Origin of the sequence: Rhizobium sp. Leaf371 (assembly GCF_001424045.1) — a bacterium.
Taxonomy (GTDB): Bacteria; Pseudomonadota; Alphaproteobacteria; order Rhizobiales; family Rhizobiaceae; genus Ferranicluibacter.
The window spans coordinates 170,599-379,053 of sequence record NZ_LMQB01000027.1; the positions used below are offsets into that span (position 1 = coordinate 170,599).

The following is a 208,455-nucleotide window of genomic DNA, read 5'->3' on the forward strand; positions in this document are numbered from 1 at the left end:
TGTGCATGGCCATGCGCGGCGTGTTGAAGCAGGGCTCGACCACGCTGACCACGACCTTCACCGGCTCCTTCAAGACGGACCCGGCCGAGCAGGCCCGCTTCATGTCGATGGTGCGCGGTTTCCGCTAAGCACCGGTTCGACCGCGCAAAACTGCCGGTCCAGACCGTGCCGCACAGGCGCCAGACCGTTCGGATGCACGGCAGGTACCTTTCTCCTACTCTCCCGTGCCTTCCGGAGCGAGCGCCATTGTCGCGCTCTCCGGCACGCTGTAAATCTGGTGAAGATGCCCGTCAGGCGCAGGCATCTGCACGTTTAGCCGGAGTCCCCACCATGCCCCTCGTCTTTGCCCAGCCGTCATCCGACAAATTCCATGTCGAGGAAGGCGTCGTCTTCACACCGCGGTTCGACGGGCACGGTCTGGTGACGGCCGTGGTCACGGATGCTGCGGATGGGATGCTGCTGATGGTGGCGCACATGAATGCGGAAGCGCTGGCGCTGACGGTCGAGACGGGGATTGCCCATTACTACAGCCGGTCCCGAAAGGCCCTCTGGAAGAAGGGGGAAACCTCGGGCAATCTGCAGACCGTCATCGAGCTGCGAACCGATTGCGACCAGGATGCGGTCTGGCTGAGGGTGAAGGTCGCCGGCCACGACGCGACTTGCCATACGGGGCGTCGTTCGTGCTTCTACCGGTCGGTCGACATTGCCGATGGCGCGGTGAGGCTGACCGTTCGCGACGATATCCGGCATTTCGATCCGAATGCGGTGTACGAAAAGACGGGCGGCAGCGATAAGAAATAAGCAGCTGCTTCTATTTGAGACAGTTTTCCGGAGGCTAAACGAAGTTTCAATGTCCTTGGCGCTCTAATGTCTTCAGATAAGGCCGAAGCCTTCAGAAGGGGCCCGGCCATTTGGCGGACAGGTGCCCCATGCTGAACTGGACATTCTCTCGACATGGAACGGGTGCAGAAACGCCGGCACCGCATGATGGCACGGGCAGCGGGCCTGTCCGGATCGAGCAGGAAGGAACAGGCCGCGTCTTGACCGTCGCCCCGGAGAAACCAAAGATCGCACTCGCGCTTGGCGGCGGCGCCGCCCGCGGCTGGGCCCATATCGGTGTTCTGCGCGCGCTCGACGAGGAAGGCATTCCCGTCGGCATGATTGCGGGGACATCGATCGGCGCGCTGGTCGGGGGCTGCTATCTCGCGGGGAAACTCGATGAACTCGAGGCTTTCGCCCGGTCTTTGACGATGCGGCGCATTGCAGGGCTGCTCGATCTCGCCATCGGTGGCGGTGGGCTCTTCGGCGGCTTGCGTCTGACGCGGCGCATGCAGGAGCATCTCGCCGATGTGTCGATCGAAAGTCTCGGGCGGCCTTTCGTCGCCATCGCCACCGACATCCGCTCCGGCCACGAGGTGTGGCTCTCGGAGGGTTCGCTGATCACGGCCCTGCGCGCCTCCTATGCCCTGCCCGGCATTTTCGAACCGGTCCGCTGCAATGGCCGGATGCTGGTCGATGGGGCCCTCGTCAATCCGGTTCCGGTTTCGGTGTGCCGCGCCTACGAGCAGCCACTCGTCGTGGCCGTCAATCTGCAATACGATCTCTATGGCCGCTCGGCCGTCATCAAGCTGCGGGCCAGCGATCCCGTCACCCCGGCGGAACCGCGGAAGACGGCGGAACCCGTGGCGCGTCTCGGCATGACCAGCGTAATGGTGCAGGCGTTCAACGTCATCCAGGACCGGATCTCGCGGGCAAAGCTTGCCGGAGACCCCCCGGACATATCGCTGCACCCGAAGCTCAGCGACATCGGCCTGTCGGAGTTTCACCGCGCCGGCGAGGCGATCGATCGTGGCTATGTCGAGACCAAGAACCGCCTCACCGAACTCAAGCGCCTGCTGGAAACCGTGCTGCGCTGATCGCCGCGCGTGACGGTATCCAGAGCTTGCTCACCCGGCGATATAGGCCTTGATCTCGCGCGCTTCGTGTTCGATCGCGCGAATATGGCTGCGCACGGCGTCGCCGATCGACACGATTCCGACGAGACGGCCATTGCGCGCGACGGGCAGATGGCGGGCACGATGGCTGTTCATGATCTCCATGACCGCGTCGATCTCCATCTCCTCGCTGCAGGTGTGAACGTCCCGGCACATGACGTCGGTCACCGGCCGGTCCAGACACTCGGCGCCGTATCGCGCGATTGCGGCGACCACATCACGCTCCGCAAAAAGGCCGGCGATCGCCTGCTGCTCATCCAGCACCACGACGGTGCCGATCCGGTGCTCGGCCAGCAGCGCTGCCGCCTCCCGCACCATCATGTCCGGCGCAATGGTGACAACCTTGCGGCCCTTCTCGTCCAGCATCCTCTTCACCGTCATTTGAAACCTCCCGCTTTCCTTGCGCCTGAGACAAGTTGACGCAGGAAAAGACTACCGCAATCTGCGGAAAAACGGAAATGCGCCAAACGGACGATGCGAGGTCTGCCGATCAATCCCGTTGCGCGCGGTCCTCGGACATCATGGGCGGATCGATCAGCCCGAAGAACAGGAAGCCGAAGAGGAAGCCGCCGATATGCGCCTCCCAGGCGATGCCGGCGCCACCATCGAGCGTGAACAAGCCCAGTCCGATCAGCAGATTCGTCGCAAACCAGACGCCGGCAAAAAACAGAACCGAGCGATTGGAGAGCGCCTGGCGAATGCTGAGACGCGGGTTGCGGTGGGCGAACTGACGGCTGATGCGGCCGCTCGGCGAGAACACGAAGCGGGCTGCGGCCCCCATCAGGCCGGCGACCACGCCGGAGGCGCCGATGACCACCGTCATGTCCCCCCAATGTAGCGCGAGATGCAGGCCGACGGCGGCCATCGCCGAAAGACACCAGAAGATCGCCAATCTGCCGGCACCGATCCGGCGAACGACCGGCGCGCCGAAGGCAAGCATCCAGAAGGCATTGAAGATCAGATGCTCCCAGGAACCATGCAGGAAGGAATAGGTGATGGGCGTCCAGAGCCATGCCAGACCCTGCTCCGCCAGCGGGTGATCGTAGCGGGCCGGCAGGAAGGCGAAGTTGAAGATCAGCTCGTCATCGATCTCGACGGAAAGAAGATAGGTGCGCACGGCATGAATGAGGACGAGGACGGCGAGAATCCAGACGAGGCTGGACGGCAGGTTGAACGCCGGCTCGCGGGCGGGCGGCCCGAAACCATTGCCGGTGCTGGGGCCGGTGCCCGACGGGCCGTGCGCTTCGGAAAGCGCCTCAGGAGACTGGGGCCCCGACACCCTCTGCTCGACCGAACCATTGCGGTCATCAGGACGATCGTCGCGATTCTCATCCTCTCCATCGGCAGGTCTCGCGCCGTCGCCTTCGGGCGATGATAGGCGGCCGGCGGTGGCTGTCGTCTCCGGCGCACGCCCGTCGATCTGGGGAACGCCCGAATGTCGAGGCGTGCCGGGTGTGGACGTGTTGTCTCGGTCGGTCATTGTGAAGATGCTCTCGGTCGTCGTGTGCAAGGCGCGGTTATCCCCTGCCCGGCTGCGGCTGGCAAGCACTCCCGTCGGTGCCGATCGTCGCATGCAGGAACAGGCTCGAAAGGATGCCGCGCAAAAAAAATCGCCGCTCCGGAAAACCGAAGCGGCGTGCGGTCCTTCATGCGGACCGAGGTGGTGCCGAAGGCGACCCTTCGTGACGTGATGTCTCCTTTTGGCAGCGCGCACGCGCCGGCGCAATCGGAACACATCGTTAACCTTAACTGCGCTGTGGCACGCAACTTGCGAGGTACTCTCTGCAGGCCGCCGACAAACACCGCATCGATCCGATGCGGGACGGTTATGCTCCAAAACGGGACGACCGACATGAAGACGCGCACATCGACCGACATTTTCCGGTACTGGCAGAGCCTTCGCGAAAAGGGTCGAACCCCATCGCGGGATCAACTGGACCCCGGCGCGATCCGCGATGCGTTGCCGGATGTCTTCATCCTCGAACAGGCCGAGGCCGATCAGGGCCGGACGGAGTCTCCGCGCTTCCGGCTGGCGGGTACGCGCCTCTGCGCCCTGTTCGTGCGCGAGTTGCGCGGTGCCCGGCTCGACAGTCTCTGGTCCGCCGCCGACATGCAGGACCTCGCCGCCGTCACGCGTCGCGTCATGCTTTCCGGCGAACCCGCGGTCCTCCAGGCCTCCGGAATCGCCGATGGCGAGCGGCTGGCCGCGGAACTCGTGCTTCTCCCGCTCCTGTCGCGCGGGGGACGTCACGACCGGATTTTCGGGTCGCTGACGCCGATCTCGCGCCCGGCCTGGATCGGTGCGCGACCGTTGCCCTTCCTGTCGATCGACCGTGTCGCGTTTCCCGACCGGGACCTGCCCGTTCGGAACGTCGCGGTGCGCGCGACCGTTTCGCGGACGTTTGCCGCGCCGACCCGGGATACGGCTCTCCGGCAGGCCCTGTCCCGGGTCATGCATCTCTCGGTCATGGACGGCGGCAAGGGGCGTTAGGCCGGGCTTCGAAGACTCTGTTAACCCGGTTCTTGTATTCGTAAGTGTGCAAAGTCCATGGGCGCGTCGCGATGTTCAACTTCAGTCAATCCCAAGCCGCGACTCAGAAGGCGCACGATGAAAGCGCCTTCCAGCGCGTCACCGTGAACCTCGGCGGCCGGTTGATGCTGGCCAGCCACGACGAATATGATTGCACCGCAACGGAAATGTCGCCGGGCGACGTCTTCTTCTCCACGACGGCCCGCCCACGGATCGGCGAACGCGTCATTGCCTATGTCGATCATGTCGGCCGCATCGAGGGTCTCGTTTCGCGGCTCGCCGATGGGTCCTTCACCGTTCGAATCAATGCGACGGAGCGTAAGCGTGACAAGCTTGCCGCCCAGCTGACCTGGATTGCCAACAAGCACGAGCTCGGACTGCCGGAAGACCGGCGGCACGACCGTCTGGCGCCGCGCAAGACCCAGACGGAGATCACCCTTGAGGACGGCACGCGCTATGCCTGCCGCATCATCGACCTTTCCCTTTCCGGCGCCGCCGTGGATACGGAATTCCGTTTCGAGCTGGGAACGCCGATGCTGCTCGGCAATATGCGCGGACGGATCGTCCGCCATTTCCAGGAAGGCGTCGCCATCGAGTTCCTGGGCGTCCAGTCGCGCGACACGCTGCGCGAATTTCTCTGATCGCCTTTCTGTAAGCTTCGGCAAAAACATCGGTCATCGGTCCGCGTCGAGAAAACGCGTGCTTCCCTGTCTGCCGCCACGGCCGGGCGGGTAAGCGCCGCAGGACTTTGCCCTCCCTCTCCCGTCCAGAACGTCGCGCCGTCAGAACGTCCGAACGGGCCTTTGCAGTTTATCCTAACCAGATCGTGAACATATCCGGGTGCCGTTTCCCGTTCTGGAACGTGAAGCGACGTGCAGCTGGACAGGCTGACTGAGGATCATCCTGTGCGACAAGCGGTTGACGACCGATCCGCGTTTACTCTTTTATCGTTTCTATCCAATGATTTAGACCTTATCGCGTACGTCATTTCTTACGGTCATCGCTAAAGTTTTCGACGAAACCGGTTCAAATACAGATAAAACAATCATAGAGTTTTATTCGACTTTTATATTCAGTTTATCTGCATTTGTACTTTGTTTTACTTCGAACTTTTGGCGGAGATCAAAACGTCCGTGTCATTCTGTGCCTGTAACGGGGACACAGACAATGACAAGAACAAAAAGCTTCAAAGCAAGCTTCTTCGGCGTACTCGGCTCTCTCGCCCTGGCGACATCCGCATTCGCATTCCCAGCCAACATGGCAACGGAGGGACCGACCAATCCACCCGTCGGACACTATGAATTTTGCCGCACGGCTCCGGACGAATGCCGTTCCAATCCCTCCAAGGCAGCACCGCTGGCCCTGACGCGGGAGAGCTGGAAGACCATTCTCGAGGTCAATTACGACGTCAACGAACGGATCACGCCGATGACCGATAAGGAAATCTACGGCGTCGAGGAGCACTGGGCCTATCCGGAAACCGTCGGCGACTGTGAAGACTATGTTCTCCTGAAGCGTCGCGAGCTGATGCAGGCCGGCATCGCTCCGGGCAATCTCCTGATCACCGTCGTGCTTCAGCCGAACGGCGACGGACACGCGGTGCTGACCGTGCGCACGGATCGCGGCGACTTCATCCTCGACAACATGCGCAGCAAGGTGCTGATCTGGTCGGATACGGAATATACCTATCTGAAGCGCCAGTCGGTCGAGAATGCCGGTCGATGGGTCAAGCTGGAGGACGGTCGCGCCGTGGCTGTCGGCAGCGTCCAGACGCAGTAAGGAAGCGCACCGCTTACCGGCCTTTCCATCGGCCCAAAGTTTGGGTCTGCAGGGTGATCCCCGTCACCGGCGGCCCATAAGGCCGGCTCCGCTGTCCCCGGAGCCGGCCTTCTTCCTGTTTCAAGGCGAGGTTCCATCCCAAGCATTCCTTCCGGGCCTGCGTGCTTTACGGAAAATTAACCTTGCTGCGTCAGCCTGACCCGGTGTCGATCTGCGGTTCGTTCATCCTTGCCGGTCGATCCTGCGCCGGCTCGGCACAGGTGCGCGCCGCGCCGGGAGGGATGCTGGAACGAACCGATGACCACTTCATCAGAGCTCGCTGCACCCTCCGGAACCTCCGCTCCCGATCTCGGCCCGTCGGGCCGGCGCATCCTTCTGCGCGCGGGATTGGCGATTGGTCTCCTTGCCGCCCTCACGGTCGCGATCTGCATCGGCGGCCCCAAAATCGGCGCGACGCTCGCGCTCGGCGGCAATACCACCAGCACAGATAATACCGACATCGTGATCGGCACGGACCATCTCCGCCTGCCCGCCCATTACATTCGTTTTGCCGATCAGCGTCAGACCGGCGCAGCGGAACGCGTCGATCTGTATGCGACCTGGCCGGAGATGCAGGGTTATAGCGATGCGACGCGGGGCCGCTTCAACGATGTCACGCGCACGGACGGCCTGATCTTCCTGCAGATTTCCCAGAGCACCATGTCGCGCGATATGTCGGGCCGCATCGCGCCGATCTACAGCCATGTGTTCGAAGGCGCCCCCACGGACGGTCCCGCAGGCCTGACCGGTCATCGCATGACGGCCACCTCGGGATACGGCGCCGAAATCTTCTTCACCGCGCCGTCCGGCACGACGGGTGGGCCCGACGCCTATGGCGTGCGCTGCCTCATGCCCGAGCGCCCGGAACTTGCGACCAGCGCCGATTGCCAGCGCGACGTTCATGCGGGTCAGGATCTTGTGGTGCTCTACCGGTTCTCCAGCCAATTGCTGCCACAATGGCACGCCATCGACGAGGCTGTTCTCCGTTTCGTCGAGGCGAAACTCGTCCCCTGATGCGAAAGAGCGACTTTGGCCCAGGCAACGACACAGGCGGCCACTGTCTCAAATTCGAAACCAATCCTTCATCATAAACCGATTGGTAACGCTGTGACGATAAAGTCTGGGCAACGGTCGTCCGTAGGGGGGCGATGCCCGGACGACAATTTTTGATCTGAGAATGAAGAGAAGCGTAGTGTCCATGCCAACATTGAACGGTTCCACCGAGCGTCAGCCGACCCCATTCTTCAAAACGGCTTCACGTATGATCGTTGCCTCCGTCGTGGCGGTCTGTGTGTTTGCAGCCCCTGCAATGGCTGCCAAGTATGCGGGCATCGTCGTCGATGCGAAAACCGGCAAGGTGCTCTACAGCGAAGATGCCGACAGCCTGCGCTATCCCGCTTCGCTTACGAAGATGATGACCCTCTATCTGACCTTCGAAGCGCTGGAAGCCGGAAAGGTCCGCAAGGACACACCCGTTCCCTTCTCCAAGAATGCCTCCGCAGAACCGCCCTCGAAGCTCGGCGTTCGCGCCGGCCAGACGATCACCGTCGAGCAGGCGATCCAGGCGCTCGTGACGCGTTCCGCCAACGATGCAGCAACGGCGCTCGGCGAATTTCTCGGCGGCTCGGAAGACCGCTTCGCCCGGATCATGACCAGCAAGGCCCGTGCGCTCGGCATGACGCGCACCACCTATCGCAATGCCAATGGCCTGCCGAACGACGCCCAGATGACCACCGCGCGCGACCAGGCCCGGCTCGGCATGGCGCTTCGTCAGCATTTTCCGCAGTATTACAGCTATTTCTCGACCCGCAGCTTCACCTTTGGCCGGCAGGTCATCGGCAATCACAACCGTCTGCTCGGCAATGTCCGCGGCGTCGACGGCATCAAGACGGGCTACACCCGTGCCGCCGGCTTCAACCTCGTGACCTCGGCCCAGGCCGATGGCCGCAGCATCGTCGGCGTGGTTCTCGGTGGCAAGTCGGGCGGCGCCCGCGATGCGCAGATGCGTGCTCTCGTCGCCAAGTACATGCCGGCAGCCTCGCGCAGCGGCAGCGGCAATCTCGTTGCGGAAACCCAGGATGCGCCGACCCTTTCGGCGAGCGAATCCCGTCAGGTCTCGACCGCAGCGGCGACCGGCGGCAGCTTCAACCTGCCCAATAGCGGTCCTGTTCCCGGCGCCCGCTACAGCGAGGAAACGACCCGCAGCGTCGAAGTCGCCTATGCCGCAGAGCCCAAGGTCAGCGCCAGCGCCAACCCCGTTCTCGCCGCCAAGCCGAACACGCTGGAAGCCCAGAGCCAGAAGCTCGCATCGCTCGGCAGCAACACCGCCATCGACCGCCAGGTCACGAATTCGGTCGCCAGAAAGGCCTCCGAGGCCGTCACGGAAGACGAGGCGGCGGCGCCCGCTTCCGGCTGGATCATCCAGATCGGCGCGACGCCCGACAAGGGCCAGGCCATGACGCTGCTTGGCAACGCCAAGGAAAAGGGCGGCAAGGCGCTCTCCGCCGCCACACCCTTCACGGTGGCCGTTTCGAGCGGCAGCAGCCAGCTCTATCGCGCCCGCTTTGGCGGCTTCTCCAGCCAGGACAAGGCCGTCAACGCCTGCTCGGCCCTGAAGAAGAAGGGTTTCGCCTGCTGGGCCGCCGCTCAATAAGCGCGCGTCTTCTGGAAAGGTCGGCGTAAACGCCGACCGGTCCCAACCTACGAGCGCCGGCGTCTCCAGTTGCGCCGGCCTCCTCCTCGGATTTGTTTTGCGTCAACGGGGTCAGTCATGTCGATGAATGAAAACGGTTCGGGAGCCCCTCTGCTCCCCGACAACAAGGTTCGCCGCGCACCGCGCCGGGGACTTCACCCGCTCCACGAAGCGGCCATGCGCATTGCCGAACTCGGCGCGAAGCCGCGGTCGAAGACCAAGGACCTGGTGGGCATGCTGCTCACGCATGGCGCCCGCGCCTGGCGCTCGACGCAGCCGGATGTCTCCATCCACCTCCACGTCACCGCGCCTTCCTCGCGCCGCCCGGTTCGACTGAGAATCAAATAGCCTCAGCATGAGCCCCGATCAACGAAAGCCCGCCGCGCGGAAATCCGCCGGCGGGCTTCGTCGTTGCGGCAAGGTCTGTCAGAGAAGCCCGAGTTCGGTCAGTTCGCGACGCAGATCGCTCGGCATGTCTGCCGTCTCGGAGGCGAGATCGCGCGGCGCATCGGCGTCCGTCAGGTAACGCCAGCCCTGGAAAGGACGGCGTGGCTGGAAATCCGTCTCGATGACCTCCGGGCCGAGAATGAGGTTACAGCGCCCGATGCCCTCGCCGTCGGTAAAGGTGGTGATATCGAGCAGGCGCTGGCGGGCCTGCACCTGTCCCTTGATCACCCAGTAGAGCGAACCGCCATCGAGCAACTCCTCCATCCGCTTCGGCACCATCCGCGTGGTGTGAAAGGACTGTGGCGCGAGGCCGGCCGCCATCGCGTTCAGCGCCCGATGGGCGACCCAGTCGCGCAGATCGTCGATCGAATCCGCGCCGACGCAAAGCTTGAGAAGATGCAAGGCCATGATGGCGCGTTCAACACCCTTGCCGTCGCCCCGTCAAGAGCGCCGTGTCGTCAACACTCGACCACGTTGACCGCGAGACCGCCGGTCGAGGTTTCCTTGTACTTGTCGTGCATATCGACGCCGGTCTGGCGCATCGTTTCGATGCAGGCATCGAGCGGCACGAAGTGGCTGCCGTCTCCCTTGAGCGCGAGCGACGCGGCCGTGACCGCCTTGACGGCGCCCAGTGCATTGCGCTCGATGCAGGGCACCTGCACGAGACCCGCCACCGGATCGCAGGTCATCCCCAAATGATGTTCGAGCGCGATCTCGGCGGCGTTCTCGATCTGCTCGGGCGTGGCCCCCATGACGGCGGCGAGGCCGGCGGCGGCCATGGCAGACGCGGAGCCGACTTCGCCCTGACAGCCGACTTCGGCGCCGGAAATCGAGGCGTTGAACTTGATGATGCCGCCGATGGCGGCCGCGGTCAGGAGGTAATCGCGGATGCCGTTGTCATCCGCATCCTCATGGAAATGCAGGTAATACCGGATGGTGGCCGGCACGACGCCGGCCGCACCGTTGGTGGGCGATGTCACGACCCGCCCGCCCGCCGCATTCTCCTCGTTCACGGCCATGGCATAGACGCTCAGCCAGTCGTTCGCGAGCAGCGGATTGATCTTGTTGGAGCGCCATTCCTGCTCCAGCTTGTCATGGATCATGCCGGCGCGGCGGCGAACTTTCAGGCCACCCGGCAGGATACCTTCCTGCGAAAGCCCGCGGTCGATGCAGCTTTTCATGGCGGCCCAGATCCGGTCGAGCCCGGCATCCAGTTCCTCGCGCGACATCGAGCACTCCTCGTTCGCCCGCTTCATCTGCGCGATGGACAGGCCGGACCGGGCCGCCATGTCGAGCATCTGCTTCGCATTGGCAAAGGGATAGGGCACCTTGACGCCGCCGGGCTTGGTCTTGGAGGCGCGCATCGCGTCCAGTTCCGTATCCGTCACGACGAAACCGCCGCCGATGGAATAGTAGATCCGTTTGAGGAGCAGGCGACCATCCTTGTCGAAAGCCGAGAAGGACATGCCGTTGGCATGGCCCGGCAGCGGCACCTTCTTGTCGAAGACGAGGTCGATCTTCGGCTGGAACCGATAGGCCGGATGACCGGGCGGGGTGATCTCGCCCGTCCGCTCGACGGCCTCGATGATCGCGTCCATCCGGTCGGGATCCACCCTGTCGGGGCGCTCGCCCATCAGGCCGAGGACGACCGCCCTGCCCGATCCGTGACCGATGCCGGTATGGGCAAGCGAGCCGTGCAGGCTGACGGTGATGGCGGCCACGGTCGCACCGGACGGACGGGGCCAGTCCGGTGAAAGCAACAGTTCCAGAAAGCGATTGGCGGCCGACATCGGCCCCATGGTGTGAGAGCTCGACGGGCCGATGCCGATCTTGAACACGTCGAATACCGAAAGAAACATCGAAACCCCGATCTGCGCCTGATCCGCGCATTCCTCATCATCGACCATAGGTCATCGCCGCCCGATCCGGGCAGCACCGACCGACATCCGGTGAGGCGCGCGCGACATGGGCCTGTGACACAGCCACGAGGCGACATTAGCGCAGAACAGAGGACGGGCGACACGCGCTTCAGCATATTGCTTTTTCGGAAGGGCATGCCACAAGAGCCGCATGGTTCTGGTCGATTATATCGCACTCTTGGTGTTCGCGCTGCTCTGGGGCGGCTATGTCTGGGTCACGGACCGGCGCACCGTCTTCGGTCGCACCAGCCTGTCGCGGCTGATGATCGAGCGCCGCCGCCGCTGGATCCTCAATTCCCTCAATCGCGACCTGAAGATGATCGATACGCAGATCATTGCCGGTCTGCAGGCCGGGACTGCCTTCTTCGCCTCGACCTGCATCTTCGCGCTTGGCGGCTGCTTTGCCCTGCTCGGCCGCGCCACCGAGGCGCAGGCAATCTTCAGCGATCTCCCCTATGTCTTCCAGGGCGGCAGAACGGCGTTCGAGCTGAAGGTCAGCGGGCTGACCTGCATCTTCGGTTATGCCTTCTTCAAATTCGGCTGGTCCTACCGGCTGTTCAACTACTGCTCGATCCTGATCGGCGGCATTCCGATGCTGTCGGAAACCAAGGTGGATCGCGCCGCTGCGGAACGCGCGGCCGAGCGGGCAATCCGCATGAATGTGGTGGCCGCCAAACACTTCAACGCAGGCCTGCGCAGCATCTTCCTGTCGATCGGCTATCTCGGCTGGTTCGTCAGTCCCTACATTCTCATGGGTGCCACCGGCATCGTCATCGTCGTTCTCTTTCGACGGCAGTTCTTCTCCGAAGCGCGGGACGCGCTTCTGGAGCCATAGGGCCGCACCCGCACGCCTGTCGTCCCGACGTTTCCACATGCTCCGGTGCCCATTCGCTTCCACCGTCACCGAGCCTGTTCCAGGGGAGTTTCCATGTCGCTGAACAACTCGAACGCACCGTCCTCTCCGGATACCGCCGGCGGACTCCCGGAGGATGGCCGGCCCGTGCGTCGTCGCCTCGGCTGGCTGGATGTCGTGCGCGGCATCGCGATCCTCGCCATGGCGAGCTATCATTTCTCCTGGGATCTCGAATATTTCGGATATCTCGCGCCCGGCACGGTGGGCATCGGGCTGTTCAAATACTATGCCCGCGGGATCGCCAGCAGCTTCCTGCTGCTGGCCGGCTTCAGCCTCGTGCTCGGCCATTTCCCCCGCTTTCGCCGCCGCCCGTTCCTCATCCGCTTCGCGAAGGTCGCGGCAGCCGCCGCCGTCATCAGCGTTGCAACCTGGTTCGCCTTTCCCACGGGCTTCATCTTTTTCGGCATTCTCCACGCGATCGCGGCAGCAAGCCTCATCGGCCTCCTGTTTCTGCGCCTTCCCGTCGCCGTCACGCTTCTTACGGCCCTCGCCGCGTTCCTGGCCCCCTTCTATCTGCGGTCCGCTGTCTTCGACCTCCCCGCCTTGTGGTGGGTCGGGCTGTCGGAAACGCTTCCACGATCGAACGATTACGTCCCGCTCCTGCCCTGGCTCGCGCCGTTTCTGACCGGCATCGCACTGGGCCGGATCGCCCTTGCGAAAGGCTGGCTGGACACGGCCAGAGCGCCCGAACGTCCGGCAGGTTCCATCAAACGGGGACTTGCGTTCGCCGGTCGCCACAGCCTGCCGATCTATCTTATCCACCAGCCGCTGCTGTTCTCGCTGGTGGCGCTTTTCGCCATGATCCATCCGGCAGCGCGGCCCGATCCGCGCCCGGCCTTCCAGTCGAGCTGCATGGCGACCTGTACCGGCGACCAGACGCAGGCATTCTGCGCACGTTTCTGCGGCTGCACGCTGGACAGGCTGGTCGAACGAAACCTTCTCGATCCCCTCGACCAAGGTCAGATCGACGTGCAGACGGATAGCCGGATCTCGGAGATCGCCGGCCAGTGCACGATGAAGGCGCAGGAGTAGCGCCTCTAACGACAAACGCCGCGACAGGGGTCTGTCACGGCGAGAGGCGTTGGGGTGCTTGGATGTCGGTCAGGTGCCGACGCCGATTTCGGCAAGCCGCGTCAGGCAGGCCTCCTCGACATTGCTCATTTCCTCGAGCGTTTCCTCGATATCGCGGCGCTTCTGGATCAGTTCCGCCCGCTTGTCCTCGAGCCGCTTCATCATCAGGCGAAGCTGACCGGCTTCGCCTGGCGGCTCCTTGTACATCTGGATGATCTCGCGGATCTCCGAGATGCTGAAGCCGATGCGCCGTCCGCGCAGGATTTCCTTGATCAGATGCCGATCCGTCGCGCGGAAGAAACGGGTGCGCCCCCGCCGCTCGGGATGGATCAGCCCCTCGTCCTCGTAAAAACGAAGCGTTCGTGTCGAGACGCCGAATTCCCGTGTCAGTTCCGTAATGGTATAATACTTGTCCAAACTACGCCTCATCTGCCAGACCGAAATCCTGATCGACATTTACGTAAAAGTCAATGCGTACGCGTAAGTCGTCCCTAACGGGCCGATTGACGAGCGTGAAATCGTGGCTTCAGCGATGCCGCCTGCAGTCGCTAAGGCATGGCGCGCCAAAAGGTGCAGCAATTGTCCAGAACGGCCTGCGTATCAACAATCACCTAAGGCGCAACACGCTAATCTGAGCAACCGCACCGCGCTTTAGTGGATGCCGAACCACCAGGAGGCCAGCCCGAGGAATGCGAAGAAGCCGGTGACATCCGTGACGGTCGTGACGAAGACGGCCGAGGAGACGGCCGGGTCCGCGCCGAACTTGTCGAGCAGCAGGGGAATGAAGATGCCGGCCAGCGCCGCCGCGATCATGTTGATCAGCATGGCTGTGGCGATGATGCCGCCGATATCCGCGCTCTGGAACCACGTGCCCGCCGCAAGCCCGATGAGCAGCCCGAACAGAGCGCCGTTGATGAGGCCGACGCCCGCCTCGCGCCGGATAACCCGGAAAGCGTTGTGGATGTCGAGATCGCGCGTCGCCAGTGCGCGAACCGTCACCGTCATCGTCTGCGAACCCGCATTGCCACCCATGCCGGCCACGATGGGCATGAGAACGGCCAGCGCGACGATGTGCTCGATCGCCTTGTCGAAAAGACCGATCACCGAAGCCGCAAGGATCGCGGTGAACAGATTGACCATCAGCCAGACGACACGCGAGCGCGAGGTATCGATGACCGAGTCGGACAGTTCTTCGTCGCCGACGCCGCCGAGGCGCATGATGTCTTCCTCGGCCTCTTCCTGAATGACGTCGACGACGTCATCGATGGTGAGCACGCCGACGAGGCGCTGGTTCTCGTCGACCACGGCTGCCGAGAGCAGGTTGTACTGTTCGAAGACCTGCGCCGCCTCTTCCTGGTCCATTTCCGCCGGCACCGGATGGTTGGTCTCGCGCATGATCGACTCGATTTTCACCGAGCGCTTGGTGCGGAGAATACGATCGAGATCGATCGTCCCCAGCAGGCGGAAAGTCGGGTCGATCACGAAGATCTGGGTGAAGCTCTCGGGGAGTTCGGTGTCCTCGCGCATGTAGTCGATCGTCTGCCCGACCGTCCAGAACGGCGGCACGGCGACGAACTCCGTCTGCATGCGCCGGCCGGCAGTCGATTCGGGATAATCGAGCGAGCGGCGCAGGCGGACGCGCTCGGTGAAGGGCAGTTTGGCGAGGATCGCTTCCTGATCCTCCTGGTCCATGTCCTCGAGAATGTAGACGGCATCGTCCGAATCCATCTCGCCGAGGGCTGCGGCGATCTGCTCGTTCGGCAGATGCTCGACAATGTCGAGACGAATGGCCTCGTCCACCTCCGTCAGGGCCGAGAGATCGAACTCGTCGCCGAGCAGCGACACCATCGCCCGGCGCTGCTCGGGGTTGATCGCTTCGAGAAGGTCGCCCATTTCGGACGCGTGAAGCCGCGCGACATGCTGGCGCAGATAGAGCACGTCGCGATCGGCGATCGCGGCACCGACATGCATCAGATAGTCGGAACGAACCGATCCATCCTCGGCATAGATGTCGGCCCCGTCATAGGCATCATCCGTTTCGGGAACGCGCGTCTCCAGGTCGTCGCCGGTGTTGCTCATCTGCCCGCCTCGCGATCGTTCAGCCGTTTCCGGCGCCGGGGCGATGCCCGAGGCTCGAAGAAAGGCTCTGCCAGTGTCTCGATGGTTACAGACCGGAAACTAGGGCCGGCCGCACTCCCTGCTAGACCATGGACGTGCGCCGGTCCACCCAAGATGACGCTGCCGCAGACCATATCGAGAAAATTTGTTCAAGCTGTTGCAGAACCTCACAAATCGAAGTCAAATCCGCGCTCGTTCGAGCGCTGCACCGGCACTTTAAGGCATGGCGACCGCGGAACGGCGCGACCCCGATCGCGCTGCTCTGAACCATCCTCCAACGCGACCCTATGGGAGCTTCGCATGCCGATCCGATCCATCATCCCTTTCCCGGATGCCCGCCTCAGAACACCGGCGGAACCGGTCACCACCTTCGATGGCGATCTCGCAGACCTGGCCACCGATCTGCTCGACACCCTGCGCGCCGCGCCGGGCATCGGCATCACCGGCCCGCATATCGGCATTCTCCGCGCGATCACGGTCATCGAGATCGATGCGAAGGCCGGTCCGCGGATCTTCATCAACCCGGAGATCCTCAGCGCCTCCCGGGAAACCACCCGGCACATGGAAGGCAGTGTCTCCATGCCAGGCTTCACCGACGAGGTCGAGCGACCCGCCACGGTCACGGTCCGCTATCAGACCCTTGAAGGACTCTGGCAGGATGAGGAAGCGGACGGCCTGCTCGCGATCTGCCTGCAGCACGAGATCGACCAGATCAACGGCATCTTCTGGCTCCAGCGCCTGTCTCGGCTGAAGCGGGAGCGGATCGTGAAGAAATACGAGAAATCGTTACCTCGGCAGCGGCACGTCGCCATCTGATCTGCGATGTTCCGTTGACCGCCTTGGTCAATCGACAGACGACCCGTTGACCGGAGCCGCTGCCCGCTGGACGTCATGACATGCGTCACGACCATATTGACGAGGTAAGCAAGAGCCACAGACCCGCGACGTCTATATGGGGGACGACCCGAACGATGGATGTCTGCGCTTGGAGCAAAGGAGCAAGGAACTGTTTCCGAGGCTTGGCCTGAAAGTCGGTTCGTCCAAAAACCAAAACACTGACAAGACACAAAAAAACCGGCCTAAGCCGGTTTCTGTTGGTGCGGTCGAGAAGACTCGAACTTCCACGGGTTGCCCCACAGCGACCTCAACGCTGCGCGTCTACCAATTCCGCCACGACCGCATCGTGGTAGATCCGAATTGCTCCGGCGGGGGTGCATGTAGCAAAAGGATTTGGGGGGCACAAGGGCGGGATGCGGAAAAGTTGGCGGTGGTCAAAACTATTTCCAGGGCCTGTGGACAGAGCCGGGAATTCCGACTTTAACCCTTGATCACAAAGCCCCATCTAGAGGCGACCGATCGGCTGGCCGGGCCCGTGTCTGCACGGAGATACAGGCTCGATCCCACAGGACAACGAAACTGCGCGGCACGGGATTTTTCTCGGATGCCCCGCAGCATTTGCAGGAAGACCCATGCAGCGCGACGCTCTCGAAAGTCGTTTCTTTGCCGTCGATGGTAACCCGCCCGTCCGCTGGCGGATTGCCGATGGACTCGTGCCCTACGACGTCGCCGTGGAGACGATGGAGCGCGAGGTGGCCGCCATCGCGGCCGGTGAGGCGGATGAGCTCGTCTGGATGGTCGAGCATCCGCCGCTTTACACCGCGGGTACCAGCGCCGATTCGGCCGATCTCGTCATGCCCGACCGCTTTCCGGTCTTTGCCACGGGGCGCGGCGGCGAGTACACCTATCATGGCCCGGGTCAGCGCGTGGTCTATGTCATGCTCGACCTGAAGCGACGCCGGCAGGACGTTCGCGCCTTCGTGGCGGCGCTGGAAGATCTCGTCATCCGCACGCTGGCCAGCATGAACGTCACCGGCGAGCGGCGCGAGGATCGCGTTGGCGTCTGGGTCCGCCGACCCGAAAAAGCCCCCCTGCCCGATGGTACGCCCGTCGAGGACAAGATCGCCGCGATCGGTATCCGCCTGCGGCGCTGGGTGAGTTTTCACGGCCTGTCGCTGAATGTCGATCCGGATCTCGACCATTTCGACGGCATCGTGCCGTGCGGCATTCGCGGGCACGGCGTGACCAGTCTCGTCGATCTCGGATTGCCGGTGATGATGGAGGATGCCGACATGCGCCTTCGCGATGCGTTCGAGGAGGTGTTCGGGCCGACGATATCCGACAGGACGGCCCCTGTGGTCGTCAGTGCATCGGCTGGCGACGCTCCCGCCAGATCATGAACAGGCCGGAGCCGACGATGATGGCGACGCCGAGCCATTTCGAGGCGGTCGGGAATTCGCCGAAGACGAGATAGCCGAGGATGGTCGCCGCGATGATCTCGAAATAGTGCAGCGGCGCCAGCACGGAGGCGGGTGCGGCCTGAAACGCCTTGACCACCATCAGGTGCCCATAGCTGGAGATCGTGCCGAGCGCGATGACGAGGCCCCATCCGAGCGGCGTCTGCGGCAGCGACGGCACGAAATCCGCCGCGCCCATGCCATGGCCGAGGGCGATGGTCGCCGCCATGAACAGCGTGCCGCCGACGCCGGCAAAGGTCTGCATCGCGAGCGGCGTGTCGGCGGCACCGGAGGCGCGGTTCATCAGGAGATAGCAGGCAAAGAGAAAGGCGCAGGCCACCGGCATCAGCGCGGTCAGGCCGAAGACCTGAAAGCTCGGCTGGATCACGATCATTGCGCCGAAAAAGCCGATGCCGATTGCCGTCCACCGCCGCCAACCGACCTTTTCACCGAGGATCAGCGCCGAAAGGCAGGTCAGGATGAACGGCTCAACGAAATAGATCGCGAACACGTCGGCGAGCGGCATGTATTTCACGGATACGAAGAAAAAGAGCGATGCGGCGGCAAGCAGCACGCCGCGCAGCATGTTGTACCAGGGCCGCTGCGGCACCAGCGCCTTCGGGCCGCCCAGTCGAAGCAGCATCGGCAGCGTCGCGACGAGCTGGAAGAAGAATCGGTAGAACGTCACCTGCGCCGGCGACATTCCGAGCTCGACCGCCATATATTTCGCGATGGCATCCATGCAGGGCAGGATCATCATTGCGGTGAGCAGCAGGAGGACGCCCTGCATCACGGTGGCGGGCTTCGCGGTTTCGGGCGTCGCGGTTTCGGGCAGGTCGGAAGATGGGCGGGTCATGCGAATCAGGCTCCAGATCCGAGGTCGGACGCAGCCCATGGCAATGCTCTCCCGGCCGTTTCCGCAAGGCGTAGCCCGACGGATATTTGACGCTGCGGGCCCTTTTCTTTCCCGATCGTGGATGTAGGCTTGGGCGGGAGCACGATGAGGAGAACGCCATGCGGGTATCGACAGACGCCATGATGGCCATGCTGCGGCAGCCGCGCGACACGGACACGCCTGGCGGGCGGCTGTTTCGCGCACGCGGCGTGCTCAATCTCAGCCTCGACGACCTCGCCGAGCGTCTTACAGTGTTGCCGGAGACGGTCTCCGACTGGGAGCGCGACCGCAGCGAGCCGGAGGGAGAAAAGCTGGCGCTGCTCGCGGATCTCCTGGGCGTGACGCCGCGATGGCTGATCGCCGGGATCACCGAGCCGTCCGGCATCACCCTCTCGCCCTCGGCCATACAGGCCCTGCTCGAGGAACTCGAGAGCGCGAAGGCGCTGCAGGCGCAGGCGGGAAAGGCGATAGACGCGCTTGAGACCTCGCTTCGCCGCGTCCTAAAGAGTATCTGAACAGAGATATCGAATCGTGCGCGCCGGCCGCTCGGCATCGCGCCCCATCAAAAGCATTAGATCCAGGAGACATTTCATGGACGTTCGCGCTGCCGTTGCCGTTCAGGCTGGCAAACCCCTCGAAATCATGACCGTGCAACTGGATGGACCGCGCGCCGGCGAAGTTCTCGTCGAGATCAAGGCGACCGGCATCTGCCACACGGACGAGTTCACCCTGTCGGGTGCCGATCCGGAAGGCCTGTTTCCCGCCATTCTCGGCCATGAGGGTGCGGGCATCGTGGTCGATGTCGGCCCGGGCGTGACGTCGCTGAAGAAGGGCGACCATGTCATTCCGCTCTACACGCCGGAATGCCGCGAGTGCTATTCGTGCCTGTCGCGCAAGACGAACCTCTGCACCTCCATCCGCGCCACGCAGGGCCAGGGCCTCATGCCGGACGGCACCTCGCGGTTCTCGATCGGCAAGGACAAGATCTTCCACTACATGGGCTGCTCGACCTTCGCCAATTTCACGGTCCTGCCGGAAATCGCGCTCGCCAAGGTCAACCCGGACGCGCCCTTCGACAAGATCTGCTATATCGGCTGCGGCGTCACGACCGGCATTGGCGCCGTCATCAACACGGCCAAGGTGGAGATCGGCTCGACGGCCATCGTCTTCGGTCTCGGCGGCATCGGGCTGAACGTACTGCAGGGCCTGCGTCTGGCCGGCGCGGACATGATCATCGGCGTCGACATCAACAACGACCGCAAGGCCTGGGGCGAAAAGTTCGGCATGACGCATTTCGTCAATCCGAAGGAGGTCGGCGACGACATCGTGCCCTTCCTCGTCAACATGACGAAGCGCAACGGTGACACGATCGGCGGCGCCGACTACACATTCGACTGCACAGGCAACACCAAGGTGATGCGCCAGGCGCTTGAGTCTTCGCATCGCGGCTGGGGCAAATCCGTCATCATCGGCGTTGCCGGCGCGGGCCAGGAAATCTCCACCCGCCCCTTCCAGCTGGTCACCGGCCGCAACTGGATGGGCACCGCCTTCGGTGGCGCGCGCGGCCGCACCGACGTGCCGAAGATCGTCGAATGGTACATGGAAGGCAAGATCCAGATCGACCCGATGATCACCCACACGATGCCGCTCGACGACATCAACAAGGGCTTCGACCTGATGCATGCGGGCGAAAGCATCCGCAGCGTCGTGATCTATTGATGGGACACACGCCCTACGAGGTCGACCTGCGGGCGATGGATGCCCTGTCCGCGGCCGACCTCTATGCATTGCTGAAGATGCGTGTCGATGTGTTCGTGGTGGAGCAGACCTGCCCCTACCCCGAGCTCGACGGCAAGGATGCGACGGCACTGCATCTCCGGCTGATGGAAGGCGAAACGCTCGTCGCCTCCGCGCGGCTGTTGCCGTCCAAGGGGTCGGGCGAACCGGCGCGCATCGGTCGCGTCGTCGTCTCGCCGGATCACCGCGGAAAGCAGCTCGGCAACGCCGTGATGCGCGAGGCGATCTCCGCCTGCGAGACCGCCTTTCCGGGCGCGCCGATCGCGCTGTCCGCGCAGAGCCATCTGCGGGCGTTCTATGCGCGCCTCGGCTTCGAGGCAACGTCGGACGAGTATGTCGAAGACGGCATTCCGCATGTGGACATGCTGCGGCAGCCGCCACCCGTTTCGCTGGAGGTCGCGTGATCTACGTCGATGCCGATGCCTGCCCCGTCAAGCCGGAGATCCTCAAGGTCGCCGAACGGCATGATCTGCCGGTGACGCTGGTTGCCAATTCCGGGCTGCGTCCGTCGCGCGATCCGATGGTGACGAACGTGATCGTCTCGGCCGGTTTCGATGCGGCCGACGACTGGATCGCGGAGCGTGCAGGCCCCGGCGACGTAGTCATCACGGCGGATGTACCTCTCGCAGGACGCTGTGTTGCCAAGGGGGCGCTCGTGACAGGGCCCACAGGGCGCGTCTTCGATGTCGCCAATATCGGCATGGCGACTGCCATGCGGGATCTCGGCGCCCATCTGAGAGAAACGGGCGAAAGCCGCGGCTTCAATGCCGCCTTTACCGCCCGCGACCGCTCGGCCTTTCTCGAAACGCTCGACCGGCTCTGCCGGCGCGCAAAGCAGGCCTGAACCCGTGGCGGACACACGTGGCGCACTCATTCCCCGGCGGCATCTTCCCTTTACGCTCGGCGCCATCGCGGCCGCTTTGTCGCTGCCGGTGGGCTTCCTCGAAAGCGGGCGGTTCGCCATCGAGCTCGCGGCCGTCCTGTTCTTCCTCGTCTATCTCGGCATGATCGCGATCCGCATTCCGACGCTGAGCGGGTCCTATCTCAAAGAAAATGCGGCCGGCACCGACGAGCCGGAGATCGTCATTCTCGGCGTCACCCTTGCGGCCGTCGTCATCTGCCTCGGCTCCCTGTTTCAGGCGTTGAACGAGAAGGATGGAGCGCCGCTTCCCGAGCAGATCCTCGCCTTCGCCTCCGTGGCGCTCGGCTGGCTGACGGTCCACACCATGGCGGCGATTCACTACGCGCACCGCTACTGGAGCCCCGAGCTTGCAAGTGACGACGCGGGTGAGAACGGCAATCGTCGCGGCCTCGACTTTCCGGGAACGGACATGCCGGGCATCTTCGATTTCCTCTATTTTTCCTTCGTCATCGGCATGACGGCGCAAACGTCGGACGTCGCGATCAACACGACGGCCATGCGCAAGATCAACCTGATCCACGCCGTCGTCTCGTATTTCTTCAACACCGTGCTCATCGCCGTGGCGGTCAATGCCGCGGTCGCTTTGCTCTGAACACATCGTCCGACCTGCCCAGAGGAAGTCTCCCATGAAAGTCCTGTCCCAGACCATCGCCTTCGGCGGCATGCAAGGCGTCTATTCGCATCGTTCGGAGGCCTGCGACTGCGATATGACCTTTGCCGTCTTCGTGCCGCCGCAGGCAGTGAGCCAGCCCTGCCCGGTCGTCTGGTATCTCTCCGGCCTGACCTGCAACCACGCCAATGTGATGGAGAAGGGCGAGTACCGGCGGCTGGCGGCCGAACTTGGCCTCATCATCGTCTGCCCGGATACCAGCCCGCGCGGCGACGATGTCGCGGACGAGGCGGCGAACTGGCAGATGGGCAAGGGTGCCGGCTTCTACCTCGATGCGACGCAGGAACCGTGGGCGCGCCATTATCGCATGGAAACCTACATCACGCAGGAACTGCCGGCGCTGATCGCCGCGCAATTTCGCGCCGACATGAGCCGTCAGGCAATCTTCGGCCACTCGATGGGCGGCCATGGCGCGATGACCATCGCGCTCAAAAACCCGGACCGCTTCCGCAGCTGCTCGGCCTTCGCGCCCATCGTCCAGCCCTCGACGGCCGATTGGTCGAGCGGCGCGTTCGAGAAATATCTCGGCGCGGACAAAGCCGCATGGCGGGCTTATGATGCCTGCGCGCTGGTCGAGGACGGCGCCCGCTTCCCGGAATTCCTGATCGACCAGGGAACGGCCGACGGCTTTCTGGAGACGGGTCTGCGTCCCTGGCTGTTCGAGGACGCGATCAAGGGAACCGGCATCGCCCTGACGCTGCGGATGCAGGAGCGTTACGATCACTCCTATTACTTCATCTCCACGTTCATGGACGATCATCTGCGCTGGCATGCGGAGCGGCTGGCGTGATGACGGGGACGGCAGACCGACCCCACGCGCCGACGATCGGTGACGGGAGACGGCGGCGATGCTGAATATTCTCCTGGTCGCGCTTGGCGGTGCCAGCGGCTCCGTGCTGCGCTATCTCGCCGGGATCGCCAGCGTCCGGCTGATGGGTGCGGGCTTTCCCTGGGGAACGCTGTTCGTCAACGTCACCGGCTCGTTCCTCATCGGCGTGCTGTCCGAGGTCATCGCCCGGCGGTTCGGGGCCTCGCCCGAGCTGCGTCTGTTCCTCGTCACCGGCATCCTCGGTGGCTACACCACCTTCTCGGCCTTCTCGCTCGATGCAGCAATGCTCGCCGAACAGGGCCAATTCGGCGCGGCGGCGCTCTATGTGGCCCTCAGCCTCGTCCTTTCCGGCCTCGCCGTCGTTGCAGGTCTGGCCCTGATGCGCGCAATCGTCTAAAGCGGGCGCTTGACGACGATGATGGATGGCTGGCCCTTTGGCCGCCAAGGACGAAAGACCAGGACATGGCGGGTATCGAGCACAAGACGGTGGAAGCCGATGAAAACGGCATGCGCCTCGATCGCTGGTTCAAGGTGCACTATCCCGGCCTCGGCTTCGGGCCGCTGCAGAAGTTGCTGCGCTCCGGCCAGGTTCGCGTCAATGGCGGCCGGGTGAAATCCGATTTTCGCGTGGAAGCCGGGCAGTCGATCCGCATTCCGCCGATGGATGTCGATGAGAACCGCAAGACCGGGCCGATTCCGAACCACGACCTGAAGCACTCGTCCGACCACGAACTTCTGTCGCGCATGCTGCTGCATGAGGACGCCAAGGTGATCGTGCTCAACAAGCCGCCGGGCATCGCCGTGCAGGGCGGATCCGGCCTCAACCGGCATATCGATCAGATGCTCGAAGCCTGGACCAGCCCGAAGGGCGAAAAGCCGCGCCTCGTGCACCGGCTCGACCGCGATACATCGGGTGTTCTGGTCGTGGCGCGCACCCGCGGCGCGGCGCAGAAGCTGACCGCCGCGTTTCGCGAACGCGACACGAAGAAGACCTATTGGTCGCTGGTCAAGGGCGTGCCGCGCAAGCGCGAGGACAAGGTGTCCAGCTGGCTCGTCAAGGAGCAGACGCCGGATGGCGACCGGATGCGCATCGCCCGCCATGGCGACGATGGCGCCGACCATGCGATTTCCTACTACCGGGTGCTGGAGCAGGCAGGCCAGAACTTCGCCTGGCTGGAGATGGAGCCTTATACCGGCCGGACGCACCAGCTGCGCGTCCATGCCCTGCACATCGGCCACCCGATTCTCGGCGATCCCAAATATTTCGATGATGCGCCCAGCTGGAATTTCCCGAGCGGCGTCCAGAACCGCCTCCATCTGCATGCACGCAAGATCGACATTCCCCATCCCGATGGCGGACGCCTGACGATCACGGCGCCGATGCCCCAGCATATGGTTCAGACCTGGAACCTGTTCGGTTTCGACATGGCCAATGCCGGAGAGGAATGATGCGGCTGGTTCTGTTCGATTGCGACGGCACGCTGGTCGATAGCGCGGGCGTGATCCATGAGACGATGGCGCGGACGTTCGACGCATTCGGCCTCGCCCCGCCCGCCCTTGATGACACGAAGTCCATCATCGGGCTGACCCTCGACATCGCGATCGCCCGGTTGACCGGGGAGCCTCATGTCGATGATCGGGCGCTCGCGATGACGGCACACTATAAGGCCATCTACACGGATGTGCGTGCCGAAGGCTTTTCCGAACGGCCCTTCCCGGGCATCGCCGCCCTGATGCGCACGCTCGGGCAGCGGGAGGACCTCGTCGTCGGTGCGGTGACGGGCAAATCCCGGCGCGGGCTCGACATCATTCGTACGTCGCACGGTTTTCATTTCACGGTCTCGCGCACGGCCGACGACTGCCCGTCGAAGCCGCACCCGGCGATGGTCACCGAATGCTGCGCGGAAGCCGGCTTCGAGCCGCGCGACACGCTTGTCATCGGCGATGCCATCTACGATATGCAGATGGCAAAGGGTGCGGGCGCAACGGCGATCGGCGTTTCCTGGGGCTATGCGCCCCCGACTGCCCTTCTTGCCGCCGGCGCCGACCATATCGTCCAGACGCCGGACGATATCCTTGCTCTGCTGGAGACTGCGCATGCCTGATATCCGCGACGACTTCACCAACACGTTCAGCGATCCCGACCCGGTCCGGCGCGCGCAGATCCAGATGCTCAAGCCCCTGCCGAAGCGATTCTACAAGGATGTCTCGATCGGCCCCGTCGAGGATGGCACATTCGCCATTCTTCTCGACGGTCGCCCGGTGAAGACCCCCGCCAAGCAGGTGCTCGCCGTACCGACCAGAAGTCTGGCCGAACGCCTGGCGGCGGAATGGGAGGCCCAGGTCGAACAGATCGATCCCGGCATCATGCCGGTGACGCGTCTCGTCAACAGCGCGCTCGATGGCGTCTCAAAGGACATCGGCGCCGTGTTCGACGATATCCTCAACTTTTCAGGCACGGACATGCTCTGCTACCGCGCCGACCAGCCGGAAGGGCTCGTCGCCCGTCAGCAGGCGCAGTGGGACCCGATTCTCGACTGGATGTCGGTCACGTTCGGTGCGCATTTCATCCTTGCGGAAGGCGTGATCCACCAGAGCCAGCCGCAGGCCGCGATCTCCGCATTCGCCGACGCGCTGCGCGCCTATCGGACACCGCTCGCGCTCTCGGCGCTGCACGCCATGACCACGCTCACCGGTTCCGCGATCCTGCCGCTGGCCATTGCCGAGCGGCGCCTGAGCGTGGACGAGGCCTGGGCGCTGGCGCATCTCGATGAGGACTGGCAGATCGAGCACTGGGGCACGGACGACGAAGCGTTCCAGCGCCGTGAACTGCGCTGGCGCGACATGCAGGCGGCCAGCGCCGTTCTCGATTCGATTCGGACCGCGTAAGGTTCAAGCCGTGAGCTTAAGCCCGGCGATGCCTGCGACGATCAGGCCGATGCAGCCGAGGCGAACCGCCGTTGCCGGCTCGGCAAACAGGACGATGCCGAGAATCACGGTTCCGACCGTGCCGATCCCGGTCCAGATCGCATAGGCCGTGCCGAGCGGAAGCGTCCGCAGCGCCAGGCCGAGAAGCGCGATGCTGGCGATCATGGCGCCAATGGTCAGGATGGTGGGAAGAGGCTTCGAGAAGCCATCGGTGTATTTCAGGCCGATGGCCCAACCGATTTCGAACAGTCCCGCGAGAAAAAGCAGAAGCCAAGCCATGGAGATCACTCCTGTGAGGAGCGAGGTCGTCCCCGCATGGATGAAATATTCGCGGTCGTCCGCTGTCCTTCTTATGCCACATCCTGCATCGCCGGGCAATCGTCAGCCTTCGCCGCCGCGCTCCTTGCGCAGCTTGTCCCACCAGTCGAGCCGCTTGCGGATGTCCCGCTCGAAGCCCCGTTCCGGCGGATCGTAAAAGGTCTGGCGCCCCATCTTCTCGGGAAAGTAGTCCTGGCCGGAGAATGCGTCCGGCTCGTCATGATCGTAGCGATAGCCATCGCCATAGCCCGCGCCCTTCATCAGCTTCGTCGGCGCGTTGAGAATGTGCTTGGGCGGGAGCAGCGAGCCGTTCTGCTTGGCCGCGCGCATGGCAGCCTTGTAGGCGGTGTAGACGGCATTCGATTTCGGCGCGGTCGCAAGGTAGACGCAGGCCTGTGCCAGCGCCAGTTCGCCTTCCGGCGAGCCGAGATAGTCGTAGGCGTCCTTTGCGGCATTGCAGACGACAAGGGCCTGGGGGTCGGCAAGGCCGATATCCTCGACCGCCATGCGCACCAGACGCCGGCCGAGATAGAGCGGGTCCTCCCCTGCATCGAACATGCGGCAGAGGTAGTAGAGCGCCGCGTCCGGATCCGAGCCGCGCACGGCCTTGTGAAGCGCGGAGATGAGATTGTAGTGGCCGTCCTGGCCCTTGTCGTAGACCGGTGCCCGGCGCTGGACGACCTCCTGCAGCCCCGAGACGTCGAAGGTTTCGCCCTTCCGCGCCGCGCGCCACACTTCTTCGGCCAGCGTCAGCGCCGCACGCCCGTCGCCGTCCGCCATGCGGATGAGGCTCGCCCGCGCGTCCTCGTCGAGCGGCAGGGGCTTTGCCTCCGTCGTCTCCGCCCGGGCCAGAAGCTCCCGCAGACTGTCCTCATCATGCGATCGGAAGGTCAGCACGCGGGCGCGCGAGAGGAGAGCGGCGTTCAGCTCGAACGACGGATTCTCCGTGGTGGCCCCGACGAGGATAATCGTTCCGTCTTCCATGACAGGGAGAAAACTGTCCTGCTGCGCCCGGTTGAAGCGATGGATCTCATCCACGAAGAGCAGCGTCTGGCGACCGGACATGCGCCGCGTCCGGGCCATCTCGAAAACCTTCTTAAGATCCGCCACGCCGGAGAAGATCGCGGAAATCTGCTCGAAGGCGAGCCCCGTCTCGCCGGACAGGAGGCGTGCGACCGTCGTCTTTCCTGTGCCGGGCGGTCCCCAGAAGATCATCGAGCCGAGCGAGCCCGAATCGATCATCCGCCGCAACGCGCCATCTTCCCCGGTCAGATGCGCCTGCCCGGTGACGTCCGCGAGCGTCTGCGGCCTCAGCCTGTCGGCAAGCGGCCGCTTGGCCTGGTGGCCTTCCGGCTCATGGGGCGCAAAAAGATCGCTCATCGGAAGAACTGGCGGATCCGTTGCCCGTCACGCTCGATCTCGACGCGCCAGAAAGCCGGATCGTCTGACGCCGCCTTCACCAGCGTCTCGGTCTTATCGATCGGCACGCCATTGACGGCGATGATGATATCCTTCGGCGCAAAGCCGACGCGGGCGGCGGGAGAGCCGCGGTTGACGGCCGTGATCACGACACCTTTCGACGCGGCCGACATGTGAAGCTCGTCGGCGAGACGCGGCGACAGGTTGCCGACGACGGCGCCGGCGAACGGCGTGCGGCCCTCGATCAGCCGCTCGTCGCGCGGCGCCGTTTCCGGCGCGCGTTCGAGCCGCAACGTGACCTCACGCACCTTGCCGTTGTTCGCAACGCTCAGCCGCGCATCCTTGCCGATGCCGACCGTGGTCAGGCGGTAGCCGAGCGCGTCTGGATGTTCGACAGCGATGCCGTTGACGGCGGTAACCACTTCGCCGGGCCGGATACCCGCCTTCTCCGCCGGGCCGCCTTCGATCACGGAACTGACCAGCGCACCCCGCGCCCGATCAAGCCCAAGGGCGTCGGCCACCTCCGAGGTGACCGGCTCGAAGCTAGCACCGATGAAGGGACGTACGAAGCTGCCGGTGCCGCCCTTGGCCGATTCGATGAAGACCTTCACGAGATTGGCAGGAATGGCGAAGCCGACGCCGTTGGAGCCACCGCCGCGCGAGAAGATGGCGGTGTTGATCCCAATCAGCTCGCCCTTCATGTCGATCAGACCGCCACCCGAGTTGCCCGGGTTGATGGCGGCATCCGTCTGGATGAAGAAGCCGAAATCGCTGCCGGGCGTCACCTGGTTGCGCGCCAGGGCCGAAACGATGCCGCTCGTCACCGTCTGACCGACGCCGAAGGGATTGCCGATCGCGAGCACCAGATCGCCGACCTCGACGCTGTCGGAGTCTCCGAGCGGGATCGTCTGAAACGGCGCACTGCCCTCGATCTTCAGAACGGCGAGGTCCAGGCGGTCGTCCTTCAGAACCACCTTCGATTCGAATTCCCGACCATCCGCCAAGGCGACCTTGATGTCGTCGGCACCTTCGATGACGTGATTGTTGGTCACGACGATACCGTCCGCACCGACGATCACGCCCGAGCCGAGCGACGACTGCTTTTCGGAGCGATTCGGCATGCGCTGACCGAAGAACTGCTGCAGGAACGGATCGTCCGCCAGCGGAGAACGGCTCTCGACGAGTTTTTCCGCATAGACATTCACCACGGCGTTGGCCGTCTGCTTGACGAGAGGCGAAAAGGACATCTGCATCTCGGCGCGGCTTTCCGGAACGGTCTTGACCGTGCCGTCCGCCGCGCTGCTCGTGCTCGCCACCGGCGTCGCCACCGCGCTGGTCTTCAGCGGGTCGATGGTCGGATGGGACTCACCGAGATCCGTCGGCGCTACGAAATGCGCAAGGAACATGATGATGACGAGGCCGGCAATGCCGGACAGGACGAGCGACAATGGCGAGCGGTGCATGGGGAACCCTTGATGCAGAGGTAACAGGCTTGTCGAGGAGAAATAGGATGAAGCGACGGGAAAGCAAAGCCACCGTCTTCGGCAAAAGCATGGCGGCGACGGCGTCGCCTGAGGGGTTACGGTGCGCCGGCGCCGGAAACGAAAACAGCCGGACTTTCGCCCGGCTGTTTTTAGACTGATCTGCCTGAAAAGATCAGGCTGCTTCAGCGGCGTCCGCTTCGGCTGCAACGCGAGCCTTGTCGGCTGCGCCCTTGGCATCGACGTCGCGATCGACGAATTCGATGACCGCGATCGGGGCGTTGTCGCCCTGGCGATAACCGGCCTTCATGATGCGAAGGTAGCCGCCGTTGCGGGTGGCGTAACGGGTGGCGATCGCATCGAACAGCTTGGCGACGACGGTCACGTCACGGATCTGCGAGATGGCCTGACGACGGGCGTGCAGGTCGCCACGCTTGCCGAGCGTCACGAGCTTTTCGACGATCGGGCGGATTTCCTTGGCCTTCGGCAGCGTCGTGATGATCTGCTCGTGCTGGATCAGCGAAGCCGCCATGTTGGCGAACATCGCCTTGCGGTGGCTGGCGGTACGGTTCAGCTTGCGGCCGGCTTTCTGGTGGCGCATGGCTATTCTCCTTTATGCAGGTGTCGCTCTCTCTGGAGGACCTGCCGTTTCCTGGCACATACAGGCACCGTGCGATGTCTCGCATGGCCTGCTGTTTGACGGGGAAAGGCAGAGTTTCGACCTGCCTTGTCTGTTCTTAATACTGGTCTTCGTAGCGCTTTGCGAGATCTTCGATGTTCTCGGGCGGCCATGCGGGCACTTCCATGCCGAGGTGCAGGCCCATGGAAGCGAGAACTTCCTTGATTTCGTTCAGCGACTTGCGGCCGAAGTTCGGAGTCCGGAGCATTTCGGCTTCCGTCTTCTGAATGAGGTCGCCGATGTAGACGATGTTGTCGTTCTTCAGGCAGTTTGCCGAGCGAACGGACAGTTCGAGTTCGTCCACCTTCTTGAGAAGCGCCGGGTTGAACGCGAGTTCGGTAACGGCTTCCTCTTCGGCTTCCTTCTGCGGCTCGTCGAAATTGACGAAAACGCCGAGCTGGTCCTGGAGAATACGCGCTGCGAACGCAACGGCATCTTCACCGGTCACGGAGCCATCGGTCTCGATCGTCATCGACAGCTTGTCGTAGTCGAGAACCTGGCCTTCGCGGGTGTTTTCCACCTTGTAGGACACTTTCTTGACCGGCGAATAGAGGCTGTCGACCGGGATGAGGCCGATCGGTGCATCTTCCGAACGGTTGCGATCCGCCGGAACATAGCCCTTGCCGTTGTTGACCGTAAACTCCATGCGGATCTCTGCGCCCTCGTCGAGCGTGCAGATCACGTGGTTCGGGTTCAGGATCTCGATGTCGCCGACCGTCTGGATGTCGCCAGCCGTGACCACACCCGGGCCCTGCTTGCGGACGACCATGCGCTTGGCATCGTCGCCGTCCATCTTGATGGCGATTTCCTTGATGTTCAGGACGATGTCGGTGACATCTTCGCGGACGCCCGGGATCGAGGAGAATTCGTGCAGAACGCCGTCGATCTGTACGGCCGTGACGGCGGCCCCGCGGAGCGAGGAGAGAAGAACGCGACGCAGCGCGTTGCCGAGGGTCAGACCGAAGCCACGCTCAAGCGGTTCCGCGACAAGGCTGACCTTGGTGCGACCGGAAGACGTGAACTCGACCTTGTTCGGCTTGATCAGTTCCTGCCAGTTTTTCTGAATCATATGTTTTGCCTTCCGTTCGTTGCCACCATCCATTCGTGGCAACGGAGCCCTGAAGCGCCGGCGAGAGCGATCTCCCGCCGGACCTGATGACGAGTGCGTATCAGACGCGGCGCTTCTTGCGCGGACGGCAGCCATTGTGCGGGATCGGCGTCACGTCGCGAATGGACGTGATCATGAAACCCGCTGCCTGAAGGGCGCGCAGAGCCGATTCACGGCCGGAACCCGGGCCCGTGACTTCGACTTCGAGTGTCTTCATGCCGTGTTCCTGCGCCTTCTTGGCAGCATCTTCAGCGGCGATCTGCGCTGCGAACGGGGTCGACTTGCGCGAGCCCTTGAAGCCCTTCGAGCCGGCCGACGACCATGCAATGGCATTGCCCTGCGCATCGGTGATGGTGATCATCGTGTTGTTGAACGACGAGTTCACGTGGGCGACGCCCGTCGAGATATTCTTGCGTTCGCGACGACGTACGCGTGTGGCTTCCTTGGCCATATTAACCCTTTCACGGATCTCTGCACCGCCGTAATTCCAGCGGCTACACCGGGGAGACCTGCTCCCCACTTTCATCAGCGATGCCGGAACCCTTCAGGGGCTCCCCGGCATCGCGGCGATATCAACGCTGCCGTATTTCCAGCAGCTCCACCGAACAACGGCCCAGGCCGTCCTCGACATACCAAAAAGAGGCCGGTGCTTCGCACCAGCCTCCTCACCCCCGTTTCCGGGAGATTATTTCTTCTTGCCGGCAATCGCCTTTGCCGGACCCTTGCGGGTGCGGGCATTGGTGTGCGTGCGCTGGCCGCGAACGGGCAGCGAGCGACGATGACGCAGGCCGCGGTAGCAGCCAAGGTCCATCAGACGCTTGATGTTCATCGACGTCTCGCGACGCAGGTCGCCTTCGACCTGGTATTCGCGGTCGATGGCTTCGCGGATCTGAAGAACTTCAGCATCCGTCAGCTGATGCACGCGGCGTTCAGCCGGGATACCGACCTTTGCGACGATTTCCTGTGCGAATTTCGGTCCGATCCCGTGAATATAGGTGAGCGCGATAACAACGCGCTTTGCCGTCGGGATGTTGACGCCAGCGATACGAGCCACGTCTGTTCTCCTTGCTTCCAGTTGCCATCCGGCAATAGGTGCTTCTATGCAGCCTTGAATAGCCGTCAGTTTCAATTTTCGTTCGGAACACGGGACAAAAGCCCAGCCCGGACTTCACTTGTGAAATCCGCGCCATTCCCCTGCATGTTGCGAGTTAGCGCGGTCTTTAGACGGAATCGGCCGGAAAAGTCAACTCCCGGCCAGTCCTTTTCTTGTCCAACAAGGCTATGCGCCCGGTATCGTCAGACTTCGGCCGCAGCCGAAGCAAGAATCTCGTTGATCTGTCGCGTGACTGTTTCCACAGGCGCCATTCCGTCGAGCGTCTTCAGCTCTCCGGTCTTCGCGTAATGCTGCGAAAGCGGCGCGGTCTTCTCGCGATATTCGACAAGACGCTTCTTAACCGATTCTGGATTGTCGTCCGAGCGAACTTTACCGCCGGCCGCCAAAGTTTCCGCGACTCGGTTCTCGATGCGCCGCACGAGCGCGTCCTCGTCGACCTTCAGCTCGATGACCGCATCGAGCTTCAGACCCTTCTGGTCGAGCATGTGCCCGAGAGCGATCGCCTGCGGGACCGTGCGCGGGTAACCGTCCAGGATAAAGCCACGGGCGCAATCCTCGGCATCGATTCGGTCCGAGACGATCTCGTTGACGATCTCGTCGGATACGAGCTGGCCCGCATCCATCACGGCCTTTGCCCGCTTGCCGACGTCGCTCTCCTCCGCGACGGCAGCACGCAGCATGTCACCGGTCGACAACTGGGGAATGCCGAAGCGTTCCGTCAGAAGCTTGGCCTGCGTCCCCTTGCCGGCCCCGGGCGGTCCTAAAAATATCAGTCTCATCGGCCCCTCTTCCCTCCACGCAACTTCGACTTCTTGATCAGCCCTTCATACTGCTGGGCGATCAGATGACCCTGTATCTGTGCTACAGTATCCAGCGTCACGCTGACAACAATCAAAAGCGATGTACCACCAAGGTAGAACGGCACCCCGGTCTGCGCGATGACGAATTCCGGAAGGATGCAGACGAAGATCAGGTAGACCGCGCCAATGACGGTAATGCGCGTCAGGACGTAGTCGATGTATTCCGCCGTCCGCTCACCCGGGCGAATGCCGAGGATGAAGCCGCCATGCTTCTTCAGATTGTCTGCCGTATCCTTCGGATTGAAGACGATGGCCGTGTAGAAGAAAGCGAAGAAGGCAATCATCGCGGCATAGAGGATCATGTAGAGCGGCTGGCCGTGCGCAAGCGACCCTACGATGGTCGTGGCCCAGCCGGGGAGCGTGGCGCTGTCTGCGAAGCCTGCGAGGGTCGCGGGAAGCAGCAGCAGAGAGGATGCGAAGATCGCGGGGATGACGCCGGCCGTGTTCAGCTTTAGCGGCAGATGCGAGGTGTCGCCCTGGAACATCCGATTGCCGACCTGGCGCTTCGGATACTGGATCAGCAGGCGACGCTGTGCCCGCTCGACGAAGACGATGAGCGCGATGACGGCGACGACCATGATGATGATGCCGAGAATCAGCGGCGTCGAGAGCGCGCCTGTGCGGCCAAGCTCCAGCGTACCGGCTAGAGCCGTCGGCAGGTGGGCGACGATGCCCGCGAAGATGATGAGCGAGATACCGTTGCCGATGCCGCGCGAGGTGATCTGCTCGCCGAGCCACATCAGGAACATCGTGCCGCCCAGCAACGAGATGACGGTGGAGATGCGGAAGAACCAGCCCGGATCGTTCACGAGACCGTTGCCGCTCTCCAGACCGACAGCGATACCATAGGCCTGCAGCAGGCCCAGGAGCACCGTGCCGTATCGCGTGTACTGGTTGATGATCTTGCGGCCCTGCTCGCCTTCCTTCTTCAGCTGTTCCAGCGACGGAACGACCGAGGTCATCAGCTGGACGATGATGGAAGCGGAGATATAGGGCATAATTCCGAGCGCGAAGATCGCCATGCGCGAGACCGCGCCGCCGGAAAACATGTTGAAGAGACCGAGGATGCCGCCGCTCTGTCCCTGGAAGGCCTGCGCGAACGCATCGGGGTTCAGGCCGGGAAGCGGGATATAGGTGCCCAGCCGGTAGACCAGCAGCGCGCCAAGCGTGAACCAGAGGCGCTTCTTGAGGTCCTCCGCCTTCGCGAACGTTCTGAAATTGAGATTGGAGGCGAGCTGTTCCGCTGCAGAAGCCATGCGATTCTCCGCGTAGCCAGTTCCGAACCCGCGGCGTCAGACCCGGCCGACTCCGGAAAAGCTTGAATTACGTTTCTGCACGACGTCTTAGAACCAAATCGATTGAAAGAGCAATCATGCGCTTGTCGATATCTCCAGGCATCGCGTCACATTCCCTTGAAATGTGACCCGTTCGCCCGGCGCTATCCGGCTCGAAGATTCTGGCCGACACGGCCCTTGTCCCCTGCCCTTCACGTCTTGCCCGCGCTCGTCGCGCGTCCTCCAGACGCAATAAACCGCCCGGTGTGTAGCACCCCGGGCGGTTCGACTTCAAGATTATTCGCTGGCAGCGACCGGCTTGGCGGACAGCAGCTTGATGGAGCCGCCGGCCTTTTCGATCTTCTCGATCGCGGACTGCGAGGCACCGGCCACTTCGATCGTGACCTTGCCCTTGAGTTCGCCGTCCGAGAGGATACGAACGCCGTCGCGGGCGCGACGGATGATGCCGGCGGCCTTCAGTGCAGCGGCGTCGATCGTGGCGGCAGCGTCGAGCTTCTTGGCATCGATCGCGGTCTGGATACGGCCGAGCGACACGACAACAAAGTCCGAACGGAAGATGTTGTTGAAGCCGCGCTTCGGCAGACGACGGTAGATGGGCATCTGGCCGCCTTCAAAACCGTTGATCGCGACGCCGGAACGGGCCTTCTGACCCTTGACACCACGGCCGGCCGTCTTCCCGGAACCGGAGCCGATACCACGACCCAAACGCTTGCGCGAATGGGTGGCACCTTCGTTGTCTCTGACTTCATTCAGCTTCATGATGGTATCTCCCTCACTTCTCGTCGATAACGCGGACGAGGTGCTGGACGGACCGGATCATGCCGCGAACGGAAGGTGTGTCTTCCAGCGTGCGCACCCGGTGCATCTTGTTGAGACCCAGGCCGATCAGCGTTGCACGCTGGCTGGCGGGGCGGCGGATGGGGCTGCCGATCTGCTCGACAGTAACCGTCTTACCGGTGGTTTCAGTGGCCATCGTACGGACTCCCTTATTCTTCCGACGTGACGCCAGCCGCTTCGCGACGGGCCTGCAGCGTGGCGAACTTGAGGCCGCGCTGTGCCGCGATGTCCTTCGGGTGCATCTGGTTCTTCAGAGCATCGAAGGTGGCGCGGATCATGTTGTAGGGGTTGGACGAACCGGTCGACTTGGCAACGACGTCGTGCATGCCGAGCGTTTCGAAAACAGCGCGCATCGGGCCGCCGGCGATGATGCCGGTACCGGCCTTGGCCGAACGCAGCAGGACCTTGCCGGCGCCGTGGCGACCGTGAACGTCATGATGCAGGGTACGGCCGGAGCGCAGCGGAACGAAAATCAGTTCGCGCTTGGCAGCTTCGGTGGCCTTGCGGATGGCTTCCGGCACTTCGCGTGCCTTGCCATGACCGAAGCCGACGCGGCCCTTCTGGTCGCCGACGACGACGAGAGCAGCGAAGCCGAAACGACGGCCGCCCTTCACCACCTTGGCGACGCGGTTGATTGCGACGAGCTTATCGACGAATTCGCTGTCGCGCTCTTCGCGGTTCTGGCGGTCGTCGCGAGAACCTCTTCTTTCTTGTGCCATTGTCCTTTTCCTTTTTCTTTTCCGGGTGCAATCGGCAGATTGATCGGTGCCGCCCCTCGCAAGTGCCAGAGTACGGCGAATTCCCGACATGGCTTCGGCCCGGATGTACCGGGCCGGCCCGTCGTGGAAATGGGAGCCTTACTTCTCTTCGTCAGATTCGGAAAGCCGGAAACCGGCTTTCCTCACCGAACTTAGAAGTTGAGGCCACCTTCGCGGGCGGCTTCAGCCAGGGCCTTGATACGGCCATGATAGATGAAGGCGCCACGATCGAAGACGACGTCCTTGACGCCGGCTTCGGATGCACGCTCCGCGAGGAGCTTGCCGACGGCAGCAGCTGCCGCCGTGTCGGCGCCCGTCTTCAGAGACGTGCGCAGACCGGTGTCGAGCGTCGAAGCGGACGCCAGCGTCGTGCCGGCGACATCGTCGATGACCTGTGCGTAGATGTTCTTCGACGAGCGATGAACCGACAGGCGTGGACGGCCGTTGGCGACCGCCTTGATTTGACGACGAACGCGCGAAGCGCGACGTACAAGATTATCTTTCCTGCTAGCCATTTCGCGTGATCCTTACTTCTTCTTGCCTTCTTTGCGGATGATCCGCTCGCCCGCGTACTTCACGCCCTTGCCCTTGTAGGGCTCGGGGCCGCGATATTCGCGAATCTCTGCGGCCACCTGGCCGACCTGCTGCTTGTTGATGCCCGAAACGACGATTTCCGTCGGCTTGGGAACAGCGATCGTGATGCCTTCCGGCGTCTGGTAGACGACGTCATGGCTGAAGCCGAGTGCCAGTTGCAGGTTCTTGCCCTGCAGGGCCGCGCGGTAACCGACGCCGTTGATTTCGAGCTTGCGCTCGAAGCCGTCCTTCACGCCCTTCAGGATGTTCTCGACCATCGTGCGGGACATGCCCCACTTGGAACGAGCGTCCTTGGACTGGCTGACCGGCTCGACGACAACGGCATTGTCCTCAAGCTTGACAGAGACTTCGTCGTTGGCGACGAAGAACAGTTCGCCCTTCGGGCCCTTTGCCGTCACCTTCTGTCCATCGACAGTCGCGGTGACACCAGCGGGAACCTGAACGGGCTTCTTACCGATACGAGACATGTTTCAATCCTGTCTGTTCGTTCTGGAGATCCCTGTTCCGTATTAGAATACGGAGCAGAGGACCTCGCCGCCGACGTTCTGTTCACGAGCCTGGTGATCGGCCATCACACCCTTCGGAGTCGAAAGGATGGTGATGCCGAGACCGTTCGCGACCTGCGGAATGGACTTGACCGAGACATAGACCCGGCGGCCCGGCTTGGACACGCGGCCGATCTCACGGATCACCGACGCGCCTTCGTAGTACTTCAGCTCGATGTTGAGCTCGGACTTGCCGTTGTCGAAATCGACTTCGGAATAGCCGCGGATGTAGCCTTCGGACTGCAGCACGTCGAGAACGCGGGCACGCAGCTTGGAAGCCGGCGTCGTTACGTTCGTCTTGCGGCGTGCAGCGCCGTTACGGATACGGGTGAGCATATCGCCCAAGGGATCAGTCATTGTCATTTGCCCGTCTCCTTACCAGCTCGACTTCACGATACCCGGAATCTTGCCGAAATTGCCCAGTTCGCGCAGGGCGATACGGGACATTCCCAGCTTCCGGTAGTAGGCGCGCGGACGGCCGGTGACTTCGCAACGGTTGCGAACGCGGGTCTTCGACCCATCACGCGGCAGGCTTGCCAGTTTCAGAGTTGCCTTGAACCGCTCTTCGATCGGAAGAGACTGGTTCATGATGGTCGCCTTCAGCTCGGCCCGCTTGGAGGCCTGCTGGGTAACCAGCTTGCGGCGGCGCTTGTTCTTTTCAACTGCGCTCGTTTTCGCCATGAAACGTAATCCTTCTGCTTGTCGTTACGGCTTACTGGCGGAACGGGAAGTTGAACTCTGTGAGCAGAGCCCGTGCTTCGTCGTCCGTCGTGGCCGTCGTGCAAACGATGATGTCCATGCCCCACATTTGATCGACCTTGTCGTAGTTGATCTCAGGGAACACAATGTGTTCCTTCACGCCCATGGCGAAGTTGCCACGGCCGTCGAAGGATTTTGGGTTCAGGCCGCGGAAGTCGCGAACGCGCGGAAGCGCGATGTTGATCAGGCGGTCCAGAAATTCGTACATGCGTGCGCCGCGCAGGGTGACCTTCGCGCCGATCGGCATGTCTTCGCGCAGCTTGAAGCCGGCGATGGAGGTACGGGCCTTGGTGACGACCGGCTTCTGGCCGGCGATCGCTGCAAGGTCGGCCGCTGCGATCGAAGGCTTCTTCGAGTCGCCGGTGGCTTCGCCAACACCCATGTTGATGACGATCTTGTCGAGCTTCGGGATCATCATTTCGTTGGCGTAGGAGAACTTCTCCCGCAGCGCCGGACGAATGCGAGCGTTGTATTCGCTCTTGAGCCGCGGCTCATAGGACTTGGTGTCAGCCATCAGATAACATCTCCCGAACGCTTGGCCACGCGAACCTTCTTGTCGCCATCGATGCGGAAACCAACGCGGGTGGCCTTGCCGTCCGTGTCAGCGATCGCGATGTTCGACAGGTGGATCGGGGCTTCCTTGTTGATGATGCCGGCTTCCTGGCTCTGGGTCTGGCGCTGGTGACGCTTCACCATATTGACGCCACGCACGACAGCCTTGTCGTCCTTCGGCATGACCTGGATAACTTCGCCGGTCCGGCCCTTGTCCTTGCCGGCGAGTACGACGACCTTGTCGCCCTTACGAATCTTGTTCATCTCTAATCGCCCCTTACAGTACTTCTGGAGCCAGCGAGATGATCTTCATGTGGTTCTTGGCGCGAAGCTCGCGCGGAACCGGTCCGAAGATACGGGTGCCGATCGGCTCTTTCTTGTTGTCGATAAGAACGGCTGCGTTGTTATCGAAGCGGATGACGCTGCCGTCCGGACGGCGGATGTCCTTGGCGGTGCGTACGACGACCGCCTTCATCACATCGCCCTTCTTGACGCGGCCGCGCGGGATGGCTTCCTTGATGGAAACGACGATGACGTCGCCCACGGAAGCATACTTGCGCTTGGAGCCGCCCAGCACCTTGATGCACATGACACGACGTGCGCCGGAATTATCCGCCACGTCGAGGTTTGTTTGCATCTGAATCATGTCAGGTCGCCTTCTTGTTGTGACCGGACCGGTTGGGATCTCCTCATCGTGAAAGAGAGCCCCCTGTTCCGGCTTATGAAAATTTGCATGCGGCGCGCTGCACCCTCTTGCGAAGGGCGGCACGCCACAATGCTTTCAATGGCATTCCCAGTCCCTCGCCTCTTTGAGAGAAACGGGCGGGACATGATGCGACAGCGCGGGATCGATCTTGCCAGGGTGGTTTCCTGAAAACAGGACCTTCCGTGCGCTCAAAGCAAAAGAACGCTCGTAACCCCGAGCGTTCCGTGGCTGCTTCATACAGAGATTCTCGCCGATTACAAGGGGTGAGGTCCGAAACCCCGGCCAATTTGGCCAGAACCCGGACCCTGCCCGATGGTACGAAGACGCCGCGCTTCCGTGTCTTGGCGACACTGCGCGGCGTCATCGGCGTAAAGTCTGGTCGAGTTAAGCCTGGGCGGAAATGACCGTCCAGGTCTTGTCCTTGGAGATCGGCGCGCATTCCTGAATGGAAACAAGGTCGCCGACCTTGAACTGGTTCTTCTCGTCGTGCGCCTTGTACTTCTTGGAGCGACGGACGGTCTTCTGGAGGATCGGGTGCGCAAAGCGGCGCTCGACCCTTACGACGACGGTCTTCTCGTTCTTGTCGGAGACGACGGTGCCCTGCAGAATGCGTTTCGGCATTTTTCTTGGTCCTTAGGCCTTGGCTTCTGCCGCCTTCTGGCGGGCAATGGTTTTGATGCGCGCGATGTCCTTGCGGACCTCGTTGATGCGCGACGACTTTTCAAGCTGGCCGGTCGCCTTCTGGAAGCGCAGGTTGAACTGCTCCTTCTTCAGCTTGGCAAGCTCGTCGTTGAGCTGGTCGGCGCTGAGCGCCCGAACGTCATTGGCTTTCATGGGGCTTCTCCTTACTCCGCAATGCGCTGAACGAAGCGCGTCTTGACGGAGAGCTTCGCAGCACCAAGACGAAGGGCTTCGCGAGCGAGCTCCTCGTTGACGCCATCGATCTCGAACATCACACGACCAGGCTTGACCTTGCACGCCCAGTATTCGACGGAGCCCTTACCCTTACCCATGCGGACTTCGGTCGGCTTCGCGGTGACCGGAACGTCCGGGAATACGCGGATCCAAACGCGGCCGGCACGCTTCATATGACGCGTGATCGCGCGGCGGGCCGCTTCGATCTCGCGCGCATTGACGCGGTTCGGTTCGAGGGACTTCAGGCCGAATTCGCCGAAAGCGAGATCAGACCCGCCCTTGGCTACGCCCTTGATGCGGCCCTTGAATTGCTTGCGATACTTCGTACGCTTTGGCTGCAACATTTTTTTAATTCTCCGATATTGGCTGCCAAACGCGACTGTTACGCGTTTTCACGACGGCGATCACGATCGCGATCGCGATCACGTCCGCCACTACCCTGACTGTCACTCTCGCTCGCACGGCGCTCGGAGGCCATCGGATCGTGCTCAAGGATTTCGCCCTTGAAGATCCAGACCTTGATGCCGCAGATGCCGAATGCCGTCACAGCTTCGGCAACACCGTAGTCGATGTCGGCGCGGAGCGTGTGAAGCGGAACGCGACCTTCGCGATACCATTCGGTTCGTGCGATTTCCGCGCCACCCAGACGGCCGGCGCAGGTGATCTTGATGCCTTCGGCACCCAGACGCATGGCCGACTGCACCGAACGCTTCATTGCACGGCGGAAAGCCACGCGGCGCTCGAGCTGCTGGGCGATCGACTGTGCGACGAGCGTCGCGTCGACTTCCGGCTTGCGCACTTCAACGATGTTGAGATGCGTTTCCGAGTTCGTCATCTCCGACAGCTTGCGACGCAGCTTTTCGATGTCCGCGCCCTTCTTGCCGATGATCAGACCCGGGCGAGCCGAGTGGATCGTGACGCGGCACTTCTTGTGCGGACGCTCGATGACGACCTTCGAGATGCCGGCCTGCTTCAGTTCGTCCATCAGATACTTGCGGATCTTCAGGTCTTCGTGCAGCAGCTTGCCGTATTCGGCATTGTCGGCGAACCAACGGCTATCCCAGGTCCGGTTGATACCGAGACGGAAACCGATTGGATTGATTTTCTGGCCCATTATGCGGCCTCCCCTTTGGCTTCCACTTCACGAACAACGATCGTCAAGTGCGCAAACGGCTTTTCGATCCGCGATGCACGGCCGCGACCACGGGCGTGGAAGCGCTTCATCACCATCGACTTGCCAACGAAAGCTTCCGCGACGACGAGCGAGTCGACGTCGAGGTCGTGGTTGTTCTCGGCGTTTGCGATGGCCGATTCCAGGGTCTTCTTGACCGTGCCGGCAATGCGCTTGCGGGAGAATTCAAGTTCGGCCAGAGCGCGGTCGACCTTCTTGCCGCGGATCATCGCGGCAACGAGGTTGAGCTTCTGGGGGCTGACGCGGATCGTGCGCGCAACAGCCTGCGCTTCATTATCCGCCAGCCGACGTTCGGCTTTTGCCTTGCCCATCGTTACTTCCTCTTTGCCTTCTTGTCCGCACCGTGACCGTAGTAGGTCCGGGTCGGAGAGAATTCACCGAACTTGTGACCGACCATGTCTTCATTGACGCTGACGGGTACATGCTTGGAACCGTTGTAGACGCCAAAGGTCAGACCGACGAACTGCGGCAAGATGGTGGAGCGACGGCTCCACATCTTGATGACCTCATTGCGCCCGCCTTCGCGAACCTTCTCAGCCTTCTTGAGAAGATAGCCGTCGACGAACGGACCTTTCCATACTGAACGAGCCATTTATGACTACCTCTTCTTACTTCTTGCGCTGGTGGCGCGAACGCATGATGAACTTGTCGGTCGACTTGTTCGAACGCGTGCGCTTGCCCTTGGTCGGCTTGCCCCACGGCGAGACCGGATGACGGCCGCCCGAGGTGCGGCCTTCACCACCGCCGTGCGGGTGGTCGACCGGGTTCATGACGACGCCGCGGTTGTGCGGGGTCTTGCCGCGCCAGCGGGTACGACCGGCCTTGCCGTCGTTAATGTTGCCGTGGTCCGGGTTGGACACGGCGCCGATCGACGCGAGGCAGCTCGCATGAACCAGGCGCTGTTCGCCGGAGTTGAGGCGCAGGATCGCCATGCCCTGGTCGCGACCGACCAGCTGCACGTAGGTGCCTGCCGAGCGCGCCATCTGGCCACCCTTGCCGGGCTTCATTTCCACATTGTGGATGATGGAGCCGACCGGGATGAACTGCAGCGGCATGGTGTTGCCGGGCTTCACGTCGACAGCCTTCTCGGAGGCGATCACCTTGTCGCCGACAGCGAGACGCTGCGGAGCGATGATGTAGGCCTGCGTGCCGTCTTCGTACTTTATGAGCGCGATGAACGCCGTACGGTTCGGATCGTATTCCAGACGCTCGACCGTGCCGTCCACGTCGAACTTGCGACGCTTGAAGTCGATCAGGCGATAAGTGCGCTTGTGACCGCCGCCGATGAAGCGGGCCGTGATGCGACCAAGGTTGTTACGACCACCACTCTTGGTGAGACCCTGTGTCAGCGCCTTGACCGGCTTGCCCTTGTAGAGCGAAGACCGATCGACGATGACCAGCTGACGCTGGCTCGGGGTCGTCGGATTGAAACTTTTCAATGCCATTTTCTTGTTCCCTTTTGGGTCCTTACCCGGGGGTTATGAAACCGCTCTGGGTTTAACCTTTAGAGTCCGGTGGAGACGTCGATGGACTGACCGTCAGCAAGTGTGACGATCGCCTTCTTGACATCCCGCTGCCGGCCAGCGAAGCCACGGAAGCGCTTGAGCTTGCCCTTGCGGAGAAGCGTGTTCACTGCCGTAACCTTGACGCCGAACAGAGCTTCGATCGCAGCCTTGATCTCGGGCTTCGATGCGTCCTTGGCGACGTTGAAGATGATCTGGTTCTGTTCAGAAACCAGCGTGGACTTTTCTGTGATCGACGGAGAGAGGATCACATCATAATGGCGAAGATCCGTCACTTGAACCGCTCCTCCAGAGCCTCGATCGCATCCTTGGAAAGCACGAGCTTGCCGCGGCGCAGAATGTCGTAAACGTTGATGCCCTGGATCGGCAGAACGTCCACGTTCGGGATGTTCTTGGCAGCGAGCTTGAAGTTGTTGTCGAGCTCGGCGCCGCCGATGATCAGTGCGTTGGTCAGGCCGAGCGATGCAAATGCACCGGTCAGGGCCTTCGTCTTGGCTTCAGCCGCAACCAGGCTGTCCACGATGATCAGCTCGTCGGCCTTCATCTTGGCCGACAAAGCATGACGCAGGCCGAGGGCGCGAACCTTCTTGGGAAGGTCGTGCTCGTGGCTGCGCGTGACCGGGCCATGAGCCTTGCCACCGCCGCGGAACTGCGGAGCGCGTGCGGAATGGTGACGAGCGCGGCCCGTACCCTTCTGCTTGTACATCTTGGCGCCGGTGCGGGAGACTTCGCCGCGCGTCAGGGTCTTGTGCGTGCCCTGCTGCTTCTTGGCGAGCTGCCAGCGAATGACGCGGGCGATCAGGTCCTGGCGAACGTCCAGGCCGAAGATGGCGTCCGACAGGGAAACCGTGCCTGCGTCCTTACCATCCAGTGTGGTGACGGTGAGATCCATTATTCGGCTCCCTCATGTGCTGCTGCGCGGACGCCGGCCGGACGCGGCGCGTTTTCCGGGATGCCGGCCTTGATGGCGTCGCGGACGACGATCCAGGAGCCCTTGGAGCCGGGGACGGCGCCCTTGACGAGGATCAGACCGCGGTCTTCATCGGTGGATACGACTTCGAGGTTCTGGGTAGTGATGCGCGTCTGGCCCATGTGACCCGCCATGCGCTTGCCCTTCCAGACGCGGCCCGGATCCTGGTTGGAACCGGTCGAACCATGCGAACGGTGCGAGACCGACACGCCGTGCGTTGCACGCAGACCGCCGAAGTTGTGGCGCTTCATGGCGCCGGCAAAGCCCTTACCGATCGAGGTGCCCGTCACATCGACCAGCTGGCCGGTGACGAAGTGGCTTGCCGTCAGCTCGGAGCCGACGTCGATCAGGTTTTCCGAGGTGACCCGGAACTCGACGAGCTTTGCCTTCGGCTCGACGTTTGCAGCGGCAAAGTGGCCGCGCATCGCCTTCGGCGTGTTCTTGACCTTGGCCTGGCCTGCGCCGAGCTGCACGGCGACGTAGCCGTTCTTTTCTTCCGTGCGCTGGCCTACCACCTGGCAGTTTTCCATCCGCAACACGGTCACTGGAATGTGCTCGCCGGCGTCGTTGTAGACCCGGGTCATTCCCACTTTCTGTGCAATCACACCTGAACGCATCGGTTCATTCCTCTTCAGAGTCCCTGTCGGGGAAAACCCCTTCAGCCTCTTTGTTCAAGGCTTCCATCCGGCATTCGCGCCATTGGTCACCCGTTTCTGGAAGTCGTTGGACGGGATGTCCACGTACCTTCCTTGTTATATCCACCCGGTCCGAAGCGTTCCGGGAGGGGCCTTTAGAGCTTGATCTCGACGTCGACGCCGGCGGCCAGATCGAGCTTCATCAGGGCGTCGACCGTCTGCGGGGTCGGATCGACGATATCGAGAAGACGCTTGTGCGTGCGCATCTCGAACTGTTCGCGGCTCTTCTTGTCGACGTGGGGCGACCGGTTGACCGTGAACTTTTCGATGCGCGTGGGCAGCGGCACGGGACCACGGACGCTGGCGCCCGTACGCTTGGCCGTCGACACGATTTCGCGCGTGGAGGCATCGAGGATCCGGTGATCAAACGCCTTAAGGCGGATGCGGATATTCTGGCCGTTCATTCGACTAGTCCTTTTTTCCGTATGGGCAACTGGCCATACGCCAAATCTTCAATTGTTACGGTCGGCCGCGTCTTGTCAAAAAGCGCAGGAACCGGGTTGTTAACGCCCGGTCCCTGCTAGGTCAACGGCCTAGCCGCTGATTACTCGACGATCGAAGCCACGATGCCGGCGCCGACAGTCCGGCCGCCTTCGCGGATTGCGAAGCGCAGCTTTTCTTCCATCGCGATCGGAACGATCAGYTCGACGGCAACGGTGACGTTGTCGCCCGGCATGACCATTTCCGTGCCTTCCGGAAGCGTGACGATCCCGGTCACGTCCGTCGTGCGGAAGTAGAACTGCGGACGGTAGTTCGTRAAGAACGGCGTATGACGGCCGCCTTCTTCCTTCGTCAGGATGTAGGCTTCGGCCATGAACTTCTTGTGCGGCTTGACCGAACCCGGCTTGCACAGGATCTGGCCACGCTCGACGCCGTCACGGGTGACGCCGCGAACGAGTGCGCCGATGTTGTCGCCGGCCTGGCCCTGRTCGAGCAGCTTGCGGAACATTTCGACGCCGGTCACCGTGGTCTTCGACGTCGCGCGGATGCCGACGATCTCGACTTCTTCACCGACCTTGACGATGCCGCGCTCGACGCGACCGGTCACGACCGTACCGCGACCCGAGATCGAGAACACGTCTTCAATCGGCATCAGGAACGGCATGTTGATCGGACGCTCAGGCGTCGGGATGTAGGCATCGACAGCGGCCATCAGCTCGCGGATCGCGTCTTCGCCGATCTTCTTGTCCGAATCTTCAAGAGCGGCCAGAGCCGAACCCTTGACGATCGGAATGTCGTCGCCGGGGAAGTCGTAGGACGACAGAAGTTCGCGAACTTCCAGCTCGACGAGCTCGAGAAGCTCGGCATCATCGACCTGGTCGACCTTGTTGAGGAACACGACGATCGCGGGAACGCCGACCTGACGGGCCAGCAGGATGTGCTCGCGCGTCTGGGGCATCGGGCCGTCGGCCGCCGAGCAGACCAGGATCGCGCCGTCCATCTGGGCAGCACCGGTGATCATGTTCTTGACGTAGTCGGCGTGGCCGGCGTGATCGCTGCCGTCAGCGACGTCTTGCCATGGTCGACGTGACCGATCGTTCCGATGTTCACGTGCGGCTTGTTGCGTTCAAACTTGCTCTTTGCCATGGGTCTGTTTTCCTGTGATCAATGAGATACGGCCCGGCAGGCCAGTATGCCGCCGGCCGGTTTGGGGAGGCGTTTAAGGGTTTCGAAAGAATTGCGCAAGGCCTATTTGCGCGGGAGGGAAAGGCCATCGTCTCGCCCGCGGGATGCGGGCTTTCAGCGCTGTAAATGGGGGCATCGAAAAGGGAATGCAATGCCGCTGCCGGCGCGCTCGATCACGCCTACGCTTTCCCCTGAAGAGCGGCTCGTCGTGTCGAAGAGCGCGACCGACGATCAGGACGGCGTTTCGCGCGCACCCGCATTGCGGTCATCGTCCTATAAGACATGTCGGATGATAAAAGCTGGAGCGGGTAGCGGGAATCGAACCCGCGTATTCAGCTTGGAAGGCTGCTGCTCTACCATTGAGCTATACCCGCGGGGGTCTTGATCCGTGCGACAGAATGGTGGAGGGAGTTGGATTTGAACCAACGTAGGCTGAGCCAACGGATTTACAGTCCGTCCCCTTTAACCACTCGGGCATCCCTCCAGTATTCCGTCGGGATCAAGCGACCAGTCCGATCTTCGGAAGCGGCTGTTTGTGCCGCCCCTTGATCTGCGCCGGGTATATGACCGCCCCGTTTCCTCCTGTCAACACGACGTCCGCAGTTTTTTCAAAAGTTGGAAATCGTCCACAGGCGCGGGTGGCCACACGTCGGCACTCGGGTGCGATGCCTGCGGGAAAATGGTTTCCCTGCCAGCCCTTGCCCGATATAAAGCCGGCATGAGCAAAGATCCTTCCGGCGACAAGAGCGCCAAAGACACCCATTATGCAACGCTGCGCCGGGCGCATCGCGATCAGAAGCGCGAGCGCGGCGAAATCCCGACGCCCGCCGAAGATCGCCGCCGCCAGAAAGCTGCGGCCGCCGGCGCAAAGGGGGAATGGCAGGCACCGCCCCTCGCCCCCGATCAAGTCCAGCTTTACGGGATCCACACGGTCAAGGCGGCGCTGGGCAATCCGGAACGCAAGATCGTCAGTCTTTCAGCAACGCTGAACGCGCTCGTGCGCCTCGACATCAAGGATACCGAGTCCCTGCCCTTTCCGGTCGAGATCGTCTCGCCGCAGATGCTCGACAAGATCCTCGGGCCCGATGCGATCCACCAGGGCGTCATGCTGGAAACCAAGCCCTTGCCCGTACGGCGGCTTTCGGCGCTGAAGGACAGCCCGCTGATTCTCGTTCTCGACCAGGTCACCGATCCGCACAATGTCGGCGCCGTTCTGCGCTCGGCCGTCGCCTTCGATGCCGGCGCCGTGATCACGACGATGCGGCACAGCCCGACCGAGTCGGGCGTGATGGCGAAATCGGCGTCCGGTGCGATGGAACTGATCCCCTATATCCAGATCACCAATCTCGCAGAGGCGCTCGAAGAACTCCACGGCCTCGGCTTCCAGTCGATTGGCCTTGATTCGGAAGGTCCGGCACCGCTGGAAAAAACCTTCGTCGGCGATCGCGTCGCACTGGTGCTCGGCGCAGAGGGCAAGGGCCTGCGCCAGAAGACCCGCGACACCGTCTCGGCGCTCGCCCGGCTCGACATGCCCGGCGCCATCAAATCCCTCAACGTCTCCAACGCCGCCGCCATCGCCCTCTACGCGGCGCGCGCCCATCTCAAACGCTAGCCGGGCGCGACCGCCAGCATTTCTTGCTTTACACGCCGGAGGAATATGCTAATTCCTCCGCTGCTGCCCTTATAGCTCAGTTGGTAGAGCACCTGATTTGTAATCAGGGGGTCCCGGGTTCGAGTCCTGGTGGGGGCACCACAATTTCAGGCACTTAGGTCGCCTCGTCAGGGTAACACACTGATCCTCAAAAGCCTCCGGGTGATAACCCCGATAGGATCATGCCATGCGATTGGCTTTCTGGTTCTAACCCGTATCGATTTTCGGATGCGTCAAGATCGGTCCGTCCCTAAGGGGGTCCGACGGCCGAAAGGTGACCGTAGCCGACATCCGACGGATGAAGGCGGAGGCCACAGCGGCCGTGGTGCCGGCAGCGCGAGACAGCGAAGATCACCACTGGCGTGCGACGCCATTGCAAACGGCTTGCCTTCAGCGCAGGGTAAATCTTCTGCAGCAGATTTCGCGGGCGCTGCCGCTTAAGGGCTAAACGCCTTGGCCCCAAATTGAGGAGGACGCCATGTCTTCCAAAAAGCCGTCCATCCAGCATTCACACGTCTTCGCCATCGACGAATGGGGAGGCAAAGCCGCCTATCGAAGCCTGTCTCCGAGAAGTCATGAGGCGTTCGATCATACTCTCTCGCCATTGGCAGGGAGGCGCTACTTCAAAATGCGCCGGGTGCTGCTCGTCGTGGTGGAGTGCCTCATGCTCTTCGGATTGGCGATCGCCCTGCTTCTGGCCGTGATCTAGAGCGGGTTTCTGTCTTCGGTCCAGCCGCCGAGCCTCGTTCGCCGGACAGGCCGGAGCCAGAAACGAAAAAAGCCCCCTCGCCGGTCAGGGCAAGGGGGCGCAGTTATCGGCAGATCATTACGGGGTGGCAACCAAAAGTGCGGCAGAGGTCGCCTCACCGTTGATGGTTTCGATCTCGTAGAGCGGGGCGCTTGAAAAATGATCCTGATCGCACCTGCTGACGATCGCGGATAACATCGCCTGCGCCAGAGACGTGCGAAGCGACGTCGTGCTGTCAGAGCCCCGGGAAACCGAAACAGTAATCTTATCACCCTGAAGTCGTTGCACCCTCCAGACGAGGCCGTAGCTCGGGGCGCCTTCAAGAAGGTAATTTCGGCCACTGACAAAGAGCGCGCCGTTCCGGTTGCACGCGCCCAGTGCCGGAACGATCCCTCTTTCCATGATGGCGAGATCTTCAAGGGTCAAGCGCTCTCGAAGCTTCAAAAGCACCTGCTGGCTCTCTGTCACACGGAACTCTGCATTGGCGGAATGAAACCACAGCACGCACATGACGAAAGCCATCGAACTCCGGAAAATGAATATCATCAAAACCTCCCAAGTTACTGTCCTGATCCTTCCAGCGACACCAACTCCACCGTGACCAATATCTTTCTAGATTTCTCCGCACGCAAACAGTCATACATATCTGGAGCGCGTTGTTGGCAAGATCGCAAAAAGACGTAGAGAACGCGGTTCGCCAGAAGAGCTAGGTCTTAAGGTCGGCCGCTCCCATCCGGTGATTTAGGAGCAAGGGGCGTCACGCTTGTTTCACGCGCAGGATCTATGAATCGGTGCTAATGCAGCGGTATTTTGTAAGAATACTATTTTCAGCTGCCCGATCTGCAGGTGATATTTCGATCAAGAGCGCCCCGATCTGTCTTAAACAGGTCGAGGCTTTTCCTGATTCCAAGGGAGCGAAATTCGTCGCGGCGCGTTGGCCGGGATGTCGAAACGTCAAAAGCGGCAGCAGAATACGCCTTCGCAGCCTGCCACACTGCGCGAAAACACCACCGATTAGGTACGCTACGCCTGCACACTCAGGCTTTTGGCCGTATCGACATATAAGCGCGCCTTAAGATAGCGTCCTGAAAAATAGGACATGTATCGACGTGCAAGAACTTGAACCCCATCGGCCAACAAGCCCCACCAGCCTGAATTACCGCATCGACGTTTTCCATCGGGGTCGGTATCTCGCGACATCGGTCATGGAGGCATCGGATCTGCGCCTGCTGCTTGACGTCAGCGGTCACCTGCACGTCGCCACCTTCGAAGCATGGGTCGAAATGATCGTGATCGATGCGGATCAACCGCAATTCACCCTCGATGCGAAGGGCACCGTCACGTACCGTGTCACGCCGGTGGCGGAGCGGGCGACACATGATGGTCGCTCAATCCACTGAGATCGTCCGGCCTTGTGCCGGAGCCTCAGATAATGGCGAGGGTGTCGGCATCTGCTCTCGGCTCGAAGCGGGCATGCGCGTGATACAGCTATTCTCGGAGCGTATCGGCCACCAGCGCATTGGCGTGACCATGGCCGAGGCCGTGCTCAAGCTTGAGCCAAGCGACCAGTTCCATGTGCTTCTTCCCGCTTTGAGCGCGGATCAGGCTTTTCCACTCCGCGATCGGTCTTCCATATTTGGCTTCGATCGAAGGAAAATACGACGCAGGCCCCTTTACAGAATCTGTCGGCATGGAAACTCCCAGACGATGATCGCTTCAGATGATCACAATATCACGAAGGTCCGCCGTGTCACTCACGTCCCCGCCGCTCAGAACCGGTGATAGCCCATCAAAACGGCCGGCGAGTGGCGCATGTCGCATTTGCGGCGAGAGCAATCTGCACCGACGGCGCGACGTCCGCGAATGTGCTTCAGTCAGGCACAACAGTGTCCAGGCAATCGAAAAGCCCCACCGGCCAATCACGGCTGACGGAGCTTCTGCTTTTTATCCGGGTTCTCCCCACCACCTTATGCGGCGGTGATCGCTTTTTCGATGTCCTGGATCGAGTGACCGGTCAGGTCTTTGTCCAGCTCTCCGACGATGACGTCCGACAGAGCCTTGTGATAGCCCTTCCGGAGCTCGCCAAGGGTGCGGGGTGCGGCGATGATCACCAGGTTTTTAATTTTGCCGTCGAGAACCTGCTTGTTCAGCAAATCGATCACGCCGGCAGAAAAACCGTCTTCGTCCTGTTGCCCGTCGCTCGGGTTGGCCGCGCTGCTGGAATGGCGTCCGCCCGATGAAATTTTCGAGTCGTCGATATCCGGAGCCGGCATCGCCTTGAGTTGGATGCTGGATGGCTGGCCTTCGTTTTTGAACAAAGCAAGCTTCTTTCCATCCGCCACGGCGACGACTGCATTCTGAGGAAGATCCATTGAAAACTCCGTTGGGTATCACGCTTGGAACGACGGGTCTGTCGTTCGCATACCCGATAGAAGCCATCGAGCCGGCTTTTCGTTCCACCCGCGCAGGCGATGTGAGCCACCGATCCGAAGGTTCGGCGAAGCAGGACGGCCCGCAACAAACTTGATTGACGCGCTCATCTTTATCCTTTAGCAACGCCTGAACGACCATGTAACGCCAGATTGGTCGGGGCATGCATGGGGGTGCGTGCGGGAGGAAGACGGCATGAGCAACCGTTTTCGAAGGAATTCAAACCCATGCGCTTCCTCAGATCAGCCGTTTTGACGACGGCCTTTGTCGCATCCGCCTGGACAGGCCTTGCTGCCGGCACGGCCGTTGCCACCGATTATCCCCTCGTCGTGACCGACCTCTCGGGCCGCGAGATCACGATCCCCGCGGAACCCAAGCGCATCGTGGTGCAGGACGGGCGCGATCTCTTCGCGCTGGCGCTGCTCGATCGCGCGGACCCCTTTGCGCGTGTCGTGGCGTGGAACAACATTCTCTCCCGCTCCGACCCGGCGTCTTGGGCCGTGTTCCAGAAGCAGTGGCCGGAAAGCTCGGCAAAGCCGATCGACATGAAGTTCGGCGACGAGGGTCAGGTGAACCTCGAGCAGGTCGCCGCGACCAAGCCGGACCTCCTCGTGTTCCAGACGCGCGTGCGGCAGGCGCTCGACGATGCCGATCTCTTCAACCGGCTGGCGAAGCTCGGCATCCCGATCCTCCTGATCGACACCGAGCTCGAACCGACGGTCAATGCGCCGAAGACCGTCGATCTTCTCGGAAAGGTGCTGAACCGCGAAACGGAAGCCAAGGCCTTTACCGATTTCTACGCCGAGCGACTGGCGAAGGTACAGGCCGGCTTTGCGGGCGCTGAAAAGCCCAAGGTCTTCGTGGAGGCCAAGGCCGGGCAGAAGGGCCTCGACTCCTGCTGCTTCACCCATGGCGACGTCTACTGGGGCAAGATCGTCGCAGACGCCGGCGGCATCAATCTGGGCGCGCAGCTCGTCAAGGGGCGCACCGGCGACGTGACGACGGAAACGCTGATCGCCGAAAAGCCGGATGTTTTCCTCATGACCGGCTCGCCCTTCTCCAACGAAGGATCGGTCTCCCCCGCTTTCGGCCTGAACGCCGACAAGGCGGCTATCGAGACGTCCCTCAAGACATTGTCGGCGCGCAAGGGCTTCTCCTATATCAAGGCCGTGGAAGACAATCACGTCGTCGGCCTCTACCACCAGCTCTATGCGAGCGCCTGGAACATCTACGCCGTCGAATACCTCGCCAAGGCCTTCTATCCCGATCGTTTTGCCGATCTCGATCCGGATGCCGATCTCGCCACCATCGTCGGGACCTTCACCGGGCTTCCTAAGGGCCTGACACCGGTCTATGGCGCAAAGGCTGCGCCGACGAACTGATCGGCGACGACCGACAGATGACGACATGCCGACGGGCCGCCTTCCGGCCCGTCTTCACAAGAGGCGGCCCAAGAGGGGACACACCCTTGCGGGCCGAGACATGGCAGAGAACGATTTGGCATTCCCCCTGACGGAAACCGGACGACCGGACAGCGCCGAGGCCCATTACGGCGCCTCGGTGATGCGGCGCGTGCTGATCATTGCCGCCCTGCTCGTCGTGCTCGCCTGCGCCTTCATTGCCGACATCGCCATCGGCTCGGGAACGCTCTCGCCCGCTGACGTTGCGAACGTGCTTCTGTCACCCTCGACAGCCGATGCGAGCAGCCGGTTCGTCGTCTGGGAGCTGCGCATGCCGATGACGCTGATGGCGCTTGTCACGGGCGTCTCGCTGTCGCTCTCCGGCCTTCTCATGCAGACGATTCTCGACAATCCGCTGGCCGAGCCCTTCACGCTCGGCGTGTCCTCGGCCGCGGGTTTCGGCGCCGCTTTGTCGCTCGGCTTTTCCGTGTCGCTGACATCCGCCATGCCATGGATGCCGCCCGAACTGCTGACCGCCGCCAACGCGTTCCTGTTCGGACTTCTTGCCACCGGGCTCGTCCTTGCGCTGACGCGCGGCGGTACCAGCGTCCAGGCCATCACGCTCCTCGGGATCGCCCTCCACTTCGTGTTCTCCTCCCTCCTGTCGCTCGTTCAGTACATGGCGAGCGTCGATCAGCTGCAGAGCATCGTCTTCTGGCTGATGGGGTCGCTGCAGCGCGCGACCTGGCTGAAAGTGTCGATCGCGGCCGGGCTTTGCGCCGTCGCCCTTCCGATCGTGCTCCTGAATGCCTGGGCCCTAACCACCATCCGCTCGTTCGGCGAAGAGGCGATCGTCTTCGGCGTGCGCGTCCGAGCGATCCGGATCATCATGCTGACGATCTCGGCACTGCTGGCGGGGGCTGTCACGGCCGTCGTCGGCATCATCGGGTTCATCGGACTGGTCGGCCCGCACGTGGCACGACTTCTGGTCGGCGAGGATCATCGCTTTACCATTGCCGCCACGGTGGCGGTCGGCGGCGTCTTCGCGGTTCTCGCCTCGCTTGCGACGAAAGTGATCGTGCCCGGCGCCGTGCTGCCGCTCAGCATGGTGACCTCGCTGACCGGGCTGCCCTTCTTCATCTTCCTTGTGCTGCGCCAGTCGCGGAGCACGGGCACATGAGTTTCTCCGTCAAAGACTACGGCGTCACCATCGGCACCCGACCCGTGGTGCAGGATGTCTCCTTCGACGCGAAAGCCGGCCGGATACTGGCCGTTCTCGGACCGAACGGCGCCGGGAAATCGACGCTTCTGAAAGGCTTCTGCGGCATGCGGCCGGCCAAGGGCGGCGTTCGGCTCGATCATGCCGATCTCCTCGCCCTGCGCCCGATCGAACGGGCCCGGCAGGTCGGCTATGTCGCGCAGGATCTGGCCCAGCTCGATGTCGCCCTCGATGTGTTCGAACTGCTGCTCTTGGCACAAAGCGGGGGACGACGCTCCTGGCGGGCACCGCCGGAGGCGTTTCGCCGTGCCGAAGAGACGCTTGAGACCTTGGGACTGTCGCGCTTTGCCCGGTGTCGCCCCGGCCAGCTCTCGGGCGGCGAGCGACAGATGATCGGCCTCGCGCTGGCCCTGGTGCGCCGGCCACGCCTGCTTCTTCTCGACGAACCGACCTCCGCGCTCGATCTCGCCAATCAGTTGCAGATCCTCGATGCCGTTGCCGAGCACACCCGCCACTACGCGGTCGTCACGCTCGCCGTCCTGCACGACCTCAATCTCGCCACCCGCTACGCCGACGATGTCCTGCTCTTGAAAGACGGCCGCGTCCACGCATCCGGTGCGACCGACACGATCATGGATCCGGCGACGATCTGCGACGTCTACGGCGTGCAGTGTCATCCCCTGCCCGTTCCGGGAACGCGCTACACCGCCCTCTACCCCGTTGCCCGAGCACAGCGTGTGCCGTCGCCGGCGCAATAGCGGCGCGTCGCTTTCGCTCGCAAGCTTCGCTTCAGCCAAGGCGCTTAAGCTGACATTCGCAAGTGGGAGAGACGAGTGGCATCGGACGATATCTGGCGGACAGCTTGGGCCATTGTTGCCGAGCATATGACACGGGGCGAGACGGACCCGACCAAGATGGTCGCGGACGGCATTCGGCGCGAGCGTGCGGGCTGGCTTGCCGCCCGGGATACGGCGATCGTGATCCGGACCGCAGAGCCACGACATGACGAGCGTCATGCCGATCGTCAGAGCGTTGAGCGGATCGGCACCAACTAGACATTGGGGCACGGGGCATGCCAGCGCCCTGCCTGCCGACATCGTCTCGCACCAACGCGGCCCGCGCCGCGTGGTGCCATCGGCTGTCACCTCTTTTCCCCCCATGAATGTCGATTTTCACGCACATCCTCTTGAAGGCTCACCCGTCGCTGGTAGGTTGCAGCAGCCGTGCGCTCGAGGCAGCGGCGGCTTTTGTGAACATCTCCATGGGGCATTGCATGATGAAATTGGGTGGACTGGGTGCCGTGTTGCTGGCTGCGGTCGTGATGTCCGGGTGCGCCCCGACAAAGCCGCAGTTCGACGTCGCTGTGGAAACGATGAAAGGCAGCAAGAAGGCGCGTGACAAGGTCACGACAGACTGCATTGCCAAGTTCAACAAAAAAGGCGTCGAGGGTGCCGCACTGGTGCTGGACGTGCCGGAGAGGGACGCCAAGCGGGTCGCGTGCCAGCGCATCGTCGCCGCCATGACGGATGGCCGCCTGAGTTACGAGGATCTCCAGGCCATGATGCGCGGCAAGCCGACCCCGAAGATCGTGCGGGTGATGCAGGGGCGCTGACGGCCGACACTCAAGACGGTTCGGTAAACGCCGCTTCACCGGACCGTCCGCCTTCGGCAGTCTTGCCCTGCGGCAATCCCGAAGCGGATACCGGCCCGGCTGCCGATGTCTTCGGCCCGCGCTGGTTGAGAGGGGATCGGAGGATCGTCGGGAACGTTGTGGGGATGTCCTCGTTAGCGTCGGAACGCTTCGAAGGAGACACCCATGTCCGATGCCAAAAGACCGACCCCACCCCATCCCGAACAGCAGCAGGCGCCTCCCGGCCTCACTCGGCTCATGGACCCTTTGCCGGATCATGGCGAGAAGACCTATAAGGGCAACCATCTTTTGAGAGACAAGGTCGCGCTGATCACGGGCGGCGATTCGGGCATCGGGCGCGCGGTCGCCATTGCCTATGCCCGCGAAGGGGCCGACGTCGTCATCTCCTATCTCAGTGAAGACGAGGACGCGGAGGAAACCGCCAAGTGGGTTCGCGAGGCCGGACGCAAATGCGTGGTGGTTCGCGGCGACATCCAGTCGGAAAGCCATTGCATCTCGCTGGTCGATCAGACGGTTCGCGAGCTTGGCCGCATCGACATTCTCGTCAACAATGCCGCATTCCAGCGCACCTATGCCGATATTGCCGATATCACGGCCGACGAGTGGGATACGACGTTCCGCACCAATATCTATGCCTCGTTCTTCCTGGCGAAAGCCGCGGTGCCGCACATGAAGCCCGGCAGCGCCATCGTGAACACGACGTCGATCCAGGCGAAACAACCCTCGCCGCAGCTTCTCGCCTATGCGTCGACCAAGGGCGCAATCCTCAATTTTACCGCAGGTCTCGCAGAGATGCTGGCGGAGAAGGGCATTCGCGTCAATGCCGTCGCGCCCGGCCCGATCTGGACGCCGCTCATCCCCTCGACCATGCCGCCGGAGAAGGCAGCCCAGTTCGGCAAGCAGACATTGCTCGGGCGTGCGGGCCAGCCGGCCGAACTCGCTGGTGCCTACGTACTGCTCGCCTCCGAACTCGGCAGCTACATGACCGGTGCCGTGGTGCCGGTGACCGGCGGCGAGATCATGATCTAGCCGATTTGGAACCGTCCATACGGCAACGTGGGACCTTCGCGTGTCCCGCCTTTCGACAGGACACTGCGCGCTTTCCGAGGCGCGCGGTGTTTTCTTATGCGCTCTTGCTCACCACCTCGAACCAACAGCACGCGCGCCTGCGTCGGCGCTCTCCGCCGCGGCTTTCTTTTCGCTATCCCTTTCATACAGCGAGATTTTATGCATGATGGCGCTCGGCCGGCCACGGCCCCGGTCGCCTCGGCGGCTTGTCCAGACAATGGCAAGGCACCCTATGCTACGCACCTTCGAGACGATCGCCTTTGCACCATCGCAGGCGGAAGAAGCGCAGAAAGCGGCAGCCGAGCTGACGGCCATTTATGGCAATGCGGACCCGGAAGCTGCAGACGTGATCGTGGCTCTCGGCGGCGATGGCTTCATGCTTCAGACGCTTCACCAGACGATGAACACCGGCAAGCTGGTCTACGGCATGAACCGCGGCTCGGTCGGATTCCTCATGAACCGCTACAGCACGGCGAACCTGCGGGAACGGCTTCAACATGCGGTTGAGAACGCCTTCCGGCCGCTCGAAATGCAGACACGCGACAGCGAAGGCCGCACCTTCAGTGCGCTCGCCATCAACGAGGTCTATCTCTTTCGGCAATCCTACCAGGCTGCAAAGCTGCGGATCACGGTCGACGGGCGGGTGCGGCTGGAAGAGCTGATCTGCGACGGCATCCTTCTCTCCACCCCTGCCGGATCGACCGCCTATAATCTCTCCGCCCACGGCCCCATCCTGCCGCTCGAGGCACCGCTGCTTGCGCTGACACCCGTCAGCCCCTTTCGGCCCCGGCGCTGGCGCGGCGCCTTGCTGCCCAACAAGGTCACGGTCGAGATCGACATTCTGGAGACGGACAAGCGGCCGGTGAATGCCGTGGCCGACCATATCGAAGTCAAGTCGGTGGTGTCCGTCCGGATTGCCGAATCCGAGGAAATGACGGCGCGAATCCTTTCCGATCCCGACTATTCCTGGTCCGACCGCATTCTCGCGGAGCAATTTTCCAACTGATTCGATTCGAGACCTTTTTTATGGCAGGCTTACAAAGTCGAGCGGAATCAGTTTTAGGGCGAGGTCGTCTGGTGATGCGAACGTGGAGGATGGTCCTGCTTGCCGGGACTGCGACCGTCTTTTCGGTCACGGCCTTGTCGGTCACGGCGCGGGCCGACGATGTGCTTCCCGCAAACGTGACATTCGTTACCAGTTCCGGCTTCTGGGAAGACAGCGGCGACGTCTCGCGCAGCCCCGATCAGGGCGCAAAGGCGCCTGTCACGGCTGAGGCCGCGGGTTCCGCGCAGAAGGGCTACTACAAGCTGATCGCCTTGCGGCAAGCAGACGGCACGGCGCATATCGTGCTTCAGCAGATCGCACTCGATCCTGCGGGCCCGCGGATCGTGTCTTCGACGGAACTGGACGAGTTTTCGAAGATGAAGGCCTTCGTGACCGACATTCGGCCGGAGACATCGGACGGCGTCACGCAGCAGCCCGGATTGTTCGCGACCGTCTATCTCCGCACCGATCCGGCCGCAACCGATGTCGAGACCTGGACCGTGCTGATCGACGAGTTCGGCGACATCCGCATCGAGCGCGAATCGAATTAGGCCTTCGTCATCGGGGCTGCGCGGCAAAAGCGGCCGCGCTTTCACGCGACCGCAGAGTTTCAGTTCAGATCGTCGACCGTTGCATCGGCGCCGCCGTTCACGCGGTGCGCGAGGGCTGCTTCCATAAAGTCGTTCAGTTCGCCGTCAAGCACGTCGGAGGGTGCCGTGCTTTCGACGCCGGTCCGCAGGTCCTTGACCAGCTGGTAGGGCTGGAGAACGTACGAGCGGATCTGGTGACCCCAGCCGATCTCGGTCTTCGACGCAGCCTCCACATTGGCCGCTTCCTCGCGCTTTTTCAGCTCGGACTCGTACAGGCGTGCCCGCAGCATGTCCCAGGCCTTGGCCTTGTTCTTGTGCTGCGAACGCTCCTGCTGGCACTGAACCACGATGCCCGAGGGCATATGGGTGATGCGGACGGCGGAGTCGGTCGTGTTGACGTGCTGCCCACCAGCGCCGGACGAGCGATAGGTGTCGATGCGGCAGTCGCTCTCGTTGATGTCGATCTGGATCGAGTCGTCCACGACCGGATAGACCCAGACGGAGGAGAACGAGGTGTGACGGCGGGCGTTGCTGTCATAGGGCGAGATACGGACGAGACGGTGCACGCCCGATTCCGTCTTCATCCAGCCGTAGGCATTGTGGCCCTTGACGAGAAGCGTCGCGGACTTGATGCCCGCTTCTTCCCCGTCATGGATTTCCATGAGCTCGACCTTGTAGCCCTGGCGTTCGGCCCAGCGGGTGTACATGCGCAGCAGCATGTTCGCCCAGTCCTGGCTCTCGGTTCCGCCGGCGCCCGAATGCACTTCCAGATAGGTATCGTTGCTGTCCGCTTCGCCGGAGAGCATGGCTTCCACCTGGCGGCGGGCCGCTTCGGTGCGCAGCCCTTTCAGCGTCTCCTCGGCGTCTCGGATGATGTCCGCATCACCCTCTTCCTCACCGAGTTCAATGAGTTCGATGCTGTCCTTCAGCTGCTGCTCGAAGGCGCGCACGCTGCTGATGCCTTCGTCGAGGCCCTGGCGTTCGCGCATCAGCTTCTGGGCTTCCGCGGCGTCGTTCCACAAGCTCGGATCTTCCGCCTTGTTGTTCAACCAGTCCAGTCGTCTTACCGCCTGATCCCAGTCAAAGATGCCTCCTCAGCAGGCTTACGGCCTGCTTGATCTCGTCGACGATGTTCTCGATTTCGTTACGCATTGTCTCTTTTCTTCAAGGTCTTGGTCGTGTCGTGCGGAAATGCCTGCCCGTGAAATAGCGACGCCCGCCGCCGATGTAAAGGCAGCGGGCGGTTTGCAGATCGGGCTTGCTAGAACAGGCCGTTGGAGCCGGAGGTCACCGCCTGGTTCGCCTGGGGCGAGGTCCGCAGGATCTCTTCCGGCGGCACATAGGCGTCGGCGCCACCGATGACCGAGAAGGTCGCGGCTGGGCCGGTGCCGGGCTTGAAGGCCTCGATGATCGTGTCGGGATCGCCTTCGGCCGCGGCCATGCCGGTCTTGCGGTCGACGGGCACGAGGCTCATGCCCTCCGGCGGAATGAACTTGGTCGGACGGGTTCCAGCTAGCGCTGCCTGCATGAACTCGTTGAACACGGGTGCTGCCAGACTGCCGCCGGTGCCGCCACGCCCGAGCGGCGCGGGATTGTCGAAGCCGAGATAGAGGCCCGCGACGAGATCCGGCGTGAAACCGACGAACCAGGCGTCCTTCTCGTCGTTCGTCGTCCCGGTCTTGCCGGCGACGGGTCGATCGAGCGTGATCTTGCCGGCCGCGGTGCCCCGCTGCACGACGCCTTCCATCATCGAGGTGATCTGGTAGGCCGTCATCGGATCGAGCACCTGCTCGCGGTTATCGGTCAGGGTCGGCTCGTCCTGCTCCTGCCAATCGGCGGCATTGCAGGTCTCGCAGGTCCGCTCTTCATGGCGGAAGATGGTCTTGCCGTAACGATCCTGGATACGGTCGATCAGCGACGGCTTGATCTGCTTGCCGCCATTGGCGATGACCGAATAGGCCGAAACCATGCGCATGACGGTGGTCTCTCCCGAACCGAGCGACATGGCGAGCACGGGCAGCATCTTGTCGTAGATGCCGAAGCGCTCGGCATATTCGGCGACGAGGTTCATGCCCATGTCGTTGGCTAGGCGCACCGTCATCAGGTTGCGCGACTTTTCGATGCCGAGGCGGAGAGTGGATGGGCCGGCCGAACCGCCGCCGTAGTTTTCCGGACGCCAAACCTGGCCGCCGGTCACGAGTTCGAACGGCGCGTCGAGAATGACGGAGGCCGGTGTGTAGCCATTGTCGAGCGCTGCCGCATAGACGAAGGGCTTGAAGGACGAACCCGGCTGGCGCATGGCCTGGGTTGCGCGATTGAACTCCGACTGGCCGTAGGAGAAGCCGCCGACCATGGCGAGAACGCGGCCGGTCTGCGGGTCCATGGCAACGAGGCCGCCCTGGACCTTCGGCGGCTGGCGCAACCGATAGTCGCCGTCCGTTTCCAGCGGCTGGACATAGATCACGTCGCCCGGGCCGACCACGCCTTCCGGCGAGCGCGCCGTGCGGCGATTTCCGTCGGTCGAGCGATAGGCCCACTGCATGTCCTTGGCCGAGATATGGCCCTTGATACGGTCGGGACCGACCTTGCCGGCGCCGTCCTTGGACGGCTGGATGCCGATATCGGCGCCCTTCTCGTCCACCGCGAGCACCACGGCGAGCTTCCATTCCGGCACGTCGGAGAGCGCTTCGAGCTTGCCGAGGGCAATGCCCCAGTCGCCGCCGATCTCGATGCTTTTCAGCGGACCGTGGAAACCGCGACGCTCGTCATAATTGACAAGACCATCCTGCAGCGCCTTGCGGGCTTCAACCTGGATTTTGGGGTCGAGAGACGTTCGGACGGAGAGGCCGCCTTCGTAAAGGGCATTGTCGCCATAGCGCTGGATGATCTGGCGGCGGACTTCCTCGGCGAAGTAGTCGGACGCAAAGAGGTGCGAGCCACCGCGGCGCACGGTGACGCCCAGCGGCTGGGTCTTCGCCTCGTCGCCGTCGGCCCGCGTCACATAACCGTTCTCGACCATGCGATCGATCACCCAGTTGCGGCGCTCAAGCGCTGCGGCCTCGCGACGGAACGGATGATAATTGGAGGGGCCCTTCGGCAGAGCGGCGAGATAGGCCGTTTCGGCAATCGTCAGCTCGGTGACCGATTTGTCGAAATAGGTGAGGGCCGCACCGGCGATGCCATAGGAGTTCAAGCCGAAAAAGATCTCGTTCAGGTAGAGCTCGAGAATCCGATCCTTCGAATAGGCCTGCTCGATACGGAAGGACAGAACGGCTTCCTTGATCTTGCGGTCGATCGTCTGGTCGGCGGACAGAAGGAAGTTCTTGGCGACCTGCTGCGTGATGGTCGAGGCGCCGACCGGACGGCGGCCGGAGCCCATGTTCTGGACGTTGACGAGGATCGCGCGGCCGAGACCCATGAGATCGACGCCGGGATGCTGGTAGAAGTTCTTGTCTTCCGCCGAGATGAAGGCCGCCTTGACGCGGTCGGGAATAGCCTGGATGGGCAGATAGAGGCGACGCTCGCGGGCATATTCCGCCATGAGTTCGCCATTGCCGGCGTGCACGCGGGTGGTCACGGGAGGCGCATAGCTCGCCAGCACCTCGTAATCCGGCAGGTCCTTGTTAAGATTGCCGAGATAAAGTGCCGCTGCCGCCGCCGCGATGAGGACGAGGAAGGCGCCGGCGCCGAAGAAGTATCCAATCAGTCTGATCATCGGTTGGCTACCGGTCCTTTGTCATCGCTATCGAATGAAAGGCAGCGTTGTCGCCGCATCTTTCTGCATGTCGTCATCACGGTGCAGGACACCGGCCCGGACGTTATCGCCGAGGGACTGCGAGCCCGGCTCGCATCCGTTTCGAGCCAAGGCGCAGCGGGGCATACGACCCGGATCGACGCTGCATGTCTGCGCAGCCCGTGCCCGATCTGCGGGCTTCCGCCGACAGACACTCACGGCCCTGCCCGCGATTCCCATATCGTCGACTTCCCCCTAGGGGATAGCGACGGGAATGTGAGGAAAATAGGGCTCTTGGCCGAGTTTACCCTGTTCCCCATGCGGAAGCCACCGCGTCTGTGGCCCGGGCGACACGAAATTCTGTCAGTCGTCCTGAATTTTCAGGTGGCTTCCGATGTCCAATGGTCATTTGGAAGCGCCCTGTGCCCGGAGCGATCAGCCGCCGTCGGCCAGGGCGCCGCCGCGATAACGCCGCACGGCGGCAGCGATGCGCTCGGATACCTTCTTGCGCCAGGCCGGATCGACCAGCAGCTTCTCGTCCTCCTTGTTCGACATGAAGCCGAGTTCGAGCAGGATGGATGGCACATCCGCCGCCCGCAGCACCTGGAAGCCCGCGAAGCGGTGGGGATTGTTGATCAGGTTGATCTGCCCCTCGAAGGACGTGATGATCGAGCGGGCGAGATTGACGGAAAAGGCCTGGGTCTCCCGGCGCGTCAGGTCGATGAGGATATCCGCGACCTCGGCCGGCTCGTCCGCCAGCGGCACGCCGGCCAGCTGGTCCGACAGGTTCTCGCGTTCCGCCAGACTTGCCGCCAGATGGTCGGAAGCCTTGTCCGAGATCGTGTAGACGGTGGCGCCGCGGATATCGTGCTGCTTCAGCGTGTCGGCATGCAGCGAAATGAAAAGCTTCGCCTGTTTCTGACGGGCAATCAGCACGCGCTCCGAAAGCGAAAGGAATTCGTCGTCGTCGCGCGTCAGCACGGCCCGGATGCCGGGTTCGCGGTTGAGCGTTTCCGCGAGCTCCCTGGCGAAGGCGAGCGTCACCGCCTTCTCCTCCATCTTGGTATCGACGCCGACGGCGCCGGTATCGATACCACCATGGCCGGCATCGACAGCAATAACGAACGCGCCGGGGGCCGGAGCCGGTTCATCGACCCGCGCCGCCTTCGTCAAAGCGACGCTGCCGGTCCATGTCTGTTCGGTCAGAAGCTGGGCGAAGCGCTTTTTGTCGATCCGCTCGGCATCCAGAACCAAGCGGAAGCTCTTGCCGCCATCATCGGTCTTCACGTCCGCGACGGTGATTTCGACCGGCTTCGTTGCCGTGAGGACGATGCGGGCGCTGCTGGCGCCCATGGCGCCGAAGCGAATGTCCTTGAAAAGGCCCCTCGCCTGCGCGTCCTCCGGTTTGACGCCGAAAGAGGTTTCCGGAAGATCGACGATGACGCGGGGCGGATTGTCGACGTAATGGACGAAGATGTCCGGCTTGCGGTCGAAGTCGACGACGACGCGGGTCCGGGCGTCGTCACCGGCGATGCGCATGCCATAGGCGAGAAGCGGGCCCTGCCCCGCGACAGGCTCCGCGCGAACGGGCTCGGAAACGCCCAGGATCAGAACACCCAGGATCAGGACGACGCCGGCCAGAAGCGGTGACAGGCGAGAGAGCGACCGCAGGGACGATGCCATGCGCGGACGGGCCTGCCGATCGGAGCCGGCTTTCGCCGTCCTCGTCATCGTCGCCGTTTCCTGCCGTGACGTCACCGCCAAAATCATCCTCCCGGGTCTCTCGTCAAGGTCGCGCGCGCGCAGCCCATCCGGCCCATGCCGCATCCCTGCAAAGCCTGGACGGAAGGCCGATGCGACGCGACCGATCCGCATCCTTGCCGCACGAAGGTTAATCAAAACTTACCACCGGGATTGCACGCCCGCGCCGCCGTTCAATGGCGCGATGCCGCTGCGTCAAAACGAGACAAGCAAATCCATCAATATTAAGGCGGAAGGGCTTTTCTCTTGCCATTGTGACATGAAAACCATAAACGTTGCAGAGGTAAAAAGTGTTGACGGGATAGATTCCACGACCGGGCAGCCAAGGGAGTAACCCTGGCGCCAGAGCATGATCGGGTAGCGGACTACGCGCTTCCGGCTGTCATGTCCTCGCAGCAAGCGTGTTTCATCCGCCGTCGCTTCACTTTTCATCGCATTCCGAATCGAGAACAATCCGGCGGTGGCCGGAAGATACGGTGTCTGACACCACGCCCCGCAAAGGGCACACTCATCGGGCCACAAGGCCTATGACTTTGGCATTCCTTGTTTGGTATCTCATGTCGACGCAGCAGGATCGGTCAGAAGCGGAAAGCGCCGGAAACGGAACGCTTGCCTCTGTCGTCCGGCTGTTTGCCCATGGCTGGTACCCATCGGGAATTTATCTATCCGGCGAACGCCGTGACCTGTGTGGGGGACCGCCTCCGGGACGTCCTTTTCCTGCCCTGTCACGCTCACGCCGAGGAGCACAACCTACATGGCAGAGAAAATGCTTATCGATGCGTCTCACGCTGAGGAGACGCGGGTCGTTGTCGTACGTGGCAACCGCATAGAAGAATTCGACTTCGAGTCGGAACACAAGAAACAGATTCGCGGCAACATCTACCTGGCGAAGGTCACGCGCGTCGAACCTTCGCTTCAGGCCGCGTTCGTCGACTACGGCGGTAATCGCCACGGCTTCCTGGCCTTCGCCGAAATCCACCCCGATTACTACCAGATCCCGCTGGCAGACCGTCAGGCTCTGCTGCGCGCCGAGGCCGAAGACGCCCGCCGCGACGACGATATCGAGCATGTCGAGACCGGTACGGATCTCGACTCCGATGACGATGCGTCGGAAGACGAGGTCGTCAGCGCCGCGGACGATCTCGCGCCCGCAACCGCCGTCGAGGCCGCAGCCGAAGCGGAGACGCCGGTCGAAGCCCTTGCTGCACCAACGGATACGGACGTGGCCGATGGCGCTGCCGCCGAGGCCGTCGCTGCAAGCGACACGGCTGCCGAACAGGCCGTCGCCGAAGAAGCTCCCAAGGCAAAGCCGAAGCGCGCCCGCCGCTCCAAGAAGGCGATCGCTGCCGAAGCCGCCGAGGCGGAAGCCACGGCCGAGAGCACGGCGACGTCCGACGATTCGACCTCGGACGAGACCGACGAAGGTCGCGGCCCGAACGGCGAAATGGCCGCGATGGTCGATGCCGATACGATTTCCGAGGCGCCCAGCCGCCGCCGCGGGCATGACGACGACGATGACGACGGTCATCACGAAGAAAAGGAAGTCATCGAATCGGTTGGTGCCGAAGATGCGATGGAAGAAGTGCCGGACCGCAAGGAACGCCGTCCGCGCAAGCAGTACCGCATCCAGGAAGTCATCAAGCGTCGCCAGATCCTGCTCGTTCAGGTGGCCAAGGAAGAACGCGGCAACAAGGGCGCGGCGCTCACCACCTATCTGTCGCTGGCCGGCCGCTATTCGGTTCTGATGCCGAACACGGCGCGTGGCGGCGGCATTTCCCGCAAGATCACCAACCTTCCGGACCGCAAGCGTCTGAAGGAGATCGCCCGCGCGCTCGACGTTCCCCAGGGCATGGGCGTCATCCTGCGCACGGCCGGTGCCAACCGCACCAAGGTCGAGGTCAAGCGCGACTTCGAATATCTGATGCGTCTCTGGGAAAACGTCCGGACGCTGACGCTTGCCTCCACCGCACCCTGCCTCGTCTATGAGGAAGGCTCGTTGATCAAGCGGTCGATCCGCGACCTCTACAACAAGGACATCAGCGAGATCGTCGTTTCCGGCGAAGAAGGCTATCGCGAAGCGAAGGCCTTCATGAAGATGCTGATGCCGAGCCACGCCAAGGTGGTTCAGCCTTATCGCGACGTGCATCCGATCTTCTCGCGCTCCGGCATCGAAGCGCAGCTCGATCGCATGCTGCAGCCGCAGGTCACGCTGAAGTCCGGTGGCTACATCATCATCAACCAGACGGAAGCGCTGGTCGCGATCGACGTCAACTCGGGCCGTTCGACGCGCGAGCACTCGATCGAGGACACCGCGCTCCAGACGAACTTGGAAGCCGCCGAAGAGGTTGCCCGCCAGCTTCGCCTGCGCGACCTTGCCGGTCTCGTGGTGGTCGACTTCATCGACATGGAGGAGAAGCGCAACAACCGTTCGGTCGAAAAGCGTCTGAAGGATCACCTGAAGAACGATCGCGCCCGCATCCAGGTCGGCCGCATCTCGCATTTCGGCCTTCTGGAAATGTCGCGTCAGCGCATCCGCGCTTCGGTCCTCGAATCGACCACGCAGGTCTGCGCGCATTGCGCCGGTACCGGTGTCGTCCGGTCGCAGTCCTCCGTTGCCCTGCATGTCCTGCGCGGCGTCGAGGAATATCTCCTCAAGAACACGACGCATGACATCACCGTTCGTGCGACGCCGGAGATCGCGCTCTACCTGCTCAACTACAAGCGCTCGACGATCACCGATTTCGAGGCCCGCTTCGGTGTCGCCATCGTGGTGGAAGCGGATGCGCATGTCGGCGCGCTGCACTTTGCGATCGATCGCGGCGAGGCTGTCGAGAACCCGGTCAAGATCGATCAGATCCTGCAGTTCGAGGCCCCCATCGAAGACGAGGACGACGATATCGTCATCGAAGACGATATCGAGGACGACGAGGAACTGCTGGTCGAGGCGAAGCCCGAAAAGGCCGAGCGTCCGGACCGTGCCGAGCGCGAGACCGGAGACGACCAGAACGGGCGCAAGCGCAAGCGTCGTCGTCGCCGTCGTGGCGGGCGTGATGGCGATGCCGATGCGTCGGCCGACGCTGCAGGCTCCGATGTCGCATCCGACGAGGACGCCGACGAAGGTGACGACGAGGACGAGGCCGATGATGCCGTGTCCGCGGATCAGACCGAGGGCGCAAGCGGCGAAGATCGCCAGAAGCGCAAGCGCCGCCGTCGTGGCAAGCGCGGTGGTCGCCGCAACAAGGATGGCGAGATCGAAACCGGTTCGGACGAAGCTGCAATGGCGGATGCCGGCGATGCCGGTGCCAGCACCGACGCCCTCGCGCTCGCCGATGCTGTCAACGATGCAGGTGACACGGAAGAGGATGCGGTCGAAGACCAGGCCATCGCGGCGGAAGCCGACGGCCTGGCCGACGACGCGGTTGCTGAAACCGATGATCGCCGCGAAGCGCCGGCCGCTCCCAAGCGCAGCCGTCGCCGCCGCTCGCCGCAGGATCTGGTGACGGATGTCGTCGTGCAGCCCGTAGCGGCCGAAGGTTCGACGGACGCGGCAGCCCAGGCTGCCGTCGAAGCCGCACCGGATGCCGTCTCAAGCGAAACAGCCCCCGTCTCCAAAGAGGCCCGCACCGAAGACGCGTCCGCGTCTCTCGGCGAGAGCGACGAGGCCCATGTGGCGGTGGAAACCGCGACCGAAAGCCCTGTCGAAGCATCGCCCGAGATCCCGGACGACAAGACCTCGGACGACAAAACCTCGGACGATAGGCCGGCTCGCAACAACCGCAACATCGAGACGATCGCCAGCGAGCCGCTGGTCCGCTCGTCGGCAGCATCGACCGACGAGACGGCCGAAGAGCAGAAGCCCAAGAAGGGTGGCTGGTGGCAGAAGCGCGGTTTCCTATGATCCGCTGACGTCACGAACAAACAAGAAAGGCCAGCCGGAGCGATCCGGCTGGCCTTTTTCGTTGAAGGGACGGTGGTGGCTGTCAGCGTCCGCGCCCCGGCGGGCGGGCCTCAGACATCGAATCAAGCGCCTTCCAATCCGAGTCAGCATCCGCCCGGAAACTGTTGCCAGTCCTAGCTTTTCAGCCAGCCGGCCATGCGCTCGATCGCCGTCTCGATATCGGCCGGCGCACCGGCATAGGAGAAGCGCATGGCCCGATGCCCTTCGATGGGATCGAAGTCACGGCCGGGTGTGGCCGCAACATCGATCTCGGCCAGCATGCGGTGGGCGAAGGCCATGCTGTCATTGGTGAAGCGGCCGGCATCGACATAGGCATAGAAGGCACCATCCATCGGCGAGGCGATGGTGAAGCCGAGTTCCGGCAGACGCTTCAGGAGAAGCGCGCGGTTGACGGCATAGCTTTCCTTGTAGACCTCCAGTTCGGCCGATGCGCCCAGCGCGGCTTCGGCCGCGATCTGGGAGAGCTCCGGCGGCGAGATGTAGAGGCTCTGGGCGATGCGCTCGAAGCCGCGCACCTTGTCCTCCGGCAGCACCATCCAGCCGATCCGCCATCCGGTCATGCAGTAATATTTCGAGAAGGAGTTGATCACCACGGCGGCATCCGTCACGGCCAGCGCCGTCGTCTCCTCGCCGACGAAGGTGAGGCCGTGATAGATCTCGTCGGAGATGAAGGCGATGTCCTTGTCGGCACAGTAATCGGCGAGCGCCTGCAGTTGCGCGCGACCTGTCACCGTGCCGGTCGGGTTGGCCGGGCTTGCCAGCAGCACGCCGCGGATCGGTCCACCGGCCCGCTTTTCGGCCTCTGCCAGTCCCTGCGGCGTCAGCGTGAACCCGTTCGAGGCGTCGGCATCGACCTCGACGACGTCGAGGCCCAGTGCCGCAAGGATATTGCGGTAGGCCGGATAGCCCGGCCGCGCGATCGCGACGCGGTCGCCCGGATCGAACAGAGCGAGAAAGGCAAGATTGAAGCCGGCCGACGATCCGGTGGTGACGGCGATGCGCCGGGGGTCGATCGAGACATCGTAGTGCCGCCGATAGTGCTCTGCGATCGCCGTGCGCAAAGACAGGGTGCCGAGCGCATCCGTATAGCCGAGCCGCCCGTGCTCGAGGGCCGCGCGCGCCGCCTGCAGCGCCGCCTTCGGAGCGGGATGGCTCGGCTGCCCGACCGCCATGGAGATCACGGGGAAGCCCGCATCGCGCCGCCGGGTCGCTTCCGCCAGAATGTCCATGGCGTGGAAGGGCTCCACGGCGCTGCGGTGGGAAAGCGTGGTCATGGCGGGATCCTCGTTGCCTTCATCGACCCGAGCGCCTGTCACGTATACGTCCAGACAGTCGGGCAGTCTTCCATCGTCAGATGGATTGCCCCAACCGGGCGGGCTTCACAAGAGCCGGGAACGCCGAGGAGGCAACAAGGCCCCGGCAAGGCCCCAGCAAGGGACAGACAAGGCACCGGCAAGACGTCTCGCCTCGACCTTTTCTTGTCCCTCCGGCTTTCCATGTGCTATCGCACGCAGAGAGAAAGCCGGCATTTCCCCCAGTGTCGGCAGCGCCATATCAGCGAGGACCGCATGACCATTTCCGTACGCCGACTGATCGCCGCATCGCTCCTGCTCGTCTCCACCACCTGCGTCTTCACGGCCCCGGCCATGGCGCTGGACGACAAGGAGAAAGCGGAATTCGGCGCCTTCATCCGCGAGTATCTGGTGGCCAATCCCGAGATCATGCTGGAGGTTCAGGAAGCGCTGAAGGCAAAGCAGGCTTCCAAGGCGCAGCAGGTGGCCGAATCGGCGATCACGGCCAACAAGGACACGATCTTCAACTCGAAATATGATGTGTCGCTCGGCAATCCCAAGGGCGACGTCACCGTCGTCGAGTTTTACGACTACAATTGCGGCTACTGCAAACGCGCCTTGCCGGACATGCAGGCAATCCTCGAGGCCGACAAGAACGTCCGCTTCGTTCTGAAGGAACTGCCGATCCTCGGTCAGGAATCGCTCGACGCGCATCGTGTCAGCTCGGCCTTCCGCAAGCTGGCGCCGGAGAAATACGGCGATTTCCACACCGCGCTCCTCGGCGGCGAAGACCGCGCGACGGAGGAGACGGCCATCGCCGTGGCCGAACGCCTCGGCGTGAAGGAAGCCGACATCCGGGCCAAGATGGTGGATCCGAGCCAGGACGACGAGGTGCGGGAATCCTACACGCTCGCCAACGCGCTCGGCGTCACCGGCACGCCCTCCTACATCATCGGCAACGAGGCGATCTTCGGGGCCGTCGGCGCCGACGAACTGGCAGCCAAGATCGCCAATATGCGCAGCTGCGGCAAGACGGCCTGCTGACGGAGACGCCTGCCTTGTGGACAAGGCCGGCGCAGGGCTCCAGCAGCCTTGCGCCGGGCCCAAAAGGCTTTTTTTCGGTAGCCCAACCGTCTATAGCTTTCGGCACGACGCGAGGATGCTTGTGATATGCCAACGATTTTCGTCCTGAACGGTCCCAATCTCAATCTGTTGGGCAAGCGCGAGCCCGGCATCTATGGCGGCCAGACGCTCGCCGATATCGAAGCGATGTGCCTCGAAGAGGGCCGCAAGCTCGGCTTGACGATCGATTTCCGTCAGACCAATCATGAAGGCCTGCTGATCGACTGGTTTCACGAAGCCTCCGGCAGTGCCGCCGGCATCGCGGTCAATGCCGGTGCCTATACCCACACCTCGGTGGCCCTTCACGATGCCACGCGCGCCATCGGCATTCCCGTGGTCGAGCTTCATCTGTCGAATGTCCACGCACGCGAGGAATTTCGCCACAAATCCCTGCTTGCTCCGGCAGCGAAAGGCGTCATCTGCGGGTTCGGCGCGCACAGTTACATTCTGGCGCTCAATGCGCTAAATACGCTCCTTCATACATCGAAATAAAAAGAACAAGAGGCTCTCATGGCTGACAAGAAGACCGGCATCGATCAGGCACTGATCCGCGATCTCGCCAATATCCTGAACGAGACCGACCTGACCGAGATCGAGATCGAGCAGGAAGACCTGCGTATCCGCGTCTCGCGCGCCGGCACGCCGCAATACGTCTCCGCCCCGATTCCGGCTGCCGCGCCCGTCGCGGTCGCGGCATCGGCTGCCGCGCCGGATACCGCCGCCCGCATTTCCAAGAACGCGCTGACGGCGCCGATGGTCGGCACCGCCTATCTGTCGCCGGCACCCGGCTCGCGTCCCTTCATCGAGATCGGCGCCACGGTGAAGGAGGGCCAGACGGTCCTGATCATCGAAGCCATGAAGACGATGAACCAGATCCCCGCACCCCGGTCCGGCAAGGTCGTCGAGATCCTCGTGGAAGACGGCGCGCCGGTTGAATACGGCGAAGCGCTCGTGGTCATCGAGTAAGCCCATGCCCCTCATCTCCAAGGTTCTCATCGCCAATCGCGGCGAAATCGCGCTCCGTGTCCTTCGCGCCTGCAAGGAACTCGGTATCGCAACCGTTGCCGTGCACTCCACGGCCGACGCCGACGCCATGCATGTGCGCCTGGCGGATGAAAGCGTCTGCATCGGCCCGCCGCCCTCGCGCGACAGCTACCTGAACATCCACCAGATCGTCGCGGCCTGCGAGATCACCGGCGCGGATGCCGTCCATCCCGGCTACGGTTTTCTGTCCGAGAACGCGAAGTTCGCGGATATTCTCGATGCGCACGGCATCACCTTCATCGGGCCGACCGCCGATCATATCCGCATCATGGGCGACAAGATCACCGCCAAGGAAACGGCCAAGGCACTCGGCATCCCCGTCGTGCCCGGCTCGACCGGCGAAGTGCGGCCTGAGAATGCGCTCGAGATCGCCCGCGAAATCGGCTTTCCCGTGCTGATCAAGGCGACCGCCGGTGGCGGTGGTCGCGGCATGAAGGTCGCGCGCAACGAGGACGAAGTCGAGGAGGCCGTGTCGACGGCCCGCTCGGAGGCCGCAGCCGCCTTCGGCAACGATGCCGTCTACATGGAAAAATATCTCGGCAAGCCGCGCCATATCGAGATCCAGGTCGTCGGCGATGGCGAGGGCAATGCCATCCATCTTGGCGAGCGTGACTGCTCGCTGCAGCGGCGCCACCAGAAGGTCTGGGAAGAAGCCAATTCGCCCGCGCTCAACGTCGAGCAGCGCATGAAGATCGGCGAGATCTGCGCCGATGCCATGCGCAAGCTGAAATATCGCGGCGCGGGCACGGTCGAGTTCCTGTACGAAAACGGCGAGTTCTATTTCATCGAGATGAACACGCGCCTGCAGGTGGAGCATCCGATCACGGAGGCGATCACCGGCATCGATCTCGTGCACGAGCAGATCCGCGTCGCCTCCGGCGCCGGCCTGTCCGTGACGCAGGACGAGATCGTTTTCCAGGGCCATGCCATCGAGTGCCGGATCAATGCCGAGGATCCGCGTACGTTCGTGCCCTCGCCCGGCACGATCACGCATTTCCATGCCCCTGGCGGCCTTGGCGTTCGCGTCGATTCGGGCGCCTATCAGGGCTACAAGATCCCCCCCTATTACGACAGCCTGATCGGCAAGCTGATCGTGCATGGACGCACCCGCGTCGAATGCATGATGCGCCTGCGACGGGTGCTTGACGAGTTCGTCATCGACGGGATCAAGACGACGCTGCCGCTGTTTCAGGACCTGATCAACAATCAGGACATCGCCAACGGCGACTACGACATTCACTGGCTGGAACACTATCTCGCCCAGCCGGCGGAGTGATATCGTACCGGAGCGCTGCCGATCGCCCCTTGCGGGCGCAGCGCTCCGGCCTTCTCTATGCGTCGCCCGGTTTCGCAAAAGTCCTTCTCAGGCAGCGGACGGAGAGGCGGCAAGCAAAGGCAGAGCATGAGAGGCAGCCGCGCCAAGCAACCGGACATCACACCCGAGCTTCTGCTGCGTGCCTATTCGATCGGCCTTTTCCCGATGGCCGATTCGGCCGACGATCCCGAAATCTTCTGGGTCGAACCCGAAATCCGCGGCGTCATCCCCCTCGATGATTTCCATGTGCCCCGCAGCCTTGCCAAGGCGATGCGACGCTCGTCCTTCACGATCCGCCGCAACACCGCGTTCGAAGCGGTCATGCAGGGCTGCGCCGCTCCGGCGCCGGATCGACCGACCACCTGGATCAACGGCACCATCCGCGGCCTCTACACCGCCCTGCACGGGAAGGGTCATGCCCATTCGGTCGAGGCGTGGGACGGGGACGATCTCGTCGGCGGGCTTTACGGCGTGTCGCTCGGCGCGGCTTTCTTTGGCGAGAGCATGTTTTCCCGCCGGACAGACGCCTCCAAGATGTGTCTCGTCCACCTTGTCGAGCATCTGCGCACGCGCGGCTTCATCCTGCTCGATACCCAGTTCACCACGGAACACCTGAAGACGTTCGGCGCGATCGATGTGCCGAAGGCCGATTATGCCGACAGGCTCGCCAAGGCCGTCGCGCGGCCACACGCGCGGTTTTGACGCGCGCGAACGGTCCGATGGTTTGCGCTGGGAGCAGAGTACCGCTGCGGTCCGATCCGAGACCGCTATTGCGTGTTCGACGCACTGTCCGGCGGAGGCAGGTCGGACTTGGCTTTGCAGCTTTGCAGCCAGACGTCATAGACCGGATGTTCGACGGCGTTGAGGCCGGGGCTGTCCGCAAACATCCAGCCGGTGAAGATGCGACGGATCTTCCGGTCGAGGGTGATTTCCTCGACCTCGACAAAGGACGTCGTCTTCTGGGCTTCCGTATCATCGCGGCTGTAGCAGACCCGCGGCGTGACCTGTAGCGCGCCGAATTGAACGGTCTCGCCGATATAGACGTCGAACGTGGTGATACGGCCGGTGATCTTGTCGATGCCGGAAAAGACGGCCACAGGGTTGGCCAGTCGCGCAGCTTGCGTCGGCAATGCCGTCACGGCGAGAACAGACGCGGCGACGAGGAGCGACAGGCGCGCGCGGATGGGAGACTTGCGGCAGATCGCGACTTTGCGGTTCATCGACACGGTGCGGATCTTCCTGTTCACTGCGATTTCAGTCTCCGGCCCCGTCGGCATCCGGAACGCCCGGTTTTGTCGCGCAGCAGGCGCCCCCGGAAAAGACACTGCGGGCAGGCTGCCGCCGCGCCGGCTTCGCCTCGCGCTTGGGTCTAGATGACAATCATGGCCGCGTGATGATGCGTCCGGAACGATGGCCGGAACCGCTGATGCCTTACGAACGCGGCGTCCAGGCGTCGTAGTCGCCGGTCACGCGCGGGCGCTCGCCGGACTTGGCCAGCGAACCCGGCGGGCGATAGGCCTGCGACGTGCCGGTCATGTTGACGCGGTGCGGCTTCTGCCATTCGCGGGCGGCGTACGTCTCGTCGGCCGGGGAAATGTCCGTGCGGTGGTGCATCCAGCCGTGCCAGCCCGGCGGGATCGCCGTCGCCTCGGCATAGCCGTTATACATCACCCAGCGGCGGGTGCGGCCTTCGGAATCCTTGCCGCCTTCGTAATAGGTGTTGCCGAGCTCGTCCTGCCCGACCTTCTTGCCGAAGCGCCAGGTGTGGAACCGGGTCCCGATCGTCGAGCCGTTCCACCAGGTGAAAATCTGCAGAAAAGTCTTCATCGAACCGTCCTTGGACCGGCACACGAAAGCCGTGCGCGGATGCCTTATGATTGCTTCTGCTTATGGCCTGCCGGGCCGGTCTTGTCCAGCCTGCGGGCGTGGCCGCACGGGTGTGTTTGCAGCCTACCGGGCGTCGGCCAGCACCTTTTCCATCTCCACCGTCGGCATGCCCCAGTCCTCCAGACCCGCACCGATCTTGGTGAAGCCATGGGCTTCGTAGAAGGCGATGGCGGGGACATTGTCGCTGACGACCTCCACCCGCATGTGTCCGGCATAGGGAAAGCAGGTTTCGAGTTCGGCGAAGAGATCGCGCGCGATCCCCTGACGCTGGAACGCCGGCAGGACGTAGAGCTGGTGGAGGACGGCGGTCTCGTGCAGCGTCGGCGACATCGACGCGTAAGCCATTCCGCCGATACGCTTGCCGTCGTCGGCCACCACGAACTCGCTGTTCTTGCGCGCGAGGTTTGCCTTCAACGCCGCGACCGAATGCCACTTGGCCGTCATCTCCGCAACCTTGTCGGCCCCGTAGCGGGCGTCATAGGTCGCATGCGCCGTCTCGCCCAGAAGCGCGCTGATCGCGGCGAGGTCGCGCTCCGTGGCGGTGCGGACGAAGAACATGGCTATTCCTCAAGCCCGAGCTTCGCCTTGACCAGCGCCTGCACGGCCTGCGGGTTCGCCTTGCCGCCGGTGGACTTCATCACCTGGCCGACGAACCAGCCGGCGAGCGAGGGCTTGGCCTGAACCTTCGCCACCTGATCCGGGTTGGCGGCGATGATCTCGTCCACGGCCTTTTCGATCGCACCCGTGTCGGTGACCTGCTTCATGCCGCGGGCCTCGACGATCTCGGCCGGGTCGCCGCCCTCGGCAAAGACGATCTCGAACAGTTCCTTGGCGAGCTTGCCGGAGATGACCTCGGACTTGATGAGATCGAGAATGCCGCCGAGCTGCGCCGGGGAAACCGGAGTCTCTTCAATGCCTTTGCCGGCTTTGTTCAAGGCGCCCAGCAGGTCGTTGATCACCCAGTTGGCCGCCGCCTTGCCGTCGCGGCCCGCGGCGACGGCTTCGAAATAGTCGGCAATCGCCTTTTCCGACACCAGAACGGAGGCGTCATAGATCGACAGGCCGAGATCGCGCACGAAGCGCTCCTTCTTGTCGTCCGGCAGTTCCGGCAGATCGACCCTCAATGCGGCGACGAAGGCCTCGTCGAATTCGAGCGGCAGAAGATCCGGGTCGGGGAAGTAGCGGTAATCATGCGCATCTTCCTTGGAGCGCATGGAGCGCGTCTCGCCCTTGTTCGGGTCGAACAGGCGTGTCTCCTGGTCGATCTTGCCACCGTCTTCGAGAATCGCGATCTGGCGACGCGCCTCGTATTCGATGGACTGACCGATGAAACGGATGGAGTTGACGTTCTTGATCTCGCAGCGCGTGCCGAATGCGGCGCCGGGACGGCGCACGGAGACGTTGACGTCGGCGCGCATGGAGCCTTCGTCCATGTTGCCGTCGCAGGTGCCGAGATAGCGCACGATCGAGCGCAGCTTCGTCATATAGGCCTTCGCCTCGTCGGACGAGCGCATGTCGGGCTTCGACACGATCTCCATCAGCGCAACGCCCGAGCGGTTGAGATCGACATAAGACATCGTCGGGTGCTGGTCGTGCATCGACTTGCCGGCGTCCTGCTCGAGATGCAGGCGCTCGATGCCGATTTCGATGTCCTCGAAATTGCCCTGACGGTCGGGGCCGAGCGAGATGACGATCTTGCCTTCGCCGACGATCGGATCCTTGAACTGCGAGATCTGGTAGCCCTGCGGCAGGTCGGGGTAAAAATAGTTCTTCCGGTCGAAGATCGAACGATGGTTGATCTGCGCCTTCAGGCCGAGGCCGGTACGGACCGCCTGGCGAACGCATTCCTCGTTGATCACAGGCAGCATGCCCGGCATGGCCGCATCGACCAGCGAGACGTTTGCGTTGGCCGCATTGCCGAAGGTCGTGGACGCGCCCGAAAAGAGTTTTGAATTGCTCGTGACCTGGGCGTGCACCTCCATGCCGACGATCACTTCCCAATCGCCACTGGCGCCGGGGATGAAGCGTTTCGGATCGGGGGTACGGACGTCGACAAGGGTCATGGCAGCTCTCGGTTCTTTCGCAGGCGGACAGCCCGTTCGGTAAAACATCTATACCGGCGTTGCAAGGCTCGCAGCGTAGAGAGGGTCGCACGCGCGCCGCCATTCACCGCCATCACGCGCCCGCGCCCGAGGCACCGTAGACGCCGTCCTCGCCCTCATCCGCGATAATCAGCGACTTCCTCAGACCGATCTGCTCGACATCGCGATCGAGCCGCGCGGCGTAGCGCGTCGAAAGCCAGGCGACGCGAAAGCCGCGCTTGGCAAAGAAGCCGAGGGCCGCCGCGTTGTCCACGTGGGTCGCAGCCTCGGCGACATCCGTTCCCTCGGAGAGAATCTCGGCCTCAAGCGCATCCATCAGGCGGGTCCCCACTCCCTGCCGCTGAAAGTCGGGACGAATCCAGAAATCCGTGATCGTGCCATCCGGTCGTTCGCAGGCGGCCCAGCCGATCACCATTCCCTCCGCTTCCGCAACGTGGATCCGGTACCAGCGCGTTCGTGCGAAGCCGAGAAAGGCGAAATGCGCAATTTCCTGCATGGACACGCTGTCGGCTGTGGCGGCATCGACGCCGACAATCGCGCTTTCCCAGGCCGCAAGCCCGATATCGGCCAGCAGCGAAGCCTCGTCCTCCCGCGCAACCCGGATCGTCGTCACGATCGCATTCCTCTGTTCCGCAAGCGGCCCTTTTCCGCGAGCTGCAAGTTTGCCATGCGCTCCGGGTGAACTCAAGGCGGGCGCAGCTGACATAAAAGCTTTATGAAACCACCCTAATATGACCTTCGAAAACGTCCGTCATTCCGATCGGCGTCGCTTTTCCGTGATTGCCGATATCGAGACGTTCATGCGGGCCATCCCATCCTCTGCGCAGCCTCCGGTCGCCAGCATCGTCGTTCCCATGAAGAACGAGGCCGGGAACGTGGATCTGCTCGTGGCCGAAATCGAGCACGCCTGTCGCGACATGGCCTTCGAGGCGATCTTCGTGGACGACGGCTCGACGGATGCGACGCGGACGCAAGTCCTTGCCGCCATGGCGAGCCGCCCGTGGCTGCGGCTCATCGTTCACGCCCGCTCGGGCGGGCAATCGGCGGCCGTCCATTCCGGCGTTCTGGCCGCCCGCGCGGCGCTCGTCTGCACGCTCGACGGCGACGGACAGAACCCTCCGTCCGAAATCCCGCATCTTCTGGCGCCCTTTCTCGTGCCCGGCCGCCCGGAGATGCTGGGGCTGGTGGCGGGACAGCGCGTGAACCGGGCCGATACGCTGTCGAAGCGCGTCGCGTCGCGCCTTGCAAACGGCATCCGCGCCAGCGTCCTTTCCGACGCCACGCTGGACACCGGCTGCGGGCTCAAGGCCTTCCGGCGCGATGTCTTTCTGGCGCTGCCGTTCTTCAACCATATGCATCGCTACCTGCCGGCGCTGGTGGCCGCGCAGGGGTTTACGCTGGCCCATGTCGATGTTGCACATCGACCGCGCCATGCGGGGGCCTCGAACTACACCAATCTGCAACGCGCGCTGGTCGGGCTCCATGATCTCGTCGGCGTCGCCTGGCTGATCCGGCGCCGCAAGACCGTACAGCCCGAAGAACAAGGCGCTCTTTCATGCATGACATTCTCGTCTTCTTCGGAATCGATTCCGCGACGGATCTCGCTTGGCTGATCGTGGGTCTGTTTGCGCAGACCATGTTCTCGCTGCGCTTCATCATCCAGTGGCTGAGTTCCGAGAAGGAGAAGCGCTCGGTCATTCCGCACGCCTTCTGGTGGTTCTCGCTGTTCGGCGGCCTGACGCTGCTGGCCTACGGCCTTCATCGCCGCGAACCCGTGCTGATTCTCGGGCAAGCCATGGGCGTGGTGATCTATGCGCGCAACATCGTCCTCATCCACCGCAGTCACCGCGACGAGACCGGGCAAGCGCTTGCCCTGAAGCCATAATGCACCACACTCGATGACGCAGAACCGCGCCATTCTCCTGATCGTCGCGCTGACGGCCTATCGCGTCCTGCTGTTGGCCTTCGACCGGACCGACCTCTTCGTCGACGAGGCGCAATACTGGATGTGGTCGCGCGATCTCGCCTTTGGCTATTTCTCGAAACCGCCGATGATCGCCTGGGTGATCCACCTGACGACGGCGCTGGGCGGATCGGACGGCCGCTTCTGGATCCGGCTTTCCTCGCCCCTCGTGCACGGGGCCACGGCCGCGATCGTCATGGCCTTTGCGAGGGCCGTCACGGGCTCGCCGCGGATCGCCGCCTGGTCGGGTGCAAGCTTCGTCACCCTGCCGGGGGTCGCGCTCTCCTCGGTGTTCGTCTCGACCGATACGATCCTGCTGTTCTTCTATGCTCTCGCCACCCTCGCCGCGGCCCGCTTGAGCCTCCACCCCGCTGCGCGAAGGCCCACGCCCGCAGCCAGCGACGATCCGGTCAACGGACCTCGCCCGGCCGTGGGTATTGCCCTCGCCATCGGGCTCGGCCTCGCGATCGGGCTCGGTCTGTTGTCGAAATACGCGATGCTCTATTTCGCGGCCACGGCTGCCCTCGCCGCGGTGGTCGTGCCGCACGCGCGGATGCGCCGGCAGCATGCAGCCATCACCGGGCTGGTGGCGTGTCTGACGGTTCTGCCGAACCTCCTGTGGAATGCGCGGCATGGCGGAGCGACCTTCCGGCACACCTCCGACAATATCGGTTGGACCGGCCCTTATTTTCATGCCGATCGGGCGGTGGAGTTCTTTGCCGCGCAGTTCGGCGTGGTCGGCCCGGTCGTGTTTGCAGCCATGATCGCTGCCGTGAGCTTCGTTCTGCGCGGTCGCGCCGGTCCTTCGGATCGCCACCTCGCGCTCCTCTCATGGCCGATCGTCGGTCTGCTCGTCGTGCAGGCGCTGATGTCTCGCGCCTATGCGAACTGGGCGGCAACGGCCTATGTGGCCGGCGTGGTTCTCGCGATTGCATATCTGGATGCAAACTGGAAGAAAGGGTTGCGGATCAGCCTCGCCGTCAACGGTTCGGTTGCCCTCGCGCTTCCTCTCCTCTGCGCCTTTCCGCAAACGCACCTTCCGGGGCAGCCACCCATCCTCAACCGCTACCTCGGGCGCAGCGCGCTGAGCCTGTCCCTGGCAGCGCAGGCCCGGGCGGAAGGGCTGACGACGATCGTGGCGGACAACCGCGATATTCTCGCGGATCTCGTCTACACCCTGCGTGGTTCGGAGATCGCGGTTCGGGCTCGGCCGACGGGCACGGCGCCGCGCAACAGCCATGAGCAGGACATGACGTACGATCCCTCACGGGATGCTGCGCGCGTCCTGCTGGTCGCAGAGGTGCCCCTCGCCTGCCCGTTCGACACGCCTGTGGCTCTGCCGCCCATCCGACAGGAGAACGGGTTCATGGCGAACCGCGCTCTGCTGCCCTATGCCGTGGACGGCAGGTGCCTCACGCCCTGACGTCGTCAGCGCTCGCTCGTCACCACCACTTCGACGGCGAAAAGCGTCCGGCCGCCTGCTCGATGACATGCGCCGTCTTGAACAGCGTTTCCTCCTCGAACGGCTTGCCGATCAGCTGGAGGCCGAGGGGCAGGCCCTTGGCGTCGAGGCCGGCGGGAACCGCGATGCCCGGCAGGCCTGCCATGTTCACCGTCACGGTGAAGATGTCGTTGAGGTACATCTTCACCGGATCGGCCGCGAGCTCCTGGTCGGCAATGCCGAAGGCGGAGGACGGCGTTGCCGGTGTGAGGATCGCATCGACGCCGGCGTGGAAGGCTGTCTCGAAGTCACGCTTGATCAGCGTGCGGACCTTCTGGGCGCGCAGGTAATAGGCGTCGTAATAGCCGGCCGAGAGCACATAGGTGCCGATCATGATACGGCGCTTGACCTCCTGGCCGAAGCCGGCGGCGCGTGTCTGCTCGTACATGTCGGCAATGTCCTTGCCGTCGACGCGCAGACCGTAGCGCACGCCATCATAACGCGCGAGATTGGAGGACGCCTCGGCCGGCGCGACGATGTAATAGGCCGGCAGCGCGTATTTCGTGTGCGGCAAGGAGATATCGACGATCTCGGCACCGGCATCTTTCAGCCAGGCGATGCCCTGGCGCCAGAGCGCCTCGATCTCTTCCGGCATGCCTTCGACGCGATATTCGGCGGGAATGCCGATCTTCATGCCCTTGAGCGAGCCGCCCAGAGCTTTTTCGTAGTCCGGCACCGGCAGATCGACCGAGGTCGTGTCCTTGGCATCGACGCTCGCCATGGATTTCAGCAGGATCGCCGCATCGCGCACGTCGCGGGCGATCGGGCCGGCCTGGTCGAGCGAGGAGGCGAAGGCGACGATGCCCCAGCGCGAGCAGCGGCCATAGGTCGGCTTGATACCGACCGTGCCGGTAAAGGCCGCCGGCTGGCGGATCGAGCCGCCGGTATCGGTGGCCGTGGCACCGGCGCAGAGAAACGCCGCAACGGCTGCCGCCGAACCGCCCGACGAGCCGCCCGGCACCAGATCGGCATTGGAGCCGTTGGCGCGCCAGGGGTTCTTCACTGGGCCGTAATAGGAGCTTTCGTTGGAGGAGCCCATGGCGAACTCGTCCATGTTGAGCTTGCCGAGCATGACGGCGCCGTCGTTCCAGAGGTTCTGGGTGACGGTCGATTCGTAGCGCGGCTCGAACCCGTCGAGAATGTGGCTGCAGGCCTGCGTGTGCACGCCCTCGGTGCCGAACAGGTCCTTGATGCCGAGCGGGATGCCTTCCAGCGCGCCGGCCTTGCCGGCCGACAGCCGCGCGTCGGAGGCCTTGGCCATTGCGCGCGCCTTGTCCGGCGTCACCTTGATATAGGCGTTGAGAGCCCCGTTCGCCGCGTCGATGGCGGAGAGATAGGCGTCGGTCAGTTCGACGGCCGTGATGTCGCGGGCGGCCAGACGGTCGCGGGCTTCGGCGATGGTGAGGTGGGTGAGTTCGGTCATGGCGGACGGGACTTTCGGAAAACGACAGACGGGCGAAACGGTCTTCAGCGCGGGCGAGGGACGATCGGTCTATTCGACGACCTTCGGCACGAGGAAGAAGTTCCGGTCGGAATTCGGCGCATTGGCGACGATGTCGTCGGCCTTGTCGCCGTCCGTCACGATGTCCTCGCGCTTCTTCATCGCCATCGGCGTGACGGAGGTCATGGGTTCGACGCCGGAGACGTCGACCTCGCCGAGCTGTTCGACGAAGCCGAGAATCGCATTCAGCTCGCCGGTCATGCGGTTGGCATCGTCTTCACTGACGGCGATGCGGGCAAGATGCGCGACGCGCTTGACGGTGGCGAGATCGACGGACATGGCGGACTCCGGGCCTGACGGGAAACGATCCCCCGCTATACTGACCACGACGGATGCGCGCAACGGGGGATTAGGGCCAAGTCCGCCTTGCCGGCCGGATCAGACCGTGACGACGCCGCCAACGGAGGGAACTTCGACCTTCGTGTTGGCCGGCTCCATCGCGGCGACGAAGAGATCCGGGGTCTGGTCGACGATGGCGAACGAGCCGTAGTGGCAGGGCAGCACGGTCGCGAACTTGAAGTAGCGCTGGCAGGCGAGCGCGGCGACGGCGCCGCCCATCGTAAAGCGATCGCCGATCGGCACGAGGCCGATATCGGGCTGGTGCAGTTCCTGGATCAGCGCCATGTCCGAGAAGATGTCGGTGTCGCCCATATGGTAGAGCGTCGGGGCATCGTCGAAATGCAGCACGAGGCCGTTGGCATTGCCGAGCGAATGCGAAACGCCGTCCTCGGTGATCTGAGCCGAGGAATGCAGGGCGTTGACGAAGGTCGAGGAAAATCCCTTGAGATGGATCGTGCCGCCGGTATTGCCCATTTCGAGCGCGGAGACGCCCCGCGAGCCGAGCCATGTCGCGAGATCCGCATTGGCGACGACGGTCGCGCCGGTTTCCTTGGCGAGCGCGATCGTGTCCCCCACATGGTCGCCATGGCCGTGGGTGAGCAGGATATAGTCGAGGCCGGCGGCCGCGTCCTTCCGGGTCGATTCGTCGAAGGACGGGTTGCCCGTGAAGAACGGGTCGATCAGGATCTTGGCCTTTGTGGTTTCGATGTGGAAAGCGGAATGGCCGAGCCATTTGATCTTCATGACATATCTCCTGTCATCGCGTGCAGGCGCGCCCTGACCACCCGTACGCAAAACCGCGCTGGTGAAATCGGTGCCCGCGGAGCATATGGAACATCGACAGGCAAAGACAAAGGCCGACGGAGAGGATTTCCATGAGCGTGATGACCATCGAGGAACTTGCGAACGCATTGCCGCCGCGTGGCGCGGTCGCCGGGCTCGACCTCGGCACGAAGACCATCGGCCTTTCGGTCTCGGACCTCGGCCGGGGGCTGGCAACGCCGCGAACCGTCATCAAGCGCGTCAAGTTCACCATCGATGCGGACGTGCTGCTGGCCTTTGCCGACAAGGAGAAGATCGCCGCCTTCATCATCGGCCTGCCGGTCAACATGGATGGATCGCATGGGCCGCGCGCCCAGGCGACGCGCGCTTTCGTGCGCAACATGGAGCAGAAGACCGCCCTGCCCTTCGTCTATTGGGACGAGCGGCTTTCGACGGTGGCCGCCGAGCGGACGCTGATCGAGATGGACGTCTCCCGCGCCAAGCGGGCGGAGCGCATCGATTCGGCGGCCGCGTCCTTCATTCTTCAGGGCGCGCTGGACAGGCTGACGTCGCTTGCACGGGCTGCGGCTTCAGCGGACGACTGAGCCCTGCGGTTTCGGTACCAGGCGAGAATGGCCTTGCGCTTGCGGAGCGCGACGAGGCCGAAGACGATGAAGCTGTCGAAGATCATGGCGCGGGCGACGAGCGGCGGGATGGACTTCGGGTCGATACCGAGCACGTTGCCGTAGATCTGGAACACCAGATCGTTCGCCTCGCGCGAGAGCATGAAGATCCCGAAATTGATGTCATTGTAGGAGAGCGTGTACCAGCTCGTCAGGAACAGGACGGGCCCACCCCACAAGATCAGAAGCCATTTCATGCCCGGTCTCCCTTCAAGAATGCCGCGCCGCGGGCTTTCCACGCAGCGACCGTGGCCAGCACTCGCGCAGCGACGACGCAGACGAGCAGGACGAGCGCCGGTATGGCCACGTCCAGCGTGACGGCTGCGAAGATCGACATGGGAATGAACGTCAGGACTGCGCGCATCATGCGGGCTCCGTGCGGCTACGATAACCAACACATGGATCGTTAACCTTGACGAGGCAACGTCAACCTTTCGTTAAGGTTAACGGCCTGCCCCAGCCTGACGGGATCGCGCACGGTGCAGGCCTTGGGGGAGCCTGTCGCGCGGAGGCTTCAGCTCGAGGCGGGATAGAGAAGATCGACGATGATCGCGCTGTCGAAACGCGAATCGAGCATGCCGTAGGTCGAGCGCCAGCCGGCGGCAAGCCGGGATTCCATGAAGGCATCGGCGATCCGGCCGGCACCGAGCCGGTAGAGTTCGGCCGCGGCGGCCGCGAGCGCCAGCTGCTCGACCAGCAGGCGTGCCGCCCCTTCATCACGTTCGCAGAGCAGAATCGCGGCGCGCAGCACGTCGATGGTCTTTCGCGCGGCGGGACCGAGGTCGCGGCCGATGATCTCGAACAGCGCTTCGAACAACTCGCGCCCGCGCTTCAGGACGCGCAGCACGTCGAGCGCCATCACATTGCCGGAGCCCTCCCAGATGGCATTGACCGGCGCTTCCCGGTAATGCCGCGCGATCGGGCGCTCCTCGACATAGCCATTGCCGCCCAGGCACTCCATCGCCTCGGCGATCAGGGTCGGCGCCGTCTTGCACACCCAGTATTTGACGACCGGCGTCATGATGCGGGCATAGGCCGCTTCTTCCGCACTGTCGCGGGCGCGGTCGAAGGCATCGGCAAGGCGGAAGGACAGCGCGCTGGCCGCGGCCACGTCCAGCGCCATGTCGGCCAGCACCCGCGTCATCATCGGCTGCGCCACCAGCGGGCGACCGAGCACGGAGCGTCCGCGGGTGTGGTGCACGGCTTCGGCAAGGCTCGCCCGCATCATGCCCGCCGAGGACAAGGCACAATCGAGCCGCGTCAGCGTGACCATGTCGAGGATCGTGGTGATGCCGGCATCCGGGGCGCCCAGGATGAAGCCGAAGGTTTCGGAAAACTCGACCTCGGAGGAGGCATTGGAGCGATTGCCGAGCTTGTCCTTCAGCCGCTGGAACCGGAGGCCGTTGGCCGATCCGTCTTCCAGAAGGCGCGGCACGAGAAAGCAGCCGAGGCCTTCGCGTGTCTGGGCCAGCATGACGAAGGCGTCGCTCATCGGCGCGGACATGAACCATTTGTGGCCGGACAGCCGGTAGATCCCCTCGCCCACCCGCTCGGCGGTGGACACGTTGGCGCGGACATCAGTGCCGCCCTGCTTTTCCGTCATGCCCATGCCGACGGTGACGGTGGATTTTTGCATGAAGGGGCGGTTGGAAGCGTCGTACTTGCGCGACAGGATCTTTGGCGCCCATTCCTTCTGCACCATCGGCGTCGCGGCCATGGCGGCCAGAGAGGCACTGGTCATCGTCAGCGGGCAGAGATGCCCGCTTTCGAGCTGCGCGGTCAGGTAGAAGCGGATGGCGCGGGCCTTGTGCGCATGGCCGCGTTCGTCGGGAATGTTTTCCCAGACCGAGGAATGCAGGCCCGCCGTCATCGACCGACGCATCAAAGCGTGCCAGGCGGGGTGGAAATCCACCACATCCAGCCGCTCGCCGCGCGGCCCGTGGGTGCGCAGCTGCGGCACGCCCTGGTTGGCCATGCGGGCGAGGTCCTGTGCTTCGGGCGAGGTCACGTAGCGCCCGAGCCCGTCGAAATCGTCGCGCAAGGCCTTCGGCAGCCCGCTCGCGACGTCGGTCAGCAGCGGATCGGAACGATAGGCATTGATGCCCGACCAGGGTTTCGGCTGGTTGAGGTCGTCAAGCGTCGGGTCGGGTCGAGTCACGGTCATGATCCGGTTCTAGCCGAAGTGCGGAGGGTTAGGAACAGCACGGCAAGCGCCCTCCCGCAAAATCGATTGCAGCCCTGCGGGAAGCCTTCGTCTCCACCGGATGGGAGCCCCGCAAGCTTTGTCCTCAGCTGTTCGCACGCGCTGCCTTGCCGCTCACCCCGACAGGCTCTATAGAGCGCGGCAACGCGACCATCTGAAGGCGGGCTTCCCATGGATTTCTTTCCGCATCGCCATCTTCTCGGCATCAAGGGCCTGAACGAGCGCGATATCACCGGACTTCTGGATCTGGCGGACGAGGCGGTGAAAATCTCCCGCCAGCGCGAGAAGAAGACCTCGACGCTCCGGGGCCTGACCCAGATCAATCTGTTCTTCGAAGCCTCCACCCGGACGCAGTCCTCCTTCGAGCTTGCCGGAAAGCGGTTGGGCGCCGACGTCATGAACATGTCGGTCGGCAATTCCTCGGTGAAAAAGGGCGAAACGCTCATCGATACCGCGATGACGCTGAATGCCATGCATCCCGATGTGCTGGTCGTGCGCCACTCCTCGGCCGGCGCCGCAGCCCTTCTCGCGCAAAAAGTCTCCTGCGCGGTGATCAATGCCGGCGACGGCCAGCATGAGCATCCGACCCAGGCGCTGCTCGATGCGCTGACCATCCGGCGGTCCAAGGGCAAGCTGTCGCGCATCATCGTCGCCATCTGCGGCGACGTGCTGCATTCGCGCGTTGCCCGGTCCAACATTCTGCTTCTCAACCAGATGGGCGCCCGGGTGCGCGTCGTCGCGCCGGCAACCCTTCTGCCGGCCGGCATCGCCGAGATGGGCGCGGAGGTCTACCACTCGATGGAAGAAGGCCTGAAGGACGCGGATGTCGTGATGATGCTGCGGCTGCAGCGCGAGCGCATGGCCGGCGCCTTCGTGCCCTCGGTGCGCGAATACTTCCGCTATTACGGCCTCGACGCGGAAAAGCTGAAGGCCGCCAAGGAGGATGCGCTCGTCATGCATCCCGGCCCCATGAACCGCGGCGTCGAGATCGCCTCCGAGATTGCCGACGGCCCGCAGAGCGTGATCGAGCAGCAGGTCGAGATGGGCGTCGCCGTCCGCATGGCCGTGATGGAGGCGCTGCTCGTCTCCCAGCACCAGGGCGGCCTCAACAACCAGGGTTCCCGCGCATGACCGATCTCGTCCTCACCAACCTGCGCATCATCGACCCCTCCCGCAATCTCGATGAAACCGGCACGATCGTCGTTCGCGACGGAGTGATCCTTGCCGCCGGCAGCGACGCGGCCCATCAGGGTTCTTCCGACGGCGCGACCGTGCAGGATTGCCGCGGCCTGATCGCCGTGCCCGGTCTTGTCGATGCGCGCGTTTTCGTCGGCGAACCCGGGGCCGAACATCGCGAAACGATCGCCTCGGCAGCCCAGGCGGCCGCCGTCGGCGGTATCACCTCCTTCATCGCCATGCCGGATACCGACCCCGTCATCGACGATATCGCGCTGGTCGAGTTCGTCATGAAGACGGCGCGCGACAAGGCCGTCGTCCACGTCTACCCGGCGGCGGCCCTGACAAAGGGGCTGCACGGCACCGAGATGACCGAATTCGGACTTCTCAGCGAGGCCGGCGCGGTCTGCTTCACCAACGGGCGCGAGGCGCTGCACGATACGCTCGTGCTGCGCCGCGCGATGACCTACGCCCGCGAGTTCGGCATGGTCATCGCGCTGGAATCGCGCGACAAATATCTGGGCGCCGGCGGCGTCATGAACGAGGGATTGCTCGCAAGCTGGCTGGGCCTGGCCGGGGTGCCGCGGGAGGCTGAAATCATTCCGCTGGAGCGCGACCTGCGCGTCGCCGGTCTCACCCGTGCCGCCTATCACGCCGCCAAGATCTCTCTGCCGGAATCGGTCGATGCCATCACGGCGGCGAAGGCGCGCGGCGTCAACGTCACCTCGGGCATCTCGATCAACCATCTGTCGCTCAACGAGAACGACATCGGGGAATACCGGACCTTCTTCAAGGTAACGCCACCGCTTCGGGGCGAGGATGACCGGAAGGCCATGGTTCAGGCCCTGGCGGACGGGCGGATCGACATCATCGTCTCCTCGCACGATCCGCAGGACGTCGACACCAAGCGCCTGCCCTTCGCCGACGCCGCAGACGGCGCGATCGGTCTGGAAACGATGCTGGCCGCAGCCCTGCGGCTGCATCACAGTGGCGAAGTGCCGCTGATGCGCCTGATCGACGCGCTCTCCACCCGTCCGGCACAGATATTCGGGCTCGATGCCGGCACGCTGAAGCCCAGCGCGCGGGCCGATATCACGCTGATCGATCTCGACGAGCCCTGGGTGGTCGCCAAGGAGGCGATCGTCTCGCGCTCGAAAAATACGCCGTTCGAAAATGCCCGCTTTACGGGCCGCGCGGTTCGCACCTATGTTGCGGGAAAGTGCGTGCACAGCCTGTAGGCTCCGGCACGAGGGGGCATTCATGGACATCTTCATCTGGCCGCTGACGTCCCTTCTGACGCTCGGCCTTCTTCTTTTCGGATATCTGCTCGGCTCGATCCCGTTCGGGCTGATCCTGACGCGGGCGGCCGGACTCGGCGATGTCCGCAAGATCGGCTCGGGCAATATCGGCGCGACCAACGTGCTGCGCACCGGCAACAAGAAGCTGGCGGCCGCGACGCTGCTTCTCGATGCGCTGAAGGGAACGCTGGCGGCGGCGGCGGCGGCCTATGTCTTCGGCCCGGACGCCGGCATCGCTGCCGGTTTCGGTGCGTTTCTCGGGCATCTCTTTCCGGTCTGGCTCGGTTTCAAGGGCGGCAAGGGCATCGCGACCTATATCGGCGTGCTGCTCGGCCTTGCGCCTCTCGTCGTCCTCGTCTTTGCCGCCTGCTGGCTGATCGTCGCCAAGGTGACGCGCTATTCCTCGCTGTCGGCCCTCGTCGCGACCGTCGTGGTGCCGATCGTCCTTCTCGTTGCCGGATATGGGCGCATCGGCCTCCTCTTCGTCGTGTTGAGCGTCATCACCTGGATCAAGCATCGCCCCAATATCGAGCGGCTGATCGCGGGAACGGAAGGCCGGATCGGCCAGAAAGGTTAGGCGTTGATGAGCGACAGCGCGAAGGCCCCCGGTGGCAGAGGCATCGCGCTGACGGATCGTCAAAGGATCGCCTGGCTGCGCCTGATCCGCTCCGACAATGTCGGCCCCGTGACCTTTCGCGACCTTATCAACCATGTCGGCTCGGCCGAGACCGCGCTGGAGATGCTGCCCGAGCTTTCGCGCCGCGGCGGCTCCACCCGCGCGATCCGCATCGCGACGGTGGCGGAGGCCGAGCGGGAACTGGCCATCGCCGCCCGCTGCGGCGCGCGATTCGTCGGTATCGGCGAACCGGACTATCCCGCAGCGCTTCGCCAGATCGACGGCGCACCGCCGCTCCTCGCCGTCAAGGGCCGCGCTGCGACCGGCACCGCGCCGGCGCTCGGGATTGTCGGTGCGCGCAACGCCTCCATCAGCGGTGCCAAATTCGCCGCCCTGATCGCCCGCGACGTCGGGCGGGCGGGCTATACGATCATTTCGGGGCTTGCGCGCGGCATCGATACCGCCGCCCATCGCGCAAGCCTCGACACCGGCACGATCGCGGTTCTGGCCGGTGGTCTCGACATGCCGTATCCACCCGAAAACATCTCCCTGCTCGAGGAAATCACCGGCGGTCAGGGCCTCGCCATCAGCGAGATGCCGTTCGGATGGGAGCCGCGAGCGCGCGACTTCCCCCGCCGCAACCGCCTGATCGCCGGCGTCGCGCTCGGGCTTGCGGTCATCGAGGCTGCGAGCCGGTCCGGCTCGCTGATCACGGCGCGCTATGCCGCCGATTTCGGACGTCTGGTCTTTGCTGTGCCGGGATCGCCGCTCGATCCCCGCTGTCATGGCACCAACGGTCTCCTGAAGGACGGTGCCGTGGTGACGACGGAAGCGCGCGACATTCTGGAAGCGCTGGCGCCCCTTAGTCGCATCGACCTGTTCGACCAGCCGCAGGCGCGCGAGGCAGAGGACGAGGCGGACGGGGGCGCCGCGTTGGAGGCGGGCCTGGGGTTCGGAGCACGGCCGGCAGCCCAGCCGCCCGGCGAGCGCGAGCGCGAAACCATCATCGATGCGCTGGGGCCGACGCCGGTCGATATCGACGACATCATCCGCCACACCGATCTTCCCGCCTCCGCGGTCTACCTCGTGTTGCTAGAGCTTGATCTTGCCGGCCGGCTGCACCGGCACCCCGGCGGCCGCGTTTCCCTCGACCTTCTTGACTGACAGGGCCCGGCGTCCGGACATCAGATCCCCGGCCTCGACATAGGCCATCTCCAGGAGATAGCAGAGCATGTCCGCCCCCTTCTCGTCGGCCACGCCGCGCAACTCTCCCAGCATCTGACGGATATAGGCAAGGCTCTCGTCTGCGGGCGTCGCGGGAACGGCGGAGTCATTATATACGGGCACCATGAATACGTCCTAATGGGCTTGTCCTTGATCCCGAAAAGGCAGCCGACAGCAAACGCGGCAACGGCCGTCGGGCCGTCACCACCGCTCGTTCGTCGATGTGCATTCTCGTCTCGGCAAGACGATAACCCAAATATTCCTAATTGCAATGATAACATTATCCCTCAAAGGTTGTGGCGCGTTGTATTCGGTCTCCGGAGGCTCTCGCTCGAACCTCGTCGCAGGATGATCATCAAACCCCTGTAAATGAACGGGTTACAGACCCCTTTCGCGTCCATTCAAACTGGCTAATTTCATGCTCACCACTTGACCGCGATGAAATCCCCCTCCATGTCGAGGCTTCAAAAGTTCCCGGCGTGACGGCCGAGGGAAGTCTGTCACCCCTCTCCTATGGTTGCTGAATCCTATGACCATGAATGTCGTCGTCGTTGAATCGCCGGCCAAAGCAAAGACCATCAACAAGTATCTCGGCCCCGGCTACACGGTTCTGGCCTCGTTCGGTCACGTTCGCGACCTTCCGGCCAAGGACGGCTCGGTCAAGCCCGACGAGGACTTCGCCATGCTCTGGGAGGTGGACAGTGCGTCCGCCAAGCGGATGAACGACATCGGCACCGCGCTGAAGAACGCCGACGGCCTCATTCTCGCGACCGACCCGGATCGGGAAGGCGAAGCGATTTCCTGGCACGTGCTCGATCTTCTGCGCAAGAAGAAGCTGATCGGCGACAAGCCGGTCAGCCGCGTCGTCTTCAACGCCATCACCAAGAAGGCCGTGCTCGACGCGATGGCCAATCCGCGCGACATCGACGTTCCCCTGGTCGATGCCTATCTGGCGCGCCGCGCGCTCGACTATCTCGTCGGCTTCAACCTGTCGCCCGTGCTGTGGCGCAAGCTGCCCGGCGCCCGGTCGGCCGGCCGCGTGCAGTCCGTCGCGCTGCGGCTCGTCTGCGACCGCGAGTCGGAGATCGAACGCTTCGTCTCGGAAGAATACTGGAACCTCTCGGCCATCCTCAGGACCCCGCGCGGCGACGATTTCGAGGCCCGCCTCGTGGCCGCCGACGGCAAGCGGCTGCAGGCGCGCTCGGTTGGCAATGGCGAGCAGGCGAGTGACCTGAAGGCCCTGCTCGAGGGCGCCTCCTATGTCGTCGATACGGTCGAGGCAAAGCCGGTCAAGCGCAACCCCTCGCCGCCCTTCACCACATCGACGCTGCAGCAGGCGGCCTCGTCCAAGCTCGGCTTTTCCGCCTCGCGCACCATGCAGGTCGCCCAGCGCCTGTATGAAGGTCTGGACCTCGGCGGCGAAACCGTCGGTCTGATCACCTATATGCGAACCGACGGCGTGCAGATGGCGGCGGAGGCGATCGACGCCGCCCGCAGCGCGATCGGCGACCAGTTCGGTGCGCGCTACGTGCCCGAGAAGGCCCGCCTCTACTCGACCAAGGCGAAGAACGCGCAGGAAGCCCACGAAGCCATCCGCCCGACGGACTTCACCCGCACGCCGGATCAGCTGCGCCGCTTCCTGGATGCCGATCAGCTGCGGCTCTACGACCTGATCTGGAAGCGCGGCATCGCCAGCCAGATGGCCTCGGCGGAGATCGAGCGGACCACCGTCGAGATCCTTGCCGAGAACGGGGGCCGCAAGGCCGGCCTGCGGGCCGTCGGCTCCGTCATTCGCTTCGACGGCTTCATCGCCGCCTATACGGACCAGAAGGAAGATGGCGAGCAGAGCGACGACGGCGAGGACGAAGGCCGCCTGCCCGAGATCAAGGCGCGTGAAAGCGTCGCCAAGCAGACGATCAATGCGAGCCAGCATTTCACCGAGCCGCCGCCGCGCTATTCGGAAGCCAGCCTCATCAAGCGCATGGAAGAGCTCGGCATCGGCCGGCCCTCGACCTATGCCTCGACGCTCGCCACCCTGCGCGACCGCGAATATGTCGTCATCGACAAGCGCAAGCTGATCCCCGAAGCGAAGGGCCGTCTCGTCACGGCGTTCCTCGAAAGCTTCTTCCACCGCTATGTCGAGTATGACTTCACCGCATCGCTGGAGGAAAAGCTCGACCGGATCTCCGCCGGCGAACTCAACTGGAAGGACGTACTTCGCGACTTCTGGAAGGATTTCTTCGCGCAGATCGAAGACACCAAGGAATTGCGGGTCACCAATGTCCTCGATGCGCTGAACGAGGAACTCGCGCCGCTCGTCTTCCCCAAGCGCGAGGACGGCAGCGATCCCCGGATCTGTCAGGTCTGCGGCACCGGCAAGCTGTCGCTGAAGCTCGGCAAGTATGGTGCCTTCGTCGGCTGTTCGAACTATCCGGACTGCAATTTCACGCGCCAGCTGTCCTCGGACGGCGATGCGGAAGCGCAGGCCTCGAACGAGCCGCAGGCGCTCGGCAAGGACCCGCACACGGACGAAGAGATCACGCTGCGCAATGGCCGTTTCGGACCTTACGTGCAGCGCGGCGACGGCAAGGAAGCCAAGCGCTCCAGCCTGCCCAAGGGCTGGACGCCGGCAAGCATCGACCACGAGAAGGCCTTGGCGCTCCTTTCGCTGCCGCGCGATATCGGGCAGCACCCCGAGAGCGGCAAGATGATCTCCTCCGGCCTCGGCCGCTACGGGCCGTTCATCTTGCATGACGGAAAATATGCGAACGTGGAGACCATCGAGGACGTGTTCTCGATCGGCCTCAACCGCGCCGTCTCCGTGCTAGCCGACAAGGCGTCGAAGGGCCCGGCCGGTCGCGGCGCTGCCGTGGCAGCGCTGAAGGACCTCGGCGAGCATCCCGATGGCGGTGCCATCACCGTTCGCGACGGGCGCTATGGACCCTATGTCAACTGGGGCAAGGTCAACGCGACCCTGCCCAAGGGCAAGGATCCGTCCTCGGTGACGCTGGAGGAGGCGCTGCCTCTGCTTGCAGAACGTGCGGGCAAGGCGAAACCTGTGAAGGCCAAGGCTGTTAAGGCAAAGCCGGCGAAGGCCAAGGCTGCTGCGGACGGCACCGAGAAGGTCGCCAAGCCGCGCGCCGCGGCGAAAGCAAAGCCGGCGGCAAAGACGACGAAGACGAAGGCGGCCGCAAAACCCAAGACGGCTGCCGCCAAGGCACAGAAGGGATAGACCGTGAGCAAATCGCCCCGCATCGGCCTGAGACGGACCGCAAAGCCCTCGGTCCGGCTGGCCCGTGCGGGCACGGCCCTGCCCCCTGCCGACGACACGCCGATCATCCACGGCGCCGTGCCGCCGCGTGATGTGCTCATGCGCTTCATCGCGGAAAATCCCGACAAGGCCTCCAAGCGCGAGATCTCCCGCGCCTTCGGCCTCAAGGGCGAGGCGCGCATCGCGCTGAAGGCGGCTTTGCGGGATCTGGAAGACGACGGCCTCGTGGAGAAGAAGCGCAAGTCGCTCGTTCGGCCCGGCGCCCTGCCCCCGGTCACCGTTCTCGACATCACCACCCGCGACAAGGACGGCGAACTCGTCGCCCGACCGGCCGAATGGCCGGACGATGCCGGCGTCGCCCCCGCCGTTCTCATTCGCCAGTCGAGCGTCGCCAAGGCCAAGGGCAAGATGCCCGTCGGCGGCATCGGCGACCGGGTGCTCGCCAAGATCTTCCCTTCCAAGGAGCCGACTGGGCCCGCCTATACGGCGCGCATCGTCAAGGTTCTCGACCGCCGCCGCAGTGCGAATGCCGCGCTCGGCGTCTTCCGGGAAATGCCGGCCGGCACCGGCCGCATCATGCCGATCGACAAGCGCGGCGAGGAGATGGACGTCGAGGCGAGCGGCGTCGGCGAGGCCAAGGACGGCGATCTGGTCGAGGTCGAAATCGTTCGTTCCGGCCGGTTCGGACTGGCCAAGGCCGATGTGAAATCGGTGATCGGCTCCGTCGCCTCGGAAAAGGCGATCTCGATGATCGCGATCCACGCGCACGGCATTCCCTATATCTTCCCCGACAGCGTCATCCGCGAAGCCGATGCCGCCGGCCCGGCCACCATGTCGCACCGCGAGGACTGGCGCTCCCTTACACTCATCACCATCGATCCGGCGGACGCCAAGGACCATGACGACGCCGTGCATGCGGAGCCGGACACATCGCCTGAAAACGAAGGCGGCGTGATCGTCACCGTCGCCATTGCCGACGTCTCCTGGTATGTGCGCCCGAAATCCGCGCTCGACAACGAGGCGCTGAAGCGTGGCAACTCGGTCTACTTCCCGGACAGGGTCGTGCCGATGCTACCCGAGCGTATTTCCAACGAGCTGTGTTCGCTGAAAGAAACGGTCGATCGGCCGGCGCTGGCCGTGCGCATGCGCTTTACCCGCGAAGGCCGCAAGATCGGGCACACCTTCCACCGCATCATGATGAAGAGCGCCGCCAAGCTCTCCTACAGCCAAGCCCAGGCGGCCATCGACGGCGCGCCGGACGACAAGACCGGGCCGCTGCTGGAGCCGATCCTCAAGCCGCTCTGGGACGCCTATCGCATCCTCACCGTCGGTCGGAACCGGCGCCAGCCACTCGAACTCAACATGCCCGAGCGCAAGATCCTGCTGAAGCCCGACGGCACGGTCGATCGCGTCTTCGTGCCGGACAGGCTCGACGCGCACAAGCTGATCGAGGAGATGATGATCCAGGCCAATGTGGCGGCCGCGGAAACGCTGGAGATCAAGCGCCAGCCGCTCGTCTACCGCGTCCACGATGCCCCGTCGCTGGCCAAGCAGGAAACGCTGCGCGAGTTCCTCGCCACGCTCGACCTGACGCTGGTCAAGGGCGGCAATATGCGCGCCAACCATTTCAACGGCATTCTCGCGAAAGCCGAGGAGCAACCCTACGAGACCATCGTCAACCAGATGGTGCTGCGCTCTCAGAGCCAGGCGGTCTACAGCCCCGAGAATATCGGCCATTTCGGCCTGAACCTGATGAAGTACGCCCACTTCACCTCGCCCATCCGTCGCTATGCCGACCTCATCGTCCACCGGGCGCTGGTCGGCGCGCTGGGGCTCGGCGACGGCGGCATCACGCCGGCGGAGGAAGGAGCGCTGGAAGATATCGCCGCGGAGATCTCGACCTTCGAGCGCCGCGCGATGGCGGCCGAACGCGACACGATCGACCGGCTGATCGCCCATTACCTGAGCGGCCGCGTCAACGAGGAATTCGATGGCCGCGTCTCCGGCGTCACGAAGTCCGGCCTGTTCATCTCCCTGCCGCAATATGGCGCGGACGGTTTCGTGCCCATCTCGACGCTCGGCCGGGACTATTTCATTTTCGACGAAGCGCACATGGCGCTGGTCGGCGACAAGACGGGTCTCGGCTATCGCCTCGGCGACGAGGTGCGGGTGAAGCTGATCGATGCCGTGCCACTGGCGGGCGCCCTGCGCTTCGAGATGCTGGATGAAGGCCGCAAGATGCCGACGGCGACGCGCTCGTTCCACAAAGCGGGACGCCGCGACAGGCCCGGCGCGCGCAAGGCGCCCGGCACCCGGCCGCCGCGTGGGCGGCGCTGACCGATGGCAAACGGTGACCGCATGAGCGAGACATCCACGGAAACGGAAATGCTGCATCTCGGCGATGCGCCGGTCCGCGATCGCCCGGTCGGGCGGTCTATCCGCCGCGGGCTTCTCAATCGTTGCCCGAACTGCGGCGAGGGACGCATGTTCGGGCGCTTCCTCAAGGTCAACGACAGCTGCGCCGTTTGTGGAGAGGCGCTGCATCATCATCGGGCGGACGACTTTCCGCCGTATATCGTCGTCACCATCGTCGGCCATCTGGTTCTCGGAGGCTTCATGATGACGGAAATGCTGGTGGCCCTGTCGAACTGGCAGCACCTCGCCATCTGGGTGCCGATCACGATCCTCGGTTCGCTCGCCCTGATGCAGCCGGTCAAGGGCGGTGTCGTCGGGCTGCAATGGGCGCTTCGGATGCACGGGTTCGGCGGGCACGAAGATCGCCCCGAAGACGAATTGCCGTCGCAGGATCGTGCCTGATGCGCAGCAATGCCGCCGCGGCAGGCGGCGCGTTCGGGACCGTGCCCAAGCCGATCAGGGAGCCGACCAAGGCGCCGCTCGGGCGCCCGGTCGATGGGCCTGCAAAGGCCCTTCGCCCGCGCCTCGCAGCCTCCATTCTGCTGCTCGATCGGAGCGAGAGCGACGTTCGCGTGCTGGTCGGCCGGCGCAGCAAGCAGCATGTTTTCATGCCGGACGTGCACGTGTTTCCCGGTGGACGGCGCGATCCCGGCGATCACCGGATCGCCTTTGCGCGCGACCTTCCCGCGCCGCTCCTCGACCGTCTGGTCGGCATCTATCGCGGGCGCCTCTCGGTCTCCGCCGTGCGTGCGCTGGCGCTTGCCGCCCTGCGGGAGCTGCACGAGGAAACGAACCTTGCGGTCGGCCCCTCCTGGACGGACAGCGATCGACCCGCGGGATGCCTGCCGTTCCGGCCGGATCTCGAACGTCTGCGCTACGTCGCCCGTGCGCTGACGCCGCCCGGACACGTGCGGCGATTCGACACCCATTTCTTCGCTCTGTTCACCGACGAGGTCGATCTCGACCTGGCCGTGCTGCAGGACAGCCGGGAACTGGAGGACTTTCGCTGGGTTCCGGTCGGCGACCCTACCGAGGTCGCCATACCCGATATCACCGCGCGCATTCTGCACGCCGTGCACACAAGGCTTGACGCCGACCCGTTGCTCGGCTTTGACGGCACCGTGCCGTATTTCCACGTCCGGAATGGACGCCCCATCCGCGATCTTCTGTGAGGACACCGAATGTCTCAGACGACCCCTGGCTCGTCTCGGCCGGTTGAGGATATCCATTGGCTGTCGCTGATCGCGGCCCTTGCCGCCGTGACCACGGTCGGCATCGCCATCGGCCTCGGCGTGCCTCTCCTCAGCTTCATCATGGAGCGTCGCGGGGTCTCCTCGACGCTGATCGGCCTCAATTCCACCGTGGCCGGGCTCGCCTCCATGGTCGCAGCCTCGTTCACGACGCGGCTGGCGCACCGATTCGGCGTCGCGCAGGTCATGGTCGTGGCGGTGCTGCTCGCCGCGGCACCCGCGCTCGGCTTCTATTTCGTGGAAAACTTCTGGCTCTGGTTCCCGCTGCGAATCGTCTTCCAGAGTGGCATCACCATCCTCTTCGTGCTCTCGGAGTTCTGGATCAACGCCACGGCTCCCTCGCATCGCCGCGGGCTTGTGTTCGGCATCTACGGCACGGTTCTCTCGCTCGGCTTTGCCGCCGGGCCCCTGCTCTTCTCCCTGCTCGGCAGCGAGGGCATCCTGCCCTTTGCGGTCGGTGCCGGCATCATCCTCCTCGGCGCCATTCCGATCATCATCGCCCGCAAGGAAAGCCCCGATATCGACGAGATGCCGGAGATGCACTTCCTGCGCTATGTCTACATGGTACCGATGGCGACGGCTGCCGTCTTCGTCTTCGGCGCCGTGGAATATGGCGGCCTCTCGCTGTTTCCGGTCTATGGCACCCGCGTCGGCTTCTCCGAATCGCAGGCCGCCCTGCTCCTGACCATCATGGGCGTCGGCAATCTCATCTTCCAGATCCCGCTCGGCCTGCTGTCGGACCGCATGAAGGACCGCCGCAAGCTGCTGGTGGCCCTGACCGTGATCGGCTTTGCCGGCGCGCTCAGCCTGCCCGTGCTTTCGACCAACTGGTACGCGCTCGCCGCGATCCTCCTGCTCTGGGGCGGCATCATCTCCGGGCTCTACACGATCGGCCTCAGCCATCTCGGCTCCCGGCTCCACGGGCCGGAACTGGCGGCCGCCAATGCGGCCTTCGTGTTCTGCTACGCGCTCGGTACCGTGGCCGGCCCGCAGGTCATCGGCGCCTCCATGGATGTGTTCGGCAATGACGGCTTTGCCTGGTCGATCGCCGCTTTCTTCGGGCTTTACATCGTGCTTTCCCTGGTTCGGCTGGTTTATAACCCGAAACGGGGTTGACTTTTCGGGCGCGATTTGTAGTTTCGCGCCAAGCTCGCCGGGACCTTTAGACCAAGTCCGGCTTTGTTATTTCAGAAGGCAGGACGACCATGGCGAAAGCTGCAAAAATCAAGATCAAGCTGCTGTCGACGGCCGACACGGGTTTCTTCTACGTGACCTCGAAGAACAGCCGTACGAAGACAGACAAGTTCAGCATGACGAAGTACGACCCGGTCGTGCGCAAGCATGTCGAATTCAAGGAAACCAAGATCAAGTAAGATCGGGTTTTCTCTCTGCTGAAAAAGGCGCCGACGGCTTCGTCAGGCGCCTTTTTTGCGTTTCCTACGCATTGAGACTCTGGCCTTCCGGCCGGGGATTTTCAGTGGCTCCTGTTTCCGGTTCGCGAGGCGATCAGCCGGAAGCCGCATCAGGATTGGTCCCCGCAGGCGGGCGGCGGCAACGAAAAAACGCCGCTCCTGAAACCAGAAGCGGCGTTGCATGGATGCCGGCCGGCACGCAAGCGGCACGAGGAACCACTGTTGCGCACCGGCCGACGACCCCACGACCCAGGAGATGCGGCGGACCTGACATCATGGGGTAACTGATCGGCTTGGGAGCTTCTTGTCTCCCCTGAAGAGAACATCGGCGAAATACCGAAGAAAATCAATGAAATCTTAAAGCTTGGCTCGCTTTGATACAGTCATGGTTAACAGTAACCATGACGTGCAGCGCGATTCGGGAGAAATTGCGGCCATGTTCGACCACAGGTCGCCGGATATGCGCGATTGTCGCACAACTGCGTGATGGTGCACGGGCGCAGGATGTCATGGCTCGATGTCAGTGGAAAGACGGACGACCGTCTGTCGTTGATTCCACCTTGCGGTCGCCTCAGGCGGCGGCCCCCACCACCTGGTTGCGACCGTTGCGCTTGGCCTGATAGAGCGCCGTGTCCGCGCGCTTGAGCAGGCCGTCGGGCGTTTCCCCGGCCGGGTCGAGCACGGCAATCCCCATCGATGCCGTGATGGAGAGCGTCGTGCCGCGATCCTGCAGGAGGAACGGCGTCGTCTCGACGCTCGCGCGGAGCCGCTCGGCAATCGCACTCGCGGTCGCGGCATCCGTGTCGGGCATCACCAGCACGAACTCCTCGCCGCCGAATCGGCAGGCCAGATCCGCGCCGCGGACGGTGGTGCGCAGGCGCCTGGCGAATTCGCGCAGCACCTCGTCGCCGGCGTCGTGGCCGTAGGTGTCGTTGACGGCCTTGAAGCGGTCGATATCCGCCACGCAGATCGACAGGCTGCGGCCGCGCTTCGTCGCACGCTCGATCAGCAGCTTGAGATGGTTGTCGAGGTAGCGTCGATTGTGCAGCCCCGTCAGGCCGTCGGTGATGGCAAGCTCGATGGTCTGGTGGACGCTGAGCCGCAGGCGATCGTTGCACTGCTTGCGCCGGATCTGCGTGAGCGACCGGGCGATCAGCTCGTTCGGATCGATCGGGCGCATGATGTAATCGGTCACCCCGAGATCGAGTGCGCGCACGACAAGGTCCTCGGCGCCCTGCTCGGCCACCAGAAGGATCGGGATGTAGCGTGTGCGCTCCAGAGAGCGCAGCTGCGAGCAGAGCCGCAGCGGGTCGTAGTCGTCGAAATTCGCATTGACGATGACGAGGTCGAAAGCTTGTTCGGCCGCCTCGAACAGGGCTGCCTGCGGGTCGCTGATGATCGTCAGGCCGGCGACGGGCTTCAGGGCGCGGGAGATGCGGTCCTGCGAGCTGGCACGGGCATCCACGAGCAGAATGTTTCCCGGCTCGTCGGGACGCTCGGCCCGCGAGAGATCCTCGAAGCCGACGCTCTTTGCCGTCTCGGCCCGCAGACGCAGCTCGTCGCTGACGTTCTTCAGGCGCACGAGGCTTTTGACCCGCGACATCAGTTGCAGGTCGTTGACCGGCTTGGTCAGAAAATCGTCAGCGCCGGCCTTCAGGCCCCGCACCCGATCGGAAGGCTGGTCGAGGGCGGTGACCATCACGACGGGAATATGGGCCGTCTTCGGATTGGCCTTCAGCCGCTCGCACACCTCGAAGCCGTCGATGCCGGGCATCATGATGTCGAGGAGGATGATATCGACGGGCCGGCTGTCGCAGATGGCGAGCGCCTGATAGCCGTCGGAGGCCGTGAGGACGTCGAAATACTCCGCCACGAGCCGCGCTTCCAGCAATTTGACGTTTGCCGGGATGTCGTCGACGACGAGTATGCGTGCGGTCATGCGGTGCGTCCTGTCCTATCGCCCCCGGCCTTCAAGGGCCGATCCGGCCGATGCGAGGGATACCATGATCACTCCAGCGCGCCTTCATGGCGGCTTCGTCGCGGCGTTTGCGGGCGTCGATCAGCCATCGCCGAGATATGTCTTGATGGTCTCGATGAACTTCGGCACCGAAATCGGCTTGGAGACATAGGCCTCGCAGCCGCCCTGGCGAATCCGCTCCTCGTCGCCCTTCATGGCGAAGGCCGTGACGGCGATGACGGGGATGACATGGAGTTCGTCGTCCTCCTTCAGCCACTTGGTGACCTCCAGCCCGGAGACCTCCGGAAGCTGGATGTCCATGAGAATGAGGTCGGGTCGATGCTTGCGGGCGAGGTCGAGCGCCTCCAGGCCGTTGCGTGTCTGAATGGTCGTGTAGCCCGATGCTTCGATCAGGTCGCGGAAGAGCTTCATGTTCAGCTCATTGTCCTCGACGATCATAACCTGTTTCGGCATATCAGAACCTTCCGCGTCTACGGCCATGGCCGGGGGTCATTCCGTCGGCTGCAAGACCAGCAATCGCGCATGACGTATGAAGGATTAGGCCTATTTGGTTGAAAAAAAGGTAATCATGGGCCAGAAAAGCCAACGTGTTTCGCAAGAGGGTGGAAAACAGTGACGACAGCCGATGAGACCGCCATTGCCGTGCTCGGCTGGCTTGCAGGCGAGCCCGAGCTTCTCGGCCGCTTTCTGGCGCTGACCGGCACGGACCCGACCCGCCTGCGCGGCGCGGTGGGCGACCCCGGCTTCATGGCCGGCCTCCTGGATTTCGTCATGGATCACGAGCCGACGCTCTTGCAATTCTGCGAGGCGACCGGCACGAGGCCCGAAGCCGTCGCGCGCGCGCATGCCGCGCTCTCCGGCTTCCGCGGCGATACGGGCAGCGCATGACCATCGAGACGATCGATCCGCAGACCCCCCTCTGCTTCGACCATATCACGCTGACCGACAGGCCGCTGATCGTCTGCGATATCGACGAGGTGGTCCTCGAATTCGTCACGCCCTTTCAGACGTTCCTGAAGGCCGGCGGGCGGGAGCTTCTGCCGCGCTCGTTCCGGCTGCATGGCAATATCGTGCCGCTCGGCAGCACCGAGCCCGTGCCCGACACGATGGTGCCGACGCTGCTGGAAGACTTCTTCCAGACGCAGGATGCCTGGCAGACGCCGGCGCGACAGGCGGCCGAGACGCTGGCGGATCTCTCCGGCGAGGCGGATATCGTCTTCCTCACCGCCATGCCCCCGCGCCACACCGAGGTGCGCCGCCGGCTGCTCGACCGGCACGGGCTCTCGGCCTATCCGCTGCTGGCGACCGAGGCGCCGAAGGGCCCGGTCGTGCGGCAGCTCCACGATGCGCGCGACGTGCCCGTGGTCTTCATCGACGATATTCTGCGCAATCTGGAATCCGTGCGCACGCATGCGCCGGACTGCCTGCTGATCCGGCTGATGGCCAACGCCGAGTTTCTGGCGATGGCGCCTGCACCGAGCGAGGGCATCGAATCGGCCGCCGACTGGGCGGATGCGGCCCGTATCATCCGACGGCATCTGCAGCACGGTTCACATCTCTAAGAGACCCTGGTCTAAGAGACCCTGGTCTAAGAGGCCCTGGCGGGACGATGGAGGCCAGCAACCCGAGCCGCTCGATCATGCCCGACGTGGCGCCGCGCGTTTTCCACAGGCATCACCCTTTGGTGATCGGAATATGACCTTCTGTCCGATCTTCCGAGCCCCTGAGCAAAGCTTCCTTAAACCTCTTCCCGTAGCCTTCACCCTGTTCGAATGATCCGGATGGTGTCGATGGTTTTGCGTTTTCCTCTCGGTCTCGGGCTCCTGTTGCTCGCCCTCGCCAGCACGACGGCGCATGCAGCCGACGGTACCTCGCCGCTGCAGATCGTGGTCTCCAAGGACAAGCAGTCGCTGGTGGTCTATGACGGCGCCTCGGTGGTCGCGACGTCGAAAGTGTCCTCCGGCAAGCGCGGCCATGACACGCCGACCGGCATCTTCTCCATCCTCGAAAAAAGCCGCTACCACGAATCCAACATCTATTCGAACGCCCCGATGCCGTTCATGCAGCGCCTGACCTGGTCGGGCATCGCGCTGCATGCCTCCAACAGCGTTCCCTCCTATCCCGCCTCGCATGGCTGCGTGCGCCTGCCCAACGCCTTTGCCAAGACGCTCTTCAAGATGACGGAGCGCGGTTGGCATGTGGTGATTTCGGACCGGCCGATCGCACCGCAACCCGTGTCGCACGGTTTTCTCTTCCAGCCGTCGGCGCCGGAGCAGCAGTTGCTGTCGGATGTGACGCTGCGCCCGGCCATGTCCCAGATCACGAGCGGCACTGTGGAAGTCGCCATGAGCGAGCCCGCACCGTCTCCGCCGGCTGCGCCATCTGCGCGTGCCGAAGACACCCGCGAGCCGATCCGCATCCTGATCACCCGGCGCGGAACGCGCGAGCTCACGCTCGATGTGCAGGCTGCGCTCAATGGTCTGGGCTATGATGCGGGCGTGCCGGACGGTGCGCTCGGCAGCCAGTCCACCGCCGCGATCCGTGCCTTCGAACTGGCAGAGGGGCGAGAGCCGAAGGGCCGGGTGACGCCGGCGCTGGTGGACGCGCTCTTCCGGAAGGCCAACCTGCCGTCGCCGGCCAATGGCCAGCTTCTGGTCCGCCGCGCCTTCACGCCGCTCTTCGAAGCACCAGTGACGATTGCCGCGCCGGAGATCGCGCTCGGCGCCCACTTCTACCAGTTTCAGGACATCGACGCTGCGACCGGCAAGGGCAGCTGGTTTTCTCTCTCGCTCGACAACGTCCTTCCCAAGGGGATGAAATCGCGTCTGGGCATCACGACCGACGATGACGCCTTTGCCTATAACGCGGCAACGCGCGTGCTCGACCGCATCCAGATGACGGACGACTTGCGGGAGAAGGTCGAGGACCTCCTCGCCCCCGGTTCCTCGCTCACCGTTTCCGACATGGGTCTCGGCCCGGAGACCGGGCGCGGAACGGACTTCGTCACCATCACGCATCCTGACAAAGGCTGACACGGGACCGCCTCCCCTCCGGTTGACCCCGGAGAGGGCAGGTCTACGAGATCAGCTCGACGTCGATAACGCCGGGCGCCGTCTTCAAAGCGGCGGCGATCTCCGCGGAGATCCGATACGTATCGCCCAGCTCCACTTCGATCTCCCGCTGGCCATTGTCCTTGACGATGATGAAGGACACCTGCCCATCGCCCTTCGTGTTCAGATGCGTCGCAACCGAGCGCAGAGGACCGCTGTCGCGGACATAGACGCGCAACGCCTTCTGCATCTGGAACGAACGCTCCTCCAGCGACTGCAGGGTCTGGATGCGCAGGCCGATGCCTTCCGGCCGTTCCTCCGCCTGCACGGTCATCACCAATGATTTCCCCGGCTCCAGCAGGTCGCGATATTGCTGCAGCATCTCCGAGAACAGGACGGCTTCGAACTGCCCCGACGAATCGGAGAAGGTGACGATGCCCATCTTGTTGCCCGTGCGGGTCTTTCGCTCCTGCTTCGAGGTGACGGTGCCGGCCAGACGCCCGGCCGTGTTGCCCTTCTTCACCGACAGGGCGAAATCGGCAAAGGTCTGGCAGCGGATCTTTGCCAGGAGATCGTTATAGGTGTCGAGCGGGTGGGCCGACAGATAGAAACCGAGCACCTGGAATTCCCGCTGCAGTTTCTCCGAGGCGAGCCAGGGCGTGAAATCCGGCAGGCTGATTTTCTCCGGGCCCGTGGCCGCACCGGCGCCGAACATGTCGCTCTGGCCGCTCACCTTGTCGGTGAGCGCACGCTGCGCAAAGCCCAGGATCCGGTCGAGACCGCCGCTCAGCTGCGCCCGGTCATAGCCGAAGCCATCGAAGGCGCCGGCGAAGATCAGGCTTTCGAAGACGCGGCGGTTCAGCAGCTTCGGGTCGATGCGCAGGCAAAAATCCTCGAGGCTCTTGAACGCGGTCTCGCCCCGCACCGCCACGATATGATCCACGGCCGCCTCGCCCACGCCCTTGATGGCCGAGAGCGAGTAAAAGATGCAGGTATCACCCGTCTCGAACCGGCGGAACGAGGTCTGGACGGAGGGGGGAACGACGGTGATGCCGAGACGGCCGGCATCCTGACGGAAATCGACGAGCTTTTCCGTGTTGCCCATATCGAGCGTCATGGACGCCGCCAGGAACTCGACCGGATAGTGCGCTTTCAGATAGGCCGTCTGGTAGGAGACGATCGCATAGGCCGCCGCATGGCTCTTGTTGAAGCCGTAATTGGCGAATTTCGCGAGCAGGTCGAAGATCATGTCGGCCTGCGGCTTCGACACGCCGTTCTTGACCGCACCATCGACGAAACGCGCCCGCTGCTTGTCCATCTCCTCCTTGATCTTCTTGCCCATGGCCCGGCGCAGAAGATCGGCCTCGCCGAGCGAATAGCCCGAGAGAACCTGGGCGATCTGCATCACCTGTTCCTGATAGACGATGACGCCCTGCGTCTCCTTCAGCAGGTAGTCGATGGTCGGGTGGATCGATTCGATCTCTTCCTCGCCATGCTTTCGCGCATTGTAGACGGGGATGTTCTCCATCGGGCCGGGGCGATAGAGCGCGACCAGCGCGATGATGTCCTCGATGCAGTCGGGCCGCATGCCGATCAGCGCCTTGCGCATGCCCGCACTTTCCACCTGGAACACGCCGACCGTGTCGCCCTTGGACAGCATCTCGTAGGTCTTGGCGTCGTCCAGCGGCAAGGCTTCCAGCGCCACATGGATGTCGCGCTTGGCGATGAAATCCACGGCGGTCTTCAACACGGTCAGCGTCTTCAGCCCGAGAAAGTCGAATTTCACGAGGCCGGCCTGCTCGACCCACTTCATGTTGAACTGGGTCACCGGCATGTCGGATCGCGGATCGCGGTACATCGGCACCAGCTTCGACAGCGGCCGGTCGCCGATGACGATGCCGGCGGCATGGGTCGATGCGTGGCGGTAGAGCCCTTCTATCTTCTGGGCGATATCGAGCAGGCGGCCGATGACGGGCTCCTTGTCGACCTCCTCCTGGAAGCGCGGCTCGTCCTCGATGGCCTTGGCGAGGGTGACCGGGTTCGCCGGATTGTTCGGCACCATCTTGCAGATCTTGTCGACCTGGCCATACGGCATTTCCAGCACGCGGCCGACGTCCCGCAGCGCGGCGCGGGCCTGCAGCGAGCCGAAGGTGATGATCTGCGCCACCTGCTCGCGACCATATTTCGCCTGCACGTAGCGGATGACCTCTTCGCGCCGGTCCTGGCAGAAGTCGATATCGAAGTCGGGCATCGACACGCGTTCCGGATTGAGAAAGCGTTCGAACAGCAGCGAAAAGCGCAGGGGATCGACGTCGGTGATCGTCAGGGCATAGGCAACGAGCGAGCCCGCACCCGAGCCGCGGCCGGGGCCGACCGGGATATCCTGCAGCTTTGCCCATTTGATGAAGTCGGCAACGATCAGGAAGTAGCCCGGAAACTTCATGCGCTCGATGACGCCGAGTTCGAAATCCAGCCGCTCGCGATAATCCGTCTCGCTATAGCCCGGCGACAGGCCGAGCTTCTGCATCCGCTCGTCCAGACCCTCGATCGCCTGGCGGCGAAGCTCGCGCGTTTCCGCCCGCTCGGCCTCCGCCGGATCGTCGGATGCACCGGTGAAGCGGGGAAGGATCGGCGCCCGCGTCTTCAGGACGAAGGTACAGCGACGCGCCACCTCGATCGTGTTGTCGAGCGCCTCCGGCAGATCGGCAAAGAGTTTTGCCATTTCCTGCCGGCTCTTGAGATAATGGTCGGGGGTCAGGCGAAAGCGCGTGTCGTCGGACACCATGGCATTGTGCGCCACGGCCATCAGGGCGTCGTGCGCGTCATAATCGCCGGGCGTCGGGAAGAAGGGTTCGTTGGTCGCGACCAGCGGCAGTTCCAGCCGGTAGGCAAGATCGATCACCCGGTTTTCGTGGCGCTTGTCGTAGCGTCCGTGCCGCTGCAGTTCGATATAGAGACGATCGCCGAAGAGTTCCATCAGGCAGCGCGTGCGCGCCTCGGCGAGCGCTGCATGCCCCGAGCGGATCGCCATGTCGATCGGCCCGCCGCTCGCACCCGTCAGCGCGATCAGCCCGTCGGTGCCGATCTCCTTCAGCCAGGAAAGGCCGATCCGGACGCTCTGGTTCCCCTCCCCGCCGAGATAGGCCCGACTGACGAGATCCACCAGATTGACATAGCCCTGATCCGTCGCCGCGATGAGCACGATGGCGGGAAGCTTGGCAAGGTGCTGGGCGTGTCCGCGCTTCTCGCCTTCGACCTCGTCTTCCATTTCGATCGACAACTGGCAGCCGATCAGCGGCTGGATGCCGTCATCCATGCATTTCAGCGAGAATTCGAGCGCGGCGAACAGGTTGTTGGTATCGGCGATGCCGATCGCCGGCTGGGCGTCGGCCACCGCCTTGCCGATGATCTTCTTGATCGGCAAAGCGCCTTCGAGCAGGGAGAACGCCGAATGGGTTCTCAGATGGACGAACTGGGCCACCGGCTTGTCGCCATTGCCCGTCCCGCCCGCAAAGCTTCCGCCTGCATCCGCCATAGGTCACTCCGACTCTTGCATGAGATGAGAGCATACGCGTTTCAGGCGCGCGAAGCGACAAGGGCGTCGCGTTTCTCCCCCGGAACTTGTCCGGCGGACAGAGGACGCGGTGCTAGAGACCGAGAAGCAGAATGGAGAAGCTGGCGATGAACATGGCGACGGAGGTCAGTGCGGCGAGATCACGAAGGAAGTCGGACATGGCGTTCTCCTTTTGGTTATGTTCTTTTTATGTACTCTTTTTGTTCCTTGATCAAGGGCGGATTTTCGGCGATGGTTAAGAAATTCCAGCCGACTCGGCGCCGCTCTCAACCTTGAAACGGAGACCATCATGCTCGACCATATCGGCTTTCCCGTCGGCGATTTCGCGCGCGCCGCCGCCTTCTACGACGCGGCGCTGGCGCCGCTCGGCATCACGCGGCAGATGGCGGTGACCGTGGAGATGACCGGCAAGGAGGCGCATCTCGGCTACGGGACGCCCGGCAGCCTGTTCTTCTGGATCAGCAGCGGCGAAGCGATATCCGGCAGCCTGCACGTGGCCTTTGCGGCGGAGAGCCGCGAGCGCGTGGATGCCTTCCACGCCGCGGCGATTGCGGCTGGCGGGCGCGACAACGGCGCGCCGGGACTGCGGCCGCATTATCATGAACATTATTACGGCGCGTTCGTGCTCGATCCGGATGGCCACAACATCGAGGCGGTCTGCCACGCGGCCGTTTAGGTCCGCGCGCCGCGCCTCATTCCAGTTCGCCTTATTCCAGTTCGACGACCTTGCCGTCCTGCAGCGTGATCCGGCGGTCCATCTTGGAGGCCAGGTCGTAATTGTGCGTGGCGATCATCGCGGCAAGGCCCGACTGCTTGACCAGCGCCTTCAGCGCTTCGAAGACATAGCCGGCCGTCTCGGGATCGAGATTGCCGGTCGGTTCGTCGGCCAGCAGGACGAAGGGCGCGTTGGCGACGGCCCGGGCGATCGCCACACGCTGCTGCTCGCCGCCCGACAGTTCCGACGGGCGATGGTCGGCGCGGTGGCCGATGCGCATATAGTCGAGCAAGGCCGAAGCCCGCTCGCGCGCTTCCTTCTTGGAGAGGCCAGCGATCAGCTGCGGCATCATGATGTTTTCGACCGCCGTGAATTCCGGCAAAAGATGGTGGAACTGGTAGACGAAGCCGATCTCGTTGCGGCGGATGGCCGTGCGCTCGGGATCGCTGAGAGTGCCGCAGGCGCGCCCGTTGATCGAGACTTCGCCGCCATCGGGCCGCTCCAGCAGACCGGCGAGGTGCAGCAACGTCGATTTGCCGGTGCCGGAGGGGGCGACCAGCGCGACCGTCTGCCCGCCGAGCAGGCGGAAATCCGCGCCCTTGAGGATCGAGAGCGCCTGTTCGCCCTGGCTGTAATGGCGCTCGACGCCGGAAAGCTCTAGTGCCACGCGAGGGGCCATCATTTCGTTCCTGTCACTCGTAACGCAGCGCCTGGACGGGATCCAGTCGCGAGGCCCGCCAGGCGGGGAAGATGGTTGCCAGGAACGACAGTCCGATGGCCATGCCGACGACCGCGACGGTCTCGCCGAGGTTCATGTCCGCCGGCAGCTGGCTGAGGAAGTAGAGTTCCGGATTGAAGATCGTCGTGCCCGAGATCCAGGAGAAGAACTGGCGGATCGATTCGATGTTGAGACAGACGACGACGCCGAGGGCGACGCCCGCCAGCGTGCCGACGATGCCGATGGCCGCGCCGGTCATGAAGAAGATGCGCATGACGGCGCCGGACGTCGCGCCCATCGTGCGCAGGATGGCGATGTCGCTGCCCTTGTCCTTCACCAGCATGATGAGGCCCGAGACGATGTTGAGCGCGGCCACCAGCACGATCAGGGTCAGGATCATGAACATCACGTTGCGCTCGACCTGCAGGGCCGAGAAGAAGGTCTTGTTGCGGTCGCGCCAGTCGCTGATCAGCACCTGCCTCTGGGCGGCCTGCTCCACCGGCTGCCGCAGGCTGTCGACGAGGTCGGGGTTCTCGACGAAAAGCTCGATTGACTGGGCGATGCCTTCCGCATTGAAATAGAGCTGCGCTTCTTCCAGCGGCATGAAGATGATCGACGCGTCATATTCCGACATGCCGATCTCGAAGATCGCGGAGACGGTGTAGGATTTGACGCGCGGATTGACGCCCATGGGCGTCACGTCGCCTTCCGGCGCCACCAGCGTGATGGTGCTGCCGGCCTGCAGGCCGAGCTGGTCGGCCATGCGCGAGCCGATCGCCACGCCGCCGCCGGTGGCATATCCGGTGAGATCGCCCGATTTCAGGTGATCGGAAATCGACTTCATCTTCGCAAGATCGTCGGCGCGCACGCCGCGCACCAGCGCACCCGTGCCGGCGCCACCCGGACCGGAGGCGAGCGTCTGCCCCTCGATCATCGGAATCGCCATGGTGACGCCCTTGATGCCGGAAAAGCGCGTGGCGAGATCGGCATAATTGTCGAGCGGGCCGTCCAGCGGCTGCACGATCATGTGGCCGTTGATGCCGAGAATGCGGGAAATGAGTTCGGTGCGAAACCCGTTCATCACCGCCATGACGATGATGAGCGTGGCCACGCCGAGCATGATGCCGATGAAGGAGAAGCCGGCGATCACCGAGATGAAGGCTTCCTTGCGCCGCGAGCGCAGATAGCGCCATGCCACCAGCCGCTCGAAGCTTGAAAAGGCACGGCTGGAGGCCGGCTTCGATGCCTTGCCGCTCGACGGCGTTTCCTTCGGCGGCGCGCCCTTCGAGGCTGTCTTCAGTCCGGTCTGGGACGGCGGTGCCGACGCCTTTGCCGGTTTCGGGTCCGTGGAAGCGGCGCTCATGCCTGGTCCTTATTTCGCAGCGGTCAGCTTGTTGATCGCAGCTTCGATGGTCATGGTCTCGCGCGCACCGGTCTTGCGGTCCTTCAGCTCGACCTCGCCGGCCGCAACAGCCCGCGGCCCGGCGATGATCTGCGTGGGAACGCCGATCAGGTCGGCCGTCGCGAACTTGGTGCCTGCGCGGTCGTCGGTGTCGTCGTAGAGCGTGTCGATGCCGGCCTTGGACAGCGCGGCATAGATGGTTTCGCAGGCGGCGTCGCACGCCGCGTCGCCGGCCTTCATGTTGATGATGACCGCATCGAAGGGCGCAACCGAGGCCGGCCAGATGATGCCGTTCTCGTCATGCGACGCCTCGATGATCGCGGGCACGAGCCGGGTCGGGCCAATGCCGTAGGAGCCCATATGCACCAGATGTTCCTTGCCGTCGGGGCCCTGAACCTTGGCGCCCATCGGCTCGGAATATTTCGTGCCGAAATAGAAGATGTGACCGACCTCGATGCCGCGGGCCGACAGACGCTCGCCCTCGGGGATCGCGTCGAAGGCCGCTTCGTCGTGCATTTCCGATGTTGCGGCGTAAACGGAGGTCCACTGGTCGAACACGGCCTGCAGCGCGGCGACGTCGTCGAAATCCATGTCCTCGGCGGGAATGTCGAAGTTCACGAAGTCGCGGTGGCTGAACACTTCGGATTCGCCGGTGTCGGCCAGAATGATGAACTCATGGCTGAGGTCGCCGCCGATCGGGCCGGTGTCGGCGCGCATTGGAATCGCGCGCAGGCCAAGCCGCGAGAAGGTCCGCAGATAGGCCGTGAACATCTTGCGATAGGCGTGCTCGGCGCCTTCCTTCGTCAGGTCGAAGGAATAGGCATCCTTCATCAGGAATTCGCGCGAGCGCATGGTGCCGAAGCGCGGACGGATCTCGTCGCGGAACTTCAGCTGGATATGGTAGAGGTTCAGCGGCAGGTTCTTGTAGGATTTGACCGAAGAACGGAAGATGTCGGTGATCATCTCCTCATTGGTCGGCCCGTACAGCATCGGTCGCTCCTGGCGGTCCTTGATGCGCAGCATTTCCTTGCCGTAATCGTCGTAGCGACCGCTTTCCTGCCAGAGCTCGGCCGACTGCAAGGTCGGCATGGACAGCTCGATGGCACCGGCGCGGTTCTGCTCCTGGCGGATGATGCCGTTCACCTTGTCGAGCACGCGCTTGCCGAGCGGCAGCCAGGAATAAATGCCCTGGCTCTGCTGGCGGATCATGCCGGCGCGCAGCATCAGGCGATGCGAGACGATCTCCGCTTCCTTGGGGTTTTCCTTCAGGATCGGCATGAAATAGCGGGACAGACGCATGAACGGGTTCCGGAGTGGCGCCTTCCGTCTAAACACGGATTCGGGCGAAATGAGGTTTGCTTACGGCATCTGCCTTGTGCGGGGCCATATGGACGAAAGACGGATGAAGGCCGGCGAACGGTCGAATCCGGCTCCATCCCAGTGGCTGGTCTTAAACGCTTCGCGACGGGAAGAAAACCCGTGCCGCAGCCGCGACGCGAAGAGCCTGCGCCATAGGGCACGAGGCCGTGTCGTGCGACATATGGAAGCGGAAAACGGGAGCGCGAGTAACGTCAATTGGCTGTTGTGTGTCAATGAATATTTTTTGCTGGACTGTAGCATAAATGCAAAAAAATCGGATGACACCTGCACGGAATTCAGTTAGTTTCAGCCCACAAAACAGGCAGGAAGATTAAATTCTTGTCGACGTCGCGGAAAAAGTCTTGGGAGGATCAGATCTTAGGCGCGGTCATACGCTGCCACCGGTAACGGTTACGGGTCACGCGATTGCTTAGAAAACAAGGCTTCTGGCCTTGTTTTTTTTTGGCTTTTCGGCAGAGGTCGATGCGTTCTGTCCTGCGGAAAACGGTCGATCCGTTCGGGAAGCTCCAGCCCGGCCGCCAGCTGATGGCGTATCTGCCAATCCGTTGAGCAACGGCCGGCCCCTCGAAACCCTCATCGGGTTGCCGCGTGTTCAGGTGAGCACCGCCCTGCCCCCGCACCAGCCTCAATAGAATTTGGGCGCGAACTGCGGAATGGAATCGATGCCATAGCCGAGCTTCACCGACAGCAGGTACCAGACGACATGGATCACCGCGGCAAGCGCCGTCGTCATGCCGAAGATCCGCAGCGCCCGAAACCGGGCCGGCGCGCTCTCGACGCTTCCTGGCACCACATCGCTCTCCTCCGCCTGCGTGCGCAGGCCGATCGGCAGGACGATGAAGAGCGTCATCCACCAGATGATGAAATAGATGGCGAAGACGGAAAAGAGCGGCATGGTGACATCCCGGTTGAGAGGCTGACCGCCCTTATACGCCGCACCCTGCCCGGCTGGAAGCCGGATGGACACGAAAAGGCCCCCGACGCATACCCGCAGCGAGGGCCATTCGATCGAGGAAGCGTCAACCCCTCCAAGAGGACGGCGAGGCGTCAGGACAAGCGGTTGATGAAGACCGTGACGACCGGCTTCTTGCCCCAGACTTCGTTGGCCGTACCGCGAATGGCGCGGCGCACGGCCTCTTGAACCATGGCGAGATCCTTGCGGCGCGCGCGCGGAATGCTTTCCACCGCGCCGAGAACGGCATCGTACAGCGTGTCGTTCATGTCCTCGCCCTCGTCGTCGAACTCCGGCAGGCCGATCGGCACGACGATCGGATCGGAGGCGAAGTCGTAGCGCGCATCCAGCACGACATTGACCGAGACGTGTCCGGCAAAGGACAGCTTTCGGCGGTCGCCGATGCCCATTTCCTGGAAATCGCCGATCAGGCCGCCATCCTTGAAGATGCGTCCGTGCGGCGCTTCGCCGATGACCTGCGCCATGCCCGGCGCGAGCCGGAGGATATCGCCGTTGCGCACACGCGGCACGTTGGGAATGCCGGACTGAAGCGCGAGCTCCATCTGTCCGACGAGGTGCGCCGCTTCGCCGTGCACGGGCACCAGCAGCTTCGGACGGATCCACTGATACATCTGCTTCAGCTCGTTGCGGCGGGGGTGGCCCGACACATGCACGAGCGCGTCGCTGTCGGTGACGATCAGGATACCCTGCTCGATCAGACCGTTCTTGATCTCGTTGATCGCCTTCTCGTTGCCGGGGATGGCGCGCGAGGAGAAGACGACGGTGTCGCCGGCGGTGAACGCGACATTGCGCATCTCGTCGCGGGCGATCTTCGCCAGCGCCGCGCGGGGCTCGCCCTGGCTGCCGGTGAGGATGACGACGACGCGATCACGCGGGATGAAGCCGAATTCGTCCTCGCTGATGAAGGGCGGAATGCCCTCCATCAGTCCGACGTCGCGGGCGACCTGCACCACGCGCTTCATGGACGAGCCCATCAGCAGAACCTCGCGGCCGGCGCCGGCCGCAGCCTTCGCGATCGAGCGGATACGGCCGACATTCGACGAGAACGTCGTGATGGCGACACGGCCTTCCGCGGCGCGAATGACCTTCTCGAGGCTGGTGGACACCTCTTCCTCCGACGGCGACACGCCGTCGCGGAGCGCATTGGTCGAATCGCACATCAGTGCCAGCACGCCCTCGTCGCCGACGGCGGTAAACCGGTCGCCATCGGTCAAGGGACCGAGCGACGGTGCATGGTCGATCTTCCAGTCGCCGGTATGGACAAGATTGCCGAGCGGCGTGCGGATGACGAGCGCCATCGGCTCGGGGATCGAGTGATTGACGCCGACGGCCTCCACCTCGAACGGGCCGATCTGAACGCGGTCGCCCTGCTTGAAGATGGTGATCGGCACCTCGTTGCGGCTGCGTTCGTACTGCCGCTTGGCTTCCAGCATGCCGGCCGTGAACGGCGAGGCGTAGACCGGAACGTTGAGGCCGGGCCAGAGGTCGGACAGCGCGCCGTAGTGATCCTCGTGCGCATGGGTGATGATGATGGCCTTCAGGCTCTTGAGCTTGTCGGCAAGGAAACGGATATCGGGGAGCACGAGGTCCACGCCGGGCAGGTCCGGCCCGGGGAATGTCACGCCGCAATCGACCATGATCCATTCGCGGTTCGCCGCAGGGCCGTAGCCATAGAGCGCGAGGTTCATGCCGATTTCGCCGACGCCGCCAAGCGGCAGGAAAACCAGTTCGTTTTTCTCAGTCATCAGAGAATTATGCCTTGTATCATCCGAAAAAGACATCGCCGGCGGCTATGTGCCGGCGCATGCCGTTTTCATCCGTGAGAATTAGTTGGCCGGAGCCGTCGATGTCGTCGAAAGTGCCAATGATGGAGCGGTCCGGAAGGTTGACCGTGATGGGGCGACCGATGCCGACGGCATGCTGCCGCCAGAGGGCGATGATGTCGCCGATGCCCCGTCCACCGTTCCAGGTGCTCAGTGTTTTGGCCATGCTCATGAAGAGATGCGCGAACAGTTCTTCCGCCGATGCGGCCGCGCCTTCGCTACGCAGATCGGTCAGGGGGTAGAGCCCATGGTCGGGCGCGTTCACCACATTGATGCCGCAGCCGATCACCAGCGCATAGCGGCCATCCGCGAGGCGCTCGCCCTCCAGCAGGATACCGCAGGTCTTTTTCCCGCCGATCAGGATGTCGTTCGGCCATTTGATCTCGGCGGATCGCGCGCCGGCGGGCAGCACCGCCTGAATGGCGTCGCGCACGGCAACGGCGACCGCGAGCGGCAGGGACTGGATCATCTCCAGCGGCGCGGGGTCGATCAGCAGAAGCGAGGCGTAGAGGTTGCCGCGTTCGGAACTCCAGGCACGACCACGCCGGCCGCGACCATCCGTCTGCCGGCCGGCTGTGATCCAGAGATGGCCCGGATCGCCTGCGCGCGCACGCGCAAGGCATTCGGTGTTGGTGGAGCCCACCTCGTCCAGGGCGACGTGGCGGAAGTCGTCAACGGACATGCGGGTGAGCCGGCTCAGGCCGCTCAAAAGAATGTCCGGGCTGCCGCTTCGGCCGCAGCGCCGATCGGGCCGCCGACGATGACATAGCCGACGATGAAGAGGCCGGAGAGACCATAGACCAGCTTCAGCGAGCCTGCGGGACGCGCGAACTCGCCGGCCGGCTCATCGAACCACATCAGCTTGATGACGCGCAGATAGTAGTAGGCGCCGACGACGGAGGCGAGAACGCCGATGACCGCAAGCGCATAGAGCTTCGCCTCGATGGCCGCCATGAACACGAAGTACTTGGCGAAGAATCCGGCGAGCGGCGGGATGCCGGCGAGCGAGAACATCAGGATCGTCAGGACGACGGCCATGAAGGGGTTCGTCTGCGACAGGCCTGCGAGATCGTCCACCTGTTCGACGTGATGGCCTTCCTTGCGGCGCATGGCGAGGATGCAGGCGAAGGTGCCGAGCGTCATGACCATGTAGATCAGCATATAGAGCACGACGCCGCGCACGCCCGCCATCGAGCCGGCAGAGAGCCCGACCAGCGCATAGCCCATGTGACCGATCGAGGAATAGGCCATCAGGCGCTTGATGTTCTTCTGGCCGATGGCGGCGAAGGAACCGAGCACCATGGACGCGATCGAGATGAAGACGATGATCTGCTGCCAGTCGAGCTGGATCGGCTCGAAGGCGGTGATGACGACGCGGACCAGCATGGCGATCGCGGCGATCTTCGGCGCGCCCGCAAAGAAGGTGGTGACCGGGGTCGGCGCACCTTCATAGACGTCCGGCGTCCACATGTGGAACGGCACGGCCGAAATCTTGAAGGCGACACCGGCCAGCACGAAGACGAGACCGAAGACCAGACCGAGCGAACGCCCGTCGGCCGACAGAGCCGCTGCGATCTCGACGAAACCCGTATGGCCGGTGAAGCCGTAGACCAGCGACATGCCATAGAGCAGCATGCCCGACGACAGCGCGCCGAGAACGAAATATTTCAGGCCGGCTTCCGTCGAGCGCAGATCGTCGCGGTTCATGGCGGCGACCACATAGGCCGCCAGCGACTGCAGTTCCAGCGCCATGTAGAGCGACATCATGTCGTTGGCGGAGATCATCAGCAGCATGCCGAGCGTCGCGAGAACGACGAGCACCGGATATTCGAAACGATCGAGGCCGAAGACCTTCGCCTGGCCTGCAGAGAGGAAGAGCGCGACGATGGATGCGACCAGCGTCAGCATCTTCATGAAACGGGCGAAGGGGTCGGCGACGAAGGCGCCATTATAGGCGACGCCGTCACCGGTGGTGGTCAGCAGAACGCCGGCGATCACCAGAACCGCGATCGCCAGCCAGGTGACGAGACCGGAGGATCGCTCGCCCGTGAAGACGCCGATCATCAGCAGCGCGAGCGCGCCGATGGCAAGCGTCACCTCAGGGAGCGACAGATGAAGACTAGCGACCAGAATATCAGCGTTCATGTTTCTCTCGCCCCGTCGTCAGTTTGCCGAGAGCGCAAGGGACTGCGCTGCCTGAACGGCGGTCGTGTAGTTATTGACCAGCACATCGACGGAAGCCGCCGTGGCATCGAAGACCGGCGCCGGATAAACGCCGAAGAAGATGGTGAGCACCGCGAGCGGGTAGAGGATCACCTTTTCGCGCGGCGACAGATCCAGCAGCGCTTTCAGCTTTTCCTTCTCCAGCGCGCCGAACATCACGCGGCGGTAAAGCCAGAGTGCGTAGCAGGCCGAGAGGATGACGCCCGTGGTGGCGAAGAAGGCGACCCAGGTGTTGGCGCGGAACGCGCCGAGCAGCGTCGTGATTTCCCCGACGAAGCCCGAGGTTCCGGGAAGACCGACATTCGCCATGGTGAAGATCATGAAGATCACGGCGTATTTCGGCATGTTGTTGACGAGGCCGCCATAGGCCGAGATCTCGCGGGTGTGGAGACGATCATAGACCACGCCGACGCAGAGGAAGAGCGCGGAGGAGACGATGCCGTGCGACAGCATCTGGAAGATCGCGCCCTGCACGCCCTGCACGTTGGCGGCGAAGATGCCCATGGTCACGTAGCCCATGTGGGCGACGGAGGAATAGGCGATCAGCTTCTTGATGTCCTGCTGCATCATCGCGACCAGCGAGGTGTAGATGATGGCGACGACGGACAGCGTGAAGACCAGCGGCGCGAAGTGCTCGGACGCCACCGGGAACATGCCGAGCGAGATGCGGACCATGCCGTAACCGCCGAGCTTCAGCATGACGCCGGCGAGGATGACGGAGCCAGCGGTCGGCGCCTGCACGTGGGCATCGGGCAGCCAGGTGTGGACGGGCCACATCGGCATCTTCACGGCGAAGGCCGCAAAGCAGGCAAGCCACAGCCAGGTCTGCATGCCGACGGGGAAGCCCGTCTTCGTCAGCTCGATCATGTCCGTGGTGCCGGTCTGCCAGTACATCGCCATGATGGCGAGCATCATCAGCACCGAGCCGAACAGCGTGTAGAGGAAGAACTTGTAGCTCGCATAGACGCGCTCCTTGCCGCCCCAGACGCCGATGATGACGAACATCGGGATCAGGGTCGCTTCGAAGAACACGTAGAAGAGGACGATGTCGAGCGAGACGAACACGCCCGTCATCACCACCTGCAAGAGCAGGAAGGCGATCATGTAGGACTTGATGCGCTTTTCGATCGCGTGCCAGCTGGCGAGCACGCAGAAGGGCATCAGGAAGGTGGTGAGGATGACGAACAGCATGGAGATGCCATCGACGCCCAGATGATAGGAGATGCCGGTGCCGAGCCAGGCATGCTGCTCGACCATCTGGAAGCCGGGGTTCGCATTGTCGAACCCCGCCCAGATGAAGAGCGACAGCAGAAAGGTGACGACCGTCGTTGCCAGCGAGATGTTGAGGACGTTGCGGCGACCGGCGGCGCTGTCGTCACGCATCAGAAGCAGGAGCACAACGCCGACCAGCGGCAGGTAGGTGACCGCCGAGAGAATGGGCCAATCGGTCATCAGAAGGAGCTCCCGAGCATCATCCAGGTAACGAGCGCGGCGATGCCGATCAGCATCACGAACGCATAGTGATAGAGGTAACCGGTCTGCAGGCGCACGACGCCGCGCGTGACGTCCATGACCCGGGCGGCAACGCCGTTCGGACCGAAGCCGTCGATGACGCGCCCGTCACCTTCCTTCCAGAGGAAGGTGCCGATGCGCTTGGCGGGACGCACGAACAGGAAGTCGTAGAGCTCGTCGAAGTACCACTTGTTCAAGAGGAACTGGTAGAGGCCGCGATGCTGGCGCGCCAGCGCCTTCGGCGTTTCCGGAGACTTGATGTAGAAGTACCAGGCCGTGACGAAGCCGAGCACCATGGCGATGAACGGGCTGAGCGCGACCAGCGCCGGAACATGGTGAAACTCGTCCAGCAGCTCGTTTTCGGCCGAGGTGAACAGCGCACCCTGCCAGAACTCGGCATATTCGTGGCCGTAGAAATAGCCCTCGCCGAGGACGCCGGCGACGACGGCGCCGAAGCCGAGCACGAAGAGCGGCACGAGCATGACCATCGGCGATTCATGCACGTGATGCATGACCTCGTGGCTCGCCCGCGGCTTGCCGAAGAAGGTCAGGAACATCAGTCGCCAGGAATAGAAGCTCGTGAACAGCGCGGCGATGACCAGCAGCGTGAAAGCGAAGCCCGCGAGCGGCGAGTGCGATGCGTAGGTCGCCTCGATGATCACGTCCTTGGAGAAGAAGCCGGCAAAGCCGATGGGCGTGAAGGGAATGCCGACGCCGGTGATGGCGAGCGTGCCGATCAGCATCATCGCAAAGGTGATCTTGATGTGCGGGCGCAGGCCGCCCATGTGGCGCATGTCCTGCTCGCCATCGACGGAGTGGATGACCGAACCGGCGCACAGGAACAGGAGTGCCTTGAAGAAGGCGTGCGTGAAGAGGTGGAACACGGCCGCGCCATAGGCGCCGACGCCGAGTGCGACGAACATGTAGCCGAGCTGCGAACAGGTCGAATAGGCGATGACGCGCTTGATGTCGTTCTGCACGAGACCGACGGTCGCCGCGAAGAAGGCGGTGATCGCACCGATCAGGGTCACCACCGTCAACGCGGTCGGCGACAGCTCGAACACCGGCGACATGCGGGCGACGAGGAAGACGCCGGCCGTGACCATGGTCGCGGCATGGATGAGCGCGGAGACCGGGGTCGGGCCTTCCATCGCGTCCGGCAGCCAGGTGTGCAGCAGGAACTGTGCCGACTTGCCCATGGCGCCCATGAAGAGCAGCAGCGCGACGCCGGTGACGGCATCGGCGCGATCGAGATGCATGCCGAACAGGGTGATGACGGGCTCGGCGGCGTTGGCGGCACCCTCCGTCGGGAGATAGGTCGCGGCCGTCGCGAAGATCGTCTCGAACGAGATCGAGCCGAAGAGGACGAAGACGCCGAAGATGCCGAGCGCGAAGCCGAAGTCGCCGACGCGGTTGACGATGAACGCCTTCATGGCTGCGGCGCTGGCAGACGGCTTCTTGTACCAGAAGCCGATCAGCAGATAGGAGGCAAGACCGACGCCTTCCCAGCCGAAGAACATCTGCAGCAGGTTGTCAGAGGTCACCAGCATGAGCATGGCGAAGGTGAACAGCGAGAGATAGGCGAAGAAGCGCGGGCGATGCGGATCGTGGTGCATGTAGCCGATCGAGTACAGGTGCACGAGGAACGACACCGTGTTGACGACCACGAACATGACGGCCGTCAGCGTATCGACGCGGAAGGCCCACTCGGCATCGAAGTTGCCGGTCTGGATCCAGCGCATGACGGAGACGCGGATCATTTCCGTTTCGCCGAGGCCGACATGGACGAAGACGACCCAGGACAGCACGGCCACGACGGCCATCAGGCCCGTCGTCACGTATTCCGAGGCTTTCGCACCGATCTTCGAGCCGAACAGGCCGGCGATCAGGAAGCCGATGAGCGGCAGGAAGACGACCGCTTTGATGATGGTATCCATGGCCGATCAGCCCTTCATCATGTTGACGTCTTCGACCGCGATGGAGCCGCGGTTACGATAGAAGACGACGAGAATTGCAAGACCGATGGCAGCTTCCGCCGCCGCGACCGTCAGGATGAACAGCGCGAACACCTGGCCGGTGATGTCGTTGAGGAACGACGAGAAGGCGACCATGTTGATGTTGACCGCGAGCAGGATGAGCTCCACCGACATCAGGATGACGATGATGTTCTTGCGGTTGAGGAAGATGCCGAAGACGCCCAGCGTGAACAGGATGGCGCTGACGGTCAGATAGTGGGAAATGCCGATTTCCATGATGTCGTGTCCTTGACCTTCAGTACCGCCTAGAGCCCCTGCCCCGGCTTGACCTTCACCACCTCGACGGCGGTGGCGGGCACGCGGGCGACCTGCTCGGAAATATTCTGACGCTTGATGTTGGGGCGATGGCGCAGCGTGAGCACGATCGCGCCGATCATGGCGACGAACAGCACGAGGCCGGCGATCTGGAAGTAGTAGATGTAGTGGGTGTAGATGACGTCGCCGAGGGCGGCGGTATTGGTCCGGTCCGTCACGGCCGGGATCGGCATCGATACGGTCTTGGCGATTTCCGGCGAGAAGGTGCTGCCGGCCACGACGATGATCAGCTCGGCCGCAAGGATCAAGCCGACCAGGGCGCCCACCGGCGCATAGTCGAGCACGCCCGAGCGCAGCTGGTTGAAGTCGATGTCGAGCATCATCACGACGAAGAGGAAGAGAACCGCAACGGCGCCGATATAGACGACCAGCAGGATCATCGCGAGGAACTCGGCTCCCGTCAGCAGGAAGAGACCCGCCGAATTGAAGAAGCACAGGATGAGGAACAGGACCGAATAGACCGGGTTCCTGGCCGAGATCACCATGAACGCCGATGCGACGGCGATGAAGGCGAAGAGATAGAAGAATAGAGTCTGCAGACCCATGACCGGTGCCTTTTTCGTCTTCCCTGGAACGATGTGCCTTTGCGCAGACCGTTCCTGGCCGACCGGAGAGGTCCGGTCGACACCCAAATTTCCAGTGTCTCGCCGCCCGGGCGGGCGACGCTTCGCGAAAGCGGCGCCGCAGCCTTACCGGTACGGCGAGTCCATGCCGATGTTGCGGGCGATTTCGCGCTCCCAACGGTCGCCGTTCGAAAGAAGGCGTTCCTTGTCGTAGTAGAGCTCTTCGCGCGTCTCGGTGGCGAATTCGAAGTTCGGCCCTTCGACGATGGCGTCGACCGGGCAGGCTTCCTGGCAGAAGCCGCAATAGATGCACTTCACCATGTCGATGTCGTAGCGCACCGTGCGGCGGGTGCCATCATTGCGGCGCGGACCGGCTTCGATGGTGATGGCCTGGGCGGGACAGATCGCCTCGCACAGCTTGCAGGCGATGCAGCGCTCTTCGCCGTTGGGATAACGACGCAGCGCATGCTCGCCGCGGAAACGCGGGCTGATCGGGCCTTTCTCGAACGGATAGTTCAGCGTCGCCTTCGGCGCGAAGAAATAGCGCATCGACAGGAAGAACGCGCCGACGAACTCCTTGAGGAACAGCGATCTGACGGCTTGCGAAATGGCGGCCATCATTTACCTCCGAATGAGCTGGCCTGCGGAACGCCAGCGACTGTCGCGAAGCTGCGAACGGGCATCAGGCCCATCCGCCGAGCTTCAGCGTGATTGCAACGATAAAGACCATGACGAGCGACAGGGGAAGGAAGACCTTCCAGCCGAGACGCATCAGCTGGTCGTAGCGGTAGCGCGGCACGAAGGCCTTGACCATCGCGAACATGAAGAACACCAGCGACGCCTTCAGCACGAACCAGATGATTCCGGGAACCCAGTTGAGGAACCAGACGTCCACCGGAGGCAGCCAGCCGCCGAGGAAGAGGATCGTGGTGAGCGCGCACATCAGGCAGATGGCGGCGTATTCGCCGAGCATGAACATCATGTACGGGGTCGAGCCGTATTCGACCATGAAGCCGGCGACGAGTTCCGACTCGGCCTCGACCAAGTCAAAGGGCGGCCGGTTCGTTTCGGCCAGCGCCGAGATGAAGAACACGATGAACATCGGGAAGAGCGGCAGCCAGTACCAGTCGAGGAAGGAGCCCGGCAGGCCCATCATCGTGCCAAGACCGTCCCGCTGCGAGTTGACGATGTCGGTGAGGTTCAACGAGCCGACGCAGAGCAGGACGGTGACGATGACGAAGCCGATCGAGACTTCGTAGGAAACCATCTGTGCCGCCGAGCGCAGGGCCGACAGGAAGGGATACTTCGAGTTCGACGCCCAGCCGCCCATGATGACGCCGTAGACTTCGAGCGACGAAATGGCGAGGACATAGAGGATGCCGACATTGATGTTCGCCATCACCCAGTTGTCGTTCAGCGGAACGACGGCCCAGGCGGCCAGTGCCAACGTCACCGACACCAGCGGTGCGAGCAGGAAGAGAACCTTGTTCGCGCCGGCGGGAATGACCGGCTCCTTGACGACGAACTTCAAAAGATCGGCGAAGGACTGGAAAAGGCCGAAGGGACCCACCACGTTGGGTCCACGGCGCAGCTGCACCGCTGCCCAGATCTTGCGGTCAGCCAGCAGGATATAGGCGATGAAGATCAGGAGAGCGACCAGCAGCAGAAGCGACTGGCCGATCATGATGGCCGCCGGCCAGACATAGGTCGAAAGAAAACCGTCCATGGTGCCTTATTCTCCCGCGCTCATTCCGCTGCCGCTTTGAAATTATTGCGAGCCAGCGCCGAACATTCGGCCATGACTGCGGAAGCGCGCGCTATCGGGTTCGTCAAATAGAAGTCTTTCACCGGAGACGCAAACGCGGATTTGGTCATCTCACCGGCTTTTTGTGCAAGTGCGGCAATTTCGCCGTCGACGGCCCCGGCGATCGTGTCGACCGCACCGAAATGCGGATAGTCCGCCACCAGCTTGCGGCGCAGCTCCGAAAGCGAGTCGAAGGGCAGCTTCTTGCCGAGCACGTCGGACAGAGCCCGCAGGATCGCCCAGTCTTCGCGGGCCTCGCCCGGCGCGAAGCCGGCACGGTTGCCCATCTGGACGCGGCCTTCGGTGTTGACCCAGATGCCCGACTTCTCGGTGTAGGTCGCGCCGGGAAGGATGACGTCGGCGCCATGGGCGCCGTTGTCGCCGTGCGAACCGATATAGACCGTGAAGCCGCTCGTGCGGGCGGCAAGGTCGATTTCATCCGCGCCGAGCAGGAAGAGCACGTCCGTGCCCGTCACCATGTCCTGCGCCGTCTTGCCGTTGGCGCCCGGTACGAAGCCGAGGTCGAGACCGCCGACGCGGGCCGCGGCCGTGTGGAGGACGGCAAAACCGTTCCAGCCGTCCGACACCGCGCCGATCGCGCCGGCGAGCTTGGCGGCGGAAGCGAGAACAGACGCACCGCCCTCGCCGATCAGGGCGCCCTGCCCCATGAGGATCATCGGACGCTCGGCCTTGGTCAGCACCTCGTAGAAGCTGCCGCGGCCGGCCAGGAGTTCGCCGAGCGTGTCGGTCCCGGCGCCGAGATAATCGTAGGAATAGCGCAGTTCGGCCGCTTCGCCGATCACGCCGATCGGGAACGTTCCCATGCGGAAGCGCTTGCGGATGCGGGCGTTGAGCACCGAGGCCTCGAAGCGCGGATTGGCACCGATGATCAGCAAAGCATCCGCGTTTTCAATGCCCTGAATGGTGGGATTGAAGAGATAGCTCGAACGTCCGAGCGACGGATCGAGCGCTGCGCCGTCCTGGCGACAATCGATGTTTGTCGAACCGAGCGCCGTCATCAGGCCCTTCAGCGCATACATTTCCTCGACGGAGGCAAGGTCGCCGGCAATCGCGCCGATGCGATCGCCGCCGGTCTTCGACACGGCGGCCTTGATCGCGGCGAAGGCTTCGCCCCAGCTTGCGGGCTGCAACCGGCCGTCCTTCTTCACATACGGGCGATCCAGACGCTGCGTCTTCAGGCCGTCCCAGATGAAGCGGGTCTTGTCGGAGATCCACTCTTCGTTGATCTCTTCATTGATGCGCGGCATGACGCGCATGACTTCGCGGCCGCGCGTGTCGACCCGGATGGCGGAGCCGACGGCATCCATGACATCCACCGATTCGGTCTTGCCGAGTTCCCACGGGCGCGCATTGAACGCATAGGGCTTGGAGGTCAGCGCGCCGACCGGGCAGAGGTCGACCACATTGCCCTGAAGCTCGGACGTCATCGCCTGTTCGAGGTAGGTCGTGATCTCGGCATCCTCGCCGCGACCGATCAGGCCGAGTTCGGCAATGCCGGCGACTTCGGTTGTGAAGCGAACGCAGCGCGTGCAGTGGATGCAGCGGTTCATCACCGTCTTCACCAGCGGGCCGATATACTTGTCCTCGACCGCACGCTTGTTCTCGTTATAGCGGGTCGAATCGACGCCGAAGGCCATGGCCTGGTCCTGAAGGTCGCATTCGCCGCCCTGGTCGCAGATCGGGCAGTCCAGCGGATGGTTGATCAGCAGGAATTCCATGACGCCCTCGCGCGCCTTCTTGACCATCGGCGTGGTCGTGAAGACTTCCGGCGTCTCGCCGTTCGGGCCGGGGCGAAGATCGCGCACGCCCATGGCGCAGGATGCCGCCGGCTTCGGCGGGCCACCCTTCACCTCGATCAGACACATGCGACAATTGCCGGCAACCGACAGCCGCTCGTGGAAACAAAAGCGCGGAACCTCGGCGCCGGCTTCCTCGCATGCCTGAAGCAGCGTGAAATGATCCGGGACTTCGATCTCTTTTCCGTCGACTTTCAGCTTTGCCATCTTCGCACTCAATCCTGTCCTCTTCCGCCGGTCTTCAAGCGACGGATCGATCGTCAAAGGGCCTCTGCGGCCCTGTCTGTCCCGAGGCCAGCGGCCTCGATCGTTCCTGTGGGGCCGGAGGCACCCGAAGCGTCGGCGCAGGCGCTCAGCCCTTGGCGAGCACCTTGGCCTGTTCGACCCAGCGGTCCCGCACGATGCGACCGCTGACGTTCAGTTCCCGGTCAAACCGGGCAATATCGTTTTCGTCCCAGGCCGCAATCTCGCTGAAACGCGTGATCTCGAAGCTCTTCAGGACCTGCTCCAGCTTCGGACCGATGCCCGAAATCTGCTTCAGGTCGTCGGCTGCCTTCCCGCGGCGCGCGCGCGCCGGCTTGGCGCCGCTGCTGTCCGGGCTGGCCTCCGCTTTCGGCGGCGATGCCTTGGCGATCGCGTCCGAGGCGCGGGCGATCACGGCAGCCGTCGCCTCGGCCGCGTCGACCGCCATGTCCGCGACAGGCTCGGCCGCTGCCTTCGCCGTCCCGCGCGCAACGTCCGGTGCAGGCTGTGACGTCGCCGCTTTCCCTGCCGCCGGTTCCGCCGTGTCCGAAGGCGTTTTCCCCTGCCCTGCTTCCCGCTCTGCCTCGGCCGTGGCCGACGCCTTCTGCGCCGCTTCCATGAAGCCCTGCATAGCGCCGAGCATGAAACCGGCGAAATGGCTTGCCATTCCGAAGCCCAGCGCCGCGGCAGCCGCGACGGAGGCCGTCGGGTTCTGCATCAACGGAGGCAAGGGCGGAGCGCCCTCTTTCGTCCAGCCGGCAAAGCCCGCTGGATCGCCGCTTGCCGACGAAGGATCCTGCGCATCTGCGAAACCGGCCTGCTCATCGTCCATCGGCGACTTCGTCATGCTGTTACTCCGCGGCTTGGAGAACGGCTCCGTGAGAGGAGGCGTTCCGGGTGTATTCGTCGATCCGCGCTTCCATCTCGGGACGGAAGTTGCGGATCAGGCCCTGAATGGGCCAGGCGGCTGCGTCGCCGAGCGCGCAGATCGTGTGGCCTTCGACCTGCTTCGTCACGTCGAACAGCATGTCGATCTCGCGCTTCTGGGCGCGACCCTGCACCATGCGCTCCATGACGCGCATCATCCAGCCGGTGCCTTCGCGGCACGGCGTGCACTGGCCGCAGCTCTCGTGCTTGTAGAAGGCCGCAAGCCGCCAGATCGCCTTGATGATATCGGTCGAGCGATCCATGACGATGATCGCGGCGGTGCCGAACGACGACTTCACGTCGCGCATGCCATCGAAATCCATCGGCGCATCGATGATGTGCTCGGCCTTGACCACCGGGCAGGACGAGCCGCCCGGGATCACGGCCAGAAGATTGTCCCAGCCGCCGCGGATGCCGCCGCAATGGCGATCGATCATCTCGCGGAACGGCGTTCCCATCGCATCCTCGAAGGTGCACGGCTTGTTGACGTGGCCGGACACCATGAACAGCTTGGTACCGACATTGTTCGGACGGCCGATGGACGAGAACCAACCGGCGCCGCGACGCAGGATCGTCGGGGCAACGGCGATCGATTCGACGTTGTTGACCGTCGTCGGGCAGCCATAGAGGCCCATGTTTGCCGGGAACGGCGGCTTCAGGCGCGGCTGGCCCTTCTTGCCTTCCAGACTTTCGAGCAGCGCGGTCTCCTCACCGCAGATATAGGCACCGGCGCCATGGTGGACGAAGATCTCCATGTCCCAGCCGAGCTTGTTGTTCGCGCCGAGGAGGCCCGCATCGTAGCATTCGTCGATCGCGGCCTGCAGCGCTTCGCGTTCGCGCATATATTCGCCGCGGACGTAGATATAGGCGGCATGGGCGCCCATGGCGAAGCTCGCGATGACGCAGCCTTCGATCAGCGTGTGCGGATCGTGGCGCATGATATCGCGGTCCTTGCAGGTGCCGGGCTCCGATTCGTCGGCATTGACGACGAGATAGTGCGGACGACCGTCGCTTTCCTTCGGCATGAAGGACCATTTTAGACCGGTCGGGAAGCCGGCGCCGCCGCGTCCGCGCAGACCGGAGGCCTTCATCTCGTTGATGATCCAGTCGCGACCTTTTTCCAGGATCTGCTTGGTGCCGTCCCAGTGGCCGCGCGACATTGCGCCCTTCAGCGACTTGTCGTGAAGCCCGTAGAGATTGGTGAAGATGCGATCTTTATCGTCAAGCATCAGAAACTTCCATCTATTCGCCGCTTACCTCAAACAATGAGGATATGAGGTGCCTACCTTTATCGGTCAATCGAAAATTATGACCATCCGTAGGCGCCACGCATTCATACTTTAGGGCCGACTTCATTATCGCCAGATCAGGCCAGATTTCACCAGTTTTGAACAGTAATTTTTCATATGAAAACTTCGGCCCGAAAGTTTTTACATACGCCGCCAGGTACGATTTGGGCCGCGGGCCTGACCAATTGCTATCCACCTTGCCGGTTTGATAAACTAAAAGCTTCCGTGGCTGTTTGTAACTGAAAACTCTTCTGTTAACCGAAATACCGCTTTCAGCAGCATTTCCCGAACCCTGATATTGGCATTTCTGAAGGAAGGCTTCTAGATCAACAATAAAGGAGCTGTGGCTTGGTCGCGAATTGAGGGCAGTCACTGCTTTTTCGCGTCGGTCTTTTCGCCGCCCTCCGGCGTATCGACGGTTGCGGCATCCTTGGTCTCGCCGCCTTCCGTCTTGGCGTTCGCCGCCGCTTCGCTTTTGGCGGTGGCCGGCGTCTTCATCGTCGGGTTGGTTTCGGCATCCGTGCTCTTCGGGCGGCCGGCTTCCGACGGGGGAACAGAAGCACCCTCTGCCGGTGCGGCCGGAGCCGGAGGCTCGGTCACCTGGTTGCGCTGCGGCGTCGGCTCTTCGGTCAGCGTCGTCAGACCGTCGATCGGTGCGGAGAAGATCCGGTCGATCTGCGGACCGGGAACGATTTCGGCGCCACGGCCTGCCTCGAAGGCATCGATGATCTCCTCCAGGCGCTCGACCGTGAGGTCCTCATAGCTGTCCTTGAAGATCATCACCATCGGTGCGTTGACGCAGGCGCCCTGACACTCGACCTCTTCCCACGACAGCGTGCCGCTCTCGTTCTGGGTGAGCGGCTGGCCGTGGATCTTGCGCTTGCAGAGCGATATCAGCTCTTCCGAACCGCGCAGCATGCAGGGCGTCGTGCCGCAGACCTGGATATGGGCGCGCGTGCCGATCGGCTTCAGCTGGAACTGGGTGTAGAAGGTCGCGACCTCGAGAACGCGGATATACGGCATGTCGAGCATGTCCGCGACGCTCTCGATCGCCGCCTTGGTGACCCATCCGTCCTGCTCCTGCGCCCGCATCAACAGCGGGATGACAGCGGACTGCTGGCGGCCTTCCGGGTACTTCCGGATCGTGGTCTGTGCCCAGGCAGCATTCGCATCGCTGAACGCGAACTGCTGCGGCTGGACGGCTTCATCGGCTAGTCGACGAACGGACATGTTTACCGCACCCTAACTTCAGTTTCTCGACCCGGCGAACAGGCTGCCCAGCAGCTGATCGGAACCGGATGTATTTTGTTCGCGGCGGTCGGCCGCGGCGGAAGACGGGCCGTTCTTGGCCGACTGGGCCAGAAGACGGTCGAGCGTCTGAATGACGAAGCGGCGGGCGGCGACGGAGCGATCCAGCATCAGCGGTCGACCTCCCCGAACACGATGTCGAGCGAGCCGAGAATGGCCGAGACGTCCGCGAGCTGGTGGCCGCGACAGATGTAATCCATCGCCTGCAGATGCGCGTAGCCGGGAGCCCGGATCTTGCAGCGATACGGCTTGTTGGTGCCATCCGAGACGAGATAGACGCCGAACTCGCCTTTCGGTGCCTCGACCGCGGCATAAACATCGCCGGCGGGCACGTGGTAGCCTTCGGTGTAGAGCTTGAAATGGTGGATCAGCGCTTCCATCGACCGCTTCATCTCGCCGCGCTTCGGCGGAACGACCTTGCCGTCGAGCGAGGAGACCGGACCGATCTTCGCGTCGCCCAGCAGGCGATCCACGCACTGGCGCATGATCTTGGCCGACTCGCGCATTTCGATCATGCGGATCAGATAGCGATCGTAGCAGTCGCCGTTCTTGCCAATCGGAATGTCGAAATCCATGTCGGCATAGCACTCGTAGGGCTGCGACTTGCGCAGGTCCCAGGCAGCGCCCGAGCCGCGCACCATCACGCCCGAAAAGCCCCAGGCCCAGCAATCCGCAAGGCTGACGACGCCGATATCGACATTGCGCTGCTTGAAGATGCGGTTGCCGGTGAGAAGCTCGTCGATATCGTCGACGGTCTTCAGGAACGGATCGATCCACTTGCCGATATCCTCGACCAGTTCGTGCGGCAGGTCCTGATGGACCCCGCCCGGGCGGATATAGGCGGCGTGCATGCGCGAGCCGGAGGCGCGCTCATAGAACACCATCAGCTTCTCGCGCTCCTCGAAGCCCCAGAGCGGCGGCGTCAGGGCGCCGACGTCCATGGCCTGCGTGGTGACGTTGAGGAGATGCGAGAGGATGCGGCCGATCTCGGAATAGAGAACCCGGATGAGCTGCCCGCGGATCGGTACTTCCGTGCCGGTGAGCTTTTCCACCGCCAGCGAGAAACCGTGTTCCTGGTTCATCGGCGCGACATAGTCGAGACGGTCGAAATAGGGCAGAGCCTGCAGATAGGTCTTCGACTCGATCAGCTTCTCGGTACCACGGTGCAAAAGGCCGATATGCGGATCGACCCGCTCGACGATCTCGCCGTCAAGCTCCAGCACCAGGCGCAAAACGCCGTGCGCGGCCGGATGCTGCGGCCCGAAATTGATATTGAAGTTGCGGATATTATGTTCGTTCATGTGCGTGCTCCGCAGTGTTCCGTGAGCCGTAAGTCGTGAGCAGAGCTATGCCGTGTCATCGAAATCACTGCTCGTTCCCTCTGCGCTGTATCGCGCGAATGAGACCACTGATCATTTTACCATTCTCTTCGCACCGTTTCAGTATCGTTTCGAAAGCAGGAGCATCCATCAATCCGACGCGTTCGCAGATGATCAGATGGGTCTCAAGCTCTTTCAGCGATCCTTGTGCAACCTTCAGAAACTGAACAAAAGAACCATGGCTGTTTCGACCATATCCCTCTGCGATATTCGCCGCCACCGAGACAGACGACCGTCTCATCTGCCCGGTCATGCCGTATAATTCGGACTTCGGAAAGTCGTTTGTCAGCGCGTAGATCTCGACACTCAGGTCGATCGCCGTCTGCCAAACCCTGAGATCACGATATGATTTAATCTCCTGGCTTTCCACAGCGACAGTTCATCCCGCCAAACAACGATCCTGCTGACTGCTCACAAATTACGGCTCACCCGTTTCACTTCGCCTTTTCATCCCCCGGAAGAACGTAATCCGTCCCTTCCCAGGGGGACAGGAAGTCGAAATTCCGGAATTCCTGCTTCAGTTCGACCGGCTCGTAAACCACGCGCTTGGCTTCGTCGTTGTAGCGCACTTCGACATAGCCCGTCAGCGGAAAATCCTTGCGCAGCGGATAGCCCTCGAACCCGTAGTCGGTGAGGATGCGGCGCAGGTCGGGATGGCCGGTGAAGAGGATGCCGTACATGTCGTAGGCTTCGCGCTCGAACCAGTCGGCGCCGGGAAAGACGTCGCAGATGGAAGGAACGGGCTCTTCCTCGGATGTCGCAACCTTGACGCGGATGCGCAGGTTCTGCTTCGGCGAGAGGAGATGGTAGACCACATCGAAACGCTCCGCACGCGCAGGATAGTCCACGCCGCAGACGTCGATGATGTTGACGAAACCGCAGCGGGCGTCGTCGCGCAGGAACGTGAGCAGCGCGACGATGGTCTCGCCGGTCGTCGTCAGCGTCAGGTCGCCGAAAGCGATCGTCGCCTCGGCGAACAGGGCGCCCTTCGTTTCCCGAAGATAGGTGGCGAGGCTGTTCAGAGCTTCACTCATGGCGTGTCCTTATCCGGATGACCATCGGGTCCGGGACGACAGCCGTCCCTAAACCCCGCATGATCAAGGCCGCATGGGCCTATCGTTTGGCCTAGCGTTCGATCGTGCCCGTGCGGCGGATCTTCTTCTGCAGCAGGAGCACGCCGTAGAGCAGCGCTTCTGCCGTGGGAGGACAGCCCGGCACGTAGATATCGACAGGCACGACGCGATCGCAGCCGCGCACCACCGAGTAGGAATAGTGATAGTAGCCGCCGCCATTGGCGCAGGAGCCCATCGAGATCACGTAACGCGGCTCCGGCATCTGGTCGTAGACCTTGCGGAGCGCGGGCGCCATCTTGTTGGTCAGCGTGCCCGCGACGATCATCACGTCGGACTGGCGCGGCGAGGCGCGCGGCGCGAAGCCGAAGCGTTCGGCGTCGTAGCGCGGCATCGACATCTGCATCATTTCCACGGCGCAGCAGGCGAGACCGAAGGTCATCCACATCAGCGAGCCCGTCCGGGCCCAGTTGATCAGCTCGTCGGTCGAGGTGACGAGAAAGCCCTTATCGGCAAGCTCATTGTTGATCTCGCCGAAAAACGGATCGTTCGCGCCGACCGGCTTGCCAGTCGCGGGATCGATGATGCCCTTGGGGGACTGCGCCACCAGAGGGGTCGTGGTTGCTACTCCCATTCGAGCGCTCCCTTCTTCCATTCGTAGATGAAGCCGATGGTCAGCACGCCGAGGAAGGCCATCATGGACCAGAAACCGAACCAGCCCATGCCCTTGAACGCAACGGCCCAGGGGAAGAGGAAGGCGACTTCCAGATCGAAGATGATGAACAGGATCGACACGAGATAGAACCGGATGTCGAACTTCATGCGCGCATCGTCGAACGCGTTGAAGCCGCACTCGTAGGCCGAAAGCTTTTCGTCGTCCGGCGCCTTGAAGGCAACCGCGAACGGCGCGGCCAGAAGGGCCAGGCCGATGACCAGCGAAATGCCGATGAAGATGGCGATCGGGATATAAGAACCGAGAAGGTCTGTCATTATTTTGTCCCTGCCCGCGGCCGCACCGGTAAGGCGCGATTGGCGTCTGCCTGCAGGCCGAAAAATGTTGCAACGCCAAAGTCGTTAGCGCAGCCCGCGCCATGGCGCAAGCCTCACATTCTGTTTTCATCCGCTCGTTCAAGCGAATGAAGAGTCGCGCTATTTCGTGGTTCCATCCCGGCCGGCCGGATCATGTCCGAGGCCATACGGGCATGCAACCTACATAGTCTGTTCGGGAAAAATTACCAGTCTCGGGAAGCCCTCAAAGGGCAGAACGGCAAAATGTCGCGGTCCTCTTTCGAGGACCGCTGATCGACATTTTCATTTTACTGTGAAAGTAAAATGGCGCGAGTGACGGGGCTCGAACCCGCGACCTCCGGCGTGACAGGCCGGCACTCTAACCAACTGAGCTACACCCGCGCATTGTTTGGAAAACCGTTCTTTTCAGTCCGTCTTCCGTGACCGTCCGGCGTTGCGCCGTTCGATGAGCGGCTGTTTACGGGGGGTTTCGGGGAGTGTCAAGCGCGTTCAAATACAAAATCATGACAAACTGGATTTTCTTGCGCACGACCCGCCTGCGCTGCCCCGCCAAGCGTTCGCCAAATCCTTGAAAGGCAGGGTCTCGCGTTGAAAAACCTCTCCTTTTCCGCATCTTGGAAAAAGAAACGGCTTATCCACAGACACTGTCCCCCTCCCCGTCATCCTGCCGCTCGGCCCGAAAACACCGTCGCCAGCCTGCCCCGGAACCGCAGAATTCCGGGAAACAGCGGCCTCGGCTCCGCGTCTTCAAAAAAGTTCGGAAAACCAGCGATCCGGCCTTGCGGTTTACGACAGTTCCGAATACATCACGGCCACCAACGCGGCGGGCGATTAGCTCAGTTGGTAGAGCGCCTCGTTTACACCGAGGATGTCGGCGGTTCGAGTCCGTCATCGCCCACCATTCTCCCCCGCCTTGCTTTCCCATTCTTTCCAGCGTCTCAGCCTGCGGTTTGCCCGTGTTGCGGTCGTTCTCTGCGATCGCCTGCGCCCGCAGCAGCCGACGCGCGCCAAGCGCGCCGGCTCACCTCCGCGTCACGCCGTGTAGGCGGCGCTCAGCAGGGTTTGCGTATAGGCCTGGCGCGGGGCTGCAAACAGCGCCTCCGTCTCCCCCTCCTCCACGATCTCTCCGTCCTTCATGACGATGACGTAGTCCGCCATGGCCTTGATGACGGCGAGGTCGTGGCTGATGAAGACGTAGGAGAGGCCATGGGCGTCCTGCAGGCGGCGCAAGAGGTCGATGACCTGTCCCTGCACCGAGCGGTCGAGCGCCGAGGTCGGCTCGTCGAGGATGACGAGGCGGGGTTTGAGAATCATCGCCCGCGCAATGGCGATGCGTTGCCGCTGGCCGCCGGAAAATTCGTGCGGGTAGCGGTTGCGCGCCTGCGGATCGAGGCCGACCTCCTTCAGCGCCGCGATGGCGCGTTTGTCGCGGTCGGCGCGACTCAAGTCCGGCTCGTGGACGTAGAGCCCCTCGGTGATGATCTCGCCGACGGTCTGGCGCGGCGACAGCGAGCCGAAAGGATCCTGAAACACAAGCTGCATCTCGCGCCGGAGCGGACGCATCGCCTTTCTGTCGAAGCCTGAAATATCCCGGCCGTCGAAGCGGATGGTCCCCGAGGCGGGGACGAGCTGCAGCAGCGCCCGTCCGAGCGTCGATTTTCCCGAGCCCGATTCGCCGACCACGCCGATCGTCTGGCCTTCGCAGAGCCGGATGCTGACCTTGTCGACCGCGCGGAAAGTGCCGGAGCGTTTCGAGAAGAGGCCGCCGCCGGTCGCGTAGTCGACCGAGACCTGTCGTCCATCGAGCAGAACCGGCGCGGAGGCGGGAACCGGCTGCTTTTCGCCCCGCGGCTCGGAATCCAACAGCATCTTCGTGTACTCGGCCTGTGGCCGCTCGAAGATGTCCGCTGTCAGGCCCCGTTCCACCACCTCGCCCCGCCGCATGACGACGACGCGGTCGGCCACGTGTCGCACGACGCCGAGATCATGCGTGATGAGCACCACCGCCATGCCGAAACGCGCCTGCAGCGACTGGAGGAGATCGAGGATCTGCGCCTGGATCGTCACGTCCAGCGCCGTCGTCGGCTCGTCCGCGATGAGAATGTCGGGATCGTTGGCAAGCGCCATCGCGATCATCACGCGCTGCCGCTGGCCGCCCGAAAGCTCGTGCGGATAGCTGTCGATCCGCCGCTGCGGGTCGGGAATGCCGACGAGGTCGAGAAGCTCGAGCACGCGCGTCCGCGCCTGCCGGAAACTGCCGCCGCGATGGTGGACGATCGGTTCGGAGATCTGCCGGCCAATCGTGTAGAGCGGATCGAGCGAACTCATCGGTTCCTGGAAGATCATGGTGATCTTGGCGCCGCGCACCGCGTTCAGTGCCTTCACCGACAGGCCGATCAGGTCCTGCCCGCGATAGGCGGCGTGTCCCGTCACGCGTCCGTTGGCGGCGAGCAGGCCCATGATGCCCATCATGGTCTGGCTCTTGCCGGAGCCGCTTTCGCCGACGACGGCGAGCGTTTCCCCAGCGCGCACGTCGAGATCGATGCCCTTGACGGCCTCGACGGGCCCGTCCGGCGTATCGAAGGTCACCTTGAGATCGCGAACGTCGAGAATGATGTCTTTTGGTTCCGACATGTCAGCGGTCCCTCGGATCGAGTGCGTCGCGCAGCCCGTCGCCGACGAAGTTGAGCGAGAACAGCGTGAGAACGAAGAAGACGGCGGGGAAGATCAAGAGCCAGGGGGCCGACTGGATGTTGTTCGCCCCTTCCGAGATCAGCGCGCCCCAGCTCGTCAGCGGCGCCTGAACGCCGAGGCCGAGGAAGGAGAGGAAGCTTTCGAGCAGGATCACCTTGGGCACGACGACGGTGACGAAGACGACGACCGGACCGATGGTGTTGGGCACGACATGCCGGCGGATGATCTGCCAGTCGGTCAGCCCCAGCGCCTGGGCCGCCGCCACGAACTCGCGCCGCTTCAGCGCCAGCGTCTGGCCGCGGACGATTCGCGCCATATCCAGCCACTCCACCGCGCCGATGACGAGGAAGATGAGGATGAAGGAGCGGCCGAAGAACACCACGAGCACGACGACGAGGAAGACGAAGGGAAGTGAATAGAGGATTTCGACGAAACGCATCATGACGTTGTCGACCCGGCCGCCGAGATAGCCCGAGGTCGCGCCGTAGAGAACGCCGATGCCGAGCGAGACGAGGCTCGCCAGCAGGCCGACGGCGAGCGAGATCTGCCCGCCCAGCATGACGCGCGCGACGAGGTCCCGGCCGTTCGAATCGGTGCCGAACAGGAAATATTCGCGCGACACGCGGCCCTCGACCACGATGGTCCGCCCGTCGTCGCGCGTTTCCGTGACCTTGGTGTCGTCGAACTCGTTGGCGCGGTCGATGTAGCGTGTCGTGCGCGGATCGATCGCGGCGTCGGAGGTGAACGTCGCGGTGAAGGTCTGCCCCTCCACGTCGAAGGCCTGCAGCGTGACGCGGGCTCTGGCCGCGGCCGAGGAGATCGCACCCTCCAGGCTGTCGGCACCGGGCCGCGGCTCAAGACTGGGCGGCACGGAGACGTAGGAGGGAAAGACCTGATCATAGGCGTGGCTGATGAACAGCGGCCCGAGGAACGAGAACAAAGCGACGAGCACGAGCACGACGCTGCCGGCCATGGCCGCGCGATTGCGCCGGAAGCGCATGGCGGCGAGCTGGAACAGGCTGCGGCTGGCCACTCCCGGCAGGACGGCCGGCATCTGGGCGAGATCACTCATGGCGAACCCTCGGATCGAGCAGGCCGTAGAGAATATCGACCACCAGGTTGAAGACGATGACGAAGACCGCGATCAGCACGACCGTGCCCATGACCAGCGTGTAATCGCGATTGATGGCGCCGAGCACGAAGAAGCGGCCGACGCCGGGAATGGTGAACAGCGTCTCGATGACGGCGGAGCCGGTCAGCAGCGCTGCGGCGCAGGGTGCGAGATAGGACACGACCGGCAGCATGGCGGCGCGCATCGCATGCGTCACCACCACCGTGCGCGCCGGCAGGCCATAGGCGCGCGCGGTGCGGATATGGTCGGTGTGCAGCGCCTCGATCATTGCGCCGCGCGTGAGGCGGGCAAAAACCGCGAGTTGGGGCAGCGCAAGCGCGATCATCGGCAGGATGAGAAACCGCAGCGATCCGTCGCCCCAGCCGCCGGCCGGAAGCCAGGACAGCATGACGGCGAAGACCAGCGTCAGAACCGGGCCGATGACGAAATTCGGCACCGTGACGCCCACGGTCGACAGGCTCATGATGGCGACATCGAGAAAACTGTTCTGGCGCAGGGCCGCAAAGGTGCCGGCGGCAACGCCGCCCACCAGCGCCACGCCCAGTGCCCACAGGCCGAGTTCGATCGAATAGGGCAGCCCCATGCCGATCAGCTGGTCGACCGTATTGTCGCGATAGATATAGCTCGGGCCGAAATCGCCGCGCACGACATTGCCGAGATAGCGCAGATACTGCTGCCACAGCGGCAGATCGAGCCCATAGGCCTTGTTGATGTTGGCCATGGTCTGCGGCGACAGCGGGCGTTCGAGGTTGAACGGACCGCCCGGGGCGAACCGCATGAGGAAGAACGAGATCGTGACGACGATGAAGAGGGTCGGCACGGCGCTCGCCAGGCGGCGAAGAACGAAGGATAACATGGCCGTCTCCATGGGAGGGCGGAAAGCACGAGCCGCAAGCGCCCTGAGCGACGCTGTCGCGAACTGCCGGCGCGATGCTCTGGTGGCTGCGGTCTTTGAAAACACATTGGGAACGATGATGCCTGCGGTGCGGACCCCCGCATGGGATCTCGCGACCGCGCGCTTCGCAAAGCGCCACGAGCGCCGGTGCCGAAAACAGCCGCCGACGCCCGTCCGCGCGCGTCTTACTCGGCAATGCTGAGGAAGCGGCTCAGGTGCTGGTTGTTGGCATTGTCGACCCAGCCCTTGACCTTCTTCGACACGAGCCACAGCTCGTTCTGGTAGAGAAGCGGTGCCACGGGCTGTTCCTTCATCAGGATCGTCTCGGCCTCGTGCAGCAGCTTTGCGCGGGCCGCGGGATCCTTCTCGTCATTGGATTTGGCCATCAGCGCGTCGTAGTCTGCATTGCTCCACTTGGCATAGTTGAAGGTCTTGTTGCTCGTCGTGTTCATGCCGAGGAAGTTTTCCGGATCACCGTAATCGGCTGTCCAGCCGGCGCGGGCGACGGAGAACTTTCCGCCCTCCTGCAGGTAGGCATAGTGCGAGGAGACGTCGAGATTGACCATCGTCACCTTGGCGTTGAAGGCCGTCTTCCACATGTCGGCGACGGCAGTCGCAACGCGCTCGTGGTTGGGGTTGGTGTTGTAGCGGATCTCGATCTCGAGCGGCTTGCCGCCCTCGCCGTATCCGGCCTCCTTCAGGAGCGCGAGCGCCTCGTCCTCGCGGTCGAGCTGGCTCTTCGTCGCGAAATCGGCCACGGACGGCGTGCCATAGTCCGGCAGGCCCGGGGGAACGAAGCCGTAGGCCGGCTGCTGCGAGCCGCTGTAGATTTCCTTGGCGAGGAAGTCGCGGTCGATGCCCATGGAGAGCGCGCGACGCACGCGGACATCATCCATCGGTGCGGTGCGGGTGTCGAACACATAATAGTAGGTCGCAAGCGCGGGCGAGATATGCACCTCGTCGCCGAACTGGGTCTTCAGCCGCTCGATCTGGTCGGCGGAGAAATTATAGTTCACCTGCAGCTCGCCCGCCTCATAGCGGCGCACGGCCGCGGCCTGGTCCTCGAGCGGGTAGATGACCACCTTGTCGAGCTTGATGTTGGCCGCGTCCCAGTGATTCTCGTTCTTGGTCAGCGTCAGATGATCGTTGGCGACGTGTTCGGTCAGCTTGAAGCCGCCGTTCGACACCATGACCCCCGGCTTGACGAAATCGGTACCGTTCTTCTCGAAACTCGCCTTGGAGATCGGCAGCGCCGTCTGGTGCGCCAGCAGTTCCAGGAAATAGGGCGTCGAACGTTCGAGCGTGATTTCCAGCGTTTTCGCGTCGATGGCCTTCACGCCCAGCTCGTCGAGAGGTGCGCCGTTCTTGTTGACCTTTTCAGCATTCTTGATCGGATAGAGGATGTTGGCATAGCCGGCAGCCGTCTTCGGATCCTCGACGCGCTTCAGCGAAAACACGAAGTCCTCCGCCGTCACCGGAGAGCCGTCCGACCACTTTCCGTTGTCGCGCAGCTTGAAGGTGTAGACGGTGCCGTCGTCCGAAACCGTCCAGCTTTCCGCAGCACCGGGCACAATCTCGCCCTTGGCATCATAGATCGTCAGGCCTTCGTAGAGATCCTTGAGGATGAATTCCTCGATATTGATCGAGGTGTGCGCCTGGTCGAGCGTCTGGGGCTCGCCGGCGTTGCCGCGATTGAGAACGACCTCGGCCAGCGCGGGGCTCGCGCCCAGCAGCAGCGAGCCGATCAGGGCGACGCGTCGCAGGTTCCGTGTCACGGTTGTCGTTGCCGGGTGAAACCGGCGTGCCAACAGGGGTGCGGTCATCGATACTCTCCTTGCCCGTTTGCGCCATCTCGGGGCGCCAAAGCGGCAGCAAAGGCGAAAAATCGGGGAAACGCAACCCTTGTCGGGCACCGTCATCCAGCGTTGACCGGAGATGCAGGGATGCGGTTTGCGTCGAAAAAGTTGCATAAAAAGCCGCTGATGGAGACCCGAACACCATCGAGACGGCCGGCAGCCCAGCCGCACGCGAACGCGTCACACCGTCGACAGCACCTTACGTCAAAGGCCATCTATCCCATGGCTTCGCGTGCAATGCGGCCTCCCGCTCCCTGCTCTGGTCCCGAAACATGCGACAGCCGGAGGTTGCCGTCGCATCGTTTTCTTGCTCCGTCGTCTTCGGACCGTCCAGCGAGATTCTGCCCAAAGAAGCTGTGCGCAACCTTGGCCACCGACCGTCACACCGACAGCGGGGGCGCGTCGTTCTCGTCGGGATTGGGGTTCGGCGTCTCGTCTGGAAGCCTGTCCGGCTCCGGTTCGGTGATCGGCGGCATGGGCGTGGGGATCGGCGGATTGCCGGGCACCGGGGGGAGGATGGGATCGGGTACGTTGGACATGATATCTCCTGTCAGAATGGTCGCATCGGCAAGGGACTGCTGCGCGCCCGGAAGACCTATCGGTCGATTTCGGCCCGGCGCATCGGCATGCTGTCGATCTCCGCAAACAGCACGGCGGGATCGACGACATCATCGAACCGGGCTTTCACATGCCCGTCTTTGCCCACCAGCACGAGCGCGAAGGTTCCGGGCGTGCAGCCGAGCTCCTTGCGCAGCATATGTGCCTGCGGCACGACATCGGAGCCGAATTCCGGGCGGACATCGTTGCCATTCACGGTGAAGACCGCGAGATCGCGATCGCGCAAGCCCTCCGTGTCGGCCTTCAACGCCCGCAACTGGGCATCCGACTTTATACCGGCGGGGTCTGAAAAGATCACGACCACGCGCTTCTCCCACTGCAGATCGTGCAGGTTGCCGGAGGTTTCTTCCGGATGCGGGCCGACGCCGAAGATCTCAGTCATCAGGGATTTGAGCATGATCGTCTCCTCATCGGTCTCGTTCCAGTTTCAGAGGGGTGCCAACCTCAGACGGGCATCAGTCGAATGCGGCACCGCGGGCTCCGAGCAGTTCGCGCGCCAGCTGGCGAATGGCCTCTTCCGCCACGTCGCGGTGCCAGCCGGAAGCCTCCGCCTGCTTGACGAGTTCCTGCAGCTCATCCGGCAGTTCGGCACCGGCCGCCGAGCCCATGCTGACATCGCCGCTCCGGGTGATCGCCTGAAAGGCGTCGGCAAGGTTCGCCTTGCACGCATCGACGTCCTTGTTGCCCTCCATCGTTCCGTGCCCGAGTTTCCTCGGTTCGACATTGCTGCTCATGATGTCCATCCTCCCGCGCGCGGGCGCATCTGTCGGCGCCTACGCTGTCTTAGCAACCCGTCAAACGGCGCGATTGTTCCGGATGGTGTCGCGACTTATCGCAACGACATCTTGCCAGACGAAACGGGATTGCTATTTCGTCCTACAACGAGAGCCGCGCCACTGCAGGTCGCAGCCTCGGAGACAGACGGACTGACAAACGGTGGTGGGAATGGCCGAGAACAACCAGGCCGAAGACGCGTTCGCCTTTCTCGGGAATGGTGGCGAAATCAGGCAGCTGATCCGCGAATTCGATTGGGGTGCCACGCCGATCGGACGGGTGGAGACCTGGCCCGGGTGCCTTCGCACGGCCACGGCCCTCGTGCTTCAGTCTCCCGTGCCGATCGTCATGCTCTGGGGCGAGCACGGCATCATGATCTACAACGACGCCTATTCCGGATTTGCCGGAAAGCGGCACCCGCAACTCCTCGGCTCCAAGGTTCGCGAGGGCTGGGCCGAAATCGCCGATTTCAACGACAATGTCATGCGGGTGGGGCTTGCCGGCGGCACGCTTGCCTATCGCGATCAGGAACTGACGCTGCATCGTCGCGGCGTGCCGGAACAGGTGTGGATGAACCTCGATTACTCCCCGGTGCTCGACGAGGCAGGAAAGCCCGCCGGCGTCATCGCCATCGTGGTGGAAACGACGAGCGAGGTGCTGGCACGCCAGCGGATCGCCCGCGAGCACGAGCGCCTGCTGCAGCTTTTCGCCCAGGCACCGACCTTCATGGCCATGCTGCGCGGCGAAAACCATGTGTTCGAAATGGTCAACCCGAACTATCAGTCGCTGATCGGCGACCGGGACGTCATCGGCAAACCGGTCGGCGAAGCCTTGCCGGAACTGGCAGGCCAGGGCTTCGAGGCGCTTCTCGATCAGGCCTATAGTTCCGGGGAGCCTGTCAGCCGCTGGTCCGAACGCCTCGTTCTCATTCGCTCGGCCGAGATCGGTGCCGAGGAACGTTACGTCGATTTCGTCTACCAGCCGATCAAGGCCGACAGCGGCGAGGTCACGCATATCTTCGTGCAAGGATCCGATGTCACCGAGCGCGTCATCGCCGAACATCGGCAGCGCCTGCTCGTCAACGAACTGAACCATCGCGTCAAGAACACCCTTGCATCGGTCCAGGCCATCACCACGCAGACGCTGCGCGGTGCGATGTCGCTGAAGGAGGCTTCGGACTCGATCAACGGCCGCATTCTCGCTTTGTCGCGGGCGCACAACATGCTGACCGCCCAGAACTGGACGGGTGCCGATCTCTCCGATGTTCTGGAGACGGCGCTGTCGATCCATGACGATCCCGACCATTCCCGGCTGGAGATCACCGCGCAGACGCTCCGCTTCGAGCCGCATGCGGCCCTGTCCATCGCGCTCGCCCTCCATGAACTCGCCATCAATGCGGAGAAATACGGGGCCCTCTCGCGCAGCGAGGGTCGCGTGGAGATCGTCTGCGAGACGACACGGGTGGAGGATCAGGAGGTCTTCCGGATGACATGGCGCGAAAAGGGTGGGCCGCCGGTACACCCACCGCAGCGGCGCGGCTTCGGTTTCCATCTCCTCGAACGCGCGCTTCCCGTCGAACTCACCGGCACCGTGCGCATTCACCACAGGCCCGACGGTCTCGTGTTCGAACTGTCGGCGCCGCTTGCCGCCGTCCGCGAAAGCGTCGGCCTTGGATAAGCTTTCCGGAAAACGCGTGCTGATCGTCGAGGACGAGATGCTGGTTGCGCTCCTCATGGAGGATTTCATCCTCCAGCTCGGCTGCGAGATCGCCGGCATCGCCATGCGCCTGGAGCCGGCCCTCGATCTCGCCCGCACCCTCGACATCGATATTGCCATCCTCGACATCAATCTTGCGGGCAAACAGTCCTTCCCGATCGCACACCAGCTCGAAACGCGCGGCATCCCCTTCGTCTTCGCCAGCGGCTATGGCGCCGCAGGGCTGGAAGGCTCCGGCATTTCGGCGCCCGTGCTGCAGAAGCCGTTCAATGTCACGGATGTCGGGCGTCTGCTGGCATCCGCGCTCTGACGCGAGACATTTCCTTTTACTTCCGCCCCTGCAATGTCACGGAACGGTCATGCCTGCGTCATGCCTGTCGCGTAGGATTTTTCACGACGATTTGAAAAATTCATCGATCCTGCGATGAATGACAGGTCAGATCTGGTCATCGCCAGTCCAGCCAGGTCCTGTACAATCGGGCGCCTGTACACGCGCGTGGCCGCCCCGGCGCACGCCCGTCGAAGCTGTGGAGATCGCCATGACCACAAGAGATTTCGGCCTTGTCGCCGACGCGCATCCGGACGCACGCCACGCCTCTCGCGGCGGCCAAGCGCTGGAGCGCGTCTTTGCGGATCACTGCACCGCCGGTGCGGAAACGGGCGACATTGCCGCCGCGCGCAGAATTCACGTCTTCCAGTGCGGCATGATCAGCGAAGCCGCGCTGCAGGATCTGTTGCAGGACAGCGCCCGCGCCAAGACCGGGCGCTGAGGCGTCGCCTTCCAGAGACCGGACGACGTCGGCCCGTCCGGCTCAGATATCCACCCGGCTCAGATATCCACCTTTTCCTTTTCCCGCTTGGGCGCGGCGCGCTTCGGTTCCTCGGGAGCCGGCGGCGCATAGGGCGTCTCGCCCTTGGGCGTCGGGGCCAGCAGGTTCTTCAGCGTCGAAAGCCGGTCCTTCAGCAGCGGGCGGAACCGGGTCGCACGATAGGGCATGTCGGCCGCACCATAGCCTTCCGGGCCGTCATCATTGCCGCGGTGGATTTCCTCCAGCTTCACGCCGATGAACTCGCCGTCGATATAGTGGCTGTAGGCCCCGACCCAACGAATGGTGTAGATCTCGCCTTTGCGGATCAGCTGGTCGATCGAGACGTTCTTGAACTTGTCGTCGATGCAGACGACCTTCTGGCCGACATGGAAATTGTTCATCGCTGTCTCCGGCCGGATATGGCCCACCTCGATTGTCCGTCCGCCTGCCCTGCAGGCTCGCCGTCAGCCCCTCGGGGCGCCGACACGGTGCCTCCCTATAGGGCCAGTTGCCGCCGGCCTCAAGTCCGGCGCGGCACCCGCGGTCCCGCAATGCCTCAGAGACGGTGCAGAACCACGTCGGGACAAGCCTTGCGCGCGATCTCGCAGAGATGCTCGTGGTGCGTCAGATAGATGACCTGCCCGACGCCCGCCATATCCGCCATCAGCCGGAAGGCATGGAAGGCGCGGCCGTCGTCGAAGGTCTCCATGATATCGTCGGCGATGAACGGCAGGGCTTCGCGCTGGGCGCTGATCTCGTGGAAGCCGGCCATGCGCAGCGCGAGGTAAAGCTGGAAGCGCGTCCCCTTCGACAGGTCCTTGGCAAGCTTGGTCGCCCCCGAAACCGAGCGGACGAGAAGGAACTCCGTCCCTTTTTCCATCTCCGTCGAAAGCCCCTCATACTCTCCGCCGCTGATGGTGGCGAAGGCCGAGGACGCCCGCTGCATCATCGCGCTGCGATGCCGTTCCCGGTAGAGCCGCAGCGCCATGTCGGCGGCGAGCAGGCCCGAGCGCAGGCGGAGATAGGCGAGCGCCTGCTCCTCGATATCGGCGAGCACCGTGCGGCGGCGTTCCTCGATATGGGCGGCCGCATCGTCGCCCGCTGCCTTTTCCAGCCCCCGCTCCGCCTCGCGCAGTTCGGCATGGCGATCCTGCACCATGCGGTCCGCCTCGTCGTGACGCGCGGCGAGTTCCGCCGCCTCCCGACGAAGGCCCTCCTCGTCCAGCGCGACGAGCACCATCTCGGCCTCCTCCGCCGTCCCGACGCGCAGGCGCGCGGCAAGGTCGGCCTCCGTTTCCGCGATGCGCTCGCGCAGCCGCGTCCGGGCCTTGGCGGTTTCCAGATGACCCGCGACATCGCCCAGCTCGGTGCAGCCGAAGAAGGCGAGCATGTCGCGCTTGCCGGCCTCGTGGCGCTCCTGTGCCTCGACCAGCGCCTGCGCCTCCCGCGCGCGCTCGTCCAACTCCTGCGACAACCGGTCGGACAGCGCCTCGATCTGCTCGGCGGCCGCCACCCGCTGCTGCAGCGTGGTGAACATCGCGAGCGGCTCGTCGCCGACGACGAGATCGAGCCGCGCGCAGCAGGTCTTGATCACATGGACGAAGGCTGCCTGATCGCGCCCCATTGCCTGGATCCGGTGGTCGAAATCGTTGCGACGCTGAACGAGACGGTCGATCTCGGCCAGCACGGCGAGGATCGGCATGACCTCGGCCGGGCTCGGCGCCGCGTCGTCGGGTGCAAGCCAGAGACCGGAGAGAAGTGCCGCCCAGGATTGCGCCCAGGCCGCCACAGCGGCATCCGCCGCCTCCGCATCGCGCCGACGCGATGCGAGCGCGGCTTCCGTGCGCTGGAGATTGTCCGAAAGCGAGCGGCCTTCGGCGGCCTCCGCCTGGGCCGACGCCAGCACACGCTCGCCGAAGGCGAGCGCCGTCTCGAAATCGTCCGGCAGCGCCGCTTCGTCGCCGAATGCGGTGGCCAGCCGGGCCATGGCCCTTGCCTCGTCGGCATCGGCCTGAACCTGTTTCTGACGCATGCCACGCAGGGCGGTTCGCGTTTCCAGCACCTTCAGGCGACGTTGCAGCCAGTCCTCCAGCCGCGGCAGCGACAGGTCCGAGGCAAGATGGCAGGCCTCCGCCGCCTGCGCGATCGCGTCTGCGACCACGCTGCGTTCCGCATTCTGTTCCGCGCGCTGCCGATCATAGGCCGTCTGCCGCGCGCTGAGATCCGCGATCGTGACCGCAAGCGCGCGGCTGCGGGCGATCTGTTCCGTCTGCGTCAGCCGCAGGGCGCTCGCCCGGTCGTCCCTGTCGAGCGCGCTTTCGAAGGTCTCGGCGGTGTCGGGCGTCAACCGGCTGCGGTGCGCCCGCCAGGCGTCGTCCCGCGCCCGGCGAAGCTCGGCCACGCGACCATCATCGGCAAATTCCGCCTGCACCAGCAGCGTCTCGCGCTCGGCCTGCGCGGTGGCGAGCTGCAGCGCAATCTCCGCGCGACGCTCGTCGAGGAGGCGAAGCTGCGCGCCCACCCGCTCGCTGCGGAACGACCAGTCGGCCAGATCGCCCTCTGCCGGAACGGGCGCCAGCGCGAGGCTCTCGGCATCGTGGCGTCCGGCAAGCGCTGCCAGCTGGTCGGCCAGGAGATCTTCGAGCCGCGCCGCCTCTTCGCGCGCCGCCTTCTGGCGCAGCGGAAAATCCTCGCGCCGCAGCGCCCGCAACAGGTCGGACAGCGCCTGCAGATCGCTGGTCGAGGTCGCGCCCGGCGCTTGGCCCGCCCGTGTCTCGCCGATCGTTTCTGCCTGCTCCACTGCCGCGCGATGGGCTGCCTCCGTCAGGGCAAGCTCACGCCGGGCGGCCTCCTGCCGTTCGGTCAGCCGGGCATGCGTCTCGGCCAGCGCCCGCAGCTTGCCGATGGTCGCGGCGGGAATGAGCAGGGCCGCCGGGTCCTCATCCGTATGCCGGCCGAGCTGCAGCAATCGCGCGGCGAGATCGGCGGAAACGGCGGCACGCTCCTGCGTCCGCGACGGCATGTCCTGGGCCGCCGTGCGGTAGCGGGCCTCGAGCCCGGAACTTTCCAGATGGCGCAGCTCGGCGCGCAGCGCCAGAACGGCTTCGTCCCGCGCGAGCAGGTCCCGCTCCTGCGTGCGCCGGGCGATATCGGCTGCGACCTGCGTCAGGCGGGTGCCGATCTCGGTCTCCGCGCGCAGGAGATCCGGCAGCATCTGGTGCCAGACGGCGGGCGGGTCCGGCAGGTCGCTGAGCATCGCCAGTTCGCCGCGCAACGCGCGCAGCCGCAGGAGGAGCGGCAGGCCGTCGAGCTTCGCATTGGCCGCGTCCCACTGGACGCGCAGCGCGGCGCGCGCGGCGAGCGCCGCCTCGTGCCGTTCCGTCGCGAGGTCGCGCGTCTTGCGCAGCGCCGTATATTCCCGCTGACTGACATCGATGGCGGCGCGCTCGTCCTTCAGCGCATCGAGTTCGGCCTTGAGTTCCGCCAGCCGGTGCTTGCGCGCCTGCGGGCGGTAGAAGGCGTCCGTCCGGCCCTTGAGGTCGGCCATGACGCCGGTCAGATCCGGCAGGCCGGAACTGGCGGAAAACAGGAGCGAGCCGAGTTCGCCTTCGCTGCGAAGAATGCTTTCGCCGCCCTTTTCGATGCTGTCGTCATCGAGCGAAAACATCAGCTGGTAGGTGGCGCGGTCCACCGTGCCGAAGGCATTGGCGAGCAGGCCTTCCGGGAGCGGCTGATCATTGGCGTCGATCAGCGTGTTCTGCTGCCGCTTGACGCGAAACAGAGACTGGCTGCGTCCCCCGGTTTCCACCGTCGCGCCGATGCGCATGGCTGGGTACGGGTGGAGGAAATTGTAGGCGCTGCGGCCTTCGATGCCGAAAAACAGGTCGAGCACCGCCGAAAACAGCGTCGACTTACCGGCCTCGTTCGGGCCGTAGACCAGATGCAGGTCCGGCTTCCCCGGCCTTGCCGGGCCGAAGTCGAGCTGCTTGCCGGTGAATTTGCCGTAGCGGACGAGATCGAGAGCAGACAGACGCATCAGAGATCCCCCTCGCCAGCCCGCACATGCGCCAGCACCTCGTCGCTGCCGTCGCGCGCGATCTCGACAAGCAGCGCCTCGACGGCCGCCTCGTCGGTGCCGAAGGTTTCCCGCAATTCGCGCGGCAGCTGGCCGAGAAGCTCGGTCATCAGGTCTGCCGCCTGCTGGCGGAAGCCGTGCGAGCCGAGCACGTCGCCCTGGATCAGCGCCGAGAGTTCGGCGGCGGGATCGAGGCCGGTTTCGGCGCCGGCCGTTGTCCCCAGATCGGGCGCCTGGCAGTCGATCTCGATCTTCTCCACCCAGCAGCCGGGCAGAGCGTTGGCAAGCCCGGTCACCTCGTCGGCGAGAAAGGCCGGGTCGCGTTTCAGCCGGAAGGCGAGCGGCGTGGCGCCCATCAGGTGCAGGCGCAGAATGAGGTGCTGCGCCCCGGCGCCCGCCACGCGCCGCGCGAGATCGTCGCCGATGCGGGCCAGAAGCGCGCGCCATTCCGATACGCCCGTGAGATCGACCGTCGCCCGCTCGAACACGGCGCTGCCGATCCGCCGCTCGTCGTGATGGATCTGGCCGCCCGCCTCGATCGTCACCAGCGTCACGCTCTTTGCGCCGGCCTCGTTGATATCGCGGCCCTGCGGCATGCCCGGCATGACGATCAGCGGCGTTTCGCTGTGCACGAGGCGGTGGTGCACATGGCCGAGCGCCCAGTAGTCGAAGCCGTGCGCGGCAAGCTCCGCCACGCTGGTGGGTGCGTAGAGATCGTGTCCGGGCGCCCCGGCAAGGCTGGTATGCAGCATGCCGATATTGACGCTGTCTGCCTGCGGACCGGGAAAGGACGGCAGCAGACTGTCGGGCGCATGCGGCTGGTCGAAGCCGATGCCGTGGATGTAGACGGCGCGCCCGTCCGGCAAGGTCGCCGCCTTGACCGATTTCGCGCGGTTGGAAAAGACGTGCACATTGTCGGGAAAGGTCAGTTCGCGGCGGATGGCCGACTGGTTGTCGTGGTTGCCGCGAATGACGAAGACGCGCACGCCCGCCATCTCCAGCCGCCGCATCTCGCCCATAAGGAACAGCGCCGTGTTCATCGAGGTCTGCGAACCGTCATAAAGGTCGCCCGCGATCAGAAGCGCGTCCACCGCCTCTGCGATGCAGAGATCGACGATCGCCGTCAGCGCGGCGCGGGTTGCGCCGCGGACATGCTCGGCCAGCTCGCCGTTGCGGAGCGCCAGACTGCGGAGGGGAGAATCGAGGTGAAGATCTGCGGTGTGTACGAAGCGGAAAGCCATGTCCGACCATGGCCCTGCCGGCGCGCGAACGTCAATCGTTTCGGCGGGTTTGCCCGTGTCTTTCCACCGGGCCTTGGGCGTGCGGCGCCCAAGCGCGGGCTGCGGCCGGATGCGGCGAGGCCCCACGCTTTCACGGCCTGTGTTGCGCTTGAGAAACCCCGATCCACATTCACGCGGCGCGCTCCGACATCGCCGCGAAGGCATTTGACATGGGCCCTCAGAACGTCCATCTCCACTCTATGAAAACGACTTTCGACGTCTCCGACAAGCTGTTCGAGCTCTATCATCGCGTTCACCGGCTCATCAACCAGTCGATGACGGAGGAAGGCGTGTCGCTGGCCCGCAGCAAATTCCTGTTCTTCCTCAACAAGCTCGGCCCCTGCCGCTCGACCGACATCGCCTGCGCGCTCAATTTCGCGCCGCGGACGGTGACCGAAGCGATCGACGGGCTGGAGCGCGACAAGCTGGTGGTGCGCCAGCCGGACCCGGAGGATCGCCGCGCCAAGATCGTTTCCATCACCGATGTCGGACGCATCGCGCTCGAGGCTGCGGAACATCCGCGCAAGCAGCTGATCGAGGAGATCTTCTCGGCCCTCGACGACGAGCAGCTCGACCAGTTGCACGACATCGTCAGCAAGCTCGTTCGCCGCACCGACGAAATCCGCGAGCGGCGCGAGCAGGAAGAGGCCGCGGAAGCCCCGCCTGCGGCGCGCGAGGCCTGAGGGCCGGACCACGCGCGCTCCCGTCCCGGACCTGAACCGCAAACCTGCAGAGAGGCCGGGATCTGCCGCAGGCAGGCCCGGTCCCCATCCGGCAGTGGTTCCTACATCGCGTCGATCTTGCCGATGCTCCAGAACATCGTCTCGCCCGAGCTGTCGTCGACGCCGTCATTGTCGGTGACGACGTAGCCGGTGCCGGTGGCGTCGATCGCAAAGCCCTCGACCTTGTCGAGAACATAGCCGTTGAGCGACTTGAGGTCCGGGAGCAGATCGCGGAACTCTTCCTTGGCGACGACCGGCAGCGGGCCGCCGAGCTTGGCGGGCTTCAGGTCGGCAAGCGCCACGCGGAAGATCTTCTTCAGCTTTGCCGCCTGCCCGACGAGATTGTCGCGCTCGATGACATAGGCGTAGTCGCCGTGAACGGTGATTTCGGAGAGGCCGACCCAGCCCTCGCCTTTCTTTTCGAGCGGATAGCGAACAGCGCCCCACGCCTCCGATTTCGGCTTGTAGGAGACGAGCTTGACGAAGCCCTTCTCGTCGTCCTTCCATTCCCGCTGCACCGCCATCCACAGGGTGGCGTCGTCGCCCTCGCCGGTAATGGTGATGCCTTCGAAACCGAAGCGGGTCTCCGCGGCCCGCAGCTCTTCGGGCAGCGGCACTTCCTTCTTGATCTGGCCCTTGGCATTCACCTGGTAGAGCGCATGCGGCACCAGCTTGTCGGAATTGCCTTCGGAGGCGAGCCAGAAGCCGTCCTCGGTCGCGACGATACCCTCGATGTCGAGCTTCTGCGCCGGCGCACCGTCGCGGGTGATCGTGAGGGCGTCGGTGATCTCGGCCGGGCTCTTCGTCGTGTCGATGGTGAAGATGCGCGGCTCGGCGCCATAGACCGAATCGCTCACCGCATAGAGCTTGCCGGGCTGGCCCGGAACGGCCGAGAGACCCGAGAGGGCGCCGAAGCCGATCGGCACGCCATCCTTCTCCACCGAGCGGATCTGCGGATAGGCGGCCTTGCCCTCCTTGCGCTCATAGATCATCACATGCGAGCGCGCCGCGCCGTCCTCGACCAGATCGGCCTCGTTGGCGGTAACCAGGAGATTGCGGGCGGGAATGGCGATGCCGCCTTCCGGGGAGATGCCCGACGGCAGCAGCTGCAGCAGCTCCGGCTCGGCACCCGTATCCTTGTAGACGCCGACGAGCGAGGCGCGCTCGGCCAGCACGAAGAACAGGCGGTCCGCGCCGAAGGTTGCCGCTTCCAGCCCCTCTGGCTCGACACCCTTGGCCGCGGAGCGTTTCTCCGGATAGTGGCCGATGGCCGCCGCCGCACGTTCGAGGCGCGCGCCGGCCTCGTAGAGCACCTTGCCGCTGGTGTCGAAGATGGTGAAGCCGCGCGAGCCGCCTTTCCAGTCCCCCTCGTTCGCCACCACCAGCCGGTCGTCGTCGAGCCATTTCACGGCGTCCGGCTCGCGGGCCACGCCCTTCAGCGATCCGGTGAAGGACAGCTTGCCGTCGCGCTTCGTATCGATCTTCTCGAGATCCACCGTGCCGGCGGAGAAATGCGAGACGATCTTGCCCGAGCGCCCGTCGAGAACGACGATCTGGTTGTTCTCCTGCAGCGTCAGCGCGATCTGGTCGCGGCCGTTGAACGACACGAATTCCGGCTCCGGATCCTCGCCCCCGACCTCGGCCAGTCCGGTCAAGGCGACGTGACGGATGCTGGCGCAGTCCGGCGTGCCGTCGGTGAGCTTGACGATGACGAGATCGCCGGCCGGCATCTGCGGCAGCGCCCCGTCATTCACCGTCTCGTCGCGCTCGTTCTCGATGGCGATGGCCGCCAGAGTCCGGTCCTTGTTGACGGCGACCGAATCCGGCTGGCCACCGAGTTCGCAGCTCGCCGTCACCTGACGGCTGGCCAGATCGACGGCGGCAAGCCGGCCCGACGGGTTCGCCCGGTTCGGGCTCGTGTTGACGGCGACGAGCGCCTTGGGGCCGGCGACGGTCACCGAGGTCGGCTCGCCGTCGAAGGCGACGATGCCGCCTGCCTTGGGGGCCGCGGCGTCCTTGATGTCGATGAAGCCGATCGCCTTCAGGGGGCTGTCGGAATAGATTAGCGTCATGCCGTCGTCCGTCGCGGTGACGATCTCGGCGGAGGTCACCGTCTTGCGGTCGGCCCCGGCCGGCAGGTTGTCGGCAACGGCAAAGGACGCGATACGATTGAAGACGGGCTCTGCAATGGCGCTGCCGGCCACCGAGGTCGCAAGCAGGGCCGCGAGCGCGGCGGTGACGGATACGGTTTTCATGAGACATCCCCTCGACAAGTCCACGGCGCTCCGCGCCGCGCTGCCGCCTGCATCGTCGCGCGCGGCACCGGCTGCGATTTCTGGAGCGCGCATATGACAGGGGAATGACAGACATGAAAAAGGCCCGGGAAAACCCGGGCCCGAAGACGAGGAGAGCGGCCTGCGCCCTCTCCTTCCGCTTGTCGATGCGGGAACCGGAAAAGCCCGTGATCCCGCACCGAAGCGCTTTGCGACGATCGAGCGGCCTGACGGCATTCGCGAGGAATGGTCGGCGCCCGGCCGTAAACTCGGCATGTCGTGATCCCGAGGCGATGCGTTTGCGCCGCGCCGGGATCCTGCTGCCTTAGGAGTTGACGGCGTCCTTGAGGCCCTTGCCGGCCGCGAACTTCGGAACGTTGCGCGCGGGAATATCGACTTCTGCACCGGTGGAGGGGTTGCGGCCCTTGGAGGCTTCGCGACGGCTGACGGTGAAGTTGCCGAAGCCGACGAGGCGAACGTCGCCGCCGTTCTTCAGTTCACCCTGGATCACGTCGAACAGTGCTTCGACAGAGGCGGCAGCCTCCTTGTTCGTGATGCCGGCCTTTTCGGCAACCGCCGATACGAGCTCATTCTTGTTCATGTTTCCACCCTTTCAACTTGGTCCGAAACGACTTGTTTTCGGGCGGCCGTGCCATCGTCGCAACGGTCGCCTTGGCAACCCAATCGCGCCGAATGCCCGGAAATGCAAGGCTTTGCGGTGATTTTTACGAAAAAAGACCGGCCTGGGGGCCGGTCTTCCACTGTTAAAGCGATGGATAACGGTGCGGGAGCACTTTCCCGACGCGCGAGAATCAACGGCGCCGCGTGTCGGGACGGTTCCGGAAGAACGCTTCGAGCGCCCTCCCGGACAGCCGTGTCAGTGCGCGAAACCGGGCGCGGTTTCATCCGTATCGGTCGCGACCTTGACCGGTGCAACGTTCTTTGCCGGATCCCATTCGATGGCTTCCGGCATGCGGAGCAGAGCGTGCTTCAGAACCTCGCCGATCAGCGACACGGGGATGATCTCCATGTTGTTCTTCACATTGTCCGGAATCTCCGCCAGATCCTTGGCGTTTTCTTCCGGAATAAGCACCTTCTTGATCCCGCCGCGGAGCGCCGCGAGCAGCTTTTCCTTCAGGCCGCCGATGGGCAGAACCCGGCCGCGCAGGGTGATCTCACCCGTCATGGCCACGTTCTTGTCGACCGGAATGCCCGTCATGATCGAGACGATGGCGGTGGCCATCGCGACGCCGGCCGACGGACCGTCCTTCGGGGTCGCCCCTTCGGGAACGTGGACGTGGATGTCGCTCGTGTCGAAACGCGGTGGCTCGATGCCGAAGTCGATGGCGCGCGAGCGGACATAGGAGGCCGCCGCCGAAATCGATTCCTTCATCACGTCCTTCAGGTTGCCCGTCACCGTCATGCGGCCCTTGCCGGGCATCATGACGCCTTCGATCGTCAGCAGTTCGCCGCCGACCTCGGTCCAGGCCAGACCCGTGACCACGCCCACCTGGTCGGTGCGCTCGGCTTCGCCGTGGCGGAAGCGCGGAACGCCCAGATAGTCATGGATGTTCTCGGCCGTCACCTCGATGCGGGTGGCCTTGCCCTTGAGGATTTCGGTGACCGCCTTGCGGGCGAGCTTCATCAGCTCGCGCTCGAAGGAGCGGACGCCCGCCTCGCGGGTATAGGTCTGGATCACCGCCATCAGCGCACCGTCCGTCACCGAGAATTCGGCAGGCTTCAGGGCGTGGTCGGCGATGGCCTTCGGCAGGAGGTGGCGCTTTGCGATCTCCAGCTTTTCCTCTTCCGTGTAGCCGGCGATGCGGATCACTTCCATGCGGTCCATCAGAGGCGCCGGAATGTTCAGCGTGTTCGCCGTCGTGATGAACATCACGTTCGAAAGGTCGTATTCGACCTCCAGATAGTGGTCCATGAACGTTGCGTTCTGTTCCGGATCGAGCACCTCGAGCAAGGCCGACGACGGATCGCCACGGAAATCCTGGCCCATCTTGTCGATTTCATCGAGCAGGAAGAGCGGATTGGACTTCTTCGCCTTCTTCATCGACTGGATGACCTTGCCGGGCATCGAGCCGATATAGGTCCGGCGGTGGCCGCGGATCTCGGCCTCGTCACGAACGCCACCCAGCGCCATGCGAATGTATTCGCGGCCGGTCGCCTTTGCGATCGAGCGGGCGAGCGACGTCTTGCCGACGCCCGGAGGACCGACGAGGCAGAGGATCGGACCCTTGATCTTCTGCGAGCGTGCCTGCACGGCGAGATACTCGACGATGCGTTCCTTGACCTTGTCGAGACCGAAGTGATCGAGCTCCAGCACCTTTTCGGCGGCATTGAGATCGGTCTTGACCTTCGACTTCTTGTTCCAAGGAATGCCCGTCAGCCAGTCCAGATAATTGCGCACGACGGTGGCTTCCGCCGACATCGGGCTCATCTGGCGCAGCTTCTTCATCTCGGCGTCGGCTTTTTCCCGCGCTTCCTTGGAGAGCTTGGCCTTGTTGATCTTGTCTTCCAGTTCGGCCATCTCGTCGCGGCCTTCCTCGCCGTCGCCAAGCTCCTTCTGGATCGCCTTCATCTGTTCGTTCAGATAATATTCGCGCTGGGTCTTCTCCATCTGGCGCTTGACGCGCGAGCGGATGCGCTTCTCGACCTGAAGAACCGAGATCTCGCCTTCCATGAAGCCGAGCGCCTTTTCAAGACGCCCCTTCACGCTCGTCGTTTCCAGCATTTCCTGCTTTTCGACGATCTTGATGGAGAGATGCGAGGCGACCGTATCGGCCAGCTTCGAATAGTCCTCGATCTGGCTGGCGGCACCGACGACCTCGGGCGAAATCTTCTTGTTGAGCTTCACGTAGCTCTCGAACTCGGAGACGACCGAGCGCGACAGCGCCTCGATCTCGACGGGGTCTTCCGCGGGTTCGGCGAGCGGATGCGCCATCGCCTCGTAGAATTCCTCGCGGCGGGTATAGCCGTCGATTTCCGCGCGCGAACGGCCCTCGACCAGCACCTTCACGGTGCCGTCGGGCAGCTTCAGGAGCTGCAGGACGTTGGCGATGGTGCCGATCTGGTAGATCGCGGCGGGCTCCGGATCGTCGTCGCCGGCGTTGATCTGGGTCGCAAGCATGATCTGCTTGTCGGTGCCCATGACCTCTTCCAGGGCACGGATCGACTTTTCGCGACCCACGAAGAGGGGCACGATCATATGGGGGAACACCACGATGTCACGCAGGGGAAGGACTGGGAAGGTCCCGCTCTCGGCTGCCGGAGACGTTTTGTTCGTCATGTCATTTCCTTTCCGTCCCGTTTCCGGGAGCGTTACCCGAAGCACTTCAAGGGTGCTTCCGGTCATCACTTTTTCCACTGTCAGAAGTGGAGGTTGCGAGACCCGTTTTCAACCCTTCGGTGACCCGCCCCGTCGCCAATCCCGGCGGCATTCGCAGCGATCCTCGAAGCGTATCGGACAGTAGAGGCTACGTGACTGTCGCGGACCTTGCCACGCGACCGGCGCCTCCTGATTCGGACCCCCGGCCCACGACACGAAACCGTCACATCATCGCGCCCGCGCCCTGATTTAGCAATGGTCGAATGAGGAGGTGGAATATGCGCCGAATTCGGTACGGTGCGTGGCGTCGATGGGGCGACGTCGGGCATCCGCCCTTCCCTCACACGCCGGCCGGCCGCTCCTGCGCCCCCTGGTCCCAACAAAAAAGGGCCCGCATCGCTGCGAGCCCCCAAATTCCAATCTCCAGCCATTACGCCGAAACGTTGGCCTTCTCGTCCGTGCGCTCCGAGTAGATGTAGAGCGGGCGGGCGGAACCCTTGACGACCTCGTCGGAGATGACGACTTCGCGGACACCTTCCAGCGTCGGCAGTTCGAACATCGTGTCGAGCAGGATCTTTTCCATAATCGAGCGAAGGCCGCGGGCGCCGGTCTTGCGGATGATCGCGCGCTTGGCGATTTCGCGCAGCGCGTCCTCATGGAAGGTCAGTTCCACGTCTTCCATCTCGAACAGGCGCTGGTACTGCTTGATCAGCGCGTTCTTCGGCTCCGACAGGATCTGGATCAGGGCGTATTCGTCGAGATCCTCGAGCGTCGCCAGAACGGGCAGACGGCCGATGAATTCGGGAATAAGGCCGAACTTGACCAGATCTTCCGGCTCCAGTTCGCGCAGGACTTCACCGACCCGGCGGTCCTCCGGAGACTTGACCGACGCACCGAAGCCGATCGACGTCTTCTCGCCACGGGCGGAAATGATCTTGTCGAGGCCGGCGAAGGCGCCGCCGCAGATGAACAGGATGTTGGTCGTGTCCACCTGCAGGAATTCCTGCTGCGGATGCTTGCGCCCGCCCTGCGGGGGGACGGAGGCGACCGTGCCTTCCATGATCTTCAGCAATGCCTGCTGCACGCCCTCGCCCGAGACGTCCCGGGTGATCGACGGATTGTCGGACTTGCGCGAGATCTTATCGACTTCGTCGATGTAGACGATGCCGCGCTGGGCGCGCTCGACATTGTAGTCGGCGGACTGGAGCAGCTTCAGGATGATGTTCTCGACGTCCTCGCCGACATAGCCGGCTTCGGTGAGCGTCGTCGCATCGGCCATGGTGAAGGGCACGTCGATGATGCGGGCGAGCGTCTGGGCGAGATAGGTCTTGCCGCAGCCGGTCGGGCCGACGAGCATGATGTTCGACTTGGCCAGCTCGATGTCGCTGCCCTTGGCCGAATGCGCCAGGCGCTTGTAATGGTTGTGGACGGCGACCGACAGGATACGCTTGGCCTGTTGCTGGCCGATCACGTATTCGTCGAGAACCTTGATGATTTCCTGCGGCGTGGGCACGCCATCGCGGGACTTCACCATCGAGGTCTTGTTTTCCTCGCGGATGATGTCCATGCACAATTCGACGCATTCATCGCAGATGAAAACGGTCGGTCCGGCAATCAGCTTCCGGACTTCGTGCTGGCTCTTGCCGCAGAAGGAACAATACAGGGTATTCTTAGAGTCACCGCCGTTGCTGCCGCTGACTTTGCTCATTTCACTTTCCTTCCAGCACGCCGCGCGTCCCGTGCGGGACGCAACGAACCACTCAAACCGCTCCGCAGACTGGCGCGCCGTTCAGCGTCAGTGCATTGCTTCCGGGAGTACGAACCGGCCGCGTCTTCACGCGGGCCGGCGGCAACTTCTCTCCCACCGAAAACCGGATGCTAGGACGCGAGAACTCAACATAGCATTAACGGTTGATAGTAACGGCTTTGGTCTCGGGATAAAGACCCTTGAAAGTTACAATTGTGTCACAAATGCATCATTCGCGACACAAAAGCCATGATCAACTTTCGACGGCCGACTCCATCGCTTCGCGCGAGGTGATGACCTTGTCGATCACGCCCCAGGCAAGCGCCTCGTCGGAGGTCATAAAGTGGTCACGATCGAGCGTCTGTTCAACCTCTTCGTAGGTCCGTCCGCAATGCTTGACGTAGACCTCGTTGAGACGGCGCTTCATCTTCAGGATGTCGCGGGCATGACGCTCGATGTCGGAGGCCTGACCCTGGAAACCGCCGGAGGGCTGGTGCACCATGATGCGGGCGTTCGGCGTGGAGAAGCGCATGTCCTTGTGGCCGGCGGCCAGAAGCAGCGAGCCCATGGACGCGGCCTGGCCGATGCACAGCGTCGAGACGGCCGGCTTGATGAACTGCATCGTGTCGTAGATGGCCATGCCGGCGGTCACGACGCCGCCCGGCGAGTTGATGTAGATCGCGATTTCCTTCTTCGGGTTTTCCGCCTCGAGGAAGAGAAGCTGGGCGCAGACCAGCGTCGCCATATGATCTTCCACAGGGCCGGTGAGGAAGATTATGCGCTCCTTCAGGAGGCGCGAAAAGATGTCGTAGGAGCGTTCGCCACGGTTGGTCTGCTCGACGACCATCGGCACGAGCGCCATAGCGGTATCAACGGGATTTGTCATGTCAGCCCTTCGTCTCATGAATGCGCGAACACTTCGCGTATCGGAATCATTCGAATATCTCTGCCCCTTTACATAGAGTGTCAGAGGTAGGCACTTCAAGTCGGCTGCCGTCTATAACGTTAACGAGGGCCGCTTGCCCGAAGGTGGCGTCAGAGCTGCGATTCGATGGGGAGAAAGCCGATGATGGCGGCCGTCATCCGCCGCCAGAAACCGGCATCCGGCTCCCGTTCCAGCATCCGAGAGCAATGCTGCGTCTCGTCGTTCCAGCAGAGGCGGCCCTTCTCCAGCGACAGCCGGAAGCTCGTGCCCGGATGGGTCTCGAGCGCGAAGATCGCGTCGACATCGGCGACGAGCGCCGGACAGGTGAAGAGCACGCCCATCTCGGTGTTGAGCGAGGCCGAACGCGGGTCGAAATTCATCGAGCCCACGAAGGCGCCCTTGCCGTCGATGGTGAAGGCCTTGGTGTGGAGGCTCGCGCCGCGCGATCCGAACAGCGAGATGCGCTGCGTCTCCGTCGCCTCCTGCACGGCCTTCAGCTCATAGAGCGTGACGCCGCCCGCCACCAGCTTGCGGCGATAATTGGCATAGGCGCCGTGCACGGCCGCGACGTCGGTCGCCGCCAGCGAATTGGTGAGGATCGCCACATCGACATCCCGCCCGACCAGTCCGCACAGCGCCTTCACGCCATCGGCACCGGGGATGAAATAGGGCGAGATGATCTTCACGCTCTGCCCGGCCGCGGTGATATGCGGCAGCAATTCCTGCATCAGCCAGTTCTGGCGCCGCTCCAGATGTGCCTTTTCCGGCGGATCGGCCTTGATGGTGATGTCGCCGGTAAACCGGAGGTCCCCGCTCCCGTGGAAAAGCCCCGGCTCGGCTGCCGCCTGCTCCACATGGCCGAGATAGTGCCGGCCGCCCTTGCCGCGCGCGAGTTTGGCAAGCTTGCGGCGCAGGCGCGGCAGGTAGTGGCGGTGCGGCGTGCGCAGCGAGCCGATCGGCAGCACCATGGAGCTGTTCCAGTAGTCGTCGAAAACGGCGCTCGCCTCGCAGGCGATCGGGCCCAGCATCCACATGTCGAGATCGCGGAAGTTCGCCTGCTCGGCCGCGTCGAAATAGGCATCGCCGATATTGCGACCGCCGGCGATGACGACGCGACCGTCGGCGATCCAGGTCTTGTTGTGCATGCGCCGCGTCGCGCGCAAAGGCCGCAGCATCATTTCGAGGCCCCGGCGGAAACGGTCGTTGCGCGCGCGGCTGGGGTTGAACAGCCGCACCTGAATGTTGTCATGCGCATCGAGCGCCAGGCAGAAGCGGTCGTGCAGCCCGGCATTGATGTCGTCCAGCAGCAGCCGCACCTGCACGCCGCGATCGGCCGCCGCCAGAATTTCAGCCGCCAGAAGCCGTCCCGTCAGGTCGCGCCGCCAGTAGTAGTATTGCAGGTCGAGACTGCGCCCGGCCTTGCGGGCGGAGACGGCGCGAACGGAAAACGCATCCAGATTGTCGCTGACCAGCGTGGCCGCACTCTGTCCGTCGCGGCCTGCCAGCAGGGGCACGCTTTCCCGATCGATCTCGGTCTGCCCCTCGACCGGCTGGATGGCCTTGGCCGGCTGCCCGTAGAGATGCCGGCCGAAGCGACCATAGACGTAGATGGTGCCGAGCGCTGCCAGCACCGCCAGGATCGCAAGGGAGATGATCAGCCATTTCATGAAGCGGTCGAAGGCCTCCGGGTGGGTCGGTCAAGCGGATGCGGCAGCTTCACGATTGCCTGGAACATTTCCAGCCGAAGCGGGATCGCCTCGGCGTCGGACAATGCGGTAAAAACAAAGCTCTAGAGCATTTGCCTGTGAACCCGTGTTTACAGGAAATGCCCTAGCCCGCCCGCGCCCTCGGTCCCTGCGGATCGTCGGGACCGTCCGGGCTCGTGATGCCGGAGGGGCCGGACGGAATCGTCTCGCTGCGGGGTGCCGCCCCCTCGACGAGATCCTTCCGGGTGGCGAGCGCGGCCTTGAGGTCGATATGGGCTTTCAGCGGCAGGTGGTCGGACGCGACGCGCGAGAGGGTCGAATTGTGCACCTCCACATGCGTCACCAGCGTATGCGGGCTGCCCATCACCCGGTCAAGGGCGAGCAGCGGATAGCGCGAGGGAAAGCTCGGCACGGCCGAGATCGAGTGGTCGAAGACGGGCGACAGCAGCGACAGGGCGGAGCGCCGGCCGATCCGCCATTCGTTCAGGTCGCCGATCAGGAGCGTCGGCCGTTCCTCCGCCTCTTCGATCGCCGCGAGAATGGCGCGCGCCTGCTGGCTGCGCGAATGCCGCAGCAGGCCGAAATGCGCGGCGATAATGCGCAGCGGCCCGTGTTTCAGGTCGAGATCCACCACAAGAGCCCCGCGCGGCTCGACCCCCGGCAGCTTCAGCTGGTTGACCTTGGCCACCGCCCCTTCGCGCACCAGCAGCAGATTTCCATGCCAGCCGTGGCCTTTGGGGGAGAAGGCCGCAATCGGCACCGACAGGAGATGACAATCCCGATGCAGCCGCTCCAGATCGAGCAGGCCCGCCCGCTCGCCGAAGCGCTGGTCGGCTTCCTGCAGCGCGATGATATCGGCGTCGATCTCGCAGATCACATCCATGATGCGGCCGGGGTCGAAGCGCTTGTCGGTGCCCACGCATTTGTGGATGTTGTAGGACGCGACCACCGTATCGCCCCGCGCCCCATGCGCCGCCTCACGCCCCGGCAACGGCACCCGTCGCGCCCGCAGCGCCGCGAGCAACCCACCGGCCGTCTTGCCAGCCTTTAGGAACGGGCCAGCTTTCAGGAACGGAACGGGGTTGGCTCGTTTTTGCGACATGGCAGGACTGACCTTGGCTTTCGATGCGACGATCGGGAGTGTCGGAGCGTGGTGGAGGAGATAGCGAGCGGAGCGCGGCTGACAAGGCAGCCCGTGTCCGCGGCCCCGCATTCCGCAAGACCACCCGGATTATGCCCCACCGCGGCAAGAACGAGCGACGACCCGATCTTGACAAATCGGCGGCGCCGACCGTCTTCTGTGTGGCATCCACCGAAAGGCTGGAGGCGTGCCTGCGCGACTGCCCGGCCCCCTCGTCACCGTTCCCCGTCAGAGGCCGTCTCCCCGCCTCATCCACCGACCGGCGCGCACGCCCGGTCGTCGCCTATATTGGACATGCCATGCCGACAGCCACACCGACTGCCCCACACATCGCCTCGTCTGCCGCGATCATCGATGCCGCCACCCGACGGGTGCGGCTCGACATCCGCGACCCCGCCTTCTACCGCGATCCCCTGCCGACCTATGCCGCGCTGCACGCCACCTGCCCCGCCTTTTTCTGGGAGGAGCCCGGACAATGGTTCTTCACCGGCTACGACCAGGTGAACGCGCTGCTGCGCGATCGTCGCTTCGGCCGCCAGATCCTGCATGTGGCGACGCGCGAGGAGCTGGGAATGCCCGATCCGAAGCCGCATCTCGCCGACTTCGACCGGCTGGAGCACCATTCGCTGCTGGAGCTGGAGCCGCCGGCGCACACCCGCCTGCGCACGCTCGTCAATCGTGCCTTCGTCTCGCGGCATGTGGAGACGCTGCGACCGGAGATCGCCGCGCTCTGCCACAGTCTCATCGACGGGTTCGAGGCGGACGGTCGCGTCGAGCTTCTGAAGACCTATGCCGAGATCGTGCCGGTGACGGTCATCGCGCGCATGCTGGGCATTCCCGTCGAGATCGCCCCGAGCCTGCTCGATTGGTCGCACCGCATGGTGAAAATGTACGTCTTCAATCCCTCCGTCGAGACGGAGCACGACGCCAACCGCGCCTCGGCGGAATTCGACGCCTATCTGCGCGGCATCGTCGCCTGGAAGCGCGACAATCCGGGCGACGACCTCCTGACCCACATGATCACGGCGGAAAAGGACGGCGAGCGGCTGAGCGAGGACGAACTGGTCTCAACCGCCGTTCTGCTGCTCAACGCCGGACACGAGGCGACCGTGCACCAGCTCGGCAACGCCGTCGCGACGATCCTTCAGACCGGCGCCGATCCGGCCATGCTCTTTGCCGACGACACGGCGACGGAGCGCACGGTGGAAGAATGCATGCGCTACGCCGCGCCGCTCCACATCTTCCAGCGCCATGCGCTGTCCGACATCGACCTCGAAGACGGCATATCGCTCAGGAAGGGCGACCGCATCGGCCTCATGCTGGCGGCCGCCAATGTCGATCCGCGCAAATTCACCGACCCCTCGACCTTCCGTCCCGACCGCAACGAAGGCCCGCACCTGTCCTTCGGCGCGGGCATCCACTTCTGCATCGGCGCCCCGCTCGCCCGGCTGGAACTCAGGCTCTCCCTGCCCATCCTGTTCGAACGCCTGCCGGGCCTGCGCCTCGCGGCCGAGCCGGCTTTCAAGGACAGCTATCACTTCCACGGCCTGGAGCGACTGGATCTGGCCTGGGGCTGAGCGGCGGCACGGGAAGACGAGAGGCGGGCTTGCCGGGCATGCGTCCCCCGAAGATGCGTGAAGCCGTGCTCGGAGCTCGCTCAGACCTCGATCAGAGCTCGATCAGACCTGAGCCAGGCCGCCATCGACGCTCAGTTCGATGCCGTTGATATAGCTGGCCTGCGGCGATGCCAGAAACAGAACCGCGGCAGCGATCTCCGGCGGCTGGGCCATGCGGCCTGCCGGTGCCGCCGACGCCACATAGGCTTCGAACTCCTTCATCTGCTCGTCATCGATCTTCAGACCGTTCTGCATGATCGGTGTGACGGTCGCGCCGGGGCTGACCGCATTGACGCGAATCCCGCGTGCTTTGAGATCGGTGGCAAAAGAGCGCGCGAACGACCGGACCGCCGCCTTCGATGCATTGTAGACGCTGAGGTTCGCCATCCCTTTGTTTCCGACGATGGACGCGTTGAGAACGATGGCGCCCTTGTCGATCATCAGCGGCAACAGCGTCTGCACGGTGAAGAAAACGCCTTTGACGTTGATGTCGAACGTCTTCGCGAAGAAAGCCTCGTCCGTTTCCCCGAGAATATTGTTTTCGGCGATGCCGGCATTCGCGAAGAGAATATCGATACGGTCCTCGCGACGGTCGATCTCCGCCTTCAGTTTTTCGAGACCGTCGAGCGTTCCGGCATCCGAGACGACGCCGACCGCGCGGTCGCCGAGCACGGTCAAGGCCGCGTTCAGCGTCGTTGCCGTCCGCCCCGTCACATAGACCCGCTCAACGCCCCCTTCGAGGAATGCCTCTGCCGTTGCGAGGCCGATCCCCGATGTACCGCCAGTGATCACAGCCACTTTTCCTGCAAAATTCGGGCTCATTCAACTATCCGATCCTAAATCCCGTAAAACCATATTACGGTATTTCGGTTTTATTGTAATATTGAAACAAGTCAAGCTTGATGGTAAGGGATGCTCCATGGCTCAGTTTTTTCATCCCTCGACGGACGATATCACCTTGTCGGGCGTTCTCGCGGCTCTCGGAGAGCCTGCACGACTTCGCATCGTCCGCGCATTGGCGACATGTCCCGAAGGCCGCAATTGCGGAGAGGCTGCGCCCGATCTGCAGCTTCCCCGCTCCACGCTGTCCAACCATTTCCGGATTCTGAGAGAATCGGGACTGGTTCGCATGCAGAAGAAGGGCGTGGAAAACATCAACGCCCTTCGCTTCGACGACATCGAACTGCGGTTTCCGGGGCTCTTGACCGGCATTCTGTCTTACGAGAACACCGATTGACCACGCCGCGGATGTCTCACACGCGGATCACGTAATCCTTGCGAGTCGTTTCAAGCACTTCCCAGCTTCCCTTGAAGCCGGGCCTGAGGACGAGGCTGTCGCCTGTTTTCAGGTCGAAGCGCTCGCCGTCATCGCCGGTGACGATGGAGTGGCCGGAGAGGATGTGGAAATATTCCCACTCCTCATAGACGATCCGCCACTTGCCGGGCGTCGCCTCCCAGATGCCGGCATAGAGGCCGCCGGGGGCTTCCTCGACGTTCCAGGTGCGGAACTCCGGATTGCCGGAGATCAGGCGGTCCTCGGCGGGGGCGCCGATATCGGGCTGGATGCCGGTGATGTCGAAGCTGAGCGCACGGGTCATCGGCGTCAGACCTTCGCCAGGGATTGATCGAGATCGGCGACGATGTCGGCCGCATCCTCGATGCCGATCGACAGGCGGACGACCTCCGGACCTGCCCCGGCCGCCACCAGCTGTTCGTCGTTCAACTGGCTGTGCGTCGTGGAGGCGGGGTGGATGACGAGCGAGCGCGTGTCGCCGATATTGGCGAGATGCGAGAGCATCGCGACGCCTTCCACGAAGGCCTTGCCTGCGGCATAGCCGCCCTTGAGGCCGAAGGTGAACACGGCGCCAGCCCCGCGCGGCGAATAGCGCTGTTGCAGCGCATGGTTCGCGTCGCTCTCGAGACCGGCATAGTTGACCCAGGCGACCTTCTCGTGTCCGGCGAGAAAGCGCGCGACGACCAGCGCATTGTCGCAATGGCGCTGCATGCGCAGCGGCAGCGTCTCGATGCCGGTGAGCAGCATGAAGGCGTTGAAAGGCGAAATGGCCGGCCCGAGATCGCGCAGGCCCAGCACGCGGCATGCGATGGCAAAGGCGATATTGCCGAAGGTCGTGTGCAGCACCATGCCGTTGTAATCGGGGCGCGGCTCCGACAGCGCGGGATATTTGCCGGACGCCGACCAGTCGAACGTGCCGCCATCGACAAGGATGCCGCCCATCGAATTGCCATGGCCGCCCATGAACTTGGTCAGCGAATGCACCACGATATCGGCGCCGTGCTCGATCGGCCGCACGAGATAGGGCGTCGCCATGGTGTTGTCGACGATCAGCGGCAGGCCGTTGCGATGGGCGATCTCGGCGATGGCCTCGATATCGACGAAGGTGCCGCCGGGATTGGCAAGGCTCTCGATGAAGATCGCCTTGGTGCGGCCGTCGATCTGCTCTTCGAAGCTTTCCGGCTTGGCCGTATCGGCCCAGCGGACCTGCCAGTCGAAGGATTTGAAAGCCTGCCCGAACTGGTTGATCGAACCGCCGTAAAGCCTGCGGGCGGCAATGAAATTGTCGCCCGGCGACATCAGCGCGTGAAACGCGATCAGCTGGGCCGCATGGCCGGAAGCGACCGCCAGCGCCGCCGTTCCGCCCTCGAGCGCGGCGACGCGCTCCTCCAGCACGGCCTGCGTCGGGTTCATGATGCGGGTGTAGATGTTGCCGAAGGACTGGAGCCCGAACAGCGAGGCGGCATGGTCGGCATCGTCGAAGACGAAGCTCGTCGTCTGATAGATCGGCGTCGCCCGCGCGCCCGTCGTCGGATCCGGCTGCGCGCCGGCGTGTACGGCCAATGTGTTGAACCCCGGTGCATGCGTCATGTCTCATCCTCCCTGTCGCAAGCGCCCCCTGGCGGCGCCCGATGTGGTGCGTCGTCTCGGCAGGACTGCGACCACGGTCGCATTCCCGGCCTTAACGTTCTTTCGCTCGGCACATTACCGAGAGCCAAGCGGGACAGGAAGAGGCAAACGGGCCGTCGACGGAGAGGCGCGGCGGCGCGTACATCGGTCACAGGTACATTAGGGCTTCATAGGCTAGCCAAAGCCGCATGAAGCCGAAGAGTGCGGACGACTTGGGGCTTTGCCCCACGAATTTGAAGTTGTGCCTGACGTAGTATACCACCTAACTTACGGAAGTGAGGAAAGATGGTTTTAAGGGCGGGAGTAAATTGGCAGCCGACTCGCATAGAGCGCGTGAACGATGTGCTGAACACCAGCACCAAGCCACTTTTGGTCGTTACCGACGTTGGCTTGGCTCTCTTAAAATATATTGGCAATGCTCAGGGAGAGGATGCCCTCGTAGCTGAGTTGCTCGCTGCGGAACTGGCAGCAATGATAGGTCTCATAACGCCGGACTTCGCTGTAAAGCGGATACCTGTTATTCCTACAAGGAACCCGTTTGTAATTGCACAATCGGGGCCAGCGTTCTTCTCACGTTGGGAACCCGCAACTACTCTCGCGCCAAACTCCCAACTCCTGAGAAGCTTGAGAGATCCAAGGGATATCGCGAAACTTGTCGTTTTTGACACGTGGCTACGCAATAAAGATCGTTTCTCCATGGCAGGTCACGGCGGCGTCGTTAACTATGACAACATCTTGATCGTACCGGACAAGCGAAAGTCCAGATTGCTTATTATCGACCACAGCCATGCCTTCGCTGAGACTACGTTGGAGGATGAAATCAACGCAGACTGGGCGAATGAAGAGCAGGTTTATGGGTTGTTTAACGAGTTCGCTCCGATATTACGACGGCGTGATGTGGAAGCGGCGATCAATGTTGTTTGCTCTCTGGCCCCGGGTGACATAAGGGATGCGTGCAGATCTACGCCTATCGAATGGGGCTTTGGTCGGCCTCTTGCCGACCTGCTTTCAGAGTTGCTGATTCAACGAGCAGCAAGAATGCAAAGCTGGCTTCCAACTGCAATCTTCGACCAGTTAGAACTAAATTTTGAAGGAAAGGAGGGTTAAAATGGATGCTCTCAAGCTTTTCTACAGCATCATTCAGTTTAGCCCTTTTCCTGAGCGCTTCGAATATGTTAATGCGGGAGTTGTTGTATTTGATGTGGGCAATAAAGAGATATCTCTCAGGATGGCCGACGACTTGTCGCGAGTGAAGAAATTCTTCGGCGAGATTAATGCGATTTTTTTGAAACGCGCGCTTCATGATTTTGCTGAGCGGGTGAATTACCATTTCGATCGCACAGGCGTATCGGTTTCTTCTATTGATGATTTCAATTCGAAGCGCGCTGATCTGTTCCGCCTTACACCCTTGAACTCGGTGGCAGGCGACCGGCCCGAGATGGTTGCGAGTAAACTTTTCCATGAACTGGTTGTGTGGGACGCTCAACCGCGAAAAATTGAGCGTATCAACACGATGCTGACCAGCGCATTCCGTGAAGCGGGCGTCCTTCAGCTACTCGACAGACGGCCCGAGCCTGTTCGCATCGAACAGTATGGTGTTAGCATCCAAGCGGATTATGGATACCAAAATGGTGTCTATAATCTGATCGACTCCGCGCGCTTCGACTCCCCGAACCGGGGGTTAGCCGAGGCTGGTAAACGCGTCCTGGAAGGCAAGGCACTTCGCGCGAACGCGTCAATGCGATTGATTGTGGTCGCTGAGTTTGGATCGCAGGCCGACAGTTTCGCCGAAAGCCTCCGCAGTGATTTTGAGCGGGTAGGAGCTAAGCTGTTCAAGATGGACGAAGTCGATGATCTCGCTGAAGAAATTCGCCGTACGGTCCACAATTAATATCAGGCCTCCTTCGTAGAACGCTGCTAGACCATCAAGACGTGACCGACACTTGGCCCATTTCCAAGTCGAGTTGTTGTGGTGCCGCTACTATCAGCGCACCACATCCTCAGGTACCCTCTCCTCACCCCACAAGCCGCGGATATTCGATGGCCGGGCAGCGGTCCATGACGACCTTGATTCCGCGCGCTTCGGCCTTGGTGGCGGCCGTGTCGTTGCGGACGGAGAGCTGGCCCCAGATCACCTTCGGCAGGGGATCGAGCGCGAGGGCTTCGTCCACCAGGGCCGGCAGGGCGTCGGCGGCGCGGAAGACGTCGATCATGTCGATCGGCTCGGGAATATCGGCCAATCGCGCATAGACGGTGCGGCCCTGAAGCTGCGTGCCCGCAAGGCCCGGATTGACCGGATGGACGGTAAAACCCTTGCGCAGGAGGAAACCCATCACGCGATGGCTCGGACGCTGCGGATTGGCGGAAGCGCCGACGAGCGCGATGGTCCGCGTCGAGCGCAGAATATCGGCGAGATAGATATCCGGGTAGTGATCGTGATTCATTGGCGTCCTCCTGCTTCCCCTTTCTGACGTGCGCCTGAGATCTTTACCAACGGAAAAAACGTCGGAGAGGCCGACTGTTCCCGGAAAAATCGACTCTTCGTCGCAGCAGAGCCCCAAAGCACCTGTGCACAGGGCCTTGCGCGTCATAAAACTGTCATTCTCGCGGGCGGCGGTGCTTGCGGTCCGCCCTTGGTCTTGCGACAAAGGACGGGCGCTTCCGCCGCCACGCCTGCCCTCCGGTCTCCCCGTGCCGCTCGACGTTCTCCTCTTCATTCTCTTCGGCGCCCTGCTGCATGCGGGGTGGAACGCGATGGTGAAGGCCGGGACGGACAAATCGCTGGATGCCGCGATGATCGCGCTCGGCGCCGCCGTCATCGCCCTGCCCTTTCTGCCCTTCATGCCGCTGCCGGATGCGCGGGCGGTGCCGTTCCTGCTCGCCTCCGCCGTGCTGCAGTTCGGCTATTTCCATCTCGTCGCCGCCGCCTATACCGCTGGCGACATCGGGCTCGTCTACCCGCTGATGCGGGGCGGCGCGCCGTTGCTGATCGCCGCGACCAGCAGCATGATCGTCGGGGAAAAGCTCACCCAGGGTGCGACCCTCGGCATCCTCGCCATTTCCGCCGGCATCTTCACGCTCGCCTTCGAGGCGCGCCGCAGCGGCATGCGGGCGATCACGCTGGCGCTCGTCAATGCGCTCTTCATCGCCGCCTATACCTATGTCGACGGCATTGGCGCGCGCCTGTCCGGCCATGCCATCTCCTATACGCTGTGGATGGCCTTGCTGCCGCCCGTGCTGCTCTTCGGCTGGGCGATCTCGCGCCGGGGCGCCGCACCGGTGCTGCGCCACGTCCAGAACAATGGCTGGCGCGGCCTTGTCGGCGGGGCCGGCTCGATCGGCTCCTACGGCATCGCGCTCTGGGCGATGACCAAGGCCCCGGTCGCAACCGTCGCGGCCCTGCGCGAAACCTCGATCCTGTTTGCGATCGTGATTTCCGTCACCGTGCTGAAGGAGCGCATCAGCCCCTTCCGCATCGCGGCGGCCTGCCTCATCGCGCTCGGCGCCTTGATGCTGAAGCTCGCCTGACGGTCGTACATTCTCCGGTTTTGTCCTGCCGCCTCGTCCGATTTGGCTGGAATGCTTCAGGACCAGACCGGCGTCCGGTTCTCCAGAAACGCTGCAATTCCCTCGATCGCATCCGGCGTCAGCGCGCTTTCCGCCTCCACCCTGGCCGCCTCGGCAGCGGCCTCATCGCGCGAAAGGCAAGCCTGCCGGTCGAACGCCGCCTTCACGCGTCTCTGCGCGTCCTGCGATTTCGAGGCGATGACGGCCGCATATTTATCGACCACCTGCCGCAGATATTGTTTCGGGACGATGCGGTTGACGAGGCCGAAATCCTTGGCGGTGGAGGCGTCGATCGTCTCGCCGGTCAGGAGCATCTCCATCGCCTGCTTGCGGCCGGCGGCCCGCGCCAGCGCCACGGCCGCCCCCATCGGCGCAATGCCGATATTGACGCCGGGTGCGCAGAACGTCGCCGTGTCCGTGCAGATCGCGAGATCGCAGGCCGCCACCAGCTCGCATCCCGCAGCGGTCGCCAGTCCGTCGATCTCGGCGATGACGGGCTGCGGCAGGGCGGAGACGGTCGTCATCAGCCGGGCCGACAGGGCGAAGGCCGCCGCGAAGGCCGCCCGGCCCGCATCGTCGTCGGACCGGCGCCGGCTCAACGCCTCGAGATCGACGCCCGCCGAAAACACCGGGCCGGCCGCCGAAAGGATGACGACGCGCAGGGACGCGTCGCCCGCGGCCGCATCGAGTTCGCCGAGCAGCGCGTCGATGACCTCGCTGGACAGCGCGTTCAGCGGCGGATGGTTCAGCGTCAGGCGCAGCACGCCGCCGTCGCGTTCGCGCAGCACGAGGTCGCGCGGGTTCGGGCGGCGCAGGGAAACGATATCGGCCATGTCGGCTCCTCTTTTCAGGGTGAAAACGCGACCTCCAGCTACGCCGCCCGTCCCGCGCTTTCAAGCAGCCGAGGCGCAAATGGCCCAGGAAGCGGTGCAACCCCCGTCAAAATGCGGCGGATTTTGTGTGGTATCATAAAACCACATTGTTAAACCATTGATTTTACTAACCTCACATCCGGAAGCGTCGCGCAGCACCTCTTGACGGATCGTCCGGCCTCCGCTTATAAGCCACCCTGTTCGCGGGCGGTCACGTCCGCGTTCGTTTTTGCGGGTTCTGCTCTCGGGCGGCTCCCGCAAACCAAGCAACAAAAAACGCCCGGCGGCAACGTATCGGGTCCCAAACGAAAGAGTTTCATCATGTCAACCTTCGTTCAGAAGCCTGCAGAGGTGGAGAAGAAGTGGATCCTCATCGACGCCGAAGGCCTCGTTGTGGGTCGCGTCGCGACCATCATCGCCAACATCCTGCGCGGCAAGCATAAGGTCACCTACACTCCGCATGTCGACGACGGCGACAACGTCATCGTCATCAATGCCGAGAAGGCCGTGCTCACCGGCAAGAAGTACACCGACAAGAAGTACTACTGGCACACCGGCTATCCCGGCGGCATCAAGGAGCGCACCGCGCGCCAGATCATCGAAGGCCGCTTCCCGGAGCGCGTTCTCGAGAAGGCTGTCGAGCGCATGGTTCCCCGCGGTCCCCTCGGCCGTCGCCAGATGAAGAACCTTCGCGTCTACGCAGGCACGAACCATCCGCATGAAGCCCAGCAGCCGACCGTCCTCGACGTCGCCAAGCTGAACACGAAGAACGTAAGGAGCGCCTGATCGTGGCCGACCTCTCCTCTCTGAAAGAACTTGGCACGGTCGCGGAAGCCAGCAACGCTGCTCCCGTTCATGTCAAGAAGATCGACGCCCAGGGCCGCTCCTATGCGACCGGCAAGCGCAAGAACGCCGTTGCCCGCGTCTGGGTCAAGCCGGGCTCCGGCAAGATCACCATCAACGGCAAGGCCTACCCCGAGTATTTCGCACGTCCGGTTCTGCAGATGATCCTGCGCCAGCCGATCTTCGCGGCGGCTCGTGACGGCCAGTTCGACATCGACGCCACGGTTGCCGGCGGCGGTCTGTCCGGCCAGGCCGGTGCCGTTCGTCACGGCATCTCCAAGGCGCTGACCTATTACGAGCCGGGCCTGCGCACCGTGCTCAAGAAGGGTGGCTTCCTGACCCGCGACAGCCGCGTCGTCGAGCGTAAGAAGTACGGCAAGGCGAAGGCCCGTCGTTCGTTCCAGTTCTCCAAGCGTTAATCGCTTCGGATCTCGGACCATGGCAAAGGCGGGGCTTCGGCTCCGCCTTTTTTCGTTTGGGGATGTGGGCCGGCACGGCAGCCGCCGTAATTTCCGAGCCTCACGCCATGCTTCTACCGCGCGGGAGCGCCGGGCTCCTATCGCGCGGGATCGCCGGCGGCGTCAGCGATCGGTCCCGTCGGCAGCATCGGCACGATCGGAAGCTTGTCCAAAATCGCGGCAACCACGAGTGTGGCACCGGACGCGGTGAAATGACGGATATCGGCAAGATAGGGCAATCCGGCCGATGTCAGAGCACAGGTGTCGCCGGCTGACGGATTGCAGAACTTTTCCTCCGGAAACACCTTGATCGTCCGAGGGCTTGCCACAGCGTCGAGCACGGCACGGCTCCGCGCGCTGTTCTGGACGAAGTCGGCATAGGCGATCGTCACCTCCGGTTGCGCCACTCCGGCCAGCATCTGCTTCATGACCGTGTCGATGACGGGCGCGTCAGGTTGCGGATGGGGATAGACGAGAACAACACGACGGCCCGACGCCTCGATCGTCGCGATCGTGTCTTTCAGGCGCTGCTTGATCTCTGTCGGCACCTCATCCCCGGCGGACCGGATCACTCCGTCGATCTGGTATTCGGGATAGGACATGAACTTGACCCATGACGCCGCCATCACGACGGTGGTGATATCCGGAGTAGCAAGGATCTGCTCGAGCGCACGGGTGTTGAACAGGCTGCAATGCGCGCTCGGCTTGACGGAGGGAACCGATACGCCGGGAAGCGGAGCACAGTGGCCATGGGAGAGCTGCTGCAAGCTGATCCCGCGCACATCCAGTTCGCTTGCAAAAACCTTCGATAGGGATGCGGAGATGGAATCGCCCCAGATCGCATAGGTCACCGGATGGTCCGGGTTATGGAGACAGTCTTTCAAGGGGAAGACGGGAAGATCCATTTCGGCGGTATACTGGCACGCCTTGTTCCACTCGCTCTCGCGAAGCATCGCGGTGACCGCCGGCGGCAGTCTCCACGGCAGACCCTTGGTAACATTCCCTGCAACGCTGACGGACACGATGAGCACCGCCAGGGAGCCGATGAGGATCCGCAACGTCTTCCAGCCGATTCGCCGGGCACCGCTGCGCGTTCGGAACGGCTGCTCGACATATCGCCACGACAGAACGGCAACCGCGAGCGCCCCGAACGACAGGGCGAGCATCACCGGCAGGCCGGGTTCCGCCGCGTTGCGAATGCGCGCAAAGGCAAAGACCGGCTGGTGCCACAGGTAGAAGCTGTAGCTGACGAGGCCGAGCCCGACGAACGGCGGCAAGGACAGGAGACGCGCCGTGAGGGTTCCCTGTACCCCGAACACGAGCAGAAGGCCGGCCCCGAGAACAGGCCAGACCGTCAGAAACGAGGGCCACGCCTGCTGCGACGTCGGCACCAGGATGGAGAGGAGGACGAGCACGAGACCGGCCAGCGCCCCCACCTCGTTGGTGCGGCGGGATCGGGACGGCCCGACGAAGGAGAACAACGCGCCGGCCAGAAGCTCCCAGGCCCGGCTGCTCAGGAAATAGAAATTGATCGTCGGAAACGCTTCCACACCCACCAGGCACACGGCGAAACTGAGGAGGCAAAGCCCGCCAATCGCGGCAACGAGCATGCCTCTCCTCTTTCTTGCAAGAAACAGGACGAACACCGGAAACAGCAGATAGAACTGCTCTTCGACCGCCAGGCTCCAGGTGTGAAGCAGAGGCGCGCGACCCATGTCCGGCGCGAAATAGCCCTCCTTCGTTGCGAAGTGGATGTTGGAATAGGAAAACAGGCTCGCCAGAAGAGACTGCGCATAATTCTTGAAATCCAGAGGGATCATCCACATCCACGCGAAGGGAATCGTGGCCGCCAGCATGACCAACAGCGCGGGCAGGATGCGCCGGGCACGTCTGTCGTAAAACGCCCGCATCGAGAACGTACCGGCGTCGAGGTCCCGGACGATGAGGGCCGTAATGAGATATCCGCTGATGACGAAGAAGATATCGACCCCGAGAAATCCCCCGGGAAGAAACGGCAGGCCCGCGTGATGGAGGACGACGGCGGTTATGGCGACGGCGCGAAGCCCATCGATCTCACGTCTATACAGCATTCCGTCCCATCCAGATCAGGCCCACATACATCGATATACCGTATTTTAGTCATATATTTCGATCAAGGCTTTCTATCCGCGACTGGCCCCGTCCCGGTGCCGTTTCTGCCGCGCCGATCCGCCGACGGTCAACGAAAGTGGCTTGCGAGCGAAACCGAAATCCCGCACGTTCCGGCGCAACGCGCTTCGGAGTTTTCATGGCATCCAAGACCATCGATCATGCGATCACGGCCCCGTCGCTGAAGAGCGCTGCATCGGATCCGACCCATGCGGGGATCCTGTCCTTCATGCGGCGGAAATATAGCAAGCGTCTGGCGGGGGCCGATGTCGTGGTCTGGGGCATTCCGTTCGATGCGGCGACGTCCAACCGGCCGGGCGCCCGCTTCGGGCCGCAGGCGATCCGCAGGGCGTCGGCCATCTTCGACAATGATCCGCAATATCCGTTCCAGCGCGACCTGTTTGCCGAGATGGCGGTGATCGATGCCGGCGATTGCCTGCTCGATTACGGGCATCACGCGAAGACGCCGGCGACGATCGCGCGGGAGGCGGCACGGATCCTCAAATCGGTGCCCTATCTGCTGACGCTCGGCGGCGACCATTTCGTCACGCTGCCGCTCCTGCGCGCACACGCCGCACAGCATGGGCCGCTCGCCCTCGTCCAGTTCGATGCGCATCAGGATACCTGGCCCGACGCGGAGGGTCGGATCGATCACGGCTCTTTCGTGGGCCGGGCCGTGCGCGAGGGGCTGATCGATCCCGCCCGCTCCATCCAGGTCGGCATCCGCACCCATGCGCCGGAGGATTTCGGCATTCGCATTCTCTATGGCGATGCGGTCGAGGAGATGAGCGCCTCGGCCATCGCCGACGACATTCTCGCCCACACCCAGGGTGCCGCCGCCTATCTCACCGTCGATATCGACTGCCTCGATCCGGCCTATGCTCCGGGCACGGGCACGCCGGTTTCAGGCGGATTGTCGAGCGCCAAGCTCCTCTCGGTGCTGCGCAAGCTTGCGCCTCTCGACATTCGCGGCTCCGACGTCGTCGAGGTCGCGCCGGCCTATGACCATGCCGACATCACCGCCATTGCTGCATCCACCGTCGCGATGTATATGCTCGGCCTGCGTGCGGAGCGGCTTGCCACTGGGCGATGATGCTTTCCAGCAGCGGTCGCCGCACTGTTATCAAACGGAATCAAGGGCGTGAGAGACTGAGTCCGGCGCACGCCCCAACCTCTTGAACCGACGGGACAAAGACATGACGGCTAAGATCTTCATCGATGGCGAACACGGCACAACGGGACTGCAGATCCGCGCCCGCATGGCCGACCGCAAGGATGTCGAGCTCCTGTCCATCCCGGAGGCCGAGCGGCGCAATGCGTCCCTGCGCGAAGACCTTCTGAACAGCGCCGACATCGCCATTCTCTGCCTGCCCGACGATGCGTCGAAGCAGGCCGTCTCCATGCTGTCCGGCAACAACGCCGTGCGCATCATCGATACCTCCACCGCCTACCGCGTCGCGCCGGACTGGGCCTATGGCTTTGCCGAAATGGATGCCGCCCAGGCCGACAAGATCCGCGCCGCGCGCCTCGTCGCCAATCCCGGCTGCTACCCCACCGGCGCCATCGGTCTCGTGCGGCCGCTGCGCCAGGCAGGCATCCTGCCGGAGAGCTATCCGGTCAGCGTCAATGCCATTTCCGGCTACACCGGCGGCGGCAAGCAGATGATCGCCCAGATCGAGGACCCCGCAAACCCCGATCCGATCACCTCGCCGGGCTTCCTCTACGGCCTGCCGCTCAAGCACAAGCATGTCGCCGAGATGAAGATCCACGGCATGCTCGGGCGCACGCCGCTGTTCGCCCCCTCGGTCGGCAAGTTCCCGCAAGGCATGATCGTGCAGGTGCCGCTGTTCCTCGAAGAGGTCGGCAACGGCGCGACGCTGGAAAGCATCCATGGCGCGCTCGTTGCGCATTATGCCGGCCAGTCCGTGGTCGAGGTCGTGCCGCTGGAGGTGAGCGCCGCATTGCCGCGCGTCGATGCCGTAGAACTGGCCGGCACGGACCGCATGAAGCTCTTCGTCTTCGGAACGCCCGGCGGCGAGCATGTCAACCTCGTGGCGCTGCTCGACAATCTCGGCAAGGGTGCCTCCGGCGCCGCCGTCCAGAACATGGACCTGATGCTGTCGGCCTGAGCCGGGCACCCTGTCGCTTCAACGACACATCGCCTCGGCGCCCTTGCGGCACCGGGGCGTTTTCCTGTCCGGCCGGCGGGATCTTTGGACGGTCTCAGCCGCGCACGACGTCCGTTTCCAGCGGATATGCGCCGAAGAAGCCGCGGAAGTGGGCTATGGCGAAGCCCAGCACGACGAGCGCGCCGCCCTGGTGCGCGACACCCCAGCCGATCGGGACCTGCAGCAGCAGCGTCATGATGCCGATCGATGCCTGGACCAGCACCAGAGCGGCGAGAACGACGGCCCGCCTGGCATGGGTCGATCGCGGGGCCAGGCGCAGGTTTGCGATCATGTGCCCGAGGACCATCGCCAGCAGGAGATAGGCGCCGCAGCGGTGCACGAACTGGACCGTCTTCGGGTTCTCGAACAGGTTCAGCCAGGCCGGGCTCTGAAGGAAGAGGTCGCCCGGGATCAGGGCGCCGTCCATCAGCGGCCAGGTGTTGTAGCTCAGGCCCGCATCGAGCCCGGCGACCAGCGCGCCGAGATAAATCTGCACCAGCGCCATGAAGGCGATCGCGCCGGCGACCACATAGGAATAGCGCGTCGGCGGCGCGGCGTCCCGATGCGGCGTCAGGCCGCGCAGGATCCACAGACAGGCCGAGAAGATCAGACAGGCGATGATCAGATGGGTCGCCAGCCGGTACTGGCTGACATCCGTACGGTTGACGAGGCCCGAGGAGACCATCCACCAGCCGACGAAGCCCTGGAAGCCGCCGAGCGCCAGAATGCCGAGAAGCGGCAGCTTCTGCCGCCGCTCGATCCGGCCCGTCGCCCAGAAGACGGCGAGCGGCAGGGCGAAGATGACGCCGATCGAACGGGCGAGCGCCCGGTGCGCCCATTCCCACCAGAAGATAGTCTTGAAGCCGTCGATCGTCATGTCGCTGTTCATCTGCGCATATTGCGGGATCTGCTTGTAGAGCGTGAACTCCTCTTCCCACTCGGCTTGCGACAGAGGCGGGACGACGCCGTGGATCGGCTTCCATTCGGTGATGGACAGTCCCGATTCGGTGAGGCGCGTCGCACCGCCGACGAGCACCAGCGCAAACAGCGCGAAGACGACGACGCCGAGCCAGATGCGGATCTGCCGGCGGTGGCGGCTTGCGATATCGATGTCCCGCGTCGTTTCCTGCGTCATCATGGGGTTGGCACTGGTCATCGCACTGCTCCGTTCGCCTGCTGGCGGTCGCCGGGGACACGAAGGAAGAGATGTCCGCGGGGTCAGCGTTGATTTGCATCAGTCGGGCAGGCATGACAAGGAGTGCCTTTGCGGCATGCGGTCGCGGGCGATGCGTGTCCTGTCGTCCGGGCCCGGAAGAAGCAGCGGTTGGAGAGTTCGAAACAATGCCGGTACGCCTTCGCAAACTGATCGGGATGATCCTCCTCCTCGTGCTCGTCATTTCCTATGCGATCGTCGCCACCGTGATCGCCGAAGTCCGGCTCGGTGCCTCCCCCTGGTGGGTGCATCTCCTCTATTTCTTCTTCAGCGGCCTTCTCTGGGTGCTGCCGGCCATGCTCATCATCAAATGGATGGAAAAGCCCGGCAAGCGGTGAGACGATCGGGCGATGCTGAAGGGACTGGGACCACGCCGTTGAAGATCGCCGTCATCGCAGACATCCACGGCAATGCCGGAGCCCTCGAGGCGGTGCTGGCCGACATCGATGCGCAGGGCATCCGCACGATCGTCAATCTCGGCGACGCCCTCAGCGGCCCGATCGATCCTGCCCGCACGGCCGATCTTCTGATGGCGCGCGCGATCGTCTCGATCCGCGGCAACCACGATCGCGCCCTGCTGGCGGTGTCCCCCGGCGCCATGATCGCGACCGACCGCTTCACCCATGCGGCCCTATCGGATCGCCATTTCGCCTGGCTCGAAACCCTCCCGCCGACGAAGCGGCTGCCCGATCACGGGCTCTTCCTCTGCCACGGCACGCCGGAGAGCGACCTCACCTACTGGCTGGAGGAGGTCTCGCCGCAGGGTCTCGTGCATCGGGCCGCGGCTGCGCGCATCGCGCGGTTTGCGGCCGGCATCGAGGAACCCCTCCTCCTCTGCGGCCACACGCATATCCCGCGCCTCGTCACGCTCACCGATGCACGCATGGTCCTCAACCCCGGAAGCATCGGCTGCCCGGCCTATGCGGACGACGCACCGGTGCCGCACCGGGTGGAGACCGGAACGCCGCGCGCGTCCTATGCGGTGATCGACCGCGCCGCGGACGGCAGCCTCGACATCGCCTTCCGGCTGGTCGCCTACGACCATGCCGGCGCCGCGGCCCTGGCGGACGCGAACGGTCGCCCGGACTGGGCACGGGCTCTGGCCACCGGCTGGATGTAACGTTTCCGCACATTTTAACCTGTCGATAACCCCGTCTGCGAATATCGCCGGGGAGCCGGGCGAATCCACGCAGCCTTAAGTGAACATCAGACGCTTTACAGGCTAGATGCCGCCAACGTGTTTCAGACGGAGGGCTCATTCGCGATGAATGCCCAGATCAGCGCCTACTCCCTCGACGCACCGCGCGCCGCCCCCTATGGGCCGGTCGATCGCCGCCGCATGACGGGCGACAAGACCAACGTCGTCCTGCCGCCGGATCTCGTCGTCTCGGTGCATGTCGCGCTGTCGGCGCTGGAAGAGGACTGGCGCCTGCTGGAGGCGTCGAACCGCGTCTCGATGCATCAGAGCTACGACTGGTGCGCCAGCTGGCTCTCGACCCATGTCGAGCGTCCGCTGCTGGTGCGCGGCCGGCTCGGCGATCGCACGATCTTCATCCTGCCGCTCGAACTGATCCGCAACGGCCTGTTCCGCACGGCGCGCCTCATCGCCTCGCCGCACAGCAACATCAATACGGGGCTCTTTGCCGAGGATCTCGGCGGCCTGTCGCGCGAGCAGTTCGCCGCCGGCGTCATGGCCGGCCTCAGCGCCAAGCTCGCCGATGTCGCCGACATCGTCACGCTCGACAAGCTGCCGCTCGAATGGCGCGGCGAAGGTCACCCGCTCGCGGCGCTGCCCTCGATCCGGCATCAGAATTCCTCCTACCAGCTGCCGCTTTTCCCCGATTTCTCCGCCACGCTCGCACAGATCAATGCGAAGCGGCGGCGCAAGAAATTCCGCGTCTCCGAGCGGCGGATGGAGAGCTATGGAGGCTACGACTACATCGTCGGCGAGAGCCTCGACGAGCGTCGGGCGATCCTCGACGTCTTCCTGATCCAGAAGGCGGCGCGGTTCGAAGCGCTGGGGCTGCCCAACGTCTTCCGGGATGCCGCGACCCAGGCGTTCCTGCGCGCCGCGGTCTCGTGCACCGGTACGGCCGAGAACCATCCGCTGGCGCTCCACGCGCTGCGCCTGCGCGGCGATGGCGACAGTCGGATCGTGGCCGTCGCCGGCGTATCGCGCAAAGGCGACCACTTGATCTGCCAGTTCGGATCGATCGATGAAACGCTGGCTGCGGATGCCAGCCCCGGCGAACTCCTGTTTCACAGGATCATCGAGCGCGCCTGCGGCGACGGTGTCGCGCTGTTCGATTTCGGCATCGGCGACCAGCTCTACAAGCGGTCGTGGTGCACGATCGAGACGCCGCTCTACGACATTGTCGTGCCGCTGACGCTGCGCGGCCGGATCGCGGCCGGCGTCCACCGCGTCCTCGTCCGGCTCAAGCGCGCCATCAAGGCGAACCGTCAGGCCTATGGCCTGGTGCAGCGGCTTCGCCAGAAACATCAGGGCAAGGCAGCGCCAGAATCCGGCGCGTCCGACACGTCCGACGCGGACTAAAGCCGCGTCTCGGCAGCCTCAGGCGGCGCGGCGGCCCGGCTCCGGCAATGGCGTGTTCGCGACGGGGCGGTCTGCAAGGCTCGCCTCCATGATCTGGATGCGGTCGTAACCGGCTTCGGCGAATTCCGTGATGATCTCGACCATGTCCTCGGCCGACACCGCGGGCACCGAGAAGATGATCTCGATATCGCCGACACGCGCAAGGCGCGAGACCGCGGCCGCATCCGCATCCGCACAATCGACCAGAACGAGATCATAGGCGTCGGTCAGGGCCTCGATGATCGCCTGCAGGCGGTCGATGTCCTGCATGGCGAGCGCCGGGTCGGCCGTGCCGCTCGGGACGATATGCGCATCCGAACCGCGATCGGCATGAAGGGCGTCCGCAAAAGGGATATCCTGCGCCAGAAGATTGGTGATGCCCGGAAGCCCGGCCGACATCGCCATCTGGCCCGTCGGGCAGCCCGATGCCGTGAGATCGATCAGCACGACGCGCCGCCCCTCCTCCGCGACCATCCGCGCAAGCGCCACCGTCTGGGCGGAGCCGGCATCGCCCGTCGGCGAGACGACGAAGGCGAGCGGCACCTGATCGAGGATCAGTGCGGCCGCGACGTTTTCCACGAAGAAGCCGTCGAGCGGCACCTCGGCCTCGGGGTGTTGCTCCTCACGATCCTCCTCAGCGGGAATGGCCGCGGCCGAAGCGACCGCAAGGTCGGGGCCGGCGGCGGCCGGACGTGTGATCTCGCGCCCGCTTTCGCCCGGCGCCGGCTTCTGCCGAAAGCTCCAGGCGCGCTTGGGCGCGGGAGCTGGCGGCAGTGGCGTCGGGGGGACCGGCTGCGTGGCGACGGCGAGCGGCACCGGAACGGGTGCGCCGACCGGACGCAAAGCGCGACCGCTGAACAGCTCCTGCAGCAGGATGACGACGCAGCTCAGCAGGAAAGCGGCCAAGCCGGCGACGATGGTGATCGGCAGGATTTTTGGAAAACTCGCTTCCGTCGGCGCGACGGCGCTGGAGATCACGCGCGCGTCGGCCGGAGCCGCACTCGCGCCGGTGCGCGAGCTCGCCTCGCGATAGCGCGAAAGATAGGTTTCCAGAAGCTGGCGCTGCGCGGCAGCCTCGCGTTCCAGCGCGCGCAGCCCCACCTCGTCCTCGCCGGCCTTGGCGGAGGAGGCCTTCAGCGTATTCATCTGTTGGGTCAGCTGGCGCTCGCGCAGTTCGCCGACCTTCGCCTCGTTTTCGAGGCTCGCCAGAATCTTCTGCGTCTCTTCGCGGATCTGCGCGCGGATGCCCGTCAGCTGCGAACGCAGCGCCTTGATGCGCGGATGGCCTTCGAGCAGCGTGGTCGAGAGGTCGGCGATCTGGTTCTGGATCTGCGATTCGGATTCTTTCAGCCGCTGGATCATGGCCGAGCCGACCACCTCGTTCAGCGTGTCGGCGCCGCGGCCGCTGGACAGAGCGGCGCGGACGTTTTCTGCTCGCGCCTCCGCCGTCGCCCGCTCTCCCCGCACGCGGGCAAGTTCCGTCGAGATGTCGGTCAACTGGCGGGTGGCGAACGTGCCGGTGTCGCCGGAGGGCAAAAGGTCGGCGCTGGAGCGATAGTCCGCGATCTTCGCCTCGGCCGCCCGAACCTTTTCGCGCAGGTTGGCGATCTCGGGCTCCAGCCAGCGGCTGGCCTCGGTGTTGGAATCGAGCTTCGCCCCGGCCTTCAGCGACAGATAGATCTTCGCCATCTCGTTTGGAATGGCGGCGGCGAGCGCGCGGTCCTTGGAGGTGAACTGGATGCCGATGACCCGCGATTTCTCGACCTGATAGACCTGCAGCTTTTCCTGGAATTCCTTCAGCACCCGTTCCTCGGGCGGCATGTCGAGCGGATTGCGCTTGAGGCCGAGCATGACGAGAATGTCGGAGATGGCGGAGGGATCGGCCGTCGGATCGAACTCCTTCAGCTCGTGCAGGCGCATGTTGCGCGCCACCTGCTTGATGAGATCGACGGAGCGCAGCAGCTGGACTTCGCTCGAAATCCCCGGCTCGTCGAAGGATGTCGCGCTCGCAGCAGACGGCTGCAGGGTCATCGAGCTGAATTCCGGCTCGCGCGGCTCGATCAGAAGGCGCGCCTCGCTGTCGTAGCGCGGCGAGATCATGTGGGCTGCGGTAAAGGCAAGCGCCGCGACGGCCACCGTGGTCAGGAGCACCCGTGTCCGGCGACGCCAGATCGCCCGGAACAGACCGCCGAGATCGATATCAACATCCTGTTGATTGCCGCTAAAGCCTGACATCCACGCACCTGCACCCGAGCCCTGTTGGCGGCCACGGTAAACAAAGATGGTAACCCGAGCGTTAACGCCGCGCGCCAAGGCCTTGGGCCACATTACTTTAGCACTCCCGGAAACGTTACCGTCCCGGGCACGCCTTTACCGGCTGTTAACCCTAACAGATCGATAACACCCTTACGTTCATCCTTGAAACGCGAGAATCGCATGACCTTCGCACGATTGAAGTCAGGTCTGGCCTTGGGTATCGCCCTGCTGTCGGTGACGATGGCGGGCTGCAGCAGCTACGAGCCTGCGCCCCGGGCGTTCAGCGAAGCCACCATCCAGCCCTACCGGCTGGACAGCGGCGACCGCCTGCGCATCAGCGTGTTCGAGCAGGCCGGCCTGACCGGCTCCTATACCGTCGATCAGGCCGGCTACGTCGCCTTCCCGCTGATCGGTTCGGTTCCCTCGCGCGGCCATACGCTGAGCGAGATGGAGACCATGATCGCGCAAAAGCTGCGCGCCGGATATCTGCGCGATCCCGACGTGACGATCGAGGTCGATCGCTATCGCTCGGTGTTCATCATGGGCGAGGTCGGACAGTCGGGCCAGTATTCCTATGTGCCGGGCATGACGGTGCAGAACGCCATCGCCGTTGCCGGAGGCTTCTCGCAGCGTGCCAACCAGAGAACGGTGGACGTGACGCGCAAGATCAACGGACGCATCGTCACCGGACGGGTGTCGATCTCCGATCCGATCATGGCGGGCGACACCGTCTATGTCCGCGAACGGCTGTTCTGACATCATGCAGCCAGATCCCGTGCAGCCAGATCCCATCCTGCCAGAGCCCTTCCAGTCAGAGCCCGTGCAGCAAGAGCCCTTTCAGCCAGAGCCCGTCCAGGCGAAACCGGCGTCCCAGACCCCTCTCCCGGCCGAGCCCCGGACGCAAGGCGGGCCGCTGCGGATCATCCATTGTTTCCGCTCGCCGGTCGGCGGCATCTTCCGGCATGTCCGCGATCTCGCGGCGGCCCATGCGGCCGCGGGCCATCAGGTCGGCATTCTCTGCGACAGCACGACCGGTGGCCCGCACGAGGAGCGGCTGTTCGAGGAGATCCATCCGCATCTGGCGCTCGGTCTCGTGCGCCTGCCGATCCGCCGCTCCATCGGCCCTTCGGACGCCAAGGCGCTGTGGACGAGCTACAAGGAGCTACGGCAGCTCGCGCCCGACATCCTCCATGGTCACGGTGCCAAGGGCGGTGCCCTCGCCCGCATGATCGGCACGGTCCTGCGCGTCAACGGCTCGCCCGTTGCCCGCCTCTATTCGCCGCATGGCGGCAGTCTTCATTTCGACCGGCGCACGTGGAAGGGCAAAGGCATCCTGGCGCTGGAACGCTTCCAGGAGCAGGCGACGGACGCGCTCGTCTTCGTCTGCAACTACGAGCGCGCCACCTACGAGGCGAAGGTCGGCCGCCCGCAGCCGCTGGCCGAAACGATCTATAACGGTGTCGAGGACGGCGAATTCCTGCCCGTCGAGCCGGCGCCGGACGCGGTGGATTTCCTCTATATCGGCATGCTGCGCGACATGAAGGGCCCCGACATCTTCATCGACGCGCTGGGCCGCACGGAGCGGCTCGCCGGCCGTCCGCTCAGCGCCATGATGATCGGCGACGGGCCGCAGCAGCAGGACTATCTGCGCATGAAGCTTCAGCGCGGGCTCGGCCGGCGCATCGGCATGCAGCCCGCCATGCCGGCGCGCGCGGCCTTTGCAAGCGCCCGCTTCGTCGTCGTTCCCTCGCGGGCGGAGTCCATGCCCTATATCGTGCTGGAGGCCGTGGCCGCCGGACGCCCCGTCATCGCCGCCCGCGTCGGCGGCATGCCGGAAATCCTCGGAATCGACAGCGCGGCGCTGGCCGAGCCCAACGACGCGCAGTCGCTCGCCAACATCATGCACCGCGCGCTCACCGAAGAAGGCTGGGCCCGCCGCACCATGCCCGAGCCCGAGCGCTTCAAGGCCACCTTCTCCTCGGCCACCATGGCCGCCGCGATGATGCGCCTCTACCGCCGGCTGGTGGCCGACGCGAAAAGCTGAGCGACGCGCGCCTCCGGCAGCCATGCCAACGGAGATGCGTCGTTTTTCCCGCACAGATCGTTGAATTGGCTGCGCAAATTTCCTTAACCCATTTGCCAACCGGTTGCATTGTGGTCGGCCCTGTAAACGTTTCTTAGCGCCTCCCTGCTATGTCTTTGCGAGCCAATGGCAGGATGGGCAGCGTCATGAACCAGATCGAGAAGCCGGAAACCTTCGACCCCGAGGCCTTGCGCCGGCAGATCTCCGAGATCCGGACGATCGCACGCGACGAGGTGCGGCCGGTCGAGGAGCGCCGCGAGCTCAATCCGCTGGCGCGACGGATCGCGGCCCAGTTCCGCGCCGATACCTATTCGCCCGCCATGGTGCTCGGCTGCCTGCGGCTGTTCGAATTCGCCGCCCTGTTCGTCATCGGCTACATCATCACCGGCCTCTATGTGGCCCCCGCCTTCGATCGCTGGGTGCAGTATTGCGCGATGCTTGCGGCCAGCTCGGCAATGGCGGTGGTTTTCCTGCAGTTTTCCGACGGCTACCAGATCCCCACGCTGCGCTCGGTGTCCCGCGCGCTGCCGCGCCTGCTCGGCGCCTGGACGCTCGCCTTCGGCGCCATCACCATCATCATGTTCTTCCTGAAGACCGGCGAGAGTTTCTCGCGCCTCTCCTTCGGCATCTGGTTCCTCGCCGGCGCGGCCTTCCTCCTGGTCGAGCGCGCCTTCATCGCCTTTTCCATCCGGCGCTGGGCGCGCAACGGCATGATGGAGCGCCGCGTCGTCATCGTCGGCGGCGGCCAGCCCGCCAAGGATCTCATCCGCGTCCTGGAGCAGCAGACCGACAACGACATCCGAATCTGCGGCATCTTCGACGATCGCGACGAGCGCCGCTCGCCCAACATCATCGCCGGCTATCCCAAGCTGGGCACCTTTTCCGAACTCGTGGATTTCGCCCGTCTCGCCCGCATCGACATGCTGATCATCGCGCTGCCGCTGTCGGCCGAGCGGCGCATTCTCGATCTCCTGCGCAAGCTCTGGATCCTGCCGGTGGATATCCGGCTCGCCGCCCACGCCGCCAATCTCCGCTTCCGCCCGCGCAGCTATTCGCATCTCGGCCAGGTGCCGATGCTCGACATCTTCGACAAGCCCATCGCCGACTGGGACTCGGTCGCCAAGCGCATCTTCGACGTCGTCTTCAGCATCGTCGCGCTCGTGCTCCTCTGGCCGGTCTTCATCGGCGCCGCGCTCGCCGTCAAGCTCAGCTCGCCCGGCCCGATCCTCTTCAAGCAGCTGCGCCACGGCTTCAACAATGAGCCGATCGAGGTCTACAAGTTCCGCTCGATGTACACGAATATGAGCGACCCCAGCGCGCGCAATGCGGTGACCAAGGGCGATCCGCGCGTCACCCGCGTCGGCCGCTTCCTGCGGAAATCCTCGATCGACGAGCTGCCGCAGATCTTCAACGTGCTGCGCGGACAGCTCTCGCTGGTCGGTCCCCGCCCCCATGCCGTCGCGGCGCAGACCGCCGACCGGAACTACAGCGATGTCGTCGAGGGCTATTTCGCCCGCCACCGCGTCAAGCCCGGCGTCACCGGCTGGGCGCAGATCAATGGCTGGCGCGGCGAGATCGACAATGACGAGAAGATCCGCTTCCGCACCGCCTTCGACCTGCACTATATCGAGAACTGGTCGCTCTGGTTCGACCTGAAGATCCTCTTCCTCACGCCGATCCGGCTTCTCAACACGGAAAACGCCTATTGAGCGCGATCGTCGCCCCCTCCGGCGTGGACCGGCCGCAGCTCGCGGCGGTCGGGCTTCTCGGCTCGGCGGCGGTGGCCTTCGGCGTGTTTCTCCAGGGCTTCGTCATGGTGGAGCCCTCCCCGCACGAGCTTTTCGTGGCCGCGCTCATCGGCATCTGGGCGTTCTGCGGCCTGCGCCTCTCGCGGTTCACCGCGCCGCTCTTCACGCTGCTCGTGCTCTTCATGATCGGCGGCATGTTGTCGCTGACGATGATGGACGATCTCGACGTCGCGCCGATGTACATGGCGGTCTCCGGCTTCCTCGCGATCACCTCCATCTTCTACGCCGCCATCATCGAGGCACGCCACGAGCGGCTGAAGCTGATGTTCCAGGCCTGGGTCTGGGCCGGCGTCTGCACGTCCAGCCTCGGCATTCTCGGCTATTTCGGGCTCATCCCCGGCGGCGAGGCCTTTACCCGCTATGATCGCGCCATGGGCGCCTTTCAGGATCCGAACGTCTTCGGTCCCTTTCTGGTCGCCCCCTCGCTCTATCTCATCCACGGCGTGCTCAAGGGCCGCCTGATCGACCTGCCGCTGCGCACGCTCGGCATCCTCGTCATGGCGCTCGGCCTGTTCCTGTCGTTTTCGCGCGCCGCCTGGGGGCTCTATCTGTTCTCGGCCTGCATGCTCGTCTTCATCCTGCTGCTAAAGGAGCGCACCGGCGCGTTCCGGCTCAAGATCCTCGTCATCGCGCTTGCCGGCGTGGTCTTCATGGTGGCCTCGCTGGTGGTCGCCCTGCAGATCCCCCAGGTCGCCGATCTGTTTTCCAGCCGCACGCAGCTCGTGCAGGATTATGACGGCGGCCATCTCGGCCGCTTCGAACGCCACCGCTTCGGCTTCCTCTTGTCCATGGAACGGCCGCTCGGCATCGGCCCGATGATGTTTTCCAAGATCTTTCCGGAAGACGAGCACAATGTCTGGCTCAAGTCCCTGACCTCCTATGGCTGGCTCGGCTTCGTCTCCTATGTGACGCTGATCGTCTGGACGCTGTCGATCGGCTTCCGCTTCCTGCTGCTCGACCGGCCGTGGCAGCCCTATCTGATGATCGCCTCGATCGTGCTGCTCGGACATGCCGGTATCGGAAATGTGATCGATACGGACCATTGGCGCCATTTCTATCTGCTCCTCGGGATCATCTGGGGTTGCGGCGCGCTCGAATACCGCTACAGCAGACGGTCGCAGGCACCGGGCCTGCAGAAGACGACGTCAGAAGGCGCAGCGGCCTGACACGCCACCGCGATCGAACATCATGACCACGCCGACCTCGAGCGAACCGAATGCGATCCAGGCGACCGACGCGTCTTCTCCCGACGCTTCCGTGCCCGAAGCTTCCGTGCCAGGAGCTTCCGTGACAGACGCCGATCGCGCCTCCCTGTCGATCCTGCAGGTGCTGGAGCCGTCCGGCGGCGGATCCGGCCGGCATTTCCTCGATCTCTGCCACGGCCTGTCGCGGCGCGGACATCGCGTCGAGGCGGTGTTTTCGCCGGTGCGGGCCGAGGAAAGCTTCGTGCGCGAGCTGAAATCGCTCGGGCTGCCCGCCATCCACAAGGTGGCGATGACCCGTTCGCCCGGCCGCGCCGACATCGCCGCCTGGAAGAAGCTGAACCGCATCATCTCCCGCGGCGGCTTCGACATCGTCCATGGCCACAGTTCCAAGGCCGGCGCGCTCGGCCGCCTGCGCCTGCCCGGCCGGCACGTGCCGCGCATCTATACGCCGCATGCCTTCCGCACGATGGATCCGACGCTCGGTGCCTCCGGCCGCAGGCTGTTCGGCTCGATCGAGAGCTTTCTCGGCCGGTTCTTCACCGACCACCTGATCTGCGTCTCGGACGACGAATTCCAGCATGCCCTCTCGCTCGGCATTCCCGAGAAACGCATGTCGGTCATCGTCAACGGCGTCGCGCAGCCGGTCAAGGACATGGCGCTGACGGTGCGGGCGAGCTTCGGCATCACGCCGGAGACCTTCGTCTTCGGCTATGTCGGCCGGCTGTCGCACCAGAAGGCGCCCGAGCGCCTGATCGAGGCGTTTCGCCATGCGGCGTCGAAGCTGCCGGAGGCGCATCTCATCATGGTCGGCTATGGCGAGCAGGACGCACAGATGCGTGCGGCGATCGCCGCGAGCGGCCTGCAGAGCCGCATCCATCTCACCTCCGCCTTCTCCGGCCCGCAGGCCATTCCCGCCTTCGACTGCCTCGTCATGCCGAGCCGCTACGAGGCCATGTCCTATGTGATGCTGGAGGCGGCGGCCGCCGGCCGGCCGATCGTGACCACCGCGATCGGCGGCGCGACGACCGCCGTCGAGGACGGCGTGACCGGCATCATCGTGCCCAATGACGGCGACGCCACCCGGCTTGCAAGCGCCATGGTCACCCTTGCCGAGCCCGCCGCCTATCAGGCCTTTCGCGCCGCGGCCGAGCATGCCCGCGCGCGCTTTGCCATCGATGTGATGATCGACAAGACCGAGGCCGTCTACCGGACGGTCCGTTCCCGCCGCTAGATCGATCTATCGCCGGAATCACTTGCCGGACATGCAAAAGCGCCTGCCGGAGGTCCGACAGGCGCTTTCTCGTTTCAAGCGGCAGGCCGCAAGGTCGCCTTGAGATCAATAGGGCGAATTGCAGATCCGGCGCGGGCCGTTATAGGGCTGGTAGCTGTTGTCATAGGCGCGATAGGACCGGTAGCGGGCCTGGCACCAGGCGATATGCGAATTTCCGCCATAGACCCGGCGATAGCCCGGTGCCGCATAGCGTGGCTGGCTGAGCGCGCCGCCGATGATCGCCCCGGCAGCAAGACCGCCCAGGGCAAGACCCAGGCCCCGATCGCGGCGGTAATAGCGGTCGCGATAGCGCCGATCGTAGCGGTAGCCCCGGTCGCCGCGCCAGTCGCCGCGGCGATATTCTCCGCGCCGGCCGCGCCAGTCTCCGCGATCCCAGCCCCCGCGCCCGTGGCGGCGGATGATGTAGCGGTCGCGCACCTGCTGGACATCGGTGCTGGTCTGCACCGGCTCGACTTTCGGCAGCGGCATGGCGCTGACCGGCCCGATCCCGGAAAAGGCGGTCACGAGCGATACGAATGCGATGATGAGCTTTTTCATGGTGTCTCCTTCCGTGAAAGAAGAATTAGGACGCGCGCGGCCGGAGGCAATATCCAGCCCACGCTCCGGGCATCACGATAGCGCGACTGCGGGGCATCCCAGCGCAACCAACCGGCCCATCCACCATTTTCTCGATCCCCCTCCATTTTCCCCTTGCACCTGCAAGCCTGAGAATATAGGCCTTCCCTCGGAACGGAATGTAGCGCAGCCCGGTAGCGCACTTGACTGGGGGTCAAGGGGTCGTCGGTTCGAATCCGGCCATTCCGACCATTTTTAAGGGGTTCCCCACCCCGCCTTCGGCTCTGGTCACTGTCCGGGCCCCGCCAGATGGCGTCGTGCGCTTCTCCTCATCGTCAAGCATCGCATCGCCGAACGGTTGCGTTCTTTCGGACGCAGGACAGGCATAGGCAAAATGTGGGAGCGCGGCGAAGCGGCTTTGCCCGACGCTCGCCCTGTAAAGTTCATTTAAACCGACCGGCACCCGAGCCGCCCGGCATATTCCCGAATTGCACTTTGCCGATGACCGCGAGGACAGAGCGCAAGGATACGATCGCCGATTTCCTGGACGGTCTCGATCGCATCGACCTGCGCGGCCTTTCGACTTTCGACAGCTTCGACGCGTTGATGAGCGGAACCGCCGCCCACGACGTCCCCGGCGGCGGCGCCAAAGGCGACCAGCTGATCGTCAAGGGCATCTCCCTGCAGGACCTTTCTGCCTCCGACTTTCTCTTTTGACGCTTGCCGACGGGATACCGATCCGCCGCCCCTACCCGAATGATCGGTTCACCCTAGGTTCATCCCTTGCCGTCTAATAGTAAGACTTACTTAGCAAGGATGACCCCATGACCAAGTTTACCCAGGTTCTCGGCGCTGCTGCCGTCGCCGCCGTTCTCGGCCTCACGAGCTTCACGACCGCGTCTGCCGCGCCGATCGCGCTCGCGCCCGTACAGCTGACGACCGATGCGCAGGCGGTTCAGTACCGTCATCGCGACGACCGTCCCCGGTGGATCAAGCGTCACGATCGTCGCCACGAGCGCCGCATGGAACGTCGCGACGAGCGTCGTGGCTACTGGCGCGGTCACCGCGGCTATCGCGAGGCGCGTCGTGGCTATCGCCGCCACAGCGACGGCTATTACTACGCACCGGAAGTCTTCCGTCTCGTCATTCGATAAGCCCGAAACCGGCCGTCGCCCTGCAAAGGGCGGCGGCTTTTCTCTGCCTCGCCATCGCGCCTCGGCCGATGCACCGTCCGCTCTCACCTCATGTCGGACGGGACGATGAACCCGCGGCCCTCCTCCCCGGCCGCTTATGAGCGTGGGATATCGCCGAGATGGCGGCGCCTCCACGGCTGCGCATGCTTTTCGTCAGACGCGCACAGGACCCTCTCCGTCGTTCTCCTGTTCGGCGCCCTTGAGAAGGAGACAGACATGCAGACGCTATTTCTTCACCTGCGCAAGGGCGACGTGACCGTCCGCGATGCGGAGGGACAGGATTTCGAGACGATCCTTGCGGCAAAGGATGCAGCGGCCGGTTCGCTCCGGGAGATCAGCGCCGAACAGCTGATTGCCAACCAGCGTCTGCTGATCGATTCCATCGAGATCCGCGACGCGCAGGATCGACTGCTGGCGACCGTGAACACGGACGAGACCATCCTGCCTCTTCTTCCCTGGCGCCTGCAAAAAGCCTGACGACAGCGCCCCGGCACAAGCTCATGGCTGCGACCGGCCCAAGCCTTCCGCGTTTGGCAGGCTTTCGAACGAAGGTTGCTGCCCGCATCAATGGCAATTGCTAACGTAAGCGCCATCGTCTAAGTTATGGCAAAATACCGATCTACATTTCTTGACATTTTTTCTGACTTCGCTTGCACGCGCGAGCGCTTGTTTCCTTTCGATACAGTTTCGAACCGCATCCGATGCAGCGACTGTTCTCTTTACAAGCAGATCGCGCACGAACTTTGCCGCCTTGCGACGAAAATTCGAGCGTTCGAAGGTGAATGACTGTCTATTTTTTCAAGAATATCACCATAGGGGAGGATCATCATGGGGCAGATCAGCAGCAATACGACGAAAACCGTGAACGGCGTCACCAATTTCTCGATCGGGAGCGATGCCTATAGCTGGGCCAACGGCTTCTATAACGTGTCGGTCTACTCCGACAACGTGGTGACCGCGACGTTCAATCTGTCGGGAAGCGATTGGGGGTTCGGGCTTCTCAGCGTTCTCGGCCGCACGAAGGTCGTCATCAACGACAGCGCCACCGGCGGCAATCGCTATATCGGCATCGTCGATCTTGCCAATGAGGGCGGCAATGTCGTGACCCTCAACAAGACGTCCGTCGATATGTTCAAAGGCAGTTCCGGCACCGACAAGATCACCACGGGCGCGGTCTATGTCGGCACGATCGCCCTTCAAGGTGGCGATGATGCGGTGATCACCGGCAAGGGATATGTCGAGATCATCGATGTGGGCAGCGGCAGGAACACGGTCCAGATCTCGGCGGGCGGAGACGGCGTCGGCTACATCCGATCGGGTCAGGATGCCGACCGGGTCACCACGCTCGGCGAAACGGAAGTGGGCATCATTTCGACCGGCAGCGGAGCCGACCGGATCGTGACCTCCGGCTATTCGGATTTCATCGATTCCGGCCGCGGCAAGGACGTCGTCTCGCTCGGTGCCGGTGGCGCGCAATTGGTCAATCTGGGCCGGGATGCGGACACCGTCATCGTCCACGCGACCGACAGCTTCGTCACGATCGATGGCGGCGGAAACGTCTCTACGGCTGCGGATCTCGACAGCGATACTGTGGACTTCAGCGCACTCGTCGCACGGATCGATGTGAACCTCCTGAACGATGGAGGCGTCGTCCAGACCGGGGAAGGTTACTTCACGCTGATCAATATCGAGAACGTGATCGGCAGCGGCAACAACGACACGCTGTTCGGCTCGAACGAGGTCAACATCTTCATTGGCAATGCCGGAAACGACCGGCTGTTCGGCGGTTTGGGTGCGGACGATCTCACCGGCGGCGCTGGTGCCGACCGCTTCCTGTTCGAATCCGTGAAGGACTCGACGGTGGCCACGGCCGGCCGCGATACGATCTTCGATTTCTCTGGAACGGCGGGAGATCGCATCGACCTCTCGGTGATTGATGCCAGTTCGCTCCTGTCGGGCAATCAGGCGTTCAAGTTCATCGGTACGGCCGCCTTTACGGGGCAAGCCGGAGACCTGCGCTATGTGAAGCAGGCGTCGGACACCTATATCTATGGCGACGTCAACGGCGACAAGACGGCCGATTTCGCCATCCATCTGGACGATGCCGTCACCCTGTCGAAGGATTTCTTCATCCTCTGAGGGCCTATTCTCCGAGGGCCCTCTTCTCCGTGGGCCCTCTTCTCGGTGGCTAGTCGCGCGCGCGGCACGGGCAAGACAGCAAAACGCCGTCCAGTCGAGGCAGGAATGCCCCGTCTGGACGGCGTTCGTTCGGGTCGCGATTACGGCGTCGGGCAGGCTGCGCCGGAGGCGGTCGTCGTGGCGCCGGGTGCGCAGGGCTGATCGCCGGTCATCGGCGCGGTTCCCGTCGGTGCAGCACCGCTGCCGGCGCTTGTACCGGTCGTGGTGGACATGGCGCCGGTCGCGCCGCCGCTGGCACCCGAGGCCGGCTGGTCGCCCGTCATCGGTGCGGTGCCGGGCGTGGTCGCCTCGGTCGAGCCGGCCGTTCCTGCCGTGCCCGCCGCGCTGCCTGCGGCTGTCGTGTTCGGCTGGTCGCCCGTCATCGGGGCTGCACCGTTCGCAGCACCCGAAGCGCTGGTGCCGGTCTGTGCGACGGCCGTTCCGGCCAGGCTCAGCGCAACCAGCGCTGCGGTCAAATAGGTCTTTACCATGGGTCTCATCTCCTCTTCTTCACCAGGCTTTCTGCCGGCTTGAGGTCAGTTGAACCATGTCGAGGCAACCCTGTTCCCTCCGGCCGGCGCATTCGCCCTGCTCGGAGAGCAACCGTCCGGAAACGGACGGAGAAACGCTGGAGGGAACGTTTTGGCGCATGACTCCGCGCTTAAACACAGCCGGTCCCGATCGGTCACGCGGCTGCGGAGATGAGGGGACATCGGGATACACGCGAAAGGGCGATCGTCGCCTGCCGCATCTCGCCGGCCCCATCTCGCCGGCCCCATCTCGCCTGTCGTGACCACAGGCACGCGCCCTGCCCGCTTTCCCGCACCCCGCCCAAAGGCGGGATCACCGAACCTGGTCGAGCAGCCGCTTGCACTCCAAAAGATCATAGAGCGCTTCCTGCAGCAGCGCGCGGTCCTCCTTGTTGACGGAGGTCTTGCCGACGGACACTTCGGGCATGTCGTCCCCGCCATTGTTGAAGGAGAAGAAGCGGCGGCTGGTCGGCATCTTGGCGCGACCGACGATCTGGTCCTCGTCCGCCATGCCGATCTTCGGCTGCTGCTGTGCCGGTGCCTCGTCATTGCTGGCGGCGGCCAGCGCCTCGACGGTGGCGAGGTCGCCGCTCGCGATCGCCGCGACGAATTTGTTGCCGTTCATCTTCAGGAGTTTTTGCACGCCCTTGATGGTGTAGCCGTGATCGTAGAGCAGGTGGCGGATGCCCTTCAGCAGGTCCACATCCTCGGGCCGGTAATAGCGCCGCCCGCCGCCGCGCTTCATCGGCTTGATCTGGACGAATCGCGTCTCCCAGAATCGCAGCACATGCTGCGGCAGGTCGAGATCGTCGGCGACTTCGCTGATCGTGCGAAACGCATCCGGGCTCTTGTCCATATCGTCCTCAATCACGCCATAGAGGTCACGCCCCACTGCAGGTCGTCACCGGGTGTCGCCACGTCCCGATTCGGGACGACGATGCGCTCTGCGATCCATGATCGCACAATCCGGCTGTCTTTCAACGGCTTAGACGAGGGTTTTCAACCGGAAAAAACAGATGGGCCGGAATGAGCGCCGGAAGGGCACCGGTCCCAGGGCGCTGCCCTGATGCCGACACGGCGCCGAGAAGGCGCCTGCAAGCCGCCGAAATGGCGTCGGCAAGTGCCGCCGGGGGAGCATCAGGGTATCGTCAGGGTGCGGGTGCGGCCGGCTTCTGCTTGGCCTTGCGGGCCAGATGGGCCTTCAGCACGCGCTGCTTCAGCACGTTGGAGGCCTTGAAGGTCATGACGCGGCGCGGCGAAATCGGCACTTCCTCGCCCGTCTTGGGGTTGCGGCCGATCCGCTCGTTCTTGTCGCGCACCTGAAACGTGGCAAAGGAGGACAGCTTGACGCTCTCCCCGCGAACGATGGCGTTGCAGATCTCGTCGATGACCGTTTCGACCAGTTCGGCGGATTCGGTACGCGACAGGCCGACCTTGCGAAAAACAGCCTCGGCGAGGTCTGCTCTCGTTACCGTTTTACCGCTCATGATCCCCCACCGATCTTCTGGAATATCGATTTCGGTGGAAGACTATTGCCGTTGACCACGTGGGTCAAGCGCTTCATTCCTCTGTGCTTTTCATCTACCAGCGAATGAGCACGGAGCCCCAGGTGAAACCGCCGCCCATGGCCTCGAGCAGGACGAGATCGCCTTGCTTGATGCGCCCGTCGGACGCAGCCTCGTTCAGCGCCAGCGGAATGGAGGCGGCAGACGTGTTGCCGTGCAGATCGACCGTGATGACGACCTTCTCCGGGGGGATGCCGAGCTTCTTGGCCGAACCGTCGATGATGCGGCGATTGGCCTGGTGCGGCACCAGCCAGTCGATGTCGTCGGCTGTCGTGCCCGTGGCCTCGAAGGCCTGCTCGATCACGTCGGTGATCATGCCGACCGCATGCTTGAACACCTCGCGGCCTTCCATGCGCAGATGGCCGACCGTGCCCGTGGAGGACGGGCCGCCATCGACGTAGAGCTTTTCCTTGTGGGCGCCGTCGGAGCGCAGATGCGCGGTGAGGATGCCGCGATCCGCCGTCGTGCCGTCGCCCTCGCCCGCCTCCAGGACCACGGCGCCGGCGCCGTCGCCGAAGAGCACGCAGGTCGTGCGGTCGTTCCAGTCGATGATGCGGGAGAAGGTCTCGGCCCCGATGACGAGGACGCGCCGCGCCAGCCCGCCGCGAATATAGGCATCCGCCGTCGCCATCGCATAGACGAAGCCGGAGCAGACCGCCTGCAGGTCGAAGGCCGCACCATGATGCATGCCGAGACGCGCCTGGATGTTGACGGCGCTCGCCGGAAAGGTGTTGTCGGGCGTCGAGGTCGCGAGAATGATGACGTCGATATCGGCCGGCGTCAGGCCGGCACGGTCGAGGGCTGCGCGTGCGGCAGCCTCACCCAGCGACGCCGTCGTCTCGCCGTCGCCGGCGATGTAGCGCTGCCGGATGCCGGTTCGCTGCACGATCCACTCGTCGGTCGTGTCGACTCTGGCTTCTAGGTCACGATTGGTCACCACTTGTTTCGGAAGCGCTGCCCCGAAACCGCGAACCACAGAACGGATCATGTCTTTGTCAAACCTCGCCACCGGCACCCGTCGGCGCCCCTTCGGGAGCCCGGGTCGCGCGGTATTTTTCCAAGTCGGTCTCGATCTTGGCTTTCAAACCATTGCGGACCATGTCGTAGCCGACATCGATCGCCGCTGCAAAACCTTCGGCGTCCGCGCCGCCATGGCTCTTGATCACCACGCCGTTGAGGCCGAGAAACACGCCGCCATTGACCTTGCGCGGGTCCATCTTCTCGCGCAGCCGGTCGAAGGCGCCTTTGGCCAGTATATAGCCGATCTTGGCCAAAAGAGTACGCGACATCGCCGCGCGCAGATATTCCGCGATCTGGCGGGCCGTGCCTTCGGCGGCCTTCAGCGCGATATTGCCGGAAAAGCCTTCGGTCACCACGACGTCGACGGTGCCGCGGCCGATATCGTCGCCTTCCACGAAGCCGAAATAGTCGATGCCGTCGAGATTGGCCTCGCGGATCAGCCGGCCGGCTTCCTTCACGTCTTCCTGGCCCTTCATCTCCTCCACGCCGACATTGAGGAGACCGATGGTCGGGCGTTCCATCTCGAACAGCGCGCGGGCCATGGCGCCGCCCATCAGCGCGAAGTCCATGAGCTGCTGGGCGTCGGCGCCGATCGTCGCGCCGACATCCAGAACGATGCTTTCGCCCTTCAGGGTCGGCCAGATCGCCGCGATCGCCGGGCGCTGGATGCCGGCCATGGTGCGCAGGCAGAAGACCGACATCGCCATCAGCGCGCCGGTATTGCCGGCCGACACGATAACATCGGCCTCGTCGCGGTTGATCGCGTCGATCGCCTGCCACATGGAGGCCTTGCCGCGGCCGCGGCGCAGCGCCTGGCTCGGCTTCTCGTCCATGGCGATGGCGAGTTCGCTGGCGTGGAACGTGCTTGCCGCCTTGACCTTGGGATACTTCTCCAGGATCGGCAGGCAATCGGCCTCCAGACCGTAAAGCACGAATCGGATGTCGGGATGCCGCTCGAGCGCCTTGGCCGCGCCGGGGATGATGACCTGCGGACCATGATCGCCGCCCATCAGATCGAGGGAAATTCTGACCACGTGTTTCCTATCCTGCTGTCCGTTTCGTGCCCGCCTGCCCCGCGCGCGGCGGAACGCGCCGGCGATCGCTCATGGCGACACGGACTGGTCCTTAACCGTTCGCGCGGCAGAATGCGAGCCGGTCGCGCCATTCCCGCGGCCGGATTTCGTTAAAATGCCCGTTTTTCCCATAAGTCATACCTGAACCGCCCCTGAACGGGAGAAGACTCGCGTCGATTCAGTCCTTCTTCCAGTCCTTCAGGGCTGCGAACGGGTTCGGACGCTTGTCGTCCTTCTCGGTACTTTCGATATGGCCGGGAAAAGCCGCCCCCGGCTTTTTCGGATAGGGGTCGATCGCCATCGCCGCATGCTCGGCCACTGTCTGGCCGATGTCGATCGTGTCGCCGACGAAGATGTCGGGCGCATCCGGACCATCGGGATCGAGCACCATCTCGGCCGTCTCCGCCGTCAGGGCGCGGGCGAGCTTGGAGCCGTCCGGCACGAAGGTCGCCTCAACCGGTTCGTCGAGATGGCTTTCCACCGGCTCCAGCGTCACCACGCATTCCTGCACCAGATCGGCCATGACCCGGCCTTTGACCCGCACGCCGTCCTTTTTCCAGCGGGCGATCTGCAGCTCCGCCTTCAGGCTGCGGACCTCCGTCACGTTCCACTGCCGGGCAAGTGCGGCAAGCGCCGCCGCATCCGCTTCGAGCCGCAGGGTCGTCAGGCTGGCCGACAGCGTGCCGACCTTGACCGGATGCGAAAAGGCCGGGGCTTCGGCGGGCTTTGCCCCAGCCTGTCCTTGTGCCTGTACGGGTGTCTCTGCGGGAGGCTTCACGGGTCGTTCCTTTGCATCGCGTCTTTGGCCGTCGCGCGGTCCGGCAGCGCACCGGCATCGGCACTTGCATCAGTACCAGCACCGGGCGGGGGAACGGCAAGCGCTCCCGTCTCCACCGCGTCTTCGCCGCTCGCACTGAGCGCCGCCTCGACGGTCCTCATATAGGCGGCGAGCGCCGCCATCGAGGGCGCGTCCGTCTGCGCCTTCGGGTGAAAATTGCGCCGCAATGCGGCTTCGAGCGCCGGCCCGTCGCCCCGGTCGAGCGCGTCGGAATAGCTTTCGAGCCGGCCGTAGAACATGGAGGCCAGCTTCTTCATGCGCTTGGGCACGCTCACATCGCCGACGCCGAGCTCGCGGATGGAGTGATCGACATCCTCGAAGAAGGCATCGACGATTTCCTGGGCGATCTCCTGCCCGGCCCGGGCCGAGGCGCGCGTGCGGCGGAAGTAGAGAATCAGCACGGCCGAGACCATTTCGAACCGTCCCATGACGGTGTCGGGCACATCCATGCTTTCGTAGAGCACGGGTTGGCGGCCCGCGGCCGTCAGACGCTCATACTGACGGGCGACGATGGCGGCGTTGCCGTTTTTTTTGCCGAACAGCCCGAAAAACATCATTAAGCCCAACTTTCCCCGCTTCAAACACGCTGAAACACCGGGGGCACGCGCATCGTCTTGTTGCATGATCGCGGAAGCTGGTTTACCGAAGCAGGCACGAAAAGCAATGGCGCATCTGCCGGCGTATCTTCAAGGGAGATGTCGTTGACGAGACGTTTTTTCAAGTCCGACATGCGTATTCTGAACCGCACGGGCCTCGCCGTGACGCTCTGCGCGGGCCTTCTGGCCGGCTGCCAGAGCACGAGCGATATGTTCGCCGTGTCCCAGACCTATAATCAGGGCTATGTCGTGGACCAGGAAACCCTGGCCCTCGTGCCGGTCGGCTCCAGCCGCGAGCAGGTCCTGCTCTCGCTCGGCACGCCCTCCACCACGGCGACCTTCGACAACGAGGTGTTCTACTACATCTCCCAGAAGCGCCGCCGCCCGGTCGCCTTCATGAAGCCGAAGCTGATCGACCAGAGCATCCTCGCCGTCTACTTCGACAAGGACGGCACCGTGTCCCAGCTTGCGCACTACACGCAGCAGGACGGCAAGGTGTTCGACATGATTTCCCGCACGACGCCGACCGGCGGCAAGGAGCTCACCTTCCTCAGCCAGCTGCTCAGCGGCAACGGCATCGGCAAGAGCATGGCCCGGTCCGTTCTCTCTTCCGACGTCGGCGGCCGATAGGCCGTCATCGTCCGGTCCCGTCGGGGCCGACGCCGAAGAGCACGCAAGACAGAGAAAACCCGCAGCGCCGGCCGGCCCTGCGGGTTTTTCGTTTCAAGCGGCTTCAGGGTCGAGCGATTTCAGGCTCGAGCGATCTCAGGCCCACGCAAGTTTAGGCCCAAGCAAGGTCAGGCAAGAACCGCCAGCAGCAGAAGCGCCACGATGTTGGTGATCTTGATCGCCGGGTTCACGGCGGGGCCTGCCGTATCCTTGTAGGGATCGCCCACCGTGTCGCCGGTGACCGACGCCTTGTGGGCCTCCGAGCCCTTGAGGTGGCGCTGCCCGTCCTTGTCGACGAAGCCGTCCTCGAAGCTTTTCTTCGCATTGTCCCAGGCGCCGCCGCCGGAGGTCATGGAGATCGCGACGAAGAGGCCGTTGACGATGACGCCGAGAAGCGACGCGCCGAGCGCGGCAAAGGCCGAGGCCTTGGAGCCGGAAAGCGCCAGCACGCCGAAATAGACAACGATGGGCGCAAGCACCGGCAGCAGCGACGGCACGATCATCTCGCGGATCGCCGCCTTGGTCAGCATGTCCACCGCCCGCCCGTAATCGGGCTTGTCGGTGCCGGCCATGATGCCCGGCTTCTCGCGAAACTGCCGGCGCACCTCTTCCACGACGGAACCCGCCGCCCGGCCGACCGCCGTCATGGCGATGCCGCCAAAGAGATAGGGGATCATGCCGCCGAAGATCAGGCCCGCGACGACATAGGGGTTGGAGAGGTCGAAGGAGATCGTTCCGACATCGGCATAGTAGGGATACTTGTCGCCATTGGCGGCGAAGTATTTCAGGTCGTTGGCATAGGCTGCGAACAGAACCAGCGCGCCGAGGCCGGCCGAGCCGATCGCATAGCCCTTGGTCACCGCCTTGGTGGTGTTGCCGACGGCATCCAGCGCATCGGTGGACTTGCGCACCTCCGGCGGCAGATGCGCCATTTCGGCGATCCCCCCGGCATTGTCGGTGACCGGGCCGAAGGCATCGAGCGCCACGATCATGCCGGCGATGCCGAGCATGGCCGTGACCGCGATGCCGGTGCCGAACAGGCCGGCGAGTTGATAGGTCGTGATGATGCCGCCGACGATGACGATGGCGGGCAGCGCCGTCGATTCGAGCGACACCGCAAGGCCCTGGATGACGTTGGTGCCGTGGCCGCTAACGGAGGCCTGGGCGATGGAATTGACCGGCCGCTTGTTGGTGCCGGTATAATATTCGGTGATGACGACGATCAGCGCGGTGACGACGAGGCCGAGAATGCCGCAGACAAAGAGGGCGGCACCGGTAATCTCCTTGCCGTCGACCGTGCCGATGACGCCCCAGCCGACGGTGACCGTCGTCGCAAGCGCGAGCCCGACGATCGACAGGAGGCCGGTGACGATCAGGCCGCGATAGAGCGCGCCCATGATCGAGCCGTTGGAGCCGAGCTTGACGAAGAAGGCCCCGATGATCGAGGTGATGATGCAGGTGCCGCAGATGGCGAGCGGATAGATCATGGTGGAGGCGAGCTCCGGGCTTCCGGCAAAGAAGATCGCCGCCAGCACCATGGTTGCGACGATCGAGACGGCATAGGTCTCGAACAGGTCGGCCGCCATGCCGGCGCAATCGCCGACATTGTCGCCCACATTGTCGGCGATGGTGGCGGGGTTGCGCGGATCGTCCTCGGGAATGCCGGCCTCGACCTTGCCGACGAGATCGCCGCCGACATCCGCGCCCTTGGTGAAGATGCCGCCGCCGAGACGCGCGAAAATCGAGATCAGGGACGCGCCGAAGCCGAGCGAGACGAGCGAATCGATGACCTCGCGGTCGCCGGGGGCATGGCCGAGCCCGGCGGTGAGGACGAGATAATAGATGGATACGCCGAGCAGCGCGAGGCCCGCCACCAGCATGCCGGTGATGGCACCGGACTTGAAGGCGATGTCGAGGCCGGCGGACAGGCTGACGGAGGCCGCCTGCGCCGTGCGCACATTGGCCCGCACCGAGACATGCATGCCGATGAAGCCGGCCGCGCCCGAGAGGACGGCCCCGATCAGGAAGCCGATGGCGGCCGTGCCCGAGAGGAGCACCCAGGCTGCGACGAAAACGATGGCGCCGACGATGGCGATGGTGAGATATTGCCGTGCGAGATAGGCCTGCGCCCCTTCCCGGATATAGCCTGCAATTTCCTGCATGCGGGCATTGCCCTGATCGGCAGCCAGCACGGACCGCGTCGCCCAGATGGCATAGGCCACCGAAACCAGCCCGCATAGAATTACGCCCAGTAGAACAATCATGTCGGATGTTTCCTCCCTTGAAAGGCCGGCAGGCATCGCCTCGCCAAAGCCCCGTCTCCGCTCCCGCCGCGCCTCCTCACGCAAAACGGGACCGTCGCCAGATTGCGGCGGCAGCATGGCAAGGTCAAGCGGGCTTCGCGTCGAGACTCCTGCAACTTGGAAAAGCCAACCCCTTGGGTTATCTTGGGGCGATGGTCACAGTCCTCCGACAGTTCGGCATGCGCTTCGTCATTTATACCGCCGATCACGAGCCGCCTCACGCGCATGTGGTCGGAGACGGGGAAGCGCGCATCGACATCGAGAGCCTTGCCGTGATCACGCAGGGGAATATGTCGGACAGGGACGTGCGCCGCGCGGTCGCCGTCATCGAAGACAACCGGCAGCTGTTCCTCGACACATGGAGACGATATCATGGCTGACGTTACCGACGCCGAACTGACAGAGGCGAAGCGCCGCTGGGAGGCGGAACGCGCCGAGCGGCCTGTGGCGACAGGCGTCCGCTTCGACGCGGCCTCCGAGCGGATCGTCGTGGATTTCACGAACGGCGCATCGTTCCTGTTTCCGGCCCGCGCCCTCGAAGGCCTGCAGGATGCGCCCGCAGACCAGTTGGCGGAGGTCGAACTTCTTGGGGAAACCGGACTGCACTGGGAAAGCCTGGATGTGGACTACACGATCGCGGGCCTGATGAGCGGCATCTTCGGAACGAGGGCTTTCCTGGAGGCGCAGCGCCGCGGCGGACAATCCCGCTCGCCGGCAAAGGTCGCCGCAAGCCGGGCGAACGGCAAAAAGGGCGGACGCCCAAAGACATCCGCCCCAAAACGAAGCCACGTAAAATCCTGAAAACCCTACTTCCGCACGTCCGTGCGGAACTGCCGGGCGATGCGGTCGAGGACGGCGTTGACGAGCTTCGGCTCGTCTTCCTCGAAGAAGGCGCGGGCGATCTCGACATATTCGGTGACGATGACGGCGACGGGCACGTCCTTGCGCTCGGTCAGCTCGAAGGTGCCGGCGCGCAGGATGGCGCGGACGGTCGAATCGAGCCGCGACAAGGCCCAGTCGTCCTGCAGCGCCGCGCCGATCAGCGGATCGAGCTTGCGCTGGTCGCGCACCACGCCCGAGACGATGGAGCGGAACCAGGAGGCATCCGCTTTCAGATAGGTGTCGCCGTCGATTTCCTGGCCGAGGCGATGCGTCTCGTATTCGGCGACGATTTCGAGCACGCCGGTGCCGCCGATATCCATCTGGTAGAGGGCCTGCACGGCGGCAAGACGCGCGGCGCCACGCTGGTTTGCCTGCTTAAGCGGCGGCGTCTGTTCGGTCGGGGTGCTCACTGTTCGCCTCCGAGCTTGGCTTTCAGCGCGATCATCGTCAGAGCGGCGCGTGCGGCAAAGCCGCCCTTGTTGCCTTCCGACTTGCGGGCCCGGGCCCAGGCCTGCTCATCGTTCTCGACGGTCAGGATGCCGTTGCCGATGGCAAGGCTTTCGCTGACGGTCAGATCCATGATGGCGCGGCAGGACTCGTTGGCGACGATGTCGAAATGGTAGGTTTCGCCGCGAATGACCATGCCGAGCGCGACGAAGCCGTCATATTCGGTGGCGCCGTTGTCGATGCCGTCGAGGGCCATGGCGATCGCGCCGGGGATTTCGAGCGCGCCGGGCACGGTCACGACGTCATAGGTGGCGCCGGCATCCGTCAGCGCGGAGGTCGCGCCGTCGAGCAGCGCATCTGCCATGTCGTCGTAGAAGCGGGCCTCGACGATGAGGATATGGGGCTTGCCGCTTTCGGCCATCGGTTCACCTGTCTCGAGATAGACGCAAAAAGAAATGTGGAAATCGCCGGTCGCTTGGCCGGCAGAGGCACGGGTCAAACCACGGCGGGGCTGGAATGGCAAGCCTTTTCCATGCCGCCTGACGCAGGGCAGCTTTGCGATGCGCGCGATTCGCCTTTAAGAGGGAGATCATGCACACCATACCGACCCTCGAGACGAACCGCCTCATCCTCCGCCCCTATCGCCGCGACGACTTTCCCGCCTATGCGAACCTCTTTGCCGAACAGGAGGTCGTACGCTTCATCGGCGGCGTGACGTTCTCGCGGGAACAGGCCTGGACGCGCTTCCTGCGGCAGGTCGGCATGTGGCACTATTTCGGCTTCGGCTTCTTCGCGCTGCAGGACAAGGAGAGCGGCGCGTTCATCGGCGAGGCCGGCTTCCACGATCTGCACCGCGTCATCCAGCCGTCGCTCGAAGGCACGATGGAGACCGGATGGGCGCTCTCTCCGGCCGCCCACGGCCGGGGCTATGCCACCGAGGCGGTGTCCGCCGCACTCCATTGGGGCGAGCGGACCTATCCGAAGGCGCGCCGCACCTGCATCATCGACCTTTCCAACACGGCCTCGCTGCGCGTCGCCGCCAAGCTCGGCTTTCGCGAGACGGCACGCACCGTCTATCACGGCGCGCAGGTCATTCTCTGCGAACGGCAGCTCTCCGACCGCCAGGCAGGAACGCCTTAAGGGGCGTCAGATGGTCTTTGCCGGGAAGTCTGCGAGACGTGCGGCGTAGCGCGCCATCGTGTCCACCTCGAAATTGACGCGGTCGCCGGCCCGGCGCTCGCCCCAGGTGGTGACCTCCAGCGAATGGCGGATCAGCAGCACGTCGAATTCCGTGCCGTTGACGGCATTGACCGTCAGCGACGTCCCGTCCAGCGCGACCGAGCCTTTTGGCGCGACGAAGCGTGCGAGATGCTCGGGGGCGTTGAGGCGAAACCGCGTCGCCTCGCCTTCCGCCTCCACCGACAGGATCTCGGCCGTGCCGTCGATATGGCCGGACACGATGTGGCCGCCCAGTTCGTCGCCGATCTTCAGCGCCCGTTCCAGATTGATGCGCGCACCGGCCGACCAGCCGGCGATCGTCGTCAGCCGCAGCGCCTCTTCCCAGGCTTCCACCTCGAACCAGCGTTCGTTCGCCCCTGCCTCGGGCAGCGCGGTCACGGTGAGGCAGACGCCGGAGTGCGAAATGGAGGCGCCGATGTCGATGGTGGCGGGATCATAGGCCGTGGCGACCCGCAGCCGGACGCCTTCATCGAGCGCCGTCACGCTCTCGACCTTGCCGATGTCAGTCACGATGCCGGTAAACATCAGGGGGTCCTCTCGTAGATATCCAGATGGTCGGGTCCAAACGCCTCGCCAGACATATGCATGAATGACGCCGGCACAAGCCCGGGGCGGATCGGGGATGCGATCCCCTCAGTGCCGATCCCCTCCATGCCTATCATGGGCGTGCCGATCGTGGGCGTACCGGTGAACAGCAGCAGGCGATCGACCATGCCGGCATTAAGGAACGAGGCCGCGGTACGAGCTCCGCCTTCCACCAGCAGCGAGGACAGGCCGCGGCTGGCGAGCGCCGGCAGCAGCAGATCGAGCCGGCGCGGGTCCCATTCGAGCACTTCGACGCCGAGCGCCGACAGCGCGTCGGCCCGGCCCTGCCGAGCCCGTGCCTCGATATTCCCGTCGTCCGACGACAGCACGCCGGCCACCGCGATGACCGGGACCGTGCGTGCCGAGCGCGCCAGCTTGCTCCCCGGCGGCAGCCGCAGATCGGCGTCGAGCACGATGCGCACCGGCGAGCGATGCTCAAGGCCCGGCAGACGCACCGTCAGTTCCGGATCGTCGGCCAGCGCCGTGCCGATGCCGACGAGGATGGCATCGGTGCGGGCGCGCAGATGCTGCACATAGGCCCGGCTTTCCGGCCCGGTAATCGTCACCTGCCCTTCTCCCGCCGCTCGCCCCCGCACGCCGATCATGCCGTCGCGCGACAGCGCCAGCTTCAGCGTCACATGCGGACGGCCGAGGCGCTTGCGCAGGAGATAGGCTTCGAGCGCGCGCTCGCCTTGCGCCGCCAGCACGCCCGTTTCCACCGAAATGCCGGCCTCGCGCAGCATGGCGATGCCGCGACCGGAGACGCGCAGGTCGGGATCGACGACGGAGACGACGACGCGGGCGATGCCGGCGCGGATCAGCGCCTCGGCGCAGGGCGGCGTGTGGCCGTGATGCGAGCAGGGTTCGAGCGTGACATAGGCCGTCGCGCCGCGGGCCGCCTCGCCGGCCTGCGCCAGCGCCTGCGTTTCCGCATGCGGCCGTCCGCCGGGCGCGGTGACGGCGGCGGCAATGATCCGGGGGCCCTCCGCTCGACCCTCCCCGGAGCCCTTCCCGTCATCCCGCATGATCAGGCAGCCGACCGAGGGGTTGCTGCCGGTCAAGCCGAGATTGCCGGCACCGACCGCGATGGCCTGCGCCATCAGCTGCTCGTCCGCCGGCACGCCGGAGGCCAGGCCGACGCCGTCCACGCCGCCCGCATCGTCGCCCGCATCGTCAGCGGCATCGTCGTCCATCTGGTCGTCGGGGGGCGTCATGTCCGCGGTTCCGGTCAGGCGCCGGGGTCGCGGGCGATCTTGGCCGAGAGTTCCGCCATCACCTTCTCGAAATCCTCCGCATGGGAGAAATCGCGATAGACGGAGGCGTAGCGCACGAAGGCGACGTCATCGAGCCCTTTGAGCGCTTCCAGCACCTGCAGGCCGATTTCCTCCGACGCGATCTCGCTCTCGCCCGAGCTTTCCAGCCGCCGGACGATGCCGGAGACGGCGCGCTCGATCCGCTCGCGCTCGACCGGCCGCTTGCGCAGCGCGATCTCGAACGAGCGCAGCAGTTTTTCCCGGTCGAAAGGGGCCTTCCGACCGGTCTTCTTCAGCACCATGAGCTCGCGCAGCTGCACGCGCTCGAACGTCGTGAAGCGCCCGCCGCAATCCGGACAGATGCGGCGGCGGCGGATCGCCGCGCCGTCTTCGGCAGGCCGGGAATCCTTGACCTGGCTGTCTTCCGATCCGCAAAAAGGGCAGCGCATGCCGTGACAGCCTTACAGGTAGCCGTACATCGGGAAGCGGCCCGTCAGCGCCACGACCTTGTCGCGCACGCCGGCTTCCACCACCGCATTGCCCTCGTCGGAATTGGCGACCTTGAGGCCGTCGAGCGTCTCGACGATCAGGTTGCCGATCTCCCGAAACTCGGCTTCCTTGAAGCCGCGCGTCGTGCCGGCCGGGGTGCCGAGACGAATGCCCGAGGTGACGAAGGGCTTTTCCGGATCGAAGGGAATGCCGTTCTTGTTGCAGGTGATGTAGGCGCGGCCGAGGGCTGTTTCCGCCCGCTTGCCGGTCGCGTTCTTCTTGCGAAGATCGACCAGCATCAGGTGGTTGTCGGTGCCGCCGGAAACGATGTCGAGACCGCCGTCGACCAGGGTCTGCGAGAGCGTCTTGGCGTTCTTGACGATCTGAGCCGCATAATCCTTGAATTCCGGCTTCAGCGCCTCGCCGAAGGCGACGGCCTTCGCCGCGATCACATGCATCAGCGGGCCGCCCTGCAGGCCGGGGAACACGGCCGAGTTGAACTTCTTGGCCAGGTTCTCGTCATTGGTCAGGATCATACCGCCGCGGGGGCCGCGCAGCGACTTGTGCGTCGTCGTCGTGGCCACGTGGCAATGCGGGAACGGCGACGGGTGCTGCCCACCGGCGACGAGGCCGGCAATGTGCGCCATATCGACCATCAGCCAGGCGCCGACCTCGTCGGCGATCTCGCGGAAGCGCTTCCAGTCCCAGATGCGGGAATAGGCCGTGCCGCCGGCGATGATCAGCTTCGGCTTGTGCGTGCGCGCGCTTTCGGCGACCGCATCCATGTCGAGAAGGTGGTCTTCCTCGCGCACGCCGTAGGAGACGACGTTGAACCATTTGCCGGACATGTTGACCGGCGAGCCGTGCGTCAGGTGTCCGCCGGAATTGAGGTCGAGGCCCATGAAGGTATCGCCCGGCTGCAGCAGCGCCAGAAACACGGCCTGGTTCATCTGCGAACCGGAATTGGGCTGCACATTGGCGAAGTTGACGCCGAACAGCTGCTTGGCGCGGTCGATCGCGAGTTCCTCGGCGATATCGACGAACTGGCAGCCGCCGTAATAGCGCTTGCCCGGATAGCCCTCGGCATATTTGTTGGTCATGATCGAGCCCTGGGCTTCGAGCACGGCGCGCGAGACGATGTTCTCGGATGCGATCAGCTCGATCTCGTGGCGCTGGCGACCCAGCTCCTTCTCGATCGCACCGAAAATATCCGGATCGCTGTCGGCGAGAGACCGGTTGAAGAAGACGTCGTTGGCGGCTGCATCGCTCATGATCAGGCTCCTATAGGGCGGTGGCACGGTGTTTATCTCCCTCGCATGCCAAGGGCAACCCGCGCCCCGCGTTTTGCGCCATTTGCCGCGGCGTCTGCGCTGTGGGTGGAGCGCGTGGCGATGCCGCTCGTCGGGGTATCACGCTTGGGGACGAGTCACAGTCGGCATAAGCTGCGTCAGAACGCCTTGGGCAAGCCTGCCTGCTTCAACGTCTCGTTGGCGGTGTGGCGGGATTTGACGCCGTGATCGACCGTGAAATAGCGTTTGGTGATCGGGCTGAACCAGATTTCATGGTCGCCCTTTCCAGCCCTGTGAAAATGACATCCCGCTGCCTCCAGCAGGGCCTTGAGGTCCCGGAGATAGCCGCCCATCAGTAAAACGGGTTCGGAATCTTCGCCACGTGCTCTGCCATGATGTGCACCGGAATTTCCGGCAGATCGGAGGGCGATCCGTTCAGGGCCACGAGATCGGCAACGGCGGCGAGGACCTTCGTTTCGAGTTCCTCCATCGAGCCTGCCTCGACGGCAAGGCCATCGATATCGCGGCTGGTGGCGACCCAGACCGAGGCCTCGGCATCCCATGCCGCCCGAACCAGAATGGGGATCGATTTCATCCGCGCGCTCCTTGAATGGCCTGCCACAACTATGCATCAAGCGACAGCCGTTCAACAGCACCACTCTCAAACAAATATGGCCTCAAACAAAAACGGCCGCACCCTGTCCGGATGCGGCCGTCGAAAGTCTCGCGTCGTTGCCGTGTTACTGCGCCACGCCGCCGTCGAGGCCGCCGGTGACGGGTTCAATGCCGGCGGTGGTCTGGAGGGCCAGTTCCTGTTCGCCGTCCATCTGGTAGATGTCGTCGCGGAACTGGACGACGCCGTCCTTGGCCGCCCAGGCGGTGATGTACTTGAAATAGACCGGCACTTCGACCGCAAGCTTGATCGGGTTGTTCTGGCCCGAGCGGATCGTCGCCTCGATCTGCTGGCGGGTCCAGCCGGGGGTGTCTTTCAGCAGCCAGGTCGTCAGGTCGCGCACGTTCTGGACGCGCACGCAGCCGGAGCTTTCAAAGCGCGCCAGCTTGTTGAACAGGCCCTGCGACGGGGTGTCGTGCATGTATTCGTTGTTCGGGTTGTGGAAGTTGATCTTGGTCGATGCCATGGCGTTGATCTTGCCCGGGTCCTGGCGGAACGTCAGGTTCGGGGCCTTTTCGGCGTTCCAGTCGATCGTTTCCGGCGAGACCTCGTTGCCCTGCCCGTCGATCAGGCGAATAGCGTTCTTCTTCAGATATTCCGGATCCTTGCGCATCAAAGGCACGATGTCCTTCTCGACGATCGAGCGCGGCGCCGTCCAGTACGGATTGAGGATGACCTCGTAGATCTTGGAATTGATGATGTGCGTCGGGCGCGACAGACGGCCGACGATCGCGGTGTGGCGCTGCACGACGCGGCCGTTGTCTACCGCCTCGATATAGGCTGCGGGGATGTTGACGACGACGTGGCGCATGCCGAGATCGCCCGACATGGACTGCAGGCGCACGAGATTGGTGTTCAGCTGCTGCAGGCGGACATTGGCCGAGATGTTCAGCGCCTTCAGCGAATATTCGCCGAGAACGCCATCCGGCGGCAGGCCGTGGCGGGCCTGGAAGCGCTTGACCGCGCCATCGACATAGCTGTCGAAATTGTCGGAGAGGCCGGCGGACTGTTCGAGGTCGCCGGCGGCGATCAGGTGCTGGCGCAGCGCCCGCACGGAGGGGTCGGAGACGCCGAGTTCCAGGCGCTGCGAGGGATTGACCTCGGGCCAGCCGCCTGACGACACGATCTGCTGATACTGGCCAATCGCCGTCTGCGTGTTGTAGATGGTTTCCATGCTGAAGATCGGCGTGTTGGACGAAACGGCGAGCGCCGTGCGCGAGGCCTGCGCGTCGAACTGATCGTCCCAGACGCCGCGGCGGGGCGCATTGATGATATCCCCCAGGGCGTCCTGCGCAAACGCGCCACCGGCCCAGGCGACAGCGCCGAGCGTGGCGGCGGAGCGCAGGAAGGCGCGGCGGCTATGAGCATCGATTCCGTTTTTCTTCGACATGATCCCTACCATCAGATGCTGCGAGGCAATTCCGCCCTCAGCGCTATCACGATTACGGTTAACAAAGCCAAACCCGCTCGCGGCGGGCGCTACACCCCGGCGGAGCCGGTTCGCATCCTGCCCCAACCGGAACGGCCCCGACCAGACCGGCCCCAACCGGACCGGCGTGCACGTCGGCACGCTTCCGGCCCAAGGCACGTCTTCTGGCGAAAGCCTCCAGCGCGCAGATTTCGGCGCCAAAACCGTATGGCCGACCCTCGTTGACAGGCCGGTTTTTCAGCGTTTTACGTCCCATATCAATATGGCCAAACGGTGTCACACAACCAGAGGGCAAGCGCGCCGACAGGCCGGGAAACAAGGCACTGCGTCCTTCCTGCAACAGCCACACAGCCGCGTTTCCCGCGGCCCGCGCGGGCGTCGCGGAAAAGCAGGACGCGTCGCATTCCAGCGGGATCACGACCGTTGACAAGATCGTGTGCCGTCATCGTGTGCCGCCCCGCACGCGCTGCACCCGCCCCATCCCGCTGCGGCTACCGTTTCAGTCCGGCCTCCGGTTGGCAACGCGAAAGGCCGGGCGCCATCCCGCGCCCGGCCTTTTCGAGAGGACCGTTCCAAAAAATCGTCTTGGCCGATCCTTACATGCGATAGGCGATCGAGTCGTTCCAGAAGCGGTCGAGGCGCTGCAGCAGCTTGTTCATCTGGCTGAATTCGTCCGTGCCGATGCCGCCGACCTTGTGGATCGAGCCGATGTGGCGCTCATAGAGCTTGGCGACCGTTTCGGCGATGGCCTGACCGTCTTCCGTCAGGCTGATGCGGACCGAGCGACGGTCGATGCGCGAGCGCTGGTGGTTGATGAAGCCGAGGTCGACGAGCTTCTTGACGTTGTAGGAGACGTTGGAGCCGAGATAGTAGCCCCGCGACCGCAGTTCGCCGGCCGTCAGTTCGGAATTGCCGATGTTGAACAGGAGCAGCGCCTGGACGGCGTTGACGTCGCTGCGGCCCTGCCGGTCGAATTCGTCCTTGATGACGTCGAGCAGACGACGGTGCAAGCGTTCGACGAGGTGCAGGGATTCCATGTAGAGCGAGCGGATCGCGTCTTCCTGCGGGTCCTTGTTGAGGATCGGGTTGCCGGCGGTGTTGGCGGAGGCGTGTGCCTTGAGCTTGCTGTTCATGATGGCGGTCTCTCTCTGTTTGGGTGGCGGTGGTTATGTTTTCCCGCCTTGAGGGAGACACTATCGAATACGTATAAAATTCTACTTAAACCGCAGCCTTAACATGAGCTTACCATTGACGACACCTGTGTCAGGGTGAATCAAACCTTGCAATTCGCCCCTTGCGCATACGCTGGTAGAGGATAATGCCGCGGAACGTGACGAAGATCAGGGCTGCGCTGGCATGCAGGATGAGGATCAGCGGCTTGGCGCCGAAGAGCTCGGGATAGAAGCCGAACATGACGATTTCGGTCGCCGCCGCCACCACCCAGATGACCGGCCCCCAGGACACCAGCAGCCAGAGCCCCAGGGCCGCCACGGGATAGGCGACCGCCAGCGTGGTCGCGGCGACGCGCCAGGGCACGGTCAAAAGATCGAAGCGGCCGGACCCGTTGAAGGAATAGCCGATCAGCAGCGCCCAGTAGTTCAGGCCGAACCAGAAGCACGAGATCGCCACAAGCCGCAGGAAGACGCCGAACAGCGTCTCCGTCACGGAGATCTTGGGAACATGAACAGAATCATCGGACATGCCGGCGACCATAAGCGCGGATGCCGGCAACTGCCAGAGGAGGTGCTGCCGCAGGTCTTGTCAGAGGAGGTTCTGCGAGCGGGGAATTCGAAAGCCTTGAGCGACCGCAGGCCGATGTCCGAAAGCCGGCCGCAAAGGCTTTCCAGCCGTCCGTTCGAAAAAAAGAGCTGCTTTCTTCTCCCCGCGCGTTTTTCCGCGCACCATACTGGCCTCGTCCCGTTATCGGATGCACCGGAAGGCGTTCCGGCGAGGCGGGGCCGGTGCCGATTGTGAGGGGATGACGCACATCCTCATCGTCGGNCACGCTGGGCGTCGGACAAGGAGCGGTCGCGTTCCGCCATCCGCCCGATTTTTCCAGCACCATACTGGCCTCGTCCCGTTATCGGATGCACCGGAAGGCGTTCCGGCGAGGCGGGGCCGGTGCCGATTGTGAGGGGATGACGCACATCCTCATCGTCGGGCTCGCGAAGAGGCCGTCCGCCCTGGGACCTTTCACAAAGGCCTGCGGTGTGGCGATGTCATACAAGAGGCGGCGATCGTTGAAACCGCGATTGTCCTGTGAAACCTGGCAAGGCGGCGGCAAGCCGCGCCGTGACTGCCGGACGCGCTCTCGGGTGAAGCCGAGGGAATCCTCTTCGAGACGGCCGGGCTGCGGGAAAAACC

The 208,455-nt window shown here is 63.7% G+C and carries 212 protein-coding genes, 7 tRNA genes and 4 pseudogenes (1 of these 223 only partly in view); 90 read left to right on the plus strand and 133 right to left on the minus strand.

Annotated features, from left to right (window positions below; all coding sequences use genetic code 11):
* From folE to ASG39_RS19065, 3 genes are all read left to right on the plus strand, one after another.
* Positions 1–128 carry the end of a GTP cyclohydrolase I FolE gene (gene folE / locus ASG39_RS19055; RefSeq protein WP_062596542.1) on the plus strand. Its footprint begins 490 nt before the window's first position, so 128 of the gene's 618 nt are visible here — the last part of the coding sequence; the start codon falls outside the window, past its left edge; the stop codon is at positions 126–128.
* Between the two features lie 202 nt (positions 129–330).
* Entirely contained in the window at positions 331–801 is a 471-nt protein-coding gene (gene hisI, locus ASG39_RS19060) for a phosphoribosyl-AMP cyclohydrolase (protein ID WP_062596543.1), read from the plus strand.
* A 128-nt stretch (positions 802–929) separates the two neighbouring features.
* Positions 930–1,916, plus strand: a complete 987-nt coding sequence (locus ASG39_RS19065) for a patatin-like phospholipase family protein (protein WP_062596544.1) — start codon at positions 930–932, stop codon at positions 1,914–1,916.
* Positions 1,917–1,946: 30 nt separating this feature from the next.
* Here the strand turns inward: ASG39_RS19065 and ASG39_RS19070 are convergent, their stop codons facing one another.
* Together ASG39_RS19070 and ASG39_RS19075 are read right to left on the minus strand one after the other, a co-directional pair.
* Complete coding sequence (locus ASG39_RS19070; protein WP_062596545.1) at positions 1,947–2,375, minus strand: CBS domain-containing protein; 429 nt, start codon at positions 2,373–2,375, stop codon at positions 1,947–1,949.
* Between the two features lie 109 nt (positions 2,376–2,484).
* Positions 2,485–3,183: pseudogene (locus ASG39_RS19075) on the minus strand (rhomboid family intramembrane serine protease); the annotation flags it as partial.
* Between the two features lie 663 nt (positions 3,184–3,846).
* Between ASG39_RS19075 and ASG39_RS24130 the strand changes: the two are divergent.
* The 6 genes from ASG39_RS24130 (at position 3,847) to ASG39_RS19105 (ending at position 9,382) form a co-directional block, all read left to right on the plus strand.
* Positions 3,847–4,485, plus strand: a complete 639-nt coding sequence (locus ASG39_RS24130; RefSeq protein WP_162242456.1) for a PAS domain-containing protein — start codon at positions 3,847–3,849, stop codon at positions 4,483–4,485.
* A gap of 71 nt (positions 4,486–4,556) precedes the next feature.
* Positions 4,557–5,165 (plus strand): PilZ domain-containing protein, encoded by a 609-nt coding sequence (locus tag ASG39_RS19085; protein ID WP_062596547.1) that lies wholly within the window; start codon positions 4,557–4,559, stop codon positions 5,163–5,165.
* 526 nt (positions 5,166–5,691) lie between these two features.
* On the plus strand, positions 5,692–6,303 hold the full coding sequence (locus ASG39_RS19090; protein ID WP_082477370.1) for a transglutaminase-like cysteine peptidase: 612 nt from the start codon (positions 5,692–5,694) through the stop codon (positions 6,301–6,303).
* A gap of 297 nt (positions 6,304–6,600) precedes the next feature.
* A complete protein-coding gene (locus ASG39_RS19095; protein ID WP_062596548.1) occupies positions 6,601–7,356 on the plus strand; it encodes a hypothetical protein in 756 nt (251 codons plus the stop codon).
* A gap of 184 nt (positions 7,357–7,540) precedes the next feature.
* The gene (locus tag ASG39_RS19100; RefSeq protein ID WP_062596549.1) at positions 7,541–8,995 is read left to right on the plus strand and encodes a D-alanyl-D-alanine carboxypeptidase; all 1,455 of its coding nucleotides are present in this window, start codon (positions 7,541–7,543) and stop codon (positions 8,993–8,995) included.
* Between the two features lie 117 nt (positions 8,996–9,112).
* Entirely contained in the window at positions 9,113–9,382 is a 270-nt protein-coding gene (locus tag ASG39_RS19105; protein ID WP_062596550.1) for a hypothetical protein, read from the plus strand.
* 78 nt (positions 9,383–9,460) lie between these two features.
* On the opposite strand, the gene ASG39_RS19110 is transcribed toward ASG39_RS19105, so the two are convergent.
* Together ASG39_RS19110 and ASG39_RS19115 are read right to left on the minus strand one after the other, a co-directional pair.
* A complete protein-coding gene (locus tag ASG39_RS19110) occupies positions 9,461–9,889 on the minus strand; it encodes a DUF1489 family protein (protein WP_062596551.1) in 429 nt (142 codons plus the stop codon).
* 50 nt (positions 9,890–9,939) lie between these two features.
* Entirely contained in the window at positions 9,940–11,340 is a 1,401-nt protein-coding gene (locus ASG39_RS19115; RefSeq protein WP_062596733.1) for an L-serine ammonia-lyase, read from the minus strand.
* A 211-nt stretch (positions 11,341–11,551) separates the two neighbouring features.
* On the opposite strand from ASG39_RS19115, the gene ASG39_RS19120 reads away from it, so the two are divergent.
* Positions 11,552–12,235 carry a DUF599 family protein gene (locus tag ASG39_RS19120; RefSeq protein ID WP_062596552.1) on the plus strand — a complete coding sequence of 228 codons (684 nt, stop codon included), beginning with the start codon at positions 11,552–11,554 and terminating at the stop codon, positions 12,233–12,235.
* A 93-nt stretch (positions 12,236–12,328) separates the two neighbouring features.
* Complete coding sequence (locus tag ASG39_RS19125; RefSeq protein ID WP_062596553.1) at positions 12,329–13,345, plus strand: DUF1624 domain-containing protein; 1,017 nt, start codon at positions 12,329–12,331, stop codon at positions 13,343–13,345.
* 69 nt (positions 13,346–13,414) lie between these two features.
* Here ASG39_RS19125 and ASG39_RS19130 read toward each other — a convergent pair whose 3' ends face one another.
* Together ASG39_RS19130 and mgtE are read right to left on the minus strand one after the other, a co-directional pair.
* The gene (locus ASG39_RS19130) at positions 13,415–13,801 is read right to left on the minus strand and encodes a MerR family DNA-binding transcriptional regulator (RefSeq protein ID WP_062596554.1); all 387 of its coding nucleotides are present in this window, start codon (positions 13,799–13,801) and stop codon (positions 13,415–13,417) included.
* Between the two features lie 234 nt (positions 13,802–14,035).
* Entirely contained in the window at positions 14,036–15,463 is a 1,428-nt protein-coding gene (gene mgtE / locus ASG39_RS19135) for a magnesium transporter (RefSeq protein WP_062596555.1), read from the minus strand.
* Positions 15,464–15,802: 339 nt separating this feature from the next.
* Here mgtE and ASG39_RS19140 point away from each other — a divergent pair, with 339 nt between their 5' ends.
* On the plus strand, positions 15,803–16,318 hold the full coding sequence (locus ASG39_RS19140; RefSeq protein ID WP_062596556.1) for a peptide deformylase: 516 nt from the start codon (positions 15,803–15,805) through the stop codon (positions 16,316–16,318).
* Between the two features lie 279 nt (positions 16,319–16,597).
* Here the strand turns inward: ASG39_RS19140 and ASG39_RS19145 are convergent.
* Positions 16,598–16,682, minus strand: a tRNA-Leu gene (locus ASG39_RS19145).
* A 289-nt stretch (positions 16,683–16,971) separates the two neighbouring features.
* Here ASG39_RS19145 and lipB point away from each other — a divergent pair.
* Positions 16,972–17,739, plus strand: coding sequence for a lipoyl(octanoyl) transferase LipB (gene lipB / locus ASG39_RS19150; protein ID WP_062596557.1), 768 nt, complete (start codon positions 16,972–16,974; stop codon positions 17,737–17,739).
* Here the strand turns inward: lipB and ASG39_RS19155 are convergent.
* Entirely contained in the window at positions 17,702–18,586 is an 885-nt protein-coding gene (locus tag ASG39_RS19155; RefSeq protein ID WP_062596734.1) for a DMT family transporter, read from the minus strand. The genes lipB and ASG39_RS19155 overlap by 38 nt on opposite strands.
* Positions 18,587–18,810: 224 nt before the next feature.
* Between ASG39_RS19155 and ASG39_RS19160 the strand changes: the two genes are divergently transcribed.
* The 10 genes from ASG39_RS19160 (at position 18,811) to ASG39_RS19205 (ending at position 25,798) form a co-directional block, all read left to right on the plus strand.
* Positions 18,811–19,206 (plus strand): helix-turn-helix transcriptional regulator, encoded by a 396-nt coding sequence (locus tag ASG39_RS19160; RefSeq protein WP_062596558.1) that lies wholly within the window; start codon positions 18,811–18,813, stop codon positions 19,204–19,206.
* Positions 19,207–19,282: 76 nt separating this feature from the next.
* Positions 19,283–20,410, plus strand: a complete 1,128-nt coding sequence (locus ASG39_RS19165) for an S-(hydroxymethyl)glutathione dehydrogenase/class III alcohol dehydrogenase (RefSeq protein ID WP_062596559.1) — start codon at positions 19,283–19,285, stop codon at positions 20,408–20,410.
* Positions 20,410–20,892, plus strand: coding sequence for a GNAT family N-acetyltransferase (locus ASG39_RS19170; RefSeq protein ID WP_062596560.1), 483 nt, complete (start codon positions 20,410–20,412; stop codon positions 20,890–20,892). The genes ASG39_RS19165 and ASG39_RS19170 overlap by 1 nt, the downstream gene beginning before the upstream one ends.
* Positions 20,889–21,332, plus strand: a complete 444-nt coding sequence (locus tag ASG39_RS19175) for a YaiI/YqxD family protein (protein ID WP_062596561.1) — start codon at positions 20,889–20,891, stop codon at positions 21,330–21,332. Before ASG39_RS19170 ends, ASG39_RS19175 begins: the two co-directional genes overlap by 4 nt.
* A 76-nt stretch (positions 21,333–21,408) precedes the next feature.
* Positions 21,409–22,002 carry a DUF1345 domain-containing protein gene (locus ASG39_RS19180; protein ID WP_244481279.1) on the plus strand — a complete coding sequence of 198 codons (594 nt, stop codon included), beginning with the start codon at positions 21,409–21,411 and terminating at the stop codon, positions 22,000–22,002.
* Positions 22,003–22,036: 34 nt separating this feature from the next.
* On the plus strand, positions 22,037–22,870 hold the full coding sequence (fghA, locus tag ASG39_RS19185; RefSeq protein WP_062596562.1) for an S-formylglutathione hydrolase: 834 nt from the start codon (positions 22,037–22,039) through the stop codon (positions 22,868–22,870).
* A 58-nt stretch (positions 22,871–22,928) separates the two neighbouring features.
* Positions 22,929–23,306, plus strand: coding sequence for a fluoride efflux transporter CrcB (crcB, locus tag ASG39_RS19190; RefSeq protein WP_062596563.1), 378 nt, complete (start codon positions 22,929–22,931; stop codon positions 23,304–23,306).
* Positions 23,307–23,371: 65 nt separating this feature from the next.
* Positions 23,372–24,358: an RluA family pseudouridine synthase gene (locus ASG39_RS19195; protein ID WP_062596564.1), complete on the plus strand. Its 987-nt coding sequence runs from the start codon at positions 23,372–23,374 to the stop codon at positions 24,356–24,358.
* Entirely contained in the window at positions 24,358–25,014 is a 657-nt protein-coding gene (locus ASG39_RS19200) for an HAD-IA family hydrolase (RefSeq protein ID WP_062596565.1), read from the plus strand. The genes ASG39_RS19195 and ASG39_RS19200 overlap by 1 nt, the downstream gene beginning before the upstream one ends.
* Complete coding sequence (locus ASG39_RS19205) at positions 25,007–25,798, plus strand: ATP12 family chaperone protein (RefSeq protein WP_062596566.1); 792 nt, start codon at positions 25,007–25,009, stop codon at positions 25,796–25,798. Before ASG39_RS19200 ends, ASG39_RS19205 begins: the two co-directional genes overlap by 8 nt.
* Positions 25,799–25,801: 3 nt before the next feature.
* Here ASG39_RS19205 and sugE read toward each other — a convergent pair whose 3' ends face one another.
* The 33 genes and pseudogenes from sugE to ASG39_RS19370 all read right to left on the minus strand — a co-directional run bounded on the left by sugE (position 25,802) and on the right by ASG39_RS19370 (position 46,267).
* Positions 25,802–26,116: a quaternary ammonium compound efflux SMR transporter SugE gene (gene sugE, locus ASG39_RS19210; protein WP_062596567.1), complete on the minus strand. Its 315-nt coding sequence runs from the start codon at positions 26,114–26,116 to the stop codon at positions 25,802–25,804.
* A gap of 102 nt (positions 26,117–26,218) precedes the next feature.
* Complete coding sequence (locus ASG39_RS19215; RefSeq protein ID WP_062596568.1) at positions 26,219–27,535, minus strand: replication-associated recombination protein A; 1,317 nt, start codon at positions 27,533–27,535, stop codon at positions 26,219–26,221.
* A complete protein-coding gene (locus tag ASG39_RS19220; RefSeq protein ID WP_244481280.1) occupies positions 27,532–28,827 on the minus strand; it encodes a DegQ family serine endoprotease in 1,296 nt (431 codons plus the stop codon). The genes ASG39_RS19215 and ASG39_RS19220 overlap by 4 nt, the downstream gene beginning before the upstream one ends.
* A 403-nt stretch (positions 28,828–29,230) precedes the next feature.
* Positions 29,231–29,656 carry a 50S ribosomal protein L17 gene (gene rplQ / locus ASG39_RS19225; protein WP_062596569.1) on the minus strand — a complete coding sequence of 142 codons (426 nt, stop codon included), beginning with the start codon at positions 29,654–29,656 and terminating at the stop codon, positions 29,231–29,233.
* A 136-nt stretch (positions 29,657–29,792) separates the two neighbouring features.
* Positions 29,793–30,803 carry a DNA-directed RNA polymerase subunit alpha gene (locus ASG39_RS19230; RefSeq protein WP_062468254.1) on the minus strand — a complete coding sequence of 337 codons (1,011 nt, stop codon included), beginning with the start codon at positions 30,801–30,803 and terminating at the stop codon, positions 29,793–29,795.
* A 100-nt stretch (positions 30,804–30,903) separates the two neighbouring features.
* Positions 30,904–31,293, minus strand: coding sequence for a 30S ribosomal protein S11 (rpsK, locus tag ASG39_RS19235; protein WP_062468256.1), 390 nt, complete (start codon positions 31,291–31,293; stop codon positions 30,904–30,906).
* Between the two features lie 234 nt (positions 31,294–31,527).
* The gene (gene rpsM / locus ASG39_RS19240; RefSeq protein ID WP_062596570.1) at positions 31,528–31,896 is read right to left on the minus strand and encodes a 30S ribosomal protein S13; all 369 of its coding nucleotides are present in this window, start codon (positions 31,894–31,896) and stop codon (positions 31,528–31,530) included.
* A gap of 242 nt (positions 31,897–32,138) precedes the next feature.
* Entirely contained in the window at positions 32,139–32,735 is a 597-nt protein-coding gene (locus tag ASG39_RS19245) for an adenylate kinase (RefSeq protein ID WP_062596571.1), read from the minus strand.
* Positions 32,732–34,072: a preprotein translocase subunit SecY gene (gene secY, locus ASG39_RS19250; RefSeq protein WP_062596572.1), complete on the minus strand. Its 1,341-nt coding sequence runs from the start codon at positions 34,070–34,072 to the stop codon at positions 32,732–32,734. Before secY ends, ASG39_RS19245 begins: the two co-directional genes overlap by 4 nt.
* Positions 34,073–34,387: 315 nt before the next feature.
* Entirely contained in the window at positions 34,388–34,870 is a 483-nt protein-coding gene (gene rplO, locus ASG39_RS19255; protein ID WP_062596573.1) for a 50S ribosomal protein L15, read from the minus strand.
* A gap of 13 nt (positions 34,871–34,883) precedes the next feature.
* Positions 34,884–35,084, minus strand: a complete 201-nt coding sequence (rpmD, locus tag ASG39_RS19260; RefSeq protein WP_062596574.1) for a 50S ribosomal protein L30 — start codon at positions 35,082–35,084, stop codon at positions 34,884–34,886.
* A gap of 13 nt (positions 35,085–35,097) precedes the next feature.
* Positions 35,098–35,667, minus strand: coding sequence for a 30S ribosomal protein S5 (rpsE, locus tag ASG39_RS19265; protein ID WP_062468268.1), 570 nt, complete (start codon positions 35,665–35,667; stop codon positions 35,098–35,100).
* Positions 35,668–35,858: 191 nt separating this feature from the next.
* On the minus strand, positions 35,859–36,221 hold the full coding sequence (gene rplR / locus ASG39_RS19270; RefSeq protein WP_062468270.1) for a 50S ribosomal protein L18: 363 nt from the start codon (positions 36,219–36,221) through the stop codon (positions 35,859–35,861).
* Between the two features lie 12 nt (positions 36,222–36,233).
* Positions 36,234–36,767 carry a 50S ribosomal protein L6 gene (gene rplF / locus ASG39_RS19275; RefSeq protein WP_062596575.1) on the minus strand — a complete coding sequence of 178 codons (534 nt, stop codon included), beginning with the start codon at positions 36,765–36,767 and terminating at the stop codon, positions 36,234–36,236.
* A gap of 42 nt (positions 36,768–36,809) precedes the next feature.
* On the minus strand, positions 36,810–37,208 hold the full coding sequence (gene rpsH, locus ASG39_RS19280) for a 30S ribosomal protein S8 (RefSeq protein WP_062468274.1): 399 nt from the start codon (positions 37,206–37,208) through the stop codon (positions 36,810–36,812).
* A gap of 12 nt (positions 37,209–37,220) precedes the next feature.
* On the minus strand, positions 37,221–37,526 hold the full coding sequence (gene rpsN, locus ASG39_RS19285) for a 30S ribosomal protein S14 (protein WP_062596576.1): 306 nt from the start codon (positions 37,524–37,526) through the stop codon (positions 37,221–37,223).
* Positions 37,527–37,557: 31 nt separating this feature from the next.
* Positions 37,558–38,118 (minus strand): 50S ribosomal protein L5, encoded by a 561-nt coding sequence (gene rplE, locus ASG39_RS19290; RefSeq protein ID WP_062596577.1) that lies wholly within the window; start codon positions 38,116–38,118, stop codon positions 37,558–37,560.
* Entirely contained in the window at positions 38,118–38,420 is a 303-nt protein-coding gene (rplX, locus tag ASG39_RS19295; protein WP_062596578.1) for a 50S ribosomal protein L24, read from the minus strand. Before rplX ends, rplE begins: the two co-directional genes overlap by 1 nt.
* A 13-nt stretch (positions 38,421–38,433) precedes the next feature.
* Positions 38,434–38,802: a 50S ribosomal protein L14 gene (gene rplN, locus ASG39_RS19300; RefSeq protein ID WP_062468282.1), complete on the minus strand. Its 369-nt coding sequence runs from the start codon at positions 38,800–38,802 to the stop codon at positions 38,434–38,436.
* A 444-nt stretch (positions 38,803–39,246) separates the two neighbouring features.
* A complete protein-coding gene (gene rpsQ / locus ASG39_RS19305) occupies positions 39,247–39,483 on the minus strand; it encodes a 30S ribosomal protein S17 (protein WP_062596579.1) in 237 nt (78 codons plus the stop codon).
* A 12-nt stretch (positions 39,484–39,495) separates the two neighbouring features.
* The gene (gene rpmC / locus ASG39_RS19310) at positions 39,496–39,696 is read right to left on the minus strand and encodes a 50S ribosomal protein L29 (protein WP_062468286.1); all 201 of its coding nucleotides are present in this window, start codon (positions 39,694–39,696) and stop codon (positions 39,496–39,498) included.
* 11 nt (positions 39,697–39,707) lie between these two features.
* Positions 39,708–40,121 carry a 50S ribosomal protein L16 gene (rplP, locus tag ASG39_RS19315; protein ID WP_062596580.1) on the minus strand — a complete coding sequence of 138 codons (414 nt, stop codon included), beginning with the start codon at positions 40,119–40,121 and terminating at the stop codon, positions 39,708–39,710.
* A 38-nt stretch (positions 40,122–40,159) separates the two neighbouring features.
* On the minus strand, positions 40,160–40,891 hold the full coding sequence (rpsC, locus tag ASG39_RS19320) for a 30S ribosomal protein S3 (RefSeq protein ID WP_062468290.1): 732 nt from the start codon (positions 40,889–40,891) through the stop codon (positions 40,160–40,162).
* On the minus strand, positions 40,891–41,280 hold the full coding sequence (gene rplV / locus ASG39_RS19325; RefSeq protein WP_062596581.1) for a 50S ribosomal protein L22: 390 nt from the start codon (positions 41,278–41,280) through the stop codon (positions 40,891–40,893). Before rplV ends, rpsC begins: the two co-directional genes overlap by 1 nt.
* A gap of 2 nt (positions 41,281–41,282) precedes the next feature.
* Complete coding sequence (gene rpsS, locus ASG39_RS19330; RefSeq protein ID WP_056335754.1) at positions 41,283–41,561, minus strand: 30S ribosomal protein S19; 279 nt, start codon at positions 41,559–41,561, stop codon at positions 41,283–41,285.
* Positions 41,562–41,577: 16 nt separating this feature from the next.
* Positions 41,578–42,414, minus strand: a complete 837-nt coding sequence (gene rplB / locus ASG39_RS19335) for a 50S ribosomal protein L2 (RefSeq protein ID WP_062596582.1) — start codon at positions 42,412–42,414, stop codon at positions 41,578–41,580.
* Between the two features lie 59 nt (positions 42,415–42,473).
* Entirely contained in the window at positions 42,474–42,767 is a 294-nt protein-coding gene (locus ASG39_RS19340) for a 50S ribosomal protein L23 (RefSeq protein WP_062468296.1), read from the minus strand.
* A complete protein-coding gene (gene rplD, locus ASG39_RS19345) occupies positions 42,764–43,384 on the minus strand; it encodes a 50S ribosomal protein L4 (protein WP_062596583.1) in 621 nt (206 codons plus the stop codon). Before rplD ends, ASG39_RS19340 begins: the two co-directional genes overlap by 4 nt.
* Complete coding sequence (gene rplC, locus ASG39_RS19350) at positions 43,384–44,079, minus strand: 50S ribosomal protein L3 (protein WP_062468299.1); 696 nt, start codon at positions 44,077–44,079, stop codon at positions 43,384–43,386. The genes rplD and rplC overlap by 1 nt, the downstream gene beginning before the upstream one ends.
* Before the next feature lie 173 nt (positions 44,080–44,252).
* Positions 44,253–44,561, minus strand: coding sequence for a 30S ribosomal protein S10 (gene rpsJ / locus ASG39_RS19355; RefSeq protein WP_003507767.1), 309 nt, complete (start codon positions 44,559–44,561; stop codon positions 44,253–44,255).
* A gap of 140 nt (positions 44,562–44,701) precedes the next feature.
* Positions 44,702–45,744, minus strand: a pseudogene (tuf, locus tag ASG39_RS19360) (elongation factor Tu).
* Positions 45,745–46,083: 339 nt separating this feature from the next.
* Positions 46,084–46,157 (minus strand) — tRNA-Gly (locus ASG39_RS19365).
* Positions 46,158–46,182: 25 nt separating this feature from the next.
* Positions 46,183–46,267 (minus strand) — tRNA-Tyr (locus tag ASG39_RS19370).
* 234 nt (positions 46,268–46,501) lie between these two features.
* Here ASG39_RS19370 and ASG39_RS19375 point away from each other — a divergent pair.
* The 3 genes from ASG39_RS19375 to ASG39_RS19385 all read left to right on the plus strand — a co-directional run bounded on the left by ASG39_RS19375 (position 46,502) and on the right by ASG39_RS19385 (position 48,143).
* Positions 46,502–47,395 carry an RNA methyltransferase gene (locus tag ASG39_RS19375; protein WP_062596584.1) on the plus strand — a complete coding sequence of 298 codons (894 nt, stop codon included), beginning with the start codon at positions 46,502–46,504 and terminating at the stop codon, positions 47,393–47,395.
* A gap of 65 nt (positions 47,396–47,460) precedes the next feature.
* A tRNA-Thr gene (locus tag ASG39_RS19380) sits at positions 47,461–47,536 on the plus strand.
* Between the two features lie 376 nt (positions 47,537–47,912).
* The gene (locus ASG39_RS19385) at positions 47,913–48,143 is read left to right on the plus strand and encodes a hypothetical protein (protein WP_062596585.1); all 231 of its coding nucleotides are present in this window, start codon (positions 47,913–47,915) and stop codon (positions 48,141–48,143) included.
* A 117-nt stretch (positions 48,144–48,260) separates the two neighbouring features.
* Here ASG39_RS19385 and ASG39_RS19390 read toward each other — a convergent pair whose 3' ends face one another.
* Positions 48,261–48,728 carry a hypothetical protein gene (locus tag ASG39_RS19390; protein ID WP_062596586.1) on the minus strand — a complete coding sequence of 156 codons (468 nt, stop codon included), beginning with the start codon at positions 48,726–48,728 and terminating at the stop codon, positions 48,261–48,263.
* A 563-nt stretch (positions 48,729–49,291) separates the two neighbouring features.
* Here ASG39_RS19390 and ASG39_RS19395 point away from each other — a divergent pair.
* Entirely contained in the window at positions 49,292–49,582 is a 291-nt protein-coding gene (locus tag ASG39_RS19395; RefSeq protein WP_156468203.1) for a hypothetical protein, read from the plus strand.
* Positions 49,583–49,670: 88 nt separating this feature from the next.
* Here the strand turns inward: ASG39_RS19395 and ASG39_RS23495 are convergent, their stop codons facing one another.
* Entirely contained in the window at positions 49,671–49,874 is a 204-nt protein-coding gene (locus tag ASG39_RS23495; protein ID WP_082477374.1) for a DUF4287 domain-containing protein, read from the minus strand.
* 275 nt (positions 49,875–50,149) lie between these two features.
* Positions 50,150–50,554 carry a host attachment protein gene (locus ASG39_RS19405; protein ID WP_062596589.1) on the minus strand — a complete coding sequence of 135 codons (405 nt, stop codon included), beginning with the start codon at positions 50,552–50,554 and terminating at the stop codon, positions 50,150–50,152.
* A gap of 285 nt (positions 50,555–50,839) precedes the next feature.
* On the opposite strand from ASG39_RS19405, the gene ASG39_RS19410 reads away from it, so the two are divergent.
* The 8 genes from ASG39_RS19410 (at position 50,840) to ASG39_RS19445 (ending at position 57,546) form a co-directional block, all read left to right on the plus strand.
* A complete protein-coding gene (locus ASG39_RS19410) occupies positions 50,840–51,994 on the plus strand; it encodes an ABC transporter substrate-binding protein (RefSeq protein WP_062596590.1) in 1,155 nt (384 codons plus the stop codon).
* 115 nt (positions 51,995–52,109) lie between these two features.
* Positions 52,110–53,192: an iron ABC transporter permease gene (locus ASG39_RS19415; RefSeq protein ID WP_162242457.1), complete on the plus strand. Its 1,083-nt coding sequence runs from the start codon at positions 52,110–52,112 to the stop codon at positions 53,190–53,192.
* Positions 53,189–53,989, plus strand: a complete 801-nt coding sequence (locus tag ASG39_RS19420) for an ABC transporter ATP-binding protein (protein ID WP_062596592.1) — start codon at positions 53,189–53,191, stop codon at positions 53,987–53,989. The genes ASG39_RS19415 and ASG39_RS19420 overlap by 4 nt, the downstream gene beginning before the upstream one ends.
* A 75-nt stretch (positions 53,990–54,064) precedes the next feature.
* Positions 54,065–54,286, plus strand: coding sequence for a hypothetical protein (locus tag ASG39_RS19425; protein ID WP_062596593.1), 222 nt, complete (start codon positions 54,065–54,067; stop codon positions 54,284–54,286).
* Between the two features lie 107 nt (positions 54,287–54,393).
* Positions 54,394–54,843, plus strand: a complete 450-nt coding sequence (locus tag ASG39_RS19430; protein ID WP_132533389.1) for a hypothetical protein — start codon at positions 54,394–54,396, stop codon at positions 54,841–54,843.
* 204 nt (positions 54,844–55,047) lie between these two features.
* Positions 55,048–55,911 (plus strand): SDR family oxidoreductase, encoded by an 864-nt coding sequence (locus ASG39_RS19435; RefSeq protein ID WP_082477376.1) that lies wholly within the window; start codon positions 55,048–55,050, stop codon positions 55,909–55,911.
* 271 nt (positions 55,912–56,182) lie between these two features.
* Entirely contained in the window at positions 56,183–56,956 is a 774-nt protein-coding gene (locus ASG39_RS19440; RefSeq protein WP_062596595.1) for an NAD kinase, read from the plus strand.
* A gap of 89 nt (positions 56,957–57,045) precedes the next feature.
* Positions 57,046–57,546, plus strand: a complete 501-nt coding sequence (locus tag ASG39_RS19445) for a hypothetical protein (protein ID WP_062596596.1) — start codon at positions 57,046–57,048, stop codon at positions 57,544–57,546.
* 59 nt (positions 57,547–57,605) lie between these two features.
* Here ASG39_RS19445 and prfB read toward each other — a convergent pair.
* The 3 genes from prfB to ASG39_RS19460 all read right to left on the minus strand — a co-directional run bounded on the left by prfB (position 57,606) and on the right by ASG39_RS19460 (position 63,049).
* A protein-coding gene (gene prfB / locus ASG39_RS19450) for a peptide chain release factor 2 (RefSeq protein WP_132533393.1) occupies positions 57,606–58,737 on the minus strand; the annotation gives its coding sequence in 2 pieces (ribosomal slippage) (positions 57,606–58,667 and positions 58,669–58,737; 1,131 coding nt in all).
* A 109-nt stretch (positions 58,738–58,846) separates the two neighbouring features.
* Positions 58,847–61,300, minus strand: coding sequence for a penicillin-binding protein 1A (locus tag ASG39_RS19455; RefSeq protein WP_062596598.1), 2,454 nt, complete (start codon positions 61,298–61,300; stop codon positions 58,847–58,849).
* A 453-nt stretch (positions 61,301–61,753) separates the two neighbouring features.
* Entirely contained in the window at positions 61,754–63,049 is a 1,296-nt protein-coding gene (locus ASG39_RS19460; protein ID WP_244481274.1) for an N-acetylmuramoyl-L-alanine amidase, read from the minus strand.
* 784 nt (positions 63,050–63,833) lie between these two features.
* Between ASG39_RS19460 and ASG39_RS19465 the strand changes: the two genes are divergently transcribed.
* The gene (locus ASG39_RS19465) at positions 63,834–66,977 is read left to right on the plus strand and encodes a ribonuclease E/G (protein WP_062596599.1); all 3,144 of its coding nucleotides are present in this window, start codon (positions 63,834–63,836) and stop codon (positions 66,975–66,977) included.
* A 173-nt stretch (positions 66,978–67,150) separates the two neighbouring features.
* Here ASG39_RS19465 and ASG39_RS19470 read toward each other — a convergent pair whose 3' ends face one another.
* The gene (locus ASG39_RS19470; protein ID WP_062596739.1) at positions 67,151–68,311 is read right to left on the minus strand and encodes an aminotransferase class I/II-fold pyridoxal phosphate-dependent enzyme; all 1,161 of its coding nucleotides are present in this window, start codon (positions 68,309–68,311) and stop codon (positions 67,151–67,153) included.
* A 294-nt stretch (positions 68,312–68,605) separates the two neighbouring features.
* Here ASG39_RS19470 and ASG39_RS19475 point away from each other — a divergent pair, with 294 nt between their 5' ends.
* From ASG39_RS19475 to aat, 5 genes are all read left to right on the plus strand, one after another.
* Positions 68,606–69,373 carry a DsbA family protein gene (locus tag ASG39_RS19475; RefSeq protein WP_062596600.1) on the plus strand — a complete coding sequence of 256 codons (768 nt, stop codon included), beginning with the start codon at positions 68,606–68,608 and terminating at the stop codon, positions 69,371–69,373.
* Positions 69,374–69,499: 126 nt separating this feature from the next.
* Positions 69,500–69,943: a type II 3-dehydroquinate dehydratase gene (gene aroQ / locus ASG39_RS19480; RefSeq protein WP_062596601.1), complete on the plus strand. Its 444-nt coding sequence runs from the start codon at positions 69,500–69,502 to the stop codon at positions 69,941–69,943.
* Positions 69,944–69,961: 18 nt separating this feature from the next.
* A complete protein-coding gene (gene accB / locus ASG39_RS19485) occupies positions 69,962–70,417 on the plus strand; it encodes an acetyl-CoA carboxylase biotin carboxyl carrier protein (RefSeq protein ID WP_062596602.1) in 456 nt (151 codons plus the stop codon).
* Positions 70,418–70,421: 4 nt separating this feature from the next.
* Positions 70,422–71,771: an acetyl-CoA carboxylase biotin carboxylase subunit gene (gene accC, locus ASG39_RS19490; RefSeq protein WP_062596603.1), complete on the plus strand. Its 1,350-nt coding sequence runs from the start codon at positions 70,422–70,424 to the stop codon at positions 71,769–71,771.
* 126 nt (positions 71,772–71,897) lie between these two features.
* Positions 71,898–72,512, plus strand: a complete 615-nt coding sequence (gene aat, locus ASG39_RS19495) for a leucyl/phenylalanyl-tRNA--protein transferase (RefSeq protein WP_062596604.1) — start codon at positions 71,898–71,900, stop codon at positions 72,510–72,512.
* A 65-nt stretch (positions 72,513–72,577) separates the two neighbouring features.
* On the opposite strand, the gene ASG39_RS19500 is transcribed toward aat, so the two are convergent.
* The 5 genes from ASG39_RS19500 to ASG39_RS19520 all read right to left on the minus strand — a co-directional run bounded on the left by ASG39_RS19500 (position 72,578) and on the right by ASG39_RS19520 (position 76,412).
* Positions 72,578–73,030, minus strand: coding sequence for a DUF2155 domain-containing protein (locus ASG39_RS19500; RefSeq protein ID WP_062596740.1), 453 nt, complete (start codon positions 73,028–73,030; stop codon positions 72,578–72,580).
* Positions 73,031–73,241: 211 nt separating this feature from the next.
* Complete coding sequence (locus ASG39_RS19505) at positions 73,242–73,637, minus strand: NADH:ubiquinone oxidoreductase subunit NDUFA12 (protein WP_062596605.1); 396 nt, start codon at positions 73,635–73,637, stop codon at positions 73,242–73,244.
* Positions 73,638–73,760: 123 nt separating this feature from the next.
* On the minus strand, positions 73,761–74,255 hold the full coding sequence (locus tag ASG39_RS19510; protein ID WP_062596606.1) for a GNAT family N-acetyltransferase: 495 nt from the start codon (positions 74,253–74,255) through the stop codon (positions 73,761–73,763).
* A gap of 2 nt (positions 74,256–74,257) precedes the next feature.
* Positions 74,258–75,760 (minus strand): Asp-tRNA(Asn)/Glu-tRNA(Gln) amidotransferase subunit GatB, encoded by a 1,503-nt coding sequence (gene gatB, locus ASG39_RS19515; protein WP_062596607.1) that lies wholly within the window; start codon positions 75,758–75,760, stop codon positions 74,258–74,260.
* A 112-nt stretch (positions 75,761–75,872) separates the two neighbouring features.
* Positions 75,873–76,412, minus strand: coding sequence for a GNAT family N-acetyltransferase (locus ASG39_RS19520; protein ID WP_062596608.1), 540 nt, complete (start codon positions 76,410–76,412; stop codon positions 75,873–75,875).
* A gap of 187 nt (positions 76,413–76,599) precedes the next feature.
* On the opposite strand from ASG39_RS19520, the gene ASG39_RS19525 reads away from it, so the two are divergent.
* From ASG39_RS19525 to ASG39_RS19535, 3 genes are read left to right on the plus strand one after another with little or no spacing between them, the layout of a single operon-like run.
* On the plus strand, positions 76,600–77,412 hold the full coding sequence (locus ASG39_RS19525; protein ID WP_156468214.1) for a glycosyltransferase: 813 nt from the start codon (positions 76,600–76,602) through the stop codon (positions 77,410–77,412).
* Positions 77,355–77,684 carry a lipid-A-disaccharide synthase N-terminal domain-containing protein gene (locus ASG39_RS19530; protein ID WP_062596609.1) on the plus strand — a complete coding sequence of 110 codons (330 nt, stop codon included), beginning with the start codon at positions 77,355–77,357 and terminating at the stop codon, positions 77,682–77,684. Before ASG39_RS19525 ends, ASG39_RS19530 begins: the two co-directional genes overlap by 58 nt.
* Before the next feature lie 13 nt (positions 77,685–77,697).
* Positions 77,698–79,185 (plus strand): glycosyltransferase family 39 protein, encoded by a 1,488-nt coding sequence (locus ASG39_RS19535; protein WP_062596610.1) that lies wholly within the window; start codon positions 77,698–77,700, stop codon positions 79,183–79,185.
* A gap of 19 nt (positions 79,186–79,204) precedes the next feature.
* Here ASG39_RS19535 and gatA read toward each other — a convergent pair whose 3' ends face one another.
* The 3 genes from gatA to ASG39_RS19550 all read right to left on the minus strand — a co-directional run bounded on the left by gatA (position 79,205) and on the right by ASG39_RS19550 (position 81,847).
* Positions 79,205–80,686: an Asp-tRNA(Asn)/Glu-tRNA(Gln) amidotransferase subunit GatA gene (gatA, locus tag ASG39_RS19540; protein ID WP_062596611.1), complete on the minus strand. Its 1,482-nt coding sequence runs from the start codon at positions 80,684–80,686 to the stop codon at positions 79,205–79,207.
* A 69-nt stretch (positions 80,687–80,755) separates the two neighbouring features.
* Positions 80,756–81,043, minus strand: coding sequence for an Asp-tRNA(Asn)/Glu-tRNA(Gln) amidotransferase subunit GatC (gatC, locus tag ASG39_RS19545; RefSeq protein ID WP_062596612.1), 288 nt, complete (start codon positions 81,041–81,043; stop codon positions 80,756–80,758).
* A gap of 99 nt (positions 81,044–81,142) precedes the next feature.
* Positions 81,143–81,847 (minus strand): metal-dependent hydrolase, encoded by a 705-nt coding sequence (locus tag ASG39_RS19550; RefSeq protein WP_062596613.1) that lies wholly within the window; start codon positions 81,845–81,847, stop codon positions 81,143–81,145.
* A gap of 131 nt (positions 81,848–81,978) precedes the next feature.
* Between ASG39_RS19550 and ruvX the strand changes: the two genes are divergently transcribed.
* The gene (gene ruvX / locus ASG39_RS19555) at positions 81,979–82,470 is read left to right on the plus strand and encodes a Holliday junction resolvase RuvX (RefSeq protein ID WP_062596614.1); all 492 of its coding nucleotides are present in this window, start codon (positions 81,979–81,981) and stop codon (positions 82,468–82,470) included.
* Here the strand turns inward: ruvX and ASG39_RS19560 are convergent.
* The 3 genes from ASG39_RS19560 to ASG39_RS19565 all read right to left on the minus strand — a co-directional run bounded on the left by ASG39_RS19560 (position 82,410) and on the right by ASG39_RS19565 (position 84,712).
* Positions 82,410–82,745: a DUF6105 family protein gene (locus ASG39_RS19560; protein WP_062596615.1), complete on the minus strand. Its 336-nt coding sequence runs from the start codon at positions 82,743–82,745 to the stop codon at positions 82,410–82,412. The genes ruvX and ASG39_RS19560 overlap by 61 nt on opposite strands.
* On the minus strand, positions 82,742–82,915 hold the full coding sequence (locus ASG39_RS23985; protein WP_156468205.1) for a hypothetical protein: 174 nt from the start codon (positions 82,913–82,915) through the stop codon (positions 82,742–82,744). The genes ASG39_RS19560 and ASG39_RS23985 overlap by 4 nt, the downstream gene beginning before the upstream one ends.
* Before the next feature lie 147 nt (positions 82,916–83,062).
* Entirely contained in the window at positions 83,063–84,712 is a 1,650-nt protein-coding gene (locus tag ASG39_RS19565; protein WP_082477378.1) for an acyl-CoA dehydrogenase family protein, read from the minus strand.
* A gap of 210 nt (positions 84,713–84,922) precedes the next feature.
* Here ASG39_RS19565 and ASG39_RS19570 point away from each other — a divergent pair, with 210 nt between their 5' ends.
* Genes ASG39_RS19570 through dprA form a run of 4 tightly spaced genes read left to right on the plus strand, consistent with a single transcriptional unit; the run spans position 84,923 to position 89,005 of the window.
* The gene (locus tag ASG39_RS19570; RefSeq protein ID WP_062596617.1) at positions 84,923–85,882 is read left to right on the plus strand and encodes an aspartate carbamoyltransferase catalytic subunit; all 960 of its coding nucleotides are present in this window, start codon (positions 84,923–84,925) and stop codon (positions 85,880–85,882) included.
* Positions 85,879–87,165 carry a dihydroorotase gene (locus ASG39_RS19575; RefSeq protein WP_062596618.1) on the plus strand — a complete coding sequence of 429 codons (1,287 nt, stop codon included), beginning with the start codon at positions 85,879–85,881 and terminating at the stop codon, positions 87,163–87,165. The genes ASG39_RS19570 and ASG39_RS19575 overlap by 4 nt, the downstream gene beginning before the upstream one ends.
* Before the next feature lie 22 nt (positions 87,166–87,187).
* Positions 87,188–87,802 (plus strand): glycerol-3-phosphate 1-O-acyltransferase PlsY, encoded by a 615-nt coding sequence (gene plsY / locus ASG39_RS19580; protein WP_062596619.1) that lies wholly within the window; start codon positions 87,188–87,190, stop codon positions 87,800–87,802.
* A gap of 6 nt (positions 87,803–87,808) precedes the next feature.
* Entirely contained in the window at positions 87,809–89,005 is a 1,197-nt protein-coding gene (dprA, locus tag ASG39_RS19585; protein ID WP_062596620.1) for a DNA-processing protein DprA, read from the plus strand.
* Here dprA and ASG39_RS23500 read toward each other — a convergent pair.
* The gene (locus tag ASG39_RS23500; protein ID WP_082477379.1) at positions 88,934–89,191 is read right to left on the minus strand and encodes a hypothetical protein; all 258 of its coding nucleotides are present in this window, start codon (positions 89,189–89,191) and stop codon (positions 88,934–88,936) included. The genes dprA and ASG39_RS23500 overlap by 72 nt on opposite strands.
* A gap of 409 nt (positions 89,192–89,600) precedes the next feature.
* Here ASG39_RS23500 and topA point away from each other — a divergent pair, with 409 nt between their 5' ends.
* From topA to rpmG, 6 genes are all read left to right on the plus strand, one after another.
* Positions 89,601–92,297 (plus strand): type I DNA topoisomerase, encoded by a 2,697-nt coding sequence (topA, locus tag ASG39_RS19590; RefSeq protein WP_062596741.1) that lies wholly within the window; start codon positions 89,601–89,603, stop codon positions 92,295–92,297.
* Between the two features lie 138 nt (positions 92,298–92,435).
* On the plus strand, positions 92,436–94,673 hold the full coding sequence (gene rnr / locus ASG39_RS19595) for a ribonuclease R (protein ID WP_156468215.1): 2,238 nt from the start codon (positions 92,436–92,438) through the stop codon (positions 94,671–94,673).
* 21 nt (positions 94,674–94,694) lie between these two features.
* Entirely contained in the window at positions 94,695–95,153 is a 459-nt protein-coding gene (locus tag ASG39_RS19600) for a DUF983 domain-containing protein (protein WP_062596622.1), read from the plus strand.
* Positions 95,153–95,923, plus strand: coding sequence for an NUDIX domain-containing protein (locus tag ASG39_RS19605; protein ID WP_162242458.1), 771 nt, complete (start codon positions 95,153–95,155; stop codon positions 95,921–95,923). Before ASG39_RS19600 ends, ASG39_RS19605 begins: the two co-directional genes overlap by 1 nt.
* Before the next feature lie 9 nt (positions 95,924–95,932).
* A complete protein-coding gene (locus tag ASG39_RS19610; RefSeq protein ID WP_062596623.1) occupies positions 95,933–97,117 on the plus strand; it encodes an MFS transporter in 1,185 nt (394 codons plus the stop codon).
* An 89-nt stretch (positions 97,118–97,206) separates the two neighbouring features.
* Positions 97,207–97,374 (plus strand): 50S ribosomal protein L33, encoded by a 168-nt coding sequence (gene rpmG, locus ASG39_RS19615; protein WP_062468365.1) that lies wholly within the window; start codon positions 97,207–97,209, stop codon positions 97,372–97,374.
* 610 nt (positions 97,375–97,984) lie between these two features.
* Here rpmG and ASG39_RS19620 read toward each other — a convergent pair.
* The gene (locus ASG39_RS19620; RefSeq protein ID WP_062596624.1) at positions 97,985–99,352 is read right to left on the minus strand and encodes a PleD family two-component system response regulator; all 1,368 of its coding nucleotides are present in this window, start codon (positions 99,350–99,352) and stop codon (positions 97,985–97,987) included.
* A 120-nt stretch (positions 99,353–99,472) separates the two neighbouring features.
* Complete coding sequence (locus ASG39_RS19625; protein WP_062468369.1) at positions 99,473–99,844, minus strand: response regulator; 372 nt, start codon at positions 99,842–99,844, stop codon at positions 99,473–99,475.
* A gap of 159 nt (positions 99,845–100,003) precedes the next feature.
* Between ASG39_RS19625 and ASG39_RS19630 the strand changes: the two genes are divergently transcribed.
* The 3 genes from ASG39_RS19630 (at position 100,004) to ASG39_RS19640 (ending at position 102,423) form a co-directional block, all read left to right on the plus strand.
* Entirely contained in the window at positions 100,004–100,279 is a 276-nt protein-coding gene (locus ASG39_RS19630; protein WP_062596625.1) for a DUF3572 domain-containing protein, read from the plus strand.
* Entirely contained in the window at positions 100,276–100,953 is a 678-nt protein-coding gene (locus ASG39_RS19635; protein WP_062596626.1) for a hypothetical protein, read from the plus strand. Before ASG39_RS19630 ends, ASG39_RS19635 begins: the two co-directional genes overlap by 4 nt.
* 234 nt (positions 100,954–101,187) lie before the next feature.
* A complete protein-coding gene (locus tag ASG39_RS19640; protein ID WP_156468217.1) occupies positions 101,188–102,423 on the plus strand; it encodes a L,D-transpeptidase family protein in 1,236 nt (411 codons plus the stop codon).
* Positions 102,424–102,466: 43 nt separating this feature from the next.
* Here ASG39_RS19640 and dnaE read toward each other — a convergent pair whose 3' ends face one another.
* Positions 102,467–105,976, minus strand: coding sequence for a DNA polymerase III subunit alpha (gene dnaE / locus ASG39_RS19645; RefSeq protein WP_082477380.1), 3,510 nt, complete (start codon positions 105,974–105,976; stop codon positions 102,467–102,469).
* 328 nt (positions 105,977–106,304) lie between these two features.
* Between dnaE and ASG39_RS19650 the strand changes: the two genes are divergently transcribed.
* Positions 106,305–106,691, plus strand: coding sequence for a VOC family protein (locus ASG39_RS19650; RefSeq protein ID WP_062596627.1), 387 nt, complete (start codon positions 106,305–106,307; stop codon positions 106,689–106,691).
* Positions 106,692–106,722: 31 nt separating this feature from the next.
* Here ASG39_RS19650 and ASG39_RS19655 read toward each other — a convergent pair whose 3' ends face one another.
* The 25 genes from ASG39_RS19655 to ASG39_RS19765 all read right to left on the minus strand — a co-directional run bounded on the left by ASG39_RS19655 (position 106,723) and on the right by ASG39_RS19765 (position 130,922).
* A complete protein-coding gene (locus tag ASG39_RS19655; RefSeq protein WP_062596628.1) occupies positions 106,723–107,409 on the minus strand; it encodes an ABC transporter ATP-binding protein in 687 nt (228 codons plus the stop codon).
* A 13-nt stretch (positions 107,410–107,422) separates the two neighbouring features.
* The gene (locus ASG39_RS19660) at positions 107,423–108,811 is read right to left on the minus strand and encodes a lipoprotein-releasing ABC transporter permease subunit (RefSeq protein WP_244481275.1); all 1,389 of its coding nucleotides are present in this window, start codon (positions 108,809–108,811) and stop codon (positions 107,423–107,425) included.
* Between the two features lie 9 nt (positions 108,812–108,820).
* Positions 108,821–110,149 carry a proline--tRNA ligase gene (gene proS, locus ASG39_RS19665; protein ID WP_062596629.1) on the minus strand — a complete coding sequence of 443 codons (1,329 nt, stop codon included), beginning with the start codon at positions 110,147–110,149 and terminating at the stop codon, positions 108,821–108,823.
* A gap of 706 nt (positions 110,150–110,855) precedes the next feature.
* On the minus strand, positions 110,856–111,125 hold the full coding sequence (locus tag ASG39_RS19670) for a DUF1467 family protein (protein WP_062596630.1): 270 nt from the start codon (positions 111,123–111,125) through the stop codon (positions 110,856–110,858).
* A gap of 152 nt (positions 111,126–111,277) precedes the next feature.
* Positions 111,278–112,948, minus strand: coding sequence for a ribonuclease J (locus ASG39_RS19675; protein ID WP_062596631.1), 1,671 nt, complete (start codon positions 112,946–112,948; stop codon positions 111,278–111,280).
* 19 nt (positions 112,949–112,967) lie between these two features.
* Positions 112,968–113,708 carry a biotin--[acetyl-CoA-carboxylase] ligase gene (locus tag ASG39_RS19680; protein ID WP_062596746.1) on the minus strand — a complete coding sequence of 247 codons (741 nt, stop codon included), beginning with the start codon at positions 113,706–113,708 and terminating at the stop codon, positions 112,968–112,970.
* A 23-nt stretch (positions 113,709–113,731) separates the two neighbouring features.
* A complete protein-coding gene (gene nuoN, locus ASG39_RS19685) occupies positions 113,732–115,171 on the minus strand; it encodes an NADH-quinone oxidoreductase subunit NuoN (protein WP_062596632.1) in 1,440 nt (479 codons plus the stop codon).
* Positions 115,172–115,189: 18 nt separating this feature from the next.
* A complete protein-coding gene (locus ASG39_RS19690) occupies positions 115,190–116,701 on the minus strand; it encodes an NADH-quinone oxidoreductase subunit M (protein WP_062596633.1) in 1,512 nt (503 codons plus the stop codon).
* Complete coding sequence (nuoL, locus tag ASG39_RS19695; protein ID WP_062596634.1) at positions 116,701–118,698, minus strand: NADH-quinone oxidoreductase subunit L; 1,998 nt, start codon at positions 118,696–118,698, stop codon at positions 116,701–116,703. Before nuoL ends, ASG39_RS19690 begins: the two co-directional genes overlap by 1 nt.
* 6 nt (positions 118,699–118,704) lie before the next feature.
* Positions 118,705–119,013, minus strand: coding sequence for an NADH-quinone oxidoreductase subunit NuoK (nuoK, locus tag ASG39_RS19700; RefSeq protein ID WP_062468393.1), 309 nt, complete (start codon positions 119,011–119,013; stop codon positions 118,705–118,707).
* 29 nt (positions 119,014–119,042) lie between these two features.
* A complete protein-coding gene (locus ASG39_RS19705; protein ID WP_062596635.1) occupies positions 119,043–119,657 on the minus strand; it encodes an NADH-quinone oxidoreductase subunit J in 615 nt (204 codons plus the stop codon).
* Between the two features lie 144 nt (positions 119,658–119,801).
* Positions 119,802–120,293 (minus strand): NADH-quinone oxidoreductase subunit NuoI, encoded by a 492-nt coding sequence (gene nuoI / locus ASG39_RS19710; RefSeq protein WP_062468397.1) that lies wholly within the window; start codon positions 120,291–120,293, stop codon positions 119,802–119,804.
* Positions 120,294–120,357: 64 nt separating this feature from the next.
* Positions 120,358–121,401: an NADH-quinone oxidoreductase subunit NuoH gene (gene nuoH, locus ASG39_RS19715; protein WP_062596636.1), complete on the minus strand. Its 1,044-nt coding sequence runs from the start codon at positions 121,399–121,401 to the stop codon at positions 120,358–120,360.
* 20 nt (positions 121,402–121,421) lie between these two features.
* Positions 121,422–123,503 (minus strand): NADH-quinone oxidoreductase subunit NuoG, encoded by a 2,082-nt coding sequence (gene nuoG / locus ASG39_RS19720; RefSeq protein ID WP_062596637.1) that lies wholly within the window; start codon positions 123,501–123,503, stop codon positions 121,422–121,424.
* A 145-nt stretch (positions 123,504–123,648) separates the two neighbouring features.
* Positions 123,649–124,386, minus strand: coding sequence for a hypothetical protein (locus tag ASG39_RS19725; RefSeq protein ID WP_062596638.1), 738 nt, complete (start codon positions 124,384–124,386; stop codon positions 123,649–123,651).
* A gap of 4 nt (positions 124,387–124,390) precedes the next feature.
* The gene (nuoF, locus tag ASG39_RS19730) at positions 124,391–125,695 is read right to left on the minus strand and encodes an NADH-quinone oxidoreductase subunit NuoF (RefSeq protein WP_062596639.1); all 1,305 of its coding nucleotides are present in this window, start codon (positions 125,693–125,695) and stop codon (positions 124,391–124,393) included.
* A 13-nt stretch (positions 125,696–125,708) separates the two neighbouring features.
* The gene (locus ASG39_RS24135) at positions 125,709–126,128 is read right to left on the minus strand and encodes a hypothetical protein (protein ID WP_162242459.1); all 420 of its coding nucleotides are present in this window, start codon (positions 126,126–126,128) and stop codon (positions 125,709–125,711) included.
* Positions 126,125–126,985, minus strand: a complete 861-nt coding sequence (nuoE, locus tag ASG39_RS19735; protein WP_062596640.1) for an NADH-quinone oxidoreductase subunit NuoE — start codon at positions 126,983–126,985, stop codon at positions 126,125–126,127. Before nuoE ends, ASG39_RS24135 begins: the two co-directional genes overlap by 4 nt.
* Before the next feature lie 18 nt (positions 126,986–127,003).
* Positions 127,004–127,174: a hypothetical protein gene (locus ASG39_RS23990; RefSeq protein WP_156468206.1), complete on the minus strand. Its 171-nt coding sequence runs from the start codon at positions 127,172–127,174 to the stop codon at positions 127,004–127,006.
* Positions 127,174–128,364: an NADH-quinone oxidoreductase subunit D gene (locus ASG39_RS19740; RefSeq protein ID WP_062596641.1), complete on the minus strand. Its 1,191-nt coding sequence runs from the start codon at positions 128,362–128,364 to the stop codon at positions 127,174–127,176. The genes ASG39_RS23990 and ASG39_RS19740 overlap by 1 nt, the downstream gene beginning before the upstream one ends.
* Before the next feature lie 64 nt (positions 128,365–128,428).
* Positions 128,429–128,812: a four helix bundle protein gene (locus ASG39_RS19745; RefSeq protein WP_062596642.1), complete on the minus strand. Its 384-nt coding sequence runs from the start codon at positions 128,810–128,812 to the stop codon at positions 128,429–128,431.
* A gap of 64 nt (positions 128,813–128,876) precedes the next feature.
* Entirely contained in the window at positions 128,877–129,476 is a 600-nt protein-coding gene (locus tag ASG39_RS19750; RefSeq protein WP_062596643.1) for an NADH-quinone oxidoreductase subunit C, read from the minus strand.
* Between the two features lie 91 nt (positions 129,477–129,567).
* The gene (locus tag ASG39_RS19755) at positions 129,568–130,146 is read right to left on the minus strand and encodes an NADH-quinone oxidoreductase subunit B (protein ID WP_062596644.1); all 579 of its coding nucleotides are present in this window, start codon (positions 130,144–130,146) and stop codon (positions 129,568–129,570) included.
* On the minus strand, positions 130,137–130,502 hold the full coding sequence (locus ASG39_RS19760; RefSeq protein WP_062468417.1) for an NADH-quinone oxidoreductase subunit A: 366 nt from the start codon (positions 130,500–130,502) through the stop codon (positions 130,137–130,139). Before ASG39_RS19760 ends, ASG39_RS19755 begins: the two co-directional genes overlap by 10 nt.
* 343 nt (positions 130,503–130,845) lie before the next feature.
* Positions 130,846–130,922, minus strand: a tRNA-Asp gene (locus ASG39_RS19765).
* A 444-nt stretch (positions 130,923–131,366) separates the two neighbouring features.
* Between ASG39_RS19765 and ASG39_RS19770 the strand changes: the two genes are divergently transcribed.
* A tRNA-Val gene (locus ASG39_RS19770) sits at positions 131,367–131,442 on the plus strand.
* A gap of 131 nt (positions 131,443–131,573) precedes the next feature.
* Here the strand turns inward: ASG39_RS19770 and ASG39_RS19775 are convergent.
* The 7 genes from ASG39_RS19775 to ASG39_RS19800 all read right to left on the minus strand — a co-directional run bounded on the left by ASG39_RS19775 (position 131,574) and on the right by ASG39_RS19800 (position 138,470).
* Entirely contained in the window at positions 131,574–133,175 is a 1,602-nt protein-coding gene (locus ASG39_RS19775) for an ABC transporter ATP-binding protein (RefSeq protein ID WP_062596645.1), read from the minus strand.
* 1 nt (position 133,176) lies between these two features.
* Positions 133,177–134,307 carry an ABC transporter permease subunit gene (locus ASG39_RS19780; RefSeq protein ID WP_062596646.1) on the minus strand — a complete coding sequence of 377 codons (1,131 nt, stop codon included), beginning with the start codon at positions 134,305–134,307 and terminating at the stop codon, positions 133,177–133,179.
* Entirely contained in the window at positions 134,300–135,223 is a 924-nt protein-coding gene (gene oppB / locus ASG39_RS19785) for an oligopeptide ABC transporter permease OppB (protein WP_062596647.1), read from the minus strand. Before oppB ends, ASG39_RS19780 begins: the two co-directional genes overlap by 8 nt.
* Before the next feature lie 224 nt (positions 135,224–135,447).
* Positions 135,448–137,085: a peptide ABC transporter substrate-binding protein gene (locus ASG39_RS19790; RefSeq protein ID WP_062596648.1), complete on the minus strand. Its 1,638-nt coding sequence runs from the start codon at positions 137,083–137,085 to the stop codon at positions 135,448–135,450.
* 413 nt (positions 137,086–137,498) lie between these two features.
* On the minus strand, positions 137,499–137,657 hold the full coding sequence (locus ASG39_RS24280) for a hypothetical protein (RefSeq protein WP_200943904.1): 159 nt from the start codon (positions 137,655–137,657) through the stop codon (positions 137,499–137,501).
* 56 nt (positions 137,658–137,713) lie between these two features.
* The gene (locus ASG39_RS19795) at positions 137,714–138,133 is read right to left on the minus strand and encodes a DUF4174 domain-containing protein (RefSeq protein WP_062596649.1); all 420 of its coding nucleotides are present in this window, start codon (positions 138,131–138,133) and stop codon (positions 137,714–137,716) included.
* 58 nt (positions 138,134–138,191) lie between these two features.
* Complete coding sequence (locus ASG39_RS19800) at positions 138,192–138,470, minus strand: hypothetical protein (protein WP_156468207.1); 279 nt, start codon at positions 138,468–138,470, stop codon at positions 138,192–138,194.
* A 211-nt stretch (positions 138,471–138,681) separates the two neighbouring features.
* Between ASG39_RS19800 and ASG39_RS24140 the strand changes: the two genes are divergently transcribed.
* The 3 genes from ASG39_RS24140 (at position 138,682) to ASG39_RS19815 (ending at position 140,996) form a co-directional block, all read left to right on the plus strand.
* Complete coding sequence (locus ASG39_RS24140) at positions 138,682–140,187, plus strand: HWE histidine kinase domain-containing protein (protein ID WP_062596651.1); 1,506 nt, start codon at positions 138,682–138,684, stop codon at positions 140,185–140,187.
* Positions 140,180–140,536, plus strand: a complete 357-nt coding sequence (locus tag ASG39_RS19810) for a response regulator (protein ID WP_132533465.1) — start codon at positions 140,180–140,182, stop codon at positions 140,534–140,536. The genes ASG39_RS24140 and ASG39_RS19810 overlap by 8 nt, the downstream gene beginning before the upstream one ends.
* Before the next feature lie 229 nt (positions 140,537–140,765).
* On the plus strand, positions 140,766–140,996 hold the full coding sequence (locus ASG39_RS19815) for a hypothetical protein (protein WP_062596652.1): 231 nt from the start codon (positions 140,766–140,768) through the stop codon (positions 140,994–140,996).
* Between the two features lie 59 nt (positions 140,997–141,055).
* Here ASG39_RS19815 and ASG39_RS19820 read toward each other — a convergent pair whose 3' ends face one another.
* The 3 genes from ASG39_RS19820 to ASG39_RS19830 all read right to left on the minus strand — a co-directional run bounded on the left by ASG39_RS19820 (position 141,056) and on the right by ASG39_RS19830 (position 146,351).
* Positions 141,056–141,436: a hypothetical protein gene (locus ASG39_RS19820; RefSeq protein ID WP_062596653.1), complete on the minus strand. Its 381-nt coding sequence runs from the start codon at positions 141,434–141,436 to the stop codon at positions 141,056–141,058.
* Between the two features lie 155 nt (positions 141,437–141,591).
* Complete coding sequence (locus tag ASG39_RS19825) at positions 141,592–145,071, minus strand: AAA family ATPase (protein ID WP_062596654.1); 3,480 nt, start codon at positions 145,069–145,071, stop codon at positions 141,592–141,594.
* A complete protein-coding gene (locus ASG39_RS19830; RefSeq protein WP_062596655.1) occupies positions 145,071–146,351 on the minus strand; it encodes a DNA repair exonuclease in 1,281 nt (426 codons plus the stop codon). The genes ASG39_RS19825 and ASG39_RS19830 overlap by 1 nt, the downstream gene beginning before the upstream one ends.
* A 239-nt stretch (positions 146,352–146,590) precedes the next feature.
* Here ASG39_RS19830 and ASG39_RS19835 point away from each other — a divergent pair, with 239 nt between their 5' ends.
* The gene (locus tag ASG39_RS19835) at positions 146,591–147,073 is read left to right on the plus strand and encodes a MarR family transcriptional regulator (protein WP_062596656.1); all 483 of its coding nucleotides are present in this window, start codon (positions 146,591–146,593) and stop codon (positions 147,071–147,073) included.
* 101 nt (positions 147,074–147,174) lie between these two features.
* Here the strand turns inward: ASG39_RS19835 and ASG39_RS19840 are convergent, their stop codons facing one another.
* From ASG39_RS19840 to ASG39_RS19870, 7 genes and pseudogenes are all read right to left on the minus strand, one after another.
* Positions 147,175–149,367 carry an esterase-like activity of phytase family protein gene (locus ASG39_RS19840; RefSeq protein ID WP_062596657.1) on the minus strand — a complete coding sequence of 731 codons (2,193 nt, stop codon included), beginning with the start codon at positions 149,365–149,367 and terminating at the stop codon, positions 147,175–147,177.
* 343 nt (positions 149,368–149,710) lie between these two features.
* Positions 149,711–149,986, minus strand: coding sequence for a DNA-binding protein HupB (gene hupB, locus ASG39_RS19845; RefSeq protein WP_062468444.1), 276 nt, complete (start codon positions 149,984–149,986; stop codon positions 149,711–149,713).
* 276 nt (positions 149,987–150,262) lie between these two features.
* On the minus strand, positions 150,263–152,683 hold the full coding sequence (lon, locus tag ASG39_RS19850) for an endopeptidase La (RefSeq protein ID WP_062596658.1): 2,421 nt from the start codon (positions 152,681–152,683) through the stop codon (positions 150,263–150,265).
* 469 nt (positions 152,684–153,152) lie between these two features.
* On the minus strand, positions 153,153–154,430 hold the full coding sequence (gene clpX, locus ASG39_RS19855; RefSeq protein WP_062596659.1) for an ATP-dependent Clp protease ATP-binding subunit ClpX: 1,278 nt from the start codon (positions 154,428–154,430) through the stop codon (positions 153,153–153,155).
* Between the two features lie 292 nt (positions 154,431–154,722).
* Positions 154,723–155,355, minus strand: coding sequence for an ATP-dependent Clp protease proteolytic subunit (locus ASG39_RS19860; RefSeq protein WP_062596660.1), 633 nt, complete (start codon positions 155,353–155,355; stop codon positions 154,723–154,725).
* Positions 155,356–155,504: 149 nt separating this feature from the next.
* Positions 155,505–157,061, minus strand: coding sequence for a phospholipase D family protein (locus tag ASG39_RS19865; protein ID WP_062596661.1), 1,557 nt, complete (start codon positions 157,059–157,061; stop codon positions 155,505–155,507).
* Positions 157,062–157,350: 289 nt separating this feature from the next.
* Positions 157,351–158,202, minus strand: a pseudogene (locus ASG39_RS19870) (endonuclease/exonuclease/phosphatase family protein); the annotation flags it as partial.
* Positions 158,203–158,540: 338 nt separating this feature from the next.
* Here ASG39_RS19870 and ASG39_RS19875 point away from each other — a divergent pair.
* Positions 158,541–159,818, plus strand: coding sequence for a cytochrome P450 (locus ASG39_RS19875; protein ID WP_062596662.1), 1,278 nt, complete (start codon positions 158,541–158,543; stop codon positions 159,816–159,818).
* Between the two features lie 102 nt (positions 159,819–159,920).
* Here the strand turns inward: ASG39_RS19875 and ASG39_RS19880 are convergent, their stop codons facing one another.
* The gene (locus ASG39_RS19880) at positions 159,921–160,679 is read right to left on the minus strand and encodes an SDR family oxidoreductase (protein WP_062596663.1); all 759 of its coding nucleotides are present in this window, start codon (positions 160,677–160,679) and stop codon (positions 159,921–159,923) included.
* A gap of 97 nt (positions 160,680–160,776) precedes the next feature.
* Between ASG39_RS19880 and ASG39_RS19885 the strand changes: the two genes are divergently transcribed.
* Complete coding sequence (locus ASG39_RS19885) at positions 160,777–161,094, plus strand: helix-turn-helix domain-containing protein (protein ID WP_062596664.1); 318 nt, start codon at positions 160,777–160,779, stop codon at positions 161,092–161,094.
* A gap of 16 nt (positions 161,095–161,110) precedes the next feature.
* On the opposite strand, the gene ASG39_RS19890 is transcribed toward ASG39_RS19885, so the two are convergent.
* Positions 161,111–161,455 (minus strand): cupin domain-containing protein, encoded by a 345-nt coding sequence (locus ASG39_RS19890; RefSeq protein ID WP_062596665.1) that lies wholly within the window; start codon positions 161,453–161,455, stop codon positions 161,111–161,113.
* 5 nt (positions 161,456–161,460) lie between these two features.
* Positions 161,461–162,741 (minus strand): O-acetylhomoserine aminocarboxypropyltransferase, encoded by a 1,281-nt coding sequence (locus ASG39_RS19895; protein WP_062596666.1) that lies wholly within the window; start codon positions 162,739–162,741, stop codon positions 161,461–161,463.
* A gap of 372 nt (positions 162,742–163,113) precedes the next feature.
* Between ASG39_RS19895 and ASG39_RS19900 the strand changes: the two genes are divergently transcribed.
* Together ASG39_RS19900 and ASG39_RS19905 are read left to right on the plus strand one after the other, a co-directional pair.
* Positions 163,114–163,887: a HipA family kinase gene (locus tag ASG39_RS19900; RefSeq protein ID WP_156468209.1), complete on the plus strand. Its 774-nt coding sequence runs from the start codon at positions 163,114–163,116 to the stop codon at positions 163,885–163,887.
* A 1-nt stretch (position 163,888) separates the two neighbouring features.
* Positions 163,889–164,671 (plus strand): DUF3037 domain-containing protein, encoded by a 783-nt coding sequence (locus ASG39_RS19905; protein ID WP_062596668.1) that lies wholly within the window; start codon positions 163,889–163,891, stop codon positions 164,669–164,671.
* Positions 164,672–164,795: 124 nt separating this feature from the next.
* Here ASG39_RS19905 and ASG39_RS19910 read toward each other — a convergent pair whose 3' ends face one another.
* The gene (locus ASG39_RS19910; protein WP_062596669.1) at positions 164,796–165,224 is read right to left on the minus strand and encodes a CoA-binding protein; all 429 of its coding nucleotides are present in this window, start codon (positions 165,222–165,224) and stop codon (positions 164,796–164,798) included.
* Positions 165,225–165,471: 247 nt separating this feature from the next.
* On the opposite strand from ASG39_RS19910, the gene ASG39_RS19915 reads away from it, so the two are divergent.
* Complete coding sequence (locus ASG39_RS19915) at positions 165,472–166,308, plus strand: EamA family transporter (RefSeq protein ID WP_062596670.1); 837 nt, start codon at positions 165,472–165,474, stop codon at positions 166,306–166,308.
* Between the two features lie 56 nt (positions 166,309–166,364).
* Here the strand turns inward: ASG39_RS19915 and ASG39_RS19920 are convergent, their stop codons facing one another.
* On the minus strand, positions 166,365–167,180 hold the full coding sequence (locus tag ASG39_RS19920; protein WP_062596671.1) for an enoyl-CoA hydratase-related protein: 816 nt from the start codon (positions 167,178–167,180) through the stop codon (positions 166,365–166,367).
* Positions 167,181–167,540: 360 nt separating this feature from the next.
* On the opposite strand from ASG39_RS19920, the gene rplM reads away from it, so the two are divergent.
* Together rplM and rpsI are read left to right on the plus strand one after the other, a co-directional pair.
* Positions 167,541–168,005, plus strand: coding sequence for a 50S ribosomal protein L13 (rplM, locus tag ASG39_RS19925; protein WP_062596672.1), 465 nt, complete (start codon positions 167,541–167,543; stop codon positions 168,003–168,005).
* Positions 168,005–168,481, plus strand: a complete 477-nt coding sequence (gene rpsI / locus ASG39_RS19930) for a 30S ribosomal protein S9 (protein ID WP_200934699.1) — start codon at positions 168,005–168,007, stop codon at positions 168,479–168,481. The genes rplM and rpsI overlap by 1 nt, the downstream gene beginning before the upstream one ends.
* A 137-nt stretch (positions 168,482–168,618) precedes the next feature.
* Here the strand turns inward: rpsI and ASG39_RS19935 are convergent, their stop codons facing one another.
* Positions 168,619–170,610 carry an acyltransferase family protein gene (locus ASG39_RS19935; RefSeq protein WP_062596673.1) on the minus strand — a complete coding sequence of 664 codons (1,992 nt, stop codon included), beginning with the start codon at positions 170,608–170,610 and terminating at the stop codon, positions 168,619–168,621.
* Between the two features lie 197 nt (positions 170,611–170,807).
* Between ASG39_RS19935 and speB the strand changes: the two genes are divergently transcribed.
* Together speB and argC are read left to right on the plus strand one after the other, a co-directional pair.
* On the plus strand, positions 170,808–171,761 hold the full coding sequence (gene speB, locus ASG39_RS19940) for an agmatinase (protein WP_062596674.1): 954 nt from the start codon (positions 170,808–170,810) through the stop codon (positions 171,759–171,761).
* A 103-nt stretch (positions 171,762–171,864) separates the two neighbouring features.
* On the plus strand, positions 171,865–172,797 hold the full coding sequence (argC, locus tag ASG39_RS19945) for an N-acetyl-gamma-glutamyl-phosphate reductase (protein WP_062596675.1): 933 nt from the start codon (positions 171,865–171,867) through the stop codon (positions 172,795–172,797).
* A 94-nt stretch (positions 172,798–172,891) separates the two neighbouring features.
* On the opposite strand, the gene ASG39_RS19950 is transcribed toward argC, so the two are convergent.
* Complete coding sequence (locus ASG39_RS19950) at positions 172,892–173,974, minus strand: COX15/CtaA family protein (protein ID WP_244481281.1); 1,083 nt, start codon at positions 173,972–173,974, stop codon at positions 172,892–172,894.
* A 203-nt stretch (positions 173,975–174,177) separates the two neighbouring features.
* Between ASG39_RS19950 and ASG39_RS19955 the strand changes: the two genes are divergently transcribed.
* The 3 genes from ASG39_RS19955 (at position 174,178) to ASG39_RS19965 (ending at position 176,603) form a co-directional block, all read left to right on the plus strand.
* Positions 174,178–174,387, plus strand: a complete 210-nt coding sequence (locus ASG39_RS19955) for a DUF2842 domain-containing protein (protein WP_062596677.1) — start codon at positions 174,178–174,180, stop codon at positions 174,385–174,387.
* A gap of 38 nt (positions 174,388–174,425) precedes the next feature.
* Positions 174,426–175,169, plus strand: coding sequence for a metallophosphoesterase family protein (locus tag ASG39_RS19960; protein WP_062596678.1), 744 nt, complete (start codon positions 174,426–174,428; stop codon positions 175,167–175,169).
* Positions 175,170–175,313: 144 nt separating this feature from the next.
* The gene (locus ASG39_RS19965) at positions 175,314–176,603 is read left to right on the plus strand and encodes a GNAT family N-acetyltransferase (RefSeq protein ID WP_062596679.1); all 1,290 of its coding nucleotides are present in this window, start codon (positions 175,314–175,316) and stop codon (positions 176,601–176,603) included.
* An 18-nt stretch (positions 176,604–176,621) separates the two neighbouring features.
* On the opposite strand, the gene ASG39_RS19970 is transcribed toward ASG39_RS19965, so the two are convergent.
* Positions 176,622–178,877 carry a Wzz/FepE/Etk N-terminal domain-containing protein gene (locus tag ASG39_RS19970; RefSeq protein WP_062596680.1) on the minus strand — a complete coding sequence of 752 codons (2,256 nt, stop codon included), beginning with the start codon at positions 178,875–178,877 and terminating at the stop codon, positions 176,622–176,624.
* Positions 178,878–179,078: 201 nt separating this feature from the next.
* On the opposite strand from ASG39_RS19970, the gene ASG39_RS19975 reads away from it, so the two are divergent.
* The 5 genes from ASG39_RS19975 (at position 179,079) to ASG39_RS19995 (ending at position 185,225) form a co-directional block, all read left to right on the plus strand.
* Entirely contained in the window at positions 179,079–179,654 is a 576-nt protein-coding gene (locus ASG39_RS19975) for a polysaccharide biosynthesis/export family protein (protein ID WP_062596681.1), read from the plus strand.
* Between the two features lie 4 nt (positions 179,655–179,658).
* Positions 179,659–180,942, plus strand: a complete 1,284-nt coding sequence (locus ASG39_RS19980) for a glycosyltransferase family 4 protein (protein ID WP_082477390.1) — start codon at positions 179,659–179,661, stop codon at positions 180,940–180,942.
* Between the two features lie 185 nt (positions 180,943–181,127).
* Positions 181,128–182,690, plus strand: a complete 1,563-nt coding sequence (locus tag ASG39_RS19985; RefSeq protein WP_062596682.1) for an undecaprenyl-phosphate glucose phosphotransferase — start codon at positions 181,128–181,130, stop codon at positions 182,688–182,690.
* Positions 182,687–183,955: an O-antigen ligase family protein gene (locus tag ASG39_RS19990; protein WP_062596683.1), complete on the plus strand. Its 1,269-nt coding sequence runs from the start codon at positions 182,687–182,689 to the stop codon at positions 183,953–183,955. Before ASG39_RS19985 ends, ASG39_RS19990 begins: the two co-directional genes overlap by 4 nt.
* Positions 183,956–184,076: 121 nt before the next feature.
* Entirely contained in the window at positions 184,077–185,225 is a 1,149-nt protein-coding gene (locus ASG39_RS19995; RefSeq protein ID WP_244481276.1) for a glycosyltransferase, read from the plus strand.
* 105 nt (positions 185,226–185,330) lie between these two features.
* On the opposite strand, the gene ASG39_RS20000 is transcribed toward ASG39_RS19995, so the two are convergent.
* The gene (locus ASG39_RS20000) at positions 185,331–185,822 is read right to left on the minus strand and encodes a BA14K family protein (RefSeq protein ID WP_062596684.1); all 492 of its coding nucleotides are present in this window, start codon (positions 185,820–185,822) and stop codon (positions 185,331–185,333) included.
* A 193-nt stretch (positions 185,823–186,015) separates the two neighbouring features.
* Here ASG39_RS20000 and ASG39_RS20005 point away from each other — a divergent pair.
* The 5 genes from ASG39_RS20005 (at position 186,016) to ASG39_RS24595 (ending at position 189,172) form a co-directional block, all read left to right on the plus strand.
* Positions 186,016–186,092 (plus strand) — tRNA-Pro (locus ASG39_RS20005).
* 249 nt (positions 186,093–186,341) lie between these two features.
* Positions 186,342–186,557: a hypothetical protein gene (locus ASG39_RS20010; RefSeq protein ID WP_062596685.1), complete on the plus strand. Its 216-nt coding sequence runs from the start codon at positions 186,342–186,344 to the stop codon at positions 186,555–186,557.
* 107 nt (positions 186,558–186,664) lie between these two features.
* On the plus strand, positions 186,665–186,994 hold the full coding sequence (locus tag ASG39_RS20015; RefSeq protein ID WP_062596686.1) for a hypothetical protein: 330 nt from the start codon (positions 186,665–186,667) through the stop codon (positions 186,992–186,994).
* A gap of 255 nt (positions 186,995–187,249) precedes the next feature.
* Positions 187,250–187,510: a hypothetical protein gene (locus tag ASG39_RS20020; RefSeq protein ID WP_062596687.1), complete on the plus strand. Its 261-nt coding sequence runs from the start codon at positions 187,250–187,252 to the stop codon at positions 187,508–187,510.
* Positions 187,511–187,861: 351 nt separating this feature from the next.
* Positions 187,862–189,172: a hypothetical protein gene (locus ASG39_RS24595; protein ID WP_062596688.1), complete on the plus strand. Its 1,311-nt coding sequence runs from the start codon at positions 187,862–187,864 to the stop codon at positions 189,170–189,172.
* 140 nt (positions 189,173–189,312) lie between these two features.
* Here ASG39_RS24595 and ASG39_RS20030 read toward each other — a convergent pair whose 3' ends face one another.
* From ASG39_RS20030 to ASG39_RS20060, 7 genes and pseudogenes are all read right to left on the minus strand, one after another.
* Positions 189,313–189,702 (minus strand): hypothetical protein, encoded by a 390-nt coding sequence (locus tag ASG39_RS20030; protein ID WP_062596689.1) that lies wholly within the window; start codon positions 189,700–189,702, stop codon positions 189,313–189,315.
* 352 nt (positions 189,703–190,054) lie between these two features.
* Positions 190,055–190,597 carry a MerR family transcriptional regulator gene (locus ASG39_RS20035; protein WP_062596690.1) on the minus strand — a complete coding sequence of 181 codons (543 nt, stop codon included), beginning with the start codon at positions 190,595–190,597 and terminating at the stop codon, positions 190,055–190,057.
* 292 nt (positions 190,598–190,889) lie between these two features.
* Positions 190,890–191,228: an integration host factor subunit alpha gene (locus ASG39_RS20040; protein ID WP_062468629.1), complete on the minus strand. Its 339-nt coding sequence runs from the start codon at positions 191,226–191,228 to the stop codon at positions 190,890–190,892.
* A gap of 94 nt (positions 191,229–191,322) precedes the next feature.
* Entirely contained in the window at positions 191,323–192,294 is a 972-nt protein-coding gene (locus tag ASG39_RS20045; protein WP_062596691.1) for a beta-ketoacyl-ACP synthase III, read from the minus strand.
* 7 nt (positions 192,295–192,301) lie between these two features.
* Positions 192,302–193,360 carry a phosphate acyltransferase PlsX gene (plsX, locus tag ASG39_RS20050; RefSeq protein ID WP_082477382.1) on the minus strand — a complete coding sequence of 353 codons (1,059 nt, stop codon included), beginning with the start codon at positions 193,358–193,360 and terminating at the stop codon, positions 192,302–192,304.
* A 217-nt stretch (positions 193,361–193,577) separates the two neighbouring features.
* On the minus strand, positions 193,578–194,078 hold the full coding sequence (locus tag ASG39_RS20055; protein ID WP_062596750.1) for a DUF177 domain-containing protein: 501 nt from the start codon (positions 194,076–194,078) through the stop codon (positions 193,578–193,580).
* Between the two features lie 179 nt (positions 194,079–194,257).
* A pseudogene (locus ASG39_RS20060) lies at positions 194,258–194,791 on the minus strand (ubiquinol-cytochrome C chaperone family protein); the annotation flags it as partial.
* Positions 194,792–194,938: 147 nt separating this feature from the next.
* Here ASG39_RS20060 and ASG39_RS20065 point away from each other — a divergent pair.
* Positions 194,939–195,463 (plus strand): outer membrane protein assembly factor BamE, encoded by a 525-nt coding sequence (locus ASG39_RS20065; RefSeq protein WP_132533525.1) that lies wholly within the window; start codon positions 194,939–194,941, stop codon positions 195,461–195,463.
* 167 nt (positions 195,464–195,630) lie between these two features.
* Here ASG39_RS20065 and ASG39_RS20070 read toward each other — a convergent pair whose 3' ends face one another.
* Positions 195,631–197,766 (minus strand): sodium-translocating pyrophosphatase, encoded by a 2,136-nt coding sequence (locus ASG39_RS20070; protein ID WP_062596694.1) that lies wholly within the window; start codon positions 197,764–197,766, stop codon positions 195,631–195,633.
* Between the two features lie 218 nt (positions 197,767–197,984).
* Here ASG39_RS20070 and ASG39_RS20075 point away from each other — a divergent pair, with 218 nt between their 5' ends.
* Together ASG39_RS20075 and ASG39_RS20080 are read left to right on the plus strand one after the other, a co-directional pair.
* The gene (locus tag ASG39_RS20075) at positions 197,985–198,185 is read left to right on the plus strand and encodes a DUF4160 domain-containing protein (RefSeq protein ID WP_244481277.1); all 201 of its coding nucleotides are present in this window, start codon (positions 197,985–197,987) and stop codon (positions 198,183–198,185) included.
* Positions 198,178–198,606: a DUF2442 domain-containing protein gene (locus ASG39_RS20080; RefSeq protein WP_062596696.1), complete on the plus strand. Its 429-nt coding sequence runs from the start codon at positions 198,178–198,180 to the stop codon at positions 198,604–198,606. Before ASG39_RS20075 ends, ASG39_RS20080 begins: the two co-directional genes overlap by 8 nt.
* A gap of 5 nt (positions 198,607–198,611) precedes the next feature.
* On the opposite strand, the gene nusB is transcribed toward ASG39_RS20080, so the two are convergent.
* Both nusB and ribH read right to left on the minus strand, forming a co-directional pair.
* Entirely contained in the window at positions 198,612–199,097 is a 486-nt protein-coding gene (nusB, locus tag ASG39_RS20085; RefSeq protein ID WP_062596697.1) for a transcription antitermination factor NusB, read from the minus strand.
* Positions 199,094–199,555: a 6,7-dimethyl-8-ribityllumazine synthase gene (ribH, locus tag ASG39_RS20090; RefSeq protein WP_062596751.1), complete on the minus strand. Its 462-nt coding sequence runs from the start codon at positions 199,553–199,555 to the stop codon at positions 199,094–199,096. Before ribH ends, nusB begins: the two co-directional genes overlap by 4 nt.
* Before the next feature lie 170 nt (positions 199,556–199,725).
* On the opposite strand from ribH, the gene ASG39_RS20095 reads away from it, so the two are divergent.
* Positions 199,726–200,274, plus strand: coding sequence for a GNAT family N-acetyltransferase (locus tag ASG39_RS20095; protein WP_062596698.1), 549 nt, complete (start codon positions 199,726–199,728; stop codon positions 200,272–200,274).
* Positions 200,275–200,280: 6 nt separating this feature from the next.
* Here ASG39_RS20095 and ASG39_RS20100 read toward each other — a convergent pair whose 3' ends face one another.
* From ASG39_RS20100 to ASG39_RS20140, 9 genes are all read right to left on the minus strand, one after another.
* Positions 200,281–200,898, minus strand: coding sequence for a riboflavin synthase (locus ASG39_RS20100; RefSeq protein ID WP_062596699.1), 618 nt, complete (start codon positions 200,896–200,898; stop codon positions 200,281–200,283).
* Entirely contained in the window at positions 200,898–202,058 is a 1,161-nt protein-coding gene (ribD, locus tag ASG39_RS20105; RefSeq protein WP_062596752.1) for a bifunctional diaminohydroxyphosphoribosylaminopyrimidine deaminase/5-amino-6-(5-phosphoribosylamino)uracil reductase RibD, read from the minus strand. Before ribD ends, ASG39_RS20100 begins: the two co-directional genes overlap by 1 nt.
* A 128-nt stretch (positions 202,059–202,186) precedes the next feature.
* Positions 202,187–202,660, minus strand: coding sequence for a transcriptional regulator NrdR (gene nrdR, locus ASG39_RS20110; RefSeq protein ID WP_062596700.1), 474 nt, complete (start codon positions 202,658–202,660; stop codon positions 202,187–202,189).
* 12 nt (positions 202,661–202,672) lie between these two features.
* Complete coding sequence (gene glyA, locus ASG39_RS20115) at positions 202,673–203,971, minus strand: serine hydroxymethyltransferase (RefSeq protein WP_062596701.1); 1,299 nt, start codon at positions 203,969–203,971, stop codon at positions 202,673–202,675.
* Positions 203,972–204,147: 176 nt separating this feature from the next.
* Entirely contained in the window at positions 204,148–204,342 is a 195-nt protein-coding gene (locus ASG39_RS20120) for a type II toxin-antitoxin system HicA family toxin (RefSeq protein ID WP_062596702.1), read from the minus strand.
* Positions 204,342–204,584 carry a DUF1902 domain-containing protein gene (locus ASG39_RS20125; protein ID WP_062596703.1) on the minus strand — a complete coding sequence of 81 codons (243 nt, stop codon included), beginning with the start codon at positions 204,582–204,584 and terminating at the stop codon, positions 204,342–204,344. The genes ASG39_RS20120 and ASG39_RS20125 overlap by 1 nt, the downstream gene beginning before the upstream one ends.
* Before the next feature lie 145 nt (positions 204,585–204,729).
* Positions 204,730–206,052, minus strand: a complete 1,323-nt coding sequence (locus ASG39_RS20130) for a L,D-transpeptidase family protein (protein ID WP_062596704.1) — start codon at positions 206,050–206,052, stop codon at positions 204,730–204,732.
* Between the two features lie 635 nt (positions 206,053–206,687).
* Complete coding sequence (locus ASG39_RS20135; protein ID WP_062596705.1) at positions 206,688–207,224, minus strand: MarR family winged helix-turn-helix transcriptional regulator; 537 nt, start codon at positions 207,222–207,224, stop codon at positions 206,688–206,690.
* 130 nt (positions 207,225–207,354) lie between these two features.
* Positions 207,355–207,792, minus strand: a complete 438-nt coding sequence (locus ASG39_RS20140; protein WP_062596753.1) for a DUF6163 family protein — start codon at positions 207,790–207,792, stop codon at positions 207,355–207,357.
* Positions 207,793–208,455 lie beyond the last annotated feature (663 nt).

Coding starts and splice junctions, on each gene's coding strand:
- ASG39_RS19740 (WP_062596641.1), bottom strand. CDS start 128,364: ATGAACGAACATAATATCCGCAACTTCAATATCAATTTCGGGCCGCAG.
- ASG39_RS19725 (WP_062596638.1), bottom strand. CDS start 124,386: ATGACGAAGTCGCCGATGGACGATGAGCAGGCCGGTTTCGCAGATGCG.
- ASG39_RS19880 (WP_062596663.1), bottom strand. CDS start 160,679: ATGAGCCCGAATTTTGCAGGAAAAGTGGCTGTGATCACTGGCGGTACA.
- ASG39_RS19625 (WP_062468369.1), bottom strand. CDS start 99,844: ATGCCGAAACAGGTTATGATCGTCGAGGACAATGAGCTGAACATGAAG.
- lipB (WP_062596557.1), top strand. CDS start 16,972: ATGCAGCGCGACGCTCTCGAAAGTCGTTTCTTTGCCGTCGATGGTAAC.
- rplO (WP_062596573.1), bottom strand. CDS start 34,870: ATGAAGCTGAATGAAGTCAGAGACAACGAAGGTGCCACCCATTCGCGC.
- ASG39_RS19790 (WP_062596648.1), bottom strand. CDS start 137,085: ATGACCGCACCCCTGTTGGCACGCCGGTTTCACCCGGCAACGACAACC.
- rplC (WP_062468299.1), bottom strand. CDS start 44,079: ATGCGTTCAGGTGTGATTGCACAGAAAGTGGGAATGACCCGGGTCTAC.
- rpsS (WP_056335754.1), bottom strand. CDS start 41,561: ATGGCTCGTTCAGTATGGAAAGGTCCGTTCGTCGACGGCTATCTTCTC.
- nuoK (WP_062468393.1), bottom strand. CDS start 119,013: ATGGAAATCGGCATTTCCCACTATCTGACCGTCAGCGCCATCCTGTTC.
- ASG39_RS19200 (WP_062596565.1), top strand. CDS start 24,358: ATGCGGCTGGTTCTGTTCGATTGCGACGGCACGCTGGTCGATAGCGCG.
- ASG39_RS19610 (WP_062596623.1), top strand. CDS start 95,933: ATGTCTCAGACGACCCCTGGCTCGTCTCGGCCGGTTGAGGATATCCAT.
- ASG39_RS20015 (WP_062596686.1), top strand. CDS start 186,665: ATGACCAAGTTTACCCAGGTTCTCGGCGCTGCTGCCGTCGCCGCCGTT.
- ASG39_RS19885 (WP_062596664.1), top strand. CDS start 160,777: ATGGCTCAGTTTTTTCATCCCTCGACGGACGATATCACCTTGTCGGGC.
- ASG39_RS24280 (WP_200943904.1), bottom strand. CDS start 137,657: ATGTCCAACGTACCCGATCCCATCCTCCCCCCGGTGCCCGGCAATCCG.
- ASG39_RS20070 (WP_062596694.1), bottom strand. CDS start 197,766: ATGATTGTTCTACTGGGCGTAATTCTATGCGGGCTGGTTTCGGTGGCC.
- ASG39_RS19215 (WP_062596568.1), bottom strand. CDS start 27,535: ATGAGCGATCTTTTTGCGCCCCATGAGCCGGAAGGCCACCAGGCCAAG.
- dnaE (WP_082477380.1), bottom strand. CDS start 105,976: ATGGCGGATGCAGGCGGAAGCTTTGCGGGCGGGACGGGCAATGGCGAC.
- ASG39_RS19465 (WP_062596599.1), top strand. CDS start 63,834: ATGGCAGAGAAAATGCTTATCGATGCGTCTCACGCTGAGGAGACGCGG.
- ASG39_RS19245 (WP_062596571.1), bottom strand. CDS start 32,735: ATGAGACTGATATTTTTAGGACCGCCCGGGGCCGGCAAGGGGACGCAG.
- nuoF (WP_062596639.1), bottom strand. CDS start 125,695: ATGCTTGACGATAAAGATCGCATCTTCACCAATCTCTACGGGCTTCAC.
- ASG39_RS24595 (WP_062596688.1), top strand. CDS start 187,862: ATGGGGCAGATCAGCAGCAATACGACGAAAACCGTGAACGGCGTCACC.
- lon (WP_062596658.1), bottom strand. CDS start 152,683: ATGACGAACAAAACGTCTCCGGCAGCCGAGAGCGGGACCTTCCCAGTC.
- ASG39_RS19820 (WP_062596653.1), bottom strand. CDS start 141,436: ATGAACAATTTCCATGTCGGCCAGAAGGTCGTCTGCATCGACGACAAG.
- ASG39_RS19835 (WP_062596656.1), top strand. CDS start 146,591: ATGAAAACGACTTTCGACGTCTCCGACAAGCTGTTCGAGCTCTATCAT.
- rplR (WP_062468270.1), bottom strand. CDS start 36,221: ATGGCTAGCAGGAAAGATAATCTTGTACGTCGCGCTTCGCGCGTTCGT.
- ASG39_RS19920 (WP_062596671.1), bottom strand. CDS start 167,180: ATGGCCGATATCGTTTCCCTGCGCCGCCCGAACCCGCGCGACCTCGTG.
- ASG39_RS19905 (WP_062596668.1), top strand. CDS start 163,889: ATGGATGCTCTCAAGCTTTTCTACAGCATCATTCAGTTTAGCCCTTTT.
- ASG39_RS19090 (WP_082477370.1), top strand. CDS start 5,692: ATGACAAGAACAAAAAGCTTCAAAGCAAGCTTCTTCGGCGTACTCGGC.
- ASG39_RS19470 (WP_062596739.1), bottom strand. CDS start 68,311: ATGACCACGCTTTCCCACCGCAGCGCCGTGGAGCCCTTCCACGCCATG.
- ASG39_RS20100 (WP_062596699.1), bottom strand. CDS start 200,898: ATGTTTACCGGCATCGTGACTGACATCGGCAAGGTCGAGAGCGTGACG.
- ASG39_RS19375 (WP_062596584.1), top strand. CDS start 46,502: ATGAGCAAAGATCCTTCCGGCGACAAGAGCGCCAAAGACACCCATTAT.
- ASG39_RS19950 (WP_244481281.1), bottom strand. CDS start 173,974: ATGATGACGCAGGAAACGACGCGGGACATCGATATCGCAAGCCGCCAC.
- rplF (WP_062596575.1), bottom strand. CDS start 36,767: ATGTCTCGTATCGGTAAGAAGCCCGTTCAGGTTCCCGCTGGTGTCACC.
- rpsQ (WP_062596579.1), bottom strand. CDS start 39,483: ATGCCGAAACGCATTCTGCAGGGCACCGTCGTCTCCGACAAGAACGAG.
- ASG39_RS20140 (WP_062596753.1), bottom strand. CDS start 207,792: ATGTCCGATGATTCTGTTCATGTTCCCAAGATCTCCGTGACGGAGACG.
- ASG39_RS19970 (WP_062596680.1), bottom strand. CDS start 178,877: ATGTCAGGCTTTAGCGGCAATCAACAGGATGTTGATATCGATCTCGGC.
- nuoI (WP_062468397.1), bottom strand. CDS start 120,293: ATGGCCGCCATTTCGCAAGCCGTCAGATCGCTGTTCCTCAAGGAGTTC.
- ASG39_RS19195 (WP_062596564.1), top strand. CDS start 23,372: ATGGCGGGTATCGAGCACAAGACGGTGGAAGCCGATGAAAACGGCATG.
- rplE (WP_062596577.1), bottom strand. CDS start 38,118: ATGGCTGACACCAAGTCCTATGAGCCGCGGCTCAAGAGCGAATACAAC.
- rplD (WP_062596583.1), bottom strand. CDS start 43,384: ATGGATCTCACCGTCACCACACTGGATGGTAAGGACGCAGGCACGGTT.
- ASG39_RS19605 (WP_162242458.1), top strand. CDS start 95,153: ATGCGCAGCAATGCCGCCGCGGCAGGCGGCGCGTTCGGGACCGTGCCC.
- ASG39_RS19895 (WP_062596666.1), bottom strand. CDS start 162,741: ATGACGCATGCACCGGGGTTCAACACATTGGCCGTACACGCCGGCGCG.
- rpmG (WP_062468365.1), top strand. CDS start 97,207: ATGGCGAAAGCTGCAAAAATCAAGATCAAGCTGCTGTCGACGGCCGAC.
- ASG39_RS19435 (WP_082477376.1), top strand. CDS start 55,048: ATGTCCGATGCCAAAAGACCGACCCCACCCCATCCCGAACAGCAGCAG.
- gatC (WP_062596612.1), bottom strand. CDS start 81,043: ATGTCCGTCGATCTCGCCACCGTCAAGCGCGTCGCGCATCTTGCCCGC.
- ASG39_RS19530 (WP_062596609.1), top strand. CDS start 77,355: ATGCATGACATTCTCGTCTTCTTCGGAATCGATTCCGCGACGGATCTC.
- ASG39_RS19650 (WP_062596627.1), top strand. CDS start 106,305: ATGCTCGACCATATCGGCTTTCCCGTCGGCGATTTCGCGCGCGCCGCC.
- ASG39_RS23985 (WP_156468205.1), bottom strand. CDS start 82,915: ATGATGCGCGCAGTCCTGACGTTCATTCCCATGTCGATCTTCGCAGCC.
- nrdR (WP_062596700.1), bottom strand. CDS start 202,660: ATGCGCTGCCCTTTTTGCGGATCGGAAGACAGCCAGGTCAAGGATTCC.
- ASG39_RS19570 (WP_062596617.1), top strand. CDS start 84,923: ATGGATTTCTTTCCGCATCGCCATCTTCTCGGCATCAAGGGCCTGAAC.
- ASG39_RS19455 (WP_062596598.1), bottom strand. CDS start 61,300: ATGATCAGACTGATTGGATACTTCTTCGGCGCCGGCGCCTTCCTCGTC.
- mgtE (WP_062596555.1), bottom strand. CDS start 15,463: ATGAGCAACACCGGCGACGACCTGGAGACGCGCGTTCCCGAAACGGAT.
- ASG39_RS19815 (WP_062596652.1), top strand. CDS start 140,766: ATGACCACAAGAGATTTCGGCCTTGTCGCCGACGCGCATCCGGACGCA.
- accC (WP_062596603.1), top strand. CDS start 70,422: ATGCCCCTCATCTCCAAGGTTCTCATCGCCAATCGCGGCGAAATCGCG.
- rpsN (WP_062596576.1), bottom strand. CDS start 37,526: ATGGCGAAAACGAGCGCAGTTGAAAAGAACAAGCGCCGCCGCAAGCTG.
- ASG39_RS24140 (WP_062596651.1), top strand. CDS start 138,682: ATGGCCGAGAACAACCAGGCCGAAGACGCGTTCGCCTTTCTCGGGAAT.
- ASG39_RS19825 (WP_062596654.1), bottom strand. CDS start 145,071: ATGCGTCTGTCTGCTCTCGATCTCGTCCGCTACGGCAAATTCACCGGC.
- crcB (WP_062596563.1), top strand. CDS start 22,929: ATGCTGAATATTCTCCTGGTCGCGCTTGGCGGTGCCAGCGGCTCCGTG.
- ASG39_RS19860 (WP_062596660.1), bottom strand. CDS start 155,355: ATGACAAATCCCGTTGATACCGCTATGGCGCTCGTGCCGATGGTCGTC.
- rpsJ (WP_003507767.1), bottom strand. CDS start 44,561: ATGAACGGCCAGAATATCCGCATCCGCCTTAAGGCGTTTGATCACCGG.
- ASG39_RS19830 (WP_062596655.1), bottom strand. CDS start 146,351: ATGGCTTTCCGCTTCGTACACACCGCAGATCTTCACCTCGATTCTCCC.
- ASG39_RS19975 (WP_062596681.1), top strand. CDS start 179,079: ATGACCTTCGCACGATTGAAGTCAGGTCTGGCCTTGGGTATCGCCCTG.
- dprA (WP_062596620.1), top strand. CDS start 87,809: ATGAGCGACAGCGCGAAGGCCCCCGGTGGCAGAGGCATCGCGCTGACG.
- ASG39_RS19800 (WP_156468207.1), bottom strand. CDS start 138,470: ATGAGCAGCAATGTCGAACCGAGGAAACTCGGGCACGGAACGATGGAG.
- ASG39_RS19525 (WP_156468214.1), top strand. CDS start 76,600: ATGCGGGCCATCCCATCCTCTGCGCAGCCTCCGGTCGCCAGCATCGTC.
- ASG39_RS19565 (WP_082477378.1), bottom strand. CDS start 84,712: ATGACCGTGACTCGACCCGACCCGACGCTTGACGACCTCAACCAGCCG.
- ASG39_RS19935 (WP_062596673.1), bottom strand. CDS start 170,610: ATGCTGTATAGACGTGAGATCGATGGGCTTCGCGCCGTCGCCATAACC.
- rpmD (WP_062596574.1), bottom strand. CDS start 35,084: ATGGCCACTGAAACCACCGGTAAGACGGTTACTGTCGAGCAGATCGGC.
- rpsE (WP_062468268.1), bottom strand. CDS start 35,667: ATGGCACAAGAAAGAAGAGGTTCTCGCGACGACCGCCAGAACCGCGAA.
- ASG39_RS19500 (WP_062596740.1), bottom strand. CDS start 73,030: ATGAACCGCAAAGTCGCGATCTGCCGCAAGTCTCCCATCCGCGCGCGC.
- topA (WP_062596741.1), top strand. CDS start 89,601: ATGAATGTCGTCGTCGTTGAATCGCCGGCCAAAGCAAAGACCATCAAC.
- ribD (WP_062596752.1), bottom strand. CDS start 202,058: ATGGCGCAGGCCATCGCGGTCGGTGCCGGCAATCTCGGCTTGACCGGC.
- ASG39_RS23990 (WP_156468206.1), bottom strand. CDS start 127,174: ATGCTGGATCGCTCCGTCGCCGCCCGCCGCTTCGTCATTCAGACGCTC.
- ASG39_RS19505 (WP_062596605.1), bottom strand. CDS start 73,637: ATGAAGACTTTTCTGCAGATTTTCACCTGGTGGAACGGCTCGACGATC.
- nuoL (WP_062596634.1), bottom strand. CDS start 118,698: ATGGATACCATCATCAAAGCGGTCGTCTTCCTGCCGCTCATCGGCTTC.
- nuoE (WP_062596640.1), bottom strand. CDS start 126,985: ATGTCCGTTCGTCGACTAGCCGATGAAGCCGTCCAGCCGCAGCAGTTC.
- ASG39_RS20035 (WP_062596690.1), bottom strand. CDS start 190,597: ATGGACAAGAGCCCGGATGCGTTTCGCACGATCAGCGAAGTCGCCGAC.
- rplN (WP_062468282.1), bottom strand. CDS start 38,802: ATGATTCAGATGCAAACAAACCTCGACGTGGCGGATAATTCCGGCGCA.
- ASG39_RS20135 (WP_062596705.1), bottom strand. CDS start 207,224: ATGAACAGCAAGCTCAAGGCACACGCCTCCGCCAACACCGCCGGCAAC.
- ASG39_RS19140 (WP_062596556.1), top strand. CDS start 15,803: ATGCCGATCCGATCCATCATCCCTTTCCCGGATGCCCGCCTCAGAACA.
- rpmC (WP_062468286.1), bottom strand. CDS start 39,696: ATGAAAGCCAATGACGTTCGGGCGCTCAGCGCCGACCAGCTCAACGAC.
- ASG39_RS20030 (WP_062596689.1), bottom strand. CDS start 189,702: ATGGTAAAGACCTATTTGACCGCAGCGCTGGTTGCGCTGAGCCTGGCC.
- ASG39_RS19795 (WP_062596649.1), bottom strand. CDS start 138,133: ATGCTCAAATCCCTGATGACTGAGATCTTCGGCGTCGGCCCGCATCCG.
- ASG39_RS19965 (WP_062596679.1), top strand. CDS start 175,314: ATGAATGCCCAGATCAGCGCCTACTCCCTCGACGCACCGCGCGCCGCC.
- ASG39_RS19230 (WP_062468254.1), bottom strand. CDS start 30,803: ATGATTCAGAAAAACTGGCAGGAACTGATCAAGCCGAACAAGGTCGAG.
- ASG39_RS19755 (WP_062596644.1), bottom strand. CDS start 130,146: ATGGGAGTAGCAACCACGACCCCTCTGGTGGCGCAGTCCCCCAAGGGC.
- ASG39_RS20020 (WP_062596687.1), top strand. CDS start 187,250: ATGCAGACGCTATTTCTTCACCTGCGCAAGGGCGACGTGACCGTCCGC.
- ASG39_RS19155 (WP_062596734.1), bottom strand. CDS start 18,586: ATGCAGGGCGTCCTCCTGCTGCTCACCGCAATGATGATCCTGCCCTGC.
- ASG39_RS19865 (WP_062596661.1), bottom strand. CDS start 157,061: ATGAAATGGCTGATCATCTCCCTTGCGATCCTGGCGGTGCTGGCAGCG.
- ASG39_RS19405 (WP_062596589.1), bottom strand. CDS start 50,554: ATGGATCTTCCTCAGAATGCAGTCGTCGCCGTGGCGGATGGAAAGAAG.
- ASG39_RS19110 (WP_062596551.1), bottom strand. CDS start 9,889: ATGGCCTTGCATCTTCTCAAGCTTTGCGTCGGCGCGGATTCGATCGAC.
- ASG39_RS19575 (WP_062596618.1), top strand. CDS start 85,879: ATGACCGATCTCGTCCTCACCAACCTGCGCATCATCGACCCCTCCCGC.
- ASG39_RS19985 (WP_062596682.1), top strand. CDS start 181,128: ATGAACCAGATCGAGAAGCCGGAAACCTTCGACCCCGAGGCCTTGCGC.
- accB (WP_062596602.1), top strand. CDS start 69,962: ATGGCTGACAAGAAGACCGGCATCGATCAGGCACTGATCCGCGATCTC.
- ASG39_RS19690 (WP_062596633.1), bottom strand. CDS start 116,701: ATGACCGATTGGCCCATTCTCTCGGCGGTCACCTACCTGCCGCTGGTC.
- argC (WP_062596675.1), top strand. CDS start 171,865: ATGACGGCTAAGATCTTCATCGATGGCGAACACGGCACAACGGGACTG.
- ASG39_RS19420 (WP_062596592.1), top strand. CDS start 53,189: ATGAGTTTCTCCGTCAAAGACTACGGCGTCACCATCGGCACCCGACCC.
- ASG39_RS19760 (WP_062468417.1), bottom strand. CDS start 130,502: ATGACAGACCTTCTCGGTTCTTATATCCCGATCGCCATCTTCATCGGC.
- rplB (WP_062596582.1), bottom strand. CDS start 42,414: ATGGCATTGAAAAGTTTCAATCCGACGACCCCGAGCCAGCGTCAGCTG.
- gatA (WP_062596611.1), bottom strand. CDS start 80,686: ATGACCGAACTCACCCACCTCACCATCGCCGAAGCCCGCGACCGTCTG.
- sugE (WP_062596567.1), bottom strand. CDS start 26,116: ATGGCTTGGCTTCTGCTTTTTCTCGCGGGACTGTTCGAAATCGGTTGG.
- ASG39_RS20040 (WP_062468629.1), bottom strand. CDS start 191,228: ATGAGCGGTAAAACGGTAACGAGAGCAGACCTCGCCGAGGCTGTTTTT.
- ASG39_RS20075 (WP_244481277.1), top strand. CDS start 197,985: ATGCGCTTCGTCATTTATACCGCCGATCACGAGCCGCCTCACGCGCAT.
- ASG39_RS19680 (WP_062596746.1), bottom strand. CDS start 113,708: ATGTCCGTTGACGACTTCCGCCACGTCGCCCTGGACGAGGTGGGCTCC.
- ASG39_RS19160 (WP_062596558.1), top strand. CDS start 18,811: ATGCGGGTATCGACAGACGCCATGATGGCCATGCTGCGGCAGCCGCGC.
- ASG39_RS19535 (WP_062596610.1), top strand. CDS start 77,698: ATGACGCAGAACCGCGCCATTCTCCTGATCGTCGCGCTGACGGCCTAT.
- ASG39_RS19220 (WP_244481280.1), bottom strand. CDS start 28,827: ATGCAGATGTCCTTTTCGCCTCTCGTCAAGCAGACGGCCAACGCCGTG.
- ASG39_RS19670 (WP_062596630.1), bottom strand. CDS start 111,125: ATGCCGCTCTTTTCCGTCTTCGCCATCTATTTCATCATCTGGTGGATG.
- ASG39_RS19170 (WP_062596560.1), top strand. CDS start 20,410: ATGGGACACACGCCCTACGAGGTCGACCTGCGGGCGATGGATGCCCTG.
- ASG39_RS19560 (WP_062596615.1), bottom strand. CDS start 82,745: ATGAAATGGCTTCTGATCTTGTGGGGTGGGCCCGTCCTGTTCCTGACG.
- ASG39_RS19430 (WP_132533389.1), top strand. CDS start 54,394: ATGTCGATTTTCACGCACATCCTCTTGAAGGCTCACCCGTCGCTGGTA.
- ASG39_RS19475 (WP_062596600.1), top strand. CDS start 68,606: ATGACCATTTCCGTACGCCGACTGATCGCCGCATCGCTCCTGCTCGTC.
- ASG39_RS23495 (WP_082477374.1), bottom strand. CDS start 49,874: ATGCCGACAGATTCTGTAAAGGGGCCTGCGTCGTATTTTCCTTCGATC.
- rplV (WP_062596581.1), bottom strand. CDS start 41,280: ATGGGCAAGGCAAAAGCCGAACGTCGGCTGGCGGATAATGAAGCGCAG.
- ruvX (WP_062596614.1), top strand. CDS start 81,979: ATGAGCGTGATGACCATCGAGGAACTTGCGAACGCATTGCCGCCGCGT.
- rnr (WP_156468215.1), top strand. CDS start 92,436: ATGCGCTTCATCGCGGAAAATCCCGACAAGGCCTCCAAGCGCGAGATC.
- ASG39_RS19085 (WP_062596547.1), top strand. CDS start 4,557: ATGTTCAACTTCAGTCAATCCCAAGCCGCGACTCAGAAGGCGCACGAT.
- nuoG (WP_062596637.1), bottom strand. CDS start 123,503: ATGGCAAAGCTGAAAGTCGACGGAAAAGAGATCGAAGTCCCGGATCAT.
- rplP (WP_062596580.1), bottom strand. CDS start 40,121: ATGTTGCAGCCAAAGCGTACGAAGTATCGCAAGCAATTCAAGGGCCGC.
- ASG39_RS19955 (WP_062596677.1), top strand. CDS start 174,178: ATGCCGGTACGCCTTCGCAAACTGATCGGGATGATCCTCCTCCTCGTG.
- ASG39_RS19100 (WP_062596549.1), top strand. CDS start 7,541: ATGCCAACATTGAACGGTTCCACCGAGCGTCAGCCGACCCCATTCTTC.
- oppB (WP_062596647.1), bottom strand. CDS start 135,223: ATGTTATCCTTCGTTCTTCGCCGCCTGGCGAGCGCCGTGCCGACCCTC.
- secY (WP_062596572.1), bottom strand. CDS start 34,072: ATGGCTTCTGCAGCGGAACAGCTCGCCTCCAATCTCAATTTCAGAACG.
- hupB (WP_062468444.1), bottom strand. CDS start 149,986: ATGAACAAGAATGAGCTCGTATCGGCGGTTGCCGAAAAGGCCGGCATC.
- ASG39_RS20120 (WP_062596702.1), bottom strand. CDS start 204,342: ATGGGCGGCTATCTCCGGGACCTCAAGGCCCTGCTGGAGGCAGCGGGA.
- ASG39_RS19125 (WP_062596553.1), top strand. CDS start 12,329: ATGTCGCTGAACAACTCGAACGCACCGTCCTCTCCGGATACCGCCGGC.
- ASG39_RS19655 (WP_062596628.1), bottom strand. CDS start 107,409: ATGGCCCCTCGCGTGGCACTAGAGCTTTCCGGCGTCGAGCGCCATTAC.
- glyA (WP_062596701.1), bottom strand. CDS start 203,971: ATGAGCGATGCAGCCGCCAACGACGTCTTCTTCAACCGGTCTCTCGCC.
- rplX (WP_062596578.1), bottom strand. CDS start 38,420: ATGAACAAGATTCGTAAGGGCGACAAGGTCGTCGTACTCGCCGGCAAG.
- hisI (WP_062596543.1), top strand. CDS start 331: ATGCCCCTCGTCTTTGCCCAGCCGTCATCCGACAAATTCCATGTCGAG.
- ASG39_RS19070 (WP_062596545.1), bottom strand. CDS start 2,375: ATGACGGTGAAGAGGATGCTGGACGAGAAGGGCCGCAAGGTTGTCACC.
- nuoN (WP_062596632.1), bottom strand. CDS start 115,171: ATGAACGCTGATATTCTGGTCGCTAGTCTTCATCTGTCGCTCCCTGAG.
- ASG39_RS20095 (WP_062596698.1), top strand. CDS start 199,726: ATGCACACCATACCGACCCTCGAGACGAACCGCCTCATCCTCCGCCCC.
- ASG39_RS19390 (WP_062596586.1), bottom strand. CDS start 48,728: ATGATATTCATTTTCCGGAGTTCGATGGCTTTCGTCATGTGCGTGCTG.
- rplQ (WP_062596569.1), bottom strand. CDS start 29,656: ATGCGCCACCAGAAAGCCGGCCGCAAGCTGAACCGTACCGCCAGCCAC.
- ASG39_RS19410 (WP_062596590.1), top strand. CDS start 50,840: ATGCGCTTCCTCAGATCAGCCGTTTTGACGACGGCCTTTGTCGCATCC.
- ASG39_RS19065 (WP_062596544.1), top strand. CDS start 930: ATGCTGAACTGGACATTCTCTCGACATGGAACGGGTGCAGAAACGCCG.
- ASG39_RS20010 (WP_062596685.1), top strand. CDS start 186,342: ATGACCGCGAGGACAGAGCGCAAGGATACGATCGCCGATTTCCTGGAC.
- ASG39_RS19095 (WP_062596548.1), top strand. CDS start 6,601: ATGACCACTTCATCAGAGCTCGCTGCACCCTCCGGAACCTCCGCTCCC.
- ASG39_RS19460 (WP_244481274.1), bottom strand. CDS start 63,049: ATGACGAGGACGGCGAAAGCCGGCTCCGATCGGCAGGCCCGTCCGCGC.
- rpsH (WP_062468274.1), bottom strand. CDS start 37,208: ATGACAATGACTGATCCCTTGGGCGATATGCTCACCCGTATCCGTAAC.
- rpsK (WP_062468256.1), bottom strand. CDS start 31,293: ATGGCCAAGGAAGCCACACGCGTACGTCGTCGCGAACGCAAGAATATC.
- ASG39_RS19165 (WP_062596559.1), top strand. CDS start 19,283: ATGGACGTTCGCGCTGCCGTTGCCGTTCAGGCTGGCAAACCCCTCGAA.
- ASG39_RS19600 (WP_062596622.1), top strand. CDS start 94,695: ATGAGCGAGACATCCACGGAAACGGAAATGCTGCATCTCGGCGATGCG.
- ASG39_RS19840 (WP_062596657.1), bottom strand. CDS start 149,367: ATGAAAACCGTATCCGTCACCGCCGCGCTCGCGGCCCTGCTTGCGACC.
- ASG39_RS19890 (WP_062596665.1), bottom strand. CDS start 161,455: ATGACCCGTGCGCTCAGCTTCGACATCACCGGCATCCAGCCCGATATC.
- ASG39_RS19910 (WP_062596669.1), bottom strand. CDS start 165,224: ATGAATCACGATCACTACCCGGATATCTATCTCGCCGATATTCTGCGC.
- ASG39_RS19550 (WP_062596613.1), bottom strand. CDS start 81,847: ATGAAGATCAAATGGCTCGGCCATTCCGCTTTCCACATCGAAACCACA.
- ASG39_RS19440 (WP_062596595.1), top strand. CDS start 56,183: ATGCTACGCACCTTCGAGACGATCGCCTTTGCACCATCGCAGGCGGAA.
- ASG39_RS19120 (WP_062596552.1), top strand. CDS start 11,552: ATGGTTCTGGTCGATTATATCGCACTCTTGGTGTTCGCGCTGCTCTGG.
- clpX (WP_062596659.1), bottom strand. CDS start 154,430: ATGAGCAAAGTCAGCGGCAGCAACGGCGGTGACTCTAAGAATACCCTG.
- ASG39_RS19775 (WP_062596645.1), bottom strand. CDS start 133,175: ATGTCGGAACCAAAAGACATCATTCTCGACGTTCGCGATCTCAAGGTG.
- ribH (WP_062596751.1), bottom strand. CDS start 199,555: ATGGCCGAAAGCGGCAAGCCCCATATCCTCATCGTCGAGGCCCGCTTC.
- ASG39_RS24130 (WP_162242456.1), top strand. CDS start 3,847: ATGAAGACGCGCACATCGACCGACATTTTCCGGTACTGGCAGAGCCTT.
- ASG39_RS20130 (WP_062596704.1), bottom strand. CDS start 206,052: ATGTCGAAGAAAAACGGAATCGATGCTCATAGCCGCCGCGCCTTCCTG.
- ASG39_RS19980 (WP_082477390.1), top strand. CDS start 179,659: ATGCAGCCAGATCCCGTGCAGCCAGATCCCATCCTGCCAGAGCCCTTC.
- ASG39_RS19875 (WP_062596662.1), top strand. CDS start 158,541: ATGCCGACAGCCACACCGACTGCCCCACACATCGCCTCGTCTGCCGCG.
- gatB (WP_062596607.1), bottom strand. CDS start 75,760: ATGACCCTTGTCGACGTCCGTACCCCCGATCCGAAACGCTTCATCCCC.
- ASG39_RS19660 (WP_244481275.1), bottom strand. CDS start 108,811: ATGAGCGCCGCTTCCACGGACCCGAAACCGGCAAAGGCGTCGGCACCG.
- aroQ (WP_062596601.1), top strand. CDS start 69,500: ATGCCAACGATTTTCGTCCTGAACGGTCCCAATCTCAATCTGTTGGGC.
- ASG39_RS20080 (WP_062596696.1), top strand. CDS start 198,178: ATGGCTGACGTTACCGACGCCGAACTGACAGAGGCGAAGCGCCGCTGG.
- ASG39_RS19105 (WP_062596550.1), top strand. CDS start 9,113: ATGTCGATGAATGAAAACGGTTCGGGAGCCCCTCTGCTCCCCGACAAC.
- ASG39_RS23500 (WP_082477379.1), bottom strand. CDS start 89,191: ATGGTGCCCGTATATAATGACTCCGCCGTTCCCGCGACGCCCGCAGAC.
- ASG39_RS20000 (WP_062596684.1), bottom strand. CDS start 185,822: ATGAAAAAGCTCATCATCGCATTCGTATCGCTCGTGACCGCCTTTTCC.
- nuoH (WP_062596636.1), bottom strand. CDS start 121,401: ATGGACGGTTTTCTTTCGACCTATGTCTGGCCGGCGGCCATCATGATC.
- ASG39_RS19780 (WP_062596646.1), bottom strand. CDS start 134,307: ATGAGTGATCTCGCCCAGATGCCGGCCGTCCTGCCGGGAGTGGCCAGC.
- ASG39_RS19705 (WP_062596635.1), bottom strand. CDS start 119,657: ATGGGTCTGCAGACTCTATTCTTCTATCTCTTCGCCTTCATCGCCGTC.
- plsY (WP_062596619.1), top strand. CDS start 87,188: ATGGACATCTTCATCTGGCCGCTGACGTCCCTTCTGACGCTCGGCCTT.
- ASG39_RS19445 (WP_062596596.1), top strand. CDS start 57,046: ATGGTCCTGCTTGCCGGGACTGCGACCGTCTTTTCGGTCACGGCCTTG.
- aat (WP_062596604.1), top strand. CDS start 71,898: ATGAGAGGCAGCCGCGCCAAGCAACCGGACATCACACCCGAGCTTCTG.
- ASG39_RS19205 (WP_062596566.1), top strand. CDS start 25,007: ATGCCTGATATCCGCGACGACTTCACCAACACGTTCAGCGATCCCGAC.
- ASG39_RS19385 (WP_062596585.1), top strand. CDS start 47,913: ATGTCTTCCAAAAAGCCGTCCATCCAGCATTCACACGTCTTCGCCATC.
- fghA (WP_062596562.1), top strand. CDS start 22,037: ATGAAAGTCCTGTCCCAGACCATCGCCTTCGGCGGCATGCAAGGCGTC.
- ASG39_RS19750 (WP_062596643.1), bottom strand. CDS start 129,476: ATGAGTGAAGCTCTGAACAGCCTCGCCACCTATCTTCGGGAAACGAAG.
- ASG39_RS20045 (WP_062596691.1), bottom strand. CDS start 192,294: ATGATCCGTTCTGTGGTTCGCGGTTTCGGGGCAGCGCTTCCGAAACAA.
- ASG39_RS19675 (WP_062596631.1), bottom strand. CDS start 112,948: ATGACTGAGAAAAACGAACTGGTTTTCCTGCCGCTTGGCGGCGTCGGC.
- rplM (WP_062596672.1), top strand. CDS start 167,541: ATGTCAACCTTCGTTCAGAAGCCTGCAGAGGTGGAGAAGAAGTGGATC.
- rpsC (WP_062468290.1), bottom strand. CDS start 40,891: ATGGGCCAGAAAATCAATCCAATCGGTTTCCGTCTCGGTATCAACCGG.
- proS (WP_062596629.1), bottom strand. CDS start 110,149: ATGCGTCTGTCCCGCTATTTCATGCCGATCCTGAAGGAAAACCCCAAG.
- ASG39_RS19115 (WP_062596733.1), bottom strand. CDS start 11,340: ATGTTTCTTTCGGTATTCGACGTGTTCAAGATCGGCATCGGCCCGTCG.
- ASG39_RS19510 (WP_062596606.1), bottom strand. CDS start 74,255: ATGTTCTTCGTCCGCACCGCCACGGAGCGCGACCTCGCCGCGATCAGC.
- ASG39_RS20125 (WP_062596703.1), bottom strand. CDS start 204,584: ATGAAATCGATCCCCATTCTGGTTCGGGCGGCATGGGATGCCGAGGCC.
- ASG39_RS19635 (WP_062596626.1), top strand. CDS start 100,276: ATGACCATCGAGACGATCGATCCGCAGACCCCCCTCTGCTTCGACCAT.
- speB (WP_062596674.1), top strand. CDS start 170,808: ATGGCATCCAAGACCATCGATCATGCGATCACGGCCCCGTCGCTGAAG.
- ASG39_RS19620 (WP_062596624.1), bottom strand. CDS start 99,352: ATGACCGCACGCATACTCGTCGTCGACGACATCCCGGCAAACGTCAAA.